Consider the following 222,989-nt stretch of genomic DNA (forward strand, 5'->3'; position numbering starts at 1 on the left):
GCGACGTCGAGGACCTCCTCGACCGCGTGCCGGCGGGCCTTGCCGGCCTCCGACTGGACCAGGTCGAGCCCCTCGGCCTGCCGGTCGAGCACCAGGTCGTGCAGCCGGAGCAGGACGGCGGCCCGGCGGGCGACGGGCAGGCCGGCCCAGGGGCGCTGGGCGGCCCGCGCGTCGGCGAAGGCGCCGTCGACGTCGACGGGGGTGCTCGACGCCACGTCCACCGTCCGGGCGCCGGTCAGCGGCGACGTGGCGCTGAACGCGGGCCCGGTGCCGCGCACCTGCCCGACGAGCGCGGCGGCGCCGGCGGGCAGCGCCGGTGGGCGACCCGGGGCGGCGGGGTTGCCGGTGACCGGGCCCGCCGGGTCGGCGTGCGGGGTGAGCGCGGTGGTGGTCATGCGCCGACGTTAACGCAACGCGACGTTGCGTTGCAATTGTGCGCCGGGTCGCCCGCCGCCCGGCTCCAACGGCTCGTGGAACGGGAGCAACGGCGGTGCGGCGCTCAGCCGGTGGCCCCGACCAGCAGTTCCACCACCGCGCGGGCCGTCGCCGGCGGGCCGCCGTCGGTCGGGCAGTCCACGTACCCGGTCTCCACCGTCCCGACGGTGAGCCGGTAGCTGAAGGCGTCCCGGCAGGCCGTCGGAGCCGACGGGCGGCCCGCCTCGGCGGCGAGCGCGGGGTCGGCGACGAGCCGGCGCAGCCGGTCCAGGTCCGCGCCGGAGAGCCGGCCGGTACGCCGCGACCCGGCGCGGTCGACGACGCTCCACCGCCCGTCGGGCTCCACGGTCACCGTGTCGCCGCGCCCGGCGATCCCGCCCGAACGGGTCAGCACGACGCGCGCCGGCGCGGGCGTCGGCTCGGCGGGCGGTGGGGCCGTCGTGCCGGATGCCGGGCGGTCGGTCGCGGAAGGCGCGGCCCGGTCCGGCGGCGCGGTCGTCGTGCAGCCGGACAGGACCGCCGCCACCAGCGCGACCTTGACGCCGGCCATCGAAGCTGATCTCATGCCGCTCGGACGCGCGGCGCGGCGGCGCGGTTCCCACCGGCTCCGGTTCCACCGAACGGTCAATGTCCCGGACGGAATTCGGATCACCCCTTCTCTTTTGGGTCGTCACATCGTTATATCTACATGCGTGACTACCCCTGTCACGCATACCCCCGTTCAGGAGGGCACGTGAAAAGACCCCTTGCCGCCGTCGGTACGGCCCTGCTCACCAGCGGCCTGCTGACCGGCGTCGCCACCCCGGCGCTCGCGGCACCCCCCACCGCCCCCGCCCCGGGCGGGCCCGCCGCCGCCGCGGCGAGCGTCCTGCGCACCAACCCCGGTGCCGTCCAGGGCACCGGCGCCGAGGCCTACCAGGTGCACAGCACCAAGGTGGACCCCAACGGCGCCGCGCACACCCGCTACACCCGGACCTACCAGGGCCTGCGGGTGTACGGCGGTGACTTCGTCATCCACACGACCCCGAACGGTGGCTACGCCGGCTCCTCGGTCGGTCTGGACGCCCCGCTGACCCTGCCCACCACGGCCAGGGTCCCCGCCGCGGCGGCGAAGAAGGCCGCCCGCGCCGAGTTCTCCGGCACGCTCACCGCCGTGGGCACCCCGGAGCTCTTCGTCGACGCCAGCTCCGGCAAGGGCCGGCTGGCCTGGGAGACCGTCGTCACCGGCTGGCACCCGGACGGGCAGACCCCGTCGCGGTTCCACGTCGTCACCGACGCCACCACCGGCAAGGTCATCGGCTCGTACGACGAGATCGAGGCCGTCGCCGGCACGGGCAACAGCGTCTACTCGGGCACCGTCACCGTGGACACCACGCTCTCCGGCAGCACGTACCAGATGATCGACCCGCTGCGCGGCAACGGCTCCACGTGCGACATGAACAACGGCACGTCGACCTGCACCACGATCACCGACGCCGACAACACCTGGGGCACCGGCGCCACCTCCAACCGGCAGTCCGCCGCCGTGGACGCGCACTACGGCGCCGCCAAGACGTACGACTACTTCAAGAACGTGCACGGGCGCAACGGCATCTTCGGCGACGGCCGGGGCGTGCCCAGCCGGGTGCACTACGGCAACAACTACGTCAACGCCTTCTGGGACGGCTCCCGGATGACGTACGGCGACGGCAGCGGCAACTCCCGGCCGCTGGTCTCCATCGACGTGGCCGCCCATGAGATGAGCCACGGCGTCACCGAGAACGTGGTGCCCGGCGGCCTGACCTACTCCGGCGAGTCCGGCGGCCTCAACGAGGCCACCAGCGACATCTTCGGCAACATGGTCGAGTTCTACGCCAACAGCCCCGCCGACCCGGGCGACTACCAGGTCGGCGAGAAGATCAACATCAACGGCGACGGTACGCCGCTGCGCTACATGTACAACCCGGCCCTGGACGGCTCCGGCGACAGCTGCTGGTCCACCTCCACCAGGAACAAGGACGTGCACTACTCGTCCGGCGTGGCCAACCACTTCTTCTTCAACCTCGCCGAGGGCACCGGGGCCACCCCGTACGGCACCTCGCCGATCTGCGGCTCCGCCCCGGCGGTGACCGGCATCGGCCGCGTCAAGGCCGAGAAGATCTGGTGGCGGGCGCTGGACGCGTACTTCACCTCCAACACCTCGTACGTCAACACCAGCAACCCGGCGAACACCGCCCGGGCGTACACCCTGCGCGCCGCCACCGACCTGTACGGCAGCTGCTCCACCGAGTACCGGACCGTCCAGGCGGCCTGGACCGCGGTGAACGTGGCCGGCAACGACGCGCCGTGCTCGACCGGCAACGACTTCTCGGTCTCGCTCTCGCCGACCTCCGGCGCGGTGAACCCGGGCGGCTCGGTCTCCACCACCGTGGCGACCGCCACCACCAGCGGCTCGGCGCAGACCGTGACGCTGTCCGCCGCCGGCCTGCCGAGCGGGGCGACCGCCTCGTTCAGCCCGGCCACGGTGACCTCGGGCGGCTCCTCGACCCTCACCATCGCCACCACCGCCGCCACGGCACCGGGCACCTACACGGTGACCGTGAACGGTGCCGGCTCGGTCACCCGTAGCGCCACCTACACGCTGACCGTCAACGGCACCGGTGGCGGCTGCACCAGCCCGGGCCAGAAGCTCGGCAACGCCGGCTTCGAGTCCGGGGTCACCACCTGGACGCAGACCTCGGGCGTCATCGGCCAGCACGGCACCGCGCAGCCGGCCCGCACCGGCACGTGGAGCGCGTGGCTGAACGGGTACGGCCGCAGCCGCACCGACACGCTCGCCCAGTCGGTGAGCCTGCCGGCCGGGTGCACGTCGTACAACTTCAGCTTCTGGCTGCACGTCGACTCGGCGGAGACGACCGCCAGCACCGCGTACGACACGCTGCGGGTGCAGGTGCTCAACTCCTCCGGGACGGTGCTGGCGACCCTCGCCACGTACTCGAACCTGAACAAGGCCGCCGGGTACAGCCAGAAGTCGTTCTCGCTGGCCGCGTACAAGGGGCAGACCGTGACCCTGAAGTTCACCGGCGTCGAGGACGCGTCGCTCCAGACGTCGTTCGTCGTGGACGACACCGCCCTCAACGTCTCCTGACGTAGCCGCGTCATCGCCGGGCCCGGCGACCACCCCGCCAGGATGGTCGCCGGGCCCGCGCCGTTATGGTCGCCGCACCGACGCGTCGCCGCTCCCGGCGGCCGGACGGACGTCGAAGGGGTGGTGACGGTGGCGGACGCGGAACTCCTCGTCGAGGTGACCGGGCCGGTGGCGACGGTGGTGATCCGCAACCCGGCCCGGCGCAACGCGATGACCGCCGCGATGTGGCGGCGCCTGCCGGCGCTGCTCGACGGGCTGGAGGCCGACCCGGCTGTGCGGGCGCTGGTGCTCACGGGCGCGGGGGACACCTTCTGCGCCGGCGCGGACCTGGGCGACCTGGACGAGCTGCTGGACGCCGGCGACGCCAGCATCGCCGTGGCCGCCGAGGAGCGGCTCGCCGCCTTCGCCAAGCCGACCGTCGCCGCCGTCCGGGGCGCGTGCGTGGGCGGCGGCTGTCAGCTCGCCGTCGCCTGCGACCTGCGGGTCGCCACCGCCGACGCGCGGTTCGGCGTACCGCCGGCGCGGCTGGGTCTGGTGTATCCCGCGCCGACCACCCGCCGGCTGGCCCGGCTGGTCGGCCCGGCCGCGGCCAAGCACCTGCTCTTCACCGCCGAGCTGATCGACGCCGGGCGGGCGCTGCGGGTGGGCCTGGTCGACGAGGTGCTGCCGGGCGACCGGCTCGCCGCCCGGGTGGACGAGCTGACCGCCGCCGTGGTCGCCCGCTCCCAGCTCAGCGTCGCCGCCGCCAAGGAGATCGTCGACGGGCGGGCGGACGAGGACCGGATCGCGTGGTGGCACGGGCAGGTCCGGGCCAGCGGCGAGGCCCGCGAGGGTGTCGCGGCCTTCCACGAGCGCCGCCCGCCCCGCTTCGGCTGGACACCACCCGCCCGGCACTGACCCCGTCCACCGCTCCAGGGGCGGGACAGGGGCCGGCGGGTGCCGCGCCGAGGGTCGTACCCCCGACGCGGCCCCCCGTTCCCGCCGGCCGGTCCGTCACCGCCCGGCCAGCGACGCCCAGGTCGGCACCACCGGCTCGCGCCGCAGCGGCATGCCCGCCTCGGTCGGCGTCCGGTCGCCCTTGCGCTGGTTGCAGCCGTAGCAGGCGGCGGTCGTGTTCCGCCAGGTGTTCCGGCCACCGCGCGAGCGGGGCAGGACGTGGTCGATGGTGCCGGCCGGCCCCCCGCAGTACGCGCAGCAGCGCCCGTCGCGGCGCAGCACGCCGGCGCGCGACCAGGCCGGGCCGGTGCTGAACCGCCACCGGGTCACCACGTAGCGGACCAGGCGCACGACCCGGGGGACCGGGAACACCCCGATCACCCGGTCGGGCTCGGCCTCGTGGATCTCGGCGACCCGCCGGCAGAGCATCCGGATCGCGTGCTGGACGGTGACCCGGTGCAGCGGGCCGAGGTCGGCGTTGACGACGAGGACGGCGTCCACCGGTGTCTCCCTTCGTGGCGGTGACGAGCTGGGCGGACCGGAGGACGAAAGAGCCGCCCGGTCCGATCGCGGACGGGCGGCTCGACGTCGTGCGGGCACGCGTCAGTCGGGCCGGCCGCCCCCGGGGTGTTCGGCGCGGTGACCGCCGCCGCTCGCCGACGACGCCGGACGCGTGGGCAGCGACGACGGCACACAGGTGACGTGCGACATCGACATGACCAGCTCCCGCGGCGGTGGTTGACCTTGCGCGATCACGGTAGGTCGGCGGGGGAGAGAGGGGCAACGGATTTCGATCGAGGCGCCGGCTCGTCGGGGCGGCGCTGGCGGCGGGCCCGGCCGGCGGCCCGCGCGGCGGCCAGGGGCCGGTCGACGCGTACGGCCATCCGGGCGGTCAGCTCGCTCTCCAGCAGCGGCCGGTTGACCTCGGCGGCGACCGCGAGCGCCGGCCCGGAGACCGTACGCCAGATCGCGGCCAGCCCGGCGCCGAGCCCGAGCAGGGCCACGGCGGCCCGGGTCACCGGCGACCCGGCGGCGGCCAGCGCGCTCACCCCCACGACGGCGAACAGCACGGCGAGCAGCGGTACGAGCACCGGCCAGAAGATCCCCCGGACGGCCTGTGCCACCAGCTTCCGGTCCCGGACGATCAGGTTCCGGGCGACGATCGCGTAGTCCTCCTCGTCCAGCAGGTCCCTCGGGTGCAGCCCGCCGGTGAGCACGCTCTGCCACAGCTCGCCCTGGTTGCGCAGCTCGCGGGCCAGCTCGGGCAGCCCCGCCTCGGTCGGGTCGCCCACGCCCGCCCTGGTGACGGCCGACGCCCACGCCGACAGGGACCGGCGGACCACCGCGGCCGAGTACGGGGGCAGCACGCTGGCCAGCTCGCCCAGCCACCGGCCGATCTCGAACTGCCGGCCGCCGAAGCGGTGCGCCACCTGTCCCGCGTCGCCGTGCCGGACGGCCTCGCCGTAGCGGACGGTGTCGGCCAGCGAGCGCCCCAGCCGGTACGCCAGCCCCACCCGCTGGTCGGTGGCCATCGTCCAGCGCAGCAGCTCCACGTTGAGGTCGTCGAGGGCGAGCAGCAGGGCGTCGCCGGAGCCGTCGGCCACCCGGCCCCGCGCGTCGGCGGTGGTGGGCGCGGGGCCGACGCGCCGGGTCAGCTCGGCGATGCGGGCGACGGCGACGTCCACGCCGTCCAGGTACATCTGGAGGCGTCGCGGCCCCGGCATCTCGGTCAGGTTGGACAGCTTCGCCGGTGCGCCCGCCGGCCGGTCGGCCCCACGGTCGCGCGGCTCGGCGGTCTGCGCGTGGTGGTAGGCGTCGGCCATCCACCAGCCGAGCCGCAGGGCGGTCACCACGCAGGCCCGCTCGTCCCGGATCAGCGGGTACGCGTCGTCCCGCGCCACGTCGGCGACGAGCGGGTCGTCGTCCGTGCGCGGCGACATCCCGCTGACCTCCCGGCTCATCCCAGACGGTCAGCCTAGGCCAGCCGAGCGGCCGATTTGCCCCTTTTGGTCATCTCCGGCCGGCGAGCAGGCCCCGGGGCCGGATCGAGCGCACCGGCTCGGCCGCGCCGCCCTCGGCCCGCAGGACGTGGTTGGCCGCGACGATCCCGGTGGCCGCCGAGCGCTCCATCAGCGCGCTCGGGAAGTCCGTCCGGATGCCGTCGCCGGCCAGGTAGAGCCCGTCGGCGTCGGTGCGTACCCCCGGCCGCCAGGCGTGACTGCCGGGCGTGAAGGCGGGCGCCTGCGCCTCCACCCGGGCGCGCAGCTCGCGTACCCGCAGCCGGGCCGCCTCCGGCCAGAGCGCGGTCAGCTCGGTCCGCATCCGTTCGGCCAGCTCCTCGGCGGGCACGCCCGCGTCGCAGGCGTACGCGTGCAGCTCCACGACCGAGCCGCCGGTGCGCTCGGCCCAGCGGCGGGACTCGTTCTCCAGCCGGTGGTAGAGGGTCACCGAGTCCAGGGTGGGCTGCCGGGACACCCCGCTGAAGACCGCCCGGTCGGCGGAGACGTCCCCGTCGCACCAGTAGCGCGCCACCGCGTACGGCGGGCCGGGCCGGCCGAACGCGGGCATCCGCGCCGCCAGCCGGGGCGCGTGGTCGGCCAGGCCGGGCGAGGCCGCGACCAGCGCGGCCAGGGCGGGCGGGTCGACGGCGAGCACCACGTGCCCGGCCGGGTACGACGTGCCGTCCGCGGTCGCCACCCGCCAGCCGGCGCCCTCGCGGGTCAGGGCGGTGGCGGCGGCGCCCGTCACCACCCGGCCGCCGTGCTTCTCCACGTGCCGCGTCAGCGGCTCCCAGATCGCCGTCGCGTAGTCCTCGTCCGGGCAGTCGAAGGCCAGCCCCTCCGGGTTGCCGAGCAGGTAGAAGTGGAACTGGGCGATCATCTCCGCCGCCGACATCTCCGCCTCGTGGTTGAAGAACGAGTGGGAGAAGACCTCGAAGAGCATCGCCCGGGCCCGGTCCGGCAGCCGCAGCGAGGTGAGCAGCGCGTCGGCGGTGCTGTCGTCGAACTCGGCGTAGGTGCGCCCCGGGTCGTAGGTGAGCAGCGGCAGCGCCGCGTCCCGGTCCATCCCGCGCAGGTCCCCCAGGCGCAGGCTCGGGCTGCGCAGCAGCAGCGCCAGCAGGTTCGCCGGCGGGGCGGGCGGCAGCCTGCCGAACTCCTCGGTCGGCCACCGCTCGCTCAGGATCGGGTAGCCCGGGATCGGCTTGAGGAAGCCCAGTTCCGGGTCGACGCGGCGCAGGATCGACCGCCAGTTGTAGTACTGCCGGAAGAACGCGTGGAAGCCGTGCTCGTTCATCTGCCGGGTGCCGTCGGCGAGCGTCTCCGGCCAGGCTCCGAGCCGGCCGCCGAGCGTCGGCGCGGCCTCCAGCACGGTCACCGCCACCCCGCACTCGGCCAGCACCACCGCCGCCGACATGCCGGCGATCCCGCCGCCGACCACCACCGCCTCGACCCGGCCCGGCACGCGGGGGGCGCCGCCACCGCCCGGGTCCACCTCGTGTTCGCGTACGCCGATGAGCCGACCGACCACCTTCGACAGCGCCATGTGCACCTTCCCGCCGGATGGGTCTCCAGTCTGCCCGGCGACCCGTCAGCAGGAACGTTTCCCGACCGCAGGCGCCTCACGCGCCCCGACTCACGTCGGCGGCAGGCAGCGCCGCTGCCGGTCCGAGGCGGGCCAGACGTACTCGAGGTCGGTCGGGACGTCGTCGCCGAAGATCGGGCCGTAGTGCCCGGGGTCCTTGCGCAGCAGCGACGAGCGGTGGCTCAGGTGCAGGTCGTCGCGGCCCAGCCAGGGCGGCAGCTCGCCGGCCCCGGCCAGCTCGGCCTGGGTGCGCACCCGGGTCAGGCCGCAGGCGGCGGCGAGGTCGGCGGTCATCGTGTTCGCGCAGGTGTCGGCCCGCCCGGGCTCGCACCAGACCGCGCAGACGTCCAGCCCGTACCGGGTGAGGGCCTCCTCGTACCCGGCCCACATCTTGACCGCCGGGTGGTTGCGCCAGCCGTACGTGGGCCAGGTCAGCCCCCGCAGCACCTGGATGGTCTCCACCCGCTGCTTGCCCAGCCGCTTCTGGTCCAGCGTCCGGGCGCTGGCCAGGAAGTCCGGGTACGGCAGGAACGTCTGCATGCCGGTGCTCTACCCGTCCCCGGATGGGACATGCCGACGCGACCAGCGTTCATGATCACGGGGCTGCGCGCGGCGCGACCGGCTGACTACGATGCGGCACATGGCGGAGCCCCTGCTGGATCGTGCGCGCCGTGCCGGTCGGCGGCTCCGGGTCAACGGGGACGCGCGGGCGCACTACGTGATCTGTGGCCGCGACGCCCTCGCCTACTGGGTGGTGCGCGCGCTGCTCGCCACCGAGTTCCAGGCCGGCCGCGTCCGGATCACCCTGGTCGTGCCCGAACGACCCAGCTCCGACGAGCCCGACGGGCGCGACCTCCAGGGCGTCGAGGTCGTCCGCGCCGACCGGCTGGACGAGGTCACCTTCCGCCGGGCCGGGCTGGCCGGCGCCGACGGGCTGGCCCTGCTGCACCAGGACGACGTCGGCAACATGCATGCCGCGCTCTGCGCGCAGGAGGTCGAGCCCGGGCTGCGCCTGGTGGTGCGGATGTTCAACACCAGCCTGGCCAACGGGGTGCGGCAGATCTTCCCCGACTCGGCGGTGCTCTCCGACGCCTCCATGGCCGCCCCCGCCTTCGTGGCCGCGGCCCTGGGCGAGGTCGCCCCCACCCACTTCCGGCACGGCGGGCGCACCCTCTACGTGGCCCGCCGCGACGACGTACGCCCGACCGACGTGGTCTGCGGGGTGGCCGACACCCGCGACCCACAGCAGGTCCGGCTGCTGCCGGCCGACGAGGGCGTGGCCGACCTGGTGATCGCCGAGGCGACCGGGACGCCGCCCGGTACGGAGCTGGCCGCCCGCCGGCTGAGGCGCGCCCGGCGGCGGCGCCGGCCGCTGACCGTGCTGCTGCGCGCCGTACGCAGCTTCGCCACCCGCAAGATCGGCGTGGCCGTGATCGTGCTGCTGGCGGTGATCGGGGTGCTCGGCTGGCTCAACGGCTACGCCGCGCACGAGGACTGGGCCGACTCGCTCTACCTCACGCTGGTCACCACGCTGACCGGGCAGGACCCCAACCCGGACAAGTCGGCCGCCGAGCAGGTCATGCAGGTGGTGCTCAACCTGGCCGGGCTGGCGCTGATCCCGCTGATCACCGCCGTGGTGGTCGACGGCATCGTCAACGCCCGGCTGGCCCTGCACTCCGGACGCATCCAGCCGGAGCGCTCCGGGCACGTGGTGGTGGTCGGGCTGGGCAACGTCGGCACCCGCGTGATGGCCCAGCTCTGCGACTTCGGCGTCGAGGTGGTGGCGATCGACAAGCTGGCCGAGCCGCGCGGTGGCGCGCTCGCCCGGCGGCTCGGCGTACCGCTGATCGTGGGCGACGCCGCGCTGGAGGAGACCCTCCAGTCGGCGTCCGTGGGCGGCTGCCAGGCGCTGGTGGTGGTCTCCACCGACGACGAGACCAACCTCCAGGCGGCGCTCATCGGCCGGGCCGTCAACCCGGAACTCCAGGTGGTGCTGCGGCTCTTCGACGGCCACTTCGCCGAACGCATCCAGCAGGCGTTCGGCATCGGCGTCTCGCGCAGCGTGTCCTACCTCGCGGCGCCGTCGTTCGCCGCCGCGCTGCTGGACCGCGCGGTGATCGCCACCATCCCGGTCGGTCGGCACGCGCTGCTGGTCACCGAGGTCAGCGTCGCCGCCGGATCGGCGCTGGACGGCCGGCCGCTCGCCGCCGTCGGGCGGGCCGAGAGCGTACGCCTGCTGGCGCACGCCCGGGCCGGCCAGCGCCCCGACTGGGCGCCCGACGCGCGCCTGGTGATCGTCGCGGGTGACCGGCTGACGGTGGTGGCCCGGCGGGCCGGCCTGAACGCCCTGCTCCGCGAGGCCGTGCCACCCCCGCCGGAGGAGCCGGTCACGCCCGCGCCCCGACAGCCGGAGGAATGACGGGTCGGCACCCGACCCGCCGTCGCGCCGGTCGGGGCGGCGGCGTCAGGCCCGGCGGGGGCGCAGAGCGTACCAGAGGGCGCCGGCGGCGAGCACGGCGGCGCCGGCGAGCACGCTGGCCGGCGGCAGGTTGACCGCGAGCAGCAGGCAGCCGACCAGCCCCAGCACGGCCAGCGCCCGAACCGGCAGCCGCCGGCCCGGGTCCCGACCCAGCGTCAGCGCGGCGGCGTTGGTGATCGCGTAGTAGACCAGCACGGTGCAGCTGGAGAAGCCGATCGCGTCGCGCACGTCGCCCAGCAGCACGATCGCCACCACCACGGCGGCCACGGCCAGCTCGGCCCGGTGCGGCACCCGGTGCACCGGGTGGACGGCGGCCAGCGCCCCCGGCAGGTCGCGCCGGCGGGCCATCGCCAGCGCCGTGCGCCCCACCCCGGCGAGCAGGGAGAGCAGCACCCCGGTCACCGCCACGGTCGCCCCGGCCCGCACCAGCCACGCCAGCCCGGGTAGCCCGGCGGCCGTCACCACGTCGGCCAGGGGCGCGGCGGATGCGGCCAGCCGGTCGGCCCCGAGCACGCCGACGGTCACGACCGCCAGCACCAGGTAGACCGCCAGCACCACGCCGAGGGCCAGCGGGACCGCCCGGGGGATGGTCCGCTCCGGGTCGCGTACCTCCTCGCCGAGGGTGGCGATCCGGGCGTACCCGGCGAAGGCGAAGAAGAGCAGCCCGGCGGCGGTGAGCACGCCCCGCCCGCCGCCGCCGAGGTCGCCGAGCCGGTCCAGCGCGACGTCGCCGCCGACCGCCCCCGCCACCGCGACCAGGGCCAGCACCGCCAGCACCACGGCGACCAGCGCCTTCGTCGCGGTCGCGGTCTTGCCGACGCCGCGCAGGTTCACGGCGGTCACCGCCGCCACCGCGCCGACGGCGACGAGCCGCGCCTGCCCAGGCCAGAGGTACGCCCCGATGGTCAGCGCCATCGCCGCGCAGCTCGCGGTCTTGCCGACCACGAAGCCCCAGCCGGCCAGGAACCCGGCGAAGGGGCCGAGCCGCTCCCGCCCGTACACGTAGGTGCCGCCGGACTCCGGGTAGCGGGCCGCGAGCCGGGCCGAGCTGGTGGCGTTGCAAAAGGCGATGAGACCGGCCAGTACGAGGGCCGCCAGCAGCCCGGCCCCGCCGGCCGCCGCCGCGGCGGGCGCGAAGACCACGAAGACGCCCGCGCCGAGCATCGAGCCCAGGCCGATGACCACCGCGTCCCCTGCGCCCAGCCGGCGCGCCAGTTGATCCACGGCGGGACCCTATGGGGCGGAGATGAACGGACGGTTCCAGTCCCGCAGCGCGCCCGGCAACGGTAGTTCGTCCCAGGGCACCCGGTGCAGCAGCCGGTCGAGGACGAGGCCGAGCAGCAACCCGGCGACCGAGTCGGTCAGCCAGTGAAAGCCCAGGTAGGTGGTGGTGCAGAGCACCACGAGCGGCGGTACGACCCGCACCACGGCGACCAGCCCGGGCGGCATCGTGCGGCCGTACGTGCGCAGCAACGGGGCGAGCAGCAGTGCGATGACGCCATACCAGAGGATCGCGTTCGCGACGTGGCCGGACGGATAGGACTGGGCGAACTTGAGCGGCAACTCGTCCTGGAACAACGGCAGGGTCTGCTCGGCGGGCAGGAAGGGTTCCTTGCTGCTCGCGCTGGGCGCGGGCCGGGCCGTCCACACCTTGAGCGGGCCGATGGTGAGGTAGCTGAGCGCGAAGGCGAGCACCGGCGGCAGCACCGGTCGTACGGATCTCAGCCGCACCGCGAGCAGCACCCCGAGCCCCAGGGCGATCAACGTCAACGGGGTGCCCTGACCGAGGTAGTTGAGGATCACCGCCGTCCAGTGCGCGGCCGTCGGCCGGTGCGCCTGCGACCAGTCGGCGACCGCCCGGTCGATGCCGAAGAGCCTCTCGTTGGCGAGGGCCACGGTCATCCCGACCAGCGCGGCGAGCAGCAGCGCGTCGAACCACCAGCCGGCCGGCCGGACCGGCCGGAGCTGGACCTTTCCCCGTACCGCCGTGGTCTCGCGCACCCCGTCACGCTACCGGCCCCGGTCGGCGCCGGACCGGGACGGGCCGGGGACGGCTGTGTGCCGAGCCACGAAGGGAGGCGCTCGGCGGGGGGAACCCGTCAGACTTGTGCCCGTGCGGATCACCTCGGCCCTCGTGGACCCGGCGCTGCTCGACCTCCCCTGGTCGACACCGCTGGAGGAGTGGCCTGCCCAGCACCTGGTGGCGCTGCCGCAGGGCATCTCCCGGCACATCGTCCGCTTCGTCCGGCTGGGTGAGTACGTCTACGCGTTCAAGGAGACCCGCGAGCGGATCGCCGAGCGGGAGTACGACCTGCTCCGCGCCCTGGAGCGGATCGACTTCCCGTCGGTCGAGGCGGTGGCGATCGTCGCCGACCGGCAGACGGACGACGGGGAACCCCTCGAGTCGGTGCTGATCACCCGGCACCTCCAGTTCTCCCTGCCCTACCGGGCGCTCTTCTCGCACACCCTGCGCCCGGAGACGATGGGCCGGCTGCTCGACGCGCTCGCCGCCCTGATCGTCCGGATGCACCTGACCGGCTTCTTCTGGGGCGACTGCTCGCTGTCGAACACCCTGTTCCGCCGCGACGCCGGGGCGTTCGCCGCCTACCTGGTGGACGCCGAGACCGGGGCGCTGCACCACTCGCTCTCCAACGGCCAGCGCGGCGAGGACCTGGAGATCGCCCGGGTCAACATCTTCGGCGAGGCGCTCGACCTCCAGGCCGCCGGGCTGCTGCACGAGTCGATCGATCCGGAGGTCGTCTGCGAGGAGGTCGTGCAGCGCTACGAGCGGCTGTGGCACGAGATCACCTACGAGCAGCAGGTCGAGCGGGAGGCCCGGCACGACATCGAGGGGCGGATCCGCCGCCTCAACGAGCTGGGTTTCGACGTCGCCGAGGTGGCCATGTCCACCATCGACAACGGCCGGTACCTGATCCGGCCGAAGGTGGTCGACGCCGGCTACCACACCCGGCGGCTGCTGCGCCTGACCGGCCTGGACGCCGAGGAGAACCAGGCCCGTCGGCTGCTCAACGACCTCGACGCCTACCGGGCCGAGAGCTACCTGACCGACGAGCAGCAGGCCGCGCACCGCTGGCTGACCGAGGTCTTCGAGCCGGTGGTCCGGGCCGTGCCCGCGCACCTGCGCCGCAAGCTGGAGCCGCAGGAGCTCTTCGCGCAGATCATCGAGCACAAGTGGCTGCTCTCCGAGCGGGCCGGCCGGGACGTCGGGATGGCCCCGGCCGTGCAGTCGTTCCTCGCCGACGTGCTGGTGCACCGCCCGGACGAGCAGGCGGTGCTCGGCGTCGAGGTCCCCACCGCGGGCTGACGTTCCCGTTCGACCCCACGCGGGCCCGAGAACGGATGGGCTCGATGCCGGGCCCTCGGGCCGGGAGGGCTTGGTGGCTCAGGCGCTGTCGAGCTGCCCTCACAGACGGGGCAGACCCGACGACCGGGGGTACGCGGGACGACCGGGACAGCCCGGCAGGCCGTCACCCCCGCAGCCCTGCACCCTCAGCAGGCCGTCACCCCAGCCACGCGCTCCGACAGCGTGGTCTCACAGATGGGGCAGCTCGACAGCGCCGAGGTGGTCATGGGGCGGGTCGCTCGGCGGGCCACCGCCACCACCGCTGCGGCCACCGCCGCCGCCACCACCGCCACCGGCGTGGCCTCGGCCGGCCCGCGCCGGTGTCACTCCACCCAGGAACCGCCGCGCATCACCCGGACCACGTTCAGGTCGTCGTCGAGCACCACCAGGTCGGCCCGGAGCCCGACCTGGAGCGCGCCCAGCTGGTCGCCGAGGCCGATCGCGCGGGCCGGCGTGGTGGCGGCCATCCGTACGGCGTCCGCGATCGGGATCCCGGCGGCCACGGCGTGCCGCAGCGCGGCGTCCATGGTCAGGGTGCTGCCCGCGATCGCGCCGTCGCGGGCCAGCCGGGCCACGCCGTCCGCCACCGTGACCGCCTGGCCGCCCAGGTCGTACTCGCCGTCGGCCATGCCGGCCGCGGCCATCGCGTCAGTGATCAGGGCGGCCCGCTCGGGGCCCGCCGTCGACGTGGCGAAGGTCAGCATCCCGTCGTGCAGGTGCACGCCGTCGGCGACCAGTTCGCAGACCACGGTCGGGGCGTCCAGCAGGGCCACCACCGGGCCGGGCTCGCGGTGGTGCACCGGCCGCATCCCGTTGAACAGGTGGGTGCCGACGCTCGCGCCCGCCGCGACGGCGGCGCGGGTCTCGTCGTACGTGGCGTCGGTGTGGCCGACCGCGGCGACCACCTGGTGCGCGGTGAGCAGCTTGATCGCCTCCAGCGCACCGTCGCGTTCCGGGGCGAGGGTGACCATCCGCACCGCCCCGCCGCCCAGCTCGATCAGCTCGGCCAGCTCGTCCGTGGACGGGTCGCGCAGGTACTCCGGGTTCTGCGCGCCGCAGCGGGCCGAGGAGAGGTACGGGCCCTCGAAGTGGATCCCGGCCAGCACCCCCTCGGCGACCAGCGGGGCGAACGCCTCGGTGGCCGAGCGCATGAGCGCGAAGGGCGAGCTGACGAGGCTGGCCAGCAGGGTGGTGGTGCCGTGCCGCAGGTGGAAGTCGGCCGCCTGCCGGGCCTGCCCGCCGTCGCCGGTGGTGAAGGTGTGTCCGCCGCCGCCGTGCGTGTGCATGTCGACGAAGCCGGGCACGATCCAGTGCCCGTCGCGCACGGACGGGTACTCGGCGACGGCCCGGATCCGGCCCTCGTCCAGCTCCACGCAGCCCTGCCGGATCACGCCGGTCGGGGTCACCACCTTGCCGTTCACCCGGTTGGCCATCACTTCTCCATACTGTCGAGGGCGAGCAGGGCGGCGCCGAGGCAGCCGGCCTCGTCGCCGAGGGCCGCCGCGACCAGGCGCGGCTCCCGGTGGAACGTCATCCGTTCGTGCAGCGCGGCCCGGAGCGGGTCGAACAGCCGCGCGCCGGCGCGCGCCAGCCCGCCGCCGAGCACCACGGTCTCCACGTCGTAGAGGGCCTGACCGGTGGCGAGACCGTCGGCGAGCGCCTCGACGGCCTCCCGCCACACGTCCGCCGCCAGCGGCTCACCGGCGGCCGCCCGGTCGGCGACCTCGGCGGCGCTCGTCGGGACCCCCGCCAGCGCCGAGTAGCGCCGACCGATGGCGGACGCGGAGGCGACCGCCTCCAGGCAGCCGGGTCGACCGCAGCCGCAGGGCGGCCCGCCGGGGCGTACCAGGATGTGGCCGATCTCGCCCGCGGCGCCGTGCGCGCCGAAGGCGGCCGTGCCGGCGACCACGTGGGCGGCGGCGATCCCGGTGCCGATCGCGACGAAGAGGACGTGCCCGGCGTCGCGTCCCGCGCCGAGCCGGGCCTCGGCCAGGCCGCCGGCGCGCACGTCGTGGCCGAGCGCCGTGGGCAGCCCGAGCCGATCCTGGGCGAGGTCCCGCAGCGGTACGTCCCGGAAGCCCACGTTGGCCGACCAGACGGCGATCCCGCGCGCCTCGTCGATCACCCCGGGCACCGCGATGCCGACCGCGACCGGGTCGAGCCCGTCGGCGCGGGCCTTGCCGGCGAGTCCCTCGGCGACCCCGAGGACGGTGTCCACCACGGCGTCCGGGCCGCGCCCGGCGTCGGTGGGGTGCCGCTCGGCGTGCAGCACGGTGCCGTCGCCCCGGACCAGGGCGCACTTCATCCCGGTGCCGCCGACGTCCAGCGCGACGACGACGTCGGCCGACCTCACGCGAGGACCACGGAGCGGGTCAGGTGCCGGGGCGCGTCGGGGTCGAGGCCCCGGCTGGTGGCGAGCGCGACGGCGAAGCGTTGCGCCAGGATCAGGTCGGCCATCGGGTCGACGGGCGTACGGCCGGCGGCCCAGCTGCCGAGCACGGTGCGGCAGCCGTGGGTGCGACTGTGCACGAACGCCGCGCCCGTCGCCGCCACGTCGGCCGGCAGCCCGTCGGGCAGCTCGCCGAACGCCCAGACCAGCCGGCCCGGGGCGGCGATCGAGATCGGGCCGTGCCGGTAGTCCATCGCCGGGTACGCCTCGGCCCAGAAGGTCGCCGCCTCGCGGCACTTCAGGGCCGCCTCCTGGGCCAGCCCGACCGTCCAGCCGCGACCGAGGAAGGTGGCCTGCTCGATGCGGGTCGGGTCGATCGGCAGCGGGGCGCGTACGGCCACCTCGGCGTCGGCCGCGAGCGCGTCGATGTTGTCGCCGAGGTGGGCGCGGAGCAGGGCCAGCGCGGTGGTCGCGAAGCGCGTCTGCACCACCGACCGCTCGTCGGCGAAGGGCATGGTGACCGCCGCGTCGGCCAGCGCGACGGCGGGGGAGTCGGGGTCGCCGACCAGGACGGTGCTCGGCACCCGCCCGCGCAGGGCGGCGATCAGCTCGGTGACCTCGGTGGTGGTGCCGGAGCGGGTGATCGCCACGAGCCGGTCGTAGCGCCGGCCGGTCGGGAACTCGGAGGCCTGGAAGGCGTCGGTCTCGCCCTGGCCGAGGTGCTCGCGGCGGGCCGCGTACGCCATCGCCATGAACCACGACGTGCCGCAGCCCACGACGGCGACCCGCTCCCCGGGGCGGGGGAGGTGGCTCGTCGCGGTGGCGGCGAGTCGCGCCGCCTCCCGCCAGCAGTCGGGCTGGCTCGCGATCTCGGCGTCGACGTACGACATGAGAACTCCTACGCAGGGGAGCGGTGCGCAATACGGCTCGTTAGAGCCGCCTTTCGCGCGTTATTCTGCGCGAAAGCGGCTGGCTGTGGCAACCAGCCCCGGCATCGCGCAAGACAGGGTTTTGCGCCCTCGTAGTTTCGCGCACTACTGTGCACGCAATCAATCACCGACCGCGCAGTAACGGGAGGGCCGGGGTGGACCGGTACGCCAGATGGAACGCCCTGCTCGAGATGCTGACCGACAACGGCCGGGTCAGCGTCGAGGAGGCCGCCGAGCGGCTGGACGTCTCCCAGGCCACGATCCGGCGTGACTTCGACCAGCTCGCCCAGCAGCAGATGATCACCCGGACCCGGGGCGGCGCGGTCGCCAACGGCGTCTCGTACGACCTGCCGCTGCGCTACAAGACCGCCAAGCACTCGGCGGAGAAGCAGCGGATCGGCGCCGCCGCCGCGGCGTTGGTCTCGCCGGGCACCGTGGTGGGCCTCAACGGCGGCACGACCAGCACGGAGGTGGCCCGGGCCCTGGCCGTGCGGCCCGACCTGAACACCAGTGCCGAGGGCGCCCAGCTCACCGTGGTCACCAACGCGCTGAACATCGCCAACGAGCTGCTGGTCCGCTCGCGGATGAAGGTCGTGGTGGCCGGCGGCGTGGTCCGCCCGAAGTCGTTCGAGCTGGTCGGCCCCCTGGGCGGGGCGCTGCTGCGCGAGGTCACCCTGGACGTCGCCCTGCTCGGCGTGGACGCCATCGACCCGCAGCTCGGCGCCGCCGCCCACCACGAGGGCGAGGCGGCGATGAACAACCTGATGGTGGCGCGGGCCAAGCGGGTCGTGATCATCGCCGACTCGTCCAAGCTGGGCGGTCACGCCTTCGCCCGGATCTGCCCGGTGGACCGGGTGGAGACCCTGGTCACCGACTCGGGCGCCAACCCCGAGGTGGTGGAGGCGTTCCGGGCCGCCGGGGTCACGGTCGTCTGCGCCTGAGGTACGCGCGCCTCCCTGCAAGCCCGGCCACGCTGAGTCACCTTCCCCATCCGTCGGCGCGTCGGATGCATACCGGGTATTGCGTGCGGCTGCATACCGCGTATGGTGTCGCGTGTCATACGCCCATCGGGGGAGGTGCAGCTTGCCAGCTGTCCTGGAGATCGAAGGTCTCCGCAAGACGTACAAGAGCCGTCGGCGCGGCACCCGCAACGCGCTCGACAGTTTCGACATGCGGGTCGAAGAAGGGCAGGTGCACGGCTTCCTCGGCCCGAACGGGTCGGGCAAGACCACCACGCTCCGTACGCTGCTCGGCCTCATCCGGCCCGACGGTGGCCGGATGACGGTCCTCGGCCACGAGGTGCCCGCGGCGCTGCCCGCCGTCGCCGGTCAGGTCGGCGCGATCGTGGAGAGCCCGCAGTTCTTCCCGCACTTCACCGCGCGCGACACCCTGTCCCTGCTCGCCGGCGCGGGCGACGTGCCCCGGCAGCGCGTGGACGAGGTGCTGGAGCTGGTCGGGCTGCGCGACCGGGCCGGCGAGCGGGTCAAGACCTACTCGCTCGGCATGAAGCAGCGGCTCGCCGTCGCCTCGGCCCTGCTGAAGAACCCGAAGCTGCTGATCCTCGACGAGCCGGCCAACGGCCTCGACCCGGGCGGCATCCGGGAGATGCGCACCCTGACGCGCAGCCTCGCCGAGTCGGGGATGACCGTGGTGCTGTCCAGCCACATCCTCGGCGAGATCCAGCTGATCTGCGACTCCGTCACCATCATCTCGCTCGGCCGGCGGGTCGCCTTCGGGCCGGTCGAGCAGGTGCTCGCGCAGCACTCCTCGGCCGCGGTCCGGGTGCGGCTGGAGGCGGTCACCGACCTGCCGGTCGCCGCCGAGGCGCTGGCCCGCGCGGGCATCCGGGTGACCGGTCAGCCCGACCACCTGATGCTCGCCGGGGTCGACAAGCCGGCAACGGTGACCCGGCTCCTCGCCGAGCAGGGCCTCTACGTCAGCGAGTTGGCCCCGGTCGCCGTCGACCTGGAGAGCGTCTTCCTCGAACTGACCGCCACCGCGCCGGTACCCGGCCAGCACCGGCAGGTCGACCAGTCCACGAAGGTCGGTGGCGCGGGGCAGCCCGGCGCCGCCGGAGGAGGGTGGGGCGCGTGAGCCTCTACCGTACGGAGCTGCGCCGGCTCGCGAAGCGGCGCTTCACCCGCTGGATGAGCCTGCTGGGCCTGCTGGTGCTCGCCATGGTGGTGATCGGGGTCTTCTTCACCAACGAGAAGATCGACGCCGCCGCGCTGGCCAAGGCCGAGCGCGCCGCCGAACAGCAGTGGCAGCGGGACGTCCGCCACAACGCGCAGTACCGCGCGGAGTGCGACAAGGCGAAGGCCGCCGGAACGGCCCAGGCCGAGGACTTCCCGCAGGACTGTGCGTCCATCCAGCCGCCGCCCAGGGAGGCGATCGAGACGCAGTGGTTCCTGCCGTCGACCTTCGACTTCCGGGAGAACTTCGGCGACACGCTGCTGCCGCTCGCGGCGATCCTCGCGCTGGTCGGGTTCGTCGTGGGGGCCTCGTTCGTCGGGGCCGAGTGGAACACCGGCGGCATGATGAACCTGCTGCTGTGGCGGCCGAAGCGGCTGACCGTACTGCTGACGAAGCTGGCGGCGCTGCTCACCGGGCTGGTCGCCCTGGCGGTGCCCACGACGGTGCTGTGGTTCGGCAGCTTCTGGCTGGTCGCCACGTTCCGTGGCAGCACGGCGAAGATGACCTCCGGGGCGTGGCAGTCATTCGCCCTGACCGGGCTGCGTGGGCTGGTGCTCGCACTGGTCACCGCGACCATCGGCTTCGCGCTCGCCTCGCTGGGGCGGCACACCGCGATGGCCCTGGGCGGGGTGATCGCCCTGATGGTCGTCGGCCAGTTCGGTCTCGGCATCCTGCTGGCGATGGCCGGCGTGCGCTTCGCCGAGGCCTGGCTGCTGCCGACCTACGCCGTGGCGTGGATGCAGAAGAAGGTGACCCTGGAGGACTGGAACACCTGCCAGGCCACCTACTACGGCGAATGCAAACCGGACACTCTGGACATCACCTGGCAGCAGTCCTCGGTGATGATGACGGTCGGGTTCGTGGTGATCCTCGGCGCGGCCCTCTGGGCGATGCGCCGGCGCGACATCTCCTGACCGTCAGGCGGTGCGACCGTGGCTCTCCCCGGCCCCGGTCGCACCGCCGGGTCGTCCGATGCGAACCGGGTCCGCCCTGGTTAGGCTGGTGTTCCCCACCGGTCGGCTGTCGCCGTGTGCCGCCCGCGTGCCGCCCCGGGAGACCGATCCGCCCGGAGCAGGACCAGCCCCACGAGGAGCGCCATGCAGCCCGCCGACGCCGCCCCGGCCGCCACCGAGCCGCCCGCGACGGGACGGTCCGGCGAGCCGGTCGCGACGGGCGAGGCGGTCGCCGCCGACGCGCCCGACGCCGCAGGCGTCGTCCCCCACCCGCGCGGCGGCCCGGTCGCCGCGGCCCCGACCGTCCCGCAGCCCCGCTCGGCGGCGGAACCGGAACTCGCCGTGGCACCGCCCCGTGCCACCGGCGCCGCCGACCTCGACACCGGCGTACCGCCCGGCGACCTCGACACCGACACCGACACCGACGCAGGGCCCGCCGATTTCGACACCGGCGTCCCGGCGGACGCCCGCCCGGAGAGCGGCCTGACCGAGCGGGAAGGGCGCATCCTCGCCTTCGAGCGGCAGTGGTGGCGGCACGCCGGCGCCAAGGAACAGGCCATCCGGGACACCTTCGGCCTCTCGGCCACCCGCTACTACCAGCTGCTCAACGCGCTGCTCGACAACCCGGCCGCCATCGCCGCCGAACCGGTGCTGATCGGGCGGCTACGTCGGCTGCGTTCCTCCCGGGCCCGCAACCGCCGCCGCTGAGCGCTGTCGCACCCCGCGACCGGTTCCGACCCGGCGGTCCGGTGCCGTCGCCGTGGTACCGCCCGACCGGCCGTCCCACCGCTGTCCCCGACCCCGCGCCGGAATGTCGGCGACCCGCACGGGTACGCGGGTGTCGTTCCGGGCCGCGTGCCGCGGCCGGTTCACGTTCCGGGCCGTGACGCTGCGGCCCGGGGCCGACGGAGGGAGCGGGCGATGACGCAGATGAACCCGAGCCGGCCACCGGACGGTGCGACCGGCACCGCACAGCAGGCCCGGCAGGAGGCGTCCCGGGTCGGGCACCAGGCGGCCCAGGCCGGCGGACAGGTCGCGCACACCGCCGCCGAACAGGGCGGACAGGTGGCGTCGGAGGCCCGGCGGCAGGCGCGCAACCTGACCGGCGAGGCCGGCACGCAACTGCGCGACCAGGCCCGGGCGCAACAGCACCGGGCCGCCGACGGGCTGCGCGGCATCGGGCGCGAACTCGGCTCGATGGCGGAGCGCAGCGAGGACTCCGGGATGGCCGGTCAGGCGGTCCGCCGGATGGCCGACGCCGCCGAACAGGCCGCCGGCTGGCTCGACGAGCGCGAACCCACGGCGGTGCTCGACGAGGTGCGGTCGTACGCGCGACGGCACCCGGGCACCTTCCTGGCCGGCGCGGCCCTGGCCGGCATGCTGGTCGGGCGGCTCACCCGGAACCTGGCCGCCTCGGGCGACGGGGCGCGGGGCACGGGCCAGCCGTCGACCCCGCCGGCCGCCGCCCCGACCGGACCGGGTGCCGCGCCGATCCCGGCCGGCCCGCGACCGTACGAGCGGACGGTCGAGGCGCCGTACGCGGCCGAGGAGGCGTACACCGGGACGGCCCGGGTGCGCAACGCCTCGCCTCCCGGTCGGCAGGGGCCGGACATCCCCGGCGGAGTGGCACCGTGAGCGCCCCCGAGAAGGAACGGACGCAGTCGGTCGGCGACCTGTTGGGCGACGTGACCCGGGACTTCTCGACGCTGGTCCGCAAGGAGGTCGAACTGGCCAAGGCGGAGCTGCGCGAGGAGGCGGGCCAGGCCGGCAAGGTCGGCGGCATGTTCGGCGGGGCGGCGCTGGCCGGGTTCCTGACGGTGCTGTTCGTGTCGTACGCGCTGTGGTGGGGGCTGTCCAACGTGATGGACCAGGGCTGGGCGGCGCTGATCGTGGCCGTCATCTGGGCCGCCGTCACGGGTGTCCTGCTCGGCAGGGCGCGCAAGGAGAAGGCGCAGCTCCGCGCGGTGCTGCCCCGGACGAGGCAGACCGCAGGGGAGATACCGGACGCGATGCGCGGCCGGTGAACCAGCCGGGAGGGAGTAGATCATGTCCAACGATCCGGACCGGATCCGGTGGGAGATCGAGAACACCCGGAACGAACTGAGCAGCGACGTCGACGCGCTGGCCGACAAGGTCAATCCGCGACGGATCGCCGGTGAGCGCGTCGGGCAGGCCCGTGGCGCACTCACCCGGGCCAGGGAGAAGGTGATGGGCGTGCAGTCGGACGGGCACGGTGCCGCGCAGCGGGTGTCGCACGCGACAGGCCAGCGCATGTCGCACGCGGCCGATTCGGCGCGAGGGCTCGGGGAGCAGTCCCGGGAACGGATGTCGCACGTGGCCGGGTCGGTGCGGGAGGAGGCCCGCTCCCTCGGGCAGCAGTCCCGCCAGCAGGCGCAGGGCAACCCCCTCGCGGCCGGCCTCATCGCGTTCGGCGCCGGGCTGCTGGTCTCGTCGCTGATCCCGGCCAGCCGTCCCGAACGGCAGTGGGCCGGGCAGGCCAAGGAGATGGTGAGCGAGCACTCCGACCAGCTGCGTGCGCAGGCCGGGCACCTTCGGGAGCAGGCCAGCGAGGTCGGCCGCGAGGTGGGCCACGAGATGCGCCACAACCTGCGCGAGCCGGCGCAGGAAGCGGCCCGCGCCGTCGGTTCCACGGCCGTCAGCGGCGCGTCCGCCGTCCGGGACCAGGGCGGGTCGGCCGCCCACCAGATGCAGGGGCAGGCGCATGAGGCCGCCGACGACCTCCGTCGCCGCTGAGGCGACCCGGGTCGTCGGGGCGGCGCGGACGATGCGGGTACGCTCCGCGTCCGCGCCGCCGCCCGGCCGGCCGGTCAACGAGGACTTCGTCTTCCGGTTCGGGCCGCTGGCGGGCGTACTGGACGGCGCGACCGTGCCGGAGGGCTTCGACACGGGCTGCGTGCACGGGCCGTCCTGGTACGTCCGGCACCTCGCGGCCCGGCTCGGGCTGGCGGAGGCGGTCCGCCCGACGGCGACACTGATGAGCAACCTGGCGGCGGCGATCCTCGCCGTCCGGGCCGACCACGGCGGCGGGTGCGACCTCGATCATCCGGGCACCCCGTCGAGCACCGTCTGTCTGCTGCGTGACGGCGGCGACCACCTGGACTACCTGGTGCTCTGCGACAGCCCGCTGGTGCTCGACGCCGGCGGCCGGATCAGCGTGGTCACGGACGACCGGCTGGACGCCGCCACGGCGGCGGTGCGGGCCACGGTGGCAGCCGTGCCGGCGGGTTCCGCCGACCGGCTCACCCGGTTCCGCCTGGCCGTCGGCGTGCAGCGGGAGCGGATGAACCGTACCCACGGCTACTGGGTGGCCGCAGCCGACCCGGACGCGGCGTTCCACGCGGTGACGGGCACCCTGCCGCTGCGCGGGCCGGGCGCGGTACGGCGTGCGGCGCTGCTCAGCGACGGGGCGTCGGCGCTGGTGGAGCAGTTCGGCCTGCTCGACTGGGCGGGCCTGCTGGACGTGGCGACCGCGGAGGGGCCGGGCGCGCTGATCGACCGGGTACGCGCTGCGGAGCGTGACCATCCGGACCGGTTGCGTCGGCACAAGCCCGCCGACGACGCCTCGGTGCTGCTCTGCGAGTTCGACGCCGACGAGCCCTGACCGGCCCGCGCCCGCCGGCTGCCCTGCCAGCCTCGACAGCGGAGCGTGAGGCGGAGCACCATGCGGTCCGACCGGCCGGTACCTTCCGCCGGACCGCCAGTGGAAGCCCGATGGGGTGGACTTGAGCCGGTGGGGGCGGCAGACTGCGGCACGTGGCGGGAACGGTGCGGTTGGAGCCGATCGACGAGCGAAACCTGGAGCCATTGCTCTCCGTAGCGGCTGCGGAGGCGGAGCCCAGCGACGTGATGCCGCCGGTGGAGGCGCCGGCGGGGTGGTCGCACGCCCGCCGGGAGGCGTTCCGTGAGTTCCACCGGGCCAGCTTCGCCGGCCTGGACGGCCCGACCGGCACCTGCATGTACGCGATCCTGGCCGGCGGCGAGGTGGTCGGCATGATCCGGATGAGCCGACGAGGCGAGCCCGGCACGGTCGAGACCGGGATGTGGCTGGGCCGCTCCGCCCGGGGCCAGGGGATCGGCGCGGCCGCCCTGCGCGAGTTGTTGAACGAGGCGGCGGCGGCCGGAATGCGCCTCGTGGTCGCGGAGACCACGGTCGACAATCTCGGCGCCGTGTCCGTCCTGGAAAAATGCGGGGCTAAATTGCGCGAGGATGGCGGTAAGGTGCACGCGGAAATATGCCTCGATTCGGCGCTGCCGGCCGTGTGACGGTCATTCGGCGATTCTTCACCCTCTGACGTTCTTCCTGCTCTGGGCCGCTCCTGTGTCCCTTTTGCGCGCCTAGCGAGGTGCGTGGGTCGAGCCCCGGTCAATGGCGTCGGTAAAGCGCGGAAAATGTTTTGCCGTTGAGGCAACGGGTATTGCCCGCCGGGTCCGATTGAACGGGGCACCTGATGTGCGGTCCGGCGCGTGCTGATCCCCGGCGGCCATTCTTTCGACCATTGCCGTCAGGTGTCCGGCGCGGCGGGGAGCGAAGGAGAACTGATGAGAAGCGGAGCACGAATCGGGCTCGCGGTCGGCTTCGGCTACCTGCTCGGCCGGCGGCGCAAACTGCGTACCGCCCTCACCCTGGCGGCCGCGGTCGCGGCCGGCCGGGCCAGCCGGGAGCCCGGTGGGCTGCTGAAGGCGGGCGGCAACCTGATCCAGTCGTCCCCCCAGTTGAGCAACATCGGTCGCCTCGGCGCCCCCCTCGCGGCCGCCTCGAAGGCGGCCGCGACCGCCGCCGCCGGCAGCGGCATCGACGCCATCAGCGGCAAGCTGCGCGGCTCGGCCGACGCGCTGCGCCGCAAGGGCGGCGCAGGCACCCCCGACGGCGACCGGCCGGGCGCCGCCGCCGAGGGCGGGCAGCGGGACGCCGACGCTCAGGGCGGGCAGCAGGACGCCGACGCTCAGGGCGGGCAGCAGGACGCCGACGCTCAGGGCGGGCAGCAGGACGCCGAGGGCGGGCGGTCCGAGGCCGGCACCGAGCAGCGGGGGCGGTGACCATGACGGGTACGACGAACCCCGGCGGCCTCGGGGACAAGGTCCGGGGCCAACTCGCCGGCGAGGCGCGCAACCTGGCCAGCGCCATCGGCGAACGCGCGGTCCAGGTGGTGACCGAGCGGATCACGGGCGCGACGGGCCGGCTCAGCGACTACGCGAAGCAGGGCGGCGGCCCCGGCCTGATCGCCGCCGCCACCGGCGCGCAGAAGCTCGCCGAGGGTGGCTCCCCGGTCAAGGCGATGGTCCATGCCGGGGTGGCCGGCGGTAAGGAGAAAATCATGGCGGCTCTCGGCAAGGGCGGCAAGGGTGGCAAGGGCGGCGGCAAGAAGCTCAAGGTCACCAACATCGTGGAGACGATCGAGGTCGGCGTGCCGGTCCGGGTCGCGTACGACCAGTGGACCCAGTTCGGCGACTTCCCGAGCTTCATGAAGAAGGTCGAGAACGTCGACACCGAGTCGGACGAGAAGCTGACCTGGAAGGCGCAGGTCTTCTGGTCGCACCGCACCTGGGAGTCCACCATCGTGCGGCAGATCCCGGACAAGCTCATCCACTGGCGCTCCAAGGGCGAGAAGGGCTCGGTGGACGGCACGGTCAGCTTCCACGAGCTGTCGCCCGACCTGACCCGCATCCTGGTGGTGCTGGAGTACCACCCGCAGGGTCTCTTCGAGCACACCGGGAACCTGTGGCGGGCCCAGGGCCGCCGCGTCCGGCTGGAGCTGAAGCACTTCGTCCGGCACGTGATGACCGAGACCGTCCTCGATCCGGACTCGGTGCAGGGCTGGCGCGGCGAGATCGAGGACTCGCAGGTCGTCCGGGACCACGAGACCGCGCTGCGCGAGGAGCAGGAGCAGGAGGAGCGGGAGGAGCGGGAGGAGCGGGAGCGGCAGGAGGAACAGCCTCGTGGGCGGCGGCCGGAGCGTGCGCCGCGCGGCCGGCGGGAGCCCGAGGAGGAGGCCGAGGAGGAGGCCGGGGAGGAGCCGCGCGAGGAGCGCCGGCCCACCGCGCGCCGCCGGCCACCGCAGCGCCGCCGTCCGGCCGAGGAGGAGTACGAGGACCAGTACGACGAGGGCGACTACGACGAGTACGGGGAGGAGCCGGAGGAGGAGCAGACCCCGCCGCGTCGCCGCGCCCCGGAGCGGGCCCGTCGCCCCCAGCCGAGGGAGGAGCCCCGCCCCCGCGAGGAGCCCCGGGCCCGTCGGTCCCCGGAAGCGCCCCGCCGACCCGTGGTCCGGCGTCGACGGGAGGAACGGGAGTGAGCATCGCGACGAGCGAGGGCCCGGCCGGCGGTGCCCTGGAACGCGGCGGGGCCGGCTCGAGCCTGGCCGACGTCGTGGAGACCGTGCTGGACAAGGGCGTGGTGATCGACGCCCAGGTCTCCGTCAACGTGGTCGGCATCCAGCTGTTGGAGATCAACGCCCGGATCACCATCGCCAGCATCGAGACGTACCTGCGCTTCGCGGAGGCGGTGGACCGGTTCGACATCACCCCGGCGGACCAGAAGGGGCTGACCGACCTGGTCGGGGACGCCGCCGGCGCGCTCGGCGCGGGCGGTGCCGTCTCCGGGATCGGCGGAGCCGTCGGTGCGCTTGGCGGCACCGTCAGGGACACCGTCGGCGGCCTCGGCACCGACGACCGGGACGGCGGCGCGAGTAGGGACCGCGACCGGCCCCGACGACGCCGGGACGGGGGTCGGTGAGCATGGCCGAGGAGACCGGACTGTTCATCTACGGCATCGTGCCCTCGGACGTGGAGCCGACTGCGGACGCCGCCGGGGTCGGCGACCCGCCCGGCGAGGTGGCGGCGATCCGGCACGGCGAACTGGCCGCGCTGGTCAGCGAGGTGAGCTTGACCGAGCCGATCGGCCGGCCGGCGGACCTGACCGCGTACCAGGAGATGCTGGACGGCACGGCGGCGGTGGCGCCGGTGCTGCCGGTGCGCTTCGGCACGGTCGTCACCGGGTCCGACGCGGTCGCCGACCTGCTGGACGCGCACCACGACCGGTTCGCCGCCGCCCTCGACGAATTCGAGGGCCGGATCCAGTACACCGTGCACGGCCGCTACGACGAGGCGAGGCTGATCGCGGCGGTGCTGGCGGAGAACCCGGCCGCCGCCGAGCTGGCGGACCAGGTGCGCGGGCACCCGGAGGCGGCCACCCGGCCGCAGCGGATCCGCCTCGGCGAGATCATCAGCCAGGCGGTGGAGCTACGCCGGGAGGCGGAGAACCGGCAGCTCGTCGACGCGCTCGACCCGCTCGTCGTGGCGAGCGCGCCCCGGGCGCCGAGCAACGAGCTGGACGCGGCGAACGCCGCCTTCCTGGTCGACCAGGACCGGGAGGACGAGTTCGTCGCGGCGGTCGAGGAGTACGCCGAGCAGCGCCGGGAGCTGATCCGGATGCGGCTGCTCGGCCCGCTCGCCCCGTACGACTTCGTCAGCGCCCATCAGCTGACCGGGTGAGCGGTGGACATCCTGTGGGCGCTGCTGACCCTGCCGTACGCGCCGGTGCGGGGGCTGACCGCCGTGGTGAAGGTGGTCGCCCGGGAGGCGGAGTCACGTCAGCACAACCCCGTCGACGTCCGGCGCGAGCTGGAGGCATTGGACGCGGCGGAGGCCGCCGGCGAGATCAGCGCCGCGGAACGGGACCAGGGGCAGCAGCGGGTGCTGGAACGGCTGACCGGCGGCGCCCGGGGGGCGGCCCCCGGCGGGGGCGAGGGAGGTGGGCGCGATGGTGGATCTGATCCGCGGCGACGGCGGGCGGGCGCGCAGGAGTGAGCCCGTCGACGACCGGTACGACGAGGAGGAGTACCTCGAACCGATCTCGGCCGCCGAGGCGGCGCGCGAGGGGCTGCGGCAGGTCGTCGAGTTGACCGGCCGTGATCCCGTGGGGACCACCTCGCTGAAGTCGTCACGGGACGGCTGGCTGGTCGGGGTGGAGGTGGTCGAGGACCGGCGCGTCCCGGCCTCCACCGACCTGCTCGGCCTCTACGAGGTGGAGCTGGACCTGGAGGGCGGGCTGCTCGGCTACCGGCGGGTGCGGCGCTACCAGCGCGGCAAGGGCGAGGTGGGTTGAGGTGACCACGCAGCCGCCGCCGGTGGTGCAGAACTCCGGCCAGGTCCTGCCCGCCGGGCACGAGCCGGCCAACCTCGGCGACATCCTGGAACGCGTGCTCGACCGGGGCATCGTGATCGCCGGCGACATCCGGGTCAGCCTGCTCGACATCGAGCTGCTGACGCTCAAGCTGCGGCTGGTCATCGCCTCGGTCGACACGGCACGGCAGATCGGCATCGACTGGTGGGAGCACGACCCGTGGCTCAGCTCGCGGGCGAGGCCGCCGGTGGAGCCCGGCCCACGCGACCCGGAACAGGTGGAGGCGGAACGCCGCCCCCGGGTCGCCCGCAGGGCCGCCCGCGGAGAGGAGTGGGATGAGTTCGACGGCTGACCTCCTGCCCGCCGCCGGGCCGGCGGGCACCGGTGTCGGGGTGTGGCTGCACGGCGTGACACGCGACGTCGATCCGGCCCTGCTCGCCACGACCGTCGGGATGGACGGCGCCGCGGCGCGCGCGGTGCGGGTCGCCGGCCTGGTCGCCGTCGTCAGCGCCGCGCCGCTGTCCGAGTACGGCGAGGAGGCCCTGCGCCGCAACCTGGAGGACCTGGCCTGGTTGGAACGGGCGGCCCGGACGCACCACGCGGTCGTCGCGGCCCTCTCCCGGGTCGGCGCGGTGGTGCCGGCCCGACTGGCCACCGTCCACCACGACGACGCCCGGGTGGCGGGGCAGCTCACCGCCCGCCGGGCGGAGCTGACCGCCGTCCTCGACCGGCTCACCGGCCACGACGAGTGGGGCGTCAAGGGGTACGTCGTGCCCGGCGCGACGCCCCGCCCTACGGAGCCCGCCGGGTCGGGTGGCGCCGGGGCGGCGTACCTGCGGCGGCGCCGGGCCCAGCTCACCGCCCGCGAGAGGGGCAGCGGATCGCCGCCGAGGCCGCCGGGGCCGTGCACGAGGCACTGGCGGGGCACGCGGCGGCCGCCCGGCGGCACCCCCCGCAGGACCGCCGGCTCTCCGGGGCGCCCACCGCGATGGCGCTCAACGGGGCGTACCTGATCGGGCACGGGGCGGTCGCCGGGTTCCGCCGGCTGGTCGACGCGCTCGCCGGACGGCATCCCGAGATCCGACTGGAGCTGACCGGCCCGTGGCCGCCGTACTCCTTCGCCGACGAACGGCCCGCCGGGCCGGCGCTGACCGTACGGGAGCCGGCGTGCTGACGGCCCGGGGGTCGGCGACATGACCACGTCGCTCGCGCCGAGCAGCGCCGACGACCCGCTGGCCTACCGGCCGGTGGCCCTGGTCGACCTGCTCGACCGGGTCCTCGCCACCGGCGTGGTGATCAGCGGCGACATCACCATCGCCGTCGCCGACGTGGACCTGGTCCGGATCTCCCTGCGTGCACTGGTCGCCTCCGTCGGCGCGCTGGCCCCGCCGGAGCTGCGCGACGCCGCCCCGGACGACGTCGCCTGGACGCCGGGACCGCCGGTATGACCGCCCCCGGCGCCCGCGCCGACGGCCCCGCCGGGAACGCGGCCGTCCCGGGTGGGAACGCGGCCGGCCCGGGCGGCGGAGCAGCCGGGATGGCGGGCGCGGGCCGCCCCGGCGGTGGTGGCGTCCGGCGGGACGAGGCGGCCGAACTCGCCGCCGCGCTCGGTGACACCCGGTGGCAGCCACCCCGGGTGACGCCGCTGGACCGCCGGCTGGCCGTCGACCGGGACTCCGTCGAGCGGGGACTGGCCAGCCTCGTGCTCACCGTGATCGAGCTGCTGCGGCAGCTCATGGAGCGGCAGGCCCTGCGCCGCGTCGACCTCGGCGACCTCACCGAGGAACAGGTCGAACGGATCGGCACCACGCTGATGGCGCTGGAGGAGCAGATGACGGGGCTGCGCGAGTACTTCGGCCTCGCGCCCGAGGACCTCAACCTCGACCTCGGGCCCCTCGGCCCCCTCCTGCCGACCGACTGACGCCCGCCGGCCCGCCGGCCCGCCGGCCCGTCGAACCGGGGAGCCGGCGGTCAGCCGGCCCGCTTCTCGGCGTACGCGGCGAGCCAGGCGACCTGGGTCGGGTCCAGGGACGGGCGGACCCGGGCGCGGGCCGAGGCCACGTGCGCGGCGGTGACCGTGGACGCGGTCAGCGACTCCCGCATGGCGGCCAGCGCCGCCTCCCGCACCAGCGCGGCGCAGTCGGCGGCCGAGAAGCCGTCCAATGCTTCGCCCAGCTCCACGAGGTCCACCTCGGGTGCCAGCGGCACGTTGCGCGCCGAGGCGCGCAGGATCTCCGCCCGCGCCGGCCCGTCCGGCGGCGGCACGTAGACCAGCCGCTCCAGCCGCCCGGGGCGCAGCAGCGCCGGGTCGATCAGGTCCGGCCGGTTCGTCGCGCCGACCACCACCACGTTGCGCAGCGTCTCCACCCCGTCCAGCTCCGTGAGCAGCGCGGCCACCACCCGGTCGGTGGTGCCGCCGTCGCTGGCCTGGCCGCGTACCGGGGCGAGCGCGTCCACCTCGTCCAGGAAGATCAGGGTGGGCGCGGCCTCGCGGGCCCGGCGGAACAGTTCGCGGACCGCGCGCTCGCTCTCGCCGACCCACTTCGACAGCAGCTCCGCGCCCTTCACCGAGAGCACGTTCGCCCGCCCCGAGCCGGCCAGCGCCGTCACCAGGTAGGTCTTGCCGCAGCCCGGCGGGCCGTAGAGGAGCACCCCGCGCGGCGGCTGCACGCCCAGCCGGGCGAAGGTGTCCGGGTAGGTCAGCGGCCACAGCACCGACTCGGTGAGCGTCTCCTTGACCTCCGTCAGGTCGCCCACGTCGTCCAGCGTCACCGAGGCCAGCTCCAGGGTGGAGGCGGCCATGGTGGTGGGCCGGACGACCTCCAGCGCCGCGGCGAAGTCCGCCATGGCCACCGTCGGCGTCTCCGCCGACTTCTGCCGCAGCGCCGCGCGCACCCCGGCCTCGCGGACCAGCGCGGCCAGGTCGGCGGCGACGAAACCGGGGGTACGCCCGGCGACCTCGTCGAGCCGTACGTCGTCGGCGAGCGGGACCTGTCGGGTCAGCACCGTCAACTGCTCCCGGCGCAGGGCCGCGTCCGGCAGCGGGACGCTGATCCGCAGCGAGAGCAGGTCCGGGGCGCGCAACGCGGGGTCGACGGCCTCGGGCCGGCCCGTGGTGCAGACGACCGCCACCCCCGCCCGTACGGTCTCGGCGACCACCTGCCGGAACACGGTCGCCACCGGGCCCGGGCCGTCCGCCGGGGCGAGTGCCTCCACGTCGGTGACCAGCAGCACCCCGGGGCCGTCGGCGCGCGCCTCGGCGGCGGCGGTGCGCAGCCGGTCGGCGGCGGCCTGGTTGGTCAGCGCGGCGACCTCGGGGGCCCAGAGCGGGCTGACCCGGGCCCCGACCCGGGCGGCCACGGCGCGTACGAGCGCGGCCTTGCCGGAGCCGGCCGGCCCGGCGACCAGCACGCCCAGCGAGACGGTCGTGCCCAGCCGGCCGAGCACCTCCCGGTGGTGGAAGCCGAGGTCGAGCAGCTCGGTGAGCTCCTCGGCCTGCGCCCGCAGCCCGGGCAGCTCGTCCACCGCGGGCGGCGCGTCGTCGTCGCTCCCGACGGTCCGTCCCGTGGCGTCCACGGCCGGGCCGCCGCCGCGTACGCCCGCGGCACCCGGTCGGCCCGGGGCGGTCCCGTCCGCCGTCGGGCCGCCGGCCCCGAGGCGACCCCCACCGGGCGTGGTGCCGGCGGAGCCGTGGGTCGCCTGGCCGTGTTCCCAGCCGACCACCGTGTCCATGGTGACCAGCGAGCCGGTGTCGGGCTCGGCGGCGACCACGGCGAGCAGGGTGCTGGTCCAGGCGTACCCGACGCTGTTGGAGAGGCTGCGCCGGGCGGCTTCCACCAGGCTGCGCACCGAGGCGTCGGGCAGGACGTCCTGCGGCAGCAGCGACACGTCGTCCCCGGTCGTCACCACCTTGCCGAGCAGGGCCAGACGGAGCATCTCGGGGGAGACCACGGCGGCGATCTGCGCCGGACCGGCGAGCAGCACCCGGCGGGCCGGGGTGACCGGCAGGGGGCTCACCGTGACCTGGCCGCCGTCGCGGATCCCGAGGTTGCCCAGCAGCAGGTCGTCGGCGTAGAGCAGCGCCGTGCTGGCGGTCGGCTCGGCCGGCGCGACGATGCCGGCGGTCGTCCGCCGGCCCGCCAGCCGCACCGGGTCGCCGGGGCGCAGCGCCAGCGCGGTGAGCACCTCGGGGTGCAGCCGGACGACGCCCCGCCGGGCGTCCAGGGCCGCCGGCCGCAGGCTCGCGGTCAGGGTCAGGTCGGGTTCCGCCACCGCCCGACCCTAGCCGCCGTGGTCACGCCGCGCCCGTCCCCGGGGCGTCGTGCGCCGCGCGGAGCCCGTCACCGTCGCCGAGCAGGGACGGGTCGCGGCGGATCAGCTCGGCCAGCCGCGCCGCCGGGTCCGGGGCCAGCCCCTCCCGGGCCGGCGTCCAGGCCGGCACGGTCTTGACCGACAGGGGCCACGGCGGTGGCGGCGCGGCAGCCTCCGCGTCGACCGTCACGCCCGCGTCGGTCCAGGCGACCCGCAGCGGGTACGCCTGCCCGTCGTGCTCCACCCGGATGCTGACCGCCGTGCCGGGGTGGCCGGCCACCGCCCGGCGGACGGCCTCGGCGACCTCCGCCACGGGGTCGCGGGGTTCCGCGCTCCGCCGCGTGTCGGCCCAGCCCGGTCCGGCGTTGCGCACCTCGGCCCGGGGCTCGGCGCGGCCCGGGGCGGAGCCGTCGCGCGCCTCCGCCGGGTCGGCGACCTCCCCGCCCGCCGCCCCCGCGTCGGCGGCCCGCCGGCGCAGGGCCTCCTCGCGGCGGGCCATCCGGGCCAGTGTCTCGTCCAGTCCACCTCTCATCACGACCACCCCTTCTCGCGAAACGGGTCGAACCGCCGCAGCGGTTCAGGACTTCCTCTCCCGGGTGGCCCGCTCGAGTGCGCGGTCCAGGACGACCAGCAGGGCGTCCCGCACCGAGAGCCGGTCCCGGGCGTCGAACTGCACCAGGGGCACGTGGTCGCCGACGGCCAGCGCCCACCGGATCGCGTCGAGGTCGTGCGCCAGCCGCCCGTCGAAGGCGTTCACGCCGACCACGAAGGGCAGGCCGGCCCGCTCGAAGAAGTCGATCGCCGGGTAGCAGTCGTCCAGCCGGGCGCTGTCCACCACGACGAGGGCGCCGAGCGCCCCGCGGGCCAGGTCGTCCCACATGAAGCCGAAGCGGGCCTGCCCCGGCGTGCCGAACAGGTACAGCTTCAGGCTGCGGTCGATGGTGACGCAGCCGAAGTCCATCGCCACCGTGGTGGTGGTCTTCGCGGAGCGTACGCCGGGGTCGTCGATGCCGATCCCGGCGGTGGTCATCTCCGCCTCGGTGGTCAGCGGGGCGATCTCGGAGATCGCGCCGACCGTGGTGGTCTTGCCGACCCCGAAACCGCCGGCGATGAGGATCTTGACGGGGATCGGCGGCGCGGCGGCCGGCGCGGGCCGGGGCACCGAGGCCACGCCGGTGGCCGGCGACCGGTGCGGCGGCGGAGCGGACGCGGCGGGTTGCGGCCCCGTCGGGGAGCCGTACCGGGCGGCGGCGCTGTTGGCGGCGATCCCGCCCAGCGGGGCGACCGGCCATTCAGGAGATCGCACGGAGTCCATCAATCACTCGGAGGATGATGTCGGGGTCGAGGGCGTCGGCGCCGTCGTGCACGTCCAGGTGGCCCGCCGCGCGGAGGTCGCCGACCAGCACCCGGGCCACACCGAAGTGCAGCCGGGTGCGGGCGGAGATCTCGGCGACCGAGATCGGCTCGTCGCAGAGCGCGACGATCGCCTGCAACTCGGGCGCCAGCAGGTTCAGCGGTGCGGACCGGTCGGTCGCCGGCCGGGCGGTCACCTGCGTCTCCAGCCCGATCGCCGGGTCGGCGCCGGCCACCCGCCCGGCGGTGAGCACGAACGGGCGCGGGCCCGGCGGCCCGTCCTCGGGCGTCGGCGCGGCCGTGGCCGCCGGCAGGCCGGGGCGGGCGTCGTGCGGGGACGACGCGCGCAGGTAGGGCCGGATCCGGATCGTGGGCTCCGGGTCCGGTCCCTCGCCGGCGACCTCCGGGGTCATTGCTGAGCGGCGTTCTTCAACTCGGCGATCAGTCTCGGGGTGAGGGCGCCACCGGCCCGGCCGGCGAAGAGCGTCATCTCGTAGGCCACGGTGCCGAGGTTCGCCGAGCGGTCGGCCACCACCCCGAGCACGGAACCGCTGCTGATCGCGCTGATGAGCAGGTAGCCCTCGGCCATGTCCACGACCACCCGGTTCAGCCCGCCGAGGGCGTACCAGCTCGCGGCGCCGCCGGCGAGGCTCGTCATGCCGGAGACCACGGCGGCGAGCCGCTCGGCGTTGGAGCGGTCCTTGATCGCCGACATGGCCATCAGCAGACCGTCCGACGAGACGGCGATCGCCTCCAGCACGCCGGCCGTGCTGGAGGTGAAGGAGTCCAGCAACCAGTTGAAGGTACGCGCCTCCGGGCTCAGGTCCCCGGCTCCCGGGTTCTGGTGGTCGACATTGTCGTGCAGGAAGGGGCTGGTCACCGTGATGTTCCCTCTTCGTAGCGGTGGTCTTGGCTGACTTCACGCAGAGCACGGGCGACGCCCGCCTCGAACTCGGTGAGGAGGTCGCGGACCTCGTCCGGATTTCCCGGGTGCGGGCTGTCGGGCTGCCGGGCCGGGGTGGCGGCGAGGTTGGCCCCGGGCACCCGCCGGGTCAGCCGGCCCGGCACCGTGCCGTCCGGCGTACGGTGGCCGCGCTCGGCCCGGCGTACGCCCGACTCGACGGCCTCGACGAGGGCGCGGGCGGCGGCCGGATCGGCGCCGCCGACCTCCACCGGCCCCACCGTCGACGGGTCGGCGGGGCGCAGGGTGGCGCCCGGCACCCGCTGGCGGATGCCCGGCGGGGCGGCCCCGGCCGGCGCCTCGGGCTCGCCCCCGGAGCCGAACGCGTCCCAGGGGGCGCCGGACTCCATGCTGCGCGTGGCGCGGCTCAGCAGCGCCGCGTCGAACCCGGACGGCGGGGCCTCCGGCGCCGGCCCGACCGCCGCGCGGGCCTCCGGCGCCGCGACGGCCGCCGCGCGGCGGGGCAGGGCAGCCGGTGCCTCGGCCGCCGTGACGCGGGCCCGGGCGGCCTCCGGCGCGTCGGCGGGGGAGCGCCGATCGCGCGCGGGTACGGCGGCCCGGGCCACGGCCACGCCGGCCCGCTCGGCGCGGTGGATCACCAGCGAGGTCTCCGGGACCTCCAGGTGGGCGGACACGCCGCCGCCGGCGGTCGGTGCCAGCCGCACCGTCCAGCCGTGCCGGCGGGCCAGCCGGCCCACCACGAAGAGCCCCAGCACCTCGGTCGGCGCGAGATCCAGCCGCTCCCGCCGGGTGAGCCGGGCGTTCTCCTCCGCCAGCCGCTCCCGGGCCATGCCGATGCCCCGGTCGACCACGGTCAGCCGCGCCCCGGAGCCGGTCTGCTCGCCGTCGACCGTGACCCGGGTGTGCGGCGGGGAGAAGACGGTGGCGTTCTCCATCAGCTCGGCCAGCGCCAGGACGAGGTCGCCGACGGCGCCGGGCGCCACCGACACGCCGGACGGGACCCGCATGTCGACGCGCGTGTAGTCCTCGATCTCGCCGAGCGCCAGCCGGACCACGTCGCCGAGCGGCACCGGCGCCACGTGGGGGTCCGCACCGGCCGAGCCGGAGAGCACCACCAGGCTGCCCGCGTTGCGGCGTAGCCGGCTGGAGATGTGGTCGAGCCGGTACAGGTGCTCCAGCCGGTCGGGGTCGGTCTCCTGCCGCTCCAGCCGGTCGATCAGCGCGATCTGCCGGCCGACGAGGTTCTGCGTACGGCGGCCGACGTGGCCGAACATCTGCGCCACGTTGCGCCGTCCGGCGACCTGCCGTTCGACGAGCCGGGCGGCGGTGCTCTGCACCCGGTCGAACGCGCGGGCCAGGTCGCCGATCTCGTCGCGGGCCCGTACGTCGACCGGGTCGAGGCGCACCGGCGCGACGCCCTCGGTCTCGTCGTCGGCGACCCGGGTCAGCTCCGCCTCGGCGACCCGGGCCACCCGGTCGGCGGAGCGGGTGAGCCGGGTCAGCGGCCGGGCCACCGTCCTCGCGACGGCCGCGCTGAGCAGCACCACCACGGCGAGGATCAGGGTGGCGACCCCACCGACCAGGTACGCCTCGGTCAGTGCCCGGCGCTGCTGCCGGGTCACCTCGGCGATGACGTCGGCGACGAGCTTCTTCTCGATGAACTGCCCGAAGGTGATCATCGAGCGGACCGACGGGAAGAGCGCGTCCAGCGGGATGCCCCTGGTCGCGCCGGCCGGGTCCAACGCGCTCGTGTGGAGGAAGCCCGCGCTGGTACGGGCGGCCACGGCCGCGTCGTTGAGTCTCGCCAGCGCGAACTGCTCCGGCGTGATGAGGCTGCGGAACCGCTGGTTGTCCACGCGCAGCGCGGCCATGCAGGCGACGTACGAGGCGCTCGCCCGGGGCGCGCCGGTGGCCTTGACGAGCACGATCAGGGTGGCGCAGGCGGCCAGCCCCTCGTCGGCGCGCAGCAGCCCGTCCAGGGCCAGCACCTGCCGTCCCGCCGCCGTCTCCGTGTCCACCCCGAACGGCAGCCGCAGCGACTCGATCAGCGCCGTGTTGACGGGCCCGTACGCGGCCATGATCTGGTCCGGGGTGGCGGTCCCGGCGAGCACGGCGGCCCGCAGGTCGGTCAGCCCGCGTACGCCGTGCAGGGCCTCGGCGACCCGGGGCGGCAGCTTGTCGCCCCGGGTGGCCCGCAGGTCGGCGACCCGGTCGTCCACGCTGGCCGTCCGCTGCACCAGTTCGGTGCGGGTGACGCGGCCGAGCAGCAGGCCGACGGAGAGGACGCGTTCCTGTTGCAGGTCCTGCACGAGGGTGCCGATGCGGCTGGCGACGCGGACCCGCTCGGCGATGTCGCCGGCGCGCTGGGCGGCGGCCACCCGGTCGAGCACCGCCGGCACGGCCAGCCCCACGATGCTGAGCAGCGGGATGACCACGAGCAGCGCGAGCTTGCCCCGGATCCGGAGCCTAGCGAGCAGCATCGGCGGGCCCCCACTGCGCGCCGGGTTCGCGGGCCGGCCCCACGGGCTGGAGTCGACGCGGTTCGGTGGTCGGCGGCCACGGCGTGTCCTCCGGCGGGCCGGCGGCCCCGTCCCGCTCGCGCCGGGCCTGCGCCGCGCGCTGTCGGGCCCGGCGGGCGGCGGCGAGCCACAACGTGCCGAGTGCCGCCCACAGCAGTACGGCCAGCACCCCGGCCGCGACGGTCAGCCACCGGCCGCGGTCCAGGTCGCCGAGGCGTTCGGCGAGCAGCGCGTCGAGTTCGTCCAGGATGACGGGTTGGAGCTGCTCGGCGGCGGCCTGCGCGTCGCGCCGGGCGCCGGTGGTCTGCGCCTGGTCGGCCACGGCGTCGCGGCCGTTCGGGGTGGAGTTGGCCGCCAGCGCCTCGACGGCCCGCTGGTACGTGTCGAGCGGGGTCAGCACGCTCGCGCCGAGGTCGGCGCTCTCCGAACTGTCCACGGCGGCCCGCAGGTCGGTGACCAGGTCGCCGGCCGGGGTGAGGACGGCGACCCGGAGGGCGGCGATCTCGACGGCGGTGCGGTTGCGGTCGGCGGCGGGCCGGCGGGCGGCGAGCACGGCCAGGTCCGCCAGCCGCCCGGTCGCCACCACCGTCTCGGGCAGGTCCCGGCTCGCGTGCTGGAGGAAGAAGGAGTCCGACCGGGGGTCGCGGACGAGTCCGGAGGTCTCTCGGACCTTGTCGTGCAGGGCCAGCAGCAGGTCGGTGGCCTCGCCGTACGCGGCGAGGGCCGCCTCCGGGTCGGCGGGGCCGCGGGCGCCCAGCGCCTCGATCTTGGCCCGCAGGCCGGCCCAGCGTTCCTGGGTCCGCAGCTCGGCGCCGATCCGCGTGTCGACGGAGGCGGCGGCCTCGACCGCGCGGGTCAGCGCCGCGCTGTCGGCGGGTCGGGCGGCGACGGCGGCGGACTGGGCGTCGACCAGGGCGTGGGTGACCGGGCCGAGGGCGTGCAGGTACTCCACGCCCAGCCGTTCCCGGCTGGCCAGGTCCCGGTCGTCGGCCGTGAGCCGCCAGGTCTGCACGAAGAGCAGGGTCATCGGCGCGAGCAGGGCGACGAGGAGCAGCAGTGGCAGTACGCGGCCCACCGCGGTGGGCCGCCGGCGGGCCGGCGGCGCGGGGACTGTCATGTCTGTCTCCTCCGGCGGGAGCACGGGATGGTGGTGGGTGTCGGGGGTCGACGGTGAAGTCCCGTGCACCGGACCGGAAAACTAACCGACCAGCGGGGAGTTGATCCGGCCGCCGGACGGTCAGCTTTGCGTCATGAAGCCCGAAGTAACCCCTGGGTAACTCGTCGGGCACGCTGGGTGTCGGGACGGAGAGTGACAAGGATGGATCAGAGTGGATTTCCGACGAACATCGGAATTCACGTGATCCGAATTCATCTTCCTGGGACGGTCTGGACCGCGCGCCCCGGACGCCGATCGGCCCGACCGGACGGACGTACGGAGGATCTCAGCCAACGCTCAGGATCCGGGCCGTACCGTGTGCCGAATGAGATCGCCGTTGTCGGCCGCGTGGATCCGGCGTGCCCTGTCCACCCGCCGGCGCGTCGTCGCAGCGACGGCGATCGTCGTGCTGCTCGCCGCCGCCGTGACCTGGGCGGTCCTGCCGCGGGAGCCGGCCGTGCGCACCGAGGCGGCGTTCGTGAACGTCGCCTCCGGGCCGACCGGGGACGAGTCCGTCGACCTGGACACCACGCTCTACCTGCCCGAGGGCGCCTCGGCGGCCGACAAGGTGCCGGCGGTGCTGCTGGCGCACGGCTTCGGCGGCACCAAGGAGTCCGTACGCGCCGACGCCGAGGAGTTCGCCGGGCGCGGCTACGCGGTGCTCACCTGGACCGCGCGGGGCTTCGGCCGCAGCGGCGGGCAGATCCACCTGGACCACCCGGACTACGAGGTACGCGACGCGCAACGGCTGCTGGACTGGCTCGCCGCCCGCCCCGACGTCCGCACCGACGCCGACGGGGACCCACGGGTGGGCGTCGTCGGCGGCTCGTACGGCGGCGCCCTGGCGCTGCTGCTCGCCGCGCAGGACCAGCGCGTCGACGCGATCGTGCCGATGATCACCTGGAACGACCTGTCCCGCTCCTTCCTGCCGGAGAGCAGCGGCAAGGAGCCCACCGAGGGCGTGTTCAAGTCCGGCTGGGCCGGGCTGTTCTTCGGCGGCGGCGGCAACGTCGGCTCCGGGCCGGCCGGGCTCTCCGGGACCAGCGCCGCGCAGCCCGAGGGGGCGCCCGTCTCCGCCGGCCCGCCCAGCCCGGGGCCGGGCGCCGGTCCGGGCACCGGCCCGGGGCGCGCGCCGGCCGGCGCCGGCGACCCGGCGTGCGGCCGGTTCGCCGCCGACATCTGCGCCGCGTACCTGCGCATCGCCACCACGGGGCGGGCCGACCAGGCCGCCGTGGACCTGCTGCGCCGCTCCAGCCCGGCCGGGGTGCTCGACCGGATCAAGGCGCCGACCCTGCTGGTGCAGGGCGAGGCGGACACCCTCTTCCCGCTCGGCGAGGCGGACGCCAACGCGCGCGGCATCGCCGCCGCCGGCACGCCCGTGCGGGTGGCCTGGTTCACCGGCGGCCACGACGGCGGCGAGGGTCCGAAGACCGACTCGGACCGGGTGAAGTTCCTGACCGTGCAGTGGCTCGACCACTACGTCAAGGGCGAGGGCGAGGCCCCGGGCGACGACTTCACCTGGTCGCGTATCGCCGGCTTCGACGCCCTCGACCGGGGGCTGGTGGCCACCGGCTACCGCTACGCCGACTACCCCGGCGTCGCCGGCACGGCCCGCCGGAGCGTGCCGGTGGCCGGCCCCGCCCAGCCCGTCGCCAACCCGCCGGCCGGCAACCCCGCCGCCATCTCCTCGGTGCCCTTCGCCGGTGAGCTGTCGGCGCTGCTCGGCGGCGTGGCCGGCGACATTCCCGGCCAGCACGCCCGGTTCGAGTCGGAGCCGCTGGCCGAGGCGGTCGACGTGGTGGGCGCCCCGACCGTCGACGTCCGCGCGGCGTCGCCGACGGGGGAGGCCGTGCTCTTCGTCAAGCTCTACGACGTCGACCCCAACGGCGCGGCCACCCTGCCCAACGGCCTGGTCGCCCCGGTCCGGCTCACCGGCCTGCCGCCGACGATCGACGCGGCACGCCCGGTCACCGTCACCCTGCCGGCGATCGTGCGCCGGATCGAGGCCGGGCACCGGCTGCGCGTGGTGGTGGCGACCTCCGACCAGGCGTACGCCACCCCGGTCGAGCCGGCCGTGCACACCGTCGCGGCCACCGGCGCGGTCAGCCTGCCGACCGTCGCCGGCGACCCGATCCCCACCTCCGCGACCGTGTGGCGCTGGGTGCTGGCCGGGCTGGTCGCCGCGATCGTCGTCGGGCTCGTCGTGGTCGTCGCCGTGGTCCGCCGCCGGCACCGCCGCCAGGACAGCTCCGTGCACCCGGCGTACGCGGGCGTCCCGCTGGCCGTGCGGCAGCTCCGCAAGGAGTACGCGGACGGCTTCGTCGCCGTCTCCAACGTGGACTTCGAGGTGCACCCCGGTCAGGTCGTCGGCCTGCTCGGCCCGAACGGCGCGGGCAAGACCACCACGCTGCGGGTGCTGATGGGGCTGACCCAGCCGACGGCCGGCGAGATCTACGTCTTCGGGCACCGGCTGGTGCCCGGGTCGCCGGTGCTGTCCCGGATCGGGGCGCTGGTCGAGGGGCCGGGCTTCCTGCCGCACCTGTCCGGTCTGGAGAACCTGAAGGCGTACTGGCGGGCCACGGGGCGGCCGGCCGAGGACGCGCACTTCGAGGAGGCACTGGAGATCGCCGGCCTGGGCGACTCCGTGCACCGGCGGATCAAGAACTACAGCCACGGCATGAAACAGCGACTCGCCATCGCGCAGGCGATGCTGGGCCTGCCCGAGCTGCTGGTGCTCGACGAGCCGACCGACGGGCTCGATCCGCCGCAGATCGCGGAGATGCGCCGGGTGCTCCAGCGCTACGCCACGGACGGCCGGGCGGTGCTGGTCTCCAGCCACCTGCTGGCCGAGGTGGAGCAGACCTGTACGCACGCGGTGGTGGTGAACAAGGGCCGCATCGTCGCCTCGGGCCCCGTCGAGGAGATCGTCGGCGAGTCGCCCAGCGTGCTGTTCGACGTGACCGACCCGGAGGCCGCCCGGGCGGTGCTCGCCGGCCTGCACGGGGTGCGGGTGCTCCCCGACGGCGAGGGCCAGCTCGTGGTGGACACCAACGGCACCGCCCGCAGCGAGGTGGTCGCCGAGCTGGTCCGGGCCGGCATCGGGGTGGACCGGGTGGTGCCGCGGCGCCGCCTGGAGGACGCGTTCCTCGCCCTGGTGGGCGAGAACTCTCGGGGAAGCGGGGACCGATGATGGCGGGCACGTCACCCACGGCGGGCGCGGCGGCCGGCTACCGGCCGGCGGCGACCCTGCCGTTCGGCGCCGAGTTCCGGCGGCAGGCCTCCCGGCGGCGTACGCAGCTCGCGCTGGGTTTCATGGTGCTGCTGCCGTTGATCATCCTGATCGCGTTCCAGTTCGACACGGGCGACGACGACGACAACGGGCGCGGGGAGTTCGGCAGCCTGGTGGAGTTCGCCACGTCGGGCGGGCTGAACTTCACCCTCTTCACCATCTTCGTCTCGGCGTCGTTCCTGATGGTCGTGGTGGTGGCGCTGTTCTGCGGCGACACGGTGGCCAGCGAGGCGAGCTGGGGCAGCCTGCGGTACCTGCTGGCGGTGCCGGTGCCCCGGGCCCGCCTGCTGACGGTGAAGCTGGTGGTCGCGCTCGTCTACTCGGCCCTGGCGCTGCTGCTGCTCGCCGGCACCGCCCTGCTGATCGGCACGCTGCGCTACGGCTGGGAGCCGCTGCGCAGCACCGTGGCGGCCCAGCTCGAACCGGGCGAGGGGCTGCTGCGGCTGCTGGGGGTGCTCGGCTACCTGGCGGTCGTACTCCTGGTGGTGGCCGGACTGGCGTTCCTGCTGTCGGTGGTCACGGACGCCGCGCTCGGCGCGGTCGGCGGCGCGGTGCTGCTCTGGATCCTCTCCAGCATCCTCGACCAGATCACCGCGCTGGGCGCGCTGCGCGCGTTCCTGCCGACGCACTACAGCACCGCCTGGCTGGGCCTGCTCTCGACGCCGGTGCAGACCGACGACGTGGTACGCGGCGCGATCTCCGCGATCAGCTACGCGACGCTGTTCTGGGGGCTGGCGTTCTGGCGCTTCACCCGCAAGGACGTCACCAGCTAAGGCGTCGGGTCGGCCGCCTTCCTCCAGGCGCCGCGGAGCAGGCGCCGAGCAGGACTGGGTTGGCCTTCGTGACGCCGACCAGCCGTGCCGGCGTGGGAACTCCGCCGCGCGGACACGGTGCGGGTCGGTACGCGGGGGTCGCCATCGCCCGATCGTCGCACCGGCCGGTGCTCCGCCGGGCTCCCGGACACCCGTCCGGACCGGTCGACGGCCACCGATCGGGCCCGCTCGGACAGGCAGGCCGAGAAGGCGGTCGACCGTGAGCAGCCCGCGTTCGTGTCCACCGTCACTCCCCTCGACTACGACCGGGACCTGCCCGAGGCCTTCACCGTGCTGCTCGACCGGCCGCTGACCGAGGACGAGCAGGCGGCCCTCACCGCCCTGACCGGCGCCCGGTCGGAGGTGTGGGAGTTCCTGAAGCCGCTCGGCGGCCGGATGGTCGAGCACGCGTCCTACGTGGCCCCGTTCGAGGACGGCAACGAGAATCGCGGCCATGCCCAGACGTTCGACCTGAACCTGAACAGCGACCGCGCTGCCGGGCTCACGATCAACGACATGGCCGCCGTCAAGGACTCCTGCCGCGCCCCCACGGCGCAGACCGTCGTCACCCTTCCCCCGGCGGGTGCGGAGTCCCGGCAGGGGCTGCTGTGGGACCTGACCGGTGGGCCGACGGACAAGCCGCACGGCCCGTACGTCCTGGCCGAGGGCGAGCCGGAGGAGGGCCAGCTGTACTTCCGCCGTAACGTCGTCGAGCTGGGCAACGGTCAGTCCAAAGCCTTCCGCATCCAGCCCGAGGTGTCCACCCACACGTGCGAGTGGCACATCGTCGCCTCCTACACCGACACGACCGGTTCCCACGAGCAACGCATCCCGAGCGGCGCCGGCACGTTCACCACCGAGGCCATCCCGTCGCGGCCCGTCCAGTACTTCGAACGCCCCCCGGGCCCGGAGTGGGGCTGCCTCGGCGAGGTGCGCCAGCGGAATTGCCCGGCCAGCGCATCCGTACGGCTCCCGAGGCCACCGGTCCACCGGCCGGTCCCGGGCTGAGCCGCGCCTGCTCGTTCCGGCCGGAGCCGGCAACGATCGACGGTCCCGGGCTGAGGCGGCCCGGTCGCGGGGGCGTCAGCGGGACCGGGGCCTGCGCTTGCGGGTGGGGGAGTCGGGGGAGTCCGGCGCGGTGCCGGAGTCGGCGGTGTCGCCGTCGCCGGACGCGTCGGTCACCCGGGCGTCGGTGTGGCGCAGCTCGGCCAGCGTGGTGCCCCGGAGCTGGTAGACGGCGGTGCGCCGGATGCTCAGTTCCGCCATCGGGCCGTCCGCCGGTCGGGTCAGGTAGACCACCGTCGCCCTGCCGTCGCGCACGCTGACGCTCTCCACCGGCGTACGGTCGCCGAGGTCGACCTGGGCCTGGTAGTCCGGCTCCCCCCTGACGTTGCGCCAGGCGGCGAGGGTGAAGAAGCGGCCGGTGCCGCCGCCGTCGAGCATGACCACCCCCACCGCGTCGCCCGCGCCGTCGCCGTCGAGGTCGCCCACGGCGCACGGCCGCTGCAACTCCACCGTCGTGCCGTCGGGGTCGGACCAGCGGCCGCCGGCGAGGCGGATCGGGGCGGCGTACCCGCGGTAGCGGACCTTCCTGCTGCCGACCAGGGTGTTGCGCAGTTCCAGGCAGCTGAGCCGGTCGCCGGTGGGGCGGGGGGTCGGGGTCGCCCGGGCGGTGTCGACGTCGTCCCGCTCGACGGCGGTGCCCGCGGGCCGGTCGGCGGACCGGTTCCGCTTCTTCCGGTTGCCCGTGGAGCAGGCGGTCGTCACCACCAGCAGGCAGGCCATGGTCAGCGCCATCACCGGGACGAGCTTGCGACGCATCAGCGCGTTCCTTTCCGTCGATGTGACCGGCACCGTAACGGGCCCGCGCCAGCGCGCCCGGCGGCAGGGACGCCCCGATTCATGGGAGCGTTCCCACGAATAGGGAATCCATCGACACGGTCGAATGCCTGTCGGCATTCTGGTGCCGTCCTGTCGTCCTGATCGGAGGTGCCCTGATGCTCGCTGACCGGATCGGTGGCCCGGCCCTGTCCCTGTTCCGCGCCGTCGTCGGACTGCTCTTCCTCTGCCACGGCCTGGCCTCACTGCTCGGGATCCTCGGCGGCAGCCGGGGCACCGGCGAGGCGGTCCCGCTCGGCGAGTGGCCGGGCTGGTGGGCCGCGCTGATCCAGGCGGTCTGCGGCGGCCTGGTCCTCGTCGGGCTGTTGACCCGGCCGGCGGCCCTGCTGGCGTCCGGCTCGATGGCGTACGCGTACTTCGTGGTGCACCAGCCCGACGCGCTGCTCCCGCTACGCAACGGCGGTGAGCTGGCCGTCCTGTTCTGCTGGTCGTTCCTGCTGATCGCCGTGTTCGGCCCCGGCGCGTGGGCGCTCGACACCCTGCTGCGCGCCCGGCGCCCCGCCGGCTCCCGCTCGGTGACCGTCTGAATCCGTACCGTCGAGGAGGGTTCCGCCGGCCCCGCCCGGCGGATCGACGGCGGCTGCGGGATCGCTCACAGCGTGGGATCCGACGTCGATCTGGGCGTTGTCGGTGCTTAGACTCGACGGCACAACTGCATACCTCATCCAGAGGGGCTGAGGGATACGGCCCGACGACGCCCCGGCAACCACCCCGCGCGCTCACCGCAGAGCGACCGGCGGGGCAGGTGCCAATTCCGTCCCCGCCGCAGGGTGCGATGCGGGGAAAGATGAGAGGACCCTCGACATGACGTCGACGTTCGCCCCCTCCGGCATCGACACCGCCGCCAGCCCCGCCCGCGCCCTGGTCTGCCGCGCCTGTTCGGCCCGCTATCCGCTCGCCGCCCAGCACGCCTGCTACGAGTGTTTCGGCCCGCTGGAGGTCGACTACGACGCCGCCGCGCTGGCGACGGTCACCCGGGAGCAGATCGAGGCGGGCCCGCGCAACATGTGGCGGTACGCGGCGCTGCTGCCCGCCGGGCAGGACCCGGCCACCCGGGTCACCCTCGACCCCGGCTTCACCCCGCTGGTGGCCGCCCCGCACCTGGCCGCCGAACTGGGCGTCACCGGCCCGCTCTGGGTCAAGGACGACAGCGCGAACCCGACCCACTCGTTCAAGGACCGGGTCGTCTCGGTGGCGTTGACCGCCGCCCGCGCGCTCGGCTTCAGCCGCTACGCCTGCGCCTCCACCGGAAACCTGGCCAACTCCGTCGCCGCGCACGCGGCCCGGGCCGGCGCGCCGTCGGTGGTCTTCATCCCCGGCGACCTGGAGCAGGGCAAGGTCATCACCACCGCCGTCTACGGCGGCGAGCTGGTCGCCATCGACGGCTCGTACGACGACGTGAACCGGCTCTGCGGCGAGCTGGTCGAGACGGACGAGTTCGAGGACACCGCGTTCGTCAACGTCAACGTGCGCCCCTACTACGCCGAGGGCTCGAAGACGCTCGGCTACGAGGTGGCCGAGCAGCTCGGCTGGCGGATCCCCGCGCAGGTGGTGATCCCGATGGCCTCCGGCGAACTGCTCACCAAGATCGACAAGGCTTTCGCCGAGCTGGTCGAGATCGGCCTGGTCGAGGCGCCGGCCGGCGGCTGGAAGGTGTTCGGCGCGCAGTCGGCCGGCTGCAACCCGATCGCCACCGCCCTGCACGCCGACACCGACACCATCACCCCCGTCCGGCCGACCGGCATCGCCAAGTCCCTGAACATCGGCGACCCGGCCGCCGGCATCTACGCCCTGGAGGCGGTGCGCCGCACGGGGGGCTGGATGGAGTACGTCGACGACGACGAGATCCGCGCCGGCATCCGCCTGCTGGCCCGCACCACCGGCGTCTTCGCCGAGACGGCCGGCGGCGTGACCGTGGCCGTGCTGCGCAAGCTGGTCGAGTCGGGCCGCCTGGACCCGACCGCCGAGACCGTCGTCTTCAACACCGGCGAGGGCCTCAAGACCCTCGACGCGGTGGCCGGCCAGGTCGGCCCCACCCACCGCATCAAGCCCTCGCTGCGCGCCGCCCGCGACGCCGGCCTCCTCGGCTGACCCGACCGCCGGGGGCGGGCAGGGGGGATTCGGGGGGTAACTGGGTTTTCGCTGTGAGTGCGGAAAACGCGCCGACAAGGACTTGACGGCAGGAACCGGACGGCGCAAGATGCTCCGTGCGGGAGGGCGTTTCGCCGGAGACTTTGAGTTCTTGCGACCCAACGCCGGAGGCGTTGTGCGAGCGTCCCTCCCGACCAACTTCCGATCGGGCCAGCGTTAATTCGCTGGCCCGATCGTCGTCGGGTGGCGCACCCTCAGCCGATGAGCATCGCGATCGCGCCGCTCGACGCCGCCGACCAGGCCGCCGTCGACGAGGCGTACCGGATCGGCGCGGCGGCCAACGACGCCGACCTGCCGGACTTCCCGCCCTTCTGCCGGCGGCGCTTCGAGGCGGCGATCCGGCACCCGATGCCGGGCAACGAGCCGCTCTGGGCGCTGGCCCGGCTCGACGGCGTGCCGGCCGGCTACCTCGCGCTGGACCTGCCGCAGCTCGACAACACCGAGAACGCCACGGCCGAGGTGGTGGTGCACCCGCAGTGGCGGCGCCGCGGCGTCGGGCGTGCGCTGCACGAGCACGGCGTACGCCTGCTGCGGGAGCGGGGCCGCAAGCGGGTGCTGGCGATGGCGGTCTCCGCTCTGCCCGGCGGCCCGGCCCGCTCCGGGGCCGCCGCCGCGTTCGCCGCGTCGACCGGCGCCCGGCCGGCGCTGGCGGAGGTCCGCCGCCGGCTCGACACCACCCGGCTCGACCACGACGGCCTGGCCGCCGCGCTGGCCGAGGCCCGGGGCCGGGCCGCCGGCTACGACGTCCTGCGTTGGCAGGGAGACACCCCCGAGGAGTACGTCGCCGACATCGCCTACCTGGACGGCCGGCTGATGGCCGACGCGCCCTTGGGCGACGTGGAGTGGGAGCCGGAGCGGATCGACGTCGAGCGGGTCCGTGGCATCGAGCGGGCACTGCGGGTGCGGGGGCGGCGGCGCTACCACACGGCGGCGCGCCACGAAGCGTCCGGCCGGGTGGTCGCCTGGACCCTGCTCGACGTCGGCGCGTCGGCCGACTGGCACGCGTTCCAGCAGATCACCATCGTCGACCCGGAGCACCGCGGTCACCGCCTCGGCCTGCTCACCAAGGTCGAGAACCTGCGCCACCTGCTGGCCCACGAGCCGGCGGTACGCGCGATCGACACCTTCAACGCGGCCGAGAACACCCACATGGTGCGGATCAACGAGCAACTCGGGTTCCGTCCCGTCGACGGTTGGACCGACTGGCAGCTCACCATCTGAGTTGTGACACGCCCCTACTGATCTGAGGGCTTCCTGTTGCATTATGGCGGGCATGACGGAGACCCCGCACCCCCTGTACGACAGGCACGCCGACACCCTCAACCGGGCGCTGACCGCGATCACGGAGCGCGGGTACTGGTCCGCCTACCCCGAGTCGCCCAGCCCCCGGGTCTACGGCGAGACCGCCGCCGCCGACGGCAAGGCCGCCTTCGAGGCGTACCTCGGCGGTGACTTCCCCCTCGACCAGCCGGGCGCGGCCGACCGGGTCGCCACCGAGGCCAGCCCGTTCGGTGTCGAACTGGGCGTCCGCTACCCGCACGCCGGCGCCGACGAGCTGGTCGCCGCCGCCTCCGCCGCCCTGCCCGCCTGGCGCGACGCTGGCCCGCAGGCCCGGGCGGGGGTCTGCCTGGAGATCCTCGACCGGCTGCACAAGCACATCTTCGAGCTGGCCAACGCGGTGCAGTTCACCAGCGGCCAGGCCTTCGTGATGGCGTTCCAGGCCGGCGGCGCGCACGCGCTGGACCGCGCGCTGGAGGCGGTCGCCTACGCGTACGCGGAGATGACCCGGCACCCGGGGACGGCGGGCTGGGAGAAGGCGGCCGGCAAGGGCGACCCGCTGCGGATGAGCAAGACCTTCCACGTGGTGCCCCGTGGCGTGGCGCTGGTGATCGGCTGCAACACCTTCCCGACCTGGAACTCGTACCCGGGGCTGTTCGCCTCGCTGGTGACGGGCAACCCGGTGGTCGTCAAGCCGCACCCGCGCGCGGTGCTGCCGCTGGCGATCACGGTGAAGTACGCCCGGGAGGTGCTCGCCGAGGCCGGCTTCGACCCGAACCTGGTGCTGCTCGCCCCCGAGGCCCCGGGCGAGAAGCTCGCCTCCACGCTGGCCCTGCACCCGGCCGTGAAGATCGTCGACTTCACCGGCTCCACCGAGTACGGCGACTGGCTGGAGGCCAACGCCCGGCAGGCGGCGGTCTACACCGAGAAGGCCGGGCTGAACACGGTGGTGATCGACTCCACCGACGACTTCGCCGGCATGTGCCGCAACCTCGGCTTCACCCTGACCCTCTACAGCGGCCAGATGTGCACCACGTCGCAGAACATCCTCATCCCCTCCGGGGGCATCGAGACCGACCAGGGGCACAAGAGCTTCGACGAGGTGGCGGGCGGGATCGCCGCGGCGGTCGCCAAGATCACCGCCGACCCGGCGCGCGGGGTGGAGCTGACCGGCGCGATCGTCAACGACGGGGTGCTGGAGCGCCTCGACGCGGTCACCAAGGTCGGCGAGGCGGTGCTGGAGTCGCGTACGGTCGAGCACCCGGCCTTCCCCGGCGCGGTGGTCCGCACCCCGACGGTGGTCAGGCTGGCGGCCGACGACACGGCGACCTACTCGCAGGAGTGGTTCGGGCCGATCTCGTTCGCCATCGCCACGGACTCCACGGCGCACAGCCTGGAGATCCTGCGCGCCACGGTCGGCGAGAAGGGCGCGCTCACCGCGGCGGTCTACTCCACCGACGAGGCGGTCCTCGACGCGGCCGAGGCGGCGGCGGTCGAGGTCGGGGTGCACCTGTCCTGCAACCTCACCGGCGGGGTCTTCGTGAACCAGTCGGCGGCCTTCTCCGACTTCCACGGCAGCGGCGCCAACGCGGCGGCCAACTCTGCCCTCACCGACGGCGCCTACGTCGCCAACCGGTTCCGCATCGTGCAGTCCCGCCGGCACGCCTGAGTCGGTCGCGGTTGTCCGGGTCGGCCCCAGACGGGCCGATCCGGACGGCCTCGGGCCGGGCGCCTGGCGGCCCGTCAGGCCGGGCGGCGCATCTGGAGTTCGGTGAGCGCCGGCACGGTGGGGTGCGGGACGCGTACGCCGGTGTCGACGAAGCCCAGCCGCTGGTACGCGCGGTAGGCCCGGTCGTTGCCGACCACGACCTCCAGCATCAGTTCGGGGCGCCCGCAGGCCCGCGACCAGGCCGCCACGGCGTCGACGAGGTCGCCGAGGAGGCCGCTGCCCCGCCAGGCCGGGGTGACGTAGACGGCGTAGACCACGGTCAGCCCCGGTTCCCCGGGGGCCGCCGTGCCGCCGGCGTGCCCGACGAGCCTGCCGCCCGGGTCCGCGACGAACTGCGCGGTGCCCGCCCCGGTGGAGACGGATGCGATCCGGGCCGCGTAGTCCGCGTGCGACCGGGCCGCCGCGTCGGCGAGGGTCTCCAGGAAGGCCAGCGGGGCGTCGGCGAGCATCTCCAGCCGCAGGGCCCGCACCCGGGCGGCGTCGCGCGGTCGGACCCGGAGGATCTTCGCCCGCCGCGCGGGCGGCGACCCGGCGGGCGTGCTCGTCATGACGCATGCCTACCACAGCGATGAACGCCGATGCCGCTCGGTCGAAATTCGCCCGGTTTGTGGTCGTGCGCCGTCGTCACGCTTCGTGTAGCGTGCGATTTCGGTCACCGTTTCAGCGGCCTTCGTCGATCGCCGGGCCGGTGGTCCTCCGGTGCCGGCCTGCCCGGCCTCCGGGGTCGTGGAACGCCGCGCAGAGTGAGGAAGTGCACCGTGGCACAGGGCACCGTGAAATGGTTCAACTCCGAAAAGGGCTACGGCTTCATCGCCGTCGACGGCGGGCAGGACGTCTTCGTCCACTTCTCGGCGATCGAGATGGACGGCTACAAGGCGTTGGACGACGGCCAGCGGGTCGAGTTCGAGATCGCCCAGGGCCAGAAGGGCCCCCAGGCCGAGCGCGTGCGCGTCGTCGCCTGACCCCGGCACTCCTCCCGCCCCCCGCCGGTCGCCCTCTCGGCTCGGCCGTGGGGGGGCCGGGGCGACCCGGCGGCGCGGGGCACCCGTGACCGGCCCGTCCCTCGGGGGCGGGCGTCGGCGCGGTTGCGTCGGCAGGGGAGGATCGTGAGCCGTTCCAGCCATCGCTGAGGAGGGTTCATGTCCGACCTGCCGCCCCAGGCCGCGCCGCCCCCGGGAGACCCCGACCCCTCCGCGCCGCCACCCGGCGGCGCGCCGGCCGGTCCGCCGCCGCAGGGCTGGGTCTTCCCGCCCACCGGCGGATACCCGGTCGGCTCGGGCCCGTACGGCGGGCAGCCGTGGTATCCGGGCGCCCCGGTCGCCTACCCCGGGCAGCCGGGCCACGGGTGGTACCCGCCGGGGCACGGCCTCGACCCGGCCGACCTGCTCGTCACCCCGCCCGGCGCGGGCGTCAACGGCTGGTTCAACCGGTGCGTCGGCGCGGTGCGCCGGGGCTGGCGGCTGCTGCTGCCGATCCTGCTGCTCACCCAGGTGCTGCCGGCCCTCGTGGTGTCGGTGCTCTCGTTGGCCCTCGACCCGACCGCCAAGTGGGAGCAGTCGATGGGCGACGATCCCGCCGCGCTGCCCGACACCTTCGTGACCGACCTGGGCGTCATGCTGTCCGTGGTGCTCGGCAGCGCCCTCGTCTTCGGTTTCGTGCAGAGTCTGGGCTGGGCGGCCGGCACCTGGGTGGTCACCCGGCAGGCGGCCGGTCAGCCGGTCGGCATGGGCGATGCCCTGTCGTACGGGGCGCGCCGGGCCCTGGGCCTCTGGGCCTGGACCCTGCTGATGAGCGTGATCATCGGCCTCGGCCTCTGCCTCTGCTTCATCCCCGGCATCTACTTCGCCTTCGCGCTGAGCATGGCCGGCCCGGTCTACCTGTTCGAGCGGCAGCACCCGATCGGCCGGTCCTTCCGGATGTTCCACGACCGGCTCGGCCTCCTGCTCGGCCGGGTGGCGCTGGTGGCGGCGGCGGTGATCGTCGGCGGCGGCGCGGCGGGCATGGTGGAGGGCATCGGCGCGCTGCCGTTCGGCACCACCCCGATGGACTCGCCCGGCACGGCGGTCGGCGTGATCGTGGTTGCGGTGGTGGGCGCGCTGCTGGCCCTGCCGACCCACCTCGCCCAGCTGGTCGGCCTGGTCGTCACGTACGCCGAGCAACGCGCCCACGAGGGGCCGGTGGACAGCGCGCGGCTGGCCGGCGAACTCGGCTGACCGGGCCCATCGTGCTTGCACTCGGCAGGGGAGAGTGCTAAACAAGTCATTGGCACTCGCATACCGTGAGTGCCAATGGTCGGGGCGGTAGGGCCACGGTCGTAGCGGCGTCCAGACGCGGCTGCGGCACATGGCCGGTCGTCGCGGGCTATCCGGCCCGGCCGAGGAGACGTCGTCGTCGCCAGGTGGCGACGTCCCAAGGTGCGTACACCAGGCGGCCCATCCGGGACACACACTCCGGGTGGCCCGTGAGTGTCCAGGAGGACAACGCCGTATGGCCAAGATGATCGCGTTCGACGAAGAGGCTCGCCGCGGCCTCGAGCGGGGCATGAACCAGCTCGCCGACGCCGTGAAGGTGACGCTCGGCCCCAAGGGCCGCAACGTCGTGCTCGAGAAGAAGTGGGGTGCCCCCACCATCACCAACGATGGTGTGAGCATCGCCAAGGAGATCGAGCTCGAGGACCCCTACGAGAAGATCGGCGCCGAGCTGGTCAAGGAGGTCGCCAAGAAGACCGACGACGTCGCCGGTGACGGCACGACGACGGCGACCGTCCTGGCCCAGGCCCTGGTCCGCGAGGGCCTGCGCAACGTGGCCGCCGGTGCCAACCCGATCGCCCTGAAGCGGGGCATCGAGGCCGCCGTGGCCAGCGTCTCGGAGGAGCTGCTCAAGCTCGCCAAGGACGTCGAGACCAAGGAGCAGATCGCCTCCACCGCCTCCATCTCCGCCGGTGACACCAGCGTCGGCGAGATCATCGCCGAGGCGATGGACAAGGTGGGCAAGGAAGGCGTCATCACCGTCGAGGAGAGCAACACCTTCGGGCTGGAGCTGGAGCTCACCGAGGGTATGCGCTTCGACAAGGGCTACATCTCGGCCTACTTCATGACCGACCCGGAGCGCATGGAGGCCGTCTTCGACGACCCCTACCTCCTGATCGTCAACAGCAAGATCTCGTCGGTGAAGGACCTGCTTCCGATCCTGGAGAAGGTCATGCAGTCGGGCAAGCCGCTGCTGATCATCGCCGAGGACATCGAGGGCGAGGCCCTGGCGACCCTGGTCGTCAACAAGGTCCGGGGCACCTTCAAGTCGGTCGCCGTCAAGGCGCCGGGCTTCGGTGACCGCCGCAAGGCCATGCTCGCCGACATCGCCATCCTCACCGGTGGCCAGGTCATCAGCGAGGAGGTCGGCCTCAAGCTGGACGCCGTCGGCCTCGACATGCTGGGCCGCGCCCGCAAGGTCGTGGTGACCAAGGACGAGACCACCATCGTCGACGGTGCCGGTGACGCGGAGCAGATCCAGGGCCGGGTCAACCAGATCCGGGCCGAGATCGACCGGAGCGACTCCGACTACGACCGCGAGAAGCTGCAGGAGCGGCTGGCCAAGCTGGCCGGCGGCGTCGCGGTGATCAAGGTCGGCGCGGCCACCGAGGTCGAGCTGAAGGAGCGCAAGCACCGCATCGAGGACGCCGTCCGCAACGCGAAGGCCGCCGTCGAGGAGGGCATCGTCCCGGGTGGTGGCGTCGCGCTGGTGCAGGCCGGCAAGACCGCCTTCGACAAGCTGGACCTGGTCGGCGACGAGGCGACCGGTGCGCAGATCGTCAAGATCGCGCTGGACGCCCCGCTGCGGCAGATCGCCGTCAACGCCGGTCTCGAGGGTGGCGTGGTCGTCGAGCACGTTCGCAACCTCAACCCGGGTCACGGCCTCAACGCCGCCAACGGCGAGTACGTCGACCTGCTGGCCGCGGGCATCATCGACCCGGCCAAGGTGACCCGCTCGGCGTTGCAGAACGCCGCGTCGATCGCGGCGCTCTTCCTCACCACCGAGGCCGTCGTGGCGGACAAGCCGGAGAAGACCCCGGCCGCCCCGGCTGGTCCGGGTGGCGGGGACATGGACTTCTGAGTCCAGCTCCAACGCCGGAAGGGGCGGGCCGCGTCAGCGGTCCGCCCCTTCCGCTGTCACGTCGGCAGTGGCCGCTGGTTGCGCCTCTTCTGCGCCCGGTCGTACGGCTGCGGAATCTGCACCGGCTCGTCGACCAGCGTCACCGGCTCGTCGGCCGGCTCGTCGACGCCGGCCATCTCCGCCTGCTGCTCGGCGTCGCCGTAGTCGAGCCGGTCGAACGGCAACGGGCCGGGGCGTTCGTCGTCCGTGGTCATGGCTGCCTCCTCTACCGGAAACGGTAGGGCGCGACGATCACCAATGCGGGCAAATGGCGTTATGGGGGTCTATATCCCGTTCGCCCCGTTGTCAGCCCCGCAGTGACCTGCGGTACAGGAAGAAGACGCGTTCGATCCGGGCACCCGCGCTGCCCGAGTAGAACGGGACCGGCCCGACCCAGCCGATCTGCGCCGCCGACACGCCCGCCGCCCGTTGGTCGCGCAGGCAGCGGCGCAGCAGCACCCCGCCGATCCCCGAGCCCTCCGCCGCCGGGGCGGTGCCCATCGGGCCGAACCAGCTCGGCCGCGACGAGCCGTACGCGGCGAAGCCGAGCACCTCGCCGCCGCGTTCGGCCAGGTGGCAACCGGCTCCCTCCCGGCCCACCGAGCCGGCCAGCTCGGCGTCCCAGGCCCCGCCGAAGGTGGCACGGGCGAACTCCGCCAGCGCCGGCAGGTCGCCCGCCCCGGCGCGGCGGACCGTGACGCCCTGCCCGGCCAGCCGCTCCTCCGCCGGCTCCGTCGGGCGCAGCGCGGGCGAGTCGTCGTACGACAGGTCGGCGGTCATGTTCCACGCCGTGCGGTCCTGCCGGTAGCCGAGCGCCAGCGCGGCGCAGATCGCCGGGGTGTAGCGCACGTCGATGCCGGGCCAGGCGTAGTGCGGCGGGTTGCCAGCGAGCAGCACCTCCACCGCGCCGAGCTCGGCGAAGCGCGCCTCGGCGACCGCCAGCAGGGCCCTCCCGACACCCTTTCGCCGCTCCTGCGGTGCCACCGCGACCAGGTCGACGTGACCACGGGCGTCGCCGTCGCCGGCGGCGAGGGAACCGACGAGCACGCCGACGAGGCGTCCCTGCCGGTGCGCGCCCCACGCGAACACCGGGCGGTGGGCGGCGGCCCGCGCCCAGAGGGCGTCCACGACGGCCGGCGCCTCGGCCGCGTCCTCCGGCAGGTCCAGTGCCCGCCCGCAGAGCTCCACCACGGCGGGCAGCCGGTCGGGCCCCAGCTCGACGATCTTCAGGTCCATGGACGCCGACCCTAGGTCACCGGAGCGCTGCTGTTAAGAAGAGCCCTTGTCGGCCGCCTGGGAAGAGTCCCCGTTGGCGCCACCCGGCCGGCGGTCCGCCGTGGCGTGCCGCGACCGACCCGGTCGCCTCAGCCGGCCGGCTCGGCTTTCGGCTCCGGGTCGGGGTCGGGCTCGGGAAGGGTCGGCGCGTCGGTGGGGTAGAGGCCGGCGACGAACCCGTACACCTGGTCGCCGGACCGGGGGATCTGGGCGAAGCGGCGGGTCAGCGCCTGCACCTCGGCCCAGAACGCGCGTACGTCCTCGATCGGGATGCGGGCGTGGACGAGGGTGCAGCGCAGTTCGTCGGCGGCGTGGGCCGCGGCGGATTCGGCGACGGCCTCCGCGAGCCCGTTGACGGCGGTCGCGACCTGTCTGTCCTCGGGGCGGGTGAGCACGCCTATGTAGAGCGTGCGGGCGACCCGGCCGTAGTACCGCTCGTCGATCGCCCGCACCCGCCGGGTCCGCACCACCTTGAGCAGGCCGGCGTCGACGAGCGCGGTCACGTGGTAGGCGACGCTGCTCTTCGGCCGGTCGACCGCCCGGGCCAGCTCGGTCACTGTGGCGGCCCGCTTCAGGAGCAGCTCCAGGAGGGTGGCGCGCAGGGGGTCGGCCAGCGCGCGAAGTTGCGCGGGCGCGGTGACCACGAGCATCTCGTCGAGGTCGTAGTCCGGGATCCGCTCATTGCTCGACATTTCTCGACCGTTCTAGAATCATGGATCATTCGATCGTTGTCGCCTGTTGACAGGAGTGTAGAGATGGCCGACGTGGTCCTGTTCCACCATCTGCGTGGGGTCACCGACGGGCTGCGCGGGTTCGCCGAACAGCTGCGGTCCGGCGGGCACACCGTGCACACCCCCGACCTGTTCGACGGTGACCGCCCGGCGACCCTCGACGAGGGCTTCGCGCTCACGAAACGCATCGGGAGCGAGGTGCTCCGCGAGCGCGCCGACCGGGCCGTGGCCGAGCTGCCCGACGGCCTGGTCTACGCGGGCTTCTCCTGGGGCGCCGCCACCGCCCAGCGGCTCGCCCAGACCCGGCCCGGCGCCCGTGGCGCGCTGCTCTACGAGTCCTGCCTACCCGTCACCGGCGAATGGGCCGTCGGCCCCTGGCCAGCCGGGGTCCCGGTGCAGATCCACGGCATGGACGCCGATCCGTTCTTCGCCCTGGAAGGCGACGTCGAAGCTGCCCGCGAGCTGGTCGGCATCGTCGGGCCCGACCTCGGCGAGCTGTTCGTCTACCCGGGCGACCAGCACCTGTTCACCGACAGCACGCTGCCGTCTTACGACGCGGAGGCGACGGCACTGGTGCTGCGGCGCTCGCGGGAGTTCCTCGACCGGCTGCGGTGAACCGGCGCTCCGCCCCTCACCCCCGTGCCGCCCGCACCGCCGCGTACGCGTCGACCAGGCCGGCGCCGGTGATGTTCCGGTCGCCGCCGCAGGTCTGCGTCGCCGACGCGTACGTGGCCACGGCCGGGGTCGCGGTGTCCCGCAGGATCTGCCGGGTGCGGGGCAGGTCGCCGACCAGCGCCGGATTGGCCGACCACATCAGCGCCACCACGCCGGCCACCTGCGGGGTCGCCATCGACGTGCCGCTCAGGGTGGCGTACCCGCCGCCCGGCATCGCCGAGAGCACCTCGTCGCCCGGCGCGACCAGGTCCGGCTTGGCCGCCCCCGGCACCGGGCCCCGCGACGAGAACAGGGTGACCTTGCGCTGCCGGTCCACCGCGCCGACGGTCAGCACGTCCGCGTACGGGGCGGGCGGGTCGTCGATCGAGCCGCAGTAGGGGCCCGTGTTGCCGGCCGCGGCCACCACCAGGATGCCGGCGGCGTCCAGGGCCGCGGTGGCCGGCCGGAGCACCCCCGGGTCGCAGCCCTCGATCGACGGGCAACCCCACGAGTTGGTGAGCACGTCCGGGGCGCGCGCGGGGCGCCCGTCGGTGAACGGGTCCCCGCCCGGCGGAAAGGGCGCCAGCATGAACTGGAGGCAGTCCAGGTAGTAGGCGGGGTTGCCGAGGTTGCGGTCCAGGTTCACGCAGCCGACCCAGCGGGCGCCCGGGGCCACCCCGATGCCGCCCCGCCCGACGGCGCTGCCCGCCGTGTGGGTGCCGTGCCCGCCCTCGTCGGTGGGCGCCCGGGTGCCGTTCCAGGGGTCGTGCCACGAGTCGTCGCCGCCCCGGAAGCCGCCCGCCAGCGCCGGGTGCCCGCCGTCCACGCCCGAGTCGGAGCTGCCCAGCACGATCCCGGAGCCGTCCACCCCGAGCTGGGACCAGACCCGGTCCGCGCCGAGCATCCGGACGTTCCACTCCGGTCCGGCCGGCGCGGGCGCGGTGCCGCGACTGCGGCCGGCCGGCGCGGGCAACGGTCGCACCCGCTGGCTGACCAGCACCCGGGCCACCTCCGGCCGGCGCGACAGCCAGGCCCGTACCAGCGGCCCGCCCTCGACCTCGACCGCGTTCACCAGGTAGTAGGGGGTGTGGTCGAGCCGCAGCCGGCGCAGGTCGCGGCGCAGGTCGGCCTGGGTCCGCTCGGCGGTCGCGACGAGCCGCCGGTGGACCTCGCCGACCCGGGCGTCCCGGCCGGCCCGGCCGGTCGTCGCCGGCACGCCCGCGAGATCGGCCTGCTCGCGCAGCACCACGAACAGCCGCTCGCCGTGCAGGCCGGGCTGGCCCGCCCCGACGGCCACCACCCCGACCGCGACGAGCAGCACGCCGGTGGTCACCCCGGCGACCCGCCGGCTCGGCCGCCGGCCCCGGGTCAGCAGCACGCCGTACGCCACGGCGAGGACGGCCGCGACGGCGAGCCCCGCGCCGGCTGCGGCCGCCACCCAGAACGGCACGTCGCGGGTGCCGGCCAGGACGAGGGTGATCTCCTCCGGGTCGGTGAGGGCCAGCGGGCCGAGTACGCCGAGCCCGACCAGCCAGCGGACCGCGGGCCGCACGGCGGCCTCCGGCCCACCGGCGGCGGCGCCCGGCGTCGGACCGGCGCGGTCGACCGCGCCCGGTGTCGGACCGACCGGGCTGGCGGGCCGGTGGTGGCGGGTGGCGGCCGGCGGCCGGGCTGCCAGGTGCAGGGCCGCCAACGCGAAGCCGGCCGGCGGCAGCGTCAGCAGCAGGGGCAGTTGGGCGCCGGACTGCCCGACCCCGGCGGCGAGCAGCAGCAGCGCGACCCCGGCGGCCAGCCCACCGACCAGCACCGACGGGGCCGGCCGGGGCGGCTCGCCGACGGCGAGGCGGGACCAGAAGGCGCCGTCGAGAAGCTCCCCGGCCAGCACGCCGACCGCGGTGGCCGCGACCCCGGCGAGCACCGTCTCCAGCAGCCCGCCGAGCGCCCCCACCCAGACCCAGGGCAGCAGCAGCGCCAGCCCGCCGGCCGCCCCGAGCAGCGTGGCGGCGGGCGCGGACGTCCCGGGCGTCGCGGGCATTGTGGCGGCGGGCGCGGGCGGTGCGGCGGCCGGTGCCCAGGGCGGTGCGGCGGCCGTGCGGCGGCCCAGCATCCGCAGGACGAGGGCGGCCAGGCCGGCCGTGGCGGCGAGCGCGGCGAGGTATGCCTCGTGGTGCACCGGCGGGATCGCCCGGAGCAGCCCCAGCGCGCCGAGCACGAGCGCCGCCGCCAGCCAGGCCCGGCCGGCGGCACGGACCGCCGCCGAGCGCGGCAGCAGGGCGAGCGTCAGCGCGGGGGCGCCGACCAGCAGCACGGTGAACAGCACCGTCGCCGGCCAGAGCCAGACCACCCGGTCCAGCCCGGAGGCCAGCACGACCTGGTCGGCCAGCCACCCGCCGGTCTGGCCCACGACGACCACCCCGACGGTCCAGCAGCCGGTGAGCACCGCCGCCACCACCGGCCAGGGGCTCGGCCGGCCCGACGCGACCGGCGGCTGCGGGACGGGCTGACCGGCGGGAAACGGGGGGTCGACCTCCATCCTGCGACAGTACGGCGCGGACGGGCCGTGCCGCCCGGTGGCGGCGACGGTTACCGTGGACGGGTGCGTGACCCCAACGTGTCCCGAACGACCGCCGGCCAGCTCTCCCCCGAGCGCCGGGCCGCCGACCTGCGCCGCCTGCGCGCCGAACGCTTCGACGTGCTGGTCATCGGCGGTGGCGCCACCGGGGCGGGCGCCGCCCTGGACGCCGCCTCGCGAGGGCTGAAGGTGGCTCTGGTGGAGGCGCGCGACTACGCCGCCGGCACCTCCAGCCGCTCCAGCAAGCTCATCCACGGGGGCCTGCGCTACCTGGAGCAGTTGGAGTTCCACCTGGTGCACGAGGCGCTCACCGAGCGCGGGCTGCTCGCCACCCGGCTGGCCCCGCACCTGGTCCGGCCGGTGCCGATCCTGGTGCCGCTGCCCGACGGGCAGGGCGTGCGCGGCCTGCCGGCCCGGGTGTTGCGCCGCTCCTACTACGGCGCCGGCGTGGCGGCGTACGACGCCTTCGCCGGGGTCTTCGGCGGTGGGCGCGGCATGCCGCTGCACCGGCACCTGACCCGCGAGGGCGCCCGCCGCGTCTTCCCGAGCCTGCGGGCCGACGCGGTGGCCGGCGCGATCCGCTACTACGACGGGCAGGTCGACGACGCCCGGCTGGTGGTGACGCTGGCCCGCACGGCGGCCAGCCTCGGCGCGACCGTGGTGAACAGCACCCGGGCGGTCGGGCTCATCCGGCAGGCCCGCGAGGTCACCGGCGTCCGGGTCCGCGACCTGGAGGCGCCCACCGGCTCCCCGGACGCGGAGTTCGAGGTACGCGCCCGCACCGTCATCGCCGCCACCGGCGTGTGGAGCGACGACATGTCGCGGATGCTGAACGACGTCGGGCTGCGCCCCGGCATCCGCGTCCGGGCCTCCAAGGGCGTGCACCTGGTGGTGCCCCGCTCGGCGATCACCGGCGAGGCCGGGCTGATCCTGCGTACGGCCACCAGTGTGCTCTTCGTCATCCCGTGGGGCGGGCACTGGATCATCGGCACCACCGACACCGACTGGCGTCTGGACCGGTCCCACCCGGCGGCCTCCGCACGGGACATCGCATACCTGCTGGAGCAGGTCAACACGGTGCTCGACCGGCCGCTCACGACGGCCGACATCGAGGGGGTCTACGCCGGGCTACGCCCGCTGCTGGCCGGCGAGGCCGACTCCACCTCCAAGCTGTCCCGCGAGCACGCCGTCTTCGAGCCGATGCTCGGTCTGCTGCTGGTCGCCGGCGGCAAGTACACGACGTACCGGGTGATGGCCTCCGACGTGGTCGACCGGGCCGCCCACCGGCTCGGTGCCGTACGCCCCTCCCGCACCGCCGACCTGCCGCTGCTCGGCGCCGACGGCTTCCCGGCGATGTGGCGGGACCGGGCGGACCTGGCCCGCCGGCACGGGGTGCCGGTCGGGGTCATCGAGCACCTGCTGGAGCGCTACGGCACCCTCACCCGCGACCTGCTGGCGCTGATCGACGCGGATCCGCTGCTCGCCTCCCCGCTGGCCGGCGCCCCGGAATACCTGGCCGCCGAGGTGACGTACGCGACCCGTGCCGAGGGGGCGCTGCACCTGGAGGACGTGCTTACCCGGCGTACCCGGATCTCCTTCGAGACGCCGCACCGGGGCCTGGAGTCGGCGGGCCACGCGGCCGAACTGATGGGCGCGGTGCTCGGCTGGGACGAGGCGACCCGGGCCCGCGAGGTCGAGCACTACCGGGCCCGGGTGGAGGCGGAACGCCAGTCCCAGCTGATGCCCGACGACGCCACCGCCGACGCCGCCCGGCTCGGCGCGCCCGACGTGCGGGGCTTCGCGGCCGACCGGGGCGCCGACGACGACCAGGCCGAACTGCCGTCCTCGTCGCGCTGACCGGCCGGGCCCCGGTCACCCCCTACGTTCACCGCCCGACCCCCGGTCAGCGGTTACGGCCTCCACCTGCGGTGGGATAGGTTCCGGCGCGTGCCCTCCGCTTCCCGGTCGCGTGCGGTACGCGTGCCCGTCGCCGCCCTGTTGGTCGTCGCCCTCGCCGGCTGCTCGCTGCCCGGAAACGCCGACGACGCCCCCGCGCCGGGGCCGGTCGGCACCGGGTCGTCGCGATCGGGCCCGGGCGGCGTGGCGACCGCCGGGAAGGGCGAGGTCAGCCTCCTGCAGCGGGTCGGCACGAACGGCCCGCTGCGCACGCTCAACGTGGCACCGGACGGCAGGTGGGAGTGCGTCGACTGCGCCGGCGACGGCGTGACGTCGACCGGCGTCCTCGGCCCGGAGCACGTCACCCGGCTGCAGGGACTGCTCGCCGACCCGGGGCTGGCGAAGGAGACCGACCAGGTCCGGCGCTACCAGGTCACCTGCATCGACGCGCTCACCTCCAGCCTGGTCACCTCGGCCGGGCTGGTCACGTCGCAGGACTGCCCGGGGGAGGAGCACCCGCCGATCGCCCACGAGATCCTGCTCCTGCTCACCCAGGCCACCCCGGCCGAGCCGACCGCCTGACGCCCGGGCCCGCCCCGGCCCGCGGGGCGGCCGGTGCCCCCGCCGTCGCCGCCGGGCCGTCCGTCCCCCGCCGTCGCCGCCGGGGCGGGTCGGCCGGCCGTGCCGTCAGAGGACCTTGCCGGGGTTGAGCAGGCCGGCCGGGTCCAGGGCGTCCTTGATCGCCTGGTGCACCCGTACGCCCACCGGGCCGATCTCCCGGGCCAGCCAGTCCCGCTTGAGCAGGCCCACGCCGTGCTCGCCGGTGCAGGTGCCGCCCAGGTCCAGGCCGAGGCGCATGATCTCGTCGAACGCGCGCCGGCCGCGTTCGAGGCTCGCCGGGTCGGCCCGGTCCACCACGATGTTCGGGTGCATGTTGCCGTCGCCGGCGTGGCCGACCACGCCGATCGGCACGTCGCACTCCACCGCGATCCGGGCCACCCCGTCGAGCAGCGCGGCCAGGGCGCCCCGGGGCACCGCCACGTCGTCGATGACCAGGCCGCCGTTGCCGCCCGGGTACGTCTGGGCCGCGAACCTCTCCATCGCCGGGTGGGCGAGCCGGCGGGCCTGCAACAGGGCCGCCGCCTCCACGGCGTCGGTGGCCGCGTAGACCTCGTCGGCGCCGGCCGCCTCGCAGACCGCGGCCAGCCCGGCCAGGTCGTCGGCTGCGCGGGAGCCGGTGTCGGCGGCGGCCAGCAGCAGCGCCTGCGCGTCCGTGCGCAGCCCCATCGGCCGGTACGCCTCGATCGCCCGCAGGTGCGTCCGGTCGAGCAGCTCCAGCAGGCTGGGCGAGAGTCCCCGGGCGGCGATCTCGGCGACGGCCGCGCCGGCGGCGGCCGTGGACGGGAAGACCGCCACCATCGTCAGCGACTCCGCCGGGGCGGGCCGCAGCGCCACGGTCACCTCGGTGATCACGCCGAGGGTGCCCTCGGAGCCGACGAAGAGCCGGGTGAGGTCGTAGCCGGCCACGCCCTTGGCGGTACGCCGGCCGGTGCGCAGCACCTCGCCGGAGGCGAGCACCACCTCCAGGCCCAGCACGTACTCGGTGGTGACCCCGTACTTGACGCAGCACATGCCGCCGGCGTTGGTGGCGACGTTCCCACCGATCGTCGACGACTCCCAGGAACCGGGGTCGGGCGGGTACCACAGCCCCTGCTTCGCCACGGCGGCGGCGAGCGTCGCGTTGACCACGCCGGGCTGCACCACGGCGATCCGGCTCACCGGGTCGATCTCCAGGACGGCGTCCATGGCGACGGTGCTCAGCACCATCGCGCCGTCGACGGCGTTGGCCGCCCCGGCCAGCCCGGTGCGCGCCCCCTGCGGCACCACCGGTACGCCGTGCCGCGCGGCGGCCCGTACCGCGGCGGCCACCTGCGCGGTGCTGCGCGGACGGACCACGACCAGGGGCGTGCCGGCGGCGCAGAGGTCGGCCTCGTCCCGCTCGTGCGTGCGCAGCAGGTCCGGGTCGGTCAGCACGGCGTCGTCGCCGAGCGCCGCCCGCAGGTCGTCGAGGAGAGGGGATCCGGCCATGCCGCCGAGGCTACGACCGGTCCCGGGCGATCACCAACCGCTCCCCGGCGCGGGTAGCTTGGCCGACATGCTCTACCTGGACCGGCCCGCCTGGCCGTGGCGGGGGCGGCTCTGGTCCCACCTGATCAGCGACGTCTCGCCCGCCGAGCTGCACGTCTTCGCCGAGACGCTGGGCGTGTCCCGGCGGGGGTTCGACCGGGACCACTACGACATCCCCGCCGAACGGTTCGCCATGGCGGTCTGGCTGGGCGCACGGGTGGTGCCGAGCCGGGAGCTGGTGCGCCTGCTGCGCCAGGCCGGCCTGCGCCGCCCGAAGCACCTGGCCCGCCCGCGCCCCGAACCGCCCGCCACCCGTCCCCGCCCCGAACCGCCCGCCACCCGCTCGCCCGGCGACGCCGCGCTTCCCGTCCTCCACCCGTGCTGACCCGCCGCTCTCGCCTGCACGCGCGGTGACCCGCCGCTGCCGTTCCCTGCCCGCGGTGACCCGCCGCCCCCGCCCTCGTCGGCGACCGTCCGGCCACCCCCGGCGGGGGAGGAGATCAGGGCAGGGACAGGGCGGCCAGCTCGCGGGTCAGGTTGGCGCGGGCCGGCGACTCCCAGCGCCGCGCCAGCGGCGGCAGCCGGAACAGCGCCGGCAGGGCGAGCAGCCCGGCGAGCACCCGGGCCCGGCCCGCCCGGAAGGCCGGCTCGGGCACGTGCGCGTACTCCCGGCGGATCGCCGCGGCGTAGCGGTCGTACGTCTCGGGGGGCGCGGCCAGGATCGCGAGGTCGGCGTCGCAGAGCAGCGATCCGTCGGCGTCGCCCGGGTCCACGGCGTGCCCGGCGGTGAGCAGCACCAGCCGGCGCACCTCCGCCACGGCGTCCGCCGGCAGGCCCGCCCGCGCGAGCAGCGTGCCGGCGAGCGCCGCGCTGTCGCGCTCGTTGGCGTCGCCTCCGGCGCGCGGGTCGTAGACGGCGTCGTGGCACCAGGCCGCGAGGCGCACCAGGTCCGGCCGCCCGGCGGCCGGCGCGTACGCGTCGACGACGTCGAGGACGGCCGTCAGGTGGCGGGTGTCGTGGTGGTGCCGGTGCGGCTCCCCCCAACGGGCCAGCAGGTCCGCGCCGGTCCGGGTCAGCTCGGCGGTGTCGGCGGCCCCGGCTCCCCGGGCCGCAACCCGCCACCGGTCGAGAAGGTCAACCACCCACCCGAGTCTGCCGTACCGCCGTGGGCGCTGAGGATTCACCCGGCGCGGCACGGGTAGTCCCCGCCATGGCCGTGGCCCGGGACCGTCGACCCTCACTGGTGCGACGCGCCATCCTGCGTGACCGGGGCAAGGAACTGGACACGGCCCGGGTCGCCCAGGCCGTGGAGACCCTGCGGCACCGCAGCAGGACGACCCTGCACGACCGGCTGCACCGGCTGCGGATGGCGATGGGCCTCGCCGTGCAGGCCGGTCTCGCCGCCGGGCTGTCCTGGCTGGCGGCGCACGAGCTGCTCGGCAACCCGCAGCCGGTCTTCGCGCCGATCTCCGCGGTCGGCACCCTCGCCGCCTCGGTCGGCCAGCGGTTCCGTCGTACGGTGGAGCTGATCGTCGGGGTGGCGATCGGGGTCTTCGTCGGCGACGTCCTCATCTACCTTCTCGGCACCGGTCCGTGGCAGCTCGGTCTCGTGGTGACCCTGGCCATCGTGCTGACCGTCTTCGCCGGCGCCAGCGTGGCGATCGTCATCCAGGCGGCGGCCACGGCGGTGCTGATCGTCACGCTCAGCCCGTCGACCGAGAACCTGGAGATCCCCCGGTTCATCGACGCGTTCGTCGGCGGTGGTATCGCGCTGCTGGTCACCGCGATCCTGCTGCCGCTCAATCCGCTGCGGGTCATCAACCGGGCCGCCCGGCCCGCCCTGGACCTGCTCGCCGACCAGATCGACGCCACCGCGGAGGCCCTGCGGGACCGGGACCGGGACAAGGCCCAGCGGGCCCTGGACCGGCTCCGCGACAACCAGGAGGAGCTGGCCGCCTTCACCGAGGCCATCGACGGGGCGAAGGAGACCGCCATGCTCTCGCCGGCCCGGTGGCACCGGCGGGACGAGCTCGCCCACTACGCCGAGGCCGCCGGCCCGATCGACCGGGCGATGCGTAACGCCGGCACGCTGACCCGGCGCGCGGTCACCCTGATCGAGGACGAGGAGGAGATTCCGGAGACGATGCCGGACGCGGTGGCCCACCTCGCCGAGGCGGTACGCCTGCTCAAGCACGAGTTCGCCGTCGGCGACGAGCCGGAGCAGGCGCGGGAGCGGGCGCTGCGCGCGGTCAGCGAGGCGGGCCGGGCGTACGCCGAGGGGGTCGGCTTCTCCGGCAGTGTGGTGGTCGCGCAGGTGCGCACCACCGCCAGCGACCTGATGGTGGCCTCCGGCATCACGCAGGAGGAGGCCAACCGCGGCGTCCGGCAGTCCTTCGGCGATCAGGACCGGTCGCGCGGGCAGGGGGGGCGGGACGACGCGCCGAGGCCGCCCGCCGCCCCGCCCCTCGGCTGACCCGCCCGGCCCGCTCAGGCCCGCAGGGCGCGGGCGAGGCGGCGGACGGCCTCGTCCATCAGCTCGGGTCCGGCGGCGGCGTAGGTGAGGCGCAGGTGCGCCGCCGGGGGCTCGGCGGCGTACCAGGGGCGGCCGGGGAAGACGATGACGCCCTCGGCGGCCGCGGCGGCGGCCAGCGCCACGTCGTCGGTGCCCTCGGGCAGGCGGACCCAGAGGTGCATGCCGCCGCGCGGGACCGGCTGTCCGACGAGCTCCGGCAGGTGCCGGTGGAGCGCGGCCAGCAGCGCCTCGCGGCGGGCCCGCAGGGCGGTGCGCAGGGCGCGACGGTGCCGCGTCCAGGCCGGTGCGGTGACGAACTCGAGCGTGGCCTGTTGCAGCGGGCCGGCGACGAAGAAGTCGTCCAGCAGCCGGGCCGCCCGCAGCCGGGCGCCGGCCGGGCCGCGGGCGCCGATCGCCGCCACCCGCAGCCCGGGAGCGGTCGACTTGGTCAGTGAGCGCAGGTAGACGACGTGCCCGTCGGGGTCGTCGGCGGCCAGCGGCGGCGGGGCCTGGCCGTCGATGGTGAGGTCGCGGGCGTAGTCGTCCTCGATCAGGAACGCCCCGGCGTCGCGTACGGCCTCGGCGACCCGGGCCCGGCGGTGCCCCGCCAGGGTCGCGCCGTGCGGGTTGGCGTGCAGCGGCTGGCAGTAGAACAGCCGGGCGCCCGTACGGGCGAACGCGGCGGCGAGCTGGTCGGGCCGTACGCCGTCGGCGTCGGCGGGCACGGGCACCACCCGTAGTCCGGCGGCCCGGGCGGCGGCGAGCGCGCCCAGGTAGGTCGGCGACTCGACGAGCAGGGTGTCGCCGGGCGCGGCGAGCGCCCGCAGCGCGGACGACAGCGCGGCCTGCCCGCCCGGGCAGATCACCATGTCCTCGGCGCGCAGCCCGGCCCCGGCCTCGCGGGCGAACCAGGCGCGCAGGTCCGCGCGTCCCTCGGCCGGCCCCCGCTGCCAGGACGCGGGCTGCCGGGCGGCGCGGGTGAGCGCGGCACCGAGCGCGGCGGCGGGTTGGAGTTCCGCGTCGAGGTAGCCGCCCGACAGCGGGATCGCTCCTGCGGGCGGTAACGCCAGTAGCGCCTGCATCTCGTCCTCGCCCGGCCGGCGGGGGCCGAGCGCCACGGTCTGCCACGACAGGTCGGGCACCCGCCACTCGCGCGGCGGGGCGGCCACGAAGGTCCCCCTGCCCGACCGGGTCTCGATCAAACCCTCGGCCACGAGCTGTCGGATGGCCTCGGCGACGGTGACCGGCGAGGCGTGGTGGCGGGCGGTCAGCTCGCGTACCGAGGGCAGCCGCGTGCCGGGCTCGGCGACGGCGACGAGCCCGCGCAGATCTTGGCTGACGCGTTCGACTGCGTTACCGTCATTCATGAACGACAAGAGTAGCGCTACTGTCCGGAACGCGGTAACGGCGGACCGGACGGTCGGTCTCGCCCTCGGCGCGCTGGGCGTGCTCGCCTTCAGCATGTCGCTGCCCGCCACCCGCGTCGCCGTGCAGCAGCTCGACCCGTGGTTCGTCGCCTTCGGCCGGGCCGTCGGCGCGGGGCTGCTGGCGGTGGCGTACCTGCGACTCACCGCCGCCCCGCGCCCCACCCGCGCCCAGTGGCGGCGGCTGACCGTCGTCGCCCTCGGCGTCGTCGTCGGCTTCCCGCTGTTCACCTCGCTGGCGCTCATCACCCAGACCTCCGCGCACGGCGCGGTCGTCATCACCGTGCTGCCCGCCATGACGGCCGTGTTCGCCGTGCTGCGGGCCGGCGAGCGACCGCCGGCGCTGTTCTGGGTCGCGAGCGCCGGCGGGCTGCTGGCGGTGCTCGCCTTCCTCGGCGCCAGCGGTGCGGTGCGCGGTGCGCTCGCCCCGCCCGACCTGTTCCTGCTCGCGGCGGTCGTGCTCTGCGGCCTGGGATACGCCGAGGGCGGCGCGCTGGCCCGGGAGCTGGGTGGCGCCCGGACGATCTGCTGGGCGTTGCTGCTCTCCCTGCCGGTCACCGTGCCGGTCACGGTCGTCGCCGCCGTGGCCGCCCCACCGCACGCCGACGCCGTCACCTGGTCCGCGTTCGGATACCTCACCGCGGTCTCCATGTTCCTGGGCTTCTTCGCCTGGTACGCGGGCCTGGCCCGGGGCGGCGTCGCGCAGGTCGGCCAGATCCAGCTCGCGCAGCCGGTGCTCACCCTGCTCTGGTCGGCGCTGCTGCTGGGCGAGGCCGTCACCCCCGCCTCGATCGCGGCGGCGCTGGCGGTGCTGGCGTGCGTCGTGCTGATCCAGCGCACCCGCGGCCGCACGTTGGCACCCGTGGCGAAGCAGGCCTGACGGCTCCGCGCCGCCCGTCGGCCTCGCCCGCCGGCCCCGCGCGCCCGCCGGCCCGGCCGCCCGGCCTGCCGCTGCGGGCGGAGTGGGCTTCCGGGCCGGCCCGGCCGCCGCCCGGGCCCGTCAGGCCAGCGCGGCGAGGGCGGCGAGCAGCCGGTCCACGTGCCCGGTCGTGCTGCCCAGGCCGATGCTGGCCCGCAGGGCGGTCGGCGGCAGGTCCCGCCGGCCGCTGCGGGCGGCCGCCTCGTCGAGCAGCCGCCGGGCCAGCGGGTGGGCGCAGAAGAGGCCGTCGCGCACCCCGATGTCGTACGTCGCGGCCAGCTCCGCCGCCACCTGTGCCGAGTCCCGGCCACCACGAACGACACGATGCCCACCCGGGGCGCCGCCGGCCCGAACGTGCGCAGCTCCACCACGTGCGGCAGGGCCGCGACGCCCTCGCGCAGCCGGGTCAGCAGGGCCTGCTCGGCGTCGTGCAGGGCGACCCGGTCGGCGTCGGCCAGGGTGGCGCAGACCGCCGCCAGGGCGACCGCGCCGAGCAGGTTCGGGGTGCCCGCCTCGTGCCGGGCCGGGCCGGTCGCCCACCGTACGTCGTGGGTGGTGGCCCCGACGTGGCTGGTGGCGCCCCCGCCGGCCAGGTACGGCGGGGCGGCGTCCAGCCAGTCCGCCCGCCCGACGAGCACCCCCGCGCCGAAGGGCGCGTACAGCTTGTGGCCGGAGAGCGCGAGGTAGTCGACGTCGAGGTCGGCGACGTCGACCGGCACGTGCGGGGCGAGCTGCGCGGCGTCCACCGCGATCCGGGCCCCGTGCCGCCGGGCCACCCGGGCCAGCTCGGCCACCGGCCAGCGCTCGCCGGTCATGTTGCTGGCGGCGGTCACCGCCACCAGCACGGGCGGCCCGTGTCCGGCACCGGGGCGGGTGGGCCGGTGGCCGGCGGCGTCCGGCCTGCGCAGCTCGCCGAGCGCGGCGTCGAGCGCGCGTACCGCCCCGGCGGGCTCCCCGGGCACCGGCAGCCGCACCGAACCGCGCGGCCAGGGCAGCAGGTTGGCGTGGTGCTCCCCGCCGAAGGTGACCACCGTCGTGCCGGCGGGCAGCGCCCGGGCCAGCAGGTTCAGCGCGTCCGTGGTGTTGCGGGTGAAGACCACGTGGTCGCCGGCGCGGGCGCCGAGAAAGTCGCCGACCGTCTGCCGGGCGCGCTCGTAGGCGAGGGTGCAGCGCCGCGACAGCGCCCCGGCGCCGCGGTGCACGCTGGCGTACCAGGGCAGCAGCTCGGCCACCGCGTCGGCCGCGGCCCGCGCGCAGGGCGCGGTGGCCGCGTAGTCGAGGTTCACCTGCCCGGGTACGCCGAGCACGTCGAGCGGGCCGGCGACGGCGGGCGGCTGCGGCGCGGGCGGGGGTACGAGGGTGACGGTCACGGCCGACCTCCGGGGTCCAGGACCCCGGGTGGGCGCACACGGGCGGGGTCCGCGCTTGCCCGGCGCGCGGATCGGGCCGGGCCCGGTCATCACCCGGGGCACCCCACCGCGAACTCGACGAGGGTTGCCGGCCAGCAAGCCGGGGCTTGACGCTGGCGCTCGTGACCTGCCGGCAGCATAGCCGGGTCGATGCGACCGGACCAGCCGGCCGGGGATGGCTACGCTGACCGCATGGCCGACACCCCGCCCGGCGCGTCCCTGCCGTCGCCGACCGCGCCCGCCGTCCCGCCGCCCGGCGGGGCCGGGCCCCGGATGCCGCTGCGTCGGCTGGGGTGGCGTCGGGCCCTGGTGCTGGCCGGCACCGTCCTGTTCATCGCGGCGTGCGCGCTGTTCATGGTCTTCACGCTGGGGGAGAACCTGGGCGTCGAGGCGCTGCTGATCGGCGTGGTCGCCGCGATCCTCCCGGTTCCGGTGCTGGTGGGCTGTTTCCTCTGGCTGGACCGTTACGAGCCCGAACCCCTCAAGTACCTGATCTTCTGCTTCGCCTGGGGCGCGTTCGTCTCCACCGCGGCCTCGCTGACCGTCAACGAGTTCTCGGCCGGGCTGTTCGAGGACTGGGGGCTGCCGACCGCGCTGACCGCGGTGCTGGTGGCGCCCTTCATCGAGGAGCTGACCAAGGCCCTCGGGCCGATCCTGCTGCTGATCTTCCGCCGCCGGGAGATCTCCGGGATCACCGACGCCCTGGTCTACTGCGGGCTCTCCGCGGTCGGGTTCGCGATGGTGGAGAACATCCTCTACCTGGGCGGCTACGGCTACGCCAGCGGCGTGGAGCGGTACGGGCCGGCGACCGGCACCCAGCAGGTCATCGCCATCTTCATCGTCCGGATCCTGCTCTTCGGCTTCGCCCACCCGCTGTTCACCTCGATGACCGGGGTGGGGCTGGGCATCGCCGCGCGCGCCGCCGACCGGTGGGTGCGGGTGCTCGCGCCGCTCGCCGGCCTGCTCCTGGCGATGATGCTGCACGGGCTCTGGAACCTGCTGCCGACGCTCACCCAGGCCACCGGCGAGACGCTGATCATGCTGTACGGCTTCATCGGCGTGATGGTGCCGGTCTTCTTCGGCATGGTCGGGCTCGCCGTCTGGCTACGGGCCTGGGAGGGGCGGCTCACCGAGCGGACCCTGCCCGACTACGTCCGGGCGGGATGGCTCACCCCGCCGGAGGTGGCGGCGCTGAGCAGCCTGGGACGGCGGCACGCGGCCCGGGTGTGGGCCAAGCGGGTGGCCGGCGACGGCGGGTTGAAGGCGATGCGCGGCTACCAGTTCGCGGCGACCCGGCTGGCGCTGCTGCGCGACGGCGCGCTGCGCGGCCTGGACCGGCACCCGGCCGACCGGGAGCGGACCGCGCGGGAGGAACGGGAGCTGCTGGAGGCGATCGGCGCGTACCGGTCGTTCTTCGTGGGCCGGGACCCGCAGGTGCCGGTGGGGATCTGGGACGGGCAGCGCTACCACCTGCGCTTCCCGGACGGCACGCAGCGTTCGGTCGAGGCGCCGGACGAGCCCGTCGTGCCGATCCCGGTGGTGCTCGTCCCGCCGCCGCCCCCGGTGCACCCGGCCGGCTTCGGCCCGCCCGGCTGGTACGGCCAGCAGCCACCGGCGCCGTGGCACCCCGGTCACCACTGACGCGGACGCCGGGGGACCCCGGATCCGCGACCGGGGCCGCCCCGCTCGGGCCGGCCCCGGTCGTCAGGTCATCAGGCTGGTGAGGAAGTCACCGAGGCCCTGCGCCATCGCCATCAGTCCCGCCCCGATCGCCTTGAACATCTCCGCCGCGCCCTCCGGCCGGAAGGCCATGAAGTAGATCAGGAACGCGACGCTCCCCCAGAGCAGAATCTTCTTCACGAGTACCGGCATCGTCCCTCCCCAGGGCCGGTGGTGCGGCTGGCTTCCCGGCCGGGAGCGACGCAAACGGCACCGACGCCCTCATCCGGGCGGGTGGGGCGGGGACGGGATCAGAGGTAGAGGCCGGTGGAGTCGTTCTCCACCCGCTCGGCGGCCACGGCGTGCACGTCGCGCTCGCGCAGCAGCACGTACCCGCGGCCGTGCAACTCGACCTCGGAGCGGTCGTCGGGATCGAAGAGGACCCGGTCGCCCGAGACGATGGCGCGCACGTTCGGCCCCACCCCCACGGCGGTGGCCCAGGCCAGGCGCTTGCCCACGGCGGCGGTCGCCGGGATCACGATGCCGGCGGTCGAGCGTCGCTCACCCTCGCTGCCCTCCATCCGCACCAGCACGCGGTCGTGCAGCAGGCGGATCGGCAGCCCGGAGTCGAGATTCTGGTCGGCGGTCACGCCGGAAACGCTACCGTGTCCCGGTCGGCCGGCCGTGGGCGGTTACGCGCCGGGGGCCGGGGGGCAATGTGTGGCGGACCTGCCCTACGGTGGCGTCGTCGGACGTATCCTGTCCGCCCATCGGCATGGGCGGACAGGTTCTCTTGCCAGGAGGTGCGCTTGAGCCGCTTCGAGCAGTTACGCGGACGGCTCCGTCGCGCGTACGAGTCGGGCCGGCAGTCGGCGCGCGCCCGCCGCGCGGACCCGGCCGACGCTCCCGAACCGGCCGGCGTGGCCTCGCCGACGTCCCCCGGACCGGCGGCTGCGCCGTCCGCGACCGTGGTCGGCGCCCCGCCGCCCGGTGCCATGCACAACTCCACCTCCAGCCGGGACGACGCGGACGTGCCGCACGCGTTGCGGATCGCCGCCGCGTGGTCCTGGCGGCTGATCGTGATCGGCGTCGTCGCCTGGGCGCTGTTGAAGATCGTCGGCACCGTCCGGATCGTGGTCATCCCGCTGGCCGTCGCACTGCTGCTCTCGGCGCTGCTCGCGCCGGCGGTCGGCTGGCTGCTGCGGGCGCGCTTCCCGCGGTCCATGGCGACGGCGGTGGTGCTGGTGGGCGGCCTGGCCGCGGTGATCGGCACGCTGACCCTGGTGGTGAACGAGTTCATCCAGGGCGTGCCGGAGCTGAGCAAGAAGTCCTCCGAGGGCGTCCGGCAGATCCAGGACTGGCTGAAGACCGGGCCGCTGCACCTCTCCGACGGCCAGCTCGACAACTACATCGACGAGGGCCAGAAGTGGATCAACAACAACACCGAGAGGTTCACCAGCGGCGCCCTCTCCACGGCCGCCACGCTGGCTGAGGTGCTGACCGGCACGCTGCTGGTGCTCTTCGCCACCTTCTTCTTCCTGCGCGACGGCAACAAGATCTGGCGCTTCCTGGTCCGGCTGCTGCCGGTGGCCGCCCGCTGGAAGGTCGACGACGCCGGGCGGGCGTCCTGGGCGACGCTTGTCGCCTACGTCCGGGCGACCGTGCTGGTCGCCTTCATCGACGCGGTCGGCATCGGCATCTTCCTCGTCATCTTCGACATCCCGTTCGCCTTCCCGCTCGCCGCCCTGGTCTTCCTCGGGGCGTTCATCCCGATCGTCGGAGCGACCCTGTCGGGCGTCGTCGCGGTCCTGGTCGCGCTGGTCGACAGCGGCCCGGTGACGGCGCTGATCATCCTCGGCGCGGTGATCGGGGTGCAGCAGGTGGAGGGACACCTCCTCCAGCCGCTGATCATGGGCCGGGCGGTGGCCATCCACCCGCTCGCGGTCATCATCGGCATCGCGGCCGGCGTGGTCCTCGCCGGGATCACCGGCGCGCTGGTGTCGGTGCCGCTGATCGCCGTGCTCAACACGGCCGTGCGCCGGCTCGCCGCCCGTACCGTCCCGGACACCCCGCCCGACGCCGTCGTCGTCGCCTCCCAGGCGCCCTGACCGGAGGGTCAGGACTTGGCGAGGCGTTCGAGGGCGCCGCGGGCGACCTCCGGCCGGGTGGTGTACCAGAACGGCGGCAGCGACCGCCGCAGGAACGCCCCGTAGCCCCGGGCGGTCTCCAGGCGCGAGTCGAGCACCGCCACCACGCCCTTGTCGCCCGTCGACCGGATCAACCGACCCACGCCCTGGGCCAGCCGGATCGCGGCGATCGGCACGCTGACCGCCGCGAAACCCGACCCGCCGCCGGCGTCCACCGCGGCGGCCCGCGCCGCCGCCAGCGGCTCGTCCGGCCGGGGGAAGGGCAGCCGGTCGATGACCACCAGCTGGCAGGAGTCGCCCGGCACGTCGACCCCCTGCCAGAGCGACATCACCCCGAACAGGCAGCTCGACTTCTCCTCCCGGAACCGGCGTACCAGCAGCGGCAGCGCCTCCTCGCCCTGGAGCAGGACCGGCAGGTCGGTCCGCGCGCGCAGCAGCTCCGCCGCCTGCTGCGCGGCCCGCCGGGAGGAGAAGAGGCCGAGCGTACGCCCGCCGAGCGCGGTGACCAGCGTGAGCAGTTCCTCGCCGGCCGCGTCGGGCAGCCCGGAGACGCTGGGTCGGGGCAGGTGCGCGGCGACGTAGAGGATGCCCTGACGGGGGTAGTCGAACGGCGAGCCGACGTCGAGGGAACGCCAGCCCGGCCCCGAGGTCGCCGGTGCCCCCGCCGCGCCTGCGGCCGTGCCACCCTGTGCGGTGCCGTCCTGCACGGTGCCGCCTTCGGACGGTCCGGTGTCTCGTGCCGGTGCGGCGGCGCCGGTGCGCCCGGCGGAGCGGGCGGCCAGGGCGGCGGCGGCCGGTGACGGCGGGTCGGCCGGGGGCGCCTCCAGGCCCAGCGCCCGGGCCACCGTGTCGAACCGGCCGCCCAGCGTCAGTGTCGCCGAGGTGGCGACCACCGTGCGCTCGTCGTACAGGTGGGTGGCGAGCGTGCCGGCGACCGAGAGCGGCGCGACCACCAGTGCCCGGCGACCGGTGTTGTCGTTCTTCTCCACCCAGGCGACGTCGTGGTCGGCCTCCTCCAGCAGCCGCTGCGCGGTGGCGGAGAGCTCGTCGAGCACCGCCTTGGCCTGCTGCTTGCGCACCGGGTCCGGGTCGTCGGACTTGACCTCGCCGATCGCGTCGAGCGCCGCCCGGGTGGCCGCGTCCAGCAGGGTGCACGCCTCGCGCAGCACGGACGGCAGCCCCGAGGTGATCCGCCCGGCCGGCGCCTCGGCCAGCCCGACCGCCAGGGCGTCGCCGGCTGCGGTCAGTGACTCGGCGACGTCCGGCCGCAGCAGCGGGCGGGCCCGCTTCGCTGAGCGGTCGATCAGCTCCGGCACCAGCTCGGCCTGCGCCGCCGAGGAGACCCGGTCGGCCAGCTCGTGCGCCTCGTCGACGATGAGCAGCTTGTGCGGGGGCACGATGTGCCGGCCGGCGAGCATGTCCACCGCGAGCAGGCTGTGGTTGGTGACCACGATGTCCGCCTCCCGCGCGCGGGCCCGCGACGCCTCGGCGAAGCACTCCGCGCCGAACGGGCAGCGGGACGCGCCGACGCACTCCCGGGCCGGCATGGAGACCAGCCGCCAGGCCTGGTCGTCGACGCCCGGGTCCAGTTCGTCCCGGTCGCCGGTGTCGGTCTTCTCCGCCCAGTCGCGCAGCCGCTGGACCTGCTTGCCGAGCCGTCCCGCCTCGCCGAGCCACTTGGTGCCGCCGCCGGGGCGCGCGGCCGGGGCGTCGAAGAGCGTGTCCTCCGGCTCGTCCTCCGTGGAGTTGTCCAGCCGGGCCAGGCAGAGGTAGTGGTGCCGACCCTTCAGCACCGCGAAGGTGGGCCGCCGGCCGAGCACCGGCTCCACGGCGTCGGCGAGCCGGGGCAGATCGTGATCGACCAGTTGGGACTGCAACGCCAGGGTGGCCGTGGAGACCACCACCGGACCGTCCACCGTCAGCGCGGGCGTCAGGTAGGCCAGTGACTTGCCGGTGCCCGTGCCGGCCTGCACCAGCAGGTGCTCCCGCGCCTGCACGCACTCCTCGATGGCCGTCGCCATCTGCTGCTGGCCGGGCCGCGCCGCGCCGCCCGGCACCGCGCCGACCGCGGCGGCGAGCAGTTCGACCCCGCTCGGCCGGGCGCCCCGCCGTCGGCCGCCGGTGCGGGGCGAGGGGGCGGCGGAACCGGTGGCGAGGCGCGGAGTCACCGTGCGACGGTACCCGCCGTCCCCGACACCGGCCGCGCCGATCCGGGCGTGGCGTCGTCACGGTACGGTCTCCCGTCGACCGCATCCGGTTACTTCCGTACGGCGACGGATGGGCGGTATCGGTTAGGGTGCGATTCATGCCGAGCGACGTGGTCCGCGTGATCTACCGCAAGTACGACGGCAGCGCCCACCGTGACTACCCGGCCCGCCGACTCGCCGAGGACGACCTCGGCGTCTGGCTCGGCGTGACCGAGGGCACGAAGTCCGTCTACCATGGCCGGCCGTCGGTGGAGCAGATCCCGTTCGTCCTCCTGGTGCCGCACCACGCCTGGTGGACCGGCATGTTCAACCCCCCGCCGCGCACCAGCGAGGTCTACTGCGACATCGCCAGCCCCGCCCGCTGGGAGAACGACGACACCGTCCACCTCATCGACCTCGACCTCGACGTGGTGCGTCGCCGGACCACCGGGCTGGTGGAGTTGCGCGACGAGGACGAGTTCGCCGAGCACCGGGCCCGCTTCGGCTACCCCGACGACGTGGTGACGCAGGCCGAGGCGGCGGCCCGGTGGCTCCTCGACGCACTGGGCGACGGCGCCGAGCCGTTCGCCACGTCGTACCGCAAGTGGCTGGCCCTGGTGGTCTGACCGTCGGCGCGGCCGGCCTACCGGCGCGCGACCGACAGCGGCGGCGGAACCGCCGGTGGCGACGGATCTGGCGGCGCGCGGCCCGCCGCGGCGGGGAAACCGCCGGGTGTCACCAGCGTGGCGGCCAGCCGTCCTCCTCCGTCAGCGGCGGCAGGTCGCCCAGCTTCTCCGGATTCAGCTGGTGGAAGACCCCGGTGACCCGGCCCTCGTCCACCGTGAGGGCGGCCACCACCCGCAGCGGCCGTCCGTCCGAGTGCCGGGTCTCCAGGTGCAGGCCCTCGACGCCGTCGACGAGCACCCGACGGGCGCGCAGCGTCCCGCCGTAGCGCCCGGCACGCCCGAACAGGCCCAGGAGGAAGCGGGCCACCGCGTCGGCACCGAGCACCGGCCGCCGGGCCGCCGGGAAGTGGCCGCCGCTGTCGCCGATGGCGACCACGTCCGGGGCGAGCACCCGTACCAGCGCGGCAAGGTCGCCCGACTCGACGGCGGCCACGAAGGCGGCGAGCACGTGACGCTGCTCGACCGCGTCGGCGGTGTGCCGGGGCGCGTCGGGCGCGTGCACCGCCCGGCGGGCCCGGGAGGCGAGCTGGCGGGCGGCGGCGTCGGTCGTGCCGAGCACCTCGGCGATCTGGGAGAACGGCACGGCGAAGACGTCGTGCAGCACGAAGGCCACCCGCTGCTCCGGTGCGAGGCGTTCCAGCACCACCAGCAGGGCGGTGCCGACCTGATCGGCGCGGACCGCCCGCTCCGCGGGGTCGGGCGCGAAGCCGTCGGGGCGCGGGCCCTGGTCGAGCGGCGTCACGACCGGCTCCGGCAGCCACTGGCCGGGGTACGCCTCCCGCCGTACCCGCGCCGAGCGGAGCACGTCCAGGCAGATCCGGGCGCAGGTGGTGGTCAGCCAGGCGCCGAGGTGCCGGATCTCGGCGCGGGCCGCCGGGTCGGCGAGCGCGCTGGCGTACCGCAGCCACGTCTCCTGTACGGCGTCCTCGGCCTCGCTGCGGCTGCCCAACATCCGGTGCGCCACGCCCAGCAGCCGCCCCCGCTCGGCCTCGAACTCCGTCACCATCTCCCGCACGCCGCCCCCGCTCCACTGCCGGGGCGCGTACCGCCCCGCCCGCGATTCTCCCGCCCCGCCACCCACCCCCCAAGACTGCCGTCGATCATGCAGTCGTGGTGCCCCGCGAAATGGACGAGCCGGCGTGTTCCGCCCACCGGAAGTGCATGATCGCCGGGCGGGGCGGGCGGGCTGCGGGGATGTGGGTGATGATCCGGGGATGCGAGCGGATGAGGGAGGCGGCGTGGGCCGCGAGGCCGTGGGCCGGTCCAGCAGTGTCGTGGGGCCGGTCGGAGGGACGATGCGGGAGTTGCTCCGGGTGGCGCCCGGCGGGGCGGTCGATCTCGCGGCGGTCGATCCCCGGTCGACGCCCGGGCTGCCCGGGCAGGAGGTGACCGGCCCGCAGCGCAAGGAGTGGACCCGTGGCCAGGTCACGCTGATCGGCGCGGAACTGGGCAGGCGGCAGGAGATGCTCTTCGCCGACGCCACGGCCCGGCAGTCGGCTCGACCTGTCGGCGCGGCTGCCGGCGTGGACGGGTCGGCCGGCGGCGGCGAGGGGGCGGCTGCGGCTGGCGGCGCCGACCGGGCCGGTGTGACCGGCGGGCGTCGGGTGCTGCTGGTGCTCCAGGCGATGGACTGCGGGGGCAAGGACGGCACCATCAAGCGGGTGGCCGGCGCGATGAATCCGCTGGGCCTGCACGTGCGCTCGTTCGGTCCGCCCACGGCCGAGGAGTTGCAGCACGACTTCCTGTGGCGGATCCGGCGGGCGCTGCCGCCGCCCGGGTACGTCGGTGTCTTCAACCGGTCGCACTACGAGGACGTCCTCGTGGCGCGCGTCGAGTCGCTGGTGCCCGAGTCGATCTGGCAGGCCAGGTACGACGAGATCAACGCCTTCGAGCGGGAGCAGGCCGACGCCGGGGTGACCATGGTGAAGGTGCTGCTGCACATCTCGTACGCGGAGCAGGGCCGGCGGCTGCTGGAGCGGCTGGACGAGCCGCGCAAGCACTGGAAGTACGATCCGTCGGACGTCGACGCCCGGGCCCGCTGGGACGACTACCAGGCCGCGTACGCCGAAGCCCTGAGCCGGTGCGGCACGGACGCCGCGCCCTGGTACGTGGTGCCGGCGGACCGCAAGTGGTACCGCGACTGGGCCGTCGCGCACCTGCTCCGCGAGACGTTCGACACCCTCGATCTCGGGTATCCGCCTGCCGGTTTCGACGTCCGGCGCGAACGGGAGCGGCTGCTGGGATCGGAGAGAACGTCGTAGGTGAACGGCGGGTGAACGACTGGTGAATGCGGTCTGACCAGGGGGAGGCCGCCGAATCTCCGCTTTCGTCGTTTCCTAGCATTCCCAGGCGGGCACCCTCCGGGCGGCCGCCACCCTTCCACCGACACGACGAGGTCCGTGCTGTGAAGTTTTCCTTCCGCCCGAACGAGGGCGCCTTCTACGAGCTCTTCACCAGGGCCGCACAGAACCTGGTGAAGGGCACCGAGCTGCTCAACGAGCTGGCCCTGCCGGGGGTGGAGGTGCAGTCGGTCAGCGAGCGGCTCACCGAGGTGGAGCACGACAGCGACCAGATCACCCACGAGTTGTACAAGAAGATCAACTCGACCTTCATCACGCCGTTCGACCGGGAGGACATCTACCGGCTCGGGTCGCTGCTGGACGACGTGATGGACCACCTCGAAGCGGTCGGCAACCTGCTCTACCTCTACGGCCTGACCAAGCTTCCCTCGCTGCCCCGCGAGATGCACGAGATGGTCAACGTCCTGGACGCCCAGGCGAAGCTGACCGCCGACGCGATGCCGCGCCTGAAGTCGATGAAGGACCTCGAGGACTACTGGATCGAGTGCAACCGGCTGGAGAACGACGGCGACCAGGTGTACCGGATGCTGCTGGTCCGCCTCTTCTCCGGCGAGTACGACGCCCTGACCGTGCTGAAGATGAAGGAGGTCGCCGACGAGCTGGAGGCCGCCTGCGACGCCTTCGAGCACGTGGCGAACACCGTCGAGACCATCGCGGTCAAGGAGTCCTGATCCTGTGAGTCCCGAACTCATCGCCGTGCTGGCGGTGATCGCGGTGGCCCTGGCGTTCGACTACACCAACGGCTTCCACGACGCTGCCAACGCGATCGCGACCAGCATCTCCACACGGGCGCTCACACCCCGGGTGGCCCTGGCCATGGCGGCGGTCGGCAACTTCATCGGCGCCCACTTCGGCGCCGAGGTGGCCAAGACCGTCGGCAGCGGCCTGGTGAAGCTGCCCACCGGCACAGCCAGCCTCGGCATCGTCTTCGCGGGCGTCATCGGCGCCATCGTGTGGAACCTGGTGACCTGGTACTTCGGCCTGCCGTCGTCCTCGTCGCACGCGCTGATCGGCGGCCTGGTCGGCTCGACCGTCGCCGCGTCCGGCACGGTGCTCTGGACCGGCATCGGGGAGAGCGTGATCATCCCGATGGTCCTCTCCCCGATGGTCGGCTTCCTGCTCGGCTACATCGTCATGATCGCCGTGCAGTGGATCTTCCGGAAGGGGCACCCGGGCCGGCTCAACCGGGGCTTCCGCTGGGCGCAGACGGCGTCCGCCGCCGCCATGTCGGTCGGCCACGGCATGCAGGACGCCGCCAAGACCATCGGCATCGTGGTGCTCGCGCTCTACGTCGGCGGCTACCAGGACGACCCCAGCTTCATCCCCGAGTGGGCGTTCTGGACGTCGGCGGCCGTGCTGGCCGCCGGCACGTACGCCGGTGGCTGGCGGATCATCCGGACCCTGGGCCGGAAGATCATCGACCTCCGGCCGCCGGAGGGCTTCGCCGCCGAGACCGTGGCCAGCGGCGTGCTCTACTTCAACGCGCTGGTCCTCGGCGCGCCGATCTCGACGACCCACACGATCACCTCGGCGATCATGGGCGTCGGCGCCACCAAGCGGCTCTCCGCCGTCCGGTGGGGCGTGGCCGGCAACATCGTCGGCGCGTGGATCCTGACCTTCCCGGCCGCCGGCTCGATCGGCGCCCTGATGTACTTCCTGGTCCGGCCCCTGTTCAGCTGAGGCGCGGGGAAGGGGCACCTCGTGGGCGAGGTGCCCCTTCCCCGTCAGGAGTAGTCGACGCCGATCTGGGCGCGGATCCCGTCCAGCAGCGCCATCACCTCCAGCGTGGTGGCGTGGGGGACCAGCGGGCTCTCCAGCAGGCCCTCGGCGAGGCACCGCTGGACCTCGGCGGCCTCGTACTGGTAGCCGCCGCCGACCAGCTCGTCGGTGATCGTCTCCGGCTCGGCGCCGGCCCGGTGCAGCATCGCGGAGCCGGGGCGGAAGAACGGCTCGGGCAGGTCGATCCGGCCGGTGGTGCCGGTGATCGAGGCGTCCAGCGCGGTGGCCCCGACCATGCCGCAGCTCAGCGTGGCGACGGCGCCCGAGTCGTAGCCCAGGACGATGCCGGTGTTCTCGTCCACCCCCTCCGGGCTGAGCTTCGCCCAGGACCGGACGTGGTCGGGCACGCCGAGCAGCAGGTGGGCCAGGCTGACCGGGTAGACGCCGAGGTCGAGCAGGGCGCCGCCGCCGAGCGTGCGGGCCCGCATCCGGTGCTCCGGCGGGAACGGCCCGGCCACCCCGAAGTCGGCCCGCACGCCGGTCACCGTGCCGATCGCGCCGTCCGCGACCAGGTCACAGAGCCGGCGTACGAGCGGGTTGGTCCGCATCCACATGGCCTCCATGAGGAAGACCCCGGCCGCGCGGGCGGTGTCGACCAGCTCGACGCTGGTCGCCAGGTCGAGGGTGAACGGCTTCTCCAGCAGCACTGCCCGGCCGGCCGCGAGGCAGGTCATGGCCGCCTCGTGGTGCGCGGCGTGCGGGGTGGCGACGTAGACGACGTCCAGCTCGTCGTCCGCGGCGAGTTCCGCCCAGGAGGCGTACGCCCGCGGCACGCCGTGCCGGGCCGCGAACCGCTGCGCGCTCTCGGCGGTACGCGAGCCGACCGCCGCGAGCTCGGCGCCGGGCACCAGCCGCAGGTCCTCGGCGAAACGGGCGGCGATGTGGCCGGTGGCCAGGATGCCCCATCGAGTCATGCCGGCCACGCTAGCGAAGATCACCGGACGGCGGCACGGGCGATCCACCCGTCGGGAACTAGGCTCGGCGCATGACGATCGACGCCGACGGCTTCCCCGCACCCCCGGCGCTCGTGGCGCACGCCCGCCGGTTCCGCGCCGAGGGCGGCACCCCGGCGGCGCCCCGGGTCGCGGCCACCGTGCTGCTGCTCCGTCCGGCCGGCGACGGCTTCGAGGTCTACCTGATCCGGCGGGTCGCCGCGATGGCGTTCGGCGGGATGTACGCCTTCCCCGGCGGCGGGGTCGACCCCTCGGACTCGCAGGCGCACCTGGACTGGGCCGGCCCGACGCCGGCCGGGTGGGGTGAGCGCCTGGGGCTGACCCCCGAGGCCGCCCAGGCGGTCGTCTGCGCCGCCGCCCGGGAGGTCTTCGAGGAGGCCGGGGTCCTGCTCGCCGGCCCGGACGCGCAGACCGTGGTCGGCGACGTGAGCGGTGACGACTGGGAGGCCGACCGGGTGGCGCTGGAGCAGCGCCGGGGCGGCTTCGCCGACCTGCTCGCCCGGCGCGGGCTCACCCTCCGGTCCGACCTGCTGCTGCCGTGGAGCCGGTGGATCACGCCGGAGTTCGAGCCGCGCCGCTTCGACACGTACTTCTTCGTGGCCCTGCTGCCGGAGGGGCAGCGGACCCGGGACGTCTCCGGCGAGGCCGACCACACCCTGTGGGTCCGCCCGGCGGACGCGCTGTCCCGGGCGGAGGCGGGCGAGCTGACCATGCTCCCGCCCACCCTGGTGAGCCTGTCCCAGGTGGCGGCCGGCGGCGACCTGGCCGGTGTCGCCCGCGCGGCGGCGACCCGGGACGCGGCCACCCCGGTCACGCCCCGGCTCGACGAGCCCGACGACGGCGAGCCCCGCTTCGTGCTGGCCTGACCCGCACCGATGCGAATCTTGGCGGAAGGCGGCCCCCGGAAGGGCCGTCTTCCGCCAAGGTCTCCGCAGCGGGCCGGTGCGAGCGCGGCGGGGAGGCCCGCTCGACGTGCGTCAGCCGAAGCGGCCGGTGATGTAGTCCTCGGTCTTCTTCACGCCGGGGTTGCTGAAGATCTTCTGCGTGTTGTCGTACTCGATGAGGCGGCCCGGGTCGCCGGTCTTCTCGATCGAGAAGAAGGCGGTCCGGTCCGAGACGCGGGCGGCCTGCTGCATGTTGTGCGTGACGATGATGATGGTGAACTTGTCCTTGAGCTGGAACATCAGGTCCTCGATGGCCAGCGTGGAGATCGGGTCGAGCGCCGAGCAGGGCTCGTCCATCAGCACCACCTGCGGCTCGACGGCGATGGTCCGGGCGATGCAGAGCCGCTGCTGCTGACCGCCGGAGAGGCCGGCGCCGGGCTTGGCGAGCCGGTCCTTGACCTCGTCCCAGAGGTTGGCCGAGCGCAGCGCCTTCTCGGCCGCCTCCTCCAGGATCGACTTCCTGCGGACCCCGTTGAGCCGCAGCCCGGCCACCACGTTCTCGAAGATGCTCATGGTGGGGAACGGGTTCGGCCGCTGGAAGACCATGCCGATCATGCGCCGGACGGCGGTGACGTCCACGTCCCGGTCGTAGATGTCCTGGTCGTCGATGGTGAGGCTGCCTTCGACCCGGGCGCCGGGGAGCACCTCGTGCATCCGGTTGATCGACCGCAGGAAGGTGGACTTGCCGCAGCCGGACGGGCCGATCAGGGCGGTCACCGTCTTCGGCTCGACCGTCAGGTTGATGTTCTCGATGGCCTTGAAGGCGCCGTAGTAGGCGGTGACGTTCGAGGCTTCGATGCGCTTGGCCATGGTGGTGGTACCTCCGGGGTTCATCGGCCGAGCCGGTTGCGACGGGCCAGCAGCTTCGCCGCGACGGTCAGGATCAGCACGAGGGCGACCAGGGTGAGTGCCGCCGTCCACGCCCGCGCCGGCGCGTACCGGGACGCGTCACCGGCCTGCTGGTAGACGAAGAGGGCCAGCGACGACTGGTTGTTCTCGAACGGGTTGAAGTTGATCGCCGCGCCGCCGCCGGCGACGAGCAGCACCGGGGCGGTCTCGCCGGCCGCGCGGGCGATGGCGAGCATGACGCCGGTGACGATGCCCGGCAGCGCGGTCGGCAGCACGACCCGCAGGATGGTCTTCCACTTCGGCACGCCGAGGGCGTACGCCCCCTCGCGCAGCGGCGCCGGGACGAGACGCAGCATCTCCTCGGTGGAGCGGACCACGGTGGGCAGCATCAGCACGCTCAGGGCGAGCGCGGCGGCGAAGCCGGAGAAGCTGGGCCGCCCGTCGTTGAACCACGGCGAGACGATCAGCACCCAGAACGCCAGCACGAACAGGCCGGCGACGATCGACGGGATGCCCGTCATCACGTCCACGAAGAACCGGATGGTGAAGGCGAACCGGCCGCGGCCGTACTCGACGATGTAGATCGCGCAGAGGATGCCGAGCGGGACGGTGATCAGGGCGGCGATGCCGACCTGCTGGAGCGTGCCGACGATCGCGTGGTACGCGCCGCCGTTCGGGTCCCGCGCGCCGATGTTGTTCATCGAGGTGAGGAAGAAGTCGGCGTCCAGCCGCTCGGCGCCCTTGCTGACCAGGGTCCAGACCACCGACGCCAGCGGCAGGACGGCCAGTACGAACGCCGAGTGGATCAGCGCGCTCCAGGTGCGGTTGCGGGCCGACCGCCGTCCCTCGACGCGGTTGGCGGCGGCGAACAGGCCAGCCAGGTAGAGCAGCGCGCCGAGCACCACGACCAGCACGGGACCGCCGGTGCCGGTGCCGTACGCGAACACGGCGGCGACCAGCAGGGCGGCTGCCGCGATGGCCGGCGCGGCGTACTTCGGCAGCCGGCGGGCCTTGAGGGTGGGCGGCTGTGCGGGCGGACGGGTCCGGTGCGACGGGACAGTAGTGGTCATGCGGCCGACTCCGTGAACTCCCGGCGGCGGTGGATGATCGCCCGTGCCGTGATGTTGACGATCAGCGTGATGGCGAAGAGCACGAGGCCCGAGGCGATCAGCGCGCCCCGACCCGTGTCGTTCGCCTCGCCGAACGTGTTGGCGATGTTGGCGGCGATGGTGTTGCCGCCGCTCTCGATCAGGTTGAACGAGATGTTGAAGGTGATGCCGAGGGTCATCGCCAGGGCGATGGTCTCGCCGAGCGCCCGGCCCAGGCCGAGCATCACCGCGGCGACGATGCCGGGCCGGCCGTACGGCAGCACGGCGGTGCGGATCATCTCCCAGCGGGTGGCGCCGAGGGCGAGGGCGGCCTCCTCGTTGGCGGTCGGGGTCTGCGTGAACACCTCGCGGGAGAGCGAGGTGATGATCGGCAGCACCATGATCGCCAGGACCAGCGCGCCCAGCATGATGGACTTCCCGAAGGGGCCGTCGCCGCCGAAGATCGGGATCCAGCCGAAGTACGTGTTCAGCCAGGCGGAGAAGTCCCGTACCGGGTTGATGAAGACGTCGCGGCCCCAGAGGCCGAAGACGACGCTCGGCACCGCGGCCAGCAGGTCGATCAGGAAGCCCAGCGTGGTGCCGAGCCGGCGCGGCGCGTAGTGGGACAGGTAGAGCGCGATGCCCAGGGCCACCGGGACCGCGATGAGCAGGGCCAGCGCGGAGCTGAGCACGGTGCCGAAGGCGAGCGCCCCGATGCCGAACTTCGGGTCCGCGTCGTTGGGGAACCAGCCCTCGAAGGTCCAGAAGCTCTCGGTGTTGGCCCGCAGCGCCGGTACCGCCTTGGCGACCAGGAAGACCGCGATCGCCGCGATGACGACCAGGACGGCGGTGCCGGCGGCGAGGGTGAGGGCGCGGAAGGCCCGTTCGGCGCCGAACGCCCGGGCCCGGGGCAGCGCGCCGCCGCCGCCCAAGCCGGCTCCGCCCGGGGTACGGGTGCTGACTGGTGCCTCGGCCAGACGCGCCGAGGCACCGGCGGGCCGGTCGTGACCTTCGGTCACGCGCGTCCCGCCGGTGCCGGCGTGGGCCGAGCGGTGAGGGGTTTCACCCATCTGCTCGCTCGCTTCGCGTTGAGGTGGTGGTGACGGTGTCGATGCGGACGGCTCAGGCGAGGTTCTTGACCGCGGCCTCGACCTTGGTGCGGACCGACTCGGGCAGCGGGGCGTAGCCCAGCTCGGTCAGGTCGGCCTGGCCCGCGGGGCTGGCGGCGTGGCCGAGGAAGCCCTTGACCAGCGGGAGCTTGTCGGCGGCGAGGCCCTTGGAGCAGACGATCTCGTAGGTCACCAGGACGATCGGGTAGGCCCCGGCCTCCTTGGTGTTGTAGTCGATCTTCATCTTCAGGTCGTCGCCCTGGCCGACCACCTCGGCGCCGGCGATGGTCTTGCCGGCCGACTCGGCGGTCAGTTCGGCGAACTCGCCCGCGCCGTTGCCGACCTTGGCGGTCTTCAGGCCACCGTTCTCGGCGTACGACCACTCGACGTAGCCGATGGTGCCGTCCTGGTTCTTGATGGCGCTGGCCACGCCGTCGGACTTCGCCGCGCCGGTGCCGCCCGGGGCCTTCCACTCCTTGGCCTTGCCGAAGGTCCAGTCGGCCGCGGCGGTCTTGGTGAGGAAGTCGGTGAAGTTGTCGGTGGTGCCGGACGAGTCCGAGCGGTGCACCGCGTTGATGGCGGTCGACGGCAGCTTGGCGTCGGGGTTGTCGGCCTTGATCGCCGGGTCGTCCCACTTGGTCACCTTGCCGGCGAAGATCTTCGCCAGGGTGGCCGGCTTGAGCTGGAGGTTGTCCACGCCGTTGACGTTGTAGGCGATGGCGACCGGGCCGATCACCATCGGCAGGTTGATGGCCGCGCCGCCGACGCACTTGGCGTTGGCCTGCGGCTGCTCCTCCTCCTTGAGGGCGGAGTCCGAGCCGGCGAAGTCGGCGGTGCCGGCGATGAAGGCCTGGATGCCGGCGCCCGAGCCGGACGGCTCATAGTTGATCTTGGCACCGGAGCACTTCTGCTGGTACGCCTTGATCCACTCGTCCATCGCGTTCTTCTGCGCCGACGAGCCCTGGGCGTTCAGCGTGCCGGTGGCGCAGTCGGCGGCGGCGGCCGACCCGGAGGCGGAGGCGCTGCTCGCGGGCTCGTTGTTGTCCGAGCCGCATGCGCTGAGAGCGAGCGTCGCGGTAAGAGCGAGGCAGGCGAGAGTGCCGTGCCGCTGGAGCTTCACCTGAGGGGTTTCCCTTCACGTCTGACTTCGCACCCGGATTGGGGCCCGGGGTGCCGGCGCTGACCGGCTGATCCAAAAGTTAGGAGCGCCAGGTAGCCGGTTCGCCGGTCGGAAGTGAACGGGGAGTGAACAGGTGCGGCAGTGCAGATGACCGCTCGCTGAGGGCGGGTTGTCCGTTAAGTGAACTCGGCTGCCACTGTCGGAAGTATGCGGATTTTCCTGGTAGGACGCCATCTCGCGGGCGCGCCGCCGTCACCGACGGTGACCCTGCGGGCGGTGCGAGCCGGGGCCGGGCCCGGGTGGGCGTGCGCGGAGCGGTGCGTGACGCGCTCCGAGGTGGCACGCGAGGGCCCGGGCCGCCGCGGCCCGGACCCTGCGGACGTCAGGCCGACTGGTAGTTCACGTGCGCCGACCAGCGGGCGAAGCCGAGCCGCTCGTAGAGCGCGACCGCGGCGGTGTTGGACTCGTCGACGTAGAGCATGACCCGGTCCAGGTCCCGCCGGTCCCGCAGGTACGCCAGGCCGGCCGCGGTCAGCGCCCGGCCCAGCCCGCCGCGGTGCGCCGACGGGTCCACCCCGAGGACGTAGACCTCGCCGATGCGGGCCGAGCCGGGTCGCTCGTGGACCTTCGTCCAGTGGAAGCCGAGCAGCCGGCCGGTCGCCCCGTCGACGGCGAGCAGGAAGCCCTCCGGGTCGAACCACGGCTCGTCGAGGCGTACGCGCAGGTCGGCGGGGGACCAACGACCCTGCTCGGGGTGCTCGGCGAAGGCCCGCGCGTTGAGCGCCAGCCATTCCTCGTCGTCGGCGCCGGGCCAGAACGCGCGCAGCGTCACCCCGTCCGGCAGCGGGTGCTCCGGGATCGGGGCGGTCAGCGGCCGGCGCAGCTGCCAGAGCACCCGGGCCCGGCGCAGCCCCAGGTCGACGGCGAGCGCGGCGGCCGAGGGGTGGTCGCCGTGCGCCCAGACCCGCAGCGGGCCGTCGGCCGCCGCCAGGACGCCCCGGGCCAGCGCCCGCCCCGTGCCGCGCCGCCGGTGGGCCGGGTGCACCACCAGCTCGACGCCGACCCCGGTGGCCGCGTCGGTGGTGTCCAGGTGCGCGTAGCCGGCCAGCGTGCCGTCGTCCGCCCGGGCGGTCAGGTGCACCGCCGGCGCGTCCGGGTCGCGGAGGCGCAGCAGGACGTGCTCGTCGAACGGGTCCGCCCCGTCCGTGTCGCCGGCGGCCCGGGCGAGGGTCGTCACGTCGGCGATCTCCGTGGGGCTGAGGCGTTCGGCCCGGGTCACCCGGCCGCTGCTCGCTTCGGGATTGCTCATGGGATCACCGTAGTCGGGGCGGCCCGTGGCGCCGCCGGGCTCGGGCCGCTCGCGGGGCGCTCCCGGCGATCGTCCCCGGCCCCGCCGCCGCACGAACGTCCGCGTGGCCGGCTCACGTCACCCCGTCGGGCAGCGCCTCCACCTCGAACCTGCTGGTCAGCTCCGGCAGGATGCGGCGCAACGCGTCCACGGTGCCCTGTCGGTCGCCGCCGGCGTCGTGCAGCAGCACGATCGATCCGGGTACGACTCCCGCGACGACCGTCGCCGCGATCCGCCCGGCGCCCGGCGCCGCCCAGTCCGAGGGGTCCACCGTCCAGTGCAGCGGCGTCATGCCGAGCTCCTGGGCCACCGACACCACCTGCCCCGTCCAGGCGCCGCCGGGCTGCCGGTAGTACGCGATCGGCGCGTCGGGCACGGCCGCCCGGATCGCGTCGCTGGTGCGCAGCAGGTCCGTCCGGATGGCGGCGGGCGATCGTCGGCCGAGGGTGACGTCGTGGTTCCAGCTGTGGTTGCACAGGGTGTGGCCGTCGGCCGCGATGGCCCGGATCAGGTCCGGGTGGCGCTGCGCGTTCTCGCCGACCACGCAGAAGGTGGCCCGCACCTGGTGCTCGCGGAGCAGGGCGAGCACCTGCGGGGTGTACTGCGGGTCCGGCCCGTCGTCGAAGGTCAGCGCGACCAGCGCGGTGCCGCTGGTGGTCTGCGTGCCGAACGGCCCGTCCGTCGGGCCCGACGACGGCGGCGGCGCGTCGGGGCCGGCTCCGCCGTCCTGGCCCGCCTCCGCCGGGCTGGTGTCCGGGGTGCCCTGCGGCGTGCGGCGGGGGGCGTCGTCCGCCGGGGGCTGGTCGGCGTAGTGCGGGCCGGTGGCGCTGGTGGTCACGCTGGACCGGGACGTCGGCGGGTCGGGGACCAGGCTGCGCCCGAGGGCGTACGCGGAGCCGAGCAGCGCGGCGACCACCACCGCGACGAGACCGATGGTGCGCGCCGCCGGGGCGTCCCGGAAGAGTTGGCCCGTCCGTGCCGATCCGCCGCCGCCCCCGTGGTCGATGCGCACCCCGCCGCCCCCTTGTAAGTCGCAAACCCGGCAGTCAGAATAGAACCGACGAGATGCGCAAAAAGGGCATATGCGGAACAGTCCCCGAAGGAGCGGGGAAGTCAGACCGGCAGGGGCGCGTGCTCGCTCTCCGGCAGCGAGCGCGAGGGCGGTACGACGAACTTGTAACCCACCTGCCGCACCGTGCCGATCATCGACTCGTACTCGGAGCCGAGCTTGGCCCGCAGCCGCCGGACGTGCACGTCCACCGTGCGGGTGCCGCCGAAGTAGTCGTAGCCCCACACCTCGCGCAGGAGCTGGTCGCGGGTGAACACCCGGCCCGGGTGCTGGGCCAGGAACTTCAGCAGCTCGAACTCCTTGTAGGTGAGGTCGAGCGGGCGGCCCTTGAGCTTCGCGGCGTAGGTGTCCGGGTCGATCGTCAGCTCGCCGGCGCGGATCGAGCCGCCCGCCCCGGAGGTGGCGTTGCTCAGCCGCCCGACGGCGAGCCGCAGCCGGGCCTCCACCTCGGCCGGGCCGGCGGCGGCGAGGATGACGTCGTCGACGCCCCAGTCGGCGTTGAGCGCGATCAGGCCGGCCTCGGTGACCACCGCGACCAGCGGCACCCCGAGGCCGGTGGCGTGCAGCATCCGGCAGGTGGCCCGGGCCTCGCTCAGCTCGGAGCGGGCGTCGACCAGCACCGCGTCCGGACTGGGGCCGGCGACCAGGGTGCGGACGTCGCGGGGCGCGGTACGGACCGAGTGCGGCAGCAGGTCGAGCGCCGGCAACACTGCGGACGGTTCGCCTGCGCGTGCGGTCACCAGCAGCAGGATCTCCACGATCACCTCCGTCCCGGCGGCCGTCGGCCGCGCGCGACCAGCGCACTCCGTGGCGGGGTGTGACGCTGATGAACTTGCGTGGGTCCCGGCGTCGCTGACGGGCGGGTAGCGGCTTGAGCGTAACTGATCGCCTCGGCCGGACCTCTGCGTCATTTCCCGTTTGCCCGGCTTGCCCGTGATCGCGCCACAGGTTTTAACGTTGCCGAAACCGTGGTCCCCGCGCGGGCCGGCGGGTCTGGCACGATCGGGGTGTGTTTCCCTCCAGCTCGCCCGAGACCGGCCGCGACCAGTGGCCCGACGGCCCCCGCCCCGGGCCCTCCCGTGGCCAGCCGCCGGCGCCGCGCACCGGGCCGGCCCCCGACGACGACGGTGAGCGCCGGGAGCGCGGCGGACCGCGCCGCGCCCGGCGGCCCGGCGAGCCGGCCCGCCGGCCCGACGACGAGCCGGACGACGAACCGGACGAGGAGCCGATCGAGCCGGTCGAGGTGCGCCGCCCGCTCGCCCTGACCGTCGCCGGGTTCGCCGCCCTGCTCGGGGTGGGGCTGGTGCTCGGGGCGCAGACCTCCGGCCCGGGGCACCGGCTGCCCTTCGCGTTCGTCATCTTCGGCGTGCAACTGCTCTTCGTGCTCGCCTGGACGATGGCCATGCGGCCGCCCGCGCTGCTGCTGGTGGCCGCCGTCAGCGTCGGCGCCGCGGTCGCGGCCGACACCGCGGCCGTGCAGGCCGACGTCGCCGGCCTGGCCCCGCTGGGCTACGTCGCGGCGGGCGGCTTCGCCCTCGGGGTGCTCGGCCAGCTCGTGCGGCGGGTCGACCGGGTGCGGGTGACCGACTCGCTCGGCAGCACCCTGCTGATCGTGGTCGGCGTCGTCGCCTTCGCCACCCTGATCGTGCTCAGCCGGATCCCGGCGGGCACCCAGGCCATCACGGTGTGCCTCACCGCCAGCGCGGTCGCGCTGACCGTCGCCCGGCTGACCGACGCGGTGGCACCGTGGCCACGGCTGGCCCCCCAGGTGCCCCGGGGCGCGGCCGGCGTGGTCGCCGGCGCCATGGTCGGCACGCTGGTCAGCGCCCTTCTCGGCAGCTACCTCGTGACGCCCTTCACCCCCACCCGGGCCGCCATCATCGGGCTGGTGGCGGCGGTCGCCGCCGTGCTGGCAGACCTGGCCGTCGGCTACGCCGAGGCGGGTCGGCTGATGGCCGGGGAGCCGCCGACCATGTGGGTGGCCCGGCACATGCAGGGGCCGCTCGGCGGCTTCGCCCTGGCCGCGCCGGCCGCGTACGCCATGTGCAAGCTCGTTCTCTGAAGCGGCGATTGAGGATTTCGCGGTTCGGGTACCACCGGTGGGCCGCTTCGCGGCACCCTCGACACTGACGACAGGAGGCGGCGTGGCGCACGACGACCCGTACGAGGAGCGGCCCCGGCGACGCGGGCGCAAGGTGCTCATCACCCTCGTCGTGCTGCTGCTGGTCCTGGGCGGCCTGATCGTGGTGGCCGACCGGGTCGCCGTCGGGGTGGCCGAGCGGGCCATCGCCGACCAGGTCCGCCAGGAGATCGCCAAGCAGGGCGCGCAGTCCTCGCCGCCCGAGGTGGAGGTCGGCGGCGTCCCGTTCCTCACCCAGGTGCTCGACGGCCGCTACGAGCGCATCTCCATCGCGCTGCGCGACGTGCAGGGCTCGGTGCGGGGCGACGCGGTCGCGCTGCCGAAGCTCGACGTGGACGCCCGCAACGTGCGCGCCTCGCTCGACACCATCCGTTCCGGCCAGGGCGACGTGGTCGCCGAGACGGTCGACGGGACGGGCACCATCAGCTACGACAGCCTCGCCAAGCTGCTCGACCGGCCGGGGCTGACCCTCGGCGAGCAGAACGGCCGACTGGCCGTCACCGCCCCGATCGACATCCTCGGCCAGCGCCTCACCGTGACCGGCACGGCCGACATCACCGTCGGCAAGGAGGGGCAGGTGGCGCTGCGCTTCAACGACCTGAACGCCGACGGCCTGCCGAACCAGCCGCTGGCCCGGACGCTGCTGAACAACTACGCCCGCGGCATCTCCATCGACGTGCCCCTGCCCGAGCTGCCGTTCCAGCTCGCCGTCCGGGAGGTCCGGCCGCTGCCCGAGGGGCTGGCCGTCACCGCGGACGCCAGGAACGTGCCGATCAACTCCGCCACCGGCTGATCCCGGGCCCCGCCCGACGGTGGTCCCGGGCGCCGGCGGCTCGCCGCCCGAGGCCAACCGCAGGCGTCCCTTCCCGCGTGCCCGGCGCGGCCGGGCGCGCGGGGCGGGTGCCCGCCCGGGCACGTCCCGGATGCTGGTCGGCCCCCTGGTGTCCACGCGCCCGGCTGGTAGGCTCCCTGCTCATGGGGACGCTCCTCACCAAACGGCGCGCGGTCGACCTGTGCCGCGTGGCCACCTGCCTGTGTCGCCCCGTCATCTGACGGCGGGGCTGTCCTCGGCCGCCTAGCGGCCACCGGCACGTAGGAGCCTTTTCTTCTCCCGTGCTCTCTCCCAACGCCCGGCAGCGGCGCCGTCGCACGAACCCGTGATCCGTCCATACGGTGGATCCTGCGCGTGGTGCGATCGTCACGACTTTCGATGCCCCGTGCTGGTCACCATTCATCCTCACCAGGGAGTGATCTGATGAGTCGCGACACCGCACTCGTCTCGGCCGAATGGGCCGAGAAGAACCTCGACGCCCCGGGCGTCGTCTTCGTCGAGGTCGACGAGGACACCTCGGCCTACGACACCGGCCACATCGCCGGCGCGATCAAGCTGGACTGGAAGACCGACCTCCAGGACCAGGTGCGCCGGGACTTCGTCAACAAGAGCCAGTTCGAGGCGCTGCTCTCCGAGCGGGGCATCAGCAACGACGACACCGTCATCCTCTACGGCGGCAACAACAACTGGTTCGCCGCGTACGCGTACTGGTACTTCAAGCTCTACGGGCACCGTGACGTGAAGCTGCTCGACGGCGGTCGCAAGAAGTGGGAGCTGGACGCCCGTCCGCTGGTCCGCGACGCGGTGAGCCGCCCCGCGACGCAGTACGTGGCGCAGGAGCCGGACACCTCGATCCGGGCCTTCCGCGACGAGGTCGTGGCCGCCATCGGCACCAAGAACCTGGTCGACGTGCGCAGCCCCGACGAGTTCGCCGGCCGGCTGCTCGCCCCCGCCCACCTGCCGCAGGAGCAGGCCCAGCGGGCCGGTCACATCCCCACGGCGATCAGCGTGCCGTGGTCCAAGGCGGCCAACGAGGACGGCACCTTCAAGTCGGACGACGAGCTGCGCAAGATCTACGCCGACGCCGGGCTGGACGACAGCCGCGAGACGATCGCGTACTGCCGGATCGGCGAGCGCTCCTCGCACTCGTGGTTCGTGCTGCAGGAGCTGCTCGGCCACCGCAACGTGAAGAACTACGACGGATCCTGGACCGAGTACGGCTCGCTGGTCGGCGTGCCGGTCGCGCTCGGCGACGAGCCCGGGGAGGCCTGAGCCATGACCGCACCCACCGCTGCCGGCTGCGCCGCTCCCGACCAGGCCGCCCCGCTGCCCGCGAGCCTGGACCTGGAGAAGGAGACCGTGATCACCGGCGTCGTCCGGTCCGACGCGGGCGAGGCCGTTCCGGGCGCGTACGTCCGGCTGCTCGACTCGACCGGCGAGTTCACCGCCGAGGTGGTGACCTCGCCGGCCGGCCAGTTCCGGTTCTTCGCCGCGCCGGGTTCCTGGACCCTGCGGGCGCTCTCCCGGCACGGCAACGGCGACACCGCCGTGACCGCCGCGCGCGGCATCAACGAGGTCACCGTCACGGTCGCCTCCTGACCCCCCCCACGCCCCGCCTCGGTTCGTGGCCCGTCCCCTTCGCAGGTGGCGGGCCACGACCGTTTCCGGCCGCGAGCGGGCGGCGTGACACGATGGCCCCGTGAACGGCGTGGAAGCGGCGGGGCAGGCCCCGCCTACCGGTCCCGGGCGGCCGGCGTCCCCCCGACGGTGGCTGCCCTGGCTGGCTGCGGCCACGGTGGCCTGGGCGGTGCTGCTGGCGGCGCTGACCTGGACGTCGGTGCGCAACGATCCGCCGACGGTCCGGGAGCAGCGCACCCTGACCGAGGCCGGTCCCGTCGTCGACCGCGCGGTCGGCGTACTCGTCGCGGCGGCCGGCGACACCGCCGTGCTGACCCCGCCCGAGGTCGACCGGGGCTGCCGCGTCACCCCGTTCGCCGACGGCGCGGAGCTGTCGCGGGGGGTGGACGTCTTCGTCGCGGCCGGCGGGGAGGCGACGCTGCTGGAGCGGGTCGCCGACCGGCTGCCGGCGGACTGGCGGGCCGGGGTCCGGGTCACCTCGGACGGCCCCCGGTTGCGCGCCGACGCGGGCGATTTCGTCACCGTCTCCGGCGGGGTCGCGGGTGACGGCCGGGTCCGGCTGATGGTCGACACCGGCTGCCGGCCGGTGGGCGACCGCTACGACGTACCCGCGCCCGATGCCGCCGGTGCGGAGGCGGACGCCCTCGGGGAGGCGCTCCGGGCCCTTGGGGCTCCGGCCGGTCAGGCCCCCGAACGGGTGGTCACCGCGCCCTGCCCCGGCGGTGGCGCCGCCCGCTCCGTGCGCTCCGCCGGCGTCCCGGCCCCCGCGTCCCCGGCCGCCGCCCTGGCCCCCGTCACCCGACTCCCGGTGCTGGACGACCCGCAGGCGTACGCCTACCGCCGTGGCCCGGTCACCGTCGTCGCCGACCTCTCGGGTGACCTGGTCGTCGTCTCGGTCACCACCGGCTGCCCCGCCTGACCCGGGTGGTCAGCCGCGCGGGTGATCGTGCGGCGTGCGGCTGCGGCCCAGGGCGTCGACGTGGCCCCAGCGGCCCGGGATGTCGAGCAGCTCGACGCGCCCCATGCCCTCGGGCACGGCGGGGTCGATGACCAGGTGCTCGCCCTGCGGCTCCAGCCCCAGCATCACGCGCAGCAGCAGCAGCGGCGTGCCCGCCGACCAGGCCTGCGGGCTGCACGCCGTGGGGTACTCCACCGGGTAGTCGGTGAGGCTGCGCTCGTAGCCGGCGAAGGCCTCCGGCAGCCGTCCGCCGAAGAACCGGGACGCGGCCAGCATCGCGTCGCAGATCTGCCCGGCCTCCCGGCGGAACCCGTACCGCCACAGCCCCCAGGCGATGATCGAGTTGTCGAACGGCCATACCGTCCCGACGTGGTAGCCGACGGGGTTGTACCGCCCCTGGTCGTCGGCGAGCGTACGGACGCCCCAGCCGGAGTAGAGCCGGGGACCCAACAGGTGCTCGGCGATCCGGCCGGCCCGAGACTCGTCCACGATGCCGCTCCACAGCAGGTGCCCGATGTTCGAGGTCAGGGCGTCCACCTGCCGGCCGTCGGCGTCCAGGGCGAGCGCGTAGTACTCCCGCTCCGGGATCCAGAAGTCCCGATTGAACCGCATCTTGAGCTCGGCCGCCTCCCGCTCCAGCCGGTCGGCGTACGCGGGGTCGCCCCAGATCGTCCGGGCCATCCGGGCGCCGCGTACCTTCGCGTCGTACGCGTAGCCCTGGAGTTCGCAGGTGGCGCGCGGGAAGCCGGGGAGCCGGCCGTCGCGGTACGAGATGGCGTCCCAGGAGTCCTTCCAGCACTGGTTCTGCAAGCCGGTGTCCGGGTTGCGGGTCTGGTACCAGAGGTAGCCGGTACCGAGCAGGTCGCCGTACGTGTCGATCCAGGCGAGGGCGGCCCGGGCCTGGGCCTCCAGAGCCCGCACCAGCCTGTCGTCGCCGGTCCACCGCTCGTACTCGTCGAGCAGGATGACGAACAGCGGCGTCGAGTCGGCCGAGCCGTAGTACGGCGAGTGGGGCTGCTCCTCGAAGCCCGCCGTCTCGCCGTAGCGCAGCTCGTGCAGGATCTTGCCCGGCTCCTCGTCGCGGAAGTCGTCGATCCGGTGCCCCTGGAGGCCGGCCAGCATCATGATGGTCGGCGAAATCAGCTCCGGCAGGAAGGGCAGCAGCTGGAGCGAGGTGATGATGCTGTCCCGGCCGAACAGGGTCATGAACCACGGCAGGCCGGCGGCCACCAGGCGCACGCCGAGGGTGATCGACTCGTAGCGCAGCGCGGCCAGGTCGTTGAGGCTCTGCCGGTACGCCCCGGCCAGCGGCTGGCAGTCGCAGCCGAGCTTCGGTGCCCGGGCGACCAGGTCGTCCTGCTCGGCGCGGATGGCGCCCGGGTCGCGGCTGCCCCCGTACTGCGGCAGGTTGGCCCGGACGTCCTCGCCGCGCGCGCCGTAAACGACGGTCGACACGTGCAGCCGGGTCGTCCACTCGCCGCGCGGGGCGACCCGGATCCGGTAGGTCATGCCGGAGACCTCGACGTGCGCGGGCGAGGTGGTGGTGATGACCGTCTCCCGGTGGAACCCCTCGCGGCGGTAGGCCAGCCGCAGCTCGTTGTCGCCGACGGTGGCGGTGGTGTGGCCCTGCTTGCTCCGGACGTGCTTGATCTCGAACAGGTCCGCGAAGTCGGCGGCCATGTCGAGGCGGACGACGAACTCCGCCTCCTCCCCGGAGTGGTTGAGCAGGGTCAGCTCCTCCTCGAAGCTGCCGCCGATGGCTCGGCTCCGGATCACCGAGACCTTCGCGTCCAGGTAGTGCGTCGGCTCGCCGGGAACGAGGAAGAACCGGGTGCGGAAGGACTCCGCGGTGTCCACCGAGAGGGCGTGCAGCCGCTCGCCGTCGAGGGTCAGCAGCCAGGTGGAGAGGTGCCGGGTGTCGAACGAGAAGAGCCCGGTCGGGAAGTCGAGGGACGGCTCGACGTCGCCGCGCGTGTCGCTGACCAGGAAGGTGTTGCCGTCGAGAATGCTGACCAGGTCCTTCACCGCAGCCGCCCGAGCTGCGCGCGGGCGGCCTCGCGGGGGTCCCGGGCGCCGGGCGGGTCGGGGAAGAACCGCCGGAACAGCAGGAAGAGCACGACGTCGCCGCTGAAGCTGCTCTCGTTGCGCAGCACCGACGAGATCGCCTGGGCCCGGCCGGTGACGAGCCTGTCGAAAAGCTCCTCGCTGGTGTACCAGATCGCGTCGGCGGGCCCCCGGTTGCGGCTCACCTCGATCGCTCCCGGGCGCAGGTGGGCCAGCCAGTGCACCGTCCGGGTGTCCTGCGTGAGGTGGATCTGCAGGGTCCCGCTGACCGGACTGACCAGCACCTTCGGGGCGCGCGCCGGCAGTGATTCGAAGAACCGCTCCGTCGCCTCGGTCACACCCGAATCGTAGGCATTTGCCGGACGTGCCGGGTCGGTATCGGCGGGTGGCCCGTCAGTAGACCAGGGCCTGGGCGCCCTCGGCCATCGCCTCCTCGACGAAGACCGCGGCGCCGGCGATGCGGACGCCGGGCAGCACGTCGTCCGGCCCGATGTCCCGCCGGGCGGCGCACTGGGTGCAGGCCGTCACCGTGCCCGTGGTGAGGATCACGTGCAGCAGCTCGGCCAGCGGGGCCGAGTGCGGCAGCTCGAACTCCTGCGCCCGCCCGGGCAGCGCGAACCAGGTCGACTCCCCGGTCAGCCAGAGCGACACGTGCACCCCGGCGGCGGCCGCGGTGGCGGCGACGGTGAAGGCCTGGGCGCACCGCTCCGGGGCGTCCGCGCCGGCGGTGGCCTTGATCACGAGAGAGCGGGCCATGGGGCCCAGCATAGGATGGTCCCGATGGTCACCGAGATCGGGTTCGTCAGCCTGCTGGTCGCCGGCCTGGGCGCGCTCGCCGGTGGCCTGGTCTACCTGGCCGTACGCATATCGAGAGGACGCTGGTGAGCGCGAGGAGTGAGCCGGGTCTGCGAGCCCCGCAGTCGCGAACGAAGGTGGCCTGGTGAGCGACGAGAACCCGCTACAGCCGCCGCCGTGGCTGAACGCGCCGCCGGTCGACCCGTACCCCTACGAGGAGAGCCACGACCTGCGCGTCGGCCCGAAGCTGCACCCCACGCTGGACGGTCTGCTGCCGTACGTCGGGGTGTGGCGCGGCCGGGGGCGCGGCGGCTTCCCCACCATCGAGGACTTCGACTTCGCGCAGGAGATCCGGATCAGCCACGACGGCCGGCCGTTCCTGTTCTACGAGTCCCGCGCCTGGCTGCTCGACGAGCAGAGCCGCCCGGTCCGCCCGGCGGGCCGCGAGGTCGGCTGGTGGCGGCCGGTGATGGACGGCGACCGCGCCACCGACGAGCTGGAAGCGCTGATGACCGTCCCCACCGGGGTGATGGAGCTGCACATCGGCAAGCGCAAGGGCACCCAGATCGAGTTCGTCACCGACGCGGTGGTCCGCACGTCGACCGCCAAGGAGGTCACCGCCGGTCACCGCCTCTTCGGCATCGTCGAGGGCGCCCTGCTCTACGCGCAGGAGATGGCGGCCGTGGGCCACCCGCTCTCCCCGCACCTCTCCGCGCGCCTCACCCGGGTGGCCGGCTGACCCTCCCCGGTCACGCGCGGGGAAAGCCCAGGAACGCCTGGAGGGCGGGCGTACGCGCGCAGCGGCGCAGCGGGACACCGTCCAGGGTGTGCACCTCCACCAGGCCGCGGACGGACGAGCTGAGCCAGACGCCGTCGGCGGTACGCAACTCGGCGGGGGTGACCAGGCGCTCCTCGGCGCGCAGGCCCAGCTCGTGGGCGTGCCCGAGGAGCCAGGCGGCGGTCACGCCCGGCAGGATGCCGGTCTCGGCGGCGGGCACCGTGCGGAGGGTGTCACCGGTCAGCCAGATCAGGTTGGCCGTGGGCCCCTCCAGCGCGTACCCGTCGGAGGAGAGCCAGAGCGCGTCGTTTACGCCCGCGCGGGCGGCCCACCGGCGGGCGGCGGTGCTCACCGCGTACGAGGTGGACTTGATCCCGGCCGGCAGCCAGTCGAGTTCGGCGCGGGCCCGCGCCGCGACGCCGAGCGGCAGGGTCGCCACGGTGACGCCGTCGCGGCGGGCCGCCCGGGCAGCCGCCGGCACCTCGGCCAGCGTGGCGTAGCCGGTCGGTGGGCCGCCGCCCTCCGGGCCCCGGGTGCAGACCAGCCGCAGCGCCCCCTCCATCTCGGCGGGCCAGCCGGCGCGTACGGCGTCCAGCAGCCCGACCAGCACGTCGGCGGCGGGCAGCGCCAGGTCGACGGCCGCCGCCGCCCGGGCCAGCCGGGCCAGGTGGGCGTCGCGCAGCCACGGGAGCCCGGCGCGCAGGTGCATCGTCTCGAAGAGCCCGTCGCCGTGCAGCACGCCCAGGTCGTCGCCGCGCAGCACCGGCTCCCCGGGTGGCACCAGCCCGCGCCCCGGCACCGCGATCCTCGACGCCACCATGACCGCCGAGCCTAGCGGCGGGCGGTCGACCGGGCGGCGGGCGTGGCGGAGCGAACTATGATCGGACGGTGTCCGAATCCTCCCTCGCGGAAATGCTCCGGGCCCGTGGGCTCCGGCTGACGGCGCAACGGCAGTTGATCCTCCAGGCCGTGCTGGAGCTGGGGCACGCCACCCCGGAGCAGGTGCACACAGCCGTCCGGGAGGTCGCCGCAGGGGTCAACATCACCACCATCTACCGCACGCTGGAGCTGCTGGAACGGCTCGGCCTGGTCACCCACACCCACCTCTCGCACGGCTCGCCGACCTACCACGCGGCCGGCGAGGACCAGCACGTCCACCTCGTCTGCCGGGAGTGCGGGGCGATCGACGAGATCGATCCGGAGCTGCTGCGTCCGCTGGCCGACGAGTTGGCGAGCCGGCGCGGGTTCCGGGTCGACATCGGCCATGTCTCGTTCTTCGGCGTCTGCGTCCGCTGCGAGAACGGGGACCGGAAATGATCGACATCGCGGGTGCGGTGAGCGTCGAGAGCATCGACGAGGCCAGCCGGGACCAGCCCGAGCCGGCGCACGCGGCGGCCGGCGTGCGGGGGGTGGCGGCACACTACGGCGACCCGATGCGCGAGCAGCGCACCCTCGACACGGCGGTCGGCCTGGTCGACCGGTCGCACCGGGGCGTCGTCGCGGTGCCGGGCGAGGAGCGGATCGGCTGGCTGCACACCCTCACCAGCCAGCACCTGGCGCAGCTCGGCGCCGGCCAGGGCACGGAGCTGCTGGTGCTCTCCCCGCACGGGCACGTCGAGCAGCACGCCATGGTCGCCGAGGACGGCGTCACCACCTGGCTCGACACCGAGCCGGGCGCCACCGCGGGCCTGCTGTCGTACCTGGAGCGGATGCGGTTCTTCAGCAAGGTCGAGCCGCGCGACGTGACCGCCGAGCACGCGCTGCTGTCGCTGGTCGGGCCCGAGGCGCCGGCCGCGGTGGAGACGCTCGGCGTGACCGGGCTGGCGGCGCCCGACGTGGTCGCGGTGCCGGGTCCGAAGTTCCGCGCCGGCGAGCTGCCGCCGCGGCCCACCGCGCTGTACGACGTGCGCCCGTTGCCCGTGGGCGGCTGGGCGCGCCGGGGCCCGCTCGGCGTCGACCTGCTGGTGCCCCGGGCCGCGATGGAGCAGGTGGTCACCCAGCTGCGGGGCGACGGGGTGCCGGTTGCCGGGCTGTGGGCGTACGAGGCGGTGCGGGTGGCCGCCCGGCGGGCCCGGGTCGGGGTGGACACCGACCATCGGACGATCCCGGCCGAGGTGGACCTCGTCGCCCCGGCCGTGCACCTGGACAAGGGCTGCTACCGGGGCCAGGAGACCGTGGCCCGGGTGCACAACATGGGCCGGCCGCCGCGTCGGCTCGTACTGCTGCACCTGGACGGCGTGACCACCGACCAGCCGCCGGTCGCCGGCACGCCGGTGACCCTCGACGGTCGGGCGGTCGGTTTCGTCGGCACGGCCGTGCACCACCACGAGCTGGGCCAGGTCGCCCTGGCCGTGGTCAAGCGCAACGTGGCCGACGACGCCCGCCTGCTCATCGGCGAGACCGCCGCCGCGATCGATCCGGTCTGACCGCCCATCGGCGAAAGATTCTCTGCTCGGACGCGTTGAGGCCGGAAAAGTTCCGGTCGACTGGCTCGCCGGCCTCGGTCTAGGATCCGGGCATGACGACAGGGACGTTGATCACGGTTGCCCCCACCGGCGCGGAGTCGGCCAAGGCCGAGGTGCCGGCGCTGCCGGTGACTCTCGACGAGCTGCTGCTCACCGCCAAGGAGTGCGAGGCGCTCGGCGCCGCCGTGATCCACGTCCACATCCGCGACGACGAGGCGAAGCCGACCCTCGACCAGGGGCGGCTGCGGGAGACCGTGGCGGCGCTGCGGGAGAGCACCGACCTGATCGTGCAGCTCTCCTCCGGCGGCGCGGTGACCGACCCGGAGGCCGACCGGCTCGCGGTGCTCGACGCCGGGCCGGACATGGCCTCCTGCACGATGGGCACGCTCAACTTCGGCGACGACGTCTTCCTCAACCGCTGGGAGTTCATCGTCGACCTGCACACCCGGATGCAGGAGCGGGGCATCGTGCCCGAGTACGAGATCTTCGACCTCGGCCACCTCACCGCCCTGCAACGGCTGCTCGGCAAGTACGGCCTGCCGGCCGGCGGGCACGTGCACGTCGATTTCGTGATGGGCGTGCCGGGCGGCATGCCGGGCACCACGGCCACGCTGGTCGCCGCCCACCAGGCGCTGCGCGACCTGCCCGAGGGCACCACCTTCTCGGCCACCGGCATCGGCCGCAGCACCATCCCGGTCATGCTGGCCTCGCTCTCGGCCGGCGGGCACCTACGGGTCGGCATGGAGGACACGGTGACCTACGCCAAGGGCCGCCCGGTGGAGTCCAACATGCAGCTCGTCGCCAGGGCGGTCGGCTTCGCCCAGCTCGCCCAGCGGCCGCCGTTGACCACCGCCGAGGCGCGCGGTCTGCTCGGCGTGCCCAACGCCGGCCGGTAAGCGGCGACCCGGGCCGGCGCTGCTGTACACCGGCTGCTCGACGGCCTGCTCACCCGCGTGCCGGGCGCGGTCCACGGTGCCGGTACCGTCCACCCTGTGGGAAAGACGTACGAGGGCGGCGCGCCGCTCGCCGAGGTGGTCCGGTCGGGGTTCGTGGAGGGCGTGCACCGGGGCTCGGTGGTGGTGCTCGACGCCTCGGGGCAGACGGTGACCGGTGCCGGGGACGTGAACTCCCCGGTCTTCCCGCGCTCGTCGAACAAGCCGATGCAGGCGGTCGGGATGCTCCGCGCCGGGCTGACGCTGGCCGATTCCGCCGACGTCGCGCTGGTCTCGGCCAGCCACGCCGGGGAGGAGTTCCACCTGATCCGGGTCGGCGCGCTGCTCGCCCGCGCAGGGCTGGACGAGTCGGCCCTGCACTGCCCGCCGGACCTGCCCGTCGGCGACGAGGCGCGGACGGCCGTGCTGCGGGCCGGCGGCGGCCCCACCCGTACGCAGATGAACTGCTCCGGCAAGCACAGCGGGATGCTGCTGACCTGCCTGGCCGCCGGCTGGCCGCTCGACGGCTACTGGCGCCCGGAGCACCCGTTGCAGCAGGCGCTGCGGGACGCGGTGGAGGAGTTCACCGGCGAGCGGGCCGCGGCGGTCGGGGTGGACGGCTGCGGCGCCCCGGTGCTCGCCGTCTCGCTGACCGGCCTGGCCGGCGCGTACCTCCGGCTCGTCTCGGCGGAGCCCGGCACCGTGCCGCGGACGGTGGCCGACGCGATGCGCGCGCACCCCGACCTGGTCGGCGGCACGCGGGCCGAGGACAGCCGGCTCATGCGCGGGGTTCCCGGGCTGCTCGCCAAGGTGGGCGCCGAGGGGGTCATCGCCGCCGCGGTGCCCGGCGTCGGGGCGGTCGCCCTCAAGATCGACGACGGTGCGGGCCGCGCCCGGATGCCGGTGCTGGTCTCCGCCCTGCGCCGGCTCGGGCTGGACGCCCCGGTGCTGACCGAGTACGCCGAACTGCCGCTCTTCGGCGGCGGGCTGCCGGTCGGCGCCGTCCGCCCCCTCTGGTAGCCCGAGCCGGAGCCGTCACTCGTATCCCATGGCCGGGATGACGTCGGTGAGGGTGCAGAAGGCATGGCGGGCAGTCAAGCTCTCAGCCCGGCGCCTGTGCAAACCATTTATCCCCTCCACCCGCTGCTGCGGAGGCGCGTCGCCCGGCGCTGGCAAGATTCGGTGGCATGCGCACCCTCGCGAGCGACCGCCTCCTGCTGCGCCCCTGGCGCGACGAGGACGCCGACTTCCTCCTGGATCTCGAGTCGCGTTGGGAGGTCGTGCGATTCCTGGGCGCGCAGCCCACGACCATGAACAACCGCGAGGAAGCCCTCGCCTCGATCGCGCGCCGACGCGCCATCGACGATCCGATTCACGGGATCTGGGCCATCACCACAGCGACGGACGGCCGGCTGGTGGGAAACCTCCTGCTCAAGCCGATTCCCCTGTCGGCCGGGGAACCGGTTGGCGGGCCGACCGATGTCGAGATCGGCTGGCACCTGCATCCGGACGCCTGGGGGCGCGGCTACGCCACCGAAGCAGCGGCGGCGGTCCTGGACGACGCGTTCAGCCGGGGCCTGCCGAGGGTCGTCGCGGTCACGGATCCGGACAACCGTGCCTCCCAGGCCGTCTGCCGGCGGCTCGGCATGACGCACCTGGGCCGGACGACGAGGTACTACGACACGCCGAACGAGCTCTTCGAGAAGCTGGCCAGCTGATCGGCGCCGAGCGGTTCGCCTCGCTCGATGGGTAGCGGCGAGGGCTCAGCGCCAGAATTTCAAGAGGCGCGCGCCAGCGGACATCCCGGCTGCGCCAACCTCGACGACAGAACCGGCCTTCTCCGCGACGCGGCAGGACGCCGTGCTTGGGTGTGGTCCGCTCGTCGCGCGGGCGGGCCTGCCGGCGGACGCCGTGGCGGACGTGCGCCGGCCGCGATACCACATAGGCATTTTTATACCCGAGAGGTATCAGTGGTCCCTGCGGCACTGGTCCATCAGATCCACACGCCCCGCCACTTCCGAAACTCACCGTGATCGGGCCTCCGCCCCGAAACCCCGCACCGTCGTCGACGAGGGGGCGAGTGTCAGGGCGGGAAACGAGGGGGCGAGTGTCAGGGCAGGAAGTCGAGCAGGGCGGCGTTGACCGGGGCGGGTCGCTCCAGTGGCAGCAGGTGACCGGCGTTCGGCACGTCGGGCAGGCGGACGGCGTTCGGCGCCTCGGCGGCGATCCGGTCGGCGAGGCGGCTGATGTCGGGCACGTCCGCCGCGCCGGCGCCGACCAGGACGGGCATCCGCAGCTCGCCGAGGCGGCCGATCGCGGGCGGGTCGAGTTCGGCGACGTCGACCGCGCTGAGCGCCAGCTCGGCGGCGAGCGCCCGCTGGTCCATCTCGTGGGCGAAGGCGAGCAGTGCCGGGTCGACGTCGGCGGGCTCGCGGCCCGGGCCGACCACCCAGAACCGCACCTCGCCGGCGGCGCTCGCGGCGAAGTCCTCCGGGTCGACCTCGCCCACCAGGCTCTCCCAGAGGTCGTTCGCCGCCTCCGACCACTCGTGGCCCGAGGCGGCGGTGCCGAGGAGGGCGAGCGCGCTGACCCGCTCCGGGTGGGCCAGCGCGGTGTCGATCGCGACGGCGCCGCCGAACGAGCAGCCCACCAGGGCGGCCCGGGGGAGGTCGAGCGCGTCGAGCAGCCCGGCCACGTCGTCGTGGTGGGCGAACGGGGTCGGCGGCAGCTCGGAGTCCCCGTACCCGCGCAGGTCGAGGGCGATCACCCGGTGGCGCGCGGCCAGCGGGCCGACCTGCTCCCGCCACATCCGGCGGTCGGCGATGCCGGCGTGCAGCAGGACGACGGGCGTGCCGCTGCCGGTGTCGTCGTACGCGAGCAGGGCGCCGTTCACCTCGATCTTGGTCACTGCGGCAAGGTACGCACCGGGGAGACCGGGGCGCAACCGCGAAGTGAGACGTCGCTAACTCTGGTTAGCGTTTTGCTTGCAGGAGCTAGCAGGGCGCGTTAGCGTCGAGCCATGGCCACTGGTAAGGACCTTCCCGACGTCGGCGGGTTCATCCGCGATCTGCGCCGCAACGCGAAGATCTCGCTCCGGCAGCTCGCCGAGCAGGCGGGGGTCAGCAACCCGTACCTCAGCCAGATCGAGCGCGGCCTGCGCAAGCCGAGCGCGGAGGTGCTCCAGCAGCTCGCCAGCGCGCTGCGGGTCTCCACCCCGGCGATGTACCTGCGGGCCGGGCTGCTCGACGACAAGGAGGGCCAGGGCGTGCTCGCGGCCATCTCGGTCGACCCCGACCTGACGATGGCGCAGAAGCAGTCGCTGACCCAGATCTACGAGACGTTCCGCCGGGAGAACGCGCGGCTGGCCGAGGCGACCGCGGCGGCCACCGGCGCGACGCCCGCCACCGGACCCGAGACCGCCCCCGGCGCGGGCACGCCGGATCCCGTCGAGGCGGCGCCCGACCTGGCCAACCTCGCTGCCACGGGTCCCACCACGGCGGAGGGCACCCCGACCGAGGCCGTTCTGGAGTCGGTCGCCGTCACCGAGGCCGGCCCCGCCCCCGCTCCGACCGACACCCCCGAGAAGAAGGCCGCCCGCAGCGCGGTCCGGAAGGCCGCCGACGCGGCCGAAGAGGAGAAGTGATGACCCAGCCGAAGACCAGTCGCATCCCGGCCCCGATCTACGCCGCCGCCGGCGCCGGCGAGCTGGCCCTCCAGCAGCTGCGCAAGCTCCCCGCCGTTGTGACCGACCTGGGCACCAAGGTCGTCGCCGACCTGGGTGGCAAGGCCGTCGTCACCGGCGTCGAGCTACGGCAGAAGGCCAACGACACCCTGCGTACGGCGAACCTGACCGCGGAGGGCCTGCGCGAGAAGGCCGTCCCGACCGAGCTGGACCTGAAGCGCCTGCGTGAGGCCGCCGACCTGAACAAGCTGCGCGAGGTGGCCGACCTCGACAAGCTGCGCGAGGTGGCCGACCTGGACCGGCTCCGTGCGCTGGCCACCCGTAACGCCGCCGTGGTGGTCGCCGGGGCCCAGGCCGCGCAGGAGCGGGCGCAGGCCGCGTACGTCGCGCTGATCGCCCGTGGTGAGCGGGTCGTCGGGGCCGGCGTGCTGGAGGCCGCCGAGACCGTGAACGCCGACATCGAGGCGACCGAGGCCGACACCGAGCCGGTCGAGACCGGTGCGAAGCCGGCTGCCGTCCGGCCCGCCGCCGAGGTGGCGACCCCGGCTGTGACCGCCGAGGCGTCGACCCCGGCCGCGCCCGCCGAGGCGTCGACCCCGGCCGCGCCCGCCGAGGCGTCGACCACGCCCGCCGAGGTGCCGACCCCGGCCGACGTGGCCGAGGTGCTGGAGGCCAAGCCGGCCGCCGCGAAGAAGGCGACGACCCGGGCCACCAAGGCCGCCGCCAAGCCGGCCGCCACCCCGTCGGCGAAGCTGCCCCGGGCCGCCAAGCGGACCCGCCCGGCCGCCGAGTAGTTCGTCCCGCCCGGTGAGCCCGGATGCGTCCTGTCGGACGTATCCGGGCTCACCGGCATAAGCTTGCCGACATGGCCTACGCCGCGCCGCTCTTCGCCTTCGATGTTCGCTACGTGATCGAGCTGATCCTGCTCGTCTTCGCGTTGATCGTGCAGGGCATCGCCCTGGTGCACGCCATCACCCAGCGCTCCGACGCCTTCGCCGCCATCGGCACTCTGCCCAAGGGCGGCTGGATCGCGATCCTCGCCGTCTGCCTGGTGTTGACTCTGCTCGGCTTCGGCCCGATCAGCCTCTTCGGACTCGTCGGCATCGCCGCCGGCCTGATCTACCTGCTCGACGTCCGGGTGGGGCTGCGCGACCTGAGCGACGGCAAAGGGTTCTGGTGAGAGGTTTCCGCTGGCCGCCGCCGCCGGACGGCGGGCCCCGCACCTGGGGACCCGGCCCGGGCGGCCCGCGCACCGGCAGGCCGGCCCTGCCGGAGCCGGAGACCGAGCTGATCGCCACGCCGCACGGCGTACGCCTGGAACAGCTCCTCACCGGAGCGGGTGACCCGGTCACGGTGTTCGCCCACGGCCTGGGCAACGGCATCGCCACCACCCGGCCGTTCGGCAGCGGGGTGACGGGCCGCAAGCTGTTCTTCCAGTTCCGGGGGCACGGCCGCTCCGACGCGCCGCCCGGTCCGTGGAGCTACCTGGACCTGGCCCGTGACCTGCGCTCCATCGCCGACCTCGGGGGTGCCACCCGGGCGTTCGGCGCCAGCCTCGGCGCGGGCGCCCTCTGCCGGCTGCTCGCCGAGAGCCCCGAACGCTTCGAGCGGCTGGTCCTCTTCCTGCCAGCGGCGCTGGACCGGCCGCGCGGCGAGGTCGCCCGGGCCCGGCTGACCGCCCTGTTCGAGGCCGTGGAGAGCGGCGACGCCGCGGCCGTGGCCGACGTGGTCCAGGCCGAGCTGCCGCCCGCCGTACGCAACACCCCGGCCGGCTGGGCCTACCTGCGTCAGCGCCTCGACCAGCTCCTGCGCGACGGGCTCGCCCCGGGGCTGGCGAGCCTGCCCGAGCAGGCGCCTCTGCGCGACGCCGGTGCGTTGGCCGCGGTCACCGCGCCGGCCCTCGTCATCGGCTGCGCCGGCGACGACCTGCACCCGGTCGAGGTCGCCGAGCAGCTCGCCGCCGCGCTGCCCCGGGCCACCCTGCACGTGTACGACCGGCCCGGCGTCCTCTGGACGGAACGCGCCGACCTGCGAAGCCGGATATCCGCCTTCCTCAACGAGTAACGTGCCCTGTCATGGGCGTCACACACCACGGTCGTACGCACCGGCTGGACCTGGCCGATCCGACACTGCGGGAGTGGGAGTGCACGGTGCTGCACGCCGATCCCGAGCAGGGCGTCGTGCTGGACCGGTCGGCGTTCTATCCGGGCGGCGGCGGGCAGCCGCCGGACCACGGCGTACTGCTCTGGCAGGGGGTGCAGACGAGGATCGTCGGCACCCGTAAGGGCGACGACCTGTGGCTGATCCCGGCCGAGGGCGACCCGCTGCCGCCGGCCGGGACGGCGGTGACCGGGGCGGTCGAGGACGACCGGCGCACCCGGCTGATGCGGACCCACTCCGGGCTGCACGTGCTCTGCGGCGTGGTGTTCCGCGACTTCGGCGCGCTCGTCACCGGCGGCAACATGGAACCGGGCGAGGCCAGGATGGACTTCAACCTGCCCGAGGTGCCGGCCGACTTCAAGAGCCGCATCGAGGAGCTGGTCAACGCCGAGGTGGCCGCCGACCGGGCGGTGGCCGTGCGGGTGCTGCCCCGGGCGGAGGCGCTCGCGCTGCCCGACATCATCCGTACCCAGTCGAACCTCATCCCGCCCGACGAGCAGGAGGTGCGGATCGTCGACATCGTCGGACTGGACGTCCAGGCCGACGGCGGCACGCACGTCGCCTCCACCGCGCAGATCGGCAAGGTGCAGGTGGTCAAGGTGGAGAGCAAGGGACGGGCCAACCGCCGGGTCCGCGTACGCCTGGCGGACTGACCCCGCGCGGGGTCAGTCGGCGGCGCGGCGGGCCCGCCCCGGCGGCAGGTGGGCGGCGCGCACGTCGAGCAGCCAGCGTTCCACGGTCGCCTCGTCCGGGCGGTCCGGCAGCGGGGTGCGGATCCGGTCGAAGTCGCGCTCCGCCTCGGCGACCAGGGCCCGGGCCTCGTCCAACGCGCCGCCCGCCACCCGCTCGCCGAAGCCGCGGAACCACTCCGGGTCGGCGAGCCGGATCTCCAGCACGCCGGTGGCGTAGAGCAGCCGGCCCTGGTGCACCAGCCGCGCCAGGTGCCGGGCGTGCTTGGCGGTGCGCCGCCGGGTGTCGGCCGAGAACGTGCCGTCGCCCCGGGACTCCAACTTGCGGAACTGCTGGCCGGCGTAGCCCAGGTAGGCGTCGCGGACGCGGGGCGCGCTGAGGAACGCCGAGCGGATGGCGACCAGCCGGTCGCCGAACTCCGTCCGGGTCTCGTAGCAGTCCTGCGGCAACCAGGCCAGTTCGGTGGCGGTCGGGTTGCCGCTCAGCGCCAGGCGGCACCACTTCGCGGCCTCGTGCAGGGTGATGTCGGGATCGGTGGTCACCACCGACTCGCGGGGCGGGCGCAGCCCGTGGAAGGCGACGGTGGGCGCGGCGAAGACGCCGATCCGGTCGACGTCGGAGCCCGGCCCGGCCAGCCCGTACGCGACCGAGCCGACGATCCCGGAGAGCAGCAGGTGCATGCCGGCGAGCATGACGGACGACACGGCTTCGCGAAACCGGACTTCGGTTGTCAGGTATCGCTGACAGGCTCGCCGCATGACGAAACCGCTGACAGGAAAGATCGCGCTCGTCGCCGGGGCGACACGGGGCGCCGGCCGGCAGTTCGCGGTCCAGCTCGGCGCCGCCGGCGCCACGGTCTACGCCACCGGCCGCAGCAGCAGGGCGGGCCGCTCCGAGATGGACCGCCCGGAGACCATCGAGGAGACCGCCGAGCTGGTCACCGCCGCCGGCGGCACCGGCATCGCGGTACGGGTCGACCACCTCGTCCCCGAGCAGGTCCGCGACCTCGTCGCCCGGATCGACGCCGAGCAGGGCCGCCTCGACGTGCTGGTCAACGACATCTGGGGCGGCGACCCCCTGACCACCTGGGAGAAGCCGGTCTGGGAACAGCCGCTGGAAGCCGGCTTCCGCAGCCTGCGCCTGGCGATCGACACGCACATCGTCACCGCCCACTTCGCGCTGCCGCTGATGATCCGCCACCCCGGCGGGCTGGTCGTCGAGGTCGGCGACGGCACGAAGGCGTACAACGACACCCACTACCGGCTGTCGGTCTTCTACGACCTGGCGAAGACGTCGGTCAACCGGCTCGCGTACGTCTGGGGGCACGAGCTGAAGCCGCACGGCGGCACCGCCGTGGCGCTGACACCGGGCTGGATCCGGTCCGAGGCGATGCTGGAGCACTTCGGGGTCACCGAGGAGACCTGGCGGGACGGCGCCGCCAAGGATCCGCACTTCCTCATCTCGGAGACCCCGGCGTTCGTCGGGCGCGCGGTCGCCGCGCTCGCCGCCGACGAGGACCGGGCCCGCTGGAACCAGGCATCCGTCTCGGCCGGCGAACTGGCCCAGGTGTACGGGTTCACCGACGTCGACGGCAGCCGGCCGGACGGGTTCCGCTACATCACCGAGGTGGTGGAGACGGGCAGACCGGCCGACGTGACCGGCTACCGCTGACCGGGCGCGACCCGGTAGACGGCGGCGGACCGCCTGGCGGCGTCGACCATCAGCTCCCGCAGTTCGGGCGGGCCGAGCACCTCCACCTCCGGCCCCAGGGACAGCAACTGGGCGTACGCGACGTCGACGGACTCGACGGGCAGGCGGGTCACCACCCACCCCTGCCCGTCGGGTTCGCCGGCCGCGGCGAGCGCCTCGTCGTACGCGAAGGGGCCGTCGGCGACGAAGCGGAGCCGGCGCAGGCCGACGGGGCTCAGCCGCACCGTGACCTCGGCCCGGAGCATGCCGCGCAGGAACTCCTCGGCCTGCTCCCGCCAGTATCCGGCCAGGTCGAAGCCGGCGTCCCGGTCGAAGGTCGCGGTCTGGACCCCGACGTGGGTGACCCGGTCCACCCGGTACGTGCGGTACGCGCCGCCGACCCGGCCGACGAGATACCAGACCCCGTTCTTGAGCACCAGCCCGTACGGGTGCGCCTCCCGCTCGACCTCGCGGTCGCCGCGCCGGTAGCGCAGTTCGACGATCCGGTCCCGCCACACCGCGCCGGCCAGCTCGGTCAGCCACGGCGGAGGACCGGACTCCCGGAACCAGCCCGGCACGTCCAGGTGGAAGCGCTGTCCGGTGCGCACCGGCGCGTCGCGCAGGCTCGGCGGGAGCGCGGCGAGCACCTTCAGCTCGGCCGAGGCCACCGCGTCGGCGAGCCCCATGTCGCCCGCCGGCCCGGGCAGCCCGGCCAGGAAGAGCGCCTCCGCCTCGTCCCGGGTCAGCCCGGTCAGCCGGGTCCGGTAGCCGCCGAGCAGCCGGTAGCCACCGGCGCGGCCCCGGTCGGCGTAGACCGGCACCCCGGCGGCGGAGAGCGCCAGCACGTCCCGGTAGACCGTCCGCTCGGAGACCTCCAGCTCCCGCGCCAGCTCCGCCGCGGTCATCGTCTCCCGCGCCTGGAGCAGCAGGACCAACGAGATCAACCGGGCCGCCCGCACCCGTCCATCCTGCCCGCCGCCGCGGCCCGGCGGTCGTCCGCCTCGGGTGTCGGTCAGCCGCGCCCGTTGAGGCGTGTCCAAGAGCGGTTGGTCGTGCAGCGGGTGAGTGGCAACACCGCCGGTCGTCGCCCGCAGCCCGGTGCGACCAGGCATGGGTCCTGAACAGACCGTAGGCTCTGCGGTCGTGAACGCACCCCGCATCGCCGCGCCCGTGGCCGGCGCCGCCAGCCGGTTCTTCGCCGGCGTGGGCCTGCTCCTGCGCGGCCTCGGCCTCTACGTCCGCAGCCCCGGGCTGATGCTGCTCGGCGTCATCCCGGCGTTGATCTCGGGCGCGCTCTTCGTGACCGCGTTCGCCACCCTGGCGTACTTCGTCGAGGATCTGGCCGCACTGGTCACCCCGTTCGCCGACGACTGGTCGACCACCTCGCGCAGCCTCGTCCGCGTGATCGCCGGGCTGGCCTTCCTCGGCCTCGGCGGCCTGCTCGCGGTGGTCAGCTTCACGGCCGTCACCCTCGTCATCGGCGACCCGTTCTACGAGAGGATCTCCGAGCGGGTCGAGGAGCGCCTCGGCGGCACCCCCAACGCGGTCGACGTGCCGTTCTGGCCGTCGCTGCGGCGCAGCATCGCCGACTCGCTGCGGCTGGTGGGCCTGTCGATCCTCTTCGGCATCCCGCTCTTCGCCGCCGGCTTCATTCCGGTGGTCGGCCAGACCGTGGTGCCGGTGATCGGGGCGGCGGTCGGCGGCTGGCTGCTCGCCGTCGAGCTGGTCGGGGCCCCCTTCTACCGGCGCGGGATGCGGCTGCCGGACCGGCGGGCACACCTCAAGGCGAACCGGCCGACCACGCTCGGCTTCGGGGTGGCGGTCTTCGTCTGCTTCCTGATCCCGCTCGGCGCGGTGATCGTCATGCCGGCCGCCGTCGCCGGGGCGACCCTGCTGGCCCGCCGCTCGCTCGGTCAGTCCGTCACGGAGGGCTGAGACGGTCAGGCGAGCTCGTGCAGGCACGACCAGCTCGAACCGACCGGGCGGTAGCCGAGCCCGACGTTGACCGCCAGCATCGGCGCGTTCGCCTCGTCGTTCGAGGTGTAGGCGACGCGTACCCCGCCGGCGGCGGCGCGGTGCAGCGCCGCCGTCTTGACCAGGCGGGCCAGCCCGCGCCCCCGGTGCGTCGGGAGCGTGCCGGTGTAGTCCGACCACATCCGGTCGCCGTCGCGCTTGACGAGGCTGAACGCCACGATCTCGTCGCCGACCTCGGCCACGGTGCTGGCCGCGCGGTCCAGGCCCAGGTTGTCCCAGACCTCGGAGTACCAGTTCTCGTAGCTGATCGAGTCGGCGGGAACGTCGCCGGGTTCGTCCGCCGCCGTCGCCACCTCGGCCCGGTGGACCCGGCGCGGGTCGAGGTCGGTCAGCGGGAGCAGGCGTACGCCCGGCGGCGGTTGCGGCATCGGCGGGGCCGGCCGCAGGTCCAGCGCCGAGTAGCGCAGCTCCCGGCTCGGCGTGAAGCCGTGCCGGCGGGCGAACGGCAGCGACTCCGGCAGCGCCCAGGTGCGCACCGTACGCGCCCCGATGTCCCGCAGGTGCCCCAGCGCGGCGGTCAGCAGCGCGGTGCCGGCGCCCCGACCCCGGTGCTCCGGGTGCACGTGCAGGGTGGCGACCTCCCCGACGTCCGCCTGCGAGGTCTGGGCGTTGCGGTACGCCGACACCCAGCCGACCACCGTGCCGTCCACCTCGACGACGTACGCGGCCCAGTCCTCGTCGGGCGGGGGCTGGGCGATCATGCGCCGGGTCGACTCGACGCCACGTACCAGGTAGGGGTGGACCAGCGCGCGCAGCGCCACCACGGCGGGCGCGTCGTCGGGGTGGGCGGCGCGGATCAGCCGGGTCGGTGGGGTCACGGCGGCGACGCTACCGCCGGACCCCCGCGCGGCTCGACCGGTTATCCGCCGGCCGGTCAGGCGGACTCGCGGACGATCAGTTCGGTGGGGAGCACCACGGATTCGATGGCCTCGCCGGCGGCCAGCCGCAGCAGCAGCCGGGTCATCTGCCGGCCCAGCTGCACGATCGGCTGGCGGACGGTGGTCAGCGGCGGCTCGGTGTACGCGGCCGTCTCGATGTCGTCGAAGCCGATCACCGCCACGTCGTCGGGCACCCGCCGCCCCGCCTCGCGCAGCGTCCGCAGGGCGGCGTGCGCCATCAGGTCGGAGGCGGCGAAGACCGCGTCCAGGTCGGGGTGCTCGGCGAGGAGCTGCCGCATCGCCGTCGCCCCCGACTCGCGGGTGAAGTCGCCGGTCGCCACCAGTTGCGGCAGCCCGGCCTCGGCGACGGTGTTCCGGTAGCCCGCGAGCCGTTCGATGCCGGCCACCATGTCCTGCGGGCCGGCGATGGTGGCGATGCGGCGGCGCCCGCCGTCCAGCAGGTGCCGCACCGCCGTGGCCACCCCGCCGACGTGGTCGACGTCGACGTAGGGCACGTCCGCGCCGTCGAGCGGCCGGCCGCTGCACACGACGGGGATGCCCAGCCGGGCGAGCCGGCCGGGCAACGGGTCCTCGCCGTGCAGCGAGGCGAAGAGCACCCCGTCGACGTGCCGGCCGGTCGTGTAGCGCTCGACCCGGTCGTGCCCGGCGGGGGAGCCGGCCAGCATCAGCACGAGCTGCTTGTCGGCCGCCTCCAGCTCCTGCGCCGCGCCCCGGATGATGCCGGGGAAGACCTGGTCGTCGGAGAAGACCCGGGTGGCGGCCTCCGGCAGCACCAGGGCGATCGAGTCGGTCCGCTGGGTGACCAGGCTGCGGGCGGCCAGGTTCGGCACGTACCCCAGCTCGGCCACCGCCCGGCGGACCGCCTCCCGGATCGGCTCGGCGACCGTCATGGAGCCGTTCACCACCCGGGACACGGTCGCCCGCGAGACCCCCGCCCGTCGGGCCACCGCCTCCAGCGTCGGCCGCTGCGCCGTCGTCATCCCCGTTACCACCGCCTCGTCACAGCCCGTTCCGGGAGATCACCTCCTGGTACCACCGGGCGCTGGACTTCGGTGTGCGTCGTTGCGTCAGGTAGTCGACGTGGATGATCCCGAATCGTCGACGGTAGCCCTCTGCCCACTCGAAGTTGTCCAACAACGACCATACGAGATAGCCCCGCAGGTCCACTCCCCGGGAGATCGCTTCGTGCACGGCGCGCAGGTGCCCGTCGAGGTAGGCGATCCGGTCCGCGTCCAGCACCTGCCCGGCGCCGCCGGTGTCGTCCGCGCTGGCCTTGTCGGGGAACGCCGCGCCGTTCTCGGTGACCATCAGCGGCACGCCGGGGTAGTCGGTGGCGATCCGTTCCAGCAGTCGGGTCAGCCCGGCTGGTTCGATCATCCAGCCCATGTCGGTGAGCGGCCCGGCCGGCGGTAGGAACTCCACCGCGCCCTCGGTGCCCGGGTAGGCGCTGCCGCCCGCGCCGTCCGGCCGGCCGGCGACGTAGGTGGGGGCGTAGTAGTTGACGCCGAGCAGGTCGATCGGGGCGGCGATCAGCTTCTCGTCGCCGTCGCGGATGAACGTCGGCTCGACGATGCGGGCCACGTGTTCCAGCACGTCGTCGGGGTACGCGGCGCGCAGCAGGGGATCGAGGAAGATCCGGTTGTGCAGGCCGTCGACCAGGCGGACCGCCGCTGCGTCCGCGGCGCTGTCCGCGTCGGCCGCGCGCACGTCGGCCGGGTTGACCGTGATCCCGACGGTCTTGGCGCCGGCGGCGCGCAGCGCGCGGGCCGCCAGGCCGTGCCCGAGCAGCAGATGGTGTACGGCGGCGAAGGCCGCCCCCGCGTCCTGCTCGCCGGGGGCGTGCACCCCGTTGCCGTAGCCGAGGTAGGACGAGCACCACGGCTCGTTGAGCGTGGTCCAGGTGGGGATCCGGTCGCCGAGGCGGGTGTGCACCGCCGTGGCGTACGTGGCGAAGTGCTCGGCGGTCTCCCGGTTGGTCCAGCCGCCCCGGTCCTGGAGGGCCTGCGGCAGGTCCCAGTGGTAGAGCGTGACGATGGGGTCGATGCCCCGGGCCAGCAGCGCGTCGGTCAGCCGGTCGTAGAAGTCCAGGCCGCGTGGGTTGACCGGGCCGGTGCCGTCCGGCTGGATCCGGGGCCAGGCCACCGAGAAGCGGTACGCCCGCAGCCCCAGCTCCGCCATCAGCGCCACGTCGTCGGCGTACCGGTGGTAGTGGTCGCAGGCCACGTCGCCGGTGTGCCCGTGGTGGACCTTGCCCGGCGTACGGCTGAAGGTGTCCCAGATCGACGGGCCGCGGCCGTCGTCGGTGGCCGCGCCCTCGATCTGGTACGCGGCGGTGGCCGCCCCCCAGACGAAGTTGTCGGGGAATCGCAGAGTGCTCACGCCTTGACCGCACCTTCCATGATGCCGCCGATGATCTGGCGGCCGAACAGGACGAAGACCAGCAACAACGGGAGGGTGGCGATGGCTGTCCCCGTGAACACCTGCGACATGTCCGTGTAGTACCCGTCGGACAGGGTGCGCAGGGCCAGCTGCACGGTCGGGTTCTCCGGGTCGTTGAGGACAGCGTACGGCCAGAGGAAGTCGTTCCAGGTCGTCATGAACGTGAGCAGCCCGAGTACGGCGGCGGCCGGGCGCAGCGCCGGCAGCACCACGTTCCAGTAGATCCGCGCCGTGTTGCAGCCGTCCACCCGGGCCGCCTCGATCAGCTCGTTGCTGACCGCCTGGCCGGCGTACTGCCGCATCATGAACACCCCGAAGCCGGTGACCAGCGCCGGCACGATCACGGCCGGCAGCCGGTCGTTCCAGTTCAGCTTCGTCATCAGCAGGTAGAGCGGGATGACGCCGAGCTGAGTGGGCACCATCATCGTCGCGATGATCACCATGAGCAGCGCGTTGCGCCCCCGGAACCGCAGCTTGGCGAAGGCGAACCCGGCCAGGGTGGAGAAGAAGACCACCGAGACCGTGACCGTGGTCGCCACGATCGCCGAGTTGACCAGGCCGGCGACGAAGTACGCGTCGGTGTTGTTGAGCAGCCGGGACACGTTCGCGCCGAAGTTGCCGCCGGGGGTGACCGGGGGCGGCAGCTGGCCCATGGCGTCGTTGGAGCGGCTCGCCACCACGAACATCCAGTAGATCGGGAAGATCGACAGGACCCCGGCGGCGATCAGCGCGGCGTAGGTGAGCCGGCTGGCGGCCCAGAGTCGGGTCATCGCGCTCCCTCCTTGGACTTCGCGTCCCCCTTCGGGGGCTTCGCGCCGCCGAGCCGGCGCAGGAGCAGCACGTTGATCGCCGCGACGACCGCGATCAGCGCGAAGAGCAGCCACGCCACCGCCGAGCCGTACCCGAAGTTGTAGTGGGGCGCGAAGGCGTTCTCGAACATGTACATGGTCACGGTCTGCGACTCCCGTAGCGTCCCGCCCCGGATCGGGTTGGTCCCGGAGTGGAACAGCCGGGGCTCGGTGAAGAGCTGGAGCCCGCCGATGGTGGAGATGATGACGGTGAAGATGATCGTCGGCTTGAGCAGCGGCACGGTGATCGACCAGAACTGCCGCGCCCGGCCGGCCCCGTCGATCGCGGCCGACTCGTACAGGTCGCGTGGGATGGCCTGCATCGCCGCCAGGAAGATCAGTGCGTTGTAGCCGGTCCACCGCCAGTCGACCATGGTGGAGATGGCCACCCAGGACGCGAACCGGTTCGACTTCCACGCGATCGCGTCGATGCCGACCAGGTCGAGCAGCCAGTTGACCATGCCGAACTCGCGACCGAAGAGCACCCCGAAGACGATCGCGACCGCGGCGGTCGAGGTGATGTTCGGGATCAGCACCGCCATCCGGAACGTCGTGCGGGCCCGCAGCTGCCGGTTGAGCAGGTTGGCCAGCCAGAGCGCGGCCAGCAGCTGCGGGATGGTGGAGATGACGAAGATGCCGAGGGTGTTGACGACCGCGTGCCAGAAGTCGGCGTCGGCCAGCAGCCGGCTGTAGTTCTCCAGCCCGACGAACGGGTGGTTGCTGCCGAGCAGGTCCCAGTCGTGCAGGGAGACCCAGAAGGTGTAGATCAGCGGATACGCCCCGAACACCCCGAAGAGCACGAAGAACGGGGCGATGAACAGGTAGGGCGAGTACTTCGTGTCGAGGCGGCTGAACCGCATCGCCGGCGGGCGCCGGCCGGTGCGGGGCGCCGGTGCGACCGGCGGACGCGCGTCGAGCTGGACGGTCATGCCCGGACCACTCCTTTCCCGGGTGCGGGCGGGACCGGCGCCCCCGGCGCCCGCCCGCCCGCATCCCCGGCTCGGGCTACTTGGCAGCGGCCTTCTTGGCGTTGTTGACCGCGTCCGTCCAGCCCTGGTCGGGCTTGCGCTGACCCAGCTCCACCGTCCGGACGGCGTTCTCGACCTCCGTGCGTACGGCCTGGTTCTTCGGTCCCATGTAGACGGGCTTCAGGGTCTTGGCGCCCTCGCCGAAGATCTGCCCGACGGGGGCGTCGGAGAAGTACGCGTTCTTGGCCTCGACGATCGCCGGGTCGGCCAGCGCCTGCGGCGAGGAGGGCAGCGGGCCCTTGGCCTTGAACGCCCCGATCTGGCCCTTGGCGCTGGTCAGGAACTTCGCCAGCTCGATCGCCTCGGCGCGGTGCTTGCTCTGGGTCGGTACGGCGAGCCACGACCCGCCCCAGTTGCCGCCGTTGCCGGGCACCCGGGCGATGTCCCACTTGCCCTTGGCCTCGGCGCCGGCGTTGCCCTCGATGACACCCGTCATCCAGGCCGGGCAGGCGATGGTGGCGAACTTGGCCTGCTTGAAGGCCGACACCCACTCCTCGGACCAGGAGCCGTACTTGCCGGAGAGGCCGGAGTCGACGATGTCCATCGTGGTGTCCCAGGCCTGGCGCACCGCCGGGTTGCTGTCCACCACCAGGTTGTCGCTGGTGTCGTAGTAGTGGTAGCCCTGCGCGTTGCCCGCCGTCTGGAGCACGATCGTGTTGAAGATGTTGGTCGCGGCGTCCAGGAACGCCGCGCCGGTGTTCTTCGCCTTGAACTGCTCACCGACCTTGATGTAGTCCTGCCAGGTCGGCCAGAGCTTCGAGACCGCCTCGCGGTCGGTGGGCAGGCCGGCCTTGGCGAAGAGGTCCTTGCGGTAGCACATGGCCATGCCGCCGACGTCGGTGCCCAGGCCGATCAGCTTGCCGTCCTTGGTCTTGCCGCCCTCCCACTTCCACTCCAGGAAGTTGCCCTGGAGTTCGGCGCCGCCGTGGTCGAGCAGGTTGACGAAGTTGTCGGGGTTGGCCTTGTACTCGACCATCAACCCCTCTTCGATGGCGACGACGTCGCCCGCGCCCTTGCCGGCGGCGAGCCACTGGGTCAGCTTCGGCGAGTAGTCGTCGAGGTTGGTGCCCGTGCCACGCTCGACGATCTTCACGTTCGGGTGGCTGGCCATGTATTCCTTGTAGAGCTCTTCGTAGCCGAACTGACTGAACACGTCGACGGTCAACGTGATCTTGCCGTCCTCGGCAGGTTCGTCGCCGGCGCAGCCGGCGGTGGCGAGCAGCGCGCCGGCGGCGACGAGGGCCACCGCCGCGAGGCGGCGGCGCGGAAAGACACCCATTTCGGTCGGACCCCTCTCAGGTCGTCTGAGGTGGTGAGGCAGGTGGTGGAGCAGAGCTGAGAGAGCGCTCTCACGACAGGGTGGTGGTTGGGTCCCGCCGGTGTCAAGAGAGCGCTCTCCGGAGTTCTGAGGGGTCGGACGCGAAGAGAGTGGCCGCCTGTGCCGGGCGGCCACTCTCTCAGGACGTGCGGTGGGACTGCGCGGAGCCCTCGGGGCCCGGCTCCGCGCGGCGGGGCTCAGCCGACGCGGAGGCCCTCCAGCAGGCTGCGGTCGCCGGCCACGTCGAGCGTGTCGAGGCCGAGCCGGCCCCAGAGCGCCAGCAGCAGGTCGCTCGCGGTGCCGCTCACCTGCGCCCGCGCGTGGTGGTCGTCGTGGTCGAAGATGGTGGCCGTGTCGAGCAGGGCCACACCCTCGCCGCGCAGCCGCAGGAACCACTCCTGACCGGCGTCGACGGCCGAGATCTGCACGACCCCGCGCCACTGGCCCGCCGTGCGGCGCCGGCCGGCCGGCAGCCAGGTGTCCAGGATCTCGCTCACCCCGTCGGCGGCGAGCTTCGCCTCGACCGGCTCGCCCGCCGCGATGGCGAGCTGGGCGTCCCAGCGGTGCACCGCGGTCTCGTGCGCCATCCGCCGCGGCCAGAAGCCCGCCCTCTTCGGCTGCGGCGCCCAGTTCCACGCCGGGGCCTCCGGGTCGAGGCCGTCGAAGAGGGCCATCAGCTGGTCGTACGCCTGCTGCCAGAGCTGGAGCGGGGCGACGCCGGGCTCCGGCTCGACCGGCTCGGACCTCCCCGGCGGCGGGGTGGTGGCGCCGGAGCCGGCGAACGAGTGCACCCAGCGGTAGATGGAGGTCAGGTGCAGCGTCAGGTCGGCGACGGTCCAGCCGGGACAGGACAGCACCGGTGTCTCCGGCGGCGCCTCCGCCACGGCTGCGGCGAACGCCGGGCCCTCCGCCCGGAGCGCTCCCATCCAGAAGTCCTTCGTGCCATGCAGTCTGCTCATCGCCATCCTCCCGGGGGTGACCGGGCCACCAGTGGGCGCCGCGGCTACCCCTCAGCCTAGGGTGAAAGGCGTGTCAGACGTCTACGCCCAGCCGACAACCGGAACCGAACCCGCCAAGACGTGCGACCTGGCGCGATACACGACGCTACGCCTGGGCGGTCCGGCCGGCCGCGTCGTCGCCGGCACCGACGCCGACGGGATCGTCCGGGAGGTGCGGCAGGCGGCCGAACGCGACGAGCAGGTCCTGCTCCTCGCCGGCGGCAGTAACGTCGTGATCGGCGACGCCGGTTTCCCCGGCACCGTGGTCCTGGTGCGCTCCCGGGGCCTGCGGGTCGTCGCCGAGGACGCCGACACCGTCACCGTACGCGTCGAGGCCGGCGAGCCCTGGGACGAGATGGTCGCCACCACCGTGGCCAACGGCTGGTCCGGCCTGGAGTGCCTCTCCGGCATCCCCGGCTCCACCGGCGCCACCCCCATCCAGAACGTCGGCGCGTACGGGCAGGAGGTCGCCGAGACCATCACCGGCGTGCAGGTCCACGACCGGGTCGACGGGACGGTCGGGCGCATCGCCGCCGCCGACTGCGGCTTCGCGTACCGCTCCAGCATCTTCAAGTACAGCGACCGCTGGGTGGTGCTCTCCGTCGACTTCCGGCTCGCCCGCTCGCCGCTGTCGGGGCCGGTGCGCTACGCGGAACTGGCCCGGGCGCTCGGCGTCCAGGTGGGGGAGCGGGTGCCGCTGGCCGACGCCCGGGCCACGGTCCTGCGGCTGCGCGCCGGCAAGGGCATGGTGCTCGACCCCGCCGACCCGGACACCCGCTCGGTCGGCTCGTTCTTCACCAACCCGGTGCTGGACGTCGCCGCGTACGAGCTGCTGCGCGAGCGCGCCGCCGACATCGGCGAGCCGCCCGCCTGGCCGGGCGCGGGTGACGTGGTGAAGGTCAGCGCGGCCTGGCTGATCGACAAGGCCGGCTTCGGCAAGGGCCACCCGGGGCCGGAGGGCGTCGCCATCTCCAGCAAGCACACCCTCGCCCTGACCAACCGCAGCGGCACCGCCAGCACCGCCTCCCTGGTCGAGCTGGCCCGGGAGATCCGCGACGGCGTGCACCACCGCTTCGGCGTCACCCTCCACCCGGAGCCGATCCTCATCAACTGCACCATCTGACCGACCCGCCGCCAGCGGGGGCGACCGCCGGCCAGGGGAGGGTCAGTTCGCCGTGGCGCCAGCGGCGGGGGCCGTCGAGGATCGGCCAGCCCGCCTCGCGGATCGCGGACACCGCGCGCAGCCAGCGTTGGCGGGGGCCGTACGGGGCGTAGCCGGCGGCGGCCTGCCAGGCGTCGTCGAGGGCGCGGATCAGGTCGTGGATCCGCTCGCCGGGGACGTTGCGGTGGATCAGCGCCTTGGGCAGCCGTTCCGCCAGCTCCGCCGGGGTGTCCAGGGTGGCGAGCTTCGCGGCCAGGGTGAGCGTACGGGGGCCGTCGGCGTCGATCAGCAGCCAGCCGCCGAGCCGCCCCAACTCGTCGCAGGTGCCCTCGACCAGCAGCCCGCCCGGGGTCAGCCCCGCGGTCATGGTGCGCCAGGCGTCGGCGACCTCGTGCTCGTCGTACTGGCGCAGCACGTTGAACGCGCGGACCAGGGCGGGGCGCAGCCCGGCCAGCTCGAACCCGCCCCGGGCGAAGGTGAGCCCGGGCGGGTCGGCGGACGGCTGGGCGGCGGCGACGCGTACCGGATCGATCTCCAGCCCGACGACCCGTACGTCGGGGCGGACGGCGGTGGCGAGCCGGGTACGCAGTTCGACGGCGGTCACCGGGCTGGCGCCGTAGCCGAGGTCCACCACCAGCGGGTCGGCCGCCCCGCGCAGCGCCTCGCCGCAGGTCTCGACGATCCAGTTGTCCACCCGGCGCAGCCGGTTGGGGTTCGTGGTGCCCCGGGTGACCACGCCCAGCGGCCGGTGCCGCGCCGTGCCCGCCATCGTCGGTGACCGTCCGGGCCGGCTCAGCCGACCCGGTGCACCTTGTGCTGGGCGGCCTGGGCCAGCGGGCGTACGACGAGTCGGTCCACGTTGACGTGCTGCGGGCGGGTCGCGCACCAGGCGACGCAGTCGGCGACGTCCTCGGCGACCAGCGGTTCGGCGACCCCGGCGTAGACCGCCGCCGCCCGCTCGGTGTCCCCGGCGAAGCGGACCAGACCGAACTCGTCGGTGCGGACCATGCCGGGGTCGATCTCGATGACGCGCACCGGTCGGCCGCAGAGTTCCAGCCGCAGCGTGCCGGCGATCGCCGTCTGCGCGTGCTTCGCGGCGGCGTAGCCGCCCCCGCCCTCGTACACGGTGAAGCCGGCGGTCGAGGAGACGACCACGATGGTGCCGGCCCCGGACGCCTCCAGCGCGGGCAGCAGCGCCTGGGTGACGCGCAGTGTGCCGAGCACGTTGACGTCGTACATCCACTGCCAGTCGCCCACGGACCCGGACTCGACCGGATCCAGGCCGCGCGCGCCGCCGGCGTTGTTGACCAGCAGCGTCACCGGGCCCAGGGCCGCCGCCGCGTCGGCCAGGCCGGCCACCGACTCGTCGGAGGTGACGTCGCAGGCAACGGCGGTGGCCGCGCCGCCGGCGCCCTCGATCTCGGCCACCAGGGCGGCCAACCGGTCGGTACGCCGCGCGGCGGCGAGCACGTGGAATCCCTCGGCGGCGAGGCGGCGGGCGGTGGCCGCCCCGATCCCGCTGGACGCTCCGGTGACGACGGCGACAGAGGTCATCCGGTCATTCTCCCCGCGCTGCCGGGACGAATGCCGGCGGCGCGGTGATGAGGTCCGTCACGCCTGGGGGTCGCCCCGGCGCATTAGGTGTGCCCGATGGGGAAGATGACATCGGCCGAGGACGTTGTCCGTTAAGCGCCGGGCGTGCCGACGGCATAAACCGTGACAAAGGGAGCGGACGTGGCGGAGTTGCACACCGGTGTGGGTCGTCAGCGCGGTGCGCGACCGTGGCCCCGCCCCCGGCGGATCGCGACGCTCTCGGTACACACCTCCCCTCTGCACCAGCCGGGCACCGGCGACGCAGGGGGGATGAACGTATACATCCTGGAAATCGCCCGCAGGCTGGCGGAGGCGGACGTCGAGGTGGAGATCTTCACCCGGGCCACCTCCGGCGACCTCCCCCCGGTGGTCGAGACGGCCCCGGGCGTGCACGTCCGGCACGTCCCGGCGGGGCCCCTGGAGGGGCTCACCAAGGAGGAACTGCCGGGGCAGCTCTGCGCGTTCACGGCGGGCGTGCTCCGCGCCGAGGCGGCCCGTCCGCCGGGCCACTACGACCTGATCCACTCCCACTACTGGCTCTCCGGGCAGGTCGGCTGGCTGGCCAAGGAGCGCTGGGGGGTGCCGTTGGTGCATACCGCGCACACCCTGGCGAAGGTCAAGAACGCCCAGCTCGCCGCCGGTGACCGACCCGAGCCGAAGGCGCGCGTCATCGGCGAGGAGCAGGTGGTCGCCGAGGCCGACCGGCTGGTCGCGAACACGACGGTCGAGGCCCGTGACCTGATCGACCGGTACGACGCCGACCCGGCCCGGGTCGCGGTGGTCGAGCCCGGCGTGGACCTGGACCGGTTCCGCCCGGCCCCCGGCGACCGCGAGCGCGTCGCTGCCGCCGCCCGCCGGCGCCTCGGACTGCCCGCCACCGGGTACGTGGTGGCCTTCGTCGGCCGCATCCAGCCGCTGAAGGCCCCGGACGTGCTCATCCGCGCGGTGGCCGCCCTGCGCGAGCGCGACCCGGGGCTCGCCGACGAGGTGACCGTGGTGATCTGCGGGGGCCCCAGCGGCAGCGGGCTGGACCGCCCGACCGCCCTGATGGAGCTGGCCGCCACGCTCGGCGTCGCCGACCGGGTGCGTTTCCTGCCCCCGCTCACCGGCGACGACCTGCCCGCCCTGTACCGGGCCGCCGACCTGGTCGCGGTGCCGTCGTACAACGAATCCTTCGGCCTGGTCGCGCTGGAGGCACAGGCCTGCGGTACGCCGGTGGTGGCCGCCGCCGTCGGTGGCCTCGTGACCGCCGTCCGGGACCAGGTCAGCGGCGTGCTCATCGACGGCCACGACCCGGCCGACTGGGCCCGTACGCTCGCTCGCCTGCTGCCGGCCCGGCTCCGCCGCGCCGAGCTGGCCCGGGGCGCCGCGCGGCACGCCCGCAACTTCTCCTGGCACCGCACCGCCTCCGGGCTGCTCACCGTCTACGGCGAGGCGATCGCCGCGCACCGGTCCCGGCTCGCCTCCGAGCTGGCCTGCGGGCCGGCGATGTCCTGCTCCTGGTGACCGACCGGGCCGGCCGCCGTCGCCCGGTGGCCCGGCGATGGCGGCCGTAGAGTGGATCCGATGAGCGGGAAGAGCGATCTTGCGGCCCTGATCGAGTCGGTCTGCGACGAGCGGGAACTGGCCTGGGAGTCGACCGGCCCGGGCTCGTACGCGGTCACGCTGCCGGGCACCCACAAGCTGAAGACGATCTGCAACCTGATCGTCGGCGAGCACGCGCTGCGGATCGAGGCGTTCGTGATGCGCCAGCCGGACGAGCGCCGCGAGGAGCTGTGGGCCTGGCTCCTCCAGCGCAACGCCCGCATGTACGGCGTGTCGTTCTCCGTCGACGCGGTCGGCGACGTCTACCTGACCGGCCGCGTCAATCCCGCCGGGATCGACGCCGACGAGCTGGACCGGCTGCTGGGCGCGGTGCTGACGTACGCCGACGAGTCCTTCGACACGATGCTGGAGATCGGCTTCGGCAGCTCGATCCGGCGGGAGTGGGAGTGGCGGGTCAAGCGGGGCGAGTCCACCGCGAACCTCGCGGCGTTCGCGCACCTCTTCGAGCCGTCCCCGGCCGCCGCCGATCCCAACCGGCCGGCCGCCGGGTAGTCCGGCGACGCCTCGGGCACAGGTGCCCGGGTCGGAGGTTCGGACCGGTCCTGACGGGTATGCCGCACCGCGCGGTGCGGCACTGGGACCCGCCGCGCGCCGAAGACCAACTGTCGAGGAGCGTGAGCGTCCCATGGCTCAGCGGAACAGCTCAGGTCGCGGCGGGACTGCGACCAGGACGAAACGGCAGGCGGGCAACCAGACCCCGAACACCCCGACGATCTCCGAATCCGAGATCTCCCGGATGAAGGTGGACGAGATCCGGGGGCAGCTCCGCAAGCGCGGGGTCTCCGGCATCTCCGCCCTGCGCAAGCCGGAACTGGTGAAGACGCTGGCGAAGACCCTGCGGGCGGAGCGGCCGGCGGGCGGCGCCGCGCGTCGCAGCACCGGACCGGCCGGTCGGGCGACGGGGACCCGGGCATCCGCCGGGCGGGCTGCCGCCACGAAGAAGGCCGCGTCGGGCCGGGCGGCGGGCAAGGCCGCACCGGGCCGGGCACAGGCGGCGAACAAGGCCGCCCCGGCGAAGAAGGCGGCCGCGAAGGCGGCCCCGGCCAGGAAGACCACGTCGGCGGCCCGGAAGGTCGCGCCGGCCCCGGCGCGGGCGGGCACGCCCCGCGGGGGTACGACGACCGGCGTACGGACCGGGCGGAGCACCTCGCGGTCGGTGCGTTCCTCGCAGCTCATCTCGTCCACCGCTGATCGGCCGGAGCGCCCGGGCCGCAGCCTGGTGACCACCAACCACGAGGTCATCCAGCGCTGGGCGCGGGAGCGCGGCGCCAAACCGGCGACGATCGCGGGCACCGAGCGGGCGGGGCGGGCCGGCGTGCTCACCTTCAACATGCCCGGTTACCGGGAGAGCAGCCGGATCCGCGAGATCACCTGGGGCGAGTGGTTCCGCACCTTCGACGAGCGGAAGCTGAACCTGATCTACCAGGAGCAGTTGCGTAACGGTCGGCCGAGCAACTTCTTCCGTACGGAATCGCCCGATCGTGAGGACGCCTGACGTGTTTCGGGGAATGGCGGGCGGGTAAGCGCTGTTCGGCTGACCGAGACCGGAACAGCGGTCACCCCGGTGGGACACCGGAGCTGTGACCGGCGAGACAGCCCATTCAGGTTGTCTTCGTAATACCGGGCGAACTAACTTTATTGCACCGCGCCACGCTTGGAACCGTTCGGGGGAGCGGTGGATCGATCAGATCCGTGCACCGAGCGAGGCGCAGGGGACGGGTGGAACAACACCGTTGGGGGACGGTGGCCACCTGTTTGGACCGGCGGCGCGAGCGGGCGACGCCTACGGGGGTGGGCTTTGCCTGCCGCCGCCGGTCATACGGTGCGAGCGCCCATCGCGATCACGAGTCGCGGTGGGCGTTCTGCTGTCCTCCCCCCGCCGGACCTTCGGCCCGATACCGCCACCTGGTGGACGCCGTCCACCTGGTGATCACCGCGCGGCGGTGGGGGCAGCGGCAGCGGTCGGGGACGGGGGCGGGAGGGGCGTGGAGAGCCGGCGGAGGGCGGCGACGCGCCGTTCGCGGGATGGCCCGGCCAGCAGGTGGCAGCCGGCGGCCAGCAGTCCCAGCCCGCCGACGATCAGCCAGTGCCGGTCCCCGAGGTACTGGAGGCCGACCCCGCCGAGGGTGGGCGCCACGAACGACGCCGCCGGGAACGCCAGATAGAACACCGACTGGTAGCGGGCCCGCAGCGCCAGCGGGGCGAGGTCGGCGTTGATCTGCGCGTTGGGCGGTGCGGCGAGCATCTGGCCGACGGTCCAGACCACCGCCGCCGCCAGGTAGACCACCACGTCGTCGGCGAACGCGAGGGTGGCGAAGCCGAGCGCCAGTAGCGCGGTGGAGACGGCCAGGACGCGGTCCTTGCGGTGCCGTTCGATCAGCCGCGGCACGAAGAGCTGCCCGAGCACGATCAGGACCCCGCCGAGCGCCACCACCGCGCCGTACGCCGACGGGCGCAGGCCGTCCGACCGCATCGCCAGGGGCATGATCGTCGACGTCTGCATGGTCAACACGGCCAGGACGAAGGTCAGGCCGACGAAGGTGAGGAACGTGCGGTCGGTCAGTGCGGTGTGCAACCCCGGCTGCCGCTGCCGCCCCGCTACCCCGCCGTCGGCCGCCGCCGACCGAAGATCTTGGACGCCTTCCGTCCGGTCGGAACGGGAAGTGTCCAAGATCGGCCCAGGGTCGGCGAGGCGGCGGGGGAGCGTCTCCGGGACCTTCCACGCGATGACCGCCGCCGCTAGCACGGTGGCGGCGGCGTCGACCAGGAAGAGCGCCACGAAGCTCGCCTCGGCGAGCAGGCCGGCAAGCAGCGAGGCCACGGCCATGCCCAGGTTGAACGCCCAGAACTGGAGGTTGAAGGCCCGGGAGCGGCGCCGCTCGGGCACCACGTCGACGATCGCCGCCACGAAGGCGGGGCTGGGCATCGAGTGCGCCACCCCGACCAGGGCGGCGAGTGCGGCGATCATCGCCAGGTGCCGGCTGAAGGCCAGCCCGACCATCAGCCCGGCGGTGGCGAGGTGGGCGGCGAGCAGGGTGGACCGCCGTCCCCACCGGTCGGCCAGCACCCCGCCGAGCAGCACGCCCGCCGCCCCGCCCAGCCCGTACGCCCCGACGACCGTCCCGGTGAGCGCCTCGCTCGCGCCCCGCGCGTCGGTCAGGTAGAGCGACAGGAAGAGCATCGCGAAGGCGCCGGCCCGGTTGATCAGCAGCCCGGCCCAGAGGTACCAGAAGGTGGCGGGGAGCCCACCCGCGGTGTCGTCCAGCCAGCGGCGCAGGGCCCGCACCGGTCCTCCCGACAGTTTTGTTTCCTAACCGAACCGCCCTAGACCGTAGGAAGCCGCTGGCCGGCGCGCCAGGGTGTCGCTGGTCACCGCCCTGTCGGCGGCTTCGCGCCGGTTACGCCCGGGCGACCGTCGCCGGCTCGGCGGGTGCCGTCGCCGCCGCCTCGGCCGCCTGCGGGGCGGGCGGCTGGATCGCCACCACCGGTACGGCGGGACCGGTGGCCGCCCGCAGCGTCGCGGCCCGCCGTTCCCGCGTCGGGCCGGAGACCAGGTGGGCGACCGCCATCAGCCCGCCGATGGCGGCGCAGCCGAGCCAGAGCTGGGCGTTGCCGGCCTGCTCCCGGACGAGGCCGCCGAGGACCGGCGCGATCGCGGCGGCCCCCTGCCAGGAGAGCGAGAAGGCCCCCTGGTAGCGGCCGCGCAGCTCGGCGGGGGAGAGTTCGGCGATCAGGGTGGCGTTGGACGGCGAGTTGAGCATCTCGCCGACCGTCCAGATCAGCACGGTCAGACCGTAGAACCAGGCGGTGTCGGCGAAGGCGGTGAGCCCGAACCCGACGCCCATCACCACCGACGCGAGGGCGAGCACGTGCGACCGGCTCCGGCCCCTGATCAGCCGGGGTACGAAGAGCTGGCCGACCACGATCAGCACCCCGTTGAGCGCGATCACGGAGCCGTAGGTGGTGGGGCTGAGGCCGGAGTCGCCCATGGCGATCGGCAGCATCGAGATGTGCTGGAGGAAGACCAGCGCGGCGAACAGGTTGAGCGTCACGAAGCCGAGGAAGACCCGGTCGCGCAGGATGGTGCGCAGCGCCCCGACCGGCGCGCCGGCGCCCTTGTGGCCGTTGCCGACGACGGGGGCCCGTCGGGTCTCGCCGACCTTGACGAAGATGATCAGCGCGGTGATCACGGTGGTGGTCGCGTCGACCACGAAGAGCAGCAGGAAGCCGGCCTCGGCGGCGAGGCCGGCGAGGATGGCCGCGCTGGCGAAGCCGAGGTTGATCGCCCAGTAGTTCAGCGAGAAGGCCCGCAGCCGGTCCTTCTCGGGCACCACGTCGATCACCATCGCGCCGAAGGCGGGCCGGGCCGCCTCGGCGAACATGCCGAGCAGCAGGGCGCCGAGCGCCACGGCCCACAGTTCCCTCGCGAAGCCGAGGGCGAGCATCATGGCGGCCGCGCCGAGATGCGCGGTGAGCAGGGTGGGCCGGCGGCCCCAGCGGTCGCTCAGCGTGCCGCCGGCGGTGGTGCCGACCGCGCCGCCGACGCCCCACAGGCCGAGCACCAGCCCCGCCTGGGCCGGGGAGAAGCCGCGCTCCTGCGTCAGGTAGATGGCCAGGAAGACCAGGACGAACGAGCCGAGCCGGTTGATCAGGGTGCCGGCCCACAGGTACCAGAAGGTGACCGGCAGGCCGCCGGTGGTGTCCCGGAACCAGCCCTGCATCGTCCGCACGTCGGCGCCCCCGCCCGTAATGACCGCCTTGATTGTTGCGCCTTACAACCTAGTGCCAGGCCGGATCTCCGGGCAGCGCATTTTCCACGTGGTGGTCGTCACGACCACTGCCCGCGCGTCGCCCGACGGCGTGCGGCAGGATGATCGGCATGACTGCTAGCGAGGGGCCCACCGTCGGGACGCTGGTCCTGCTGCGGCACGGCGAGAGCGACTGGAACGCCAAGAACCTCTTCACCGGCTGGGTCGACGTCGACCTGACGGAGAAGGGCGAGACCGAGGCGCGCCGCGGCGGCGAACTGCTGCGCGAGCACGACCTGCTGCCGGACGTGGTGCACACCAGCGTGATGCGCCGCGCGATCCGCACCGCCGAACTGGCGCTGAACGCCGCCGACCGGCACTGGATCGCGGTGCGGCGGTCGTGGCGGCTCAACGAGCGGCACTACGGCGCCCTCCAGGGCAAGAACAAGAAGCAGACCCTGGAGGAGTACGGCGAGGAGCAGTTCATGCTCTGGCGCCGCTCGTACGACACCCCGCCGCCGCCGATCGCCGACGACGACGAGTTCTCGCAGGTCGGCGACCCGCGCTACGCGCTGCTGCCGAGCGAGCTGATGCCCCGCACCGAGTGCCTCAAGGACGTCGTCGAGCGGATGCTGCCGTACTGGTACGACTCGATCGTGCCGGACATCCTGGCCGGCCGGACGGTGCTGGTGGCCGCGCACGGCAACTCGCTGCGCGCCCTGGTCAAGCACCTGGACCAGGTCTCCGACTCCGCGATCGCCAAGCTGAACATCCCCACGGGCATCCCGCTGCGCTACGACCTGGACCCGCAGCTGCGCCCGCTCACCCTGGGCGGCACGTACCTGGACCCGGCCGCCGCGAAGGCGGCCGCCGCCGCGGTGGCCAACCAGGGCCGCTGACGTAGCCACGACGAGGGCCCCTTCCCCACGCGACGCGCCCGTCGACGGGAGGGGCCCTCGGCCGTACCTCAGTTCGGGGTGGGGGCGCTCTGCCCGGTGATCAGGTAGACCACGTGTTCGCCGGCGTTGACGGCGTGGTCGGCGAAGCGCTCGTAGAAGCGGCCGAGCAGGGTGGCGTCGATGGCGGTCTCCACCCCGTACGGCCAGTCCTCGCCGAGCAGCAGCCCGAACAGGCTGCGGTGCAGGTCGTCCATGGCGTCGTCGTCGCCGTCGAGTTCGGCGGCGAGGTCGGCGTCGGGCTTGGCGAGCACCGCGCCGATCTTGATGGCCATCCGGTCGGCGATGGCCGCCATGTCGGTGAAGGTCGGCCGCAACTCCGCCGGCACGGCCGGCGAGGGGTGCCGGCGCAGGGCGGTCTTGGCGACGTGGTCGGCCAGGTCGCCCATCCGCTCCAGGTCGGCCGCGACGTGCAGCGCGGTGATCATCGCGCGCAGGTCGGAGGCGACGGGGGCCTGCCGGGCGAGCAGGTCGCAGACCCGCTCCTCGACGTGCCGGTAGAGCTCGTCGATCTCGGCGTCCCGCTCGATCACCGTCTCGGCCGCCCGGCGGTCCGCGGTGAGCAGGGCGTGGGTGGCCTGCCGCATCGCGGCCCGGACCCCCTCCGCCATGTCCACCAGCAGCTGGCTGACGATCTGCAGGTCAGCCCGGAACTCGTCGCGCATTGTCACGTCCTGTGGTCGGTGGTCGCCGGCCCGGGAGGCCGGCGGGGAGCAGGTGCGCCGCCCACGGTAGGTCGGACGGGGGGACCCGAGGTGAACCCCGGTGAACGACGCCCGGCGCGGGAGTGAACTTTCCCGGAAGCGAAGGTGATTCATCCCATTTGTGGGGGTTGCCAGGTTAACAATGACCCTACGATCGCCGGGTGGAATGGGCGGTGACGGTCGCGGTGGCCGTGGGACTGGCGGTCGGGCTGATCGCCGGGGTGCTTATGCCCCGGTTCGTCCCGGCGCTGGGCGACCGCGCCACGCGGGCGGGGAGCCGGTCCGGCTTCCCCAACACCTCCGGGAGGCTCCCGATAGCCGAGGATCCGCAGTCCGGGATCGGTCGCCGGACCATCGATTCGCTGCGGGCCGGCGTGGTCGTACTCGACCCCGACGACCTGCCCGTCCTGGTCAACCCGGCCGCCCGCGCGATGGGGCTGCTCCGCACCGGCCCCACCCAGGGCTCGATCGCCGCCCACCCCCTGATCCGTACGCTCGCCGGGCAGGTGCGGCGCACCGGCGTGCGGCGCGAGATCGAGCTTGACCTGCCCCGGGGCCGCGACAACGCCGGGGTGAACCCGCTCGGGGTGCACCTGCGGGCGATGGGGATCGGGGCCGGCTTCATCGCCGTCGAGGCGTCCGACGTGACCGAGTCGCACCGGCTGGCGCGCGTCCGGCGCGACTTCGTCGCGAACGTCAGCCACGAGCTCAAGACCCCGATCGGGGCCCTCCAGCTCCTCGCCGAGGCGCTGCTGGACGCCACCGAGCCGGCCGGCGCGGGCGCGCCCGACCTCTCCGAGGACCTGGTCGCCGCCCGCCGGTTCGCCGAGCGCATCCAGCACGAGTCGACCCGGCTGGGCCGCCTCGTGCAGGAGCTGCTGGAGCTGACCCGGCTCCAGGGCGCCGAGCCGCAGCCGCCGCCGGAGCCGGTCGCGGTCGACTGGGTCATCGCCGAGGTGATCGACCGGACCCGCACCTCCGCCGCCGCCCGCCGGATCGAGGTGACCGTCGACGCCGAGCGGGGCCTGACCGTCCACGGCAGCGACACCCAGCTCGCCACGGCCGTGTCCAACCTGGTGGAGAACGCCGTCAACTACTCGGGCGAGGACACCACCGTCCGGATCACCGCGCGCGCCACCGACGAACACGTGGAGATCTCCGTCGCCGACCAGGGCATCGGGATCGCCCCGACCGACGTCGACCGGATCTTCGAGCGGTTCTACCGGGCCGACCAGGCCCGGTCCCGTTCCACCGGCGGCACCGGCCTGGGGCTGGCCATCGTGAAACACATCGCCGGCAACCATGGCGGAAGGGTGGAGGTGTCGAGCACTCTTGGTGGTGGATCGACGTTCACCCTCCGGCTGCCCACCCGTCCCCCCGACGAGGTCCCGGCGATACCGCCCTCCGCTGGGATCGAGGCCGCTCCGGCCGAACTCCGGCAGGCCTGACAGCACATGGAAAGGAAGTCCCGTTGAGCCGCGTTCTGGTGGTCGAGGACGAGGAGTCGTTCTCCGACGCCCTGTCGTACATGCTCCGCAAGGAGGGTTTCGAGGTCTCCGTCGCCGCGACGGGCACCTCCGCCCTCACCGAGTTCGACCGGACCGGCGCCGACATCGTGCTGCTCGACCTGATGTTGCCCGAGATGTCCGGTACCGAGGTGTGCCGGCAGCTCCGGCAGCGCTCGCACGTGCCGATCATCATGGTCACCGCCCGGGACAGTGAGATCGACAAGGTGGTCGGCCTGGAGATCGGCGCCGACGACTACGTGACCAAGCCGTACTCGCCCCGGGAGCTGGTCGCCCGGATCCGGGCGGTGCTGCGGCGGCAGAGCGCCGAGGCCGCCGAGTCGGGTGGCCCGACGCTGGCCGCCGGCCCGGTGCGGATGGACATCGAGCGGCACGTGGTGACCGTCGACGGCGCCCCCGTGCAGCTTCCGCTCAAGGAGTTCGAGCTGCTGGAGCTGCTGCTGCGCAACGCCGGCCGGGTGCTCACCCGGGGCCAGCTCATCGACCGGGTCTGGGGGGCCGACTACGTCGGCGACACCAAGACCCTCGACGTGCACGTCAAGCGGCTGCGCTCCAAGGTCGAGCCGGAGCCGTCCGCGCCGCGCTTCATCGTCACCGTGCGGGGTCTGGGCTACAAGTTCGAGCCCTGACCGGCGTACGCACGAAGGGGCCCGCGCCGCACGCGGGCCCCTTCGTCGTCGGTCGGTGTCAGGCGCCGTCGGCGGGGTGCGGGGCGACCAGGCCCTGCCGCCCGCGTGCCCCGCAGACCTCGGCCAGCTTCGCGTACGCGGGGGCGCCGACCAGCGCGGTCAGCTCCGGGCCGTAGGAGACGTACATCGGCTCGGTGCCGACGTGCGCGTCGGTGGAGGAGGTGCACCACCAGTCGAGGTCGTGCCCGCCGGCGCCCCAGCCCCGCCGGTCGAACTCGGAGAGCGTGGAGACCAGCACCTTCGTGTTGTCCGGCCGCTTCACCCACTCCTGGTCGCGGCGGATCGGCAGCTGCCAGCAGACGTCCGGCTTGTATTCCAGCGGATGCACCCCGTCGCGCAGCGCCTGCGCGTGCAGGGCGCAGCCGGCGCCGGCCGGGAAGCCCGCGTCGTTGAGGAATACGCACGGCCCGTCCGCGCCCTGCGTGGCGGTACGACGCGCGGAGTTCTTGCCGTCGATGGTGTCGTTCTCGGTCCAGTTCTTGAACCCGCGCCGGAAGTGCTGCCACGTCGCCGGGGTCAGCCGCTTGACGGCGGCCCGGACCCGCTGCTCGTCCTCGGAGTCGGTGAAGAACGCGCCGTGCGAGCAGCAGCCGTCGGCGGCCCGGCCGGCGACGATGCCGTGGCAGCCCCGGCCGTAGACGCACGTCCAGCGGGAGAGCAGCCACGTCAGGTCGGCCCGGATGAGGTGGTTGTCGTCCGCCGGGTCGGTGAACTCGATCCACTCCCGGGGGAAGTCCAGTGGCACCTCGCGGCTGCGCGGGTCGTCCGGGTCGTCCACCAGCACGCGGAGTTCGATCTGGCCTGTCACCCGGCCCAGCGTACGCCCGGCGCCCCCACCGGTCCGCCGAGCCGCGCAATCCGGTTGGCCCTAGTGTCTTCAGCATGCGACTGGGTGTCCTCGACGTCGGTTCCAACACGGTGCACCTGCTGGTGGTCGACGCCCATCCCGGGGCGCACCCCTGGCCGGCGCACTCGGAGAAGGTCGTGCTGCGGCTGGCCGAGCAGATCAGCCCGGACGGTGCGCTCACCGAGGCCGGCGCGGACGGCCTGGTCAAGGCGGTCGGCATGGCCAAGGCGGCGGCCGTCGGGCTCGGCGCCGACGACCTGATCGCGTTCGCCACCTCCGCCGTCCGCGACGCCACCAACGCCGCCGAGGTGCTGGCCCGGGTGCGCGACGAGGCTGGCGTACGCCTGGAGGTGCTGCCGGGCGCGGACGAGGCGCGGCTGACCTTCCTCGCGGTGCGGCGCTGGTTCGGCTGGTCGGCGGGCCGGCTGCTGGTGCTGGACATCGGCGGCGGCTCGCTGGAGCTCGCCGCCGGCATCGACGAGGACCCGGCCGTCGCGGTCTCCCTGCCGCTCGGCGCCGGCCGGCTCACCCGCGACCGCCTCCGGGTGACCCCCGACAGCGCGGCGCCGCCGCCGGCCGAGGCCGTCGAGGAGCTGCGGGCGTACGTCGACGGGCTGCTCGAACCGGTCGTCGCGCAGCTGACCGAGGTGGGCTGGGAGCGGCCGGTGGCCACGTCGAAGACGTTCCGGACCCTGGCCCGGCTGGCCGGCGCGGCCCCCTCCGGCGCCGGCCTGTGGGCGCCGCGCCGGCTCACCCGCGCCGGCCTGCGGCAGGTGCTCGCGTTCATCCGGCACATCCCGCCGGCCCAGCTCGTCGAGCTGGAGGGGGTCAGTGCCGGCCGGGCCCACCAGCTGCTCGCCGGGGCGGTCGTCGCCGAGGCCGTGCTGCGCCAACTGGACGTCGACGCGCTGGACGTCTGCCCCTGGGCGCTGCGCGAGGGCGTCATCCTGCGCCGCCTGGACCAGCTCGGTCCGGTGTGAGTCTGCGGGCCCCGCAGTCGCGAACGGCAGCCGGTCCGGAGTGGGCGCGGGAAGTGTGATCTGGGCGGTTTGCAATCTCTCGTCACGAGGTGTCGATCGATCCCGGCTACCCTCGATGGTGTGACTTCCCGCGTCCCGGTGCTCCTGTCCACGTCCTCGGTCTTCCCTGAGCGGACCGCGGCGGCGTTCCAGCTCGCCGCCGCCCTCGGCTACGACGGCGTCGAGGTGATGGTCTGGACGGACGCCGTCAGCCAGGACGTCGGCGCGCTGCGCGGGCTCGCCGAGCACTACGGCGTCCCGGTGCTCTCCGTCCACGCGCCCTGCCTGCTGGTCACCCAGCGGGTCTGGAGCCCCGACCCCTGGGAGCGGCTGCGCCGCTCGGCCGAGATGGCGGCGACGCTCGGGGCGCCCACCGTGGTGGTGCACCCGCCGTTCACCTGGCAGCGGGACTACGCGCGCAGCTTCGCCGACGGGCTCGCCGCGATCGCCGCCGACTACCCGGACCTGCGCTTCCCGGTGGAGAACATGTACCCGGTCCGGATGGCGGGCCGGCAGTTCGTGCCGTACGTGCCGGGTTGGGACCCGACCGAGACCGGCTACGCCTCCTACACGCTCGACCTGTCGCACTGCGCCGCCTCGCACACCGACTCGCTGGCGATGGCCGACCGGATGGGCGCCGGCCTGGCCCACGTGCACCTCGGCGACGGCACCGGCGAGGGCCGCGACGAGCACCTGGTACCGGGCCGCGGCACCCAGCCGTGCGGCGAGCTGCTCTCCTCGCTGGCCGGGCGCGGGTTCACCGGCTCGGTCGCCGTGGAGGTCACCACCCGGGGCGCGAAGAGCCGCGCGGTGCGGGAGGCCGACCTGCGAGAGGCGCTGGCGTTCGCCCGCCAGCACCTCGGCACGCCGTCCCCGGTCGACGCCTGAGCCTCGGTCGCGGCCCGAGTGCCGGCCGGGGCCCGTCTCCCGGCCGACGCGTGGGTGCCGGCCGGGGGCGGGGCGTCAGACGACCGTGGTGAGCGATTCCTTGGTGCCCGCGCCGGCCTGCTCGCCGATGGCCGCGCGCTTGCGGGCGCGGTGGGCGGCGACGTGCGAGCGGGTGGCGCAGCGTTCCGAGCAGAACCGCCGGCAGCAGTTCGACGAGGTGTCCAGGTAGACGTTGCCGCAGCGCTCGTCGGCGCACACCCCGAACCGGGCGCTGCCGTACTCGCAGAGCCAGACCGACAGCCCCCAGGCCGCGCCGGCCAGGTATTCGGCGCTCACGGAGGCGCCCCGGCTGGTCACGTGCATGTGCCAGTCGCTGGAGTCGTGCCCGGAAATGCGGGGCTGCACCGGGAACGCCTCCAGCATGGCGTTGAGCTCGGTCACCGCCTGGGCGTCCCGCCCGGAGGTGCCGTACTCGAAGACGTCGCGCAACCGCTTCTGCGCCCGCCGGAATGTCGCCAGGTCCCGCTCCGCCACCTCGTCGCGCATCCACGCGTTGTCGTCGGGGAAGAGGGCCCGCAGGTCGTCGAGGTCGTCCAGGCGGGCGTTGACGAGGTCAACGCCGGTCCGGGCGTACGCGTCGAAGTTCACGCCCACAACGGTAGACGACTCAGGGGGCCCGTGGCGCGTCGATGTAGTGCGGCAGGAACCGCGCGTAGCCGTCGGTGATGAGGCTCGCGCTCTCCCGCACCCCCACCCCGGCCGACTCGCCGTCGACGATCCAGCTGCCCAGCACCATCCGGTTGCCGGCGAACTCCGGCAGCGCCCGGAACTCCTGGTAGCACCAGCCCTCGTCGCCGTAGATCCCCGGATTGGTGATCTCGGTGTCGCCCGTGACGATCCGCACCGAGCCGCCCTCCCGGCCGAGCAGCGGCTTGGCCACGTACTCCGGCATGCCGCGCGGCGAGTCGAGGTACGCCGGCAGCAGCAGCTCGTGGCCGGGGTACAGCTCCCAGAGCACGGCGAGCAGCGCCTTGTTGGACAGCAGCAGCTTCCACGCCGGCTCGATCCAGGTCGTCGGGGTGCCCGGCTCCAGCGCCAGCGGCCCGTACGGCTCGGCGAGCATCCACTCCCAGGGATAGAGCTTGAAGCAGGTGGTGACCGGCTGGTCGGCCGCGTCGACGAAGCGCCGGCCGTCCCAGCCGATGTGCTGGATCGGCTGGAGCGTGACCTCCAGCCCGGCCTGGCGGGCGGTCTCGGCGAGGTAGCCGGCGGTCATGTGGTCCTCGCCGGACTCCTCCTCGTTCGACCAGAGCACGTGCACCCGGCGGTCGTGCAGGCCGGCGCCGATCTTCGCCCAGGCGCCGACGAGGCGTTCGTGCAGGCTGTTCCACTGGTCCAGCTCCGGCCGGGTGTGCTCCAGCCAGTACCACTGGACGATGCTCGCCTCGACCAGCGCGGTGGGGGTGTCGGCGTTGTATTCCAGCATCTTCGGCGGCCAGCTGCCGTCGTAGGCCAGGTCGAAGCGCCCGTAGAGGGTGGGGGGCGCCTCGCGCAGCGACCGGGCCACGGCCTCGGCCGCCCAGTCCGGGATGCCGAACTCGGCGTGGCGGCGGCGGGCGACGACGTGTTCGGCGGCGGCGACCGACATCCGGTGCAGCTCCTCGGTCGCCTCCTCCAGCCGCAGCACCTCGTCCAGCTCGAACGCGTACGCGGCGGTCTCGTCCCAGTACGACATGATGCCGCCGTCGGGCAGCTCGGTGTCGACGTACACCAGGCCCTGGGAACGGATCGTGGCGTCCCAGTCCGGGCGGGGGGTGACCGACTCCCGGCGCACGTCAGCCGCCGCAGGAGGCGAGGTGCGTGCCGAAGCCGCCCCGGTCGGGCACCGCCGCGGCGGCCGGTTCCGGCGCGGCGCGGCCGGTGGTCACCACGGGCGCCCGCAGCGCCAGGGCCACCGTGTCGCCGCCGCCCACCGGGCCGAGGGCGCAGTCGTCATCGTCGTCGTCCGAGGTCATGTTGCAGCCGGAGAGGGTGAGCGCGAGGACGGTGAGCGCGCCGAGCTGCACGGAGGCCGACCGGAGTCGGCGGCGGGGGCGTTGTTCCACGTCATCGTTGTAACCGATGGGGGCCACCGCCGTCCCCCCGCGGCTGGTGCCTGTGATGCGGTTGGGACCTGACCTCCGGGGCTGCGCCGCTGCCCCGCGCGGGCGCACCGGCGGGCGTTAGGCTCGATCCATGCTCCGTACCGTCATCCTCGCCGCCTCCCGGTCACCCCAGGTCGAGCGGCTCGTCGCGACGGCCCCCTTCACCCGGGACCTCGTCCGCCGGTTCGTCGCCGGCGCCAAGACCGACGACGCGTTGCGCGCGACCCGCGAACTCGTCGACGACGGTCTCGCGGTCACCCTCGACAACCTCGGCGAGGACACCGTCACCCCCGAGCAGGCCACCGCCACCCGCGACGAGTACGTCGGGCTGCTCCGGCGGCTCGCCGGGGCGGGGCTCACCCCCGCCGCCGAGGTGAGCGTCAAGCTGTCGGCGCTGGGCCAGATGTTCGACGAGCAGCTCGCCTACGACAACGCGCGGGCGATCTGCGCCGCCGCCGAGGAGGCGGGCACCACGGTCACCCTGGACATGGAGGACCACACCACCACCGACTCGACCCTGGACATCCTCGCCAAGCTGCGCAAGGACCACCCGTCGACGGGCGCGGTGCTCCAGGCGTACCTGCGGCGCACCGAGTCGGACTGCCGCGAGCTGGCGACGGCCGGTTCCCGGGTGCGGCTGTGCAAGGGCGCCTACAAGGAGCCGGAGTCGGTGGCCTACCAGTCCGCGCGCGAGGTGGACAAGTCCTACGTACGCTGCATGAACATCCTGATGTCCGGCGACGGCTACCCGATGCTGGCCACCCACGACCCTCGCCTGATCGCGATCGGCGAGGACCGGGCCCGCTGGTTCGACCGCGGCCCCGAGCGGTTCGAGTTCCAGATGCTGTACGGCATCCGACCGGAGGAGCAGGCCCGGCTGGCCGGCGAGGGCTACACGGTGCGGACCTACCTGCCCTACGGCGAGGACTGGTACGGCTACCTGATGCGCCGGCTCGCCGAGCGCCCGGCCAACCTCATGTTCTTCGGCCGGGCCGTGCTGTCGAAGAAGTGAGTCAGCCGTTCGACCAGCCCCGGGTGCTGAGCACCAGGCGGTAGCCGTCCGGATCGGCCAGCGTCACCCCCCCAGTGGTTGACAGCCTGGTCGCCGCGCTGGACGGCGCGTTGGGGTCCTGGCCCCGGCGGGAGGACCGGTGAGCGCTCGCCCGGCGGGCCCTGGTCGCCCGGCCACCCGGATGGTCGTACCCTTCGGCGGGTGACTGACGGCCAGCCCGGGACGGACGGCCGACCGGCGGCCCCCGTCGCGCCCCTCCCGTCGGCGGTGGGTGGCGGGCCGGCGGTGCGGCGGATCCGGCCGCTCGGGGCGGCGCTGGCGGCGGTCGTCCTGCTGCTGGCCTGCGGCCTGCCCGCGGCGCTGGTGGCCGGCCTGGTGCGTGCCGGTGACCCGCCGGTCCCGCAGGCGTCCGCCGCCGCGTCCGACGACCCCGCCACCGTGGCCGCCCGCCGCCTCGGGGAGCGGATGACGGCGGAACTGGCCCGGCAGTCCGCCGCCCTGCTCGGCGGGGACCGCACCGGGTTCCTGGCCGTGGCGGAGCCGGTCGCGCATCCGGACCTGCGCCGCCGGTACGCCGCGCTGCGCGCGCTGCGGGTGACCGCCTGGGAGGCCGACGCCACCGGCCTGCCCACCCCCGTCGAGGGTCGCCCCGGCGAGTGGCGGCTGCTGGTCGAGTTCCGCTACTGCTTCGTCGCCCCGGGCTGCCGCACCAGCCGGGTGCTGACCGGCACCCGCTGGCGGGAGGGGGATCGACCCCGGCTGCTCGCCGTGGAGCCGTCCCGATCGGCCGAGACCGGCACCCGGCCCTGGGAGGTCAGCGAGCTGGCCGTGGCGGTCGGTGCGCGTACGCTCGTGGCCACCACGCCCGCCCTGCGCAAGGAACTGCCCGGCCTGCTCGCCCAGGCGGAGGCCGCCGCCAGGATCGCCGACTCGTACGCCGTCGACGGCCGCGCGCCGGACCGGTACCGCATCTTCCACGCCGGCCGGGACGAGTGGCAGCGCTGGTACGGCGGCGGCCGGCCGAAGTGGACCGGCGGGTACGCGGTCACGGTCGGCGGCGGACACCACGAGGTGGTGCTCAACGCCGAGGGACTCGTCGCCGGCGGGGTGGACGACCTGCTGCGCCACGAGCTGACCCACGCCGCGTCCCTGCCCGAGCGCGGCTACCCGGGCAGGGACACCTGGTGGCTGGTGGAGGGGCTGGCCGAGTACGCGGGCGCCGACGGCGAGCCGATCGACCGGTACGCCGGGCTCGACGAGGTCCGGGGCCTGCTCGGCGGCGGCTGGGACGGCCGGCTCGACAGCCTCAGCCCGGCCGACGACGCCCCGGCCGACCGGGTCGGCGGCAGCTACGGCATCTCCTACCTGGCGGTCCGGCACCTGGTCGACCGGTTCGGCCCGGAGCGGCTGCGCGCCTTCTTCGCGGCGGTGGTGCACGAGCGCACGCCGGTGGCGGAGGCGGCAGAGCGGGTCCTCGGCGAACCCTGGCCCGCCCTGCACGCCGAGTGCGTCGCCTACGTGCGGGCCGTGGTGGGCTGACGGAACCGGGACGGCGCGGTGGTGGCGGGAGAGGGCGGCCGGGCGCACGGCCCGGGGCGGGTCGGCTCCCGTTCATGATCGACCGCTGTCGGGCGGCGCCGGACGACCTGACACACTGGTGCCCGCTCCCAGCGCGGAGCCCCGGTCCGCGTCCGGAAGCGGCCCGGGGCACCCGCCCGGTGGCTCCGGTGGCGCCGCCGGAGCCACCGGGCGCCTTCCGCGCGGCGGCGGCCCCCGCTCCGACCGTCGCGACCTTCGGCGTCCAGGGCCCGCACGCGGCGCTCCGACCGCCCCCGGAAGGGACGGCGGCTTCCGGGCGAGGACCGATCGGACGCCGGGTGCAACGGGTTCGGCGACGAACCGACCGGACGGGTGGTCGCCAGGCGAGAACCATGATCAGTTGTACGAAGGGATCGCGCCGGTCACAGCCGTCCCGCTACCGTACTGGTAACACGCGCGTCGCCGGTCCGGGCGGGACGAACCCGTCCGGTCGCACGCGCCGGGCATGGGATGGGTCGGTGAGCCATGGCCGGGTCGCAGTCCGACGGACGGCTGTCGGAGGTCAAGTTCCTCACCGTCGCCGAGGTGGCGACGGTCATGCGGGTGTCGAAGATGACGGTCTACCGCCTGGTGCACAGCGGTGAACTCACCGCGGTCCGGGTCGGCCGGTCGTTCCGGGTACCCGAACACGCGGTGCACGAATACCTGCGGGGCGCCTTCCAGGAAACCGCCTGACCCCTGCGCGGGCCGCCCGTCGAGGGTGACGTGACGGGCATCGACGGGGGCGCGTTGGTCCTGCTGACGCTCTCCGGCTACCCTGGAGCCCGACCGTGACCGCAGGCGCGCCCTGCCGCAAACCCCGCTGGTCCGGTCCGTTGTCCGCAAGCGGTCGCCGACGTCACACCGTGGCGTCATCCGGTCGCCCCGCACGTTGCATCGAAAGGCTTTCGTATGGGCTCGGTGGTCAAGAAGCGCCGCAAGCGCATGGCTAAGAAGAAGCACCGCAAGCTGCTGCGCAAGACCCGCGTCCAGCGTCGCCGTCTCGGCAAGTGACCGGGGCCGGGTCCCGGCCCGGCTCCCGTCGTCACTTGCCAACTGTCGACCCTCGGAGGCTCTGGTGATCACGCCGCGGATGTCCCGGCTCGATCCCGCCTGCCGGGGAAGGTGCGCGACATGACCCCCGGTGGCACCCCAGGTGCCCCGGGGGTCGTCGTCGTCACCGGGGTCAGCCGCTACCTCGGCGCGCACGTCGCCGCCCGGCTCGCGGCCGACCCCCGCATCGAGCGGGTCATCGGCGTCGACCAGCCCGAGCCCGGCGCCGAGGTCGCCGACCTGCTCGACCGGGTCGAGCGCGTCCGCGTCGACGCCGGCTCGCTCGGCGGCCTCCTCGCCGACCTCGACGTCGACGCAGTGGTCCACCTCGCCCTGGTCACCTCGCCGGATCCGCAGCACGGCGGGCGCGCGGCGATGAAGGACCAGAACGTCATCGGCACGATGCAGCTCCTGGCGGCCTGCCAGCGCGCCCCCCGGCTGCGCAAGCTCGTGGTGCGCTCCTCGACGGCGGCCTACGGGGCGTCGTTCCGGGATCCGGCCGTCTTCACCGAGGAGACCGAGCCGCGCGAGGTGCCGCGCGGGGGGTTCGGCCGCGACATCCTCGACATCGAGGGGTACGTCCGCGGCTTCCGCCGCCGCCGCCCCGACGTCACCGCGACCGTGCTGCGCTTCGCGCCGTTCATCGGCTCGACCGCCGACACCACCCTCACCCGCTACTTCTCCCGGCCGGTGGTGCCCACCGTGTTCGGGCGAGACCCCCGCCTGCAGTTCCTGCACTTCGACGACGCGCTGGAGGTGCTGCACCGGTCGATCGTCGAGGACCACCCGGGGACGTACAACGTGGCGGGCCCCGGCGTGCTCTCCCTGTCGCAGGCGATCCGCCGCGCGGGCCGGGTCGCCGTGCCGGTGCTGGAGCCCGGCCTCTCCAGCGCCGCCGCGATCGCCCGTAACCTCGGCTTCGGCCGCTACGGCCTCGACCAGGTCGACCTCTTCGTGCACGGCCGGGTCGTCGACACCAGCCGGCTGGAGCGGGAGTACGGCTTCACGCCCCGCTCCACCGCCGCCGCCTTCGACGACTTCATCCGCGCCCACCACGGCGGGGTCGTGGTGCATCGGGACCAGTTGGCCGTCGCGGAGCAACTCGTGCTGGACGGGATCCGCCAGGTCCGGTCGGCCGTACGGGAGGGCTCGTGAACGCGCCGGACGAGCGGCGCGACGGCCGCTACGACGTACCGCTGAAGGTGGCCGCGCCGGGCGCGGAGCCTGCTCGGGCGAACGGACACCACCCCGCCACGCCCGACGAGCCCGACCCGGCGGCCACGGACGAGGCGGTCGCGGCGCCGGCACCGGCGGGCGGGCCGGCGGTACCGGACCGGCCCGGCGACCACTGGGACCGCAAGGTCGCCAAGGGGCTGGCGTTCCTGCGTCGCCGGCTCTCCGGCGACTACGAGGTCGACGAGTTCGGCTTCGATCCCGACATCACGGAGGCGGTCTTCCACCCGCTGCTGCGGATGCTCTACCGGGACTGGTTCCGCACCGAGGTCGCCGGCCTGGAGCACGTGCCGGCCGAGGGCGCTGGCCTGGTGGTCGGCAACCACTCCGGCACCGTGGCGCTGGACGCGCTGATCCTCTCGGCCGCGCTGCACGACCAGCACCCGGCCCGCCGCTACCTGCGGCTGCTCGGCGCCGACCTGGTCTTCCGGATGCCGGTGGTCTCCGAGATCGCCCGCAAGACCGGCGGGACGGTCGCCTGCAACCCGGACGCCGAGCGGCTGCTCGGCAACGGCGAGCTGGTCGGCGTCTTCCCCGAGGGCTTCAAGGGCATCGGCAAGCTCTATTCCGACCGCTACAAGCTGCAACGCTTCGGTCGGGGCGGGTTCGTCTCGGCGGCGCTGCGCACCGGCACGCCGATCGTGCCGGTCGCCATCGTCGGCGGCGAGGAGATCTATCCGATGCTCGCCGACATCAAGCCCCTGGCGCGGCTGCTCAAGCTGCCCTACTTCCCGGTCACGCCGACGTTTCCCCTGCTGGGGCCCCTCGGCGCGGTGCCGCTGCCGAGCAAGTGGCTGATCGAGTTCTGCCCGCCGATCCCCACCGCCCACCTGATGGACTCCGCCGACGACCCGCTGGTCGTGTTCAACCTCGCCGACCAGGTGCGGGAGACCATCCAGCAGACCCTGCACCAGCTGCTGGAGCGGCGCCCGGACCCGTTCGGCCCCTGAGGGGCGCCCGCCCGTCGCGCCGGACCTCGGCGGCCGGCGGTACATTCCCCTCGCCTCGATACCACACAGGTATATTTATGCCGCTCAGGTATCAGCGTTCCCGGCGGCAGTGGTTCGGCAGCTTCGCGAGCCTTCCACGCCGTCAGCCGTCGCGGCGGCGACGGTGCAGCGCCAGCCCGGCGGTGACCGCCCCGGCGACCAGGCCGGCCGCCGCGGTGGACGGTACGGCGATCTTGACGGCGCGGCGGCCGGTGCGGAAGTCGCGGACGTCCCAGCCGCGCTGCCGGGCCTCCCTGAACAGGGCGGCGTCCGGGTTGACCGCCACGCCCCGGCCCACCATCGAGAGCATCGGCAGGTCGTTGCACGAGTCGCTGTAGGCGGTGCAGCGGCCCAGGTCGAGCCCCTCGACAGCGGCGAGCTGGGAGACCGCCTCCGCCTTGGCCGGGCCGTGCATCAGGTCGCCGACCAGCCGACCGGTGTACGCGCCGTCGACGATCTCGGCGACGGTGCCGACCGCGCCGGTCAGGCCCAGCCGCGCGGCGATCACCCGGCCGATCTCCACCGGCGCCGCGCTGACCAGCCAGACCCGCTCGCCGGCGTCGAGGTGGCGCTGGGCGAGCTGGCGGGTGCCGGCCCAGATCCGGGGCGCCATCAGCTCGTCGAAGATCTCCTCCGCTAGGCGTTCCACGTCGTCCACCCGCCAGCCTTCGACGAAGGCGAGGGCGGCCTCCTTGGCCTGCGACATGTCACCGGCGTGCTCGGTGGCGAGCAGTCGGAACCGGAGCTGCTGCCAGGCGAACCGGGCCAGGTCGGTGGTGGTGAAGTAGTTGCGCGCGGCGAGGCCCCGGGCGAACCAGTAGATCGACGCGCCCCGCATCATCGTGTTGTCGACGTCGAAGAAGGCCGCCGCGCTCGGATCCGGTGCCGGGGGCGCCAGGGGCGCCAGGTCGGTCTCCGCCCAGCCGGCGGTGTGACCGTGGGCGTCGGTACTGACCGTCACCTTGCGGCTGCGGGCCACGCGACCTCCCTCCGCTCGACGTTTGCCTCCCGCGAGGGTAGCCGGGCCCGGGTGACGGACGTCCGCCCCACGGGTGAACTGTGGCGCGGACGTCTCGGCCGGTCCGGTGCGGCGGGACGGGTCAGCGTTCGCCGGGGCAACTCGCCGGTGCCGGGCCGAGGGCGTCGCTGCCGGCCGGCGCGGGCAGGCCGCAGGCGATCGCCGCGCGCAGCGCGTCGGAGCGCTTGCGGGCCGCGTCGAGCAGGGCGAGGGAGCGGCGGGTCCGGTCGCGGTCGGCCCGGCCGGCGTCGTCGAGGAGCCCGCCGACCGCCCGGCGCTGGCCGGTGAGGAAGGAGTTGATCGCGTCCAGGGCCGCCGGGTCCGAGCGCTGCGCCGCGGCGGTGGTCAGCAGGCGTACGCCCTGGCGGGTGTCGGCGTCCATGTCGTCCAGCACGGTGCTGAAGCCGGCCTCGTCCCCGCGCAGTGCGGCCGCCTCGGCGAGCCGGGTGCGGGCGAAGTCCAGGAACAGCTGGCCCCGGCTGACGTCCGAGCTGGCCAGCGCGAGCTGGGCGCGTTCGGTGGAGCGCTTCATGCCGTACAGCGCGTCGCCGGGGACGGCGTTCTCGCTGGCGGCGGAGATGCCCGAGAGGGCGACGGCGCCGGCGGCGACGCCGACGAGGATCGCGCCGCGGGCGCGGGCCCGGCGGGCGGTCACCGCCGGTAGCAGCCGGCTGCGGCCGGCGTCGGCGGCGCGCCGGGAAGACGGCTCGGCTGCCGGTGCGCCGATGCCCTCGCGCTCGGCCGTGGCCAGCAGCATCGCCCGCAGTCCCGTACGGAACTCCGGGTCCACCTCCACTGCGGGCGGGGCCACAGCCAGCCGTCGACCAACCGCGACGAGCGCGGTCAACTGGTCGTCGGCCCGGGAACGGACGTGGTGTCGCCGGCCCCCGTTGGCCTCGTCGAGAAGCTGCGCGAAGCGCTCCGCGCGCCGACGGGAGAAGAGGTTGCTGTCCACCGCGGGCACCTCCTCTCGCTGGTCGCGGCCGGTCGGCCGCTGTCGTCGACAGCGACCGGTGACGGCGGGACACCACTGACGAGGCTCGTGGCCGGCCGCACTGCCGGACCTCGGGGGCCCGGGGATGCCGGGGCCACCACCGGTCGCACCCGGAGAAACGGTCCGCACCGGACATGGGTTACGGGGCCGGCGGCGGCGAAATCACGGAAAGTGATCGGCGACACGGGGGTACGACGGCGCTGAGCTGCGCGTACATCCATCGATGCACGGCGGTCTCCTGCACGGGACTACGGTTGGAAGCCGTCCGGCAGCAGCCGGGCCAGCGCCCGCACCGCGCGGTACTGGAGAGCCTTGATCGCGCCCTCGTTCTTGCCCATCGTGCGGGCCGTCTCGGCCACGGAGAAACCCTGGAGGAAGCGGAGCACGATGCACTCCTGCTGCTCCGGGTTGAGTTGCTTGACGGCGCCGAGCAGGGCCACGTTGGTGATGTGCTCGACGACCGCCGCCTCCGGGCTGCCCTCGGGGCCGCGGTCCTCGCGGTCGGCGTCCAGCACGTCCCCGGTGGTGACCTCCAGGCGGTAGCGGCCGGACTTGAAGTGGTCAGCCACCAGGTTGCGGGCGATCGTGACCAGCCAGGCGCCCAGGTCGCGCCCCTGCCAGGTGAAGCTGCCGATCCGCTTGAGGGCGCGCAGGAAGGTGTCGGAGGTGAGGTCCTCGGCGAGCTGGCGGTTGCCCACCCGGAAGTAGACGAACCGGAAGACCGTGTCGACGTACCGGTCGTAGATCAGCCCGAACGCCTCGGACTCGCCGGCCTGGGCCCGCTCGACCAGCCCCCACACCTCGGTGGCGGGGTCGGACGGGTCGGGACGGCTGGGGAAGCCCGTCGAGGCGTTGACCGGCGCGGGGGCGGCCGGCACCGCCGGGAGCACCGCCGTCTCCGGGCCCGACTCGTCGGGCACCTTGGCCGGCTCGGTGGTGCGGCGACCCTGCGCCGGCATGGTGGGTCGGGCGGGGACCACGACTCGGCCGCCGGCCGGCTTCGCGTTGCCGCCCGGTGTCGCGGAGCGTGGCGGTGGCTCGTTCTGGTGCGGCCGGTTGCGGGTCCGGCTCGACGCGCCGTCCCCCCGTACGACGAGGTTGCCCGTGTCGTCCAGCGGGCCCCGCGCGGCGGGCCGCTCGTTGACCGCGCCGCGGATCGCCGGGTTGGTCAGGCCGGCCGGCCGTTCCGCGTATCCGAAGGTGGTCACCGCGCCGCCTCCGTCCCGCCGACCGGCCGTGCCGGCCGGCGCGTCGCCGTCGTGGCCCGGCCGGCAGGGCCGGGCAGGGCTGGCTCGGGGTGTGCCGACGGGCGGCAGATCCCCTTGAGGTGCTGGTCCAATGCGCTCACAGGCACGGGGGCCTCCTCGGGCTGAGGGGTGTCGACTCACGGCAAATGGGGTGAGCCGACCCGAGTGATGATAGGGCCAACGTCACCCACGCGTGGCAAGTCCGTTACACAGGGCGGAAGTATTTCCCGCCGCGTCGCACAGCTGGCGGACCGGTTGTCCGTCGTGTGCGGTTGACTTTCGGATTGCGGCGTGATTGCGAAGAGAATTCCAGGTCAGTGCGTCGTTCCGCCGCACCGGGCGGGGCGCCCGCGCGACTGTCGTGTCAGGACCGTCGTACGCGCCCGGCGGGCCTGGGCGTGTCCCGTGCACGGGACCGGTGCCGTCCCGTCCGCGTGCCCCGCTCGTCCCGTGGGTGGGACTTCCCCGGGTCGGCGGTGCCGCCCGCCGCGACGCTGCACCGGCCCTCGCCGGGCATGGCCCACAGGCCCCGCGCTGTGCCAGACTCAGCCACCGTGCAGGACGCAACCGACAGTTCCGCCTCGACCCTCGTCGAGCGGCTCCACCGGGCGGCCACCGCCGACGGCGACCGACCCGCGCTGCACTGGGGCGACCGGACCGTCACCTGGTCCGAGTTGGACGCCTCGGTGACGGCCACCGCCCACGCCCTGGTGGCCCTGACCGGGCTGGGCCCCGCCGCCGACCGGCACCCGCCCCGGGTCGCCGTGGCGCTCGGCAACTCGCCGGACTTCGTGGTGGCCTTCCTGGCCGCACTGCGCGCCGGGCTGGTCGCGGTGCCGGTCAACCCCGGCCTCACCGCCCCCGAACTGCGGCACGTGCTGGCCGACTCCGGCGCCTCGGTGCTGATCGGCACCGAGCGGGTGCGCGATGTGGTCGCCGACGTCGCCGGGGACCTGCCCGCGCTCGTCGCCGTGCACACCGCGCCGCCGGTGGCGCCGGCCGGCCCGCCGTTCCCCGACCGGGGCGGCGACGACCTGGCGCTGCTGCTCTACACGTCCGGCACCGAGGGGCGGCCGAAGGGCGCGATGCTGACGCACCGGGCGCTGGCGGCCAACCACGAGCAGGTCGGGCGCATCGACCCGCCCGTCGTCGGTCCTGACGACACCGTGCTGCTGGCGCTGCCGCTGTTCCACGCGTACGGGCTGAACACGGGGCTCGGCGCCGTCGTCCACCATGGCGCGACCGGGGTGCTCGTCGACGACCCGGGCCCCGACGCGGGACTGGCCGAGATCGCCCGGCACCGGGTCACCGTGCTGGTCGGCGTACCGTCGATGGTGGCCGCCTGGTCCACGGCGGACGCCGCCGCCCTGGCCGCGGCGACGGCGTCGGTCCGGGCCGTGGTCTGCGGCGCGGCGCCGCTGGAACCGGCCGTCGCGGCCCGCTTCGCCGAGGCCGCCGGTCGCCCGGTGCACGTCGGGTACGGCCTCACCGAGACCGCCCCGGTGCTGACCTCCACCCTGGTCGGCGGGGAGCCGAAGCCCGGCTCGATCGGCCGGCCGCTGCCCGGCGTCGAGCTGCGTCTGGTCGGGTCCGACGGGTCCGACCTGTGGCGCGACGGCGTGGCCGAGCCGGAGGACGACGCCGACGAGCTGGACCTCTCCGACGTCATGCCCGGCACCGACCCGGGCCAGGTGGTGGTGCGCGGGGCCAACGTCTTCGCCGGCTACTGGCCGGACGGCCGGGGCGGCCCGGACGCCGACGGCTGGTGGCCCACCGGCGACGTGGCGTACGCCGACTCCGACGGCGACCTCTTCCTGGTGGACCGGATCGGCGAGCTGATCCTGGTCAACGGCTTCAACGTCTACCCGCACGAGGTCGAGCTGGTGCTCCGCGCGCACCCGGGGGTGGCCGAGTCGGCGGTACTGGGTGTGCCGCACCCGCGCACCGGCGAGACTGTCCGGGCGTACGTGGTGGCGGTGCCGGGGGCTGCGGTGACCGAGGCCGAACTGCTCGCCCACTGCGCCCGCAACCTGGCCCGGTTCAAGTGCCCGACCGCCGTCGAGTTCGTCGACGAGTTGCCGCACTCGGTGATCGGCAAGGTACGCAAGACCCTGCTCCGGCCGGCGCCGTCCCCGCCCCCGGTGCCGTCCCCGGCGGCGTCGCCGGAGACCCGTACGTCGGCCCCGGCCGGCACCAGCACGACGGAGGAGACCGATGCGTGAGCCCCGACTCGCCCTGATCACCCGCCCCGGATGCCACCTCTGCGACGAGGCGAAGGTGGCGCTGGACCGGGTGGTGGCGGTCACCGGGGACCGGTGGATCGAGAAGGACGTCACCGACGACATCGAGCTGGAACGCGAGTACGGCGACCGGCTGCCCGTGGTGCTGCTCGACGGCAAGGAGCACGGCTACTGGCGGGTGGAGGAGGAGCGGCTGCTGCGCGACCTGACCACCCCGCAGCTCTGACGAGCCATGTCCGGCCCGGGCGCTAGGGTGCTCGGATGACCCCTGCGCGCAACCACCTGGTGTGGGACTGGAACGGCACCCTGCTCAACGACCTGAGCCTGGTGGTCGCCTCCACCAACGTCGCCTTCGCCAGCGTCGGCGGGCCCGCCGTGACCGCCGACGAGCACCGGGTGCGGTTCCGCCGGCCGATCGCCGACTACTACGCCGAGGTCCTCGGCCGGGCGGTCGACGACGACGCGTTCGGCCGGCTGGACCGGATCTTCCACGACGCGTACCGCACGGGGCTGACGACCTGTGAGCTGGCGCACGACGCAGGCGTCGCGATGGCGGCCTGGCCGGGCAGCCAGTCCCTGCTGTCCATGTGGTTCCACGAGGAGCTGGTGCCGACCGTGCACACGTACGGGCTCACCGGGCACTTCGTCCGGGTGGACGGGCTGCGGGCGAGCGTCGGCGGGGACCGCAAGGCCGAGTCCCTCCGGCGGCACCTGACGGAGCTCGGCGTGGACGGCCGGGACGTGGTGCTGATCGGGGACTCCGTCGACGACGCCGACGCCGCCGTGTCGGTGGGGGGCCGCGCCGTCCTCTACACCGGCGGGTTCACCGACCCGGCCCGGCTGCGCGCCTCCGGCCACCCGGTCGCCGACACCCTCAGCGAGGCCGTCGGCCTGGCGGCCACGCTGCCCTGACCGGCCCGGGCGGGTCCGCGCGGCGCCGACGGCGGGTGCGCCCGCTGCCCGGCCCAGGCGAGTGCCCCGGCCGCCCACTGCTCCGTCGACGGTGCCGCACCGGGTGCCGGGTCAGTTGCGCAGGTAGGCCAGCACGGCCAGGACCCGGCGGTGCTGCTCGGTGTCGGGCGGGAGCTGGAGCTTGGTGAAGATGTTCCGCACGTGCTTCTCGACGGCCCCGTCGGTGACCACCAGGGTCTTCGCGATCGCCGTGTTGGAGCGGCCCTCGGCCATCAGCGCGAGCACCTCGCGTTCGCGCGGGGTGAGTTCGCGCAGCGGGTCGTCGCGCCGGCGCCGCGCGAAGAGCTGCCCGACCACCTCGGGGTCGAGCACCGTCCCGCCGCCGGCCACCCGGTCCAGCGCGTCGAGGAACTCGTCGATCGCGGCCACCCGGTCCTTGAGCAGGTAGCCGATCCCGCCCCCGCCGCCGCCGGTGGTGGCGAGCAGGTCGTCGGCGTACGACACCTCGACGTACTGGGAGAGGACCAGGATCGGGGTGCGGGGCACCAGCCGGCGGGCCTCCACCGCCGCGCGCAGCCCCTCGTCGGTGTGCGACGGCGGCATCCGGACGTCGACGATCGACACGTCCGGCCGGTGGGCCACCACCGCCGCCACCAGCGCCTCGCCGTCGGCCACGGCGGCCACCACCTCGTGCCCACGCTCGGTGAGCAGGCGTACCAGCCCCTCCCGGAGCAGCACCGCGTCGTCCGCGATCACGATCCGCATGCGCCTGTCTACCACGTGCGGCTCACAGCGGGAGCTCCGCGCGGATCCTGGTGGGGCCACCGGCCGGGCTGGTCACGGAGAGCCGGCCGCCGGCGGCGCGGACCCGGTCGGCGATGCCGACCAGCCCGTGCCCCTTGGCCAGGTGGGCGCCGCCCTGCCCGTCGTCGTCGACGTCGACCTCCAGCCGCCCCTCGTGCCGGGCCACGGTGACCTGGCACTCGGTCGCGCGGCTGTGCTTGGCGACGTTGGTCAGCGCCTCGGACACCACGAAGTAGGCGGTGCTCTCGACCGCCGGGTCGAGCCGGCCGGCCGGGCTGCCCAGCTCCGGGTCGAGCCGCAGCTCGATGGGGATCAGGCCGCGCCCGGCCAGGGCGGCCAGGGCGCTGGGCAGCCCCCGGTCGACCAGGATCGGTGGCGCGATGCCCCGGGACAGGGCGCGCAGCTCGGCGAGCGTCTCCCGGGTCTGGGTGACCGCCTCGTCCAGGGTGCGTCCGGCGGCCTCCGGGTCGACGGCGAGTTGCTGGCGGGCCCGGCTGAGGTCCATCGCCAGCCGGACCAGGCGCTGCTGCGGGCCGTCGTGGATGTCGCGCTCCAGCCGGCGCAGCGCGCTCGCCTCGGCGGAGACGGCGGCCCGTTTCTGCTCCTCCAGCACGGTGATCCGGTTGCGCATCTCGGCCACGCCGGTGAGCAGGGCGCGGCCGAAGCTGGCCTGGAGCAGCGCGCAGCCGCGCGCCACGATCGGCAGGGTGATCAGGAAGAACAGCCCGATCGCGGTGTGCAGGCCGATCCGCGCGATGGTCGAGTCGCCCAGGCCGAGGAGTTGGGGGAGGCCCACGTCCTCCGGGTCGCCGTGCGGCAGCGCCCAGTCGTACGCCCAGTAGAGCGTGCCGGCGACGGCGCCGGCCCACCAGACCAGCGTGACCACGAAGGTGACGATGGCCACGATCAGCTTGAGGATGCCGTGCGCCAGGTCGAGCCAGGACTGCGCGTCCCCCATCGGCACGAAGATGCGCCGCCAGGCGCTCGCCCCGGGCTCGGCGAGCCGGTACTGGGGGCGGATGCGGGCCTGGTGCAGCACGGCGGGGAGGCGCAGCCGCTCGATGTCGGCGAGGCCCCGGGCGGCGTAGAGGGTGCCGCTGAGGATCGGCAGGCCGATCACCGTCACGACCAGCCCGAGCCCGGCCGCCAGGCCGACCAGCAGGACGACGAAGCTGGCCAGGGCCAGCGGGAGGCCCAGCAGCACGTAGCCGGAGTCCAGCAGGAGCTGGCGGGAGATGGTCGGCGCCGGCACGGGCTGGTCGGCGGCGACGGGTACGGCGGTCATGCCACGAGGCTAGGCAGAACGGGGTGGCCGGCCCATCCCGTCGGCCCGCCTCTGCGGCGTAGGGCTGGCCCTACCGTGACCGGATCGTGGGCGAGCCGTGGGTCGCGCGATTGGTCAGAGAAGTCTTAATTGAGCAATAATCGGCGCGGTCAGCGCCAACGGCACCGCCCGGAGGCCGGGCGGCGGCCGGCGGAGGCCGCTGGATCGATCTTGCGGAATGGAGGGGCTGGTGAAGCCGCGTCGCGAGCTTTCAAGATCGCGATTTGTGCACGCCTTCACAAGCGCCTACTCTGTAGTTCCGACGCGCCCTGCTAGCACAGCCGGCAATCTCGGTCGCCAGCGGGAGTCCCGAAACGGCCGGCCGGTGGAGTTGGCCGAGGATCGCACCGCACGGAGTCTCATGAGTCAGCACCGTCACCCTGGCGCGCCCGGCCGCGCCGGTGCCGTACCGGCGCTCCCGGATCTGCCGGAGGCGACCGTCGCGCGGCTCCCGGAATACCTCCGTGCCCTGCACAATCTCGCCGAAACCGGCCACGAGACCGTGTCCAGCGAGGGTCTGGCCAGCGCCGCCGGCGTGAACTCCGCGAAGCTCCGCAAGGACCTCTCGCACCTCGGCTCGTACGGCACCCGTGGCGTCGGCTACGACGTCGGGCTGCTGATCGACCAGATCGAGTACGTGCTCGGGCTCACCCAGCGGCGGGCCGTCGCCCTGGTCGGCGTGGGTAATCTCGGTCACGCCCTCGCCGGCTACGACGGCTTCGTCAGCCGTGGCTTCCGGATCGCCGCGCTCTTCGACGCCGACACCGCGCGGGTCGGCGAGGAGATCAACGGGCTGGTCGTCCGACACATCGACGAACTGCCCCGCGTCGCCGCCGCGGAGGCCATCGCCATCGGCGTGATCGCCACCCCCGCCTCGGCCGCCCAGGCGGTGGCGGACCAGCTCGTGGCCGTCGGTGTGACGAGCATCCTGAACTTCGCCCCGTGCGTACTCTCGGTCCCGGAGGGGGTCGACCTGCGCAAGGTCGATCTCGCCATCGAGCTGCAGATCCTGTCCTTCCACGAGCACCGCAAGGCATCGCTGACCGCGCTCCCCGCCACCGGTGGGTCCGCCCTCACCGCCCTGCCCGGGGGGCTCGCCGTCACCGACCCGCAGGAGGCGATCGGCACGTGAAACTGCTCGTCGTCGGCGCGTCCTACCGCACCGCTCCCGTCGCCACGCTGGAGCAGCTCGCGGTCGGCCCCGCAGACCTCACCCGCACCCTTGACCGGCTGGTCGCCCAGCCGTACGTGACCGAGGCCGTGATCGTCTCCACCTGCAACCGGGTGGAGGTCTACGCCGCCGTGTCCGGCTTCCACGGCGGCCTCGGCGACATCTGCGCGGTGCTGGCCGAGCAGGCCGGCTGCCAGCCCGCCGCGCTCGCCAACCACCTCTACGTGCACTTCGACGCCGCCGCCGTGGACCACGTCTTCCGCGTCGCCGCCGGGCTCGACTCGATGGTGGTCGGCGAGGCGCAGATCCTCGGCCAGCTCCGGGACGCCTACCATTCCGCGACCGGAGCCGACACCGCCGGGCGGCTGCTGCACGAGCTGATGCAGCAGGCGCTGCGGGTCGGCAAGCGGGCGCACGCGGAGACCGGGATCGACCGGGCCGGCCAGAGCGTGGTGACCGCCGCGCTGGAGCTGGCCGCCGGGCACCTCGACGGTGACCTCGCCGGCCGTCCCGCGCTCGTGGTCGGTGCGGGCGCGATGGGGTCGCTGGGCGTCGCCACGCTGTCCCGGCTGGGCGCCGGGCCGCTCACCGTCACCAACCGGGGCACCGACCGGGCCGTCCGGCTGGCCGAGGCGTACGGGGCCGGCGCGACGCCGATGGCGGAGCTGACCACCGTGCTCTCCACAGTGGACATCGTAGTGGCCGCCACCGCGGCTGCCGAAGCGGTCCTCACCCGTGAGGTGGTGACCCGGGCGCTCGCCCGGCGCGACCCCGAGCGGGGGCCCCTGGTCCTGCTCGACCTGGCCGTACCGCGCGACGTGGAGGCCGGCGTCGCCGAGCTGCCCGGCGTCGAGGTCATCGACATCGACCGGATGGCGGCGCTGCTCGCCGACGGGCCCGCCGCCACCGACGCCGCCGCCGTCGAGCGGATCGTGGTCGGCGAGGTCGACGCCTTCCTCACCTGGCTGCGCGGCGCCGACGTGGCGCCCACGGTGGCGGCCCTGCGCGGCCGTGCCGACGACGTGGTGGGCGCCGAGCTGCGCCGCCTCGCCCAGCGCCGTCCGGACCTCACCGACGACCAGCGCGCCGAGGTGGCCCGTACGGTGCACCGGGTCGTGCAGCGGCTGCTGCACCAGCCGACCGTGCGGGTCCGCCAGTTGGCGGCCGAGCCCGGCGGCGACCAGTACGCGGCCCTGCTGCGCGAGCTGTTCGACCTCCAGGTGCCGCAGACCTCGCCCGTCGACAACGTCCCCGACATCGGGGCCGGCGACGCCGCGCCGCCGTTCGGCCTGGCCGACGTTCCGCCGCCCGTCGGCCTCGCCGACGTTCCGCCGCCCGTCGGCCTCGCCGACATTCCGCCGTCGACGCGCTCCGCCGACGTCCCGCCCATCGGAGGTGAGCGATGAGCACGCCCCTGCGCCTCGGTACCCGCGGCAGCAAACTGGCCATGGCCCAGTCCGGCCACGTCGCCGAGGCCCTGACCGCCGCCACCGGCCGGCCCGTCGAGCTGGTCGAGGTGGTCACCGCCGGCGACCGCTCGTCCGCGCCGGTGCACCGGCTCGGCGTCGGCGTCTTCGTCTCCGCCCTACGCGACGCGCTGACCGCCGGCACGATCGACTTCGCGGTGCACTCCTACAAGGACCTGCCCACCGCCGCGGCGGCCGGGCTGCACGTCGCGGCGGTGCCGACCCGGCAGGACCCGCGGGACGCGCTGGTCGCCCGGGACGGCCGTACCCTCACCGAGCTGCCCTCCGGCGCGACCGTGGGCACGGGCGCGCTGCGCCGCATCGCCCAGCTGCACGCCCTCGGGATGCAGCTGGAGGTCACCCCGATCCGCGGCAACGTCGACAGCCGCCTCGCGCGGGTGCTCGGCCCGGAGGCCGACCTCGACGCGGTCGTGCTGGCCCGGGCCGGGCTGGCCCGGCTCGGGCGGACCGATGTGATCACCGAGACGCTCGACCCGATGCTGATGCTGCCCGCGCCCGCCCAGGGCGCGCTGGCGGTGGAGTGCCGGGCCGACGACACCGACCTGGTCGAGCTGCTCGCCGTGCTCGACCACGCACCGTCCCACGCCGCGGTCGTCGCGGAGCGGGCGCTGCTGGCCACCCTGGAGGCCGGGTGCTCCGCCCCGGTCGCCGCCTACGCCGTCGTCGCCGAAGGCGAGCCAACCGGCTCGGGTGCCGAGGGCGATGTCGTCCAGGAGATCTATCTGCGCGGGGCGGTGATCAGCCCGGACGGTACGAGAGACCTCCGGCTGTCCCGCACCGGAACGCTCGCCGACGCGGCGGAGATCGGCAAGGCACTCGCCGCCGAACTCCTCGACCTCGGCGCCGACTCGATCCTCGGCCACGATGGACACGCCGGCCCGGGGACCCAGCAATTTGGGAGCACAGAATGACCCGCACCCGTAAGCCCGTAGGCCGCATCGCCTTCGTCGGGGCCGGTCCCGGCGACCCGGGCCTGCTGACCCGCCGGGCGCACGACGCCCTGGTCGACGCCGACCAGGTGGTGTACGACCGGGGAGTCCCCGAGTCGCTGCTCGACGCCGTGCGCGCCCAGGCCAGGTCCGACGCCGAGTTCACGCCGGCGGAGGGCGCGCCGGGTGACGTGGCGAAGGTGCTGATCTCGGCGGCCCGCTCCGGGCTGAACGCGGTGCACCTGGTCGCCGGCGACCCGTTCGGCCACGACTCGGTCGTCAAGGAGGTGCAGGCGGTCGCGCGGACCGCCGCGCACTTCGAGGTGGTTCCCGGCGTCGGCCAGGCCGAGGGGGTGGCGACCTACGCGGGCGTGCCGCTGCCGGGCGTACGGACGGCGGCCGACGTCGAGGACGTCAGCACGCTGGACTTCGACGCGCTGGCCGCCGCCGTGCGCCGGGGCTCGCTGGCCTTGGCCGTGGACGCCGGTGACCTCGCCGCGATCCGCGACGGGCTGCTCGCCGCCGGCGTGGAGGGCACCACCGGCGTGGGGGTGACCGGGGACGGCACCGGCGAGACGCAGTACACCACCACCTCGACCGTCGACTCGTTCGTCGCGGCGGCGCTCGGCTTCACCGGCCGGGTGGTGCTCACCGTCGGCGAGGGCGTGGGCCAGCGCGACAAGCTGAGCTGGTGGGAGAACCGGCCGCTGTACGGCTGGAAGGTCCTCGTGCCCCGCACCAAGGAACAGGCCGGCGTGATGAGCGCGCGGCTGCGCGCGTACGGGGCCATCCCCTGCGAGGTGCCGACGATCGCGGTCGAGCCGCCGCGTACCCCCGCCCAGATGGAGCGGGCGGTCAAGGGCCTGGTCGACGGCCGGTACGCCTGGGTGATCTTCACCTCCGTCAACGCGGTCCGCGCGGTCTGGGAGAAGTTCGCCGAGCACGGCCTGGACGCCCGGCACTTCGGCGGCGTGAAGATCGCCTGTATCGGCGAGGCGACCGCCGATGCCGTCCGCGCGTTCGGCATCCAGCCCGAGCTGATCCCGTCGGGCGAGCAGTCCTCCGACGGGCTGCTGGCCGAGTTCTCGCCGCACGACGAGATCCTCGACCCGGTCGGCCGGGTGCTGCTGCCGCGCGCCGACATCGCCACCGAGACCCTCGCCGCCGGGCTCACCGAGCGCGGCTGGGAGGTCGACGACGTGACCGCGTACCGGACGGTCCGGGCCGCCCCGCCGCCCGCCGAGATCCGGGACGCGATCAAGTCGGGTGGCTTCGACGCGGTGCTCTTCACGTCCAGCTCGACGGTGCGCAATCTGGTGGGTATCGCGGGGAAGCCGCACGCCCGTACCGTCGTTGCTGTGATCGGGCCCAAGACGGCGGAGACCGCGACGGAGTTCGGCCTGCGGGTCGACGTCCAGCCGCCGCACGCCTCGGTCCCCGATCTGGTGGAGGCGCTCGCCGCCTACGCCGTCGAGTTGCGCGAGAAGCTCGCCGCCATGCCGGCGAAGCAGCGCCGTGGCTCGAAGGTGCAGGGGCCGACCGCCCTGCGGTTCCGGTAGTCGTAGCAGGAGGTCCGTGATGCCGTACCCCGAGATCCGGCCCCGCCGGCTGCGCCGCAACGCGGCCGTCCGGCGGCTGGTCTCCGAGACCCGAGTCGACCCGGCCGAACTGGTCGTGCCGATGTTCGTCAAGGAGGGGTTGACGGAACCGCGGGCGATCGCGTCGCTCCCGGGGGTGCTCCAGCACTCCCGGGACTCGCTCCGCAAGGCCGCCGCCGAGGCGGTCCAGGCGGGCGTCGGCGGCATCATGCTCTTCGGCGTGCCGGAGCAGCGGGACCCCACGGGCTCCGGAGGCATCGACCCGGACGGCATCCTCAACGTCGCGATCCGAGACGTCGTCGCCGAGGTGGGCGACGCCACGGTCGTGATGAGCGACCTCTGCCTGGACGAGTTCACCTCGCACGGGCACTGCGGCCTGCTCACCCCCGGCGGCGACGTGGACAACGACGCCACGCTGGAGGCGTACGCCGGGATGGCGGTGGCCCAGGCCGCCGCCGGGGTCGGGGTGGTCGGGCCCTCCGGGATGATGGACGGCCAGATCGCGGTGGTACGCCGGGCGCTCGACGCCGCGGGCCACCAGGACGTGGCCGTGCTGGCGTACGCCGTCAAGTACGCCTCGGCCTTCTACGGCCCGTTCCGCGACGCGGTGGAGTCGGCGCTGGAGGGCGACCGGCGCACCTACCAGCAGGACCCGGCGAACCTGCGGGAGTCGCTGCGCGAGGTCGAGCTGGACGTCGCCGAGGGCGCCGACATGGTGATGGTCAAGCCGGCTCTGCCGTACCTCGACGTGGTGGCGGCCGTCCGCGCGGCGGTGGACGTCCCCGTCGCCGCCTACCAGGTCTCCGGCGAGTACGCGATGGTCGAGGCGGCCGCCGCGAACGGCTGGATCGACCGGGAGCGGGTCATGCTGGAGACGCTCACCTCGATCCGCCGGGCGGGCGCCCAGATCATCCTCACCTACTGGGCGGTCGAGGCCGCCCAACTCCTCCGCCAGCGCTACTGACCGCCGCCCCGCCCCGCCGGGACCCGCCCCGCCCCGCCCCGCCCCGGGCCGGGTCGGGTCGGTTTGGGTCGGGCCGGGTCGGGTCGGGTTGAGCGGCGCTGGCGGGCTCTGCGCTGGTGCTTGTTGCTGCCGAGCGGCGCGCTTTCGGTGCCTCGCCCGCAGCCTCAGGTGTCGGTGTGCCACCCCATTGGCGCTGCCCCGGCACCCGCTTGCTTGCCGGAAACGGCCGAACGTTCGTCACGGTAAGTGATATCGCTGCGCTCGAAGGTCAGTGACCTCCGGACGCTTTGCTCTGCAGCCATATACGCACCGGCGACACCCGGTGACTGTTGCGTATATGGCTGCAGAGCAAAGCGCGCGCGGAGGTGGGTGGCTCCGCAGCGAGCCGGAAGATAGAACTGCTGGTCAGGCCGTTTCGACTATTGGTGAGGTCGCTGAGGGTCGCTTCGAGGCGAAGGATGCAGTTACGCAGAGTAGGAATTGGGTGGGAGCTCACTTCTGTTACTGCGAGTCACTCTTTAACGGGCGAGGCCGGTTTGCTGCGGTGTGGCGTCGGGCAGTGGGTTTTCCACAGGCGGCTGGGTTATCCACAGGCGGCGCGGGTGGGATTGCGGGAGGGCGCGGCAGCGGGGGAGCGTGACCGGATGACCGCCCTACCCGCAGAACCGGCGAGTGGCCGGCCCCTGAATCCCGCCGCCGGGACGGACTCCGCCGTCGCGCCCGGCTCCGTCGCGCCCGGCGCTGAAGCCGTCGCGCCGGGCTCTGAGGCCGCCGCGCCGGGTCCTGAGGCCGCCGCGTTGAGCTCACGTGAGCAGTCGGTGATGTTGACCGAGCCGTTCGACACGCCGTGGCCGGCTGCGGGCATCGTCCGGGCGGTGCGGCGGTACGCCAGCCTCAGCCAGCGGGAGCTGGCCCGGTGGGCCGGGGTGAACCACTCCACCGTCGGGCGGATCGAGGCGGGCCGGTTGGTGCCGAGCATCCTGCTCCTGCGCCGCATCATCGGGGTCGCCGGCTTCCGGCTGGCCGTCGTCGACGAGTTCGGGCGGGTGCTGAAGCCGATGCGGGACTGGCAGGACACCCGGGACGGGGCGGGGCGTCGCTATCCCTCGCACCTGGACACCATCCTCGACCCCGAGCCGGGCGAGTGGTGGGCGGACGTCTACGGGTTGGCCCGCCCGCCGGAGACGTTCTACCGCGACCGCAGGGTCCGCGACGCCATGCGGCGGCGCAGCCAGTGGGAGGTGCGGGTGGCGAAGTACCGCAGCGTGCCCCCGCCACCGCGTGTGCCCCCACCGCCGCGGCTGCCCGACCCACGCCTTCCGTGGTGAGCGAACGGCCCGCCACCCGGGAAACTCCTGGGCGGCGGGCCGTCGGAACGTGCTCCGGTGCGACGTCAGTCGTCGTCGGTGATGGTGCCCACGGCGAGGGGGCCCGCCAGGCGCAGGCCCGGCACGCCGGCCACCACCAGGTTCACCTTCTCGTCCGCCTCCCGCTTCCGGTCACCGCGCACGGTCACCGGGAAGTCCAGCGACGTCTGCCCCGCCGCCAGGACCTTGCATCCGACGTACGGGTCGTAGTCGGCGCCGGCCTGGGCGGTGGTGCCGTACGTGGCGGCGCAGAGCAGCACCGGCTGCGACAGCGGGCGCGACACGGTGACCGTGAAGGTCAGCGGCCGGGTGCCCCGGTCACCCTCGACAACCGACGCGTCGCCGACGCTCAGCGACGCCCGGGAGCGGAAGCGGGCCACCTGCGGGTCGTGGTCGCTGGAACCCCGGCTGCCGTCGGCCGCGTGGTCGGCCGGCCAGTCGGCGTTGACGTGCGCCGCCCGCATCTGCACCAGGTCCCGGTGCAGCGCGCCGTTGACGAACAGGTGGTCCAGCGTCTGCGCCTGCCCCTCGAAGCTGTACGAGTAGGCCGACGACGGCGCGTCGGCGAGCAGGTCGTCCCAGAGGTTGCGCATGCCCGCCTCGTACAGCGGCCCGAGCTGGTCCGACGGGGTGGGGTCGGCCGCCGTGGCGATGGGGTCGTCGGGGCGGGGGAAGACGTTCAGGTCCCCGCCGTAGACCACCCGCGCGTGCGGGTCCGACGCCTCGATCGCGGTGACGATCGCGGCGCCGTACGCGGCCTGCTCCCGGCGCTGCCCGACCCGGCTGTCCGGCCCCGACGAGTAGTGGTTGCTGGCGGCCCACAACGTGTACCGCTCGGCGGAGCCGGGCGCGGCGGCGACGGTGAACTTGCCGAGCTGCGGGGCGCGCGTGAAGACGTTGTTTCCGTCCTTGCCGGTGGAGGTGTCCACGTCGGCGGGGAGCACCGCGTTGAGCGCCTTCGGGTTCTGCACGTCCGCGTTGCCCGGCAGCCCCGCCCCCCGGTACCCGACCGTCGGCGCCGAGCCCAGCAGCGGGTCGGCGGCGGTGGGCGCCGCCAGCGACACCCGGTCGGTGCGGAACAGGAACGCCGCGGTGATGCCCCGGGCGTCCGCGCCGGTGCGGTCGTACGCGGCCTGGTAGGCCGGGCCCCCGGCTGCGGCGATGGCCAGCGCCAGGTCCTGGAGGCTGTCCGGTGCGCCGTCGGCGTTGTCCGTGCTGCCGCAGACCAGTTCGGTGCCGGAGACCGAGCAGATGTCCTGGTCCTCGGCCTCCTGCACCAGGATCAGGTCGGGGGAGTGCAGGTCGGTGGTGATCTGGTCGGCCAGCGCGACGAGCTGCTCGCGGTACTCCTGCTCGCTGCCCGGGACGTAGTCGAACGGCGGGCGCACCCCGGTGCAGCCGGCGTTGCCGGCGAAGTCGCAGCCGTCGAACGGGTCGTCGCGGTAGTCGTACAGGTTCTCGACGTTGTAGGTCGCGACCGCGACCTCCTCCGAGCGGTTGGCCGGCTTCGGCGGGCTGTTCTTCGACGGGTCGGCCCCGCCGGTGAACGCGGCCGTCTCGACCTGCACGCCGTACTTCTCGAACGAGTAGTAGAGCCCGCCGACCGCGTCGGCGGTCAGCGTGTCGAACGTGCGCGCGGGCGGGAGCAGCGCGGCGCTGTCACCCGTGGCGCCCTTGACGCCCATGCTGCCGAGCAGGACGCGCTGCCCGTTGCCGTCGTCGAAGCGGCGGGTCGGGTCGTTGTCCAGCGGGTGCGCGTCCCGGAACACCCGGCGGGCGTACGCGTCGGCGCGGTCGAGCAGCGGGTCGTCCCGGTCGATCACGAAGATCTCGGCGTCGGCGGTGGAGGCGAAGACGTTGCGTCCGCTCACCGCGCCGCTGCCGGCGCGTACGCGCAGCCGGGCGCCCTCGTGCCGCTCGAAGAAGCGCTGTGCCGCGGCCACCTCGACCGGCGGCACCGCGTCGGTCACCTCGACCTCGGCGTCCACGTCCACCCCCGAGGCGATCCGGCGCACCAGCGACGCGCCGGAGAGCTGGGTGAAGTTGTAGTACTCGGAGACGCGGGCGCGCAGCACCACCTCGTCGCCGACCGTCGGCACGTAGCCGCCGATCAGCGAGGTGAACGAGCCCATGAAGACGAAGATGCCGTCCGAGCTGGTCGGGTCGCCGTCGGTGGCGTCGGAACGGCTCTGGAGGAAGAAGCCGTGCTGGTCGCGGCCCGACGAGTCGCGGGCCAGGGTGCGCTGGGTGATCACGCCGCGTACGTCGTACAGCGTGCTGCTGGTCCCGTTGCCCGTGGCCGGCGCGAGCGGCGACCGGTCGGCGGGGCCGGACTCGGCGTCGGTGGTCGGGCCCTGCACCTCGCCGACGGTCAGCTCCCGGGTCACCTGCACGGCCAGCGTGCAGGTGGCGGTGCCGCCGTCCGCGTCGGTGGAGGTCAGCACCACGGTGTACGCCCCGGCGGCCAGGTCGGCGCTCGTGGCGACCGTGGCCCGGGCGGTGCCGCCGACCGCGTCGGCGGGCGTGACCGCCGAGCGGCTGACGGAGCCGGTGGCCGGGGTCGGGCTGACCGAGGTGACCGCCAGGTCGACGATGCGGTCGTCGGTGTCGGTGGCGGTGACCTCCCGGGTCGCCGCCGTGCCGGCCGAGGTCACCAGGGCCGGGCCGCAGGCGAGCGTGGCGGGCGTGTCGACCGGCCCGCCGCCGTCGACGGCGTGCGTGCCGAGGCCGTCGAACGTGTCGACGGGGAAGCCGGCCCACTGGGCGGCCGGGTCGAACGCGTCGGAGGGGTCGGTGTCGCCGGACGTCACGGCCGCCGACCGGCGCAGCGTGTTGTCGGCGGTGCTGGTGACGCCCGTGCCCCACTCGGTGCCCGGGTCGACGCCGACCTGGCCGATCGAGTCGAGCACGGTGCCGCCGCGACGCAGCACGATCGCGTCGTCGCCGTTGAACAGGCTGGCACCGGTGGTCTGGTCGGCCCGGTCGAGGATGGCCGGTGCGGCCGAGGCGGCGGCGAGGACGAAGACGTCCCCGGCCGCGACGGTGCCGGTGAGGGTCAGGTTGGTCGGCGTGGTGGAGCCGTTGAAGTGCAACTGGAGCTGGTAGCCGCCGGCGGCCAGGTCGACGGCGGCGCCCGTGCCGTTGAACAGCTCGATCGCCTTGTTGTTCGACGAGCCTTCGACGTATTCGGAGATGAAGAGGTCGGTGGGCGCGGCGCTGGCCGCGGTGGGTGCGACGCCGACGGCCGTGACGGTCACGGCGGCGGTGGCGGTCGCGAGCGCGGCAAGAGTGCGGCGCGGGCGCATGAGGCCTCCACGATGGGTGGACGGGGAACTAACGCACGTTAAGGGTCGCTGCTTACCCCCGTCCATCCCCCAGCGGACGGATTCGTGAACGTTCCGGTCAGCGTCCGGCGTCGAGGCGGTGCACCAGCTCAGCCACGTCGATGCTGTATTCGCACCATTCGCGGTCCGGGCGGTAGCCCAGCTCGGCGTTGACCTTGAGCATGGCCTCGTTGGCCTGCGCGTTCCAGGTCTGCACCTCGGCCAGCTCCGCCTCCGCCGAGCGCAGCTCCATCAGCATCCGGGCCTTGATCGCCCGGTCGATGCCGTAGCCCCGGTGGTCCTGCACGACGATCGTGTCGTACTGGTCGGCGCGGGTGGGATGCTGGACCGGCACGACCACCTCGGTCAGCCCGGCCACCTCGCCGGTCTGCTCGTGCAGGGCGAGCACGATGTAGGGCTTCATACCCCGCCGGTGCAGGCAGTCCAGGCTGTCCCGCAGCCGCTCCGGGTCGTAGGAGCTGGGGCGCAGTTCGCCGTCCTCGACGTCGCGCACCTCCGCCTTGGCCCGGGCGTACGCCTCGATCAGCTCGTCCGGCGGGCCGCCCGGGTGGAACTGGAGGTGGTAGCCCGCGCCGATGCCGGTGGCCATCTCGGCCAGCTCGGCCCAGTCCACCCCGGACAGGTCCAGCACGCTGCGGGTCTCGACGTATTCCTTGGAGAAGCCGAGCGACTCGTAGAAGGCGACGGCCGGCGTGTCGCCGACCACCTCCACCCCGATCGACTGGAAGCCCTCCTGGTAGACCCGTCGGGCGGCGGTCAGGACGAGGTCCCGGCCGAGGCCCGTACGCCGGGCCGAGGGGTGCACCAGCACCTCCAGCACGCCGATGTCGCCGAGCAGCAGCACGTGCACGTGGCCCAGGATCGCCCCCGGGCTGCCGTCGGCCGCCGGTTCCGTCTGGGCGACCCAGGAGATCCGCCGTTCGCCGGGCATGACCTCGGCGAGGTATTCCCGCATGGAGCTCTCCCGCCACGGCGGATCCTGCGGCAGATCGACCGCCAGGACCGCGTTCAGCGTGTCCAGCAGCGACGCGATCTCGGCGGACGACGCGGTCCTGGGGTCCCACTCGCGCACCATCACCCGTCTAGCTTGCCGCTAACCGCTGCCCGGGGGAAGTGTCCAGTTCTCCAATGTACGCAGACGATCACTTCACGTGCGGCTGGCCTGTCCGTACCGGTTGGCGGTGTCGTAGACGTCCTGGGCGTAGCGGCGGACGTCGTTGTAGGACAGGATCGCGTTCCACCAGTCGGCCGGGATGGTGAGGTTCCGGCCGCCCTTGCAGAGGTAGTTGCCGGCGGCGAGGGCGGCGTCGTCCAGGTCGTGCGGGTCCTTGACGCCGTCGTTGTCGGCGTCGGCCCCGATCTCCTGCCAGGTCGTCGGGATGAACTGCATCGGCCCGACCGCCCGGTCGAGGACCGGGTCCTTGTCCATCACGCCGCGGTCGGTGTCGGGGATGCGCATCCGGCCGCCCTGCCCGTCGAGCGGCAGGCCGATGATCTCGGGCAGAGCCTTGCCGTCCTGGCGGAGCGTCGCGCCGTTGGCCTGACCGTGCCCCGACTCGACGAACCCGATGGCCGCCAGCGTGGTCCAGCTCAGCCCGCAGCTGCGGTTGGTCTGGGCGAGCACCACCTCGGCGTAGCCGTACGCCTGCATGGCCACCGGCGAGATGCCGACCTTGGGTCCGACCTGGGCGGCCCACCCGGCCAGCGCGTCCGACGGCCGACCGGTGGAGCCGCCGACGACCGGGCCGGTCGGTGCCGTGCCGGGCGGCAGCGCCGTCTGGGTGGGCAGTGGCATCCCGCCGGGCGGTGGCGTGCCGCCGGGCAGGGGCGCCTGGGGGTCGGTGGTCGGGGCGGGGGAGGTGGCGTCGACCGCGACCGGCCGGGTCCCCCGGGCCGTCGCGGGCACCAGCAGCGCGCCGGCCGCAGCCGTCGCCGCGACCAGGGCGAGCAGGAACACCCCGGGCAGGGTGAGTCGCCCGCTGGGTCGCCGCGACCAGTCCCGCGTGGCTCGGGCGGCGGCGATCGCGACGCGGTGCGGAGGCTGGCGTACGGCGTGCGCGAACTGCACCCGGCGGCGCCGGGGCCCGGCGGCCGGTTTCGTCGCGGGCAGGTCGACCTTCGTCTGCGCGAGGTCGCCTGCGCCCGACGCCGCGCCGTCGCCGTCCTTCGCCCCGCTCCCGGTGGCCGCCGCTCCCGTGGCCGAGGTCGCGGTGGCCGGCTTGCCGGCCGCGCCGCCGCCCTCCGTGTCGGGGGCGCTCCTGTCCTCCGGCTGCGCGGCCGTGGTGGCGGCAGGCTCGTCCGGCTTCGCGGCCGTGGCCGGCTTCGTCTCGGTGGCGGGCTCTGCGGCCGGCTTCGCCTTCTCCACCGGCTTCGCCTCGGCTGCCTTCGCCTCGGCTGCCTTCGCCTCGGTGGCCGGCTTCGTGTCCTCCGTGGAGGTGGATCTCAGCCAGGGGCGGCGGGGACGCGGCAACCGCGTCGCGGGCCCGGGCACGGCGCCGGATTCGGCGAGCGGCCTGTCGATGGGTGCCGCCGGCCGCAGGGGCCGAAGGGTCTTCCTGTCCTCGCCGTCCACCACAAGTTGAGTATCACCCATGTACCCCCGTACGTCAGGACCGGTCGTACCCTGGGTGCCATGCCCCGGTACGAGTTTCGTTGCCGCGCCTGCGGCGACACCTTCGAGGTCAACCGTCCGATGGCGCGGGCCGCTGAGCCGGCGTCCTGCCCACAGGGGCACGCCGACACAGTCAAGCTCCTCTCCACCGTCGCGGTCACCGGCCGGGGCGGCGGTGCGTCCGGTGGCGCGCCGGCGCCGGCCGGCGGAGGGTGCTGCGGCGGCGGCTGCGGCTGCTGACCGGCGGTCCGCGCCCGCCCGTCCGGGCCGGTGCCTCGTCCGCCGCGACGTCCGCCGGCCCAACCCCTCCGGCCAGCCGGGGCGGACGGCTCCCCGGGGGTCGGAGCCGCCCGACCGTTCTCACGATGCGTGATGGCCCGGTATCAGGCAGCATGAGTCCGACGTCACGGGCGGAGGTTCCACCATGTCGCCACGGATCCATCTCCCGAGCGGGTTGGTGACCTTCGTCTTCACCGACATCGAGGGCTCCACCCGGCTGGCCCAGCTGCTCGGGCCGGACTACCCGCCGGTGCTGCGGGAGCACCGGCGCCTGCTGCGCCGTACGATCGCCGCGACCGAGGGCGCGGAGCTGCTGACCGAGGGGGACTCGTTCTTCCTCGCCTTCGGCGACGCGACCGCCGCACTGACCGCCTGCCTGACCGCCCAGCGGGCGCTGGCCAGCCACGAGTGGCCCACCGCCGACGCCGTGCCCCGGGTGCGGATGGGGCTGCACACCGGCTGGGCGGAGCCGCGCGACGGCGAGTACGTCAGCCCGGAGGTGCACCGCGCGGCGCGGGTGGCCGCCGCCGCCCACGGCGGCCAGGTGCTCTGCTCGGCGTCGACGGCGCGGCACGTGGAGCCGTTGCCGCCCGACGCGTCCCTGATCGACCTCGGCCTGCACCGGCTGCGCGGCTTCGACGACCGGGAACGGCTCTACCAACTGGTCGCCCCCGGCCTGGAGCGGCAGTTCCCGCGACCCCGCACCGCCGACGCGAGCGCACACAACCTGCCCACCCCGGTCACCTCGTTCGTCGGCCGGGACGCCGAGCTCGCCGAGCTGAGGCGGCTGGTGGAGGCGCACCGGCTGGTCACCGTCCTCGGCGCGGGTGGCGCGGGCAAGACGCGGCTGGCCGTGGAGCTCGCCGTCGACCTGGTGGAGTCCCATCCGGACGGGGTCTGGTTCGTCGACATCGCCGCGGTCACCGACCCGGGCCTGGTGGCGTTCGAGGTCGCCGCCGTGCTCGGTCTGCGTCCCGAGCCGGGCCGCCCGATGGTGGACACCCTGGTGGAGTACGCGGCCGCGCGCCGCATGCTCATCCTCCTGGACACCTGCGACGCCCAGCCGGCCGCCTCGGCCGACGTGATCTCCCGGCTGCTCGCGGGCGGGATGGGCGTCCGGGTGCTCGCCACCAGCCGGGAGTCGTTCGGGCTGCCGGGCGAGGTGGTCTGGCGGATCCCGTCGTTGTCGGTCGACCCGCCGGTCGAGGGGGCGGAGAGCGACGCCGTCGCGCTGCTGCTGGACCGGACGGCGGCGGCCCGGGGCGGCCGGCCCCCGGACCCGGCGGAGTCGGCCGACCTGCGGCGGGTGGTGCGCCGGCTGGACGGGTTGCCGCTCGCCATCGAGCTGGCCGCCGCCCGGTTGCGGGTGCTCTCCGTCGGTCAGCTCGCCGCGCGTCTCGACGACGTGCTGGGCACCCTCGACGCGGGGCGGGAGGACCCGTCCCCGGCGGAGCCGGTACCGTCGGGCGACCGGCAGGACGGCGTGGATCCGGTGGCGGCGGCCGTGGGGATGGCGTCGCCCAGCCCGGCCGTCCGGGCGGTGCAGCGCTCCGCCACCGAGCGGCACCTGACCATGCAGGCCACGGTCACCTGGTCGTACCGGACGCTGGGGCCACGGGCCGCCCGGCTGCTGCGCTGGCTGGCGGTCTTCGCCGGCCCGGTGGACCTGGCGGCGGTGGAGTGGCTGCTCGGCGACGACCCGCTCGATCCGCTCTCGGTGCTGGTCGACAAGTCGATGGTGCTGGCCGAGCCGCACGCCGCGGGCAGCACCTACCGGATGCTCGACCCGATCCGGGCGTACGCGGCGCGGCGGCTGGTGGAGGCGGGGGAGGAGCGGTCGGCCCGCAACCGGCACGTGGCGTGGTCGATGCACGCGCTGGAACGGGCGCACCTGGGCCCGGACGGGCGGCCGGTGACCCTGTCGCTCTACGCCCTCGACCCGCTCGCCGGCGAGCTGCGGGCCGCGCTGCGCTGGTGCGCCACCGGCGGCAGTGCCCGCGCCGGTCTGCGGCTGGCCGGGGGCCTCGACCAGTGGTGGCGGGAGCGGGGCCTGGCCCGGGAGGGGCGACTCTGGCTGTTCCGGCTGTACGGGCGCATCGCCGAGACCGGGGAGCGGATCCCGGAGGCCGAGCTGGCGGCGGCGTACCACATGCACTCGCTGCACGCCGGCGCGGACGGCGAGTTCGCCGAGGAGCTGCGCTACTCCCAGCGGGCGGAGGCGGCGGCCCGGCAGGCGGGCGACGCGGGCCTGCTCGCCCGGGTGCTCGCCGGGCGGGCCGCCCCGCTGGTCGACCTGGGACAGTTCGCGGAGGCCGAGCGGATCTGCCGCGAGGTGATCGACTGGGCGTCCGGCCAGGAGGTGCTCGGCGACGCGCTCTTCGGGGTGTTCAGCCTGGCCGAGCTGCTGTGGCGGCGGGGCGCCCTGGACGAGGCGGCCGAGCTGCTGGGCGCGGCGCGACCGGTGGAGGCGGCCCGGCCGGTGGAGCGGGGGCGGCGCTCCGTCGACATGCTGCTCGGGATGGTCGCCTTGGCGCGTGGGGACCTCGTCGCCGCGCACGAGCACCTCCAGGTGGCGCTCCGCTCGCGGATGAGCCACGGCTTCCACGGCCGGGCCTGCGACACGTTGAACGCGATGGCGGTGCGCTGCGCGGCCGGCGGCGACGGGCTGACGGCGGCCCGCCTGTTCGGCGCGGCGGGGGCGACCCGGGCGAGCATGCGCTGCGCCCCGGGCATCTACGGCGGGTACTGGGCGCAGCGGCAGGGGGAGCTGCGCCGGGAGTTGGGCGACGCGGCCTTCGACGGCGCGTACGGCGAGGGGACCGAGCTGGGGCTGGAGGAGGCGGCGGCGCTGGCCCTCGCCGTCGAGCACCCGGACCTGGCGGCCGGCTCGGCGCGGTTCGGCGCCGGTCACGCCCGCGTGGCGCCCCGCCAGACCGTCAGTCCCGACCGGCGCCGCCACCACACGGGGCACGCCTGACGGTGGGGTCCGCCGTCCGTGCCGGTCGGGGTCCGCGTCGACCTGGTGGGCGGGGACGCGGACCCCTGGCGGTACGGGTGGGTCAGCGGCTCAGGGCGGCGCGGCGCTCGGCGTCGGCCTTCATCCGGGCGGCGCGGTCGATGTCGGCCTGCTGCACGGCGGCGACCGAGCCGAAGGCGCTGACGGCCTGGTAGTACGTCCAGGCGAGGCTGGTGCAGGCGGGCCGCACGACGCTGTTGTACGTGGCGCAGACCCGCTTCAGGTCGGCGTAGAAGGCGCTGTCCAGCCGGGCCTTGTTCGCCGAGAACCGGCTCATCGCCTTGTAGTTGCGGTAGCCGAAGTCGTGCCGGTAGCAGGAGAGACTGAAGTTGAAGCCGAGCGGGTTGTCCGGGCTCGACGAGCAGTAGTCGGTCGACCAGTTGAACTCGTACGCCGCCCAGGCGCCCTTGTTCAGCCGGCCCGAGTTCCAGGAGTTGTAGCTGGTGGCGCTCGTCTGCGTCCAGCTGGACAGGACGGAGAGCTTCTGCGAGGTCGTGACGGCGGCGGCGGGGGAGGAGACCCCGAAGACGAAGAGCATCGTGAGCGCGGCCGAGGCGAGCAGGGTGGTGAGGCGTCTGGGCACGTGTTACCTCCGCGGGGGATGGCGGGCGGGACGGGGGTTACCGGCGGGTCACCGGAATGCCGAACAGTGTGGATCATGGAGGGATCCGGGGGATGTGGTGCCCGCCGACAATTGGTGACAGGCGTTGAAACAGACGAATGCCCCGGGCGCCAGGGGCACCCGGGGCATCCGGTGGGACGTCAGCGGACGAACGCCGGCGGGCTCGCCGGGCTCTCGTTCGCCAGTCGGTCGAGCGCGGTCACGTAGTAGGTGTACCGCTTGCCGGCCTCGGCCGTCGTGTCCACCCAGGACTGGGTCCGGGTGCCCGCGTCGGCGCGGACCGTGTCGACCAGGTGCGCGGCGTCGGCGAAGTCGCACCGGCCGGCCAGGCCGGTCCCGTCGAAGCGGTAGATCGCGTACGAGGTGGCGGTGCCGAGCGGGCCCACGCCGTCGGCCGGCTGGAGCCAGCTCAGGTGGACTCCGTCGTCCTGCCGCGCGGCCTTGGTGACGACCGGCATGAGCAGCGGCTTCTTCGGCAGGTGCGTCATGGTCGGGACCAGCGCCGGGCGGGAGTAGTGCTCGGCGGCGTAGATGTCGGTCGCGCCGAGCCGGTTGGCCCGCACCTGAACGGCCGAGAAGTGGACGTTGCCCAGGACCTCCGGGTACTGCCGGTTGAGCGTCAGGTGGTTCGACAGCTCCCGCGGGTTCATCCAGAACGAGCCGTAGACCGGGTCACCGCTCTTGTAGTCGGCCTGCCCGATGTAGAGCTGCACCCGGGTGCCCTTGACCACGTCCGCCCACCACGGCACCAGCCGGGTGTAGTCGGCGGCCGGGTACTGGCCCATGTACCAGTAGAGCTGCGGCACGATGTAGTCGATCCACTCCTCCTTGACCCATTTGCGGGTGTCGGCGGAGATGATGTCGTACGACTGGCTGCCGGTGGTGTCCGAGCCCAGCGGGTCGACCGACTGGTTGCGCCAGATGCCGAACGGGCTGACGCCGAACTTCACCCATGGCTTCTCGGCCTTGATCTTGGCGTTCATCTCCTGGATCAGCAGGTTGATGTTGTCCCGCCGCCAGTCGGCCTTGTCGGTGAAGCCCCGGTTGTGCGCCGCGAAGGTGGCGTCGTCGGGCACCTGGTGGGTGCCGCTCGGGTAGGGGTAGAAGTAGTCGTCGAAGTGCACGCCGTCGACGTCGTACCGCTTGACCGCGTCCATCATCGCGGTCTGCACGAACTCGCGGACCTCCGGGACGCCGGGGTTGTAGTAGAGCCGGCTGCCGGCGACCCCGGCCGGCGGGTAGGCGAAGGTCCACTCCGGGTGCTCGCGCACCGGGTGGTTCGGCGCGAGCTGGTTGATGTCGGCGCCGGCGCCGCCCGGGGCGGGCATGGAGATGCGGTACGGGTTGAACCAGGCGTGGAACTCGAGGTTGCGCTTGTGCGCCTCGGAGACCACGAACTTCAGCGGGTCCCAGCCCGGGTTCTCGCCACGCACCCCGGTCAGGTACTCCGACCAGGGCTCGTGGGGCGAGGGCCAGAACGCGTCGGCGGTCGGCCGGACCTGGACGACCACGGCGTTGTGGTTCAGCCGCTCGGCGAGGTCGAGCAGCTGGCGGTACTCGGCCTGCTGCGCGGCGATGCGGTCGGGCGCGGTCTGGGACGCCTTGCTCGGCCAGTCGATGTTGACGACCGAGGAGATCCACATGGCCCGGAACTGCCGCTTCGGGGTGGCCGGGTCGGTGACGCAGGTGGTGGTGGAGGCGGCGGTGGTCGCCGCGTCGGGCGCCGCGCTCGCCGGGGTGGCGGCGACGAGCGCGCCGAGCAGTGCGGCGGCCAGCCCGGCGGCTCCGAGCCGAGTTGCCTTCATGCGGTGTGTCCCTTCGTTGGGGCTCCCGTGTCAGGGGTTCATCGCGGCGCAGACGGCAAGATTCGCCGTTGACAATCTGCCGCTGGTAGGAAATTTTCACACCTCACGGCTCTGCGCAAGAGTCTGGACGGGATCGATCCGTCCGTCCACGTCCGTTCGTCCCCGTGGCCGGGGCCACGGCGCGCAGGGTGCTGGACCGCACACGCCGGGTGCAGTCCGATTGGCCCGGGATCGTCAGGATCGAGGAGGGTGCACGCCGGGTGGCATCGCCGGTCACCGGCCGCCACGGGGGGCGGTCCGGACGGTGGGAGGGGTACGAGGACAGCGCGGCACCCGACAAATCGGGTGCCGCGCTGTCGGTACCTCCGGCCGTCAGGGCCTCTGCTGGGGCCCCGCCGTCGGGCCCTTGACGACGGGCTTGCCGTCGGTCCAGACGACCTCGTCGAGCCAGACCTGGCGGCCCGGGTCGACCGTGCCCTCCTGGCCCGGCGGCCAGGCGTGGTAGAGCAGCCAGGTGCGCCCGTCCTTGACCACCATGGAGGCGTGCCCCGGCCCGGAGGCGGCCTCGTTGGTCTTCAGGATCGGGTTCTCCGGGGCCTTCACGCACGGCCCGGCGGGCGACTCGCAGACCGCGTAGCCCTCCGCGTACTCGGCCCGGTCGTAGGCGTTGGCGGCGAAGAACAGGAACAGCCTGCCGTCGTGGCGGTGCAGGAACGGGCCCTCGATCAGGGCGCCCTCCCACGGCTCGGTCTGCTTCAGCAGCTTCGTCGGCTCGCCGAGCAGGCGCAGCCCGTCGTCCGAGAGGCGCTGCGACCAGATCCAGGTGTCCACCCCGATGGCGTTGCCGTCGTTCTTCCACAGCAGCCAGAGGCTGCCGTCGGTGTCCCGGAACGGGCTGGCGTCGATCGCCCCGCCCAGCTCCGCCTGGCAGATCAGCGGGCCGGTCGAGTCGTCCCGGTACGGCCCCTGCGGCGCGCTCGCCACGGCCCGCCCGACGCACTGCCGCCCCGACTCGCGCCCGGCGACGGTGTAGTAGAGCGCGAACCGGCCCGGGGCCGGTTCGATCGCCTCGGGCGCCCAGGTCTTCCCGGCGTCCGCCCACGCCGGCAGTTCCGGCAGCGCGTCCCCGGCCGGCGTCCAGTCGACCAGATCCGTGGAGGTGAGCACCGGGACGTTGCGGCCACCGGCGTTCGTGTGGAACAGGTACCAGGTGTCGCCCACCCGGATCGCCTGCGGGTCGGGCGCGTCGGTGCGTACGACCGGGTTGGTGAACATGCGCGCGTCGTCTCCCGTGTTCGAGGGTTCTTCTCCACCACCGCAACCGGCGGCGAACAGCGCGGCGGCGAGCACCGCCGCCGCGCCGCGCCGCCGACTGGTCCCGACCGTCATCCCTTCAGCCCGCTGCGGGAGACACCCTGGATGATGTGCCGCTGGGCCAGCACGAAGAGGACCAGCACCGGCACGCTGGCCAGCACCGCCCCCGCCATGATCACCGGGTAGTCGGTGACGTAGGCGCCCTGGAGCAGGCCCAGCCCCGGCGGCAGGGTGAGCGTCTCCGGGCTGAACAGCACGAAGATCGGCCAGAGGAAGTCGTTCCAGTTCGTGAGGAACGACAGCACCGCCAGGGTGGCCAGCGCCGGCCGGGACAGCGGCAGCACCACCCGCCAGAAGATCTGCCACTGGTTGGCCCCGTCCAGCACCGCGGCCTCCTCCAGCTCCCGGGGCAGGGAGAGGAAGAACTGCCGCAGGAAGAACACCCCGAACGCGCTCGCCGCCCCGGGGACGATCACCACGGTCAGGGTGTCGATCCAGTTCAGCTCGTCGACGATCAGGAAGTTCGGGATGATCAGCGAGGTCGGCGGGATGAACAGCGTCCCGACGATCAGCGCGAAGAACACCCCGCGCCCGCGGAAGCGCATCCGGGCCAGGGCGTACGCGGCCATCGAGGCCGTCGCCAGCACCAGCAGCGCGTGCGCGGTGGCAGCCAGCATGCTGTTGGCGAACCAGCGCAGCACGGGGTTGGCCGAGTTGTTCAGGATCTGCTCGTAGCCGTACCCGGAGATCGGCTCCGGCAGCCAGGTCGGCGGGATCTGCTGGGCCCCGGTGTAGGTCTTCAGCGAGGTGATGACCATCCACACCAGCGGCAGCAGGAAGACCAGGGCGAGCGCGACCAGGGTGGCGTAGAGCGCGGTCCGGCGCAGCGCGGTACCCGGCGCGCGCCCGGCCGCCGGGACACCGACCCGGCCCGGCTCGGGGGCGCGCGTGGTGCGCGTGGGCGTCGTCATGGCGGTCCCCTCAGTCTTCCCGGTAACGGAAGAGGCGGAAGTTGGCGATGCTCACGACCGCCAGCATCAGGGCGAACACGATGCTCATCGCGGCGGCGCGGCCCGCGTCGTTGTCCCGCAGCCCCTCCTCGACGATGAACCAGACCACCGTGCGGGTCTCCGTGCCCGGCGCACCCTGGGTGATCAGGAACGACTGGCCGAACACGTTCGCGGAGGCGAGCACGGTCGTGGTGATCACGAAGAGCAGCACGGGACGCAGCCCGGGGAGCGTGACGTGCCGGAACCGTTCCCAGGCGCTCGCGCCGTCCACCTTCGCCGCCTCGTACAGCTCCTGCGGGATGTCCTGGAGCCCGGCCAGGTAGATCACGGCGTTGAAGCCGGAGGTCCACCAGACGGTCACCCCCACCAGCGAGACCCACGCCCACGGCACGTCCGTCACCCAGGGGGTGTCGGCGGGCAGCCCGACCATGCCGGCGAGCCGGTTCACCAGGCCCAGGTTCGCGTCGAGCAGGAAACGCCAGAGCAGGCCGATCACCGCCACGCCCAGCACGTACGGCGCGAAGTAGACCGCCCGGAAGAAGGTCCGGCCGGGGAACGACCGGTTCAGCAGCAGCGCCAGCCCGAGGGGTACGACCACCAGCAGCGGCACCGCGAAGACGGTGAAGATCCCGGTCGCCCGTACGCTCTGCCACCAGTCGCCGTAGACGGCCGATTCGCTGGAGAACAGTTCGGCGTAGTTGTCCAACCCGACGAAGGGCCGGTTGGGCAGCTGGAAGTCCCACTGGTGCACGCTGAGCCAGAGACCGAGCAGGATCGGCAGCAGGCCGAAGACCCCGAACAGCAGCAGGTACGGCGCGAGGAACAGGTACGGCGTGGCCCACCCGGCCCGGCCCGGCCGGGTGCCCCGGCGGGCGGCGCCGGCCGCCGGGGGCGGCGCGTCACCGCGCGCCGCCCCGACCTCGATCACGTCCGCCACGGAAACTCAGCTCCCGTACTTCTTGCGGTTGTCCTCCAGCTGCTTGTTCGCCTTGGCCACCCCGTCGTCCAGCGCCTGCTTCGGCGACTTCTTGCCCAGCGCCGCCTCGTTGAACGAGTTGTAGAAGGTCGTCATGACCTCACCGAGGCCCGGGGCCGCCGGCGGGAAGGCCGCGTACTCCAGCTCGGGGGCGAGCGCGTTGACCTCGGCCAGCGCCTTGAAGTCGGCGCTGTCGCGGACGGCCTTGCGGGCCGGGACCTGGCCGCCCTTGGCCCAGTCCAGGGAGTGCTGGCTGAGCCAGTTGATGAACACCTTCGCCGCCGAGACCTTGTTGGCGTCGTTGGCCCGCTGCTTGACGATCGTGAAGTTGTGCGAGTTGGCCCAGGCGGCCGGCTGCGAGCCGATCTGCGGCAGGGGCGCGACGCCCCACTGGATCTCCGGGCTCTTCTTCAGGTCGTTGATCTGCCAGATGCCGTTCCAGTTGAAGGCGTTCTTGCCGCTCTTGAAGGCCAGGTAGTCGGCGTCCTGCCCGACGTTGGCGGGGGAGTGGCCCTGCTTGATCAGGTCGGTCAGCCAGGTGCACGCCTCGACGGCCTGGTCGGAGTTGAAGGTGGCCTTGGTGGCCTCGGCGTCGAAGACGCTGCCGCCCCACTGGTGCAGCAGCGAGTAGAAGGTCATGCCGCCGGTGAACTGGAACGGGCTGACCCAGAAGCCCTGTACCCCGGACTTCTTCAGCTCGGTCAGCGCGGCGGTGTAGTCGTCCTTCGTCGCCGGCGGCTTGTTCGGGTCGAGCCCGGCGGACTGCATGACCCCCTTGTTGTAGTAGAAGCCGAGGGGGTGCATGTCCAGCGGGATGCCGTACCGCTTGGAGTTGTAGAGCCCGCCCTTCCAGACGGTGGGGGCGAAGTCCCCCTCGGACAGCTCCAGGGTCTTGGCGACGTCGTCCAGCTCGGTGATCACGCCGCGCGCGGCGAACGTGGCGAGCTGGTCCATGTGCATGACCGCGATGTCCGGGCCGGCGCCGCTGGAGGCCGCGCCGGGGAGCTTGTTGTAGTAGTCCTCCCACTGGTACGTGGCGATCGCGACGGCGATGTTCTGGTGCTCGGTGTTGAACTGGTTCACCAGCGCCTTGAAGATGTCGCCGTCGCCGCCGGTGAAGCCGTTCCACAGCTTCAGGTCCACCTTCGGGCCGGTGTAGTCCTTGCCGCCGTTGCCGGCTGCCGGGCCCGAGCTGTCGTCGTCGCCGCCGCACCCGGCCAGGGTCAGCGAGGCCGCGGCGCCGAGCCCGAGGCCGAGGCCGAGCAGGCGCCGCCGGCTCATTTCGTTCTGCATCATGGGATTTTGCTCCTTGGGGACGGGATGGATTGTGCCTGCTCAGGACAGGCGCGGTGTCAGCCGCCGACGGGGGAGAAACGCAGCATGTTCCAGGAGACGGCCGGCAGGCGCACGGAGCACCGGCCGCCGTCGGTGGTGGTGGTGGGTAGCTGCCGAGGCGTCACCCGGTCGGGCTCGGCCTCGGTGTTCGTCGCCGTCGGGTGGTCCCCGGCGGCGAGGCTCACGTGCGATGAGGCGGACAGTCCTGCGAGGCCGCGCAGGTCGAGGTGCAGCTCCAGGTCCGTGTCGCCCCGGTTGACCGCGAACACGGTGAGCTCGCCGGTCTCCTCGTCGTGCACGGCGACCGTGTCGAGCACCGGCACCTCGCCGTACCGCTTCGTCTCGTACGTCGGGCCGACCGGCTCCGTACGCAGCACCGTGCCGCGGGCGTGCCGGGCGGTGAGCGCGAACGGGTGGAAGATGCTCTGCCGCCAGGCGGGGCCGCCGGTGCGGGTGCGGATCGGGGCGATCACGTTGGCGAGCTGGGCCTGACAGGCCACCCCGACCCGGTCGGCGTGCCGGAGCAGGGTGATCAGCAGGTCGCCGACCACCACCGCGTCGACGGCGGTGAAGTCGTCCTCGATCAGCGCCGGGGCCTCGACCCAGCCGCGCCGGTCCAGGTCGGCCTGGAGACGCGACTGGTACCAGACGTTCCACTCGTCGAAGGAGATCTTCAGCTTCCGCCGGTCCCGCTGCTTCGCGGCCACGTGGTCGGCGGTGGCGACGACCTCGCGGATGAAGTTGTCCATGTCCACGGCGGAGGCGAGGATGCTGGCCCGGTCGCCGTCGGACGGGTCGTAGTAGGTGTGCGCGGAGATGTAGTCGACGTGCTCGTAGGTGTGCTCCAGCACCGTCGCCTCCCAGGAGGCGAAGGTGGACATCGTGCGGTTGGAGCTGCCGCAGGCGACCAGGCTGATCGACGGGTCGATCATCTTCATGGCGCGGGCGGTCTCGGCGGCGAGCCGGCCGTACTCGTCGGCGGTCTTGTGGCCGACCTGCCACGGGCCGTCCAGCTCGTTGCCCAGGCACCAGAGCCGCACCCCGTACGGCTCCTCGGCGCCGTGCTTGCGGCGCAGGTCGGACAGGTGGGTCCCGCCGGGATGGTTCGTGTACTCCAGCAGGTCGCAGGCCTCCTGCACGCCCCGGGTGCCGAGGTTGACGGCCATCATCGGCTCGACCTCGGCCGCGGCGGCCCAGGTCATGAACTCGTCGAGCCCGAAGGCGTTGGTCTCGATCGTCTTCCAGGCCAGGTCGAGGCGGCGGGGGCGGTCGCCGACCGGGCCGACGCCGTCCTCCCAGCGGTAGCCGGAGACGAAGTTGCCCCCGGGGTAGCGGACCACCGACACGCCCAGCTCACGGGTCAGCTCCAGCACGTCGCCGCGCAGCCCCCGAGAGTCCGCGGCGGGGTGTCCGGGCTCGTAGACCCCGCCGTAGACGCAGCGACCCATGTGCTCGACGAAGGAGCCGAAGAGCCGCCGGTCGGCCGGTCCGACGGCGAAGGCCGGGTCGATGGTGAGCTGCGCGGTCCGCAAGGGTGCCACCTTTCCTGGTTGCCGGGTACCGGGTGACCACGGTCACTCGGTGCCCATGGTTTCTACAACGTTGTAAGCAACGTTGTAAAGAGTCGTCCACGAGGTAAAGTGCGCACCCATGGGGGGAGGCGGCGTGGTGCGGCACAGGCTCAAGGACGTGGCGGAGCGGGCCGGCGTGTCGGTGAAGACCGTCTCCAACGTGGTCAACGGCTACGTGCACGTCCGCCCCGACACCCGCGCCCGGGTCGAGGAGGCCATCGCCGAGCTGAACTACCGGCCCAACCTCTCCGCCCGCAACCTCCGCAAGGGGCGCACCGGCGTCATCGCGTTCGCGGTCCCCGAGCTGGACATCCCCTACTTCGCCGAGCTGGCCCGGCACGTCGTCACGGCCGCGGCCGAGCTGGGCTGGACGGTGCTGATCGACCAGACCGGCGGCGGCCACGAGCAGGAGCGGGTGGCCGCCTCGGGCATCACCGAGCACCTCATCGACGGGCTGATCTTCAGCCCGCTGGCGCTCACCGCCGAGGACCTCACCGGCCTGGCCGGCACCCCGATGGTGCTGCTCGGCGAGCGCGTCGACCACGGTCCCGCCGACCACGTCGGGATCGACAACGTGGGCGCCGCCCGGGCGATCACCGCCCACCTGGCCGGTCTCGGCCGTCGCCGGATCGCCGCCATCGGCTCGCAACGCACCCCGGAGGGGGTCAGTGCCCGGCTCCGGCTCGCCGGCTACACCGCCGCGCTCGCCGACGCCGGGCTCGCCTACGACGATCGGCTGGTGGCGCCCGCGACGGCCTGGCACCGCGCGGACGGCGCCGCCGCGATGCGCGGCCTGCTGACCTCCGGCGTACGCCCCGACGCCGTCTTCTGCTTCAACGACACCCTCGCCCTGGGCGCCCTACGCGCGCTGCACGAGGCGGGCCTGCGGGTGCCCGAGGACGTGGCGGTGGCCGGCTTCGACGACATCGAGGACGGCCGCTTCTCCGTGCCCACCCTGAGCACCATCGCGCCCGACAAGGAGCGCATCGCCCGGCTGGCGGTGGAGCTGCTGGCCGGCCGGATCGACGGCGACCGCGCCGCCCCGCCCCGCGAACTCTCCGCCCCCTGGACCCTGACCCCCCGCGAAAGCACCCAGGGCCCCTGACCCCTCCCCCTCCCCCCTCCCCCTCCCCTCCCCCCGCCGGCCTTCCCGTCGATCATGAGGTTGTTGGCGCGACACGCCGCTCTGCTTGGCAACAACTTCATGATCGACGGGGTGGCGGGAGGTGGGTCAGTCGAAGAAGCGGGCCAGGTGGGCGGGGGTGGGGCCGTCCGCGTCCGGTGGCAGCGGGGTGAGGTCGGCGAAGATCGAGGCGCCGTCGCAGCCGACGTGCAGCGGATACCAGCGCGGGGTGCCCGGCGGGCGCTGGAGGCAGATGCCCTTGACCGTCTGCACGTCGAGCAGCCGTACGTGGGTCGGGTCGGCGACGGCGTTCACGTGCCGCCACCACGGGCTCATCACGTGCAGCACCCCGCCCGGCCGGAGGGCCCGGTGGCACTCGTCGACCAGCGGCAGGAAGTCGATCAGGTGCTCCAGGATGTGCACCGCGAAGAAGACGTCCACCGAGTCGTCGGCCAGCGGCAGCGAGCCGGAGAGGTCCGCCACCGCGTCCACCCCGGGGGCCGGGAAGATGTCCAGCCCCAGGTTGCCCGGCCACTGCTTGGTGGCGCCGCAGCCCAGGTCGACCACCACCGGGTCGCGCCCGCCGACGCGTACCCGGCACCAGACGCCGAGCACCCCGGCGAGCCGCCCGACCCGGTCCCGTACCAGCCGCAGCTCGGCCTCCTCGGCGACCTCCCCGCCGAGGTGGGCCACCCCCCGGTCGAAGCGCACCTCGACCGCGAGGTCGCGCAGCCGGTCGTCGTGCCGGGCCTGGTCGGCCCACGCCTCGGCGAGGAATCCGTCGATCGCCCGCAGCCGCTCGGCCGAGGGCGGATGCTGTGCCAGCGCGACCATATCCGGGCCACCTCCCGCCGGCCGATACCCGGATCCCCGCCCGTTATGCCCGGGGCATCCCGCCCGCCGCCGCGTCAGCCGGTGGTAGTGCGGCGGGGGGGCGGCTGGCCGGGTCAGCCGGTGGTCGTGCGGCGGGTGGCCTGTCGCCGGCTCAGCCGGTGATCGTGCGGCGGGGGCGGGCGCCACCGCGCATGCGCTGCCGGGGCTGCGGTGCGGCCGCCTTGGGCCGCTTGAGGTGGTAGCGGTGCAACTCGTTGTTGCCGGGCAGGGACGGGTCCTCGCTCATCGCCACCAGTTCCCAGCCCTGGTCACCGGCCCGGTTCAGGTGCGCCAGCGCGGTGTCGCCGTAGGGCGTCACGTCGACCATGGAGCCGTCCGGGCCGTACCAGACGAAGACGATCTCCCAGCCGATGTCGGTGGTGGCCGCCTGGCGGCGGCGGACCAGCAGCGCGTACTCCCACTTGAGCATGGGGTCATTCTCACCCGCCGCGAGCGGGTCGGCACGGATCAATCCTCGGCGATCCGCCCGGCGGCCACCCGCAGCCGCCGGTTCGTGGTCACGGTGTCGAGCATCCGCCGGTCGTGGGTGACCAGCAGCAGCGTGCCCGGGTAGCTGGCCAGCGCGGACTCCAGCTGCTCGATGGCGGGCAGGTCCAGGTGGTTCGTCGGTTCGTCCAGCACCAGCAGGTTCACCCCGCGCCCCTGGAGCAGCGCCAGCGCCGCCCGGGTCCGCTCGCCCGGCGACAGGGTCGCCGCCGGCCGCAGCACGTGCCCCGCGCGCAGGCCGAACTTGGCCAGCAGCGTCCGCGCGTCCGCCGGCGACAGGTGCGGTACGGCGGCGCCGAACGCGTCGATCAGCGGCACGTCGCCGAGGAACAGGCCCCGGGCCTGGTCCACCTCGCCGACCACCACGCCCGGACCGAGCGCGGCGTGCCCGGAGTCGAGAGGGAGCCGGCCCAGCAGGGCGGCGAGCAGGGTGGACTTGCCGGAGCCGTTGGCCCCGGTCACCGCCACCTTGTCGGCCCAGTCGACCTGGAGGGTCACCGGACCGAGGGTGAAGTCGCCCCGGCGTACGACGGCGTCGCGCAGCGAGGCCACGACGGCGCCGGCGCGGGGCGCGGCGGCGATCTCCATCCGCAGCTCCCACTCCTTGCGCGGCTCCTCGACCACCTCCAGCCGCTCGATCAGGCGCTCGGTCTGCTTGGCCTTGGCCGCCTGCTTCTCGGTCGACTCGGCGCGGAACTTGCGGCCGATCTTGTCGTTGTCGGTGGCCTTGCGGCGGGCGTTCTTCACGCCCTTCTCCATCCAGGCCCGCTGGGTGCGGGCGCGCGCCTCCAGGCCCGCCCGGGTGTCGGCGTACTCCTCGTAGTCCTCCCGCGCGTGCCGGCGGGCGACCTCGCGCTCCTCAAGGTAGCCCGCGTAGCCGCCGCCGTAGTGCCGGACCTGCTGCTGGTGCAGGTCCAGTTCCAGCACGCGGGTGACCGTGCGGGCGAGGAACTCCCGGTCGTGGCTGACCAGCACCGTGCCGGCGCGCAGCCCGGTGACGAACTCCTCCAGCCGCTCCAGGCCGGCCAGGTCCAGGTCGTTGGTCGGCTCGTCGAGCAGGAACACGTCGTAGCGGCTGAGCAGCAGCGAGGCCAGCCCGGCCCGGGCCGCCTGGCCGCCGGAGAGGCCGGTCATCGGGTGCTCCAGGTCGACCGTGAGCCCCAGCTCGGCGGCCACCTGCTCGGCCCGCTCCTCCAGGTCCGCGCCGCCGAGGGCGAGCCAGCGCTCCAGCGCCTCGGCGTAGGCGTCGTCGGCGCCGGGCGCGCCGTCGGTGAGCGCCGTCGTCGCCGCGTCCAGGGCGGCCTGCGCGGCGGTCACCCCGGTTCGCCGGGCCAGGAACTCCCGTACGCCCTCGTCGGGCCGCCGCTCCGGTTCCTGCGGCAGGTGCCCGACGCTCGCCGTGGGCGGGCTGAGCGCCACGCTGCCGGCCTCCACCGGCAGCAGTCCGGCGAGGGTACGCAGCAGCGTCGACTTGCCGGCCCCGTTCGGCCCGACCAGCCCCACCACGTCCCCCGGTGCGACCACCAGGTCCAGCCCGGCGAACAGCGCCCGGTCCCCGTGCCCCGCGGCCAGCCCCTTGACGATCATCGTCGCGCTCATCAGTGTCCGACCCTATCCCGCCCCGATCGCCCACCCTTGCTCCGCGCCCCGGCAGACGCGCGGCACACTGCTCGGGTGGTGACCACTCTGGCGATCGACTGTGGCGGCGGCGGGATCAAGGCATCGGTGCTGGACGAGGCGGGCACGATGCGCGCCCGGCCGCTGCGGGTGCCCACCCCGTACCCCCTGCCGCCGGCGCTCTTCGTCAAGACGCTGCTGGACCTGGCGGGTCGGCTGCCCACGGCGGACCGGCTCACCGTCGGCCTGCCGGGCATGATCCGGCACGGGGTGGTGGTGGCCACCCCGCACTACGTGACCCGCTCCGGGCCCCGCTCGAAGGTCGACCCGGGCCTGGTCGCCCAGTGGTCCGGGTACGACGCGCGGACCGCGCTCGCCGAGGCGTTCGGGGTGCCCGCACTGGTGCTCAACGACGCCGAGGTGCACGGCGCCGGGGTGGTCGCCGGGACCGGCTGCGAGCTGGTGCTGACCCTCGGCACCGGGCTGGGCAGCGCGCTCTTCGACGGCGGGGTGCTCGCCCCGCACCTGGAGCTGTCCCACGCCCCGGTGCGTTGGAACACCACCTACGACACGTACGTGGGGGAGCCGGAGCGGCGCCGCCTCGGGGACGCGTTCTGGTCCCGCCGGATCCGGCAGGTCGTCGAGGGGCTGCGGCCGGTGTTCCGCTGGGACCGGCTCTACCTGGGCGGCGGCAACTCCCGGCTGATCCGCCCCGAGCAGCTCGCCCGGATGGGCGACGACGTGGTGGTGGTGCCCAACACCGCCGGCATCGTCGGCGGCGTACGCGCCTGGGAGCTGGCCGCCAACCGGCACGGCGCCGCCACCTGACGCTGCTTCCCCTCCCCCCTCCGCCCTCGCCTCCGACTCCGTCTCCGTCTCCGTCCCGCCGGCTCCGGCGGCGTCGCGATCGCCCGCCGGGCCCGCGCGGTTCCCGGTCGGGAACAGTCGCGGTACGGCGGATGTTGTGCCAGCGTCGGGACAGTGGCGCGACACGAGGGGGTGGGTCGGATGGACCTTCTGGCCGAGTACCGGCGGGCGACCATGTTCTTCGAGGCCGGTGACCCGACCGGGGCGGCCCGGCTGCTCGAGCCGATCGTCGAGGCCGAGCCCGGCAACGCCTCGGTACGCCAGCTGCTGGCCCGGGCGTACTTCCAGTCGGCGCAGCTCAACCGGGCCGAGGCGCAGCTGCGGGAGCTGGTCGACCGGGACCCCGCCGACCACTACGCCCACCACGTACTGGGCCGCACGCTGGAGCGGCTCAACCGGCACGCCGACGCGCTGCGGCACCTGCGTATCGCGGCGGCCATGCACAGCGGCAACGACGACTACCGCGTCGCCCTGGACCGGGTGCAGACCCGGGTCGAGGGCAACCGCTGACAGCGCGGGCACGGGGCGGGGCAGCTCGGCCGAGCTGCCCCGCCCGCGCGCTCGTCACCGTCATGCGCGCCGCCGGAGCGCCGAGGTGATCAGGGCGCCATGGACCGTGAAACGGCCGGGTGACGTCCATGCCGTCCTGATCACCGGGCATCGCGGTGGGCGCCGCGGGGCGCCTACCATCGGCGGTATGGGACGTGAGCTGGCAGCGGGTGCGCGATGAAGCTGAAGCTGGACCTGCACGACATCTTCAACAAGGGCCAGGACATCGACCGGGCCCTGCGCGGGATCATGGACGAGGCGGTGGCGAAGAAGGCCACCCTCGTCGAGATCATCCCCGGCAAGGGCTCCGGCCAGCTCAAGAAGCGGGTGCTGCGCTTCCTCGACCAGAAGGACGTCAAGCAGCTCTACCACCGCGTCGAGAAGGACTCGAAGAACTTCGGCCGCCTCTTCGTGCACTTCCGCTGGAAGTAAGAGCCCCAGCCTCCCGGCCTCCCACGCGATCCCCGGCGCGGCATGTGACCTGCTGAAACGCCTTCCGTCGGTTTCCGTCATCTTTCGCCGTTGCTCGCGCTCGGTTGTGCCGGATCTGTGCCCGGCCCTGAACCGATCGGTTGCCGGCGGAGCGGTGGCTGACGGTCCGGAACATGGGGCCGCCCGCCTCAGTCGGTCGGGACCCCGAGATCGTTGGAATCCTGCTGCCCGATGGTCATTGGCGACAGCAGCCTGTGTCTGGTTTTTCCTGGTTGTGGCAAGTAGGATCCCGGCGTGACGGACTCTCCTGTAGATCAACTTCGCGCAGCATTGAGTGCCGAGGAGAGGGCCGAGCTGCAACAGCTGGGGATTCCGGTCAACCTGGCGGCCGGAACCGTCCTGTTCTCCGAGGGTGACACCACCACTCATGCAGTTTTGATCAAAGAGGGCCAAGTCAAGGTTGTCTCCACCGGGCCGCAGGGGCAGGAAGTAGTCCTAGCAACGAGAGGCCCGAGCGAAGTGGTGGGCGAGATGGCCCCACTTGATGGACGACCCCGGTCGGCGACCGTGGTGGCGGTCACTCCTGTCGAGGGCGCCATCGTGAGCGCCGACCTCTTCAATGCCTTCCTAGATAGGCATCCACGGGTCATGCGCTTCTTACTCTTGCAAGTCGCTCAGCGACTTCGTGACGCCGACCACCGACGGGTTGATCTTGCCACCCTGACAGTAGGCGCCCGCGTGGCTGCAACGCTGCTGGAGTTGGCGGGCCTTGATCCTCGAAACCCCGACCAGGCCGAGGCTCACCCGATCCCGGACATCTCCCAAACCGAGCTTGCCGGGTACGTGGGAGCATCACGCGAAGCCGTTGCGAAGGTTCTGCGAGAGCTTCGAACCAAAAAGATCATCACCACCGGCAGGCGATCGATCGTCATCGACGACGTGCCCGCCCTTGCCGCCCTGACCAGGATGAACATGTAAGAAGACCATCGGCTTTGGTACTTCTTCACACTCTGACTGTCGCGTAGTACCATCGAGTCCTCGGTGTCCGGTGCGAGCTGCCCGGGAGGAGGGGACCGATGTACCAACACGGCACGTTCACGTTTCTTGGTCTGGACATTGAGGCGTTCCATCGCGAGGACCGCGACCTGAGCGCACAGATGGCCCTGCGTTCTCAGCTGCTGTCCATCCTGGACTCCGCTCTCAAGGACGCGGGGCTCTGCTCAGACGCGAAGATCCTCGACCGAGGTGACGGCGCCGTGGTGGTCTTGTCGTGCGGGCCCCTTCGGGTCCTAACCGGGGTTGTGCCGCGCTTGACAGCGTCGCTCGACAACTACAACGAGGGCAAGCCCTCTCGCCTACTCCTCCGACTCCGCCTAGCTGTACATCAGGGCACCGCCGCCTATGACGAGCGGGGCGGCTATATCGGGCGAGACCTGACCTTTGTCTTCCGCATGATCGAATCGGAGACCATGCGTCGCCAGCTCGCAACGACGACGCAACCGATCGTGCTAGCTGTATCGGAGCAGGTGAAAGAGGAGGTGAAGGCCGCCAGAGCGGAGGATCAGCAGTCAATCCCCAAGCTCGGATCGCTCAGTTTCCATACGAAAGAAACGCGAGCGACAGCCTGGACCGCGCAACTGGGAAGGTGTGTTCCCGCCTGAGGGATCCCCATCACGAGCAATGGCAGTGAAGTCTGCCTGCACTCCCAGCAGGAGAACTTGCGCGGGTCGCGTCCTGCTCGACGCGAACCCGCACCTACTGACGTCTCCCGAAAGGTCACCTACATGCCCCAGTCAGGATCCAGCAAGAAGGCTGCCGCACCGGAGCCGTCCGCGCCATTGGACGTTCGGTTGGTTGTCCTGCTCGCCTTGGCCGGCCTCGCCGCTTGGTTGGCCTTCGTGAACCCTGCCGCTGCGGTGGCGGTTGGGTTCGGTCTGACCGTCCTCTACACCCTTCACCTCATGACGAAGCGTTAGTCGCAGCAGTTCCCAGGACCAAGTTCCGTTAGCAGTCACGCTGGCGGAGCTTGGTCCTGCGTCCCAAAGGAGCCACCAGCCGTCGATGAGCTGCGCCAGCAGCGGGCCTGAGATGTCCGAACGGTCCACCGGAGTGCACGGACGTCCGGCGTTGCCCGCGCCCGTCGTCACCGAGTTGGTCACCTAGCCACAGTGTCAGGCGTTGAAGCGGAACCTGGAGTAGTGGTCATTCCTTCACCAGCAAAAACGGTGTCTTGTACGCCGTCTGGGCCCTCGCCGATGAACCGGGCCTGGGCTCGTCATCGTTTCTGGGCAGCAGCACGGAGACCGCTCAGGGCGTTCAGAGCCGGTAGGCAAGGACAGCCGCTCCGGACGAAAGCATCGCGGCACCGAGCAGGTAGATTGCGACCGCCACCCGCCGGAACTTCGCCCTCGCGACCTTGCTGTTGGCCCACACCTGCTCCGCAAGGTGCCGCTCGAATCGTTCTTCGTCCGCTGTCAGCGCGGTAAAGGTGTCCACGTAGCCTCTCCGGTCGCCGCCGTATCGCCGCGCCACATGATCGAAGTAGATCAGAGAGCGAGCCTCGCCGGTTCGGAGTCTCGGAGCCAGAATGCGCGAAGCAATCAAGGCCGCGCCGCCCAGACAGAGGATGGCGACGACGAGAAGGCCGGCATAGACGGGCTCATCCTTAAAGTCAGCCAGCCGAGGGATCCTCTTGACGAGCAGGCCGCCTAAGACACCGGAGGCAGCCAGTACCGCTGCCGCCTTGGCGTCTGCAAATCGGATCCACTCGTTGACTTGGCCGAGCGCTTTCCATCCGTTGTCCGCAGTCACGCTCCGATACCGTACACACCCAGCCCACCCGAGGCCGCCCCACCCACCCGCTCTGTTGATCAACTGGGATGGTTTGTCGCACTGCCCCACTACCGTGACAGCCATCCCTTAGGAGGACCCGTGACTGAAGTAGATCTCAAAGCACTCCTTGCCGATGTTGATGGAGATGTAGCTACCGAATTAGCCTCCAAACCGGAGGTTATTGACAAGGGGCACGAGCTAGACATATCTACCCTTCCGATCCAAGCTCGGAAGTGGCACAAGTTGAGGGACGCCGTCGCGGTGGTAGCGGACCTCAAGAGCTCTACTCAACTTGGCCTGAACAAGCATGCCGCTTCAACCGCCAGTATCTATGAAGCCGCCACGGGCGGGGTGGTTCAGATCTTTGATGAATTCGATGCGAACTTTGTGGCAATTCAGGGTGATGGAGCCTTTGCTCTTTTCTGGGGCGATAAGAGGAGGCAGCGGGCGGTTTGTGCCGGAATTACAATAAAAACTTTTAGCTTTAAGCATCTGGTGCCGCGCTTAGAGAAGAAGTGGGATGGCCTGCCAGAAACGGGACTAAAGGTCGGCTTAGGGAGTAGCCCTCTTCTGGTAAAGCGCGTTGGCGTGCCTCGCACCGAGCACCAGGAGCCGGTTTGGGCTGGACGAGCTGTCAACTATGCCGCAAAGGCGGCCCAGCAAGCTGATCGCCATGAGATGGTTGTTACGGGGACAATCTGGGACTGGGTATCCGACAACGACTTTCTGGCCGTCACCTGCTCCTGCAGCAACCCAAACCCCGACCTCTGGTCCAACATCACTATCGAGAAGATTCCTGACGGCGACGGTGACCGCGAGGGCAAGCGCCTCACGTCAAGCTGGTGTGATGTGCATGGGCCGGAGTACTGCGCCGCCGTGCTGGAAGGGAAGAAGCGGCGTGCAGACGTCACCACTCAACGGACATCAGCACTTGCGGCAGAGATGAAGAGTTGGGTACGCAACAAGGCGGCTCAAGATCGCAAGAACCGGCTAGCCCGATATCAAGGGCTGCACTGAGGCAACCGAACATCCCTGAACCTCACCCGCCCTGTACCTACAGCCTCAACTCTCGAACAACCTCGCCATCCCGTCTGCCGTCGACCCGCCCTCTGGGGAGCGGGCCGCCGCCCGGCCCGCCACGTCAAGACGGCCTTGACGCACGTTCGGACGCTGACGGGTCGGGCGGCGGTCTGCTCGGCTTGCCCGGGTCGATGGCAGGCGGGATGGCCTACCGCAACCACCCCCGGACCGCGACGCGCCGGCGGTGCCCCGGCCATCCTGGAGCCGGAGCGCCCCCGCCGGAGGCGCAGTAACCGCAACCCCGCGACCGCCGCCAGCTCGCCGACGCGGCCGGCGTGCGCTCCCCTACGCCGCGCGGGCTCGTGGCCGCGCGGCCCGGCCGGCTGCCGGCCCACCCCACCCGGTCAACGCTGCTGTCGTCATGCGGCGGCCCCTCCGGGCTTTCCGCTCTCCGCGCCAGCCGCCGGGCGTGTTGCGTGGCCGGAGTCGGAGCGCCAGCGCAGCGACGGACGCGCGCCCAGGCGGCGGCGCGTGCGGCCCGTCAAGGGCCGCCTCGAAGACGTACAGAAAGTTTGAACCACTTCGCCGGCAGCCGGCTTGTCCTCCGTCGGCTGATGTGCGACACGCGTCCGCCAGGTGATCTGCGACAGTGGTCGGTTTCGGCACTCTGAGCCCGACGTCTCCGCGGGGCGTCGGGACTCGGGGAGGCCGGGATTGGCGCTGGTTGTCTTGTCGGTTGTCGAGCAGCGGTTGGACGCGGTCCGTGCGGTGCTGGCCGGGTCGGATGTGGTGGAGGTGGCCGCCAACTGTGGGGTGCATCGGTCGACGGTGCATCGGTGGGTGGGCCGGTATCTGACTGAGCAGTTGGCGGGGTTGGCTGACCGGTCGCACCGGCCTCACTCGTGCCCTGGTCAGGTGGCGGAGGCGGTTGAGGTCGCGGTGGCGGAGATGCGTCGGGAGCATCCCCGGTGGGGGTCGCGGCGGATCCGGTTGGAGATGCTGCGCAAGCCCGGCCCGTGGGTGGTCGAGGACCTGGCGGTGCCGTCGGAGCGGACGATCGACAGGATTTTGCAGCGGCAGGGGCTGCTGCGGGTCCGGCCCCGGAAACGGCCGAAGGACTCGTATAAGCGGTGGGAACGGCCTGCGCCGATGCAGTTGTGGCAGATGGACATCGTCGGCGGAGTGCAGTTGGTCAACCCGGCCACTGGTGTAGTGCGGGAGGCGAAGCTGGTCACCGCCGTTGACGACCACTCCCGGTACTGCGTGATCGCGAAGGTCGTCGAACGGGCCACCGGCCGGGCGGTGTGTCTGGCGCTGGCGGAGGCCCTGACCCGGTTCGGGGTCCCGGAGGAGATCATCACCGACAACGGCAAGCAGTTCACCGACCGGTTCGGCAAGTATCGTCCCCGCACCGGTGAGGTGCTGTTCGACAAGATTTGCCGCCATAACGGCATCACGCACCGGCTCACCGCGCCGGCTTCACCGAACCAGAACGGCAAGGTGGAACGGTTCCACGGCACCGTCCGCCCGGACTTCCTCGACACCGCCGAGGCGTTCACCAGCCTCCGGGAAGCCCAGGCCGCGGTGGACGCGTATGTGTTGCACTACAACACCGACCGGCCCCACCAGGCCCTCGACCCGAGAACACCGGTCACCCCTGCTGACCGGTTCCAGCCGGTCGGAGCCCAGCAGCGGACGCTGGTCGACCTGTGGCTGCCGCCCACCCTGGACCCCGTCCCCTCCACCGAGGTCCAGCCGGTGGCAGCCGACGCACCACCGGTCCTGAGGTTCCCCCCGGGATGTGGACACCGGGTTATGCCGCGATCTGGTGCAGCGTAGTCGGTGTGAGGGTCTGTTCGTAGTCGGCGGGGCTGAGGTAGTCGAGTGCGGAGTGGCGGCGTCGGTGGTTGTAGAAGGCGATCCACCGGAACACGTCGCGGCGGGCGTCGGCTTCGCTGGTCCAGGTGCGGCGGTCGACGTCGAGTTCACGTTTGAGGGTGGCGAAGAACGCCTCGGCCAGGGCGTTGTCGTACGACGAGCCGATCCGCCCCATCGAGCGGCGGATGCCGTGCCGTTGGCAGACGTCGGCGAAATCGCCGCTGCCGTATTGGGCGCCCCTGTCGGAGTGGAAGACCACGCCGTCGACCCGGCCGCCGCGGGCGGCGACCGCGGCGGCCAAGGCGTCGATGATCAGGCCGGTGCGCATGTGGGTGTTGATCGACCAGCCGATCAGCCGGCGGGTGGCGATGTCGATGACCGTGGCCAGATACAGCCAGCCATCACCGACGCGTAGGTAGGTGATATCGCCGCACCACCGCTGATCCGGTGCGGTGGCGGTGAAGTCCCGGCCGATCAGGTCCGGCACCGGCGGGACGGCCGGGTCGGCGATGGTGGTCCGTTTGCGGCGGCGCAGGTGCCGGCCCACCACGTCGCGTTGGCGCATGATCCGCTCGACCCGCTTGCGGTTGACCCGCACGCCCTGGTGGTGCAGCTCGACGGTCACCCGCGGGGAGCCGTAGGTGCCGCCGGAGCCGGCGTGGATGGCCCTGATCTGCTCGGCGAGGGCGTCCTCACCGGCGGCGCGAGCCTGCCGAGCGGGCTCGCTGGCGCTCCAGCGATAGAACCCCGAGCGGGACACCGCCAGGACCCGACACAGCCGCTTGACGCCGAACACGGCACGGTGGGCGGAGATGAACCGGAAGCGGCCGGTCACCGATCCATCTCCTTCGCGAAATAGGCGGCTGCCTTACGCAGGATCTCCTTCTCCTGCCGCAACTCCGCGACCTCACGCCGCAGCCGAGCGATCTCGGCGTCCTTGTCAGCCACCGACAGCGCCTCGCCCGAGGCCCCCGAACCCGTCTGGATTTGGCGTTCAGCGGCGCGGACCCAGTTGCGCAGCGTCTCGTGACTCATCCCCAGCTCACGGGCCACCTGATTGATCGGCCGCCGCGACGAGCGAACCAAATCAACCGCGTCACGCCGGAACTCTTCCGTGTACTTCGATGGACGCCCCAACGGGGACACCCCTTCCTCTGGACCAACATCCAGTCTCAGGGTGTCCACATCTCAGGGGGAAGCCCAGTCCAGGCCCAGGAGACGGCGGTGGAGCCGGGTGGACCCGTGGAGTTCGACCGGGTTGTCCCGGCATCGGGCAATCTGATGGTCTGCCAACGCCAGTTCTGGATGGGCACCCACCGGGCCGGCATGGTGGCCCGGATCTGGGCCGACTGCGACCTGATCCACGTCCTCATCGCCGGCATCCGGATCAAGACCGTCCGGTCTCACCTGAGCGTCAACGACCTGGCCACCCTCGTTCGCCAGGGCGCCGTCCCGGCCGGCCCCGCACCGCTGCCGCCGATCGAGGACGGCGACGCCATCGAGGTCGAACGCTGCGTCAACCGAGGCGGCGGGGTCTCACTGGGCCAACACATCGTCCTGGCCGCAGAGATCCTCGCCGGCCGCCGCGTCGGCATCCGCATCGAGCCGACCACCCTTATGTTCTACGACCTGGACACCCGCGAACTGCTGCGCACCCGCGCCAACCCGCTCCGCCCGGAACAGATGAAGCGCCTGCGTGGCGCCCGACCGGCAGGACCACCACCACGACCCTCCGTCGAACCCGTTCGGGTGCAACGGAGGGCTTCCAACAGCGGGATCATCATGGTCGCCGGCCAGAAAGTAGCCCTCGGCCGGCTGCACCGCCACCAGACAGTCACCGTGACCGTGTCCGAAACGACCCTGGCGATCGAACTCACCGACGGCGACACCAAGGTCATCCGACGCACGACCACGCAGCCAGTCCGTAGCATCAAAGGCCAGCGACCGCGGATCGCTACCTCAGTTTCCTAGACCACCCGTCGCACATCACCTGGCAGAGCTGCGTCGCACATCAGCTGTCGGATCACACGCCGGCAGCCGGCCCGGTCCTGCCTCGCTACCGTCCGGACACGGGATGGCGTGGGCTGAGTGCGCTCCGTACCCTGACGGCATGGCCGCCTTCGTCGATACCGCCCGGGAAGTTGCGCGACACCTGCTGGAGAAACCGCTACCTCGTCGGTGGAGTCACGTCCAGGCGGTCGCCGCCAAAGCGGACAGGATCAGCGGGGCGGTTCCCGCCGAGGACCGGGATGTGCTCGTAGCCTCCGCGTGGCTGCATGACGTGGGCTACAGCCCCGACTTGGTCGACACCGGCTTTCACTCCCTCGACGGTGGCCGTTGGCTTCGGCGCGAGCAGTTCAATGAGCGGATCGCCGCCCTGGTGGCGCACCACTCCTGCGCCTGGCTGGAAGCGGAAGAACGTGGACTCGATGAGGCCTTGGCCGCCGAGTTTTCCCGGGAAGAGACGCCGGTAACCGATGCGCTCTGCTTCTCGGACATGACGACCGGGCCGGACGGCCAAGACTTCGAGGTGCTGGATCGGCTCGCGGAGATTCGGTCGCGGTACGGGCCTGAGCACCTGGTGACTCGGTTCATCTGCCGGGCGGAACCGGAGATGGTCGCCGCTGTGCAGCGGACTCAGCGCCGGCTCTCGGGCAGCGTCGCTCAGCCGATGTAGGGCTCGGGGCGTTCCTCGTAGCCGTGGGTGATGCGGAGCAGCGTCGACGGGTGGATGTCGAGCGCGCCCAGCTCGTCGCGAGCGACCCATCGGACGTTGCTTGACTCGTCACTCGGCGTCGGGGTGCCGCCGACGGGCACCGCTCGGAGGCAGAGCGAGAACTGCTGTCGTACCTCACCGTCGGAGTAGGCGACTACGTGGCCCGGGTCGGAGTAGACGCCGACCATGCCGGTGACCTCGACCCGTACGCCGGTTTCCTCCTGGGTCTCCCTGACCGCGGTCTCCGCCACCGACTCGCCGATCTCCTGGCCGCCGCCGGGAAGTGACCACAGGCCGTTGTCGGTGCGCTGGATGAGCAGCACCCGGCCGGCCTCGTCTCGGGCGAAGACGGATACCGCCACCACGATGCTGTTGGCCTTCGGCGCGTTCGGGTCGTGGTAGTGCTCGGTTCTCGCCATGGCCCTAGGCTGCCACCTCGCCGCGCTCGCCGCCCGGCTGGGGCTTCGAGGCCTTCCGGACCCGGTCGAAGCTGTCGGCGTAGGTGCCGAACAGGTCGCCGCCGTTGAGCCGCCGCAGGTGCATCACGGGTGCGTGCGGTGCGTGGCGCCCGAGTACGTGCATGTTGACCAACATCTCGTCATCGAAGCGGTAGATCGAGTTGTAGAGCGTCGTGTCGTGGTAGAGCACCGTCACCCCGGGCGCGCCTTCGAGCCGGTTGTAGTACTGCTGGACCTGGCCAATCTTCGCGGCCATGAGGCCGGGTGCACCCTCCTCGACGCTTCTCCGCTCGATCGCCTCACTGGTCGGATCACCGAGCAGAATCGTCACCTCGACACCGTCCGCCCCCTTTTGACGCAGGACGTCGACAAGCTGCGGGTCCTGCTCCACCAGAAAAAGGCCGGCGTAGGCCAGGACGTCAATCCGCTCCTCTGCTCGCTCGATCAGGCGACCCCAGAGGTCGTACGGTACGGAGGACCGCCGGGAGTAGATCTGGAGCAACTCGCTCTGTCCGATCTTCGACGCCCGCTCCGGCGTCACCGCCTTGGGCCACAGGTAGGGCACATCTTCGCGTACCACCGCTGCGATTGCGTGCCGGTGACGTGGATAGGGAGTCCGGTCTTGGGTGATCCACCGCTCTACCGTCTTTGGGTCGACACCGATCTTTTCGGCCACCGCGCCCGGGGTCAGCCCGTTGCGCAGGATGGCATCGCGTAGCCGGTCGTTTGCCATTCGACCCTCCTCAAGGGACGACTAGGGACGAGTAAGACAGTAACCTAGACGTCCCTTAGTCGTCCAGCTCGAAGGATGGGGTGTCCGCCGCTTTTCGAGAGTCTTATCCGCAGAGGCCACGAGCAAGAGTCCACCGGGGACAAGCTCAACAATTGGCCCGAGACACAGGAGGTATCTCGTGAAGCTGTACGTGGACACCAAGGCAAAGCAGGTGACGGTGTCGAGGGATCCCGAGCCGAAGAACGACCAGAACGGCAACCAGCGGTCCGAGAAGGGAACGGGCCGGCTCATGTGGTCCACCCAGGTCTTCGTTCTCGACGAGACGGGCGGTGAGGTCATCTCCATCACCACGGCGGGTGAGAAGCCGAGCGTGATGGTGGGACAGCTCATCGACGTCGAGCAGTTGGAGGCCATCCCGTGGGCGACCAACGGGCGTAACGGCGTCGCGTTCCGTGCGATCTCGCTGAAGCCAAAGGCTGGTTCGGCGGCAAAGTAGTCCTTCGCGCATCGTGCTGCGTGAAGCCTGCGGTGTCTCCTGAAGCGGCCTACGGTCCGCTCTCCTGATCCACCTTGAGTCCGGGAGCGTTACTGGCTCCTACTCTCCCGGCCTCGGCAACCCATCGGGTTGCCATCACCTAGTTGCACGGGGCCGGTATGGCCTCTCGTGCCGCCGGTCCCGTGCCGGTTCTTCCCTCTATTCCATTGCAGCCGCCGGCTGCTCCCACGAGGAGGAACACATGTCGAATCTTCGTTACTACGTCACGTTTTTCCACACCACCGCTGATGGTGCCCAGGTTGAGTATTTCGAGTACCAGCCGGCCAGCCCGATCCGGGGCTATGACGACATCGCCAAACTGACCGACCTCATTCGCGGCTGGGGCCGCAAGCAGGTCACCGTGCTGGGCTTCTCGCCCCTGGCGGACGAGGAGTAGATCGCCCTCGCACGCCAACTGATCCGAATTCGAGCGCGGGGCCGGTACTGGCTCCTACACCTGCCGGCCCCGTGCTCTCCAACCCATCCAGCCCAATTGCTTGGGAGGACGTGTCGTGTCCAAGTCTAGCCCTCGCCGCTCGTTCGGGCGGAAGTCAACCGGAACCGTGACAGTTATCGAAGCCAAGGTCCACCGGTCCTCGGCCCGAAACGCCCGCATGGCGTTCATCCTCGCTGCGGTCATCATCGGCATCCTGACGGCCGTGGTGGCCGCTTCCTACGTACACCCGATCATCGCGCTGTTCATCGGCGTAGCCGTCGGCGTCCCGTGCGGCGCGTTGGCCTGGCTCCTGGTCCGCGTGTGGCCGGTGCTGCGGCTGCTGTGGTGGTGGACCCCCGAAATCGTCCTTACCACCCTGCTGCTCGCGGGCTGGGTCCAGCTCGCCACCCACACCCCGACCCTCGTCACCCTTGCCGTCGTCGCCGTCGTCCTCGGCGTCCCGGCCGCCGTGCCCGTTCTCCGCCGCCAGGTCGTCGCCTGGGTGTGGTGCCTGATCGTGCGCCACCGGCTGCGGGTGTGCTTCGCACAGTTCATCGTCGCCAACCAGTCCGGCTCCCTCCCGCTGATCCTCTGGGCCAAGCCGACGCCGGTCGGCGAACGGGTCTGGGTCTACCTACGGCCCGGCCTGTCCCTAGCGGACCTGGAAGGTCGCCTCGACAAGATCGCCGTCACCTGCCACGCCTCGTCCGTCCTGGTCGAGCGGGCCGCCGACGGCAATGCCGCTTACCTGCGGTTCGACATCAAGCGCCGCGAGGTGCTCACCGCAACCGTCACGTCACCGCTGGCCGACGCCATCCCCACCGACACTCCGGCCACCGACCGGCCGACGCCGGCCGTCCCCACCGCCCTGGACCTGCCCGACGTCCAGGCCCCCACCATCGCGCTGCCCGTCCAGCAGCCCAAGAAGCCGGCCGCCACGTCGGCCAACGGCAGCAAGCCGGCCACCACGCCGTCGCCGGAGGGCGACGACATCTCCGACTGGATCTGACCTACCCGCACCCATCCGGACGCGGGGAGCCCCAACGGGCTCCTTCGTGTGGCTTCCCGCGCCCACCAACGCCCAAGGAGGGCAACCCATGACCATGGCAACCGCCCCGACCGCCGGCATTCCCGTGGGGCCCGGCCTGTCGATGTTCGACCCGATCTTCCTCGGCATCGACGAGTTCGGCCAGCCCGTCTACGTCACCCTCGCCTACCGCAACCTCCTCGCCGGCGGTGAGCCCGGTGGAGGCAAGTCCGGCCTGCTCAACGCCATCGCCGCCCACGCGGCGCTGTCGGCGGACTCCCGGCTCGTACTGCTGGACGGCAAACTCGTCGAGCTGGGCCAGTGGGAGGACTGCGCCGACGCCTTCATCGGCCCCGACATCACCGCCGCACTCGACGTCCTGCGACGTCTTCAGCAGGTGATGAACAACCGGTACGCCTGGCTGCGCGCCCACGGGCGCCGCAAGGTCACCGCTGCCGACGGCTTGTCCGTCATCACCGTCCTAGTCGACGAGATCGCCTTCTACTCCGCCACCATCGGCGCCAAGCAGGAACAGGAAGAGTTCGTCGCCCTCCTGCGTGACCTGGTCGCACGCGGCCGTGCCGCTGGCATTCCGGTCGTCGCCGCTACCCAGCGGCCGTCGTTCGACATCATCCCCACCAGCCTGCGGGACCTGTTCGGCTACCGCGCCGCCTTCCGCTGCACCACTCCGAACAGCTCGAACATCGTCCTCGGCCACGGCTGGGCAGAGCAGGGCTACTCCGCCACCGACATTGCCCCCACCAACCAGGGTGCGGCCTACCTCATCGCCGAGGGCGGCGTTCCCCGCCGCATCAAGGTCGCCTACCTGTCCGACATCCAGATCGCCGGCATTGCCGACTACGCGGCCTGGATCCGCCGTCCCAGCGGCATCACCATCCCGACCGGCTCTCCTTCTGACTGGGGGATCGCGGCATGACCGCCCGAGAGCGCGTCGTCATCCGTCTCAACAACCAGCGGGCCACCCGGTACACCGATCTCTTGGTCATCGGCACTCCCGAAGACCTGGCCCCGATGTTCGAAGCCGCCAGCCGCCTTGGGCGACTCGTCTTCATTTCCGCGCCCGTCCCGATGGGCGACAACGACACCCGCTTCCGCCGCTACGTGCGGCTGCGCAACCAGTAGCAGCCGACAGGACCGGACCACGCCTGGCAGCAACGCCGGTCCTGCCGACCTCCACCAACGCCCTCGAAAGGACGTGGCTGTCATGAAGGCTACCCAAAAGCCACCCGCCGGAGTCCAGGTCACCCCTGCCGACCTGCTCCGGTGCGCTGCCCTCTATCTGCGCCGGCACGGCTGGACCCAGGGCACCTACTACGCCACCACCGACGCCCTCACCTCGCCGGCCTGTGCCGTCGGGGCTATCGGCATGGCCTGCGCCGGAAAGCCGCTCCTGGACCCGGCCCTCCTCTCGTCCGCCGACGAGGACATCTACCACCAGAGCATCGCCGCACTCGTCGACTACCTCGACGCCTTCGCGCCGCTCTTCCACGTCGATGAAGACGGCCATCTGCTCGACGAGCACACCTCCCCGTTCTCGTGGAACGACGAGCCGGCCCGTACCGCCGAGCAGGTCGTCACCGCCCTTGAGAAGGCCGCTGACGAGTGGGACCGCCTCCACATGCAGGGAGGCGAGAACCGATGAGCACTGTCAAGAAGACCTTGACGCCTCTCCCCCGACAGCAGCGACGCCGGGACGTCGTCGAGAACGACGAATTCGCCGCCTTCACCCGGCGCATCATCCGCGCCCACGGCCGCCGCGTCGCCACCGGCGACGTCGAAGCCCTCCGCGACCTCGTCGCACTCTCGGCCAACCTCGACCAGGCCATCACCGACGCCGTCATCGGGCTACGCGCCTTCGGCTACTCCTGGGCCGAGATCGGCTCCCGGCTCGGCATCTCCCGCCAGGCCGCCCAGCAGCGCTGGGGAGACCGCCCATGACCACCCTCACCGACATCCCCACCGGCCTGGCCCGCCGCTTCTACGACCCGACCGGCACCCGCTACAGGTTCCCCACCTACCCCTACCGATCCGCACCCGCCGGCCTCGCCACCCGCCGACAACTGCGCGCCGCCGGCCTGCGTCCCGCAGGACACGACCCGGTCGCGCAGATCCTCTGGCGGCGCGGCAAGCGCGTCGCCTACCTCTACCGCATCGACCTCGCTGCACCCAAGCGCGTCGCCACCCCCGCCCAACGGGAGGCCATCGCCAAGGCGCTACGTGCCCGGCGTATCTGCCGGGTGTGCGGGCTGGTGCAGACCTATTACATCCCCCGCCGCTACGGCTGCTGCCTCGACTGCCACGGAGGCCACTGATGCCTGCTGACTCAACCTTCACCGAACAGTTCGCCGCCGAGTACGCCCGCAACGCGGTGCCCGCGATGCTCAAGGCAATCGGCTCGATCAAGCGCTACAACCGCTTCGTTCTGCTCGGCGCTCTGCTGACCAGCTACCTGCACCAGGCCCACTACCTGTGGACCCAGAACGCTGGCTACTTCGCCTACCTCGTGCCGCTGATCTTCGACGCCGCGATGGTGTCCATGCTCACCGTCGTCCGCACCGCCGGCATCGCCAAGGATGCCAAGCGCGGGGCCATGGTCGTCTTCGCCGCCGCCGCCCTGCTGTCGGCCACCATCAACTTCGCCTCTCCCGGCAGCCTCGGCCTGCGGCTGGTCTTCGCCTTGGTCGTCGTCCTCGTCATCGGCGTCGAACTCGTCGCCGGACGCATCCGACCCGACTTCGCCGCCATCGAAGCCGAAGCCGCCGCTCTGCTCACCGCCGCTCGCGAACTGGCAGCCAAAAACGAGCCGAGCACCGAACCCACCAAGCCCGCCGACACCTCCGAGGACGTCGGCCAGCTCGTCAACGAGCCGCCCGATGTTGACCTCGATCCGGCCAACGAACCGGCCCCGGCCAGCACGCCGGATATCGAGCCGGAACCCGTCGCCCCGGCCATGAAGCCGGAACCCGTCCCTTCACACCTCCTGCCCATGGCCCGCTTCGCGGCCGTGCAGCACGAACAGTCCACCGGAGCACCTATCACCCCCGCCGAGCTCGCCGACCGGCTCGACGTCGCCCCGGCCGTAGCCGGGCAACTGCTCACCACCCTTGCCGTGAGTGCCCGATGACCATCTACATCGTCGACATCCAGCAGACCGTCCACATTTGCCCCGCCCACCCCGACGGGCACCCGTACGACATCCGACGCACCATCGTCGACGTCATCCCCGGCGGACCCTGCCGGGCACCGGTCATCATCCGCTGCGGCACACAGACCGTCCAGGTCCCCTGCCGCCAGCACGAGCCGGCTAAGCGCCAGTGCGGCGCCTGCCGGGTCATCATCACCGAACGCTCCATCACCACCCGCACCCCCAACCCGGGAGCTGCGGCCTGATGGCCTCGACGATGGACCTCACCCCCCGCGCCTCGGCCCGGGGGGTGGGCTCGAACGCCGACACCATCCCGCCCGTCTACGACTACACCGCCGCCGGAGCCGCCTTCACCCGCGCCACCCAACCCGACTACTTCGGCTGGATCGAACACGTCCGCGCCGCCGCCGGCTGCACCCGCCCCATCCGCCTCGCCGGGCAGCTCCTCACCGTCGATCCCGCCACCGGCCGGGTCCTCGAACAGCGGCACACCGACGGCATGCCCGACGCCGTCATCTACACCCCCTGCGGCAACCGACGCGCCACCGTCTGCCCCGCCTGCGCCCACACCTACCAACGCGACGCCTACCAACTCCTACGCGCCGGCCTCGTCGGCGGCAAAGGCATACCCGACACCGTCACCCGCCACCCTGCCGTTTTCGCCACCTTTACCGCACCGTCCTTCGGGCCGGTCCATGTCCGGGCCGTCCGTCGGCACACCTGCGCCGACCGCAAGCGCTGCGACTGCCGACCCGACCCCTGCCACGCCCGACGCGCCACCGACCCGGCCGCCGGCCGCTGCCCCCACGGCCGCCCCGCCGCCTGCTGGGCCCGCCACGAACCCACAGACGCCGTCCTCGGCCAACCGCTGTGCCTCGACTGCTACGACCACGGCCACCAGGTCGTCTGGAACCTCTACTCCGGCGAACTGTGGCACCGCACCAAGCAAGCCGCGGAACGGCACCTCGCCAAGCTCGCCCGCCGCCGCGGCATCCCCCGCGTCGAGGTCGTCACCGCCTCCGGCAACACGCGCACCGTCCCACCCGTGCGGCTATCCCATGGCAAAGCCGCCGAGTTCCAGGCACGCGGCGCGGTCCACTTCCACGCCCTCGTGCGCCTCGACGGCGTCGACCCCGACGACTCCGCCGCCGTCGTCCCACCGCCGGCCGCGCTCACCGTCGCCGACCTCGTCGACGCGCTCCGGCACGCCGCCGCACAGGTCGCCTTCGCCACCCCCGCCCACCCCGACCGGCCCGACGGCTGGCCCATCGCCTGGGGCGAACAGCTCGACATCCGCCCCATCAGCCTCACTGGCAACGGTGAGGTCACCGACAGCATGGCCGCCGGCTACCTTGCCAAGTACGCCACCAAGAGCACCGAGGTAACCGGGCACCGCTCCGTCAGGCTCACCGCCGACACCATCGGCGAACACTCCGACCCCGACGGCGACCACACCGCCCGCCTCATCGACGCCTGCTGGCGACTCGGCCGACCCACCGGCACCCCGGTCCCCCTGTCCCAACGGCCCCGCTACCCCCGACCCCGGCCCGGCTTCGTCGACCGCTGGCAGTGCCCTGACTGCGGCACCCACACCCGGTACGCCGCCTGCCCCGTCTGCGTAGCCCACCGTCAAGCCGACCTTGACACCGAACCGACGAACTCCACGGCGGCCAACCCGTACGCCCGACTGCGCCGCTGGGCGCACATGCTCGGCTTCGGTGGCCACTTCCTCACCAAGGCCCGGCGCTACTCCGTCACCTTCCAACTCCTGCGCGACGCCCGCCGCGACCACCGGCAGCGCGAGGACCAGGACCACACGCACCCGGCCGCCAGCGGCCAGCTCGTTGACGAGCACGACGACACGACGCTCATCGTCGGCACCCTCACCTTCGCCGGCGTCGGTTGGCACACCACCGGAGACGCCCTCCTCGCCAACACCGCCGCCGCCATGGCCCGCGAACGACAAGCCACCGGCCGCGAAGAACTTGCCCACGAAACCGCATTGGTCCTCGCCGGCAGTCTGCCGGTAGCCGCGTAACGAGACAGAAGATCAGTAAGGAGTGCAAGACCATGGTTAGGCGCACCATCGAACCGCTCTGGACCGTCGAGGAGGTATCGGCCTACCTCGGCGTACCCGTCGCCACGCTGTATCAGTGGCGGCACCGTCGCGTTGGCCCGCTCGCATCCCGCGTCGGTCGGCATCTGCGCTACGACCCGGCTGACGTCCGAGCCTGGCTCATCGAGAGGCAGGCGGCTTGAAATGCCCGTCGATGATCTCTGGTATCTGGGGAAGCGCGGTCCGGACGGCAAACGGCTGCCTTCAAAACGGCACGGTCGCGGGAAGCGCTGGCGGGCCCGATACGTTGACGACACTGGCCAGCCCAAGCAAAAGCTGTTCGAGCGCAGGGCCGACGCGGAACAGTTCGACGTAAACACCCGCGCTGACGTATCCCGGGGCCAGTACGTCGCTCCAGCCGCCGGCAAGGTCACCGTAATGGCCTACGGGGAGCAGTGGCGCAAGCACCAGTTGCACCGTGACGCGACTGCGGCGCGCATCGAGATGACCCTACGCGTACACGTCGAGCCGATCCTTGGTCGGATGCAGCTCGCGCAGGTCCGCCCTTCGCACATCCAAGCGTGGGTGAAGGACCGGGCGACGGTGCTCGCGCCGTCCTCGTTGCGAGTCGTGTACCACGTCCTGGTCGGCATGTTCGACGCGGCGACCCGCGACCGAATGATCGGCCGTAGTCCGTGCGTCGGCATTCGTCTACCCGAGATCGAGCGAGTTGAGCGGTTCATTCCCACGCCGGACCAGGTGCATGCCCTCGCCGATGCGTTCAGCGTGAAGCCGGATCCGGGCAAGCCTAGTCGTGAGCGGTATCAGGCGCTGGTTTATGTGGCAGCGGGTTCCGGCTTGCGTCAGGGCGAAGCGTGGGGCCTTGAGCTGGAGCACGTCGATTTTCCACGCCGAGAGATTCGTATCGTTCAGCAGCTTGTCACCCCGGCGGGTAAGTCGCCACGGCTCGCACCACCGAAGACTGCGACCAGTCGGCGAACTGTGGAGATGGGCCAGGTGGTCGCCGAGGCGCTCGCCCGTCACATCGAGCTCTTCCCGCCGGTCGACGTGGAGATTCTCGATGAGACGAACCCGCGCAAGCCGGTGACTCGACAGGCGAAGTTGCTGTTTACGAGCGGCCGGGGCAACCCGATGCAGCGTACCGGTTGGGCTTACCCGTGGAAGAAAGCCGTGGAAGCCGTCGACGAGGTGCCGGAGGGGTTCGGCTATCACGGGCTGCGCCACTACTTCGCCACGCTGTTGATTCATGGCGGAGCGAGCGTGAAGACGGTTCAGATGGCGCTGGGGCATGCAACGCCGATCATCACCCTGAACACGTACGCGGGGGAGTGGCCGGAGGCAATTGACCGGACGCGGAACCTGGTTGACGCGGCCCTATCCGGCGCTCGGCTGGCGGGATCCCGGTGATGCGCCGAGTTGTGCCCGATCTGTTCCCGCGATCCTGCGGTGGCGGTGCGGCGCAGGTCAACGCGTTAATCTGGTTCCGTTCGTGCGCTTCCGCTGGAAGTAGCTGGAAGAGCCCGGGTGCCGCCTCGGTCGTGGACGGTGCGTCGAGGAACGCCACGAGGAAGCCGACCACCGATCGCCGTGAGTCGGGCTACCGACGGACGTTCACCGATGCTTGCGACCACCCGGCAACATCATGATCCATGGAACTTCTACGGTGGCCGCTGCGCGTCGCGACCGCGACGCTGCTGTGCGGACCGCTGCTGGCGCTGTACTGGATGGATCCCTGGGAGCTGGCCTGTCTCGCCGTCACCGGGGTCCTGCACGTCGAGGTGGGACTGCGGCTGTGGCGGGAACGCCCCGACAACCGTATCGGGCTGCTGCTGGTGGCCTGTGGCCTGGTGTGGCTGCTGGACGCCTGGGGTCGCGTCGCCCTGCCGTCGCTGTTCGCCGCCGGCATGATGCTGAGCATCGTGCACGACCCGATGCACCTGCACGCCGGTCTCGTCGTGTCGTCGGGCCGGCTGCGTGGGCGCTGGGAGCGGCTCGTCGCCGCGGCGGGTTACGCGTACTGGCCGGTGATCGTCGCCGGGGCCATGGTGGCCGGGACGCTGAGCACCGGTCTCCTGCTGGACCTGCGGGCGTTGTCCTATCCGCTGGTCGGCGTGTTCCTCGCCGGGTTGTTCATCGTGCGGTACCGCCGGGCCGACCGCGCCGAACGGCACGTGTACGCCCCGTTCTGGGCCGCGTTGGCCGTCAACGGCCTGTGTACGGCGATGCTGAGCACCGTCACCTACGGCTCCGGGCACTGGCCGACCGCGCTCTACGCCCTCGGTGCGGCGCTGATCCCGGTCGGGGCCGCGCTCAGCATGCACCGCGTCGAGCGCCGCCACCTGCGCCGGGCCCGCGATCGGGAGCGCCGCAGGGTGGAGCGTGACGTGCACGACGGAGTGCAACAGCGGCTGCTCGCCGCCGCCATGATGCTGCGGCAGGACGATCCCGCGCTGGTCGCGCGCGGCGCGTCGGAGGTCGAGCAGGCGATCGCCGATCTGCGCGACCTCGTCCGGGGTATGAACCCGGCGGCCCTGGTGTGCCACGGCCTGTCCGGGGCAGTGGCCGCCATCGCCGAGCGGGCCGCGGTCCCGGTCCTGGTCGACGATCGGGTCAGCCACCTCACGCTGCCCGAACCGGTCGCGGTCGCCGCCTACTTCGTCACCATGGAGGCGGTCACGAACAGTCAGAAGCACGCCCGGGCGGGCCGGGTGTCCGTCACGCTCGCCGCCAGCGGGGGCCGGGTCGAGGTCACCGTCCACGACGACGGGATCGGCGGCGCGCTCGCGGTGCCGGGTGGAGGGCTGCACGGCCTGCGGGAGCGTGTCGAGTCGTGCGGCGGGACCCTGCGGGTGTCGAGCACCCGGGGGCGTGGCACGGCGGTACGCGCCGTCATGCCCCTCGCGGCGTCATGACCCGGGCCTTGACGGTCGCCGCTCGGGACGGTGGTGTGCGGGCGGTTCTGGCCGACGACTCCGTACTGCTGCGCAGCGGCCTCGTACTGTTGCTTGAGCGGCACGGCATCACCGTCGTGGCTGAGGTCGGCGACGGCGAGCAGCTGCTGGCCGCTGTCGCCCAGCACGAGCCGGACATCGCGATCGTCGACATCCGCATGCCGCCCAGTTTCACCGTGGAGGGCGTCCGCGCCGCGCTGGCCGTACGCCGTCGTCACCCGGGTGTCGCCGTGCTGTTGCTGTCCCAGCACCTGGAGCACCGGGAGGCTCTGGCCCTGCTCCAGAAGCCCGGCGGCGGGGTCGGCTATCTGCTCAAGGACAGGATCACCGATGTCGCCGGGTTCCTCCGGGACGTGCGCGACGTCGCGGCGGCAGGCACGGCGATCGACCCGATCGTGGTCGAGCGGCTGTTGCGCCGTCCTCGCGCGTCGGGTGGCGTCGGCATGCTGTCGCCGCGTGAGCGGGAGATCCTGGCCCGGATGGCGGCAGGTCGGGCCAACCGGGGCATCTCCGCTGACCTGCACCTCTCCGAGCGCACCGTGGAGACCCACGTACGCAGCATCTTCGCCAAACTCGGGTTGGCCGACGAGCCGGACACCCACCGGCGGGTGCTCGCGGTGCTGACCTTCTTGGCGGACTGACCGGACTGACCCCTGGCCGACATCAATTACGTGCTCGCACTGAGGCGCCGGGACGTTCGGATTCCTAAGGGACGTCTCGTAACTGGGTGGAGGCGTTGCCCGGCACCGGCCCGGCGTTCAGCCGGCCAGGATGATGTTGTGGAGGTTAGCGATGCCGGACGCGGCGTCGGTCAATGTGTGGGCGGCGCGGCGGTAGTCGCGCAGGATCTTGAAGCACTTCATCCTGGCCAGGGCGTGTTCGACCCCTGCTCGGACGGTGCGGTGTTCGACGTTGAGGGCTTCCTTCCAGTCCGGCAGGTCGCTGCCGTCGGTGGGCTTGCGGTACGGGATGATCACCTCGGGGTTGCCGCGGTAGCCGCCGTCGGCCATCACCGGCCGCCCGTCGAGCTTCTCGGCGATGCCTGAGGTGCGGTAGACGATGGTGTCGTTGCGGTTGCCGGGCTGCGGGTCGCCGACGGCGATGACCAGGCGGGTGCTGGCGTCGATGGCGACCTGCAGGTTGGTGGAGTAGCGGTAGTTCTTGCTCCGGGCGGCCAGGCGGTGATCGCGGGTGGGGACCAGCGTCCCGTCGACGATCGCGATCTGCTCGACCGGCCGCTTACGCACCGGCGCCAGGGCCAGCAGCGGCGCGAGGGTGTCGATGACCCGGTGCGCGGCGGAGTGCGACACCCCGAACAGCGGGCCGATCTGCCGCATCGTCAGGTTCGTACGCCAGTACGCGGCGACCAGCAACACCCGATCCGGCAGGTCGAGGGCCCACTGCCGGCCCGGCCGGCCGTCGGCGATGCCGTCACCGCCGCGCTCGGCGACCAGCCGGACCAGCGAACGGAACTGGGCGGGCTGCAGCCCGGTGAACGGGAAGATCCACTCCGGGCGGGCTGCCGAGATCACCTGCACCCAGGCATCTTGACCGACCATCCTCAACGGACAGACACCGGGGTTACGAGACATCCCTTAGTGTTGATCTCCGTAACGGCAACCATTTGGAGGGGGACGACATGAGGTTCCAGACGGTATCGGCCCGGCTGGCGGTGGCGGCGGCGGTGGCAGGCAGCGCGCTGGTCGGTGTGACGCCGGCACAGGCGGCGGCCACCAGCACCGTCGTCTGCGAGGAGACCAAGCAGGTCGAGGAGGCGTCGTACGACGTCAACTCCGGCTGCTGGTTGCAGTACGGCGACCGGGTCCAGATCAGCGCCTACGGGTCGATCTGGTCCGGGGTGTGGCTCACGGGGCAGAACGGGCCGCAGGGTTGGACGAACATGGCCGGCGACTCGAAGTTCCCGATGACGAACGCCCGCGCCTTCTCGCTGCTGGCCAAGACCAACGGCAACTACCGTTACGCCGGGACCGGCACGACGTTCACCTACTACGGCACCGGCAGCACGCTGTACCTGCGGATCAACGACGACGCGCCGGGCAACGGCAGCGGCGCCTTCACCGCCGACGTCACGGTGACCCGCGGCTGAGCTGAGGCCACGGCGACCCGCTGCTGACAGGTGCGGGGGTGACTCGGCAGACGACCGTTTCCCGAGCCACCCCCGCCGCCTGCCCCAGCGCGGAGCCGCCTGCCCACCCCCGCCGCCTGCCCTGGAGCGGAGGGGCCCTGGAGCGGAGCCGCCTGCCCTAGAGCGGATAGGTGCGGGCCACGGCCAGCATCTCCGAGCTGTGCGAGCCCACGATCCCCACGTCTGGCGGGCGCGGCCGGAAGCCGGGCAGGGCGTCCAGGCCGTCGCTGGCGTCCATCGCGCGCAGCGCCACCTGCCCCGCCTTCGGCGTGACGGTCAGCGTCACCTCGATGCCCTCCGGCGGTGGGGCGTGGAAGACCAGGCCGAAGCCCCAGCGCCCCTCCCGGGCCTCCACCGGCACCGCGCGGCCGGCCACCTCCGCCCGCAGCACCGTCGCCGTGGCCGCGTCCACGTGCAGGGCGGTGAGGCGGACCTGGCGCTGGGGGACCAGCCGCAGGCGAAGGGTGCGCTCGGCGCCGGCCGTGGTGTCGGCGAGCACCTCCAGCTTCGGGGCGGGCAGGTTCGCCGCCTGCGCCGGGCCGGCGCGCAGTTCCGCGTCGCCCAGGCCGGGGAAGTCGGCGACCTCGGTCACCCCGTCGACGTAGCCGGCGGTCCAGGGCTGGGGATCCTCCTCGTGGCTGAGCCAGCGGGCCTGCCCGGTGCCGGCGTCGAGGGCGTACATCAGGTGGGTGGGCGCGGGGTGGGCGGCGTCGAAGCGGTCGACGGCGAGCCCGACCCCGGCGAACACCGCCGTGGCCAGCGCGGCGGCCCCGGCCGGCAGCGCGCCCAGCCGGCGCGCGCGCAGGGCGGCCATCGCCCGCTGCCCGCCGGCCTGCGGGTGCAGCAGGTCGACCACCGGCAGCGCGGCCAGGCCGAGCAGCATCGCCACCAGCGCCGCCACCCCGCCCATCGCCATGCCGAGCGCCGGGAAGAGCAGGACGACGGTGGGCAGCAGGACCACCACGGCCACCGCCGCGGCCAGGGTCGCCGCGACCACCGGCCACGGGCCGTCGATCCGCACGCTCAGCGCGACCAGCCCGGCCAGCGCGCCGGCCAGGGCCGGCAGGGTGACGAGGTACGCCCCGCCGGGCACCAGCACGGCGAGCAGCACCCCGAGCACGGCCAGCCAGCCCAGCCCGCCGATGGCGAGCGCGGCCGGGCCGACCCGGCGGCGGGTGAGCGCGTACCAGGTGAACAGGACGGCGGCGGCGAGCGCCACCACGGCCAGCCGGTACCAGGTGGGCCGGTACGGGTCGAGCAGCTCGGCGTAGCCGGGTCGTAGCGCGGTGACCGCCGCCCAGAGCAGCTGCGCGCCGAGCGGGGCGAGTACGAGCGGCAGCAGCGCCAGCCCGAACCCGGCGGCGAGCCGGCCCCCGGTGGCGCGACCCCGCCGCAGGGCGAGCCAGCCGAGGGCCGCCACGGCGGCGAGCGCCAGCAGCGCCAGGGGCAGCACCAACCAGCCGGGGTAGCGGACCAGTCCGCCCGGGACGGGGAAGTAGGTGGCGTCGTGCCCGGCGTCCAGCGCGGTCAGGTCGACCCGGCCGAACTCGCGGGCGAGGCCGAGGGCGTTGTCGCCGTGGTGCTGGAGGCTGGCCCGGTCCATGGCGGCGGGGGTGTCCAGCGGGGTGTGGTAGATCGCCCCGCCGTCGATGTACGCCGAGTTCAGCCCGACGAAGTCGTTGTCGAGGAACGCGGTGAAGTCGGTGTCGTTGGGCAGCGCGCGGTAGATCTCCACGGCGAACGAGGTGCCCACGGGGTGCGGCGCGGCCCGGCCGAAGGCGTCCACCAGGGCGGCGTTGTCCCGCGACGTCTCGAACATGATCACGGGGCCGGTGGAGCCGCGCGCCTCCAGGTTGAGCACCACGCCGCCGTCGGCGGCCAGCGGGTGGCTGGACGCGAACGCCGCCGCCCCGCAGAGGCACGCCTCCTCGGCGTCGGTGAGCACGAAGACGATGTCGTTGCGCGGCCGGGGGCCGGCGGCCAGCGCGCGGGCCACCTCCAGGATGGTCGAGGTGCCGGCGGCGTCGTCGTTGCCGCCCGGGCCGGACTGCACCGAGTCGTAGTGCGAGACGAGGAAGACCTTCCCGGTGGGGTCGGTGCCGGGCAGCCGGGCCACCACGTTGCGTACCCGGGCCAGCGTGGCCCCGCCGGCCGCCCCGCTGAGCTGGCCGGCCTCGGGCGCGACGGTGTCCTGCACCTCGGTCTCCAGGCCGAGGCCGCGCAGCACCCCCTCGACGTGCGCGCGGACCTGGTCGTTCGCCGGGCTGCCCGCCACGTGCGTGCGGGCGGCGACGACCTCGACGTGCTCGTACGCCCGGGTGGCGCTGAACTCGCCCGGCGGCGCGTCGGCCGGGCGCGGCGCGGGGGTGCGCAGGTCGAGCAGGGTGCCGGCGCCCACGGCGGCGAGCGCGGCGAGCGCCGCCACGGCGGCGGCCAGCCGACGACGGGGCCGGGCCAGCGCGCGGTCGGCGGGGCGGATGGGGGGTGCGCCCACGGGGTCTCCTCGGGAGGGGTCTCAGGTGGGCACCATCCTGCACCCCGGCGGCCGTCGGCGGGACTCCCGGTGTGGACCAGAGGCTCGCCCGTCCGTTTCGCCCCCCGCCGCGCAGTGATCCGACCCATCCCCGCGCATGCGGAGCCCGTCGTGTTGTGTGCGAACGTTGTCTAATACAGGATCAGCAGGGCACTCGGAAGGAGCCCGACATCACCAGCGATCTCCCGCGTCTCGCGGCGGTGACCCGGCCGTACCGGGGGACCGGCCTGGCCGGTTCCTCCGTCGCGCCGTACCCGCACGGCGGGATGGGACGGCATCCCAACCTGCCTCCCGGCGAGCGGCTGCGGGTGCTGCTGGTCGAGGACGACGAGGGCGACGCCTTCCTGGTCGGTGAGCTGCTCGCCGAGACCAATTCGATGATCGACCTGCTCGTGGCGACCAGCCTCAGCGAGGCCCGGCAGCGCGTGATGGGCGTCGACTGCGTCCTGCTCGACCTGGGCCTGCCCGACGCGCAGGGCCTCGACGGGCTGCGTCAGGTGCTGGAGATGGCCAGCGGCGCCGCGGTCTGCGTGCTGACCGGCCGCTCCGACGAGCACCTCGGCATCGTCGCGGTCGCCGAGGGTGCCCAGGACTACCTGGTCAAGGGCCAGGTCGACGGGGTGCTGCTGACCCGGGCGCTGCGGTACGCGGTGGAGCGCAAGCGCGCCGACGAGAACGCCCGGCGGCTGCGCGAGGTCGAGCTGCGCCAGGCCGAGTCCGCCCGCCTCGAACGGGGCCTGCTGCCCCAGCCGCTGATGACCACCGACGTGGTCGCGGTGCACACCTTCTACCGGCCCGGCCGGCACGCCGCCCTGATCGGCGGCGACTTCTACGACGTGGTGCAGACCCGGCCCGACCGGCTCGACCTGATCGTCGGCGACGTCTGCGGGCACGGCGTGGACGAGGCGGCCCTGGGCGTCGAGCTGCGGGTCGCCTGGCGGGCGCTGATCCTCGCGGGCGTGCCCGACGACGAGGTGCTTCCGGCGCTGGAGCAGGTGCTGATGAGCGAGCGCCGGCTCCAGGAGATCTTCGCGACCGTCGCCACCGTGCGGTTGGACCTCGACGCCAACCGGGCCACCGTCCGACTGGCCGGGCATCCGCCGCCGCTGCTGCTCGCCGGGGGCAAGGTGGTGCCGGTTCCGGCGCGCGGCGGTCTGCTGCTCGGCGTACGACCCCGCCGGCCCGTGGCCTACGACCTGGAGTTCGACACCGATGACTGGTCCCTGTTGATGTACACCGACGGCCTGATCGAGGGCCGGACCGGCGAGGGCGACGAGCGCCTCGACGTGCCCGGCCTCAGCGGCCTGCTCGCCGACCCGGCGACCCTCGCCGTGCCGCTGGCCGAGCTGCCGGCCTGGCTGGTCGGGCGGGCCGAGCAGCTCAACGGCGGCCCGTTCGCCGACGACGTCGCCATGCTGCTGGTCAGCCGGGGCGGTGGCCGGTGACGGGCGTCCGCGAGTGGACCCTGCGTCAGCGGGTCGTCATGCTGCTCACCGTCGTCGCCGTCCTCCTCATCGGGCTGGCGGGCGGCGCGGTGGCGGTGGCGACGAAGAACCGTATGCACATCGACGCGATCCTCAACAAGACCGGGCCGCTGCGGGTGCAGGCGCAGGAGGTGCAGAACGCGCTGCTGGACCAGGAGACCGCTATGCGCGGCTACGCGGTCAGCGGCAACCCGGCCGACCTGACGCCGTACGACGCCGGGCGCAAGCGGGAGCAGGACCTGGTCGTCTCGATGGAGCGGCTGCTCGGCGACTACCCGGAGATCCGGCAGGAGCTCCTGAAGGTGGAGCAGCGGGCCGAGGAGTGGCGCCAGGCGGTGGCGGTGCCGGTGGTCACCGCGACGCAGCAGAGCGGCACCAGCGCGGGGCAGGCGTTGATCACCGACCAGGCCCGGGAGCAGTTCGACGCGGTCCGCAGCGCGCTGGACGACCTCCAGCTCGAGATCTTCGAGGCCCGGCAGCGGAGCGCCGAGGACGTCCGGCGGACCAGCAACCTGCTGGTCGTCCTGCTGATCATCGCGGTCGCGGTGGTGATCATCGCCGGCAGCATGCTGCTGGTCTCCCTGGACAAGATGGTGATCCGCCCGCTGACCGGCCTCGCCGACCAGGTCCGCGAGGTGGCCGAGGGCGACTACCAGCACGGCATCGCCGGCACCGGCCCACCCGAGTTCCTCCGGCTCGGCGAGGACGTCGACGCGATGCGGCGCAAGATCGCCAAGGACCTGGCCGAGGTACGGGAGGCCCGCGAGCGCATCGAGTGGGTCAACAGCCAGCTCCAGAAGCAGGCCGAGGAACTCACCCGCTCCAACCGTGACCTGGAGCAGTTCGCGTACGTGGCCTCGCACGACCTCCAGGAGCCGCTGCGCAAGGTGGCCAGCTTCTGCCAGCTCCTCCAGCGCCGCTACGCGGGGCAGTTGGACGAGCGGGCCGACCAGTACATCGCGTTCGCGGTCGACGGCGCGCAGCGGATGCAGCGCCTGATCAACGACCTGCTCGCCTTCTCCCGGATCGGTCGGCTCACCACGGGCTTCACCGAGGTCGACCTGAACAAGGTCATGGGCGACGTGGCCGGTCAGACCGAGGCGGCCCGGCAGTACGCCGACGCGGAGCTGACCTGGGGCGAGCTGCCGGTCATCCGCGGCGAGGAGCCGTTGCTGACCAACCTGCTGGCCAACCTGGTCAGCAACTCGGTGAAGTTCCGCCGCCCCGACGTGCCCCCGAAGGTGCACGTCTCGGCCCGCCTCGTGGGCGACGAGTGGGAGATCAGCTGCCAGGACAACGGCATCGGGATCGAGCCGGAGTTCGCCGACAAGATCTTCGTCATCTTCCAGCGGCTGCACGCCAAGGACGCGTACCCGGGCACCGGGATCGGGCTGGCGATCGTCAAGAAGATCGTGGAATACCACGGCGGCCGGGTCTGGGTGGACACCGGCACCGAGGAGGGCACGGCGATCCGCTTCACCCTCCCGGCGCTGCCCGAGGACGTCGAGGCGGCGGCCGCCGCGGCCGCCGCGGCCGCCGCGGCGGACGCGGCACCGACCGACGCGGCACCGACCGACGCGGCACCGACCGACGCGGCACCGACCGACGCGGCACCGACCGACGCGGCACCGACCGACGCGGCACCGACCGACGCGGCACCGACCGACGCGGCACCGACCGACGCGGCACCGACCGACGCGGCACCGACCGACGCGGCACCGACCGACGAGCCCGCGACCGGGGACGTCGACGAGCCCGGCGCCGAGGCCGGTGCGGGCACCCCGGCGCAGGCCGACCGACGCGCCGACGAGACGGAGACCACGGACGGGCCCGACCGGGCACCGGAAGGCGGTAGAACGGGTGACATGAGGGAGACGGTGGGATGACCGCGCCGGCGGACGGCAAGAGCCCGATCGAGGTCCTGCTGGTGGAGGACGATCCGGGTGACGTGTTGATGACCCAGGAGGCGTTCGAGGAGCACAAGCTCCGCAACCGGCTGACCGTCGTCTCCGACGGCGCCGAGGCGCTCGCCTACCTGCGGCGGGAGGGCCGGTACGCCGACGTCGTGCAGCCGGACCTGATCCTGCTCGACCTGAACCTGCCCCGCCGCGACGGGCGGGAGGTGCTGGAGGAGATCAAGTCCGACGAGCAGCTCTGCCGGATCCCGGTGGTGGTGCTGACGACCTCCCAGGCCGACGAGGACATCCTGCGCAGCTACCAGCTGCACGCCAACGCGTACGTGACGAAGCCGGTGGACTTCGAGCGCTTCATCTCGGTGGTCCGGCAGATCGACGAGTTCTTCGTCAGCGTGGTGAAGCTGCCGCCGCGTGGCTGACACCCTGCTCGACGACGTTGGTGGTCTGCTGCGCGAGACCGCCGACCAGGTCGTGCTTCCCCTGTTCCGCAAGCTCGACGCCGCCGACGTCAGCGAGAAGGCGCCGGGCGACCTCGTCACCGTCGCCGACCGCCGCGCCGAGGAGATGATCACGGCGGCCCTGCGCCGGCTGCGCCCCGGCTCGGTGGTGGTGGGCGAGGAGGCGGTCGCCGACGACCCGGCCCTGCTGGAGCACCTGCGTGGCTCCGGCGAGGTGTGGCTCGTCGACCCGGTCGACGGCACCTCGAACTTCGCGGCCGGCCGGCAGCCGTTTGCGCTGATGGTGGCGCTGCTGACCGACGGGGATCCCGTCGCCGCCTGGGTGCTCGACCCGCTCGCCGGGACGCTGGCCGTCGCGCGCGCCGGCGAGGGGACCCGGCTCGACGGCCGGCCGGTGCGGACCGGCGACCGCGCGCCCGCGCTCGACGCGGTGCGCGGCGCCGCGATGTCGCACGCCCTGCCGGCCGCGCCGCGCGCGCTGGTCGAGGCGGGCGGCGCACGGCTGGGTGAACTGCTGCCCGGCCTGCACTGCGCCGGCCGGGAATACCTGGACGTGCTGACCGGGGACCAGGACTTCGTGCTCTTCTGGAGCACCCTGCCGTGGGACCACGCCCCGGGCTCCCTGCTGGTGCGGGCGGCCGGCGGGGTCGCGCGGCGCTTCGACGGCACCGACTACCGCCCGGGCGACGACGGCCACGGCCTCCTGGTGGCCGCGAGCGAGCACATCTGGGCGGAGGTACGCGAGGCGCTGCTCGGCGGTGCGTGACGTCGACGCGACACCGCGTCGACGTTCGATGCTCCGGGCGTTCGTGGGCCTGGTCGGGACGGCTCCGTCCGGTATCCTGACCGCCGGTCTCCGCCAGCAGGCCGCCGTCCGGCGCCCGGCGGGGGCCGCCGCCGCGCCACGCCGTCGTCCGGGGCCGGCGGCCGACGGAAGGATGCTTTCGTGCGCAGGACCATGCCCGCCGGGCCCGACGGCCGCCGCCCGCTGACCGCCGTGCGGCGTGCCCGCCGCCCGCTGGCCGCGCTGCTCGTCGCCGTGGCGCTGCTCCTCGGCGTCGGTGCCGTGCCGGCGTACGCGGAGCCCAACGAGGGCGGCACCAAGAAGCTGCGGGACGCCCTGGAGGCGACCGCCAAGGCGCACATCGAGGCCAAGGGGCGGCTGGACAACTCCAAGGCCCGGCAGAAGCGGCTGGTGGGGCAGCTGGGCGCCCTGGAGGTACGCCTGGTCGAGCTGACCGCGCAGGTCGGCGAGGTGGCCGCCCAGTCCTACCGGCTGGGCCGGCTGACGCCCACGTCGATGCTGCTCAACAGCACCTCGCCGGAGACGTTCCTGGAGCGGGCGGCCAGCCTCGACCTGATGGCGCAGCGCGACGGCAGGCGGCTGCGCAGCCTGACCGAGGCGCGCGAGCAGGCGCGGCAGGCCAAGATCGCCATCGACACCGAGGTCCGGGAGCAGCAGAAGCAGCTCGCGGTGATGGCGAAGAAGAAGAAGGAGGCCGAGGCGGCGCTCGCGGCGGTCAGCTCGGGCGGCAGCGGCGGCTTCAGCGGCGGCAACTCCGCCTCGGCGAAGCCGGCCCCCCGCAACTCGGACGGCTCGTGGCCGTCGGAGTCCTGCTCGGTGAACGACCCCACCACCTCCGGCTGCATCACCCCCCGCACGCTCAACGCCCTCAAGCAGACCCAGGCCGCCGGCTACAAGCGGCACGTCTCCTGCTACCGCAGCGGCGGTTCCGGCGAGCACCCCAAGGGCCGCGCCTGCGACTTCTCGGCCGCCACCAACGGGTTCGAGGACAGGACCGCCACCGGCGGGGACAAGGCGTACGGGGACAGCCTGGCCGCCTGGCACGTGCGCAACGCGAGCCGGCTCGGCGTGCTCTACGTGATCTGGTACCGGCAGATCTGGCACCCCGGCACCGGCTGGCGGGCGTACGGCGGCAGCGGCAGCCCCGCCGCCGACCACACGAACCATGTTCATCTCTCGATGTACTGACCCGGTGGCCCAGTTTTCCTGCGTACCATCGCGCGGGTGAGCTCCGCATCCTCCGACGTCACGGTCCCGCCCGCCACACCGGCGGCCTCGACCGCCCGGGCCCTGCCCAACGGCCTCGCCGCGTTCCTGGTCTTCTTCTCCAGCGGCGCCGTCCTGGTGCTGGAGACCGTCGCGCTGCGGCTGGTCGGGCCGTACGTCGGGGTGACCCTCCAGGTGACCAGCTCGGTCATCGGCATCGCCCTGGCTGCCATCGCCTACGGCGCGTGGACGGGCGGCTGGCTGGCCGACCGGCGCAACCCGAGGGCCCTGCTGGCGCCGGCGCTGGTGCTGGCCGGCATCGCCACGGCGGTCACCCTGCCCGTCGTCCGGTACGCCGGTGAGGTGCTGCGCGGTGGGGCGGCCTCGGCCATCCTGCTGCTCGTCGCGCTCGCCGTCTTCGTGCCGGCGGCCCTGCTCGCCGCCGTCACCCCGCTGGTGGTCAAGCTCCAGCTCGCCGACCTGCGGCGCACCGGCCAGGTGGTGGGCCGGCTCTCCGGCATCGGCACGCTGGGCGGGATCACGGCCACCCTGGGCACCGGGTTCGTGCTGGTCGCCGCGCTGCCCAGCACGGTCATCCTGTTCGCCCTGGCGGCCTCGCTCGGGCTCACCGGGTTCGGCCTCGGGTTGTGGCTGCGCCGCCAGGACCGCGCGGAGCTGCCCGGCCCCGCCCGCGCCAAGGCCGCCCTGGCGGTGCTCGGTCTCGTCGGCGCCGGGCTGACCACGGTCGCCCCGAACCCGTGCGACATCGAGACCGCCTACCACTGCGCCAGCGTGGAGTCCGATCCCGGCCGGGACTCCGGCCGCACCCTGCTGCTCAACTCGGCGCAGCACTCGTACGTGGACCTCGCCGACCCGACCCACCTGGAGTACGCGTACACGCGGTGGATCGGGGCGGTGGCGGACGTGGTCGCCCCGAAGGGGCAGCGGCTCGACGCGCTGCACCTGGGCGGGGGCGGGTTCACCGTGCCCCGCTACCTGACCGCCACCCGTCCGGGCACCGACAACGTCGTGTTCGAGATCGACGGCGGGCTGGTGGAGCTGGGCGAGCGGCAGCTCGGCGTACGCCAGGGGCCGGACCTGCGGGCGGTCGTGGGTGACGCCCGGCTGCTGGTCGCCGCCGAGGCCACCGACAGCCGCGACCTCGTGGTCGGCGACGCGTTCGGGCACCTCGTGGTGCCCTGGCACCTCGCCACCCGGGAGATGGCCGCCGAGGTCCGCCGGGTGACCCGCCCCGGCGGCGTCTACGTGCAGAACGTCATCGACTACCCGCCGCTGCGCTTCATCCGCAGCGAGCTGGCCACGGTCGCCGCCGAGTTCCGGCACGTCGCGTTGATCGCCCCGGCGGCGGCGCTCGCCGGGCGGGAGGGCTCGAACTTCCTGATCGTCGCCTCCGACGCCCCGCTGCCGCTGGAGGCGGTCCGCGCCCGGCTGGCCGAGCTGCGGGAGGACGCCAGCCTGCTGGCGGGCGCGGACCTCACCGCGTTCGTCGGTGAGGCGCTGGTGCTGACCGACGACTACGCGCCGGTGGACCAGCTCCTCGCCACCGCCTGAACGGGTGAATCGCTGACCGATTCCGACCCTTGAGGTGTAGCCGGGTCGGTCCGGGGCAACAACGACCTTCATGGGTGGAGCGAACCGGGACGGCGCACAACTGCTGGGTGAGCGGTACCGGCTGATCGAGCAGCTGGGGGCGGGCGGCATGTCCGTGGTCTGGCGCGGCTACGACGAGGTGCTCGGCCGGCAGGTGGCGGTCAAGGTGCTCGCGTCGCGGCTGGCCAGCGACCGCGCGTTCCGGCACCGCATCCGGATCGAGGCGCAGGCGGCGGCCCGGCTGTGCCACCCCAACATCACCAACGTCTACGACTACGGCGAGTCCGAGCAGGTCGGCCTGACCGTGCCGTACGTCGTCATGGAGCTGGTCGACGGCGAGTCGCTGACCGGCCGGTTGCGTCGGGGCAGCCTGCCCTGGCGGGAGGCGGTGACGATCGGCGCGGAGGTCACCTCGGCGCTGGCCACCGCGCACGCCCGCGGCGTGGTGCACCGCGACGTCACCCCCGGCAACGTCATGCTGACCGCCACCGGCGTGAAGGTGGTCGACTTCGGCATCTCCGCGCTGGTGGGCGAGAAGGAGAAGGGGCCGGACGGCGCCCTGCTCGGCACGCCCGCGTACCTCGCCCCGGAGCGCCTCGACAACGGTCAGGTCTCCCCGGCCACCGACGTGTACGCGGTCGGTCTGCTGCTCTACCGGATGCTCACCGGCCGGCTGCCCTGGCAGGCGAGCACCACCACCCAGATGCTGCGCGCGCACATGTACAACGACCCGGAACCGATGCCGCCCGTGGCGGGGCTCCCCGACGAGGTGCGCGACCTGGTGGGTCGCTGCCTGGCCAAGCGACCCACGGACCGGCCCGCCACCACCGAGGTCGCGCGGACGCTCGCCGAGGCCGCCGGCATGGTGGCCGCGGTGCCGGTCTCCCCGGCGGCGGGGCCCGTGGACGAGGCCGCGCTGGCCGCCGCCGGCACCACGATCCTGCCCTGGTCCGCCGCGACCGACGCGCTGCCGTTCTCCCGTACGCGCAACCGGCGCGCGGCGACCCGACGCCGGCGGATCGAGGCGGGGGTGGCCGCCGCCGGCCTGGTGGCGGTGACGGCGGGGCTGTGGGGTTTCACCTCCCGCAGCCCGGCCAGCGGGGGCATCGACCAGCCCACCCAGGCGCGGATGGGCGCGCAGGCGCCGACGACCCCGCCCTGCCGGGTCGTGTACGCGCTGCGTACGGACTCCGGCAAGGACTTCGCCGCCGAGCTGACCCTGACCAACACGGGCGCGCGGGAGCTGCGGGACTGGCGGCTGAGCTTCACCTTCCCCGGCCAGCAGACGGTGACGAAGGCGACGCCCGCCCCCGTACGCCAGCAGGGGAGCACGGTGGTCGTGCAGCCCGCCCCGCAGCGCGCCGCGCTGGCCCCCGGCGCGTCGGAGAAGCTCACCCTGACCGGGCGGCACACGGGCCTCAACCCGCTGCCGCTGGAGTTCCGCCTCGGCGACGAGGCCTGCGGGGCGCAGGTCTCCGGGGTGGCCGGCGCGGCGCCCGCCGTCGCACCCACGAAGGCCCCCACCACGAAGGCACCGACGAAGAAGGCCGGCACGTCCGCCGGAAGTTCGGGCGGCAGCTCCGCCGGGTCGAAGGCCAAGTCCGGCAACTCCGGCAAGGGCAAGGGGTCGGGTGGTGGAAAAAAAGTAAGCCAGGAAACGGAAAGGGAAAGGGACACGGAAAGGGACGATGACGACGACGATGACTGAGCCCGCCGGGGTCAGCTGAGTTCCGCGAACCGTTGCACCTGCCCGATGTCCCCCTCGACGATCAGCATGCTGCCGGGGGCGACCACGGTGGCGTCCGTGGCGTACCGAAAACGTTCACCGGGCAGCTTCACGCCCACCACCCGCACCCCGTAGCGCTCGGTGGGGGTCAGCTCCCCGAGCGGTCGGCCGATCATCGTCTCCGGGGTGCACACCTTGGCGATGGCGAAGTCGTCGCCGAACTCGATGAAGTCGAGCATCCGGCTGACGATCAGGTGGGCCACCCGTTCGCCGGTCTCCGCCTCGGGGAAGACCACGTGGTGCGCGCCGACCGAGTCCAGGATCTTGGCGTGCTTCGTCGAGGTGGCCCGCGCCCAGATCTGTGGTACGCCCAGGTCGGCCAGCGCCAGCACGGTCAGCACGCTGGCCTCCACCGAGGCACCGATGGCGACCACCGCCCGGCCGAAGTCCGCCACGCCGAGCTGGCGCAGCGCCCCCTCCTCGGTGGCGTCGGCCTGCACGACGCGGTCGAGCTGCGCAGACCACCGCTGCACCTGGTCCGGGTTGCGGTCGATGGCCAGCACCTCGTGGTTCAGCGCGGTCAACGCGCCGGAGAGGTGGCACCCGAACCGGCCCAGTCCGACCACCACCACGCTGCCCTCGTCCGTCTTCCGCCTAGCCGACAATGGGTTGCTCCTCCGGGTAGCGGTACAGCCGTCGCCGGGTGTTCAGGGCGATCGCCGACCCGAGGGTCAGCGGCCCGATCCGGCCGACGAACATGAGAATGATCAGGGCGATCTGGCCGTTCTCCGGCAGCGACGCGGCGACCCCGACGCTGAGGCCGGTGGTGGTGAGCGCCGAGGTCACCTCGAACAGCGCGGCGTAGAGGGGGACCCCCTCGGTGAGGAAGATCAGCACCACCGTGCCGCAGGCCACCAACGCGAGGCTGAGCAGCGCGACCGTGATGGCCTGCCGCTGGCTGGCGGTGGCCACCCGGCGGTGCCCGACCGTCACGTCCGGCTCCCCCCGCAGCTCGGCCCACATGACGAAGGCGAGCAGGAAGAAGGTGGTCACCTTGATCCCGCCGGCCGTGCTGGCGCTGCCGCCGCCGATGAACATCAGCGCGATGATCAGGGGATAGCTCTCCTCCTCCAGGCTGTCCACGTCGACGACGTTGAAGCCCCCGGTGCGGATGAACGCGTTCTGGGCGAACGTCACCAGGAACCTGTCCGACCAGGTGTAGATGCCGAGGGTGCGCGGGTTGGACCACTCGATGGCCAGCAGGCCGAGGAAGCCCACCACCAACAGCGTCACGCTGCCCCAGACGGTCAGCTTGGTGGCGACCGCCCAGCGGGTCGGCTGCCGCCACTCGCGTACGGCCTCGAACAGCGCCGGGAAGCCGAGCCCGCCGACGATGGTGCCGATCGAGAGCGGCACCGTGACCCAGGCGTCGGTCGAGAAGGCGACCAGGCTGTCGGTGTAGAGGGCGAAACCGCCGTTGTTGAAGGCCTGCACTGCGTGGAAGAGGCTGCCCCAGAGGGCCCGGCCGAACGGGTAGTCGTAGGTGAGCCACAGGCGGGCGGTCAGGATCGCGGTGATGATCGCCTCGCAGACCAACGCGAGGCCGGCGATGCGCAACAGCAGCCGGCGTACGTCGCCGATGCCGAACTCGGCCGTCTCGGCCTGCACCAGCAGCCGGCTGCGCAGCCCCAGCCGCCGGGCCACCACGAGGATCACGAGGGTCGCCCCGGTCACGATGCCGAGGCCGCCGACCTGGGTGAGGACGGTGATCATCGCGAGGCCGAACTCGTTCCAGTAGTTCGGGGTGTCCACGACCGCCATCCCGGTGACCGAGACCGCCGACGTGGCGGTGAACAGGGCGGTCACGAAGGGGGTGTGCCGGTACTCGCTGGTGGCCCAGGGCAGCATCAGCAGACCGGTGCCGACCAGGATCGTCACCAGGAAGCCGAACGGCACCAGCCGTACGGGATGACGAAGAAGCCGGCGCACCAGACAATCTTCCTTTTCCGTCGCGAGTCGGGTGTGGAAACCGGCATCCCGAGGGTTCACCCGCCGGCCAGGCACCGACCAACTCGCCGTCAACCCGGGCCTGTCTGCTGGGGCGGATTCCTCGACGACAAGGAGACGGCGTTGCGACGTACCCTTTCCGCCCTCGGCCTGGCCGGCGCCCTGCTCGCGGCGGCCGTGGCCGTGCCGGCGCTGACGGCCTCGGCCGCCCCGGCACCCACCGCCGAGCGCGCCCGGCCGACGGACCGGCCCCTCGTGATCGGTCACCGGGGCGCCAGCGGCTACCGGCCCGAGCACACCCTGGAGGCCTACCGGTTGGCCATCCGGCAGGGCGCGGACTACATCGAGCCGGACCTGGTCGCCACCCGCGACGGCGCGCTGGTCGCGCGGCACGAGAACGAGATCAGCGGTACGACCGACGTGGCCGCCCGCCCCGAGTTCGCCGCGCGGCGGGCCACGAAGACCATCGACGGCGTCGCGGTCACCGGCTGGTTCACCGAGGACTTCACCCTCGCGGAGCTGCGCACCCTGCGGGCCAAGGAGCGACTGCCCAAGGTGCGCGTCGCCAACACCGCCTTCGACGGCCGCTTCGAGGTGCCCACCCTCCAGGAGGTCATCGACCTGGCCCGGAGCGAGGGGCGGGCGCGGGGCCGGACGATCGGCGTCTACCCGGAGACCAAGCACCCGAGCTACTTCGCGTCCATCGGGCTGCCGCTGGAGGAGCCGCTGGTGGAGGTGTTGCGGCGCAACGGGCTGACCCGCCGCAACTCCCCGGTGATCATCCAGTCGTTCGAGACGGCGAACCTCCGCAAGCTGGACCGGATGACCGACGTCCGGCTCGCGCAGCTCCTCGACGCCACCGGCCGCCCGTACGACTTCACCGTCGCCGGCGACGCCCGCACCTACCAGGACCTGGCGAAGCCGGCCGGCCTGAAGTGGATCGCCTCGTACGCCGACGGCGTCGGCGCGAACAAGAACCTGATCGTGCCGCGGGACGCCGCCGGCAGGCTGCTCGCCCCGACCACCCTGGTGCGGGACGCGCACCGCGAGCGGCTCATCGTGCACGCCTGGACGTTCCGGGCCGAGAACCAGTTCCTCCCGGCCGACCTGCGCATCGGTACCGACCCGAACGCCCGCGGCGACATCCAGGCCGAGTACGAGCTGTTCCTCTCCCTCGGCCTCGACGGCGTCTTCACCGACCACCCGGACACCGCCGTCGCCGCCCGCGAGGGCCTCGCCCGGCGCTGACCGGAACCGCCGACGCCCGCCGGCCCCGCCACATGGCCCGCCACCACCCGCCTTGCTGGCGTCCGGCCTGCCGGCAATCAGCCTTCCCACCAGCCGGACCCTGCTGCGCGGTGTCGCGGTCCACGGCTCCTCCGGCAGCCTGGTCCGCGCTGTCGAGCTGATGTCGCAGACGATTCAGGTGCACCGGGGTGCTGCCCGCGCCGCTGTCGAGCTGCCCCACGGTTGAGGGCAAGCCCGCGCAGGCCGTGGTTCTCCACCGACCGATGATCCATTCGCGGTATCAGGCGGCGTGTACCGAGATCTTGGTACGGAACTGCCCCTCAAGGGGCGCTAACGCACCAAGATCTCGCAGGAACAGGCGCGGGCGGCCCGAGGGCGGGGTGAGGGCGTGGGCGGGAGGAATACGGCATTCGGTGGGTATCGGTGGCGTGCGGCGACACAGCATCACTTGCGTCGATGGTCGGGGCGCCCATGGCGGACGCGCGCGTTCGTTGTCGCGTCGTGATCCTTGTAACCTCCGGCCACCCCACCCCTGTTACTTGTGTGTTTCAGCCACATAGCCCGTGGGTGACGTCACTTCTAGCGTGAGCCGTCATATGAGTTCCCTACCTCCGAGTCCTCACGTGGAGTCGCAATGACGGTCCGGACGACGCGGCGGGTGTTCCTCTCCGCCGCCACGATGATGGCCGCGGCGCTCGCCGCCACGGCCTGTGGCAGCCCGCAGGACACCGCCTCCGGTGGCGGCGACGGCGCCGCCCCGGTGAAGGTTGGCCTGGTCTACTCCCAGTCGGGAGCCCTGGCCAGCTACGGCAAGCAGTACATCGAGGGGTTCAGGGCCGGCCTCGACTTCGCCACCAAGGGCACCAACAAGGTGGGCGACCAGGCCATCGAGGTCACCGAGGTCGACGACACGGGTGACCCGGCGAAGGCGGTCTCCGCGGCCAAGGACCTGATCGGCAAGGGCAGCAAGATCATCGCGGGCTCGACGGCGTCCGGCGTGGCCCTCCAGGTCGCCCCGATCGCCGCGCAGAACAAGGTCCTCTTCATCTCCGGCCCGGCCGCCACCGACGCGGTGACGGGCGCCAACAAGTACACGTTCCGCTCCGGGCGGCAGTCGTACCAGGACGTGGTCACCGCCAAGTCGTTCATCGGCGACCCGGCCGGCAAGAAGGTCGTGGTCTTCGCCCAGGACGGCGCCTTCGGCGACGCCAACGAGGCCGCCGTGAAGGCCGTCATCGGCGGCGCGGGCGCGGCCGTCAGCAGCGTACGGGCGCCGGCCAGCGCCACCGAGTTCACCCCGTTCGCCAGCCAGATCAAGTCCGCCAAGCCGGACCTGCTCTTCGTCGCCTGGGCCGGCACCACCGCCCCCGCGATGTGGCAGACGCTCGACCAGCAGGGCGTGCTCTCCTCCACCACGGTCGTCACCGGCCTGGACATCCGCGCCTCGTGGCCGACGTTCGGCGCCGCCGGCAGCAAGATCTCGTTCCTGTCGCACTACTTCGACGGGGCCTCCGACAACGAGGCCGTGAAGGCGCTGAAGGCGAAGGTCGGCACGGTCGACCTGTTCCACCCGGACGGCTTCGCGGCCGCGCAGATGGTCGTCCGCGCCATCGAAGAGGGCGGCGACGACGTCGAGAAGATGGTCAAGGCCCTGGAGGGCTGGAGCTTCGACGGGGTCAAGGGCAAGATGACCATCCGCGCCGAGGACCACGCGCTGCTCCAGCCGATGTTCCAGGCCAAGCTGTCCGGCAGCGGCACCGCGTTCACGGCCACCGCCCAGAAGGCGCTGACCGGGGACGAGTCCGCGCCGCCGGCCGTGGCGATGAAGGGCTGACAAAGATGCTCGCCACCCGCGGTCTGACCTGGCGGATCGGTGAGGTCGCCATCGTCGACGGCGTCTACCTCGACCTGGCGCCCGGGGAGTTCCTCGGCGTCATCGGGCCCAACGGCGCCGGCAAGACCTCACTGTTCAACCTGATCACCGGCGTACGCCGGGCCACGGAAGGTCGGATCACCCTCGACGGGCAGGACATCGGCTCCCTGCCGCCGCACAAGCGGGCCCGTCTCGGCCTCGGCCGTACCTTCCAGGCATCCTCGGTCTTCGGTTCGCTCAGCGTGCGGGAGAACGTCCGGCTCGCCGTGCAGGCGCACCGCGGGGGCTCGATGAAGCTGTGGCGGCGGGCGGCGGCCGACCGGGAGGTCGCCGCCGCCGCCGACGCGGCGCTCGACCGGGTCGGCCTCGCCCACCGGGGTACGGCGCTGGCCGGCACCCTCGCCCACGGCGAGAAGCGGAAGCTGGAGATCGCCCTGCTGCTCGCCGGGGAGCCCCGGGTCATGCTGCTCGACGAGCCGATGGCCGGGGTCAGCGCCGAGGACGTGCCCGAGCTGGTCTCGGTGATCCGCTCGCTCACCGGCGACAGCGGCCGGTCGGTGCTGATGGTCGAGCACCACATGGACGTCATCCTGGAGCTGGCCGACCGGATCGCCGTGATGCACCACGGCGCGCTGCTGGCCTGCGACACCCCGGAGACGGTGATGGCCAACCCCACCGTGCAAGAGGCCTACCTGGGGGAGTCGCTCTAGTGGAACCCATTCTCAGCGTGGAGAACCTGTCGGTCCGCATCGCCGGGCTGCACATCCTCCAGGGGGTGTCCTTCACGGTCGCCCCGACCGGCGTCACCGTCCTGCTCGGGCGCAACGGCGTCGGCAAGACGACCACCCTGCGCGCGATCGTCGGCCTCACCCCGCCCGCCGGCGAGGTGCGCGGCGCCGTCCGGATGGGCGCCCAGAGCCTGCTGGCCCGGCCCACCCACCGGCTGGTCCGCGGCGGGCTGGGCTACGTGCCGGAGGACCGCTGCGTCTTCGCCGGGCTCACCGTCGCGGAGAACCTCCGGCTCGCCGAGCGGCGGGGCAGCACCCCGGCGTACGACAAGGTCTTCGCGCTCTTCCCGGAGCTGGACCGGCGCGGACGGCAACGGGCCGGCTCGCTCTCCGGCGGGCAGCAGCAGATGCTCGCGATCGGCCGGGTGCTGCTCAACGACAACCGGCTGCTGCTGGTCGACGAGCC

The 222,989-nt window shown here is 73.5% G+C and carries 216 protein-coding genes, 5 pseudogenes and 2 riboswitches (1 of these 223 running past the window's edge); of the genes and pseudogenes, 131 read left to right on the top strand and 90 right to left on the bottom strand.

Annotation, left to right across the window (positions count from 1 at the left end; genetic code table 11):
- Positions 1–68 precede the first annotated feature (68 nt).
- A pseudogene (locus GA0070610_RS00005) lies at positions 69–395 on the bottom strand (aldehyde dehydrogenase family protein); the annotation flags it as partial.
- A 104-nt stretch (positions 396–499) separates the two neighbouring features.
- Complete coding sequence (locus tag GA0070610_RS00010; protein WP_088998107.1) at positions 500–985, bottom strand: protealysin inhibitor emfourin; 486 nt, start codon at positions 983–985, stop codon at positions 500–502.
- 183 nt (positions 986–1,168) lie between these two features.
- On the opposite strand from GA0070610_RS00010, the gene GA0070610_RS00015 reads away from it, so the two are divergent.
- Complete coding sequence (locus GA0070610_RS00015) at positions 1,169–3,562, top strand: M4 family metallopeptidase (RefSeq protein ID WP_088998108.1); 2,394 nt, start codon at positions 1,169–1,171, stop codon at positions 3,560–3,562.
- Between the two features lie 123 nt (positions 3,563–3,685).
- Positions 3,686–4,459 (top strand): enoyl-CoA hydratase/isomerase family protein, encoded by a 774-nt coding sequence (locus GA0070610_RS00020; protein WP_089003172.1) that lies wholly within the window; start codon positions 3,686–3,688, stop codon positions 4,457–4,459.
- Positions 4,460–4,555: 96 nt separating this feature from the next.
- Here the strand turns inward: GA0070610_RS00020 and GA0070610_RS00025 are convergent, their stop codons facing one another.
- The 4 genes from GA0070610_RS00025 to GA0070610_RS00040 all read right to left on the bottom strand — a co-directional run bounded on the left by GA0070610_RS00025 (position 4,556) and on the right by GA0070610_RS00040 (position 8,620).
- Positions 4,556–4,999 carry an HNH endonuclease gene (locus GA0070610_RS00025; RefSeq protein WP_088998109.1) on the bottom strand — a complete coding sequence of 148 codons (444 nt, stop codon included), beginning with the start codon at positions 4,997–4,999 and terminating at the stop codon, positions 4,556–4,558.
- Between the two features lie 251 nt (positions 5,000–5,250).
- On the bottom strand, positions 5,251–6,438 hold the full coding sequence (locus GA0070610_RS00030; protein WP_089003173.1) for a hypothetical protein: 1,188 nt from the start codon (positions 6,436–6,438) through the stop codon (positions 5,251–5,253).
- A gap of 70 nt (positions 6,439–6,508) precedes the next feature.
- The gene (locus GA0070610_RS00035) at positions 6,509–8,041 is read right to left on the bottom strand and encodes an FAD-dependent oxidoreductase (protein WP_088998110.1); all 1,533 of its coding nucleotides are present in this window, start codon (positions 8,039–8,041) and stop codon (positions 6,509–6,511) included.
- A gap of 90 nt (positions 8,042–8,131) precedes the next feature.
- Positions 8,132–8,620, bottom strand: coding sequence for an MSMEG_6728 family protein (locus GA0070610_RS00040; protein WP_088998111.1), 489 nt, complete (start codon positions 8,618–8,620; stop codon positions 8,132–8,134).
- Positions 8,621–8,720: 100 nt separating this feature from the next.
- Here GA0070610_RS00040 and GA0070610_RS00045 point away from each other — a divergent pair, with 100 nt between their 5' ends.
- Positions 8,721–10,499: a potassium channel protein gene (locus GA0070610_RS00045; protein ID WP_392567279.1), complete on the top strand. Its 1,779-nt coding sequence runs from the start codon at positions 8,721–8,723 to the stop codon at positions 10,497–10,499.
- 45 nt (positions 10,500–10,544) lie between these two features.
- Here the strand turns inward: GA0070610_RS00045 and GA0070610_RS00050 are convergent, their stop codons facing one another.
- Both GA0070610_RS00050 and GA0070610_RS00055 read right to left on the bottom strand, forming a co-directional pair.
- The gene (locus GA0070610_RS00050) at positions 10,545–11,783 is read right to left on the bottom strand and encodes an APC family permease (RefSeq protein ID WP_088998113.1); all 1,239 of its coding nucleotides are present in this window, start codon (positions 11,781–11,783) and stop codon (positions 10,545–10,547) included.
- Positions 11,784–11,792: 9 nt separating this feature from the next.
- Entirely contained in the window at positions 11,793–12,560 is a 768-nt protein-coding gene (locus GA0070610_RS00055; protein WP_088998114.1) for a phosphatase PAP2 family protein, read from the bottom strand.
- A 112-nt stretch (positions 12,561–12,672) separates the two neighbouring features.
- On the opposite strand from GA0070610_RS00055, the gene GA0070610_RS00060 reads away from it, so the two are divergent.
- A complete protein-coding gene (locus GA0070610_RS00060) occupies positions 12,673–13,884 on the top strand; it encodes a DUF4032 domain-containing protein (RefSeq protein ID WP_089003174.1) in 1,212 nt (403 codons plus the stop codon).
- Between the two features lie 362 nt (positions 13,885–14,246).
- Here GA0070610_RS00060 and nagA read toward each other — a convergent pair whose 3' ends face one another.
- The 3 genes from nagA to GA0070610_RS00075 are packed head-to-tail and all read right to left on the bottom strand — an operon-like array spanning position 14,247 to position 17,202.
- Positions 14,247–15,356 carry an N-acetylglucosamine-6-phosphate deacetylase gene (nagA, locus tag GA0070610_RS00065; protein WP_088998115.1) on the bottom strand — a complete coding sequence of 370 codons (1,110 nt, stop codon included), beginning with the start codon at positions 15,354–15,356 and terminating at the stop codon, positions 14,247–14,249.
- Entirely contained in the window at positions 15,356–16,276 is a 921-nt protein-coding gene (locus GA0070610_RS00070; protein ID WP_088998116.1) for an ROK family protein, read from the bottom strand. Before GA0070610_RS00070 ends, nagA begins: the two co-directional genes overlap by 1 nt.
- Positions 16,273–17,202, bottom strand: a complete 930-nt coding sequence (locus tag GA0070610_RS00075) for an SIS domain-containing protein (protein WP_088998117.1) — start codon at positions 17,200–17,202, stop codon at positions 16,273–16,275. Before GA0070610_RS00075 ends, GA0070610_RS00070 begins: the two co-directional genes overlap by 4 nt.
- A 194-nt stretch (positions 17,203–17,396) precedes the next feature.
- Here GA0070610_RS00075 and GA0070610_RS00080 point away from each other — a divergent pair, with 194 nt between their 5' ends.
- From GA0070610_RS00080 to GA0070610_RS00170, 20 genes are all read left to right on the top strand, one after another.
- The gene (locus tag GA0070610_RS00080) at positions 17,397–18,182 is read left to right on the top strand and encodes a DeoR/GlpR family DNA-binding transcription regulator (RefSeq protein ID WP_088998118.1); all 786 of its coding nucleotides are present in this window, start codon (positions 17,397–17,399) and stop codon (positions 18,180–18,182) included.
- 229 nt (positions 18,183–18,411) lie between these two features.
- Positions 18,412–19,335 (top strand): ATP-binding cassette domain-containing protein, encoded by a 924-nt coding sequence (locus tag GA0070610_RS00085; protein WP_172896626.1) that lies wholly within the window; start codon positions 18,412–18,414, stop codon positions 19,333–19,335.
- Positions 19,332–20,348 (top strand): ABC transporter permease subunit, encoded by a 1,017-nt coding sequence (locus tag GA0070610_RS00090; protein WP_089003175.1) that lies wholly within the window; start codon positions 19,332–19,334, stop codon positions 20,346–20,348. The genes GA0070610_RS00085 and GA0070610_RS00090 overlap by 4 nt, the downstream gene beginning before the upstream one ends.
- A gap of 183 nt (positions 20,349–20,531) precedes the next feature.
- Complete coding sequence (locus GA0070610_RS00095) at positions 20,532–21,095, top strand: DUF3263 domain-containing protein (protein WP_088998120.1); 564 nt, start codon at positions 20,532–20,534, stop codon at positions 21,093–21,095.
- A 213-nt stretch (positions 21,096–21,308) separates the two neighbouring features.
- Positions 21,309–22,022, top strand: coding sequence for a hypothetical protein (locus tag GA0070610_RS00100; RefSeq protein ID WP_088998121.1), 714 nt, complete (start codon positions 21,309–21,311; stop codon positions 22,020–22,022).
- Positions 22,019–22,411 (top strand): phage holin family protein, encoded by a 393-nt coding sequence (locus tag GA0070610_RS00105; protein ID WP_088998122.1) that lies wholly within the window; start codon positions 22,019–22,021, stop codon positions 22,409–22,411. Before GA0070610_RS00100 ends, GA0070610_RS00105 begins: the two co-directional genes overlap by 4 nt.
- Positions 22,412–22,433: 22 nt before the next feature.
- Positions 22,434–23,141 (top strand): DUF3618 domain-containing protein, encoded by a 708-nt coding sequence (locus GA0070610_RS00110; RefSeq protein WP_088998123.1) that lies wholly within the window; start codon positions 22,434–22,436, stop codon positions 23,139–23,141.
- Positions 23,110–24,009, top strand: a complete 900-nt coding sequence (locus GA0070610_RS00115) for a hypothetical protein (RefSeq protein WP_088998124.1) — start codon at positions 23,110–23,112, stop codon at positions 24,007–24,009. The genes GA0070610_RS00110 and GA0070610_RS00115 overlap by 32 nt, the downstream gene beginning before the upstream one ends.
- A 152-nt stretch (positions 24,010–24,161) precedes the next feature.
- Positions 24,162–24,671 carry a GNAT family N-acetyltransferase gene (locus tag GA0070610_RS00120; protein WP_088998125.1) on the top strand — a complete coding sequence of 170 codons (510 nt, stop codon included), beginning with the start codon at positions 24,162–24,164 and terminating at the stop codon, positions 24,669–24,671.
- Positions 24,672–24,947: 276 nt separating this feature from the next.
- Positions 24,948–25,445 (top strand): hypothetical protein, encoded by a 498-nt coding sequence (locus GA0070610_RS00125; RefSeq protein WP_088998126.1) that lies wholly within the window; start codon positions 24,948–24,950, stop codon positions 25,443–25,445.
- 2 nt (positions 25,446–25,447) lie between these two features.
- The gene (locus tag GA0070610_RS00130; RefSeq protein ID WP_088998127.1) at positions 25,448–26,701 is read left to right on the top strand and encodes an SRPBCC family protein; all 1,254 of its coding nucleotides are present in this window, start codon (positions 25,448–25,450) and stop codon (positions 26,699–26,701) included.
- Positions 26,698–27,141 (top strand): gas vesicle protein GvpJ, encoded by a 444-nt coding sequence (gene gvpJ, locus GA0070610_RS32045; protein WP_088998128.1) that lies wholly within the window; start codon positions 26,698–26,700, stop codon positions 27,139–27,141. Before GA0070610_RS00130 ends, gvpJ begins: the two co-directional genes overlap by 4 nt.
- Positions 27,142–27,143: 2 nt before the next feature.
- Positions 27,144–27,899, top strand: coding sequence for a GvpL/GvpF family gas vesicle protein (locus GA0070610_RS00140; RefSeq protein WP_088998129.1), 756 nt, complete (start codon positions 27,144–27,146; stop codon positions 27,897–27,899).
- Between the two features lie 3 nt (positions 27,900–27,902).
- Complete coding sequence (locus GA0070610_RS00145) at positions 27,903–28,214, top strand: gas vesicle protein GvpG (protein WP_089003176.1); 312 nt, start codon at positions 27,903–27,905, stop codon at positions 28,212–28,214.
- Positions 28,168–28,512, top strand: a complete 345-nt coding sequence (locus GA0070610_RS00150; RefSeq protein ID WP_088998130.1) for a gas vesicle protein GvpO — start codon at positions 28,168–28,170, stop codon at positions 28,510–28,512. The genes GA0070610_RS00145 and GA0070610_RS00150 overlap by 47 nt, the downstream gene beginning before the upstream one ends.
- Position 28,513: 1 nt before the next feature.
- The gene (locus tag GA0070610_RS32050; RefSeq protein ID WP_088998131.1) at positions 28,514–28,882 is read left to right on the top strand and encodes a gas vesicle protein; all 369 of its coding nucleotides are present in this window, start codon (positions 28,514–28,516) and stop codon (positions 28,880–28,882) included.
- Positions 28,866–29,543 (top strand): GvpL/GvpF family gas vesicle protein, encoded by a 678-nt coding sequence (locus tag GA0070610_RS00160; RefSeq protein WP_197697785.1) that lies wholly within the window; start codon positions 28,866–28,868, stop codon positions 29,541–29,543. Before GA0070610_RS32050 ends, GA0070610_RS00160 begins: the two co-directional genes overlap by 17 nt.
- Entirely contained in the window at positions 29,435–29,704 is a 270-nt protein-coding gene (locus GA0070610_RS31630; protein WP_197697786.1) for a GvpL/GvpF family gas vesicle protein, read from the top strand. The genes GA0070610_RS00160 and GA0070610_RS31630 overlap by 109 nt, the downstream gene beginning before the upstream one ends.
- 19 nt (positions 29,705–29,723) lie before the next feature.
- Positions 29,724–29,978 carry a gas vesicle protein gene (locus tag GA0070610_RS00165; RefSeq protein ID WP_088998132.1) on the top strand — a complete coding sequence of 85 codons (255 nt, stop codon included), beginning with the start codon at positions 29,724–29,726 and terminating at the stop codon, positions 29,976–29,978.
- Positions 29,975–30,451 carry a gas vesicle protein K gene (locus GA0070610_RS00170; RefSeq protein WP_231925860.1) on the top strand — a complete coding sequence of 159 codons (477 nt, stop codon included), beginning with the start codon at positions 29,975–29,977 and terminating at the stop codon, positions 30,449–30,451. Before GA0070610_RS00165 ends, GA0070610_RS00170 begins: the two co-directional genes overlap by 4 nt.
- Positions 30,452–30,501: 50 nt before the next feature.
- Here the strand turns inward: GA0070610_RS00170 and GA0070610_RS00175 are convergent, their stop codons facing one another.
- Genes GA0070610_RS00175 through GA0070610_RS00205 form a run of 7 tightly spaced genes read right to left on the bottom strand, consistent with a single transcriptional unit; the run spans position 30,502 to position 38,752 of the window.
- On the bottom strand, positions 30,502–32,802 hold the full coding sequence (locus tag GA0070610_RS00175) for an AAA family ATPase (protein ID WP_088998133.1): 2,301 nt from the start codon (positions 32,800–32,802) through the stop codon (positions 30,502–30,504).
- Positions 32,803–32,824: 22 nt separating this feature from the next.
- Positions 32,825–33,373 carry a hypothetical protein gene (locus GA0070610_RS00180; protein ID WP_089003178.1) on the bottom strand — a complete coding sequence of 183 codons (549 nt, stop codon included), beginning with the start codon at positions 33,371–33,373 and terminating at the stop codon, positions 32,825–32,827.
- Between the two features lie 45 nt (positions 33,374–33,418).
- Positions 33,419–34,156 (bottom strand): GTP-binding protein, encoded by a 738-nt coding sequence (locus GA0070610_RS00185; RefSeq protein WP_088998134.1) that lies wholly within the window; start codon positions 34,154–34,156, stop codon positions 33,419–33,421.
- Positions 34,134–34,607 carry a DUF742 domain-containing protein gene (locus GA0070610_RS00190; protein WP_088998135.1) on the bottom strand — a complete coding sequence of 158 codons (474 nt, stop codon included), beginning with the start codon at positions 34,605–34,607 and terminating at the stop codon, positions 34,134–34,136. The genes GA0070610_RS00185 and GA0070610_RS00190 overlap by 23 nt, the downstream gene beginning before the upstream one ends.
- Complete coding sequence (locus GA0070610_RS00195) at positions 34,604–35,074, bottom strand: roadblock/LC7 domain-containing protein (protein ID WP_088998136.1); 471 nt, start codon at positions 35,072–35,074, stop codon at positions 34,604–34,606. Before GA0070610_RS00195 ends, GA0070610_RS00190 begins: the two co-directional genes overlap by 4 nt.
- The gene (locus GA0070610_RS00200) at positions 35,071–37,596 is read right to left on the bottom strand and encodes a nitrate- and nitrite sensing domain-containing protein (RefSeq protein ID WP_088998137.1); all 2,526 of its coding nucleotides are present in this window, start codon (positions 37,594–37,596) and stop codon (positions 35,071–35,073) included. The genes GA0070610_RS00195 and GA0070610_RS00200 overlap by 4 nt, the downstream gene beginning before the upstream one ends.
- A complete protein-coding gene (locus tag GA0070610_RS00205) occupies positions 37,583–38,752 on the bottom strand; it encodes a hypothetical protein (RefSeq protein WP_088998138.1) in 1,170 nt (389 codons plus the stop codon). The genes GA0070610_RS00200 and GA0070610_RS00205 overlap by 14 nt, the downstream gene beginning before the upstream one ends.
- Positions 38,753–39,116: 364 nt before the next feature.
- Between GA0070610_RS00205 and GA0070610_RS00210 the strand changes: the two genes are divergently transcribed.
- The 3 genes from GA0070610_RS00210 to GA0070610_RS00220 all read left to right on the top strand — a co-directional run bounded on the left by GA0070610_RS00210 (position 39,117) and on the right by GA0070610_RS00220 (position 43,900).
- Positions 39,117–41,981 carry an alpha/beta fold hydrolase gene (locus tag GA0070610_RS00210; RefSeq protein ID WP_088998139.1) on the top strand — a complete coding sequence of 955 codons (2,865 nt, stop codon included), beginning with the start codon at positions 39,117–39,119 and terminating at the stop codon, positions 41,979–41,981.
- Positions 41,978–42,853, top strand: coding sequence for an ABC transporter permease (locus GA0070610_RS00215; RefSeq protein ID WP_088998140.1), 876 nt, complete (start codon positions 41,978–41,980; stop codon positions 42,851–42,853). Before GA0070610_RS00210 ends, GA0070610_RS00215 begins: the two co-directional genes overlap by 4 nt.
- A 276-nt stretch (positions 42,854–43,129) precedes the next feature.
- The gene (locus GA0070610_RS00220) at positions 43,130–43,900 is read left to right on the top strand and encodes a hypothetical protein (RefSeq protein WP_157747013.1); all 771 of its coding nucleotides are present in this window, start codon (positions 43,130–43,132) and stop codon (positions 43,898–43,900) included.
- A 75-nt stretch (positions 43,901–43,975) separates the two neighbouring features.
- On the opposite strand, the gene GA0070610_RS00225 is transcribed toward GA0070610_RS00220, so the two are convergent.
- Complete coding sequence (locus GA0070610_RS00225; protein WP_088998142.1) at positions 43,976–44,713, bottom strand: hypothetical protein; 738 nt, start codon at positions 44,711–44,713, stop codon at positions 43,976–43,978.
- Between the two features lie 176 nt (positions 44,714–44,889).
- On the opposite strand from GA0070610_RS00225, the gene GA0070610_RS00230 reads away from it, so the two are divergent.
- The 4 genes from GA0070610_RS00230 (at position 44,890) to paaN (ending at position 49,889) form a co-directional block, all read left to right on the top strand.
- Positions 44,890–45,318, top strand: coding sequence for a DoxX family protein (locus tag GA0070610_RS00230; RefSeq protein WP_088998143.1), 429 nt, complete (start codon positions 44,890–44,892; stop codon positions 45,316–45,318).
- A 131-nt stretch (positions 45,319–45,449) separates the two neighbouring features.
- Positions 45,450–45,585, top strand: a riboswitch (SAM riboswitch).
- A gap of 10 nt (positions 45,586–45,595) precedes the next feature.
- Positions 45,596–46,882, top strand: a complete 1,287-nt coding sequence (thrC, locus tag GA0070610_RS00235) for a threonine synthase (protein ID WP_088998144.1) — start codon at positions 45,596–45,598, stop codon at positions 46,880–46,882.
- A gap of 261 nt (positions 46,883–47,143) precedes the next feature.
- Positions 47,144–48,163, top strand: coding sequence for a GNAT family N-acetyltransferase (locus tag GA0070610_RS00240; protein WP_088998145.1), 1,020 nt, complete (start codon positions 47,144–47,146; stop codon positions 48,161–48,163).
- 52 nt (positions 48,164–48,215) lie between these two features.
- Positions 48,216–49,889 carry a phenylacetic acid degradation protein PaaN gene (gene paaN / locus GA0070610_RS00245; protein WP_088998146.1) on the top strand — a complete coding sequence of 558 codons (1,674 nt, stop codon included), beginning with the start codon at positions 48,216–48,218 and terminating at the stop codon, positions 49,887–49,889.
- A 74-nt stretch (positions 49,890–49,963) separates the two neighbouring features.
- On the opposite strand, the gene GA0070610_RS00250 is transcribed toward paaN, so the two are convergent.
- Complete coding sequence (locus GA0070610_RS00250) at positions 49,964–50,497, bottom strand: GNAT family N-acetyltransferase (RefSeq protein WP_088998147.1); 534 nt, start codon at positions 50,495–50,497, stop codon at positions 49,964–49,966.
- A 210-nt stretch (positions 50,498–50,707) separates the two neighbouring features.
- Between GA0070610_RS00250 and GA0070610_RS00255 the strand changes: the two genes are divergently transcribed.
- The 3 genes from GA0070610_RS00255 (at position 50,708) to groL (ending at position 54,059) form a co-directional block, all read left to right on the top strand.
- The gene (locus tag GA0070610_RS00255; protein ID WP_088998148.1) at positions 50,708–50,911 is read left to right on the top strand and encodes a cold-shock protein; all 204 of its coding nucleotides are present in this window, start codon (positions 50,708–50,710) and stop codon (positions 50,909–50,911) included.
- Between the two features lie 177 nt (positions 50,912–51,088).
- The gene (locus GA0070610_RS00260; protein WP_088998149.1) at positions 51,089–52,162 is read left to right on the top strand and encodes a hypothetical protein; all 1,074 of its coding nucleotides are present in this window, start codon (positions 51,089–51,091) and stop codon (positions 52,160–52,162) included.
- A gap of 274 nt (positions 52,163–52,436) precedes the next feature.
- Positions 52,437–54,059, top strand: a complete 1,623-nt coding sequence (groL, locus tag GA0070610_RS00265) for a chaperonin GroEL (RefSeq protein WP_088998150.1) — start codon at positions 52,437–52,439, stop codon at positions 54,057–54,059.
- A 56-nt stretch (positions 54,060–54,115) separates the two neighbouring features.
- On the opposite strand, the gene GA0070610_RS00270 is transcribed toward groL, so the two are convergent.
- The 3 genes from GA0070610_RS00270 to GA0070610_RS00280 form a co-directional block, all read right to left on the bottom strand.
- Positions 54,116–54,313 (bottom strand): hypothetical protein, encoded by a 198-nt coding sequence (locus GA0070610_RS00270; protein WP_088998151.1) that lies wholly within the window; start codon positions 54,311–54,313, stop codon positions 54,116–54,118.
- 91 nt (positions 54,314–54,404) lie between these two features.
- A complete protein-coding gene (locus GA0070610_RS00275) occupies positions 54,405–55,334 on the bottom strand; it encodes a GNAT family N-acetyltransferase (protein ID WP_088998152.1) in 930 nt (309 codons plus the stop codon).
- Between the two features lie 128 nt (positions 55,335–55,462).
- Entirely contained in the window at positions 55,463–56,065 is a 603-nt protein-coding gene (locus GA0070610_RS00280; protein WP_088998153.1) for an ArsR/SmtB family transcription factor, read from the bottom strand.
- A 63-nt stretch (positions 56,066–56,128) separates the two neighbouring features.
- On the opposite strand from GA0070610_RS00280, the gene GA0070610_RS00285 reads away from it, so the two are divergent.
- Complete coding sequence (locus GA0070610_RS00285; RefSeq protein WP_088998154.1) at positions 56,129–56,719, top strand: dienelactone hydrolase family protein; 591 nt, start codon at positions 56,129–56,131, stop codon at positions 56,717–56,719.
- A 16-nt stretch (positions 56,720–56,735) separates the two neighbouring features.
- On the opposite strand, the gene GA0070610_RS00290 is transcribed toward GA0070610_RS00285, so the two are convergent.
- On the bottom strand, positions 56,736–59,291 hold the full coding sequence (locus GA0070610_RS00290) for a S8 family serine peptidase (protein WP_088998155.1): 2,556 nt from the start codon (positions 59,289–59,291) through the stop codon (positions 56,736–56,738).
- A 78-nt stretch (positions 59,292–59,369) separates the two neighbouring features.
- Here GA0070610_RS00290 and GA0070610_RS00295 point away from each other — a divergent pair, with 78 nt between their 5' ends.
- Both GA0070610_RS00295 and GA0070610_RS00300 read left to right on the top strand, forming a co-directional pair.
- On the top strand, positions 59,370–61,187 hold the full coding sequence (locus tag GA0070610_RS00295) for a glycerol-3-phosphate dehydrogenase/oxidase (protein WP_089003179.1): 1,818 nt from the start codon (positions 59,370–59,372) through the stop codon (positions 61,185–61,187).
- 90 nt (positions 61,188–61,277) lie between these two features.
- Entirely contained in the window at positions 61,278–61,808 is a 531-nt protein-coding gene (locus GA0070610_RS00300; protein ID WP_088998156.1) for a hypothetical protein, read from the top strand.
- Positions 61,809–61,913: 105 nt separating this feature from the next.
- Here the strand turns inward: GA0070610_RS00300 and GA0070610_RS00305 are convergent, their stop codons facing one another.
- Complete coding sequence (locus GA0070610_RS00305; protein WP_088998157.1) at positions 61,914–63,314, bottom strand: FAD-binding oxidoreductase; 1,401 nt, start codon at positions 63,312–63,314, stop codon at positions 61,914–61,916.
- A 67-nt stretch (positions 63,315–63,381) separates the two neighbouring features.
- On the opposite strand from GA0070610_RS00305, the gene GA0070610_RS00310 reads away from it, so the two are divergent.
- Positions 63,382–63,738: a DUF4031 domain-containing protein gene (locus GA0070610_RS00310; RefSeq protein ID WP_088998158.1), complete on the top strand. Its 357-nt coding sequence runs from the start codon at positions 63,382–63,384 to the stop codon at positions 63,736–63,738.
- A gap of 115 nt (positions 63,739–63,853) precedes the next feature.
- Here the strand turns inward: GA0070610_RS00310 and GA0070610_RS00315 are convergent, their stop codons facing one another.
- Complete coding sequence (locus GA0070610_RS00315; protein ID WP_088998159.1) at positions 63,854–64,495, bottom strand: HD domain-containing protein; 642 nt, start codon at positions 64,493–64,495, stop codon at positions 63,854–63,856.
- A 74-nt stretch (positions 64,496–64,569) separates the two neighbouring features.
- Here GA0070610_RS00315 and GA0070610_RS00320 point away from each other — a divergent pair, with 74 nt between their 5' ends.
- A complete protein-coding gene (locus tag GA0070610_RS00320; RefSeq protein ID WP_231926138.1) occupies positions 64,570–65,826 on the top strand; it encodes an FUSC family protein in 1,257 nt (418 codons plus the stop codon).
- 14 nt (positions 65,827–65,840) lie between these two features.
- Here the strand turns inward: GA0070610_RS00320 and GA0070610_RS00325 are convergent, their stop codons facing one another.
- Positions 65,841–67,232, bottom strand: a complete 1,392-nt coding sequence (locus tag GA0070610_RS00325) for an aminotransferase-like domain-containing protein (protein WP_088998161.1) — start codon at positions 67,230–67,232, stop codon at positions 65,841–65,843.
- Here GA0070610_RS00325 and GA0070610_RS00330 point away from each other — a divergent pair.
- Positions 67,231–68,169, top strand: coding sequence for a DMT family transporter (locus tag GA0070610_RS00330; RefSeq protein WP_088998162.1), 939 nt, complete (start codon positions 67,231–67,233; stop codon positions 68,167–68,169). The genes GA0070610_RS00325 and GA0070610_RS00330 overlap by 2 nt on opposite strands.
- Before the next feature lie 120 nt (positions 68,170–68,289).
- Here the strand turns inward: GA0070610_RS00330 and GA0070610_RS00335 are convergent.
- A pseudogene (locus GA0070610_RS00335) lies at positions 68,290–69,578 on the bottom strand (aminotransferase class V-fold PLP-dependent enzyme).
- Positions 69,579–69,624: 46 nt separating this feature from the next.
- Positions 69,625–69,745: riboswitch (SAM riboswitch) on the bottom strand.
- 22 nt (positions 69,746–69,767) lie between these two features.
- Between GA0070610_RS00335 and GA0070610_RS00340 the strand changes: the two are divergent.
- Positions 69,768–71,258, top strand: coding sequence for a PrsW family intramembrane metalloprotease (locus GA0070610_RS00340; protein WP_088998163.1), 1,491 nt, complete (start codon positions 69,768–69,770; stop codon positions 71,256–71,258).
- Positions 71,259–71,321: 63 nt separating this feature from the next.
- Here the strand turns inward: GA0070610_RS00340 and GA0070610_RS30795 are convergent, their stop codons facing one another.
- Positions 71,322–71,489, bottom strand: coding sequence for a hypothetical protein (locus GA0070610_RS30795; protein ID WP_165947924.1), 168 nt, complete (start codon positions 71,487–71,489; stop codon positions 71,322–71,324).
- 98 nt (positions 71,490–71,587) lie between these two features.
- On the bottom strand, positions 71,588–71,926 hold the full coding sequence (locus GA0070610_RS00345; RefSeq protein WP_088998164.1) for a GroES family chaperonin: 339 nt from the start codon (positions 71,924–71,926) through the stop codon (positions 71,588–71,590).
- A gap of 153 nt (positions 71,927–72,079) precedes the next feature.
- Here GA0070610_RS00345 and GA0070610_RS00350 point away from each other — a divergent pair, with 153 nt between their 5' ends.
- Positions 72,080–73,384, top strand: coding sequence for an AI-2E family transporter (locus tag GA0070610_RS00350; protein WP_231925861.1), 1,305 nt, complete (start codon positions 72,080–72,082; stop codon positions 73,382–73,384).
- Positions 73,385–73,392: 8 nt separating this feature from the next.
- Here GA0070610_RS00350 and GA0070610_RS31850 read toward each other — a convergent pair.
- Both GA0070610_RS31850 and GA0070610_RS31855 read right to left on the bottom strand, forming a co-directional pair.
- Positions 73,393–74,088: pseudogene (locus GA0070610_RS31850) on the bottom strand (ATP-dependent DNA helicase); the annotation flags it as partial.
- Between the two features lie 150 nt (positions 74,089–74,238).
- A pseudogene (locus GA0070610_RS31855) lies at positions 74,239–75,659 on the bottom strand (ATP-dependent DNA helicase); the annotation flags it as partial.
- Positions 75,660–75,728: 69 nt separating this feature from the next.
- On the opposite strand from GA0070610_RS31855, the gene GA0070610_RS00360 reads away from it, so the two are divergent.
- Positions 75,729–76,235, top strand: a complete 507-nt coding sequence (locus GA0070610_RS00360; protein WP_088998166.1) for a DUF402 domain-containing protein — start codon at positions 75,729–75,731, stop codon at positions 76,233–76,235.
- Between the two features lie 109 nt (positions 76,236–76,344).
- Here GA0070610_RS00360 and sigJ read toward each other — a convergent pair whose 3' ends face one another.
- Complete coding sequence (gene sigJ / locus GA0070610_RS00365; RefSeq protein WP_331716516.1) at positions 76,345–77,301, bottom strand: RNA polymerase sigma factor SigJ; 957 nt, start codon at positions 77,299–77,301, stop codon at positions 76,345–76,347.
- A gap of 289 nt (positions 77,302–77,590) precedes the next feature.
- On the opposite strand from sigJ, the gene GA0070610_RS00370 reads away from it, so the two are divergent.
- The 3 genes from GA0070610_RS00370 to GA0070610_RS00380 all read left to right on the top strand — a co-directional run bounded on the left by GA0070610_RS00370 (position 77,591) and on the right by GA0070610_RS00380 (position 80,335).
- Entirely contained in the window at positions 77,591–78,556 is a 966-nt protein-coding gene (locus tag GA0070610_RS00370) for a PPK2 family polyphosphate kinase (protein WP_089003181.1), read from the top strand.
- Positions 78,557–78,699: 143 nt separating this feature from the next.
- A complete protein-coding gene (locus GA0070610_RS00375; protein WP_088998168.1) occupies positions 78,700–79,326 on the top strand; it encodes a DUF47 domain-containing protein in 627 nt (208 codons plus the stop codon).
- A gap of 4 nt (positions 79,327–79,330) precedes the next feature.
- On the top strand, positions 79,331–80,335 hold the full coding sequence (locus GA0070610_RS00380) for an inorganic phosphate transporter (protein ID WP_088998169.1): 1,005 nt from the start codon (positions 79,331–79,333) through the stop codon (positions 80,333–80,335).
- 44 nt (positions 80,336–80,379) lie between these two features.
- Here the strand turns inward: GA0070610_RS00380 and GA0070610_RS00385 are convergent, their stop codons facing one another.
- Positions 80,380–81,348, bottom strand: coding sequence for a Gfo/Idh/MocA family protein (locus tag GA0070610_RS00385; RefSeq protein WP_089003182.1), 969 nt, complete (start codon positions 81,346–81,348; stop codon positions 80,380–80,382).
- Positions 81,349–81,419: 71 nt separating this feature from the next.
- Here GA0070610_RS00385 and GA0070610_RS00390 point away from each other — a divergent pair, with 71 nt between their 5' ends.
- Positions 81,420–82,253, top strand: coding sequence for an NUDIX hydrolase (locus tag GA0070610_RS00390; protein ID WP_088998170.1), 834 nt, complete (start codon positions 81,420–81,422; stop codon positions 82,251–82,253).
- A gap of 111 nt (positions 82,254–82,364) precedes the next feature.
- Here the strand turns inward: GA0070610_RS00390 and pstB are convergent, their stop codons facing one another.
- From pstB to GA0070610_RS00425, 7 genes are all read right to left on the bottom strand, one after another.
- On the bottom strand, positions 82,365–83,141 hold the full coding sequence (gene pstB, locus GA0070610_RS00395) for a phosphate ABC transporter ATP-binding protein PstB (protein WP_088998171.1): 777 nt from the start codon (positions 83,139–83,141) through the stop codon (positions 82,365–82,367).
- 20 nt (positions 83,142–83,161) lie between these two features.
- The gene (gene pstA, locus GA0070610_RS00400; RefSeq protein ID WP_088998172.1) at positions 83,162–84,250 is read right to left on the bottom strand and encodes a phosphate ABC transporter permease PstA; all 1,089 of its coding nucleotides are present in this window, start codon (positions 84,248–84,250) and stop codon (positions 83,162–83,164) included.
- A complete protein-coding gene (pstC, locus tag GA0070610_RS00405) occupies positions 84,247–85,338 on the bottom strand; it encodes a phosphate ABC transporter permease subunit PstC (protein ID WP_088998173.1) in 1,092 nt (363 codons plus the stop codon). The genes pstA and pstC overlap by 4 nt, the downstream gene beginning before the upstream one ends.
- 52 nt (positions 85,339–85,390) lie before the next feature.
- Positions 85,391–86,497 (bottom strand): phosphate ABC transporter substrate-binding protein PstS, encoded by a 1,107-nt coding sequence (pstS, locus tag GA0070610_RS00410; RefSeq protein ID WP_088998174.1) that lies wholly within the window; start codon positions 86,495–86,497, stop codon positions 85,391–85,393.
- A 382-nt stretch (positions 86,498–86,879) separates the two neighbouring features.
- Complete coding sequence (gene mshD, locus GA0070610_RS00415) at positions 86,880–87,806, bottom strand: mycothiol synthase (RefSeq protein WP_088998175.1); 927 nt, start codon at positions 87,804–87,806, stop codon at positions 86,880–86,882.
- Positions 87,807–87,918: 112 nt separating this feature from the next.
- Positions 87,919–88,857 carry a polysaccharide deacetylase family protein gene (locus GA0070610_RS00420; RefSeq protein WP_435820191.1) on the bottom strand — a complete coding sequence of 313 codons (939 nt, stop codon included), beginning with the start codon at positions 88,855–88,857 and terminating at the stop codon, positions 87,919–87,921.
- Between the two features lie 101 nt (positions 88,858–88,958).
- Entirely contained in the window at positions 88,959–89,678 is a 720-nt protein-coding gene (locus GA0070610_RS00425; protein WP_197697787.1) for a winged helix-turn-helix transcriptional regulator, read from the bottom strand.
- Between the two features lie 245 nt (positions 89,679–89,923).
- On the opposite strand from GA0070610_RS00425, the gene GA0070610_RS00430 reads away from it, so the two are divergent.
- The 6 genes from GA0070610_RS00430 to GA0070610_RS00450 all read left to right on the top strand — a co-directional run bounded on the left by GA0070610_RS00430 (position 89,924) and on the right by GA0070610_RS00450 (position 94,443).
- Entirely contained in the window at positions 89,924–90,976 is a 1,053-nt protein-coding gene (locus tag GA0070610_RS00430; RefSeq protein ID WP_088998176.1) for a hypothetical protein, read from the top strand.
- A gap of 82 nt (positions 90,977–91,058) precedes the next feature.
- On the top strand, positions 91,059–91,847 hold the full coding sequence (locus GA0070610_RS00435) for an LmeA family phospholipid-binding protein (protein WP_088998177.1): 789 nt from the start codon (positions 91,059–91,061) through the stop codon (positions 91,845–91,847).
- 182 nt (positions 91,848–92,029) lie between these two features.
- Entirely contained in the window at positions 92,030–92,107 is a 78-nt protein-coding gene (locus GA0070610_RS31750; protein WP_311202345.1) for an Ms5788A family Cys-rich leader peptide, read from the top strand.
- A 202-nt stretch (positions 92,108–92,309) separates the two neighbouring features.
- Positions 92,310–93,158 carry a sulfurtransferase gene (locus GA0070610_RS00440; RefSeq protein ID WP_088998178.1) on the top strand — a complete coding sequence of 283 codons (849 nt, stop codon included), beginning with the start codon at positions 92,310–92,312 and terminating at the stop codon, positions 93,156–93,158.
- Between the two features lie 3 nt (positions 93,159–93,161).
- A complete protein-coding gene (locus tag GA0070610_RS00445) occupies positions 93,162–93,485 on the top strand; it encodes a DUF1416 domain-containing protein (protein ID WP_088998179.1) in 324 nt (107 codons plus the stop codon).
- Between the two features lie 100 nt (positions 93,486–93,585).
- Positions 93,586–94,443: a beta/alpha barrel domain-containing protein gene (locus tag GA0070610_RS00450; RefSeq protein ID WP_088998180.1), complete on the top strand. Its 858-nt coding sequence runs from the start codon at positions 93,586–93,588 to the stop codon at positions 94,441–94,443.
- A gap of 9 nt (positions 94,444–94,452) precedes the next feature.
- Here GA0070610_RS00450 and GA0070610_RS00455 read toward each other — a convergent pair whose 3' ends face one another.
- Genes GA0070610_RS00455 through GA0070610_RS00465 form a run of 3 tightly spaced genes read right to left on the bottom strand, consistent with a single transcriptional unit; the run spans position 94,453 to position 97,314 of the window.
- Positions 94,453–96,507, bottom strand: a complete 2,055-nt coding sequence (locus GA0070610_RS00455) for an amylo-alpha-1,6-glucosidase (RefSeq protein ID WP_088998181.1) — start codon at positions 96,505–96,507, stop codon at positions 94,453–94,455.
- Positions 96,504–96,884 carry an SCP2 sterol-binding domain-containing protein gene (locus GA0070610_RS00460; protein ID WP_088998182.1) on the bottom strand — a complete coding sequence of 127 codons (381 nt, stop codon included), beginning with the start codon at positions 96,882–96,884 and terminating at the stop codon, positions 96,504–96,506. Before GA0070610_RS00460 ends, GA0070610_RS00455 begins: the two co-directional genes overlap by 4 nt.
- Positions 96,885–96,939: 55 nt before the next feature.
- Positions 96,940–97,314, bottom strand: coding sequence for a DsrE family protein (locus GA0070610_RS00465; RefSeq protein WP_088998183.1), 375 nt, complete (start codon positions 97,312–97,314; stop codon positions 96,940–96,942).
- A 12-nt stretch (positions 97,315–97,326) separates the two neighbouring features.
- Between GA0070610_RS00465 and mtfM the strand changes: the two genes are divergently transcribed.
- Entirely contained in the window at positions 97,327–97,431 is a 105-nt protein-coding gene (mtfM, locus tag GA0070610_RS31635) for a small membrane protein MtfM (RefSeq protein ID WP_267897534.1), read from the top strand.
- 55 nt (positions 97,432–97,486) lie between these two features.
- A complete protein-coding gene (locus GA0070610_RS00470) occupies positions 97,487–98,080 on the top strand; it encodes an FABP family protein (protein ID WP_088998184.1) in 594 nt (197 codons plus the stop codon).
- A gap of 10 nt (positions 98,081–98,090) precedes the next feature.
- Here GA0070610_RS00470 and GA0070610_RS00475 read toward each other — a convergent pair whose 3' ends face one another.
- Positions 98,091–98,939 carry an aminotransferase class IV gene (locus GA0070610_RS00475; protein ID WP_088998185.1) on the bottom strand — a complete coding sequence of 283 codons (849 nt, stop codon included), beginning with the start codon at positions 98,937–98,939 and terminating at the stop codon, positions 98,091–98,093.
- Between the two features lie 68 nt (positions 98,940–99,007).
- Here GA0070610_RS00475 and GA0070610_RS00480 point away from each other — a divergent pair, with 68 nt between their 5' ends.
- The 5 genes from GA0070610_RS00480 (at position 99,008) to GA0070610_RS00500 (ending at position 103,234) form a co-directional block, all read left to right on the top strand.
- Positions 99,008–99,436 (top strand): Fur family transcriptional regulator, encoded by a 429-nt coding sequence (locus GA0070610_RS00480; RefSeq protein ID WP_088998186.1) that lies wholly within the window; start codon positions 99,008–99,010, stop codon positions 99,434–99,436.
- Positions 99,433–100,545 carry a CAF17-like 4Fe-4S cluster assembly/insertion protein YgfZ gene (gene ygfZ, locus GA0070610_RS00485; RefSeq protein ID WP_088998187.1) on the top strand — a complete coding sequence of 371 codons (1,113 nt, stop codon included), beginning with the start codon at positions 99,433–99,435 and terminating at the stop codon, positions 100,543–100,545. The genes GA0070610_RS00480 and ygfZ overlap by 4 nt, the downstream gene beginning before the upstream one ends.
- 92 nt (positions 100,546–100,637) lie before the next feature.
- Entirely contained in the window at positions 100,638–101,480 is an 843-nt protein-coding gene (locus GA0070610_RS00490; RefSeq protein WP_088998188.1) for a BKACE family enzyme, read from the top strand.
- Positions 101,481–101,576: 96 nt separating this feature from the next.
- Complete coding sequence (locus GA0070610_RS00495; protein ID WP_088998189.1) at positions 101,577–102,536, top strand: asparaginase; 960 nt, start codon at positions 101,577–101,579, stop codon at positions 102,534–102,536.
- Positions 102,537–102,703: 167 nt separating this feature from the next.
- Positions 102,704–103,234, top strand: a complete 531-nt coding sequence (locus tag GA0070610_RS00500; RefSeq protein WP_088998190.1) for a GNAT family N-acetyltransferase — start codon at positions 102,704–102,706, stop codon at positions 103,232–103,234.
- Positions 103,235–103,626: 392 nt separating this feature from the next.
- Here the strand turns inward: GA0070610_RS00500 and GA0070610_RS00505 are convergent, their stop codons facing one another.
- Complete coding sequence (locus tag GA0070610_RS00505) at positions 103,627–104,424, bottom strand: alpha/beta fold hydrolase (RefSeq protein WP_172896331.1); 798 nt, start codon at positions 104,422–104,424, stop codon at positions 103,627–103,629.
- Between the two features lie 111 nt (positions 104,425–104,535).
- On the opposite strand from GA0070610_RS00505, the gene GA0070610_RS00510 reads away from it, so the two are divergent.
- From GA0070610_RS00510 to GA0070610_RS00530, 5 genes are all read left to right on the top strand, one after another.
- Entirely contained in the window at positions 104,536–105,159 is a 624-nt protein-coding gene (locus tag GA0070610_RS00510) for a helix-turn-helix domain-containing protein (RefSeq protein WP_088998192.1), read from the top strand.
- Positions 105,159–105,992, top strand: coding sequence for a hypothetical protein (locus GA0070610_RS00515; RefSeq protein ID WP_392567280.1), 834 nt, complete (start codon positions 105,159–105,161; stop codon positions 105,990–105,992). The genes GA0070610_RS00510 and GA0070610_RS00515 overlap by 1 nt, the downstream gene beginning before the upstream one ends.
- Positions 105,993–106,063: 71 nt before the next feature.
- Positions 106,064–106,378, top strand: a complete 315-nt coding sequence (locus GA0070610_RS00520; protein WP_088998194.1) for a DUF2516 family protein — start codon at positions 106,064–106,066, stop codon at positions 106,376–106,378.
- Complete coding sequence (locus GA0070610_RS00525; RefSeq protein WP_088998195.1) at positions 106,375–107,262, top strand: alpha/beta fold hydrolase; 888 nt, start codon at positions 106,375–106,377, stop codon at positions 107,260–107,262. Before GA0070610_RS00520 ends, GA0070610_RS00525 begins: the two co-directional genes overlap by 4 nt.
- Before the next feature lie 11 nt (positions 107,263–107,273).
- Positions 107,274–108,011 (top strand): alanyl-tRNA editing protein, encoded by a 738-nt coding sequence (locus GA0070610_RS00530; RefSeq protein ID WP_088998196.1) that lies wholly within the window; start codon positions 107,274–107,276, stop codon positions 108,009–108,011.
- A 12-nt stretch (positions 108,012–108,023) separates the two neighbouring features.
- On the opposite strand, the gene GA0070610_RS00535 is transcribed toward GA0070610_RS00530, so the two are convergent.
- Positions 108,024–108,728, bottom strand: a complete 705-nt coding sequence (locus GA0070610_RS00535; RefSeq protein ID WP_089003185.1) for a nucleotidyltransferase domain-containing protein — start codon at positions 108,726–108,728, stop codon at positions 108,024–108,026.
- A gap of 76 nt (positions 108,729–108,804) precedes the next feature.
- On the opposite strand from GA0070610_RS00535, the gene GA0070610_RS00540 reads away from it, so the two are divergent.
- Entirely contained in the window at positions 108,805–109,719 is a 915-nt protein-coding gene (locus GA0070610_RS00540; protein ID WP_088998197.1) for an SDR family oxidoreductase, read from the top strand.
- On the opposite strand, the gene GA0070610_RS00545 is transcribed toward GA0070610_RS00540, so the two are convergent.
- The gene (locus GA0070610_RS00545; protein ID WP_088998198.1) at positions 109,710–110,696 is read right to left on the bottom strand and encodes a helix-turn-helix transcriptional regulator; all 987 of its coding nucleotides are present in this window, start codon (positions 110,694–110,696) and stop codon (positions 109,710–109,712) included. The genes GA0070610_RS00540 and GA0070610_RS00545 overlap by 10 nt on opposite strands.
- 184 nt (positions 110,697–110,880) lie before the next feature.
- Here GA0070610_RS00545 and GA0070610_RS00550 point away from each other — a divergent pair, with 184 nt between their 5' ends.
- Positions 110,881–111,672 carry an EI24 domain-containing protein gene (locus GA0070610_RS00550; protein WP_088998199.1) on the top strand — a complete coding sequence of 264 codons (792 nt, stop codon included), beginning with the start codon at positions 110,881–110,883 and terminating at the stop codon, positions 111,670–111,672.
- A 5-nt stretch (positions 111,673–111,677) separates the two neighbouring features.
- On the opposite strand, the gene GA0070610_RS00555 is transcribed toward GA0070610_RS00550, so the two are convergent.
- The 7 genes from GA0070610_RS00555 to GA0070610_RS00585 form a co-directional block, all read right to left on the bottom strand.
- A complete protein-coding gene (locus GA0070610_RS00555; RefSeq protein ID WP_231925862.1) occupies positions 111,678–112,589 on the bottom strand; it encodes a GNAT family N-acetyltransferase in 912 nt (303 codons plus the stop codon).
- A gap of 56 nt (positions 112,590–112,645) precedes the next feature.
- Entirely contained in the window at positions 112,646–113,650 is a 1,005-nt protein-coding gene (locus tag GA0070610_RS00560; protein WP_088998200.1) for a LacI family DNA-binding transcriptional regulator, read from the bottom strand.
- Positions 113,651–113,669: 19 nt separating this feature from the next.
- The gene (locus tag GA0070610_RS00565) at positions 113,670–115,049 is read right to left on the bottom strand and encodes a GH1 family beta-glucosidase (protein ID WP_088998201.1); all 1,380 of its coding nucleotides are present in this window, start codon (positions 115,047–115,049) and stop codon (positions 113,670–113,672) included.
- A complete protein-coding gene (locus GA0070610_RS00570; protein ID WP_088998202.1) occupies positions 115,046–115,879 on the bottom strand; it encodes a carbohydrate ABC transporter permease in 834 nt (277 codons plus the stop codon). Before GA0070610_RS00570 ends, GA0070610_RS00565 begins: the two co-directional genes overlap by 4 nt.
- Positions 115,876–116,886: a carbohydrate ABC transporter permease gene (locus GA0070610_RS00575; RefSeq protein ID WP_088998203.1), complete on the bottom strand. Its 1,011-nt coding sequence runs from the start codon at positions 116,884–116,886 to the stop codon at positions 115,876–115,878. Before GA0070610_RS00575 ends, GA0070610_RS00570 begins: the two co-directional genes overlap by 4 nt.
- 76 nt (positions 116,887–116,962) lie before the next feature.
- Complete coding sequence (locus tag GA0070610_RS00580) at positions 116,963–118,264, bottom strand: ABC transporter substrate-binding protein (RefSeq protein ID WP_088998204.1); 1,302 nt, start codon at positions 118,262–118,264, stop codon at positions 116,963–116,965.
- Positions 118,265–118,500: 236 nt separating this feature from the next.
- Complete coding sequence (locus GA0070610_RS00585) at positions 118,501–119,262, bottom strand: maleylpyruvate isomerase family mycothiol-dependent enzyme (protein WP_088998205.1); 762 nt, start codon at positions 119,260–119,262, stop codon at positions 118,501–118,503.
- Positions 119,263–119,332: 70 nt separating this feature from the next.
- Here GA0070610_RS00585 and GA0070610_RS00590 point away from each other — a divergent pair, with 70 nt between their 5' ends.
- Complete coding sequence (locus GA0070610_RS00590) at positions 119,333–120,424, top strand: UDP-N-acetylmuramate dehydrogenase (RefSeq protein WP_088998206.1); 1,092 nt, start codon at positions 119,333–119,335, stop codon at positions 120,422–120,424.
- Here the strand turns inward: GA0070610_RS00590 and GA0070610_RS00595 are convergent.
- The gene (locus GA0070610_RS00595) at positions 120,408–121,232 is read right to left on the bottom strand and encodes a class I SAM-dependent methyltransferase (protein WP_088998207.1); all 825 of its coding nucleotides are present in this window, start codon (positions 121,230–121,232) and stop codon (positions 120,408–120,410) included. The two genes, GA0070610_RS00590 and GA0070610_RS00595, sit on opposite strands and share 17 nt — an antisense overlap.
- A 23-nt stretch (positions 121,233–121,255) precedes the next feature.
- On the bottom strand, positions 121,256–122,017 hold the full coding sequence (locus GA0070610_RS00600) for an SDR family NAD(P)-dependent oxidoreductase (protein ID WP_088998208.1): 762 nt from the start codon (positions 122,015–122,017) through the stop codon (positions 121,256–121,258).
- Between the two features lie 180 nt (positions 122,018–122,197).
- On the opposite strand from GA0070610_RS00600, the gene mshA reads away from it, so the two are divergent.
- The 3 genes from mshA (at position 122,198) to GA0070610_RS00615 (ending at position 125,156) form a co-directional block, all read left to right on the top strand.
- Positions 122,198–123,562: a D-inositol-3-phosphate glycosyltransferase gene (mshA, locus tag GA0070610_RS00605; RefSeq protein WP_088998209.1), complete on the top strand. Its 1,365-nt coding sequence runs from the start codon at positions 122,198–122,200 to the stop codon at positions 123,560–123,562.
- A gap of 60 nt (positions 123,563–123,622) precedes the next feature.
- Positions 123,623–124,153, top strand: a complete 531-nt coding sequence (locus GA0070610_RS00610; RefSeq protein WP_088998210.1) for a type III secretion system chaperone family protein — start codon at positions 123,623–123,625, stop codon at positions 124,151–124,153.
- Positions 124,154–124,286: 133 nt separating this feature from the next.
- Positions 124,287–125,156 carry a hypothetical protein gene (locus tag GA0070610_RS00615; RefSeq protein ID WP_088998211.1) on the top strand — a complete coding sequence of 290 codons (870 nt, stop codon included), beginning with the start codon at positions 124,287–124,289 and terminating at the stop codon, positions 125,154–125,156.
- 435 nt (positions 125,157–125,591) lie between these two features.
- On the opposite strand, the gene GA0070610_RS00620 is transcribed toward GA0070610_RS00615, so the two are convergent.
- Complete coding sequence (locus GA0070610_RS00620; RefSeq protein ID WP_088998212.1) at positions 125,592–126,947, bottom strand: MFS transporter; 1,356 nt, start codon at positions 126,945–126,947, stop codon at positions 125,592–125,594.
- Between the two features lie 112 nt (positions 126,948–127,059).
- On the bottom strand, positions 127,060–128,391 hold the full coding sequence (locus GA0070610_RS00625; RefSeq protein ID WP_088998213.1) for an MDR family MFS transporter: 1,332 nt from the start codon (positions 128,389–128,391) through the stop codon (positions 127,060–127,062).
- Positions 128,392–128,540: 149 nt separating this feature from the next.
- Here GA0070610_RS00625 and GA0070610_RS00630 point away from each other — a divergent pair, with 149 nt between their 5' ends.
- Positions 128,541–129,308, top strand: a complete 768-nt coding sequence (locus GA0070610_RS00630; RefSeq protein ID WP_089003187.1) for a phosphoglyceromutase — start codon at positions 128,541–128,543, stop codon at positions 129,306–129,308.
- Between the two features lie 68 nt (positions 129,309–129,376).
- Here the strand turns inward: GA0070610_RS00630 and phoU are convergent, their stop codons facing one another.
- Complete coding sequence (phoU, locus tag GA0070610_RS00635; RefSeq protein WP_088998214.1) at positions 129,377–130,030, bottom strand: phosphate signaling complex protein PhoU; 654 nt, start codon at positions 130,028–130,030, stop codon at positions 129,377–129,379.
- Between the two features lie 200 nt (positions 130,031–130,230).
- Here phoU and GA0070610_RS00640 point away from each other — a divergent pair, with 200 nt between their 5' ends.
- Together GA0070610_RS00640 and GA0070610_RS00645 are read left to right on the top strand one after the other, a co-directional pair.
- Entirely contained in the window at positions 130,231–131,517 is a 1,287-nt protein-coding gene (locus tag GA0070610_RS00640) for a sensor histidine kinase (RefSeq protein ID WP_088998215.1), read from the top strand.
- Positions 131,518–131,540: 23 nt separating this feature from the next.
- Positions 131,541–132,224, top strand: coding sequence for a response regulator transcription factor (locus GA0070610_RS00645; protein ID WP_088998216.1), 684 nt, complete (start codon positions 131,541–131,543; stop codon positions 132,222–132,224).
- A gap of 58 nt (positions 132,225–132,282) precedes the next feature.
- On the opposite strand, the gene GA0070610_RS00650 is transcribed toward GA0070610_RS00645, so the two are convergent.
- Positions 132,283–133,092 carry a hypothetical protein gene (locus GA0070610_RS00650; protein WP_088998217.1) on the bottom strand — a complete coding sequence of 270 codons (810 nt, stop codon included), beginning with the start codon at positions 133,090–133,092 and terminating at the stop codon, positions 132,283–132,285.
- A gap of 74 nt (positions 133,093–133,166) precedes the next feature.
- Here GA0070610_RS00650 and GA0070610_RS00655 point away from each other — a divergent pair, with 74 nt between their 5' ends.
- Both GA0070610_RS00655 and GA0070610_RS00660 read left to right on the top strand, forming a co-directional pair.
- Positions 133,167–134,111 (top strand): Ppx/GppA phosphatase family protein, encoded by a 945-nt coding sequence (locus GA0070610_RS00655; protein WP_088998218.1) that lies wholly within the window; start codon positions 133,167–133,169, stop codon positions 134,109–134,111.
- 120 nt (positions 134,112–134,231) lie between these two features.
- A complete protein-coding gene (locus tag GA0070610_RS00660) occupies positions 134,232–135,038 on the top strand; it encodes a sugar phosphate isomerase/epimerase family protein (protein WP_172896333.1) in 807 nt (268 codons plus the stop codon).
- A gap of 75 nt (positions 135,039–135,113) precedes the next feature.
- Here GA0070610_RS00660 and GA0070610_RS00665 read toward each other — a convergent pair whose 3' ends face one another.
- The 3 genes from GA0070610_RS00665 to GA0070610_RS00675 are packed head-to-tail and all read right to left on the bottom strand — an operon-like array spanning position 135,114 to position 137,143.
- Positions 135,114–135,686, bottom strand: a complete 573-nt coding sequence (locus GA0070610_RS00665; protein WP_089003188.1) for a CGNR zinc finger domain-containing protein — start codon at positions 135,684–135,686, stop codon at positions 135,114–135,116.
- A 19-nt stretch (positions 135,687–135,705) separates the two neighbouring features.
- Positions 135,706–136,872, bottom strand: a complete 1,167-nt coding sequence (locus GA0070610_RS00670; protein WP_088998220.1) for a glutathionylspermidine synthase family protein — start codon at positions 136,870–136,872, stop codon at positions 135,706–135,708.
- Position 136,873: 1 nt separating this feature from the next.
- Entirely contained in the window at positions 136,874–137,143 is a 270-nt protein-coding gene (locus tag GA0070610_RS00675; protein WP_231925863.1) for a hypothetical protein, read from the bottom strand.
- A 130-nt stretch (positions 137,144–137,273) separates the two neighbouring features.
- On the opposite strand from GA0070610_RS00675, the gene GA0070610_RS00680 reads away from it, so the two are divergent.
- The 7 genes and pseudogenes from GA0070610_RS00680 (at position 137,274) to GA0070610_RS00710 (ending at position 143,008) form a co-directional block, all read left to right on the top strand.
- Complete coding sequence (locus tag GA0070610_RS00680) at positions 137,274–138,194, top strand: proline dehydrogenase family protein (protein ID WP_088998222.1); 921 nt, start codon at positions 137,274–137,276, stop codon at positions 138,192–138,194.
- A gap of 201 nt (positions 138,195–138,395) precedes the next feature.
- On the top strand, positions 138,396–139,733 hold the full coding sequence (locus GA0070610_RS00685) for a hypothetical protein (protein ID WP_231925864.1): 1,338 nt from the start codon (positions 138,396–138,398) through the stop codon (positions 139,731–139,733).
- Between the two features lie 73 nt (positions 139,734–139,806).
- Positions 139,807–139,959 (top strand): annotated as a pseudogene (locus tag GA0070610_RS31290) (ABC transporter ATP-binding protein); the annotation flags it as partial.
- A 299-nt stretch (positions 139,960–140,258) separates the two neighbouring features.
- Positions 140,259–140,468, top strand: a complete 210-nt coding sequence (locus tag GA0070610_RS00695) for a helix-turn-helix domain-containing protein (RefSeq protein WP_007465625.1) — start codon at positions 140,259–140,261, stop codon at positions 140,466–140,468.
- Between the two features lie 216 nt (positions 140,469–140,684).
- Positions 140,685–140,786 carry a 30S ribosomal protein bS22 gene (locus GA0070610_RS00700; RefSeq protein WP_007465623.1) on the top strand — a complete coding sequence of 34 codons (102 nt, stop codon included), beginning with the start codon at positions 140,685–140,687 and terminating at the stop codon, positions 140,784–140,786.
- Positions 140,787–140,906: 120 nt separating this feature from the next.
- A complete protein-coding gene (locus GA0070610_RS00705; protein ID WP_088998224.1) occupies positions 140,907–141,980 on the top strand; it encodes an NAD-dependent epimerase/dehydratase family protein in 1,074 nt (357 codons plus the stop codon).
- A 218-nt stretch (positions 141,981–142,198) separates the two neighbouring features.
- On the top strand, positions 142,199–143,008 hold the full coding sequence (locus GA0070610_RS00710) for a lysophospholipid acyltransferase family protein (protein WP_231926141.1): 810 nt from the start codon (positions 142,199–142,201) through the stop codon (positions 143,006–143,008).
- A 142-nt stretch (positions 143,009–143,150) separates the two neighbouring features.
- Here the strand turns inward: GA0070610_RS00710 and GA0070610_RS00715 are convergent, their stop codons facing one another.
- The 3 genes from GA0070610_RS00715 to GA0070610_RS00725 all read right to left on the bottom strand — a co-directional run bounded on the left by GA0070610_RS00715 (position 143,151) and on the right by GA0070610_RS00725 (position 146,267).
- The gene (locus GA0070610_RS00715; protein WP_088998226.1) at positions 143,151–144,026 is read right to left on the bottom strand and encodes an HAD family hydrolase; all 876 of its coding nucleotides are present in this window, start codon (positions 144,024–144,026) and stop codon (positions 143,151–143,153) included.
- Between the two features lie 121 nt (positions 144,027–144,147).
- Positions 144,148–145,020 (bottom strand): DUF5667 domain-containing protein, encoded by an 873-nt coding sequence (locus GA0070610_RS00720; RefSeq protein ID WP_089003189.1) that lies wholly within the window; start codon positions 145,018–145,020, stop codon positions 144,148–144,150.
- 287 nt (positions 145,021–145,307) lie between these two features.
- The gene (locus GA0070610_RS00725) at positions 145,308–146,267 is read right to left on the bottom strand and encodes an ECF subfamily RNA polymerase sigma factor, BldN family (RefSeq protein ID WP_088998227.1); all 960 of its coding nucleotides are present in this window, start codon (positions 146,265–146,267) and stop codon (positions 145,308–145,310) included.
- Between the two features lie 554 nt (positions 146,268–146,821).
- Here GA0070610_RS00725 and GA0070610_RS00730 point away from each other — a divergent pair.
- Genes GA0070610_RS00730 through GA0070610_RS00740 form a run of 3 tightly spaced genes read left to right on the top strand, consistent with a single transcriptional unit; the run spans position 146,822 to position 149,458 of the window.
- Positions 146,822–148,528 (top strand): AMP-binding protein, encoded by a 1,707-nt coding sequence (locus GA0070610_RS00730; protein WP_089003190.1) that lies wholly within the window; start codon positions 146,822–146,824, stop codon positions 148,526–148,528.
- Positions 148,521–148,772 (top strand): glutaredoxin family protein, encoded by a 252-nt coding sequence (locus GA0070610_RS00735; RefSeq protein WP_088998228.1) that lies wholly within the window; start codon positions 148,521–148,523, stop codon positions 148,770–148,772. Before GA0070610_RS00730 ends, GA0070610_RS00735 begins: the two co-directional genes overlap by 8 nt.
- Positions 148,773–148,807: 35 nt before the next feature.
- Positions 148,808–149,458: an HAD family hydrolase gene (locus GA0070610_RS00740; protein ID WP_088998229.1), complete on the top strand. Its 651-nt coding sequence runs from the start codon at positions 148,808–148,810 to the stop codon at positions 149,456–149,458.
- A gap of 111 nt (positions 149,459–149,569) precedes the next feature.
- Here GA0070610_RS00740 and GA0070610_RS00745 read toward each other — a convergent pair whose 3' ends face one another.
- Both GA0070610_RS00745 and GA0070610_RS00750 read right to left on the bottom strand, forming a co-directional pair.
- Positions 149,570–150,223 carry a response regulator transcription factor gene (locus tag GA0070610_RS00745; RefSeq protein ID WP_088998230.1) on the bottom strand — a complete coding sequence of 218 codons (654 nt, stop codon included), beginning with the start codon at positions 150,221–150,223 and terminating at the stop codon, positions 149,570–149,572.
- Positions 150,224–150,245: 22 nt separating this feature from the next.
- Complete coding sequence (locus tag GA0070610_RS00750) at positions 150,246–151,547, bottom strand: sensor histidine kinase (protein ID WP_088998231.1); 1,302 nt, start codon at positions 151,545–151,547, stop codon at positions 150,246–150,248.
- Positions 151,548–151,947: 400 nt separating this feature from the next.
- Here GA0070610_RS00750 and GA0070610_RS00755 point away from each other — a divergent pair, with 400 nt between their 5' ends.
- The 6 genes from GA0070610_RS00755 (at position 151,948) to GA0070610_RS00780 (ending at position 159,063) form a co-directional block, all read left to right on the top strand.
- Positions 151,948–152,718 (top strand): redox-sensing transcriptional repressor Rex, encoded by a 771-nt coding sequence (locus GA0070610_RS00755; protein ID WP_088998232.1) that lies wholly within the window; start codon positions 151,948–151,950, stop codon positions 152,716–152,718.
- On the top strand, positions 152,715–154,163 hold the full coding sequence (locus GA0070610_RS00760) for a glutamyl-tRNA reductase (protein ID WP_231925865.1): 1,449 nt from the start codon (positions 152,715–152,717) through the stop codon (positions 154,161–154,163). Before GA0070610_RS00755 ends, GA0070610_RS00760 begins: the two co-directional genes overlap by 4 nt.
- Positions 154,160–155,155: a hydroxymethylbilane synthase gene (hemC, locus tag GA0070610_RS00765; protein ID WP_088998233.1), complete on the top strand. Its 996-nt coding sequence runs from the start codon at positions 154,160–154,162 to the stop codon at positions 155,153–155,155. Before GA0070610_RS00760 ends, hemC begins: the two co-directional genes overlap by 4 nt.
- Positions 155,152–156,732 carry a bifunctional uroporphyrinogen-III C-methyltransferase/uroporphyrinogen-III synthase gene (locus tag GA0070610_RS00770; RefSeq protein WP_088998234.1) on the top strand — a complete coding sequence of 527 codons (1,581 nt, stop codon included), beginning with the start codon at positions 155,152–155,154 and terminating at the stop codon, positions 156,730–156,732. The genes hemC and GA0070610_RS00770 overlap by 4 nt, the downstream gene beginning before the upstream one ends.
- A 19-nt stretch (positions 156,733–156,751) precedes the next feature.
- A complete protein-coding gene (gene hemB / locus GA0070610_RS00775) occupies positions 156,752–157,735 on the top strand; it encodes a porphobilinogen synthase (protein WP_088998235.1) in 984 nt (327 codons plus the stop codon).
- 821 nt (positions 157,736–158,556) lie between these two features.
- Positions 158,557–159,063: a helix-turn-helix domain-containing protein gene (locus GA0070610_RS00780; RefSeq protein ID WP_231925866.1), complete on the top strand. Its 507-nt coding sequence runs from the start codon at positions 158,557–158,559 to the stop codon at positions 159,061–159,063.
- 65 nt (positions 159,064–159,128) lie between these two features.
- On the opposite strand, the gene GA0070610_RS00785 is transcribed toward GA0070610_RS00780, so the two are convergent.
- The 3 genes from GA0070610_RS00785 to GA0070610_RS00795 all read right to left on the bottom strand — a co-directional run bounded on the left by GA0070610_RS00785 (position 159,129) and on the right by GA0070610_RS00795 (position 165,039).
- Positions 159,129–162,407, bottom strand: coding sequence for a lamin tail domain-containing protein (locus tag GA0070610_RS00785; protein WP_088998237.1), 3,279 nt, complete (start codon positions 162,405–162,407; stop codon positions 159,129–159,131).
- A 97-nt stretch (positions 162,408–162,504) separates the two neighbouring features.
- On the bottom strand, positions 162,505–163,521 hold the full coding sequence (locus GA0070610_RS00790; protein ID WP_088998238.1) for a GNAT family N-acetyltransferase: 1,017 nt from the start codon (positions 163,519–163,521) through the stop codon (positions 162,505–162,507).
- Between the two features lie 72 nt (positions 163,522–163,593).
- Positions 163,594–165,039, bottom strand: coding sequence for a lytic transglycosylase domain-containing protein (locus tag GA0070610_RS00795; RefSeq protein ID WP_435820190.1), 1,446 nt, complete (start codon positions 165,037–165,039; stop codon positions 163,594–163,596).
- A gap of 39 nt (positions 165,040–165,078) precedes the next feature.
- On the opposite strand from GA0070610_RS00795, the gene GA0070610_RS00800 reads away from it, so the two are divergent.
- Positions 165,079–165,297 carry an FmdB family zinc ribbon protein gene (locus GA0070610_RS00800; protein ID WP_088998240.1) on the top strand — a complete coding sequence of 73 codons (219 nt, stop codon included), beginning with the start codon at positions 165,079–165,081 and terminating at the stop codon, positions 165,295–165,297.
- Between the two features lie 184 nt (positions 165,298–165,481).
- Positions 165,482–168,313 carry an ATP-binding protein gene (locus GA0070610_RS00805; RefSeq protein WP_088998241.1) on the top strand — a complete coding sequence of 944 codons (2,832 nt, stop codon included), beginning with the start codon at positions 165,482–165,484 and terminating at the stop codon, positions 168,311–168,313.
- An 82-nt stretch (positions 168,314–168,395) separates the two neighbouring features.
- Here GA0070610_RS00805 and GA0070610_RS00810 read toward each other — a convergent pair whose 3' ends face one another.
- From GA0070610_RS00810 to arfA, 7 genes are all read right to left on the bottom strand, one after another.
- Positions 168,396–168,935 (bottom strand): phospholipase, encoded by a 540-nt coding sequence (locus GA0070610_RS00810; protein WP_088998242.1) that lies wholly within the window; start codon positions 168,933–168,935, stop codon positions 168,396–168,398.
- Between the two features lie 179 nt (positions 168,936–169,114).
- Positions 169,115–170,779 (bottom strand): glycoside hydrolase family 10 protein, encoded by a 1,665-nt coding sequence (locus GA0070610_RS00815; protein WP_088998243.1) that lies wholly within the window; start codon positions 170,777–170,779, stop codon positions 169,115–169,117.
- Positions 170,780–171,151: 372 nt separating this feature from the next.
- Complete coding sequence (locus GA0070610_RS00820; protein ID WP_088998244.1) at positions 171,152–172,168, bottom strand: glycoside hydrolase family 43 protein; 1,017 nt, start codon at positions 172,166–172,168, stop codon at positions 171,152–171,154.
- Positions 172,165–173,064: a carbohydrate ABC transporter permease gene (locus GA0070610_RS00825; protein WP_088998245.1), complete on the bottom strand. Its 900-nt coding sequence runs from the start codon at positions 173,062–173,064 to the stop codon at positions 172,165–172,167. The genes GA0070610_RS00820 and GA0070610_RS00825 overlap by 4 nt, the downstream gene beginning before the upstream one ends.
- Before the next feature lie 10 nt (positions 173,065–173,074).
- Positions 173,075–174,040: a carbohydrate ABC transporter permease gene (locus GA0070610_RS00830; protein WP_088998246.1), complete on the bottom strand. Its 966-nt coding sequence runs from the start codon at positions 174,038–174,040 to the stop codon at positions 173,075–173,077.
- Between the two features lie 6 nt (positions 174,041–174,046).
- Entirely contained in the window at positions 174,047–175,375 is a 1,329-nt protein-coding gene (locus GA0070610_RS00835) for an ABC transporter substrate-binding protein (RefSeq protein ID WP_088998247.1), read from the bottom strand.
- Between the two features lie 56 nt (positions 175,376–175,431).
- Positions 175,432–176,946 carry an arabinosylfuranosidase ArfA gene (arfA, locus tag GA0070610_RS00840; RefSeq protein ID WP_088998248.1) on the bottom strand — a complete coding sequence of 505 codons (1,515 nt, stop codon included), beginning with the start codon at positions 176,944–176,946 and terminating at the stop codon, positions 175,432–175,434.
- A gap of 136 nt (positions 176,947–177,082) precedes the next feature.
- Here arfA and GA0070610_RS00845 point away from each other — a divergent pair, with 136 nt between their 5' ends.
- On the top strand, positions 177,083–178,090 hold the full coding sequence (locus GA0070610_RS00845; protein WP_089003191.1) for a LacI family DNA-binding transcriptional regulator: 1,008 nt from the start codon (positions 177,083–177,085) through the stop codon (positions 178,088–178,090).
- A gap of 126 nt (positions 178,091–178,216) precedes the next feature.
- Here the strand turns inward: GA0070610_RS00845 and GA0070610_RS00850 are convergent, their stop codons facing one another.
- The 3 genes from GA0070610_RS00850 to GA0070610_RS00860 all read right to left on the bottom strand — a co-directional run bounded on the left by GA0070610_RS00850 (position 178,217) and on the right by GA0070610_RS00860 (position 181,087).
- Positions 178,217–178,942: a methyltransferase domain-containing protein gene (locus GA0070610_RS00850; RefSeq protein ID WP_088998249.1), complete on the bottom strand. Its 726-nt coding sequence runs from the start codon at positions 178,940–178,942 to the stop codon at positions 178,217–178,219.
- 151 nt (positions 178,943–179,093) lie between these two features.
- Positions 179,094–179,411 (bottom strand): hypothetical protein, encoded by a 318-nt coding sequence (locus tag GA0070610_RS00855; protein ID WP_088998250.1) that lies wholly within the window; start codon positions 179,409–179,411, stop codon positions 179,094–179,096.
- 38 nt (positions 179,412–179,449) lie between these two features.
- Positions 179,450–181,087: an ABC-F family ATP-binding cassette domain-containing protein gene (locus GA0070610_RS00860; RefSeq protein WP_088998251.1), complete on the bottom strand. Its 1,638-nt coding sequence runs from the start codon at positions 181,085–181,087 to the stop codon at positions 179,450–179,452.
- Between the two features lie 75 nt (positions 181,088–181,162).
- On the opposite strand from GA0070610_RS00860, the gene GA0070610_RS00865 reads away from it, so the two are divergent.
- The 5 genes from GA0070610_RS00865 to GA0070610_RS00885 all read left to right on the top strand — a co-directional run bounded on the left by GA0070610_RS00865 (position 181,163) and on the right by GA0070610_RS00885 (position 184,614).
- Positions 181,163–181,933 carry an ROK family protein gene (locus tag GA0070610_RS00865; protein ID WP_088998252.1) on the top strand — a complete coding sequence of 257 codons (771 nt, stop codon included), beginning with the start codon at positions 181,163–181,165 and terminating at the stop codon, positions 181,931–181,933.
- Between the two features lie 180 nt (positions 181,934–182,113).
- Positions 182,114–182,482: a tetratricopeptide repeat protein gene (locus GA0070610_RS00870; RefSeq protein WP_088998253.1), complete on the top strand. Its 369-nt coding sequence runs from the start codon at positions 182,114–182,116 to the stop codon at positions 182,480–182,482.
- 216 nt (positions 182,483–182,698) lie between these two features.
- On the top strand, positions 182,699–182,953 hold the full coding sequence (locus GA0070610_RS00875; protein WP_088987488.1) for a Smr/MutS family protein: 255 nt from the start codon (positions 182,699–182,701) through the stop codon (positions 182,951–182,953).
- Positions 182,954–183,247: 294 nt separating this feature from the next.
- Positions 183,248–183,931, top strand: a complete 684-nt coding sequence (locus GA0070610_RS00880) for a Crp/Fnr family transcriptional regulator (RefSeq protein WP_088998254.1) — start codon at positions 183,248–183,250, stop codon at positions 183,929–183,931.
- A gap of 98 nt (positions 183,932–184,029) precedes the next feature.
- Positions 184,030–184,614, top strand: coding sequence for a hypothetical protein (locus tag GA0070610_RS00885; RefSeq protein WP_088998255.1), 585 nt, complete (start codon positions 184,030–184,032; stop codon positions 184,612–184,614).
- 655 nt (positions 184,615–185,269) lie between these two features.
- Here GA0070610_RS00885 and GA0070610_RS00890 read toward each other — a convergent pair.
- A complete protein-coding gene (locus tag GA0070610_RS00890) occupies positions 185,270–185,764 on the bottom strand; it encodes a Pycsar system effector family protein (protein ID WP_088998256.1) in 495 nt (164 codons plus the stop codon).
- 120 nt (positions 185,765–185,884) lie between these two features.
- Here GA0070610_RS00890 and GA0070610_RS30295 point away from each other — a divergent pair, with 120 nt between their 5' ends.
- A complete protein-coding gene (locus GA0070610_RS30295; protein WP_157747014.1) occupies positions 185,885–186,802 on the top strand; it encodes a hypothetical protein in 918 nt (305 codons plus the stop codon).
- Between the two features lie 639 nt (positions 186,803–187,441).
- On the top strand, positions 187,442–188,644 hold the full coding sequence (locus GA0070610_RS00895; protein WP_269458861.1) for an IS481 family transposase: 1,203 nt from the start codon (positions 187,442–187,444) through the stop codon (positions 188,642–188,644).
- Here the strand turns inward: GA0070610_RS00895 and GA0070610_RS00900 are convergent.
- Positions 188,619–189,820, bottom strand: a protein-coding gene (locus tag GA0070610_RS00900) for an IS3 family transposase (protein WP_392567281.1) whose coding sequence is annotated in 2 segments (ribosomal slippage) — positions 188,619–189,533 and positions 189,536–189,820 — 1,200 coding nt in all. Because the reading frame shifts where the segments join, the coding sequence is not laid out codon by codon here. The two genes, GA0070610_RS00895 and GA0070610_RS00900, sit on opposite strands and share 26 nt — an antisense overlap.
- Here GA0070610_RS00900 and GA0070610_RS00905 point away from each other — a divergent pair.
- Together GA0070610_RS00905 and GA0070610_RS00910 are read left to right on the top strand one after the other, a co-directional pair.
- Positions 189,710–190,654 (top strand): hypothetical protein, encoded by a 945-nt coding sequence (locus GA0070610_RS00905; protein WP_172896321.1) that lies wholly within the window; start codon positions 189,710–189,712, stop codon positions 190,652–190,654. The two genes, GA0070610_RS00900 and GA0070610_RS00905, sit on opposite strands and share 111 nt — an antisense overlap.
- Before the next feature lie 139 nt (positions 190,655–190,793).
- A complete protein-coding gene (locus tag GA0070610_RS00910; RefSeq protein WP_089003192.1) occupies positions 190,794–191,360 on the top strand; it encodes an HD domain-containing protein in 567 nt (188 codons plus the stop codon).
- On the opposite strand, the gene GA0070610_RS00915 is transcribed toward GA0070610_RS00910, so the two are convergent.
- A complete protein-coding gene (locus GA0070610_RS00915) occupies positions 191,348–191,818 on the bottom strand; it encodes an NUDIX domain-containing protein (RefSeq protein ID WP_088998258.1) in 471 nt (156 codons plus the stop codon). The genes GA0070610_RS00910 and GA0070610_RS00915 overlap by 13 nt on opposite strands.
- A 4-nt stretch (positions 191,819–191,822) precedes the next feature.
- Positions 191,823–192,590 (bottom strand): XRE family transcriptional regulator, encoded by a 768-nt coding sequence (locus GA0070610_RS00920; RefSeq protein WP_088998259.1) that lies wholly within the window; start codon positions 192,588–192,590, stop codon positions 191,823–191,825.
- A 178-nt stretch (positions 192,591–192,768) separates the two neighbouring features.
- On the opposite strand from GA0070610_RS00920, the gene GA0070610_RS00925 reads away from it, so the two are divergent.
- The 15 genes from GA0070610_RS00925 to GA0070610_RS00995 all read left to right on the top strand — a co-directional run bounded on the left by GA0070610_RS00925 (position 192,769) and on the right by GA0070610_RS00995 (position 203,423).
- Positions 192,769–193,086 (top strand): hypothetical protein, encoded by a 318-nt coding sequence (locus GA0070610_RS00925; protein WP_088998260.1) that lies wholly within the window; start codon positions 192,769–192,771, stop codon positions 193,084–193,086.
- A gap of 241 nt (positions 193,087–193,327) precedes the next feature.
- Positions 193,328–193,522, top strand: coding sequence for a hypothetical protein (locus GA0070610_RS00930; protein ID WP_088998261.1), 195 nt, complete (start codon positions 193,328–193,330; stop codon positions 193,520–193,522).
- A gap of 166 nt (positions 193,523–193,688) precedes the next feature.
- A complete protein-coding gene (locus GA0070610_RS00935; RefSeq protein WP_088998262.1) occupies positions 193,689–194,570 on the top strand; it encodes a hypothetical protein in 882 nt (293 codons plus the stop codon).
- A gap of 88 nt (positions 194,571–194,658) precedes the next feature.
- Entirely contained in the window at positions 194,659–195,525 is an 867-nt protein-coding gene (locus tag GA0070610_RS00940) for an FtsK/SpoIIIE domain-containing protein (RefSeq protein WP_088998263.1), read from the top strand.
- Complete coding sequence (locus GA0070610_RS00945; RefSeq protein ID WP_088998264.1) at positions 195,522–195,731, top strand: hypothetical protein; 210 nt, start codon at positions 195,522–195,524, stop codon at positions 195,729–195,731. The genes GA0070610_RS00940 and GA0070610_RS00945 overlap by 4 nt, the downstream gene beginning before the upstream one ends.
- A gap of 82 nt (positions 195,732–195,813) precedes the next feature.
- Positions 195,814–196,251, top strand: coding sequence for a DUF6197 family protein (locus tag GA0070610_RS00950; RefSeq protein WP_088998265.1), 438 nt, complete (start codon positions 195,814–195,816; stop codon positions 196,249–196,251).
- A complete protein-coding gene (locus GA0070610_RS00955; RefSeq protein ID WP_088998266.1) occupies positions 196,248–196,547 on the top strand; it encodes a hypothetical protein in 300 nt (99 codons plus the stop codon). Before GA0070610_RS00950 ends, GA0070610_RS00955 begins: the two co-directional genes overlap by 4 nt.
- On the top strand, positions 196,544–196,921 hold the full coding sequence (locus tag GA0070610_RS00960; RefSeq protein WP_088998267.1) for an RRQRL motif-containing zinc-binding protein: 378 nt from the start codon (positions 196,544–196,546) through the stop codon (positions 196,919–196,921). Before GA0070610_RS00955 ends, GA0070610_RS00960 begins: the two co-directional genes overlap by 4 nt.
- Positions 196,921–197,733, top strand: a complete 813-nt coding sequence (locus tag GA0070610_RS00965) for a DUF2637 domain-containing protein (RefSeq protein WP_088998268.1) — start codon at positions 196,921–196,923, stop codon at positions 197,731–197,733. Before GA0070610_RS00960 ends, GA0070610_RS00965 begins: the two co-directional genes overlap by 1 nt.
- Positions 197,730–197,999 carry a hypothetical protein gene (locus GA0070610_RS00970; RefSeq protein ID WP_088998269.1) on the top strand — a complete coding sequence of 90 codons (270 nt, stop codon included), beginning with the start codon at positions 197,730–197,732 and terminating at the stop codon, positions 197,997–197,999. Before GA0070610_RS00965 ends, GA0070610_RS00970 begins: the two co-directional genes overlap by 4 nt.
- Positions 197,999–199,792, top strand: a complete 1,794-nt coding sequence (locus tag GA0070610_RS00975) for a replication initiator (protein ID WP_088998270.1) — start codon at positions 197,999–198,001, stop codon at positions 199,790–199,792. Before GA0070610_RS00970 ends, GA0070610_RS00975 begins: the two co-directional genes overlap by 1 nt.
- Positions 199,793–199,824: 32 nt before the next feature.
- Positions 199,825–200,013 carry a helix-turn-helix domain-containing protein gene (locus GA0070610_RS00980; RefSeq protein WP_088998271.1) on the top strand — a complete coding sequence of 63 codons (189 nt, stop codon included), beginning with the start codon at positions 199,825–199,827 and terminating at the stop codon, positions 200,011–200,013.
- A 1-nt stretch (position 200,014) separates the two neighbouring features.
- Positions 200,015–201,238: a tyrosine-type recombinase/integrase gene (locus tag GA0070610_RS00985; RefSeq protein ID WP_088998272.1), complete on the top strand. Its 1,224-nt coding sequence runs from the start codon at positions 200,015–200,017 to the stop codon at positions 201,236–201,238.
- 242 nt (positions 201,239–201,480) lie between these two features.
- Complete coding sequence (locus GA0070610_RS00990) at positions 201,481–202,743, top strand: sensor histidine kinase (RefSeq protein WP_088998273.1); 1,263 nt, start codon at positions 201,481–201,483, stop codon at positions 202,741–202,743.
- A 35-nt stretch (positions 202,744–202,778) separates the two neighbouring features.
- Entirely contained in the window at positions 202,779–203,423 is a 645-nt protein-coding gene (locus GA0070610_RS00995; RefSeq protein WP_089003193.1) for a LuxR C-terminal-related transcriptional regulator, read from the top strand.
- A 117-nt stretch (positions 203,424–203,540) separates the two neighbouring features.
- On the opposite strand, the gene GA0070610_RS01000 is transcribed toward GA0070610_RS00995, so the two are convergent.
- Positions 203,541–204,320, bottom strand: a complete 780-nt coding sequence (locus GA0070610_RS01000; RefSeq protein ID WP_088998274.1) for a transposase family protein — start codon at positions 204,318–204,320, stop codon at positions 203,541–203,543.
- Positions 204,321–204,421: 101 nt separating this feature from the next.
- Here GA0070610_RS01000 and GA0070610_RS01005 point away from each other — a divergent pair, with 101 nt between their 5' ends.
- A complete protein-coding gene (locus GA0070610_RS01005; RefSeq protein ID WP_088998275.1) occupies positions 204,422–204,889 on the top strand; it encodes a hypothetical protein in 468 nt (155 codons plus the stop codon).
- A gap of 157 nt (positions 204,890–205,046) precedes the next feature.
- On the opposite strand, the gene GA0070610_RS01010 is transcribed toward GA0070610_RS01005, so the two are convergent.
- Positions 205,047–207,422: a M28 family peptidase gene (locus tag GA0070610_RS01010; RefSeq protein WP_088998276.1), complete on the bottom strand. Its 2,376-nt coding sequence runs from the start codon at positions 207,420–207,422 to the stop codon at positions 205,047–205,049.
- Between the two features lie 239 nt (positions 207,423–207,661).
- On the opposite strand from GA0070610_RS01010, the gene GA0070610_RS01015 reads away from it, so the two are divergent.
- The 7 genes from GA0070610_RS01015 (at position 207,662) to GA0070610_RS01045 (ending at position 216,649) form a co-directional block, all read left to right on the top strand.
- Entirely contained in the window at positions 207,662–208,906 is a 1,245-nt protein-coding gene (locus tag GA0070610_RS01015; protein WP_172896335.1) for a PP2C family protein-serine/threonine phosphatase, read from the top strand.
- Positions 208,907–208,944: 38 nt separating this feature from the next.
- A complete protein-coding gene (locus GA0070610_RS01020) occupies positions 208,945–210,831 on the top strand; it encodes a sensor histidine kinase (protein WP_392567307.1) in 1,887 nt (628 codons plus the stop codon).
- Positions 210,828–211,280 carry a response regulator gene (locus tag GA0070610_RS01025; protein ID WP_088998277.1) on the top strand — a complete coding sequence of 151 codons (453 nt, stop codon included), beginning with the start codon at positions 210,828–210,830 and terminating at the stop codon, positions 211,278–211,280. Before GA0070610_RS01020 ends, GA0070610_RS01025 begins: the two co-directional genes overlap by 4 nt.
- A complete protein-coding gene (locus GA0070610_RS01030; RefSeq protein ID WP_088998278.1) occupies positions 211,273–212,085 on the top strand; it encodes an inositol monophosphatase family protein in 813 nt (270 codons plus the stop codon). Before GA0070610_RS01025 ends, GA0070610_RS01030 begins: the two co-directional genes overlap by 8 nt.
- Before the next feature lie 192 nt (positions 212,086–212,277).
- Entirely contained in the window at positions 212,278–213,312 is a 1,035-nt protein-coding gene (locus GA0070610_RS01035) for a coiled-coil domain-containing protein (RefSeq protein WP_088998279.1), read from the top strand.
- 36 nt (positions 213,313–213,348) lie between these two features.
- Positions 213,349–214,902 (top strand): fused MFS/spermidine synthase, encoded by a 1,554-nt coding sequence (locus tag GA0070610_RS01040; protein WP_088998280.1) that lies wholly within the window; start codon positions 213,349–213,351, stop codon positions 214,900–214,902.
- A 70-nt stretch (positions 214,903–214,972) separates the two neighbouring features.
- Complete coding sequence (locus GA0070610_RS01045) at positions 214,973–216,649, top strand: serine/threonine-protein kinase (RefSeq protein WP_088998281.1); 1,677 nt, start codon at positions 214,973–214,975, stop codon at positions 216,647–216,649.
- A gap of 11 nt (positions 216,650–216,660) precedes the next feature.
- Here the strand turns inward: GA0070610_RS01045 and GA0070610_RS01050 are convergent, their stop codons facing one another.
- Complete coding sequence (locus GA0070610_RS01050) at positions 216,661–217,332, bottom strand: potassium channel family protein (RefSeq protein ID WP_088998282.1); 672 nt, start codon at positions 217,330–217,332, stop codon at positions 216,661–216,663.
- A complete protein-coding gene (locus GA0070610_RS01055) occupies positions 217,322–218,656 on the bottom strand; it encodes a TrkH family potassium uptake protein (protein ID WP_088998283.1) in 1,335 nt (444 codons plus the stop codon). Before GA0070610_RS01055 ends, GA0070610_RS01050 begins: the two co-directional genes overlap by 11 nt.
- Positions 218,657–218,797: 141 nt before the next feature.
- Between GA0070610_RS01055 and GA0070610_RS01060 the strand changes: the two genes are divergently transcribed.
- From GA0070610_RS01060 to GA0070610_RS01075, 4 genes are all read left to right on the top strand, one after another.
- A complete protein-coding gene (locus tag GA0070610_RS01060; RefSeq protein ID WP_088998284.1) occupies positions 218,798–219,922 on the top strand; it encodes a glycerophosphodiester phosphodiesterase in 1,125 nt (374 codons plus the stop codon).
- Between the two features lie 634 nt (positions 219,923–220,556).
- A complete protein-coding gene (locus GA0070610_RS01065; protein WP_088998285.1) occupies positions 220,557–221,756 on the top strand; it encodes a substrate-binding domain-containing protein in 1,200 nt (399 codons plus the stop codon).
- Positions 221,757–221,761: 5 nt separating this feature from the next.
- On the top strand, positions 221,762–222,505 hold the full coding sequence (locus tag GA0070610_RS01070; protein WP_088998286.1) for an ABC transporter ATP-binding protein: 744 nt from the start codon (positions 221,762–221,764) through the stop codon (positions 222,503–222,505).
- Positions 222,505–222,989, top strand: the 5' portion of a protein-coding gene (locus GA0070610_RS01075) for an ABC transporter ATP-binding protein (protein ID WP_088998287.1). The gene runs 280 nt beyond the window's last position; only the first 485 of its 765 coding nucleotides appear in the window; the start codon lies at positions 222,505–222,507; its stop codon lies beyond the right edge, outside the window. Before GA0070610_RS01070 ends, GA0070610_RS01075 begins: the two co-directional genes overlap by 1 nt.

The sequence above is a fragment of the Micromonospora echinofusca genome, assembly GCF_900091445.1.
Taxonomy (GTDB): Bacteria; Actinomycetota; Actinomycetes; order Mycobacteriales; family Micromonosporaceae; genus Micromonospora; species Micromonospora echinofusca.

Coding starts and splice junctions, on each gene's coding strand:
- pstC (WP_088998173.1), bottom strand. CDS start 85,338: ATGGGTGAAACCCCTCACCGCTCGGCCCACGCCGGCACCGGCGGGACG.
- GA0070610_RS30795 (WP_165947924.1), bottom strand. CDS start 71,489: ATGCCGGTACTCGTGAAGAAGATTCTGCTCTGGGGGAGCGTCGCGTTC.
- GA0070610_RS00225 (WP_088998142.1), bottom strand. CDS start 44,713: ATGCGTCGCAAGCTCGTCCCGGTGATGGCGCTGACCATGGCCTGCCTG.
- GA0070610_RS00275 (WP_088998152.1), bottom strand. CDS start 55,334: ATGGACCTGAAGATCGTCGAGCTGGGGCCCGACCGGCTGCCCGCCGTG.
- GA0070610_RS00805 (WP_088998241.1), top strand. CDS start 165,482: ATGTCGCCACGGATCCATCTCCCGAGCGGGTTGGTGACCTTCGTCTTC.
- GA0070610_RS00940 (WP_088998263.1), top strand. CDS start 194,659: ATGACCATGGCAACCGCCCCGACCGCCGGCATTCCCGTGGGGCCCGGC.
- GA0070610_RS00260 (WP_088998149.1), top strand. CDS start 51,089: ATGTCCGACCTGCCGCCCCAGGCCGCGCCGCCCCCGGGAGACCCCGAC.
- GA0070610_RS00130 (WP_088998127.1), top strand. CDS start 25,448: ATGACGGGTACGACGAACCCCGGCGGCCTCGGGGACAAGGTCCGGGGC.
- GA0070610_RS00985 (WP_088998272.1), top strand. CDS start 200,015: ATGCCCGTCGATGATCTCTGGTATCTGGGGAAGCGCGGTCCGGACGGC.
- pstB (WP_088998171.1), bottom strand. CDS start 83,141: ATGGCCAAGCGCATCGAAGCCTCGAACGTCACCGCCTACTACGGCGCC.
- hemB (WP_088998235.1), top strand. CDS start 156,752: ATGCCGTACCCCGAGATCCGGCCCCGCCGGCTGCGCCGCAACGCGGCC.
- GA0070610_RS00190 (WP_088998135.1), bottom strand. CDS start 34,607: ATGACCCCGGAGGTCGCCGGCGAGGGACCGGACCCGGAGCCCACGATC.
- GA0070610_RS00790 (WP_088998238.1), bottom strand. CDS start 163,521: ATGGTGCGCGAGTGGGACCCCAGGACCGCGTCGTCCGCCGAGATCGCG.
- GA0070610_RS00560 (WP_088998200.1), bottom strand. CDS start 113,650: ATGACGACGGCGCAGCGGCCGACGCTGGAGGCGGTGGCCCGACGGGCG.
- GA0070610_RS00285 (WP_088998154.1), top strand. CDS start 56,129: ATGGCCGACGTGGTCCTGTTCCACCATCTGCGTGGGGTCACCGACGGG.
- GA0070610_RS00575 (WP_088998203.1), bottom strand. CDS start 116,886: ATGACCGTCCAGCTCGACGCGCGTCCGCCGGTCGCACCGGCGCCCCGC.
- GA0070610_RS00815 (WP_088998243.1), bottom strand. CDS start 170,779: ATGAAGGCAACTCGGCTCGGAGCCGCCGGGCTGGCCGCCGCACTGCTC.
- GA0070610_RS00705 (WP_088998224.1), top strand. CDS start 140,907: ATGACCCCCGGTGGCACCCCAGGTGCCCCGGGGGTCGTCGTCGTCACC.
- GA0070610_RS00140 (WP_088998129.1), top strand. CDS start 27,144: ATGGCCGAGGAGACCGGACTGTTCATCTACGGCATCGTGCCCTCGGAC.
- GA0070610_RS00745 (WP_088998230.1), bottom strand. CDS start 150,223: ATGCGGATCGTGATCGCGGACGACGCGGTGCTGCTCCGGGAGGGGCTG.
- GA0070610_RS00975 (WP_088998270.1), top strand. CDS start 197,999: ATGGCCTCGACGATGGACCTCACCCCCCGCGCCTCGGCCCGGGGGGTG.
- GA0070610_RS00755 (WP_088998232.1), top strand. CDS start 151,948: ATGAGTCAGCACCGTCACCCTGGCGCGCCCGGCCGCGCCGGTGCCGTA.
- GA0070610_RS00385 (WP_089003182.1), bottom strand. CDS start 81,348: ATGACTCGATGGGGCATCCTGGCCACCGGCCACATCGCCGCCCGTTTC.
- GA0070610_RS00750 (WP_088998231.1), bottom strand. CDS start 151,547: ATGACCGCCGTACCCGTCGCCGCCGACCAGCCCGTGCCGGCGCCGACC.
- GA0070610_RS00010 (WP_088998107.1), bottom strand. CDS start 985: ATGGCCGGCGTCAAGGTCGCGCTGGTGGCGGCGGTCCTGTCCGGCTGC.
- GA0070610_RS00040 (WP_088998111.1), bottom strand. CDS start 8,620: ATGCAGACGTTCCTGCCGTACCCGGACTTCCTGGCCAGCGCCCGGACG.
- GA0070610_RS00970 (WP_088998269.1), top strand. CDS start 197,730: ATGACCATCTACATCGTCGACATCCAGCAGACCGTCCACATTTGCCCC.
- GA0070610_RS00125 (WP_088998126.1), top strand. CDS start 24,948: ATGAGAAGCGGAGCACGAATCGGGCTCGCGGTCGGCTTCGGCTACCTG.
- GA0070610_RS00780 (WP_231925866.1), top strand. CDS start 158,557: ATGTTGACCGAGCCGTTCGACACGCCGTGGCCGGCTGCGGGCATCGTC.
- GA0070610_RS00580 (WP_088998204.1), bottom strand. CDS start 118,264: ATGGGTGTCTTTCCGCGCCGCCGCCTCGCGGCGGTGGCCCTCGTCGCC.
- GA0070610_RS00445 (WP_088998179.1), top strand. CDS start 93,162: ATGACCGCACCCACCGCTGCCGGCTGCGCCGCTCCCGACCAGGCCGCC.
- GA0070610_RS00310 (WP_088998158.1), top strand. CDS start 63,382: ATGCTCTACCTGGACCGGCCCGCCTGGCCGTGGCGGGGGCGGCTCTGG.
- GA0070610_RS00210 (WP_088998139.1), top strand. CDS start 39,117: ATGAGATCGCCGTTGTCGGCCGCGTGGATCCGGCGTGCCCTGTCCACC.
- GA0070610_RS00800 (WP_088998240.1), top strand. CDS start 165,079: ATGCCCCGGTACGAGTTTCGTTGCCGCGCCTGCGGCGACACCTTCGAG.
- GA0070610_RS00110 (WP_088998123.1), top strand. CDS start 22,434: ATGTCCAACGATCCGGACCGGATCCGGTGGGAGATCGAGAACACCCGG.
- GA0070610_RS00850 (WP_088998249.1), bottom strand. CDS start 178,942: ATGGTCGCGCTGGCACAGCATCCGCCCTCGGCCGAGCGGCTGCGGGCG.
- GA0070610_RS00955 (WP_088998266.1), top strand. CDS start 196,248: ATGAGCACTGTCAAGAAGACCTTGACGCCTCTCCCCCGACAGCAGCGA.
- GA0070610_RS00180 (WP_089003178.1), bottom strand. CDS start 33,373: ATGAGAGGTGGACTGGACGAGACACTGGCCCGGATGGCCCGCCGCGAG.
- ygfZ (WP_088998187.1), top strand. CDS start 99,433: ATGATCGACATCGCGGGTGCGGTGAGCGTCGAGAGCATCGACGAGGCC.
- GA0070610_RS00950 (WP_088998265.1), top strand. CDS start 195,814: ATGAAGGCTACCCAAAAGCCACCCGCCGGAGTCCAGGTCACCCCTGCC.
- GA0070610_RS00910 (WP_089003192.1), top strand. CDS start 190,794: ATGGCCGCCTTCGTCGATACCGCCCGGGAAGTTGCGCGACACCTGCTG.
- GA0070610_RS00440 (WP_088998178.1), top strand. CDS start 92,310: ATGAGTCGCGACACCGCACTCGTCTCGGCCGAATGGGCCGAGAAGAAC.
- GA0070610_RS00855 (WP_088998250.1), bottom strand. CDS start 179,411: ATGCTCAAGTGGGAGTACGCGCTGCTGGTCCGCCGCCGCCAGGCGGCC.
- GA0070610_RS00150 (WP_088998130.1), top strand. CDS start 28,168: ATGGTGGATCTGATCCGCGGCGACGGCGGGCGGGCGCGCAGGAGTGAG.
- GA0070610_RS00270 (WP_088998151.1), bottom strand. CDS start 54,313: ATGACCACGGACGACGAACGCCCCGGCCCGTTGCCGTTCGACCGGCTC.
- GA0070610_RS00115 (WP_088998124.1), top strand. CDS start 23,110: ATGAGGCCGCCGACGACCTCCGTCGCCGCTGAGGCGACCCGGGTCGTC.
- GA0070610_RS00680 (WP_088998222.1), top strand. CDS start 137,274: ATGCTCCGTACCGTCATCCTCGCCGCCTCCCGGTCACCCCAGGTCGAG.
- GA0070610_RS00965 (WP_088998268.1), top strand. CDS start 196,921: ATGCCTGCTGACTCAACCTTCACCGAACAGTTCGCCGCCGAGTACGCC.
- GA0070610_RS00700 (WP_007465623.1), top strand. CDS start 140,685: ATGGGCTCGGTGGTCAAGAAGCGCCGCAAGCGCATGGCTAAGAAGAAG.
- GA0070610_RS00615 (WP_088998211.1), top strand. CDS start 124,287: ATGGCTCAGCGGAACAGCTCAGGTCGCGGCGGGACTGCGACCAGGACG.
- GA0070610_RS00930 (WP_088998261.1), top strand. CDS start 193,328: ATGTCGAATCTTCGTTACTACGTCACGTTTTTCCACACCACCGCTGAT.
- GA0070610_RS00785 (WP_088998237.1), bottom strand. CDS start 162,407: ATGCGCCCGCGCCGCACTCTTGCCGCGCTCGCGACCGCCACCGCCGCC.
- mtfM (WP_267897534.1), top strand. CDS start 97,327: ATGGTCACCGAGATCGGGTTCGTCAGCCTGCTGGTCGCCGGCCTGGGC.
- GA0070610_RS00100 (WP_088998121.1), top strand. CDS start 21,309: ATGACGCAGATGAACCCGAGCCGGCCACCGGACGGTGCGACCGGCACC.
- GA0070610_RS00570 (WP_088998202.1), bottom strand. CDS start 115,879: ATGACCCGACTCTGGGCCGCCAGCCGGCTCACCTACGCCGCGCTGATC.
- GA0070610_RS00885 (WP_088998255.1), top strand. CDS start 184,030: ATGTACCAACACGGCACGTTCACGTTTCTTGGTCTGGACATTGAGGCG.
- GA0070610_RS00870 (WP_088998253.1), top strand. CDS start 182,114: ATGGACCTTCTGGCCGAGTACCGGCGGGCGACCATGTTCTTCGAGGCC.
- GA0070610_RS00085 (WP_172896626.1), top strand. CDS start 18,412: ATGCGGGTCGAAGAAGGGCAGGTGCACGGCTTCCTCGGCCCGAACGGG.
- GA0070610_RS00165 (WP_088998132.1), top strand. CDS start 29,724: ATGACCACGTCGCTCGCGCCGAGCAGCGCCGACGACCCGCTGGCCTAC.
- thrC (WP_088998144.1), top strand. CDS start 45,596: ATGACGTCGACGTTCGCCCCCTCCGGCATCGACACCGCCGCCAGCCCC.
- GA0070610_RS00600 (WP_088998208.1), bottom strand. CDS start 122,017: ATGACCTCTGTCGCCGTCGTCACCGGAGCGTCCAGCGGGATCGGGGCG.
- GA0070610_RS00185 (WP_088998134.1), bottom strand. CDS start 34,156: ATGGACTCCGTGCGATCTCCTGAATGGCCGGTCGCCCCGCTGGGCGGG.
- GA0070610_RS00340 (WP_088998163.1), top strand. CDS start 69,768: ATGCGACCGGACCAGCCGGCCGGGGATGGCTACGCTGACCGCATGGCC.
- GA0070610_RS00160 (WP_197697785.1), top strand. CDS start 28,866: ATGAGTTCGACGGCTGACCTCCTGCCCGCCGCCGGGCCGGCGGGCACC.
- GA0070610_RS00825 (WP_088998245.1), bottom strand. CDS start 173,064: ATGACGACGCCCACGCGCACCACGCGCGCCCCCGAGCCGGGCCGGGTC.
- GA0070610_RS00795 (WP_435820190.1), bottom strand. CDS start 165,039: ATGGGTGATACTCAACTTGTGGTGGACGGCGAGGACAGGAAGACCCTT.
- GA0070610_RS00215 (WP_088998140.1), top strand. CDS start 41,978: ATGATGGCGGGCACGTCACCCACGGCGGGCGCGGCGGCCGGCTACCGG.
- GA0070610_RS01065 (WP_088998285.1), top strand. CDS start 220,557: ATGACGGTCCGGACGACGCGGCGGGTGTTCCTCTCCGCCGCCACGATG.
- GA0070610_RS00230 (WP_088998143.1), top strand. CDS start 44,890: ATGCTCGCTGACCGGATCGGTGGCCCGGCCCTGTCCCTGTTCCGCGCC.
- GA0070610_RS01070 (WP_088998286.1), top strand. CDS start 221,762: ATGCTCGCCACCCGCGGTCTGACCTGGCGGATCGGTGAGGTCGCCATC.
- GA0070610_RS00515 (WP_392567280.1), top strand. CDS start 105,159: ATGACCCAGCCGAAGACCAGTCGCATCCCGGCCCCGATCTACGCCGCC.
- GA0070610_RS00520 (WP_088998194.1), top strand. CDS start 106,064: ATGGCCTACGCCGCGCCGCTCTTCGCCTTCGATGTTCGCTACGTGATC.
- GA0070610_RS00370 (WP_089003181.1), top strand. CDS start 77,591: ATGCGGGAGTTGCTCCGGGTGGCGCCCGGCGGGGCGGTCGATCTCGCG.
- pstA (WP_088998172.1), bottom strand. CDS start 84,250: ATGACCACTACTGTCCCGTCGCACCGGACCCGTCCGCCCGCACAGCCG.
- GA0070610_RS00280 (WP_088998153.1), bottom strand. CDS start 56,065: ATGTCGAGCAATGAGCGGATCCCGGACTACGACCTCGACGAGATGCTC.
- GA0070610_RS00095 (WP_088998120.1), top strand. CDS start 20,532: ATGCAGCCCGCCGACGCCGCCCCGGCCGCCACCGAGCCGCCCGCGACG.
- GA0070610_RS00585 (WP_088998205.1), bottom strand. CDS start 119,262: ATGAGCAGACTGCATGGCACGAAGGACTTCTGGATGGGAGCGCTCCGG.
- groL (WP_088998150.1), top strand. CDS start 52,437: ATGGCCAAGATGATCGCGTTCGACGAAGAGGCTCGCCGCGGCCTCGAG.
- GA0070610_RS00205 (WP_088998138.1), bottom strand. CDS start 38,752: ATGACAGTCCCCGCGCCGCCGGCCCGCCGGCGGCCCACCGCGGTGGGC.
- GA0070610_RS00835 (WP_088998247.1), bottom strand. CDS start 175,375: ATGATGCAGAACGAAATGAGCCGGCGGCGCCTGCTCGGCCTCGGCCTC.
- GA0070610_RS00695 (WP_007465625.1), top strand. CDS start 140,259: ATGGCCGGGTCGCAGTCCGACGGACGGCTGTCGGAGGTCAAGTTCCTC.
- GA0070610_RS00530 (WP_088998196.1), top strand. CDS start 107,274: ATGGGCGTCACACACCACGGTCGTACGCACCGGCTGGACCTGGCCGAT.
- GA0070610_RS00735 (WP_088998228.1), top strand. CDS start 148,521: ATGCGTGAGCCCCGACTCGCCCTGATCACCCGCCCCGGATGCCACCTC.
- GA0070610_RS00465 (WP_088998183.1), bottom strand. CDS start 97,314: ATGCTGGGCCCCATGGCCCGCTCTCTCGTGATCAAGGCCACCGCCGGC.
- hemC (WP_088998233.1), top strand. CDS start 154,160: ATGAGCACGCCCCTGCGCCTCGGTACCCGCGGCAGCAAACTGGCCATG.
- GA0070610_RS00510 (WP_088998192.1), top strand. CDS start 104,536: ATGGCCACTGGTAAGGACCTTCCCGACGTCGGCGGGTTCATCCGCGAT.
- GA0070610_RS01020 (WP_392567307.1), top strand. CDS start 208,945: ATGCTGCTCACCGTCGTCGCCGTCCTCCTCATCGGGCTGGCGGGCGGC.
- GA0070610_RS00390 (WP_088998170.1), top strand. CDS start 81,420: ATGACGATCGACGCCGACGGCTTCCCCGCACCCCCGGCGCTCGTGGCG.
- GA0070610_RS00290 (WP_088998155.1), bottom strand. CDS start 59,291: ATGGAGGTCGACCCCCCGTTTCCCGCCGGTCAGCCCGTCCCGCAGCCG.
- mshD (WP_088998175.1), bottom strand. CDS start 87,806: ATGAGCAATCCCGAAGCGAGCAGCGGCCGGGTGACCCGGGCCGAACGC.
- GA0070610_RS00535 (WP_089003185.1), bottom strand. CDS start 108,728: ATGCACCTGCTGCTCTCCGGGATCGTCGGCTCGGTCGCGTACGGGCTG.
- paaN (WP_088998146.1), top strand. CDS start 48,216: ATGACGGAGACCCCGCACCCCCTGTACGACAGGCACGCCGACACCCTC.
- GA0070610_RS00030 (WP_089003173.1), bottom strand. CDS start 6,438: ATGTCGCCGCGCACGGACGACGACCCGCTCGTCGCCGACGTGGCGCGG.
- GA0070610_RS00945 (WP_088998264.1), top strand. CDS start 195,522: ATGACCGCCCGAGAGCGCGTCGTCATCCGTCTCAACAACCAGCGGGCC.
- GA0070610_RS00360 (WP_088998166.1), top strand. CDS start 75,729: ATGCCGAGCGACGTGGTCCGCGTGATCTACCGCAAGTACGACGGCAGC.
- GA0070610_RS00075 (WP_088998117.1), bottom strand. CDS start 17,202: ATGTCGTACGTCGACGCCGAGATCGCGAGCCAGCCCGACTGCTGGCGG.
- GA0070610_RS00920 (WP_088998259.1), bottom strand. CDS start 192,590: ATGGCAAACGACCGGCTACGCGATGCCATCCTGCGCAACGGGCTGACC.
- GA0070610_RS01045 (WP_088998281.1), top strand. CDS start 214,973: ATGGGTGGAGCGAACCGGGACGGCGCACAACTGCTGGGTGAGCGGTAC.
- GA0070610_RS00035 (WP_088998110.1), bottom strand. CDS start 8,041: ATGGCGCTGTCGAAGGTGGTCGGTCGGCTCATCGGCGTACGCGAACAC.
- GA0070610_RS01035 (WP_088998279.1), top strand. CDS start 212,278: ATGCCCGCCGGGCCCGACGGCCGCCGCCCGCTGACCGCCGTGCGGCGT.
- GA0070610_RS00490 (WP_088998188.1), top strand. CDS start 100,638: ATGACGACAGGGACGTTGATCACGGTTGCCCCCACCGGCGCGGAGTCG.
- GA0070610_RS00915 (WP_088998258.1), bottom strand. CDS start 191,818: ATGGCGAGAACCGAGCACTACCACGACCCGAACGCGCCGAAGGCCAAC.
- GA0070610_RS00500 (WP_088998190.1), top strand. CDS start 102,704: ATGCGCACCCTCGCGAGCGACCGCCTCCTGCTGCGCCCCTGGCGCGAC.
- GA0070610_RS00325 (WP_088998161.1), bottom strand. CDS start 67,232: ATGAATGACGGTAACGCAGTCGAACGCGTCAGCCAAGATCTGCGCGGG.
- GA0070610_RS00200 (WP_088998137.1), bottom strand. CDS start 37,596: ATGCTGCTCGCTAGGCTCCGGATCCGGGGCAAGCTCGCGCTGCTCGTG.
- GA0070610_RS00875 (WP_088987488.1), top strand. CDS start 182,699: ATGAAGCTGAAGCTGGACCTGCACGACATCTTCAACAAGGGCCAGGAC.
- GA0070610_RS00330 (WP_088998162.1), top strand. CDS start 67,231: ATGAACGACAAGAGTAGCGCTACTGTCCGGAACGCGGTAACGGCGGAC.
- GA0070610_RS00655 (WP_088998218.1), top strand. CDS start 133,167: ATGCGACTGGGTGTCCTCGACGTCGGTTCCAACACGGTGCACCTGCTG.
- GA0070610_RS00730 (WP_089003190.1), top strand. CDS start 146,822: ATGGCCCACAGGCCCCGCGCTGTGCCAGACTCAGCCACCGTGCAGGAC.
- GA0070610_RS00820 (WP_088998244.1), bottom strand. CDS start 172,168: ATGACGGTCGGGACCAGTCGGCGGCGCGGCGCGGCGGCGGTGCTCGCC.
- GA0070610_RS00595 (WP_088998207.1), bottom strand. CDS start 121,232: ATGGCGGGCACGGCGCGGCACCGGCCGCTGGGCGTGGTCACCCGGGGC.
- GA0070610_RS00980 (WP_088998271.1), top strand. CDS start 199,825: ATGGTTAGGCGCACCATCGAACCGCTCTGGACCGTCGAGGAGGTATCG.
- GA0070610_RS00250 (WP_088998147.1), bottom strand. CDS start 50,497: ATGACGAGCACGCCCGCCGGGTCGCCGCCCGCGCGGCGGGCGAAGATC.
- GA0070610_RS00475 (WP_088998185.1), bottom strand. CDS start 98,939: ATGGTGGCGTCGAGGATCGCGGTGCCGGGGCGCGGGCTGGTGCCACCC.
- sigJ (WP_331716516.1), bottom strand. CDS start 77,301: ATGGTGACGGAGTTCGAGGCCGAGCGGGGGCGGCTGCTGGGCGTGGCG.
- nagA (WP_088998115.1), bottom strand. CDS start 15,356: ATGGCCAACCGGGTGAACGGCAAGGTGGTGACCCCGACCGGCGTGATC.
- GA0070610_RS00540 (WP_088998197.1), top strand. CDS start 108,805: ATGACGAAACCGCTGACAGGAAAGATCGCGCTCGTCGCCGGGGCGACA.
- GA0070610_RS00740 (WP_088998229.1), top strand. CDS start 148,808: ATGACCCCTGCGCGCAACCACCTGGTGTGGGACTGGAACGGCACCCTG.
- GA0070610_RS00860 (WP_088998251.1), bottom strand. CDS start 181,087: ATGAGCGCGACGATGATCGTCAAGGGGCTGGCCGCGGGGCACGGGGAC.
- GA0070610_RS00770 (WP_088998234.1), top strand. CDS start 155,152: ATGACCCGCACCCGTAAGCCCGTAGGCCGCATCGCCTTCGTCGGGGCC.
- GA0070610_RS31750 (WP_311202345.1), top strand. CDS start 92,030: ATGGGGACGCTCCTCACCAAACGGCGCGCGGTCGACCTGTGCCGCGTG.
- GA0070610_RS01025 (WP_088998277.1), top strand. CDS start 210,828: ATGACCGCGCCGGCGGACGGCAAGAGCCCGATCGAGGTCCTGCTGGTG.
- GA0070610_RS00305 (WP_088998157.1), bottom strand. CDS start 63,314: ATGGCCGGATCCCCTCTCCTCGACGACCTGCGGGCGGCGCTCGGCGAC.
- GA0070610_RS01005 (WP_088998275.1), top strand. CDS start 204,422: ATGAGGTTCCAGACGGTATCGGCCCGGCTGGCGGTGGCGGCGGCGGTG.
- GA0070610_RS00610 (WP_088998210.1), top strand. CDS start 123,623: ATGAGCGGGAAGAGCGATCTTGCGGCCCTGATCGAGTCGGTCTGCGAC.
- GA0070610_RS00990 (WP_088998273.1), top strand. CDS start 201,481: ATGGAACTTCTACGGTGGCCGCTGCGCGTCGCGACCGCGACGCTGCTG.
- GA0070610_RS00240 (WP_088998145.1), top strand. CDS start 47,144: ATGAGCATCGCGATCGCGCCGCTCGACGCCGCCGACCAGGCCGCCGTC.
- GA0070610_RS00960 (WP_088998267.1), top strand. CDS start 196,544: ATGACCACCCTCACCGACATCCCCACCGGCCTGGCCCGCCGCTTCTAC.
- GA0070610_RS00170 (WP_231925860.1), top strand. CDS start 29,975: ATGACCGCCCCCGGCGCCCGCGCCGACGGCCCCGCCGGGAACGCGGCC.
- GA0070610_RS00045 (WP_392567279.1), top strand. CDS start 8,721: ATGGCGGAGCCCCTGCTGGATCGTGCGCGCCGTGCCGGTCGGCGGCTC.
- GA0070610_RS00630 (WP_089003187.1), top strand. CDS start 128,541: ATGACTGCTAGCGAGGGGCCCACCGTCGGGACGCTGGTCCTGCTGCGG.
- phoU (WP_088998214.1), bottom strand. CDS start 130,030: ATGCGCGACGAGTTCCGGGCTGACCTGCAGATCGTCAGCCAGCTGCTG.